The following is a 166,341-nucleotide window of genomic DNA, read 5'->3' on the forward strand; positions in this document are numbered from 1 at the left end:
AGCGTTACGGTGGGACACGAGGGCCTCCTGCGGTCGGACGTAGATGTCGCAATCCACACCGAGCCAGAAGGCCCTCACCCATTTCAAGCACCCAACACGCGTGTCACCAACGTCCCGGGACAACACACCTAGGTCCTGTCCTGTCGATCTTGTCGGATCAGCCCGCGGCTCCCCCAGACTCCTCCCCCAGACTTCGTCTGGGAGGTGCCCCCAGGGAGGTGTCCCCAGATGCGGTGCTCCCCCAGGCCCTTGGGGGCCTGGGAGGTGCCCCCATCGGCACCGGATCGCAGCTCATACTTGGCCGTATTCGCGCGATTCGGTAACGCAGCGAGGTGCCGTAGCTGGCGTCGTGGGCCCGGCAAGATCGGCAGGACAGGGCCTAGTCGTGGGTCTTGATCTCCTTCATGGTCAGGTGGGACTCGATACGCCGGACGGCAGGCAGGCCGCTGAGTCTGCCGGTGAGGAAGGCTTCGTAGGCGGCGTGGTCGGCGACGGCTACGCGGATGAAGTAGTCGGGGCGCCCGTACATGCGACGGAACTCGACGACCTCCTCGTAGGAGGCAACGGTGTCCTCGAACTCCTCGAAGCTCTTGCGGTCCTGGGCATAGATCTCGACGTCGATCAGTACCTCCAGGCCGCGGCCCAGGGCCTCGGGATCGATGACGGCCCGGTACCCGGCGATGACGCCGGCCTCCTCCAGCCGCTTGACCCGGCGCAGGCAGGGCGGCGGGGTCAGACCGACCCGTTTGGCCAGCTCGACGTTGGTCAGCCGCCCATCCCGACGCAGCTGAAACAAGATGTCGCGATCTACGGCATCAAGATGCAGTTCATTGCTCATGCAGTGACTCTAGAGCCACAATCGGCAACCATATAAGGTCGTTACTTTCCTATGCTCGCAGGCATGGGAATAAGTTCTGCCCTTACCGAGTCCGCAACGCCGTCCGACGCGCGCGCGGCGTTCAAGGACTCCCTCGGCGTGGGCCTGGCGTTCCTCCCGCTCGGGCTCGCCTTCGGCGCACTGGTGACGCGGTCGGACCTGCCCTGGTGGTGGGCCGGGCTGTCCGCAGCGCTCATCTTCGGCGGATCGTTCGAGTTTCTGCTCATCGGACTCGTCACCTCCGCCGCCCCGCTGGCAGCCATCGCGCTGTCCGCCTTCATGGTGAACGTCCGGCACGCCTTCTACGCACTGTCCTTCCCCCTGCACCGCGTGAACGGCCGGCTCGGCAAGGCGTACAGCACCTACGTCCTGTGCGACGAGGCGTACGCGTTGACCACCGACGAGCAAGCCCGTTCCTGGCCGAGTCGGCGCATCCTGTGGCTCCAGCTCCTCCTGCACCTGTACTGGACCGGCGGCTCCACCGCCGGAGCCCTGCTCGGCCCCCTCGTCCCGGACAGCGTCACCGGCCTGGACTTCGCTCTGACCGCCCTGTTCACCGTCCTCGCCCTCGACGCCGTACGGAACGTGCGCGGCGACCTGCCCACCCCGGCCCTGGCCCTGCTCAGCGCCCTGGCCGCGCGGCTCCTCTTCCCGGACCAGATGCTCCTGGCCGCCTTCGCCCTCTTCACCGCCGGCCTCCTGGCCCGTCGCCTCAGCACCCGCGGGAAGCCGAGCCATGCCTGACAGTCCCTACGTCATCGCCGCTGTTCTCGTCACCGCCGCCGTCACCTGGGCCCTGCGCGCCCTGCCCTTCGCCGCACTCATGCCCCTGCGCAACAGCGCGACCGTCCAGTACCTCAGCACCCGCGTGCCCGCCGGCGTCATGCTGATCCTGGCCGTCTACTGCCTGCGCGACCTCCCCCTCACCCACGTGCGCTCGCTGGCCCCGCTGGCCGCCCTGGCCGTCACCGTCGGCCTGCACCTGTGGCGCCGCAACGCGCTGCTGAGCATCCTCGGCGGCACGGCCGTCCACGTAGCTCTGGCCAGCACCGTCTTCGCCCGCTGAGCGGTGGCCGGCCCGGGACGGAGGGTTCCAGGGCGGGTTCAGACCGGATCTTCTGGCGCGTGTGCCGCGGCCATGATGCCCCTGACCCCGGCGGGGCTGGTGAGCCGGCGCGTGTACTCGCTCCTGCTCAGCGTCCCGCCCATCAGGGCACGGGAGTTGCGGTGGGTCGCAGGGCTGTCGACCGTCATGCCGGCGCTGAAGTGGACCTCCCTCGCGCCGGTCAGGCGTAGGACACGTGACACGTTGCGTTCGGTCACGCCGCCGCCCGGCATCACGACGACGCGGTCCCCGGCCGCCTGGACCAGGCGGGCGAGCAGCGGCGCCCCTTCGAGTGCCGAGATGTCCTGGCCGGAGGTGAGGACGCGCTCCGCGCCGAGCTCGACCAGCCTCTCCAGCGCCTCGAAGGGGTCCTGCACCATGTCGAAGGCCCGGTGGAAGGTGATCGGGCGGTCGGCGGCCGCGGCGATCAGACGCCGGCACACCGCCATGTCGACATCCGCCCCTGGCGTGAGGGCACCGAGGACGATCCCGTGGGCGCCGAGGCGGACCGCCGTCTCGATGTCGCGGACCATGGCGCTCACCTCGTAGCGGTCGTAGACGAAGTCCCCGCCGCGCGGGCGGATCAGGACGTTCACCTCGATGTCCGGCGCCGCTTCCAGGACGGTCTCCAGCAGTCCCGCACTGGGCGTGACGCCCCCCTCGAACAACGCGCTGCACAGCTCCACCCGGTGCGCGCCTGCGTTCTGAGCGGTCAGTGCGCCGACGGCGGAGTCGACGCAGACCTCGAAGCGCAGGCTCATCGGCGTTCCGCCCGGCCGCGGGTGAGAGTGAGGGTGAGGGTGGATTCGCGGCTCATCGTGCGATCGCAACTCCCTGCTCGGCGAAGCCTGCTGCGAGGCCGCTGATCAGGATAAGGCCCGTGCCGACCGGCCCGGAGCTTGCCGTCCCTCCCCGCACCGGTCGAGCCCGCGGGACGTGTGGAGAGGACATCCCGACACGGCGGTATTGTCCTCGTGGTGCGCGGAATCGTGCTGAATTTCGCCCCTACGCTTGTCACGCCGTTCAAGTGGCCCGATGGGACCGGGCAAGCGCTTACGCGGTCGGGGTTTCACACACGGGAGCCGCCCCGCCCCGCGCCGTTCACCATCCGTGCCCCTTCCTGTTCATGACTCCGCGTCGCCTCGGCCTGCGTGCGACGCGTGCCCGCGTGTCCGGCCAGGTGCGCGGGGGCGGAGGGAGCAGGGGGTGACCGGGTGCCGGACCCGCGCCACACCGAGTGCGTCGCCGCTCCGGGCCGCGGCCGAACCGGCCGGAACCGGCTCGGCCGCGGCCCGTTCCGGGACGGACGCCGCGTCGGGGTAGGCCGGCGGTTTCGACGGCCCGCCGGGACAGCCACGGCGAGCAACAGCAACACCCGTACTCGAAGATGAAAGGCGAGCCAGGGATGAGACGATCATTCGCGCTGCGATTCCACGCGGTGCTGGCCTTGTTGGCCATGATGGTCGCGACCGGTGTGGTTCTGTCGATGCCCGAGGCATCGGCAGCGACGGGCAGCGCCACCGGCTATGCGACGCAGAACGGTGGGACCACCGGCGGTGCGGGTGGGCAGACCGTCCGGGCCACCACGGGGACCGCGATCCATGAGGCCCTGTGCGGCCGGGCCAGCGAGAGCACCCCGATCATCATCGAGGTCGAGGGGACCATCAACCACGGCAACACCAGCAAGGTGTCGGGCGACAGTTGCAACACCGCCGATGACGTGATCGAGCTCAAGCAGATCAGCAACGTCACGATCGTCGGGGTCGGCAGCGGCGCCGTCTTCGATCAGATCGGTATCCACATCCGCGAGGCCAACAACATCATCATCCAGAACGTCACGGTCCGGAACGTCAAGAAGTCGGGCTCGCCCACGTCCAACGGCGGCGACGCCATCGGCATGGAGAGCGACGTCCGCAATGTCTGGGCCGACCACCTCACCCTGGAGGCGTCGGGTGGGGAGGACGAGGGGTTCGACGGCCTCTTCGACATGAAGAACAACACCCAGTACGTGACCCTGTCCTACAGCATCCTGCGCAACTCGGGCCGCGGCGGGCTCGTCGGGTCCAGCGAGAGCGACCGCTCGAACGGGTTCGTCACGTACCACCACAACCTGTACGAGAACATCGATTCCCGTACGCCCCTGCTGCGTGGCGGTATAGGCCACGTCTACAACAACCACTTCGCAAACATCCACGAGTCCGGGATCAACTCCCGCGCCGGAGCCCGGGCCAGGGTGGACAACAACTACTTCGAGGACTCCAAGGACGTCCTGGGCACCTTCTACACCGACGAGGCCGGCTACTGGCAGGTCAACGGCAACATCTTCGACAACGTCACGTGGTCAAGCCCGGGTGACGAGACCAACCCCGCCGGCCCAGACCCGGAGTCCAACACCACCGTCGACATTCCCTACTCGTACAGCCTCGACGACGCAAGTTGCGTGCCGAGCGTCGTGAGCGAGACGGCAGGCGCCAACAACGGCATGCGGGAGTCGGACGGCAACTGCTCGCCCCAGAACCCGGACCCGAACGACCCGGACCCGAACGACCCGGACCCGAACGACCCGGACCCGAACGACCCGGACCCGAACGACCCGGTCGGGACGAACCTCAGCCTCGGGGCCGGTTCCGATGGCAGCAGCAAGGCCGGCGGGACGAGCTACGGCAACGTGCGGGACGGTGACATGAGCACCTACTGGTCGCCCAGCGGCTCGACCGGTTCGATCTCGATCAAGTGGGACTCCGCCACCACGGTGTCCAGAGTCAACATCCGGGAGGCATCGGGCTCCGAGGGGAGCATCGGCTCCTGGCGGCTGGTCGACGCCGACACCCGCACCGTCCTGACCTCCGGCAGCGGAGCGGGCGTCATCACCTTCCCCTCGACTTCACTGCGCAAGATCACCCTTGAGATCACCAGCTCGACCGGCACGCCGAGGATCGCCGAGTACGAGACCTACGCCGGATAGGAACGCGGCCCCGCTGCCCGTACGGGACCGCGGGCAGGGGGGCCGCGCAGCCGACACCGGTGCCCCCGGCCGATCGCCGGCTCCGGGGGCCGTCGCACGGCCCCCGGACGCACCTCTGTTCCGATTCTTGCCGTGAGTGTTCCGGCCCACCCAGCAGCGGGTCATGGAGTACGCCCGGGCGATCGTGGAGCACGGGCTCCCGCGCGGCGTCATCATGATCGACGACCGGTGGCACGAGGACTACGGCACCTGGACCTTCCACGGCGGGCCGTTCCCCGATCCGGCCGCGATGCCGCGGCAGTTGCGCGACCTGGGCTTCAAGGTCATGCTCTGGCTGGTCCCGTACGTGACCCCGGGCACCGAAGTGTTCCGCGCATTGCGCGACGCCGGGCTGCTCATCCGCGACCGGCGGGGACGCGTCGCCATCGGCGCGTGGTGGAACGGCTTCGGTGCGGCGCTCGACCTGCTGGGCCCGGAAGCGGTGCGCTGGCTCGCCGGAACGCTGAAGGACCTCCGCCGGCTCGGTGTCGGGGGATTCAAGTTCGACGGCGGGGAGCCGCCGTTCTACCGTTCTACGCGGCCCTGGGCTGCGCGGACCCGCACGCCTACACGATCGCGTGGAACCGTTCCGGGCTGGGATATCCCCTCAACGAGTTCCGGGACGCGCGGCTCGCGGCGAACCTCCCCCTCGCGCAGCGGCAGCGCGACACGCTTCACGCGTGGACCTGCCGCGACGGTCTGGCCGGGCTCGTCCCCAACGCGCTCGCCCAATCGCTGACCGGACACGCCTACGTGTGTCCGGACATGATCGGCGGTGGTGAGTACCAGTCGTTCGGCAGCGCCGACTTCGACGCGGAACTGTTCGTCCGTTCGGCGCAGGCTTCCGCGTTGTTCCCCATGATGCGGTGCTCCGCCGCACCCTGGCGGCTGCTCACCGCGGAGCACCTCGGGTACTGCCGCGAGGCGGCGCGGCTGCACGAGCGACTGGGCCCGGAGATCCTCGCCCTCGCCGAGGAGTCGGCCCGCACCGGTGACCCGATCATGCGCCCGCCGGAGTTCGACCACCCCGGACACGGCCACCCGCGGATCACCGACCAGTTCCTGCTGGGCCCGGACATCCTCGTCGTTCCCGTGCTCACCGGGGAGCCACGTCGAGAAGCGTCGTCATCCCACCGGGAACGTGGCGAGCCGACGACGGCCGGATCGTCAAGGGCCCCGTCACCGTGGAGATCGACGCGCCGCTGTCGCGGCTGCCCTGGTTCCGGCGCCTCGGCGCCTCGGTGCCGAGGCGCCCACGAGCGACGGCTGAGCCGGGGCGGCGGTGCTTGAGCACCGCCGCGGGCCGGCCGTTCCCCGGAACGCGCGGTGTCAGCTCCGCGTGAAGCGGTACGTCATGCTGTCCGTCAGGACGCAGAAGCCCGGAGACATGACGATCACGCGCAGCGTGCCGGTGCGGCGGTCGTAGTCGACGCCCTGCGCCTCGAACGTGCCGGAGCAGCCGCTGCGAAGCGGGAGTTGACCGAGCGCCGTGACGTGCCCGGACACGTCCGCCGTGCCGTTCGGCTCGCCGGAGAGGTCGATCTGGAGCAGCGGCTTGGTGATGCCGAAGAGGCTGCCCTCCGGGTCGTCGGAGGAGCACAGCAGCGTGGTCGGGCCGGAGAAGTCGCAGCCCTGGACGTCGCGTACGGCGTGGTCGAGGTGGACGGTGGAGACCTGCGGGAGGTCGGCGGAAGGCGACGTGCTCGCGTTGACGCCCGGGGTCGGGAAGACCAGCAGCCGGTTCATCGTGCCGTATTCGCCCGCCAGCATCCACTGGCCGTCGGGGGAGACGGCGACCCAGGAGTTGTTCAGCGCCTCGTCGGGGCCGAGCGGGTGGACGTACTCCGACCAGTCGCCGTCCGGCGCCTGCACCCGGAACATCTTGGTGGTGCCCGAGTCGCGCTGGTACGGCTCGATGTAGTAGCCGTCGTGGGAGGCATCGGGGTCGCCGACGTGGGTCCAGCCGCGCACGCGGACGTCGGCGGGGATGGTGCCGATGCCGGTGTAGCGGTTGGGGCTGTTCGCCGGGACCTCGACCGAGGCCAGGCCCTGGCTCTCGGTCAGCGGATCGGCGCGGTCGGAGCCGACCTCGGTCCAGATGTCCGCCGCCGCGGCGGGCGGGGCCGTGGACAGGAAGGCGGCGGCGACGAGGGCGAGGAGGCCGGTCACGGCCACGGGACGGCGTTGCCGGGTGCGCAAGGGCATGGGGGATCTGCTCCTCGGTGGGGGAGGGAACGCACTCGGCGGACAGTGTGGCGGAGGCAGAGGGGCATGTACAGACCAATGTTGGAACGGTGGTGGTCGGCCGCGTGACCGTTCGGCGGACTCCTCCAGGTCCGGAGCGGGCGGCCACGCGGGAGCGCGGCGCCGGCGCGGTGCCGGCGCCGCGCCGGGCGGCCAGGGGCGGTGCTTCCGTTCCGGGCCGGTCAGGCGGCCGGGGCCTCCTGCTCGGCCTCCACCGCGGCGTTCCACTCGGGCTTGGACGCCTGCCAGCCGTCCTCGTTGTGGCCCAGGCGCCAGTAGCCGGAGATCGACAGCCGCTCCCTCGGCACCGCCCGGTCCAGCCGGAGGTGGCGGCGCAGCTCCTTGACCATCCCGGCCTCGCCGTGCGCGAAAACCTGCACGTCGGGGGCGGGGGAGTCGAGGCCGCGCACCACGTCCAGGAGGGCCTTGCCCACCGGGCGGTCGCCGCGGTGCAGCCAGGTGATGCCGACGCCGTCGGGGGAGTGGATCTTCTGCTCCTCCTGCGGCCCGGCGATCTCGACGAAAGCCCGCACCTCGGCGCCGGCGGGCATCCGCTCCATCGCCGCCGCGATGGCGGGCAGCGCGCTCTCGTCCCCGGCCAGAAGGTGCCAGTCGGCGGCCGGGTCCGGCGCGTAGGCCCCGCCGGGCCCGGCGAACCGGATCACATCGCCGCGCCTGGCGGCGGCGGCCCAGGGGCCGGCCAGCCCACGGTCGCCGTGCACCACGAAGTCGATGATCAGCTCCCGCGCCCGCGGGTCCCACTCCCGCACCGAATAGGTGCGCGTGGCGGGCCACTGCTCGCGGGGGAACTCGGCGCGGATACGTGCAAGATCGAACGGCTCCGGGTAGTCCACGCCCGGCGCGGGGAACAGTAGCTTCACGTAGTGATCCGTGTACTCCCCGGCGGAGAACGCGGCCAGCCCCTCGCCGCCGAGCGCCACCCGGTGCATCCCCGGCGTCAGCCGCTCGGTCCAGGTGACCTCTCCGGTGTGAACCTGGGGTGTCTTGCGGGCCGGTCGCTCAGCCATGGTGCTGCTCCCTGCTTCGGGGTTAGGTATACCTAAGTTAACAGCCGCGGGGCACCGCCGTCGGGTGCGGCCCGGCAGTGTGTGGCCCGGCAACGGGCGGGACGGCTGGTGATGCCGTGGTTGTTCCCTCAAGCGCGCCCAAGCGATGAAGGCGGCGTGGTCGATCACGCACCTCGACCGGACCGCACCGGACGCACCGGACCGTGACGCGGCGTTCGGCCCGGTCGGCACCAGGAACGTGCGCCCACTCAACGTACCGTTCCCGGCGCGTGGCAGGCGCCGGGTGCTGGGCTTTCTCGTAGTCGGGTTTCACGTCGTCATATTCCGTTCGCACGTTGTCATTTGTATTGACACCCTCCTCTCCTCCTCCTATTCTCTGTTCGATTTCGTGAACGACGTTCTGTATATCGAACAACTGGGCACGGAAAGGGTAAAAAAATGTCCCCCTCCGTCAGCCGACGGCGGCTCCTCCAGGCGGCCGCGGCCACGGCCGCCGCCTCCGCCGCCGGGTCCGCCATCGGTCACTCGCCCGCCCGAGCGGCAACCGCCCCGGCCCTGGCCGATATCGGGGTGTCCGCGCACCCCTTCGAGCTCGGTCAGGTCCGCCTGACCGCGAGCCGATGGCTGGACAACCAGAACCGCACGCGGAACTACCTGCGGTTCGTCGATGTCGACCGGTTGCTGTACAACTTCCGGGCCAACCACCGCCTGTCCACCAACGGCGCCGCATCGAACGGCGGCTGGGACGAGCCCACCTTCCCGTTCCGCACCCACATGCAGGGGCACTTCCTCACGGCATGGGCGCAGGTCCACGCCGTGACGGGGGACACCACCTGCCGGGACAAGGCCGACTACATGGTGGCGGAGTTGGCCAAATGCCAGGCCAACAATGAGGCCGCGGGGTTCAACAGCGGGTACCTGTGCGGCTTCCCCGAATCCGACTTCGACGCCCTTGAGGACCGGACCCTGTCCAACGGCAACGTGCCGTATTACGTCATTCACAAGACCCTGGCCGGCCTGCTGGACGTCTGGCGCCTCATCGGCAGTACACAAGCCCGTGACGTGCTGCTGAATCTGGCGGGTTGGGTCGACTGGCGCACCGGGCGGCTGAGCGGCCGGCAGATGCAGGCCATGATGGGGACCGAGTTCGGCGGCATGAACGCCGTACTGTCCGATATCTACCAGCAGACCGGCGACTCACGCTGGCTCGCCGCCGCGGGGCGCTTCGACCACGCCGCGGTATTCGACCCGCTGGCGGCCAACGAGGACCAGCTCAACGGGCTGCACGCCAACACCCAGGTGCCCAAGTGGATCGGTGCCGCACGCGAGTTCAAGGCCACCGGAACCACCCGCTACCGGGACATCGCCACCAACGCCTGGAACATCACCGTGAACGCGCACACCTACGTCATCGGCGGCAACAGCCAGGCGGAGCACTTCCGCCCCCCGAACGCCATCGCCGCTCATCTCGACGAGGACACGTGCGAAAGCTGCAACACCTTCAACATGCTCACGCTCACCCGGGAGTTGTTCACGCTGGACCCGAGCAGGGCCGCGCTGTTCGACTACTATGAGCGGGCCTGGCTGAACCAGATGATCGGCCAGCAGGACCCGGCCGACGACCACGGCCACGTCACCTACTTCACCCCGCTGGCCCCGGGTGGCCGCCGTGGCGTGGGCCCGGCGTGGGGCGGTGGCACCTGGAGCACCGACTACGACAGCTTCTGGTGCTGCCAGGGCACGGGCCTGGAGATGCACACCCGGCTGATGGACTCCATCTACTTCCACAGCGACACCACGCTCATCGTGAACCTGTTCATGCCCTCGGTGCTCAACTGGGCACAGCGCGGAATCACGGTCACCCAGACCACGTCGTACCCCGTCGGCGACACGACGACCCTCCAGGTCACCGGCAACGTCCAGGGGACCTGGCCGATGCGCATCCGCATCCCGGGCTGGACCGCCGACGCCACCATCAGCGTCAACGGCGCGGAGCAGGACATCACCACCACGCCCGGCAGCTACGCCACCCTGACCCGTTCCTGGACCGCGGGGGACACGGTCACCGTCCGCCTGCCCATGCGGGTCGTCATGCGAGCCGCCAACGACAATGCGGACGTCGCCGCGGTCACCTACGGACCGGTCGTGCTGTCCGGCGACTACGGCGACACCTCGCTGAGTTCCCTCCCGTCGCTGGACACGTCGTCGATCACGAGGACCGGCGGCGACTCCCTCGCGTTCACCGCCACCGCCAACGGCTCCACCGTCGCCCTGGGCCCGTTCCACGACGCGCACGGCCACAACTACACCGTCTACTGGCGTACCGGCGGCGAAGGGGACGGCGCCACCGTTCGGCTCGTCAACGCGGGCAGCGGCTACGTGCTGGGCATCCAGGACATGTCCACGGCCGACGGCGGCCGCGCTCTTCAGTGGCACGACTCGGGCACCGCGGATCACGACTGGGAAATGATCACCGACGGGAACGCGGTCCGTTTCCGCAACGCCCACAGCGGCAAAGTGCTCGGCGTTCAGGACATGTCCACCGCGGACAATGCGCCGGTCCTGCAATGGGCGGACAACGGCACCGCCGACCACAGGTGGACGCTGCTCGATCAGGGAGACGGTACGTACAAGATCCGTAACGGGCACAGCGGCAAGCTACTGGGCATCCAGGGCAACTCCACCGCGGTCGGCGCGTTCGCGGTCCAGGACTCCGACAACGGCACCGCCGACAACCGGTGGCGCGTCGTGCCCGACGCGTAGCGGCCGAAGGGGCGACCGGATCGATCAGGATTCGAGAAGCGCCAGGTCCGGTGCCTGCCTAGGGTGACCGCGGAAGACATCGCCATGCACATGAGCTGCCTCTTCTGCCGCGACACCCTCGGGGCCGAGGTGCCGGGACGAGAGCGATCTCGGACCGCGCCTTCGTGAGGAGCCTGTCCCGCCAAGGAGCCCGACGTGACCCTCTCGCTCGACGCCATCACCCTCGGAGTGCCGGAGGTCAACGCTGCCCAGGAGTTCTACTCGGCCGCGTTCTCGCCCGCCGCCGCCGCCGCCGCTCACGGTCAGTACGTGGACCTCGACATGCACGGGGCCGGACGGATCGCTCTGCACGGGGCCGAGGCGCTCGCCGCGGACGCGGACGTGGAGTCCGCGACCTCGGGTTTCCGCGGCTACGTCATGAGCTGCGTCGTCAGTCAGCCCAGCGAGGTCGAAGCCCTGCTCGATGCCGCGGTCCTGGGCGGAGCGGACGTTCTGAAACCCGCGAAGAAAGGGCTGTTCGGCGGGTTCTCCGCGGTGTGCCGGGCACCGGACGGCGCCATCTGGAAGCTGTCCGCGCCGACCAAGAAGGACACCGGCCCCGCGGCGGAACCCCCGGTGCCGACCGAGACCGCGGCCCTTCTCGGCGTCGCCGCGCCGACGGCGTCCAAAGCCTTCTACGCGGCCCTGGGCATGACGGTCGACAGGGACTACGGCGACAAGTACATCGACTTCCGCCCGACCCCCGGAACGTGCAGGTTGGGCCTGATGACGCGCAAGGCCCTCGCGAAGGACGCGGGGGTCGGCGAGGACGGCGCCGGCTTCCGCGCGGTGGCGCTCAACCGCAGGGCCGAGTCCCGTGAGGAGGCCGACTCCGTCCTGGCGGCGGCGGCCTCCGCCGGCGGCCGCGTCGTCGCCGCCGCGGAGACCGGAGGCGGCTACTCCGGGTACTTCACCGACCCGGACGGCTTCCTGTGGCAGGTGGCTTGCGCGTAGCTTCCCCGCGATCCCGCTCGGCGGGCACCGCCCGAGGCGTCGGCGGAGCGGGAAAGCCGTCCGCCCCCGCGTGCGGACCGATGAGCTTCCGCGACCCGCGGAGTCTGAGGGGTGGGGGGACGGTCCGCGTCTTCTCGCCCAACAGGCTGAATCGGCCGGCAGGGCCGAGTAGAGGAAGTGGTGCGCCATGAAGCTGGTTGTGCAGGAGTTCCTGTCGCTCGACGGGGTGTCCCAGGGGCCGGGCTCCCCGGACGAGGACACCAGCGACGGGTTTCAGGCGGGCGGCTGGTTCGTGCCGCACCTCGACGAGGAGTTCGACCAGCTGGTCGCCTCGTGGCTCGGGGAGGCGGACGCCTTCCTGTTCGGCCGCCGCACCTACGAGAACTTCGCGCGGGACTGGCCGAAGATGACCGACCACCCCTCCGCCGCCCTCCTGAACGGCCTGCCGAAGTACGTGGCCTCCCGCAGTCTGACCGAGGCCGCCTGGGACCCGACCACGATCCTCTCCGGCGATGTCCCCGCCCGGGTCGCCGAGCTGAAGCGGCAGCCGGGCCGGGAACTCCAGATCCACGGCAGCGCCCGACTGGCCCAGTCCCTGTCGGCCGCCGGGCTGGTCGACACGTGGCGGCTCGTGATCGCTCCGGTCGTGGTGGGCCAGGGCCGGCGCTTGTTCCCGGACGGCGGCGCGCCGGCCGGCCTGCGGCTCGTCGGCCACCGGACGACACCGGGCGGCCTGTCGGTGCACACCTTCGAGTCGACGGGGCTTCCGGAGTACGGGACCTACGGGCCCGACGCGTAGCCCCCCCGGCGCCGGGCCCGGCCCCCGCGGGCCGCCGGGGGCACCCGACGTGATCGGGCACAGGATGTCGGGTCCGGCCGCAGGCGTGCCGCCTGGCGCGGTGAACGCGCACCGGGGGCCGGGGGCCGACGCCGAACTGTGGCCCCGGCGGAGCGGGAGCAGGGATGAACTCCGCGCCGCATATCCAGGCGGCCGGCCTGACCGACCGCTCCAGCCGACCGCTCCGGCCGACCGCAGAGGCCGGCTGAAGCGGTGTGGCCGGTGTGCCGGCGGTCAGCGCAGCTTCAGGCGGTAGCGGAACGGTGCGCGGCCCGTGATCAGCACGCGCGGGCCCGGCGGGGTGAGGCTGCCGTTCAGCCAGGTGTAGCGCTCGCCCGGATCGACCACGGCCGGCTGCCCGGGTCCGGCGCCGTTCCCGGGACCGAACGTGATCCGGTCGTCGCCGCGGCGGTAGCTGCCTTCGCCGGACGTCAGCTGGTAGGTGTCGGGCTGCCCTTCGACCGCGGCCAGCCCCGCGCCCCCGAGCTCCCCGCCGGGGCGGAACGCCAGCTCGATCGCCAGCGGCACCTCCGACTCGTCCACCTCGAACGACACGTTCAGTCCCTCGCCGGCCTCCTCGACCAGCACCTCGGTGCGCAGCGTCACATACGTCCTGGGCCGGTGGGGGAAGTCCATGGCCGACCAGAAGCGGCCGTCGTCGGTGAGCGGGTAGTCGCCGTCCCGGCGCCGGTGCTGGGGCGGCAGCGGCAGGTGGTAGGCGGCCCGGACGCGGGCGTGCAGCCGCCAGCCGTCCCCGGCCGGCTGAAGGTCCTCGCTGCGGAAGTGGCCCAGGGAGAAGAACTGCGGGGCCAGCCGCACCGAGTCGAGGATCGCCGCGCCGCGGCGGAAGGAGAGAAAAGTGGGGTTGGTGGACAGCCCGGAGGAGATCGCCCGCACATCGGGGAAGTCCGTGCCGCCGAACAGGGTGATCGTTCGGCTGCCGCGCCGGAGGCGCACGAGGCGCACGTCCGTGTCGTGGTGGGCGTAGTGGGTGGGCGGCGGCTCCGACGGGGGCAGCTGTCGCGCCAGCTCCGGGTCGTCCAGGACGCGCGCGAGCGCGTCGCCGGGCGGGTCCTCCGCCGCCGGCAGCTCGGCGATCCGCCGTTCGACGTCCCGGGCGACGGCGGCGAACCGGCCGTTGCCGTCGCGCAGCGCCAACGCCCGGTAGAGCAGCCAGTAGTCGGCGAGCGAGCGCTGCCGGGTCTGGTCCTGGCGACGGGAATGGACCGTTACGACCTCGCCGTTGGGCTCGATCTGGTAGAGGGTGGCCGCCAGGTTCCGCCGCACGTGTCCGTACAGCTCCGGCCTGTCGCACAGCCGGGCAACGGTCAGCAGCGACGGCCCGGTCACGACGGCGGCGTAGGTGGCGCTGCGCTCGCTGTACTGTCCGCCCGGGTACTGGTCGATCCCCTCGGCCAGCCACTGGTCGATCCGGCGCGGGTAACGGGCGTCCGGGAAAAGGGCGTTGATCTGGGCGAGTACGGCGCACACCTTCCACCGGTGATTGGGCGTGTGCACGCCGCCCTCGGCGATCGGCGGCCCGGCCGCGCGGACGATGCGGCTCAGCGTGGTGCGGACGTTCTCGGCACGCGCCTCGTCGCCGCCGCCCAGCAGGCCGAGCACCAGGCACAGGTCGGCGATGCTGAACGCCGTGTCGGGGGGCGAGTGCAGATTGCCCTGGTCGAACAGCCCGTCGTCATGCTGATGCGCGGCGAGCGCCTCGGCCATCTCGGCCATCGGGCCGAGCAGCGCCTCGTCCCGGTGGTGGGCGGAGTCCTGCCAGGCCCAGGCGGCGGCCAGCCGCCGGAGCGAACGGGCCGTGCGCCGGGCGGAGATGTCGGCCAACTCGTCGCGATAGGAGGACAGAACCTCGGGGACCAGCCCGTCGGCCTCCGCGGTGACGAGGCCGAGGAACGTGCCGTCCCGCGCCGCCCCCTGCACGGCCGCGGCCGCGCCGCCCGAGCCGGTGGCGGCGCCCGTCGTGAGGGACAGGCCCGTACCCGAGGCGGTCGTGGCGACGAAACGGCGGCGGCCGATCACGGATGCCCCGTCACGTTCGCGGTGGGGGCCTGCGGCGGCGGAACGACGAGGGGAGCGGGCATGGATACCACCTTTTCCGGCCAGACCCGGGGAAAGCGCTTGCCGAGACCCTAGGTTCACCTGCCTGCGAGAACAAGAGGCGTGCGCGGGGAACGGACCGGCGCCGCGTCGGCCGCCGTCGACGACGTGGCCGGGACAGGGCTGTTTCACGGCTGCGGTCCTGGACAGGCTGGCAGCGGTAGTGCCCGAGCGCGTCCCTACCGGATTCCGGGTGGTGCAGATGAAGTTCAGCTACGCCCTCCTTCCCGACTACCCCCTGAACGAGTCGCTGGCGTCGATTCGCCTCGCCGACGAGCTGGGCTTTCACGCCTGCTACGCCGCCGACGAGACCTGGCACAAGGATCTGTGGCAGTTGTTCGCGGTGGCGGCGGGCCACACCAGCCGCATCCGCTTCGGTCCCAGCGTCTCTCCGGTGACGCTGCGCGAGCCCAGCCTGATCGCGCAGTCGCTGGCCACGCTCGACGAACTGTCCGGGGGACGGGCCGAAGGCGTGCTCTCCAGCGGCAACTTCGGGCTGCTGGCGCAGTACCGCATGGACTGGACGAAGACCCGGCCGCTGTCCCGCGTGAAGGAAGGGCTGCACGTGGTCCGCACGCTGCTGGACAGCGGGACGATCACCTACGACGGCGACTTCTTCGGCTACGACGGGCTGTTCACCTTCGCCAGGCCCGTTCAGCCACGCCTGCCGCTGATGCTGGGCGCCATGCGCGGGCCCAAGTCCTTCGAGGCGGCCGGTGAGTTGTCCGACGGCTGCCACCATGCCCTGAGCTACACCCGGGAGGCGTACGAGTACGCGGTGCGGCACATCCGTGCCGGAGCCGAACGGGCAGGAAAGGACTGGCGGGACCTGGACATCGGGGCGTGGGTGGTCTTCGCCACCGGGCCCGACTCCGCGCGGGCGAAGGAAGCGGCCCGCAGCATGGTGGGCATCTACGCCTCCTCGATGCCGAAGGAGCAGCTACGCCGCAACGGGGTCGATCCGGACGAACTCGCTCCTGTCATCGACGCGATCGCCGGTGGCGACCTGGCCCGCGGGATCGAGCTGACGAGCCAGGACATCGCGGACCGGCTGTCCATCTCGGGCACCCCCGACGAGTGTCTGGAGAAGATCCGGCGGGAGATCGTGCCGACCGGCGTCAACCATATGATCTGCGCCATCACCGACCGCGGCCTGGTCCGCGCTTTCACCGGCCGCGATCTCGACCACGTCGCCGATGTCGACACCCAACTGCGCCTCATCCACGACCACATCATGCCTGCGCTGCGCTGACGCGCCGGCGGGAGCGGTGGGCGGTGGGTGGCAGGATAAGGGCGGTCGGACCCGGATTCCTGGCAGGAAGGACGCAGTTCATGAGGGCAGGGCGGACAGTCGCGGTGGCCGCGGGCGGCTTGTTGCTCATGGGAGGGCTCGCCGCGTGCGGTGGCGACGACGGCGGCGGCGGGCAGGACACGGAGCAGGAGTCGCAGGAGTCCGCCGACCAGCAGGGTGACCAGGGCGACGACACCGCGGAGGAGCCCGCTGACACGGCGCCGCGCGGAGAGGGCATGGACGGCACGTGGGCGCCGATCAACGACAGCCCCATCGAGACCTTGACGGTGACCGGCGAGGACGCCGAGACGACCGGGGCCCTGGCCTGCCCCGGCACGCTGACCAGCGAGGGCGGTGAGACCCGTATCGAGCTGGCCTGCGGGACGCCCGATGAGCAGCGGTCGGCGGGCACCGTCGAGCTCGACCCCGATGGCACCCACCTGGTCATCAGCTGGGACGGCCCCGAGTGGGGCGGCATGATCGACAGCTTCACCCCGGCGGGGTGAGCCGTTCACCTCGCCGCGGCGAGGTGAACGGCCCGCACGGGGCCTGCCGTCACGGCGGATCGGGCCACGGGGCGTCATGCAGATCCACCCAGGTCTCCCGCACCCGGCGGCCGAGCAGTTCGGTGAGGGAGGATGCGAGCCCGGGGTCGTGGGGCCCGATGATGCCCGCTGCGGCGGTACCGCCCCGCGCCGACCACCGCAACTCCAGCTGGGTCTGCGTGTAGCCCTCCCCGACGACGCCGTGATGCTCCACGGCCACCGATCTCAGGTCGGTCACGGCCACGCTCCGCGCGTTCGACTCGCCCTTGAGTACGACGCGGTCCGCGGCGAACTCAACGGTGTCCACCGCGAGTCGGGGCACGAGGGCGACCGTGACGGCGGCGAACAGCAGCAGCACGTGCGGGAGGAACAGGGGCAGGCCCCACCACAGCGGTCGTGACGTCATGGCCAGCCAGACCATCACCACGTACCCGGGCCAGGCGATCGGGTTGACGACCAGATGTGCGATGAGGCAGCCGGCTGGGGGAACCACGGGCCGGTAGCCGGACCAGGTGAGTGTCTCCTTCGGCATGGGTCACCTCGGCCTCTCGACGGTGAGCAGCATGATGCCGCCGGAGCGCCGGGACCCCTCCCAGGGGCGGTGCCACGGTCACGCACCCGCACCGCCCCGGTCCCGGCGGGGCCGGGAGGGCTCACCCCGCGTATGCCACGTGGAATTCGATCATGAGGGCGAGCAGGATGCCGGGAGCGACCGATGCCGGTACGAAGCTGGCTGAAGAGCCGGGCGCCTGCCCAGAGTCGCCGGGTCAGGGGGCGAGCACGTCCAGCTCGGCCATGGCGCCGGTGGTGATCTCGCGGGTCAGCCGCTCGGCACGGTCCTCGTCCCGGGTCCGTACCGCCTCGGCGACCTGGACGTGCAGGGTCACCGCCGCCGGGTCGGGGTCGGTGAACATCACGTGATGCTCGGTGCGCCCGGCGAGGACCTCCGCGACCACGTCCCCCAGCTTGGCGAACATCTCGTTGCCCGAAGCGCGTAGCACGACGCGGTGGAACGCGACATCGTGCACCAGGTAGGCGTCCAGCTGCTGGCCGCGCGAGGTCGCGACCATGCCCAGCGCGTGCTCGGTCAGCTCGGCGCACTGCCGCGGCGTCGCCAGACGCGCCGCGAGCCCGGCCGCGACCGGCTCGACCGCCGAGCGCAGCATGGTCAGGGACCGCAGCTGTCGGGGCCGGTCGGAGCCGGCCAGCCGCCAGCGGATGACCTGCGGATCGAAAACGTTCCACTCCTCGGTGGGCCGCACGGTCACGCCGACGCGGCGCCGGGAAGCCACCAGGCGCATGGATTCCAGGACCCGGACCGCCTCGCGGACGACCGTGCGGGACACGTCGAAGCGCCGTTCCAGCGCGTCGGTGCGCAGGACCGTCCCCGGTGGGTACTCACCGGATGTGATCTCGGGTCCCAGGCACGCCAGCAGCCTCGCGTGCAACCCCCGCCCCTCACTGGTCATGGATCTCCCATGGCAAGCCCGTGGTGATGTCGTTCGTCCTCTGTCACCCTACGCGTTGGTCGGCACCCCCCAATAAGTATTACATTTCAGTGAAGCAGTCTTGAATATGTCGTACTCAGGAGTAAGTCTGGCGGCACCAGTCGAAGAGGACAGTGAGGTGCAGATGCCCATCAGGCACGTGGTGGTCGTCATGGGCGTGTCCGGCACGGGCAAGTCCACGGTCGGCGCGCTGCTGGCGGACGCGTTCGAGGTCCCGTACGCGGAGGCCGACGCGTTCCACCCGGAAGCCAACATCGCCAAGATGAGCTCCGGGGTCCCGCTCGACGACGCCGACCGGAAACCGTGGCTCGACGCCATCGGCGCCTGGGCGGCCGACCGTGCGGGACGTGGTGGCGTCGTCAGCTGCTCCGCCCTCAAACGCGCCTACCGCGACCGGCTCCGCGCCGCCGCGACCGGCCTCTTCTTCGTCCACCTGGCGGCCGACCGGGCCCTGATCGCCGAACGGCTCGCGCGGCGCCACGACCACTTCATGCCCGGCGCCCTGCTCGACTCGCAGTTCGCCGCGCTCGAACCGCTCCAGGCGGACGAGCTCGGCATCGAGGTCGCCGTCACGGCAGCCCCCGAGGCGGTTGCCGCCCGGGCCGCCGCCGCCCTGTCCGCGTACGAGAACCCCGAGAATTCAACGGAGACTTCTCATGGAAGCCATTGAGCCGGCCTACGGCACGGCGACCCTGCTGCTGATCGCGGCCGGTGCCGTCGCCCTCCTGCTGTTCCTGATCATGAAGCTGAAGCTGCACGCCTTCGTGTCGCTGGTCCTGGTCAGCGTCATCACGGCGCTGGCCGTCGGCTTCCCGGTCGCCCAGATCCCCGACGTGCTGATGTTCGGCTTCGCGGATACCTTGGGGTCCGTCGCCCTGCTGGTCGCCTTCGGCGTGATGCTGGGCCGCCTGCTGGAAGTGACCGGCGGCGCCCAGGTACTGGCGGACACACTGATCAACAGATTCGGCGAACGCCGCGCGCCGTTCGCCCTGGGCGTGGCGGCCCTGCTCTTCGGCTTCCCGATCTTCTTCGACGCGGGACTGGTCGTCTTCCTGCCGATCATCCTCACGGTGGCGCGCCGGTTCGGTGGCTCGCTGCTGGTCTACGCGTTGCCGGCGGCCGGCGCGTTCGCCGCCATGCACGCCATCACCCCGCCGCACCCCGGGCCGGTCGCCGCGGCCGACGTGCTCGGCGGCAGCATCGGCGTCACCATGCTGGTCGGCATCCCGATCGCGGTCGTCGCCTGGTACGTCGGCGTGATGCTGGTCTCCCGGTGGCTCGGCGCGCGGATTCACATCCCCATCCCGGAGGTGCTCTTCGGCGAGGCCAGGGACAGCAGCGGCAGGACCCCGGAACAGCAGGGCGGCGCGAACGGGAACGAGGCCGCGCCCGGCCATCGGCCCCCGTCGTTCGGGCTGGTGCTCCTGCTCCTCCTCTTCCCGCTGGTCCTGATCTCCTTCGACACGGTCATCGACACGCTCGTCACCGCCGGCACCCTCGAAGAGGGCCAGGGCTGGGCGGAGTTCCTCGGCCTGCTGGGCAGCACGCCGGTGGCGCTGATGATCACCGTTCTGCTGGCGATCGCCCTGCTCGCGCGCCCCCGCGTTTCGTCGATGTCCGAGGTCACCGCCACTCTGGACGACTCGCTCGGCCCGATCTGCTCCATCATCCTGATCACCGGCGCCGGCGGGATGTTCGGCGGTGTGCTGGAACTCAGCGGCATCGGCGGCGCGCTGAGCGACTCGCTGTCGGACCTCGGCATGTCGCTGATCGTCCAGGCCTTCGTCATCGCCACCCTGCTGCGGGTCGCCCAGGGCTCGGCGACGGTGGCGCTGACCACCACCTCCGGGCTGATCGCGGGCGCGGTCGCCGACGCCAACCTGGGTGACTTCCAGATCTCCCTCCTCGTCGTCGCCATCGCGGCGGGCGCCACGGTGCTCTCGCACGTCAACGACTCGGGATTCTGGCTGGTCAGCCGCTTCTTCGGGATGGACGAGAAGACGACGCTCAAGACCTGGACGGTGATGGAGACGACCCTCGGCGTCTCGGCCTTCCTGGTCGCCGGCGGCCTGTGGCTCGTGGTGTGACGCCCTTGGCCGCGGCGTCCGCCACCCGGGCGGGCACCGCGGCCGGGCCCCGCGGGCGCGGTGTGCGCGGGGCGGTCGGCGGTGCGACGCCGACATGGATAATCGACGCATGGTGACGATGAGCGAAGTCGCAAAGGCGGCCGGGGTATCGGCGATGACGGTGTCCAACGTCATCAACGGCCACCCCTACGTCAGCGACGAGACACGGCTCAAAGTGACCGAGGCGATCGGACGCCTGGGCTACCGGGTGAACGTCGCGGCGCGCAATCTGCGTGCGGGCAGCACCGGAGTGATCGGCCTGGCGGTTCCCGACATCGACCAGCCGTACTGCGCGGAGCTGGCCGGGCTGGTGATCGCGGAGGCGGGGCGCCGCGGCTACCAGGTGGCCGTGGAGCAGACCGGCGCCTCCCGCGAGGGCGAGATCAACGCCCTGGCCCAGTCCCGGCTGCGGATGTACGACGGCCTCATCATCAGCACCGTGCGGCTCGGGGACGCGGACGCGCCCACGTTCCCCACCGATTTCCCCGTGGTCGCGCTCGGCGAACGCATCCACGGCGGGGCTGTCGACCACGTCTCCATGGCCAACTTCGAGGGTGCCGGGGACGTCACGCGCCACCTCGTCGAGCGCGGCTGCCGTCGCATCGCGGTCTTCGGCGGCCGGACACACGGCGAGGAGGGCGCGGCCACGCTGCGTACCGCCGGCCATCTCGCGGCGCTGCGCGAGGCGGGCGTCGAACCGCGCGACGAACTGCTGGTGCCCTGCGTGTTCGCCACCGAGGCCGGGGCCGCGGCCGTGCGCCAACTGACCGGGGCGGGCGTCGCGTTCGACGCGGCGATGTGCCTGACCGACTCGCTCGCGGTCGGCGTGCTGCGCGGCCTGGCCGACCGGGGGCTGACCGTGCCCGGCGACGTGCTGGTCACCGGCTTCGACGACATCGGGCTCGCCGCGTACACCGTGCCCTCGCTCACCACTGTCGCTCCCGGGCACACGGAGATGGTCGCGGCCGCCTTCGACATGCTGCTCGCCCGCCTCCTGGCACCGCGGCGGGAGGGCCGGGCCCGCGAGTTCACCGGGCCCCACCGCCTGGTCGTCCGGGAGTCCACGACCCGCTGACGGGCGGCGTTCCGGTGGTGGCGAGGTCCAGGGTCACCCACCCATCCGTCCGCTCCGCCCGTCGCCTCGCCTCCTCGTATGTGGCTGCCTGTCGGAAATTGTGCGGACAGGCCTCCGCGGCAGGTGATCTTTCGCAGGTTTTCGGGGGAACGGCGTCGGTGGCGCCCGCGCGCCGCTCACGGCCCGGCCGTGAGCGGCGCGCGGGTGAGTGCGGGTCAGCCCGCGGCGGTGATGGAATCCCCCAGTTCGTTCAGGAAGCCTTCCGCCGCCTCCTCCGGGGAGGACTCCCCGAACAGGACCTGCTGGTAATAGCGGCCGAGCAGGCCGCTGCCGATGTTGCTGGCCCCGTTGGGGGTGATCGGGGGCGTGTCGCCGACCTCTTCGCTCATGGCCTCGGTGAAGGCCAGCGATTCCTTGCCGCTGTCGTCCAGCAGCGGCTCGACGGCTTCGCGGAAGGCCGGGTTCCCCGGCTCGCCGCGGTCTAGGCCGAAGGATTCGGCGACGCGGGTGTCGTTGGCCAGGAAGTGGATCAGGAGCGCGGCCTCCGCGGGGTGTTCCGTGGTGGAGGCGGCCGACCAGTACATGGTGGGTTTCAGGTACTGGAATCCCTCGGCGGTGTCGCTGTCGGTGGGCCAGTTCGCCAAGTCGTAGTCGAAGTCGGGCCCCGCCGACTGGTAGGCGAGGAACTGGCCGGCGGGAATGAAGCCCATGGCCGCCTGGCCGGTGACCAGGCTGGACTGGTCGAGCGGCAGGTTCATGGTCTCGCTGATCTCGCCAACCGAGGGCGCGGCCCCGCTGTCGATCCAGTCGAGTGCCCGTTGCCAGTAGGCGGCCAGGATCTCGGGATCGAGGACGAGGTCCCCCTCGGCGTCGAAGAGTTCCCCGCCGTGCTGGCGGGCCCAGACGTTGAGGCTGAAGGAGTCCTGGCCGAACGGGCTGATACCGTGCACCTCGCCGTCGGACGCCTCCGACAACTCGGTGGCGGCCTCCTCGAAGTCCTCCCACGTCCACGAGGTGGTGTCGGGGACCTCCACGCCGTACTGCTCGAAGAGCGTGGTGTTGATGAGAACGCCGTTGGTCGTGGCGCCGGTGGGGACCGCGTACAGTGTGCCGTCGACGCGTCCGGAGTCCAGGACGTTCGCGTCGACCGCGGAGGGGTCCAGGATGTTGCTGACCGAGGACAGGTCGAGCAGGGCGCCGCGCTCGGCATAGGACGCGAGGTAAAGCTCGTCGAACTGGGTGACGTCGGGCATGTCACCGGCGGCCGTGGTGGTGGCCAGCCGGTCCCAGTAGCCCGTCCAGTCGGAGTACTGCGCCTCGACGTTGATGTTCGGGTACTCCTCCTCGAAGAGTTCGATCACGTCGAGTGTCGACTGGGTGCGTGCGTCCGCACCCCACCAGTTCAACGTGATGGTCACCTCGTCCTCGGAAAGTTCCGGATTCTGGACGGGGTCGGCTCCCACGCCACAGGAGGCGAGGGCAACGCAGACCGTGACGGCGGCGATGCCCGCGCGCGTGCTCCGTCGCACACGAAGGGTCATGTTCTTCCCTTTCTGGCCCTTGTCCGGGGCGTCGGTTCGGTTGCTATTTGCCGCCGGTAGTGGCGATGCCGCGGAGCAGGAAACGCTGACCGAAGAGGAACACCAGGAACACGGGGATGAGTGAGATGACGCTCATCGCGAACATGGCGCCGAAGTCGGATGTCGTCTGGGCGTCGATGAAGGACCGCAGCGCCACCGGCACGGTGTAGAGGTCGGGCTTGGTCACGAAGATGAGTTGAGTGAAGAAGTCGTTCCAGGTCCAGATGAACGTGAAGATGGCGGTAGTGGCCAGCGCGGGGACCATCAGCGGAAGCATGATCTGCCCATAGATGCGGGCGTGCCCCGCGCCGTCGATCCGCGCGGCCTCGTCGAGTTCCCGGGGAATGCCGCGGATGAATTGGACCATCAGGAAGATGAAGAACGCGTCCGTGGCCAGGAATTTTGGCACGATGAGCGGCAGGTACGTGTTGATCCAGCCGATCTGCGCGAAAAAGACGTACTGCGGAATGATCAGCACATGGATCGGCAGCATGATCGCGATCAGCATGGCCACGAAGGCCAGCCCTCTGAAGCGGAAACGCAGGCGCGCGAACGCGTAAGCGGCCATCGAGCACGAGATCAGATTACCGATCACCGACCCGAGCACGACCAGAAACGAGTTCAGCAGATACGTGCTGAACGGGAAGGCCAGGGCGTCCCATCCGGTGGGGTAGTGGTCGAAGTCGAAGGTGTCGACGAAGAGACCCGAGCTGGTGAAGATGTCGTCGTTCGGGCGCAGCGAGCTGGCGATCATCCACAACAGCGGGTACAGCATCAGCAGGCAGATGATGACGAGCCCGGTGTGCTTGAGCACGCTGATGACGCGTCGCCTCACGGGGCGCCTGTGGGAGACGAGGGAACGGTTCGGCGCCGGTATGCCGGGCGTCGGCTCGGGCCGCCTTTTGGTCGTGAGGGCGTCAGTCATTATAGAAAACCCAATACTTGGAGGCCCAGAAGTTCAGCGCCGTGAAGGCTCCGATGATGATGAGCAGCAGCCAGGCGAGAGCGGAGGCGTAGCCCATACGGAAGCTGGTGAAGCCTTCTTGGTACAAGTAGAGCGAGAAGAACAGCGTGGAATCGCTCGGCCCACCCGTACCGTTGGAGACGATAAAGGCCTGGGTGAACGACTGGAAACTCCCGATCAGCCCGAGCACCAAGTTGAAGAATATGATCGGACTCAGCAGTGGCAGGGTGATCGAAAAGAGCTGCTTGGGTCGCGAAGCGCCGTCGGTGGCGGCGGCCTCGTACAATTCGCGCGGTATCTGCCGCAGGCCCGCCAGAAAGATCACCATGGGCGCGCCGAACGTCCACACGTGCAGGATAATGATCGTCCCCAGCGCGGTGTCCGGATCGGACACCCAGCCCGGCCCTTCGATGCCGAAAATGGCCAGGAAAGCATTCACGAGGCCCTCGGTGCCGAACACCAGGCGCCACAGGATGGCGATGGCCACGCTCGCGCCGAGCAGCGACGGCAAATAAAGAATCGACCGGTACAGCGGAAGGCCGCGGATTCCCCGGTCGAGCAGCAGCGCCAGGCCGAGCGCGACGGCCAGTTGCAGCGGAACCGACACGATCACGTACGTGAAGGTGACCTTCAGCGACTGCGCCAGCCGCTCATCCGAGAACATGCGCCGGATATTGTCCAGACCCGTGAACTGCGGGTCCTGGAGCAGGTTGTAATCCGTGAAGGCGAGATACAGCGACGCGATCATCGGCCCGAGCGTGATGCCGACCAGCCCGATGAGCCACGGCGCCAGGAAGACCGCTGCCGCCTTGTTGTCGCGGTTCTTCTCGCGGTCATCGGCGGAGCCTGCCTTGGACCGCGAGCGGCTCAGCGACCGGAATTCACCCAGCGCGCTCATCCACCGCACCTCCGCACTCCGCGTCGCGGACCGCGGCCTTGCCGGAGCGGCGCGGGGCGGGGGCGGCCTGGGGCGGAGGCGGAAGGCCGTCGACCGCCGGGGCAGCCGAGCCGCCGGGGTACCACATCAGCGGAATGGGGAGCGCAGGCGGGGTGCCGTGCGGCTCTCCCGCGCTGATGAGGCGTGTTCACACACATAGAAGTGTTTCCTCTCCGGTGCGAAGGGATTGCGCGCATGGCGCCCAGGGAGGAGGAGAGCGCGCCAGCGTGGCGCGACTCTAAAGGCCACGTGATCGATCACACAAGGACTTTGCGCCACTATTTCGCACAGGTTCCGCCACCCCGCGCAGCGGCGGGGAACGGCATACGAACGGTGACCGGCCGACCGACTCCGCGGGCTCGGTCGGGCGAAAGCCCTGGTCAGACGCCGCGGGTGGGGGCGGGTCCGGTTGACTCGCGCAGGATGATGCGGTTGAAGCCCGCCGCTTCAAGCTGTCCGGTGGGCGGCTCGCCGCGCAGCAGCCCGAGCAGCCGGCGCACGGCCTCGCGCCCCTGACGCTCCTGGTCCACGCTGACCGTCGACAGGGTCGGCCGGAAGTAGCGGCCCAGCTCCTCGTCGTTCCAGCCGAAGACGCTCACCTTGCGCGGTACATCGATGCCCAGGCTCTGCAAGCCGGTGATGACTCCGAACGCCACCGCGTCCGAGGCGGCGAACACGGCCGTGGCCCCCGATCCGGCGATGACCTCGGTCGCGGCGGTCCAGCCGGCCCCGGGGCTCCAGTCGCCCTCGACCACGGCCAGCGATTCGAGCCCCAACTCCTCGATCGTCGCCTCGTACACCGCCCGCCGGGCCCGCGCCGACGCCCACTCGAGGGGCCCGGTGACATGGATGAAGCGGCGGTGACCCCACTCCGCCAGGTGACGCATGATCTCCGCGGCCACCGACGCGTCCGCGAACGCGCCCTGCGCGCGCATGCTGTCGTCGTACGCGCCCTCGACGACCATCGGCACCCGGATGTCCGACAGCGCGAACCCTCCGGTGCTTTTCCCGAGGGGCGCGAAGGAAAGGATTCCGTCGGCGCTCTCCGGCTGGAGCAACGCCTCAAGGCGCGTGGCGCGCGCGGCGGCGTCCCCTTCCAGGCTCACCACGTCCAGCAGGTATCCCGCCTCGTGGGCCGCCGCGGCGGCGCCGCTGAGCACCCTGCTCGGCATGCGTTCCATGGACCCGGGAAGGATGACCGCGATCCGGTTCGACCGGCGGGTGCGCATGGTCCGTGCCGCCAGATTCGGCCGGTAGCCCAGCTCGGCGACGGCCTGCGCGACCCGCCGGGTCGTGTCCGGCCGCATGGCCGGGTCCTTGCGCAGGAAGCGGGAGACGGTCTGATGCGAAACGCCGGCCAGCTTGGCCACCTCGTAGATGGTCGGGGGTTTCTTCCCGGCGCGCGGGCGCGTCGCGGGCTGCTCGGCCATACGCGCCACCTCCCCGTCCCTCGCCCCGGCCACCTGAGGCCCGAATTGCCGCCGATCAGTGTATGGGAGCGAAGCGGAACTGGCCCGTGGAATACCGGGGAGCCGGCGGGGGAACGGGCGCGGCGCGGCGGAACGAGCCCGCGACCACGCGCCCGGTACGCCCGCCGTTGCACCGGGCCGAGCCCGCGATGAAACAGCGCAAAGACCTTGTGTGATCGATCACCCATGTCTAAAGTCCAGATGGAGCAAGCGCTTACTGAGCCATGAGGAGTCTTCCGCATGCCCACCTCACCCTCCCGTCTGCGGGCCGCCGTCGTTGGCACGGGCGGCATCGTCACCGGGAGCCACCTGCCCGCCCTGCGGGCCCACGACGAGCGGGTCGAGCTGACCGCCGCCGTGGACATCGACCCCGACCGGCTCGGAACCTTCCGTGCGGCGGCCGATGCCGCGGGCATGAGCGGCGTGCGCGGCTACACCGATCTGGACGCCATGCTCGCGGAGGCCCGCCCGGACCTGGTCCTGATCGGAACCCCCCCTTCGCTGCACCGCGAGCAGACGGTGGCGGCGCTCGAAGCGGGCGCGTGGGTGCTGTGCGAGAAGCCGCTGTGCCTGTCGCTCGAGGAGTACGAGGCGATAGCCGCGGCGGAGCAGTCCTCGGGCGCGTTCGCCTCGGTGGTCTTCCAGCACCGTTACGGCTCGGGCGCCGTGCACGCCCGCGAGCTGATCGCCGGCGGCGAGCTCGGCGCCCCGCTGGTGGCGCACTGCCAGACGACCTGGCACCGGGACGCCGCCTACTACGCCGTCCCCTGGCGCGGCCGGTGGGCCAGCGAGGGCGGCGGGCCGACCATGGGCCACGGCATCCACCAGTACGACCTGCTGCTGCACCTGCTGGGCGAGTGGAGCGAGATCCGCGCGATGACCGCGCGGCTGGTCCACGACGTGGAGAGCGAGGACGTCTCCACCGCGCTGGTGCGCTTCGAGAGCGGCGCGGTCGCCACGGTCGTCAACAGCGTGCTGTCGCCGGACCAGGTCAGCCGCATCCGCATCGACTGCGCGGAGGCGACGGTGGAGGTGACCCACCTGTACGGGCACCGCAACGAGGACTGGGTCTACACCCCGCGCCCCGGCCTCGATGACGAGGCACGCGTGATGCGCTGGCGGACGCCCGCGGCCGACCTGCCCAGCTCCCACGCCGCCCAGCTGGGAGCCCTGCTGGACGCGCACGGCCGGGGGGAACGTCCGCCCGGCAGCGGCCCGGACGCCCGGCGTACCGTGGAGTTCGCCGCGGGGCTGTACAAGTCGGCCTTCACCGGCCGTCCCGTCCTGGCCGGGGAGATCCGGCCGGGCGACCCGTTCTACGACGCCATGCACGGCAACCACCCGGAGTGGGCCCCCAAGGAGGCGCAGTGACCGCTCGACTCACCGCCGTGCACACGCACGGCGACCGCATCACCGTGGCCGCGGACGGCACGGAGATCCTGGCCTACGTCTACCGGCCCGACCCGGAGGCGTTCGAATCGCGCAAGCCGTACGCCCACCCGCTGCGCACGCTGGCCGGCAATCTGGTGTCCGGCTACCGGCCGAACGACCACCGCTGGCACAAAGGCCTGCAGATGACGGCCAGTCACCTGTCGGGTCAGAACTTCTGGGGCGGCAACTCCTACCTCGGCCCGGACACCGGCTACCGGCCCGTCCCCGAGCGGGTCGGCTCGATGCGCCACGATGCCTTCCCCCGGCTGGAGGCCACCGATGAGCGCGTCGACCTGACCGAGGAGCTGACCTGGATCAGCAACGGCGGCGCGGAGTGGGCCCGTGAACGGCGCACGCTGGCCGTGCACTCCGCCGACCGGACCGAGGGCGCGTGGGTGCTGGACTGGGCGATTCACCTGACGAACGTGCGGGGTGAGCCGCTCCACTTCGGCTCGCCGACCACCGCAGGCCGGGAGATGGCCGGCTACACCGGCCTCCAGTGGCGCGGGCCGCGGGACTTCACCGGCGGCCAGGTCCTCACCCCCAAGGGGCCCGCCACCGACGAGGCGACCATGGGGACGCCCGCCACCGAGGCGTCCTGGATCGGCTTCACCACAGAACACGACGACGTCGACGCCCACTCCACCCTCGTCTTCGCCCACGCCCCGGAGAACACCGGTGAGGCGGCCGTCCATCCGTCCCACTGGTTCGTGCGATCCCTGCCGATCCCGACCGTGGCGTTCTCCTGGGCGTTCTTCGAGGAGTTCGAGCTCGCGCCGCGGCAGTCCTTCTCCTACCGCTACCGCGTGGTCGTCGCGGACGGGGCCTGGGAGGCCGGGCGCGTCGGTAAGTACCTGGAGGCACTGCCGTGGTGAGCCTGCCGCACCCGCTGCCCGGCGCCGTCGGCCTCTCGCACCTGTCGGCCTACGAGTGGGAGGCGGCCGACGGGGTGTGCGGCGGCAGCCCGCACCTGCATCTGGTGTGCACCGAGGCGTACATCGTCACCGGCGGACGCGGCGCGGTGCAGACCCTCAGCCCCGACGGCTACCGCGACATCCCGCTGGAGGCCGGATCGGTCGCCTGGTTCACCCCCGGCACCGTGCACCGCATGGTCCAGGGCGGCGACCTGCGCATCACGGTGCTGATGCAGAACAGCGGCCTGCCGGAGGCCGGGGACGCGGTCTTCACCTTCCCACCGGACGTGCTGGCCGATCCCGAACGGTACGCCGCCGCGGCGGCCCTTCCCGCGCGGACCGGTCCGGAGGCGCAGGCCGCGGCCCGCAAGCGCCGTGACCTGGCCGTCGAGGGCTTCCTGCCGCTGCGCGAGGCACTCAGGGCCGGTGACAACGGGCCGTACCTGGAATTCCAGCAGGCCGCCGCCCGCCTGGTCCGGGCCAGGACGCCCGCCTGGCGCGAACTGTGGGAGGCCGGCCCGCTCGCCACGGCGCAGCGTACCGGCGAGCAGCTCGCCGCCCTGGAGGCGGGGGACCCGCAGTACCTCGCGGCGGCCACGGCGTTCGACACCGCCCCGACGCGTCTGGGCGGCTACGGCATGTGCGGCCGCCGCGACGAGTACGAACTGCCGGGCACCACGCTCCCTTACCGGAGCGAGTGACGCCCTGACGCCGCCGACCGCTCGCTCCCTCTCGGGGCAAAAGGAGCGGTCGGCGGCACCCGGCCCCGCGGGCCGGCCCCTTCTCGACGCACGGTGACGGCCCGGTCGAGGCGTTCCCGCATTCTCTGCGGTCGCAGCCCTTGACCCCGGACGCGCCGCCTTCATACTGAGCAACGTTGGTCACGGTCGCGCGAGCCGAGCCGGCCGCCCGGGCTCCCGCTTTCCGTGCAGCCGCTCCGCCCCGCACGGCTCCGCATGCCCACAAGCTCGAACGTCGTTCGTCATGCCGAACGGTCGAACGATTGAACGGGCGCATGGTCGCGAGGGGATGGCTGCGTGTCCCATGACGCCTCAGAAGAAGGACGCGGCGGCCCGGTGTTTGCGCAACCACCCAGATGGGAGAAGGAATGCCGCACGCGAGAGCACGAACCCGGCCGATGGCGGTACTCGCCGCCCTGGCCGTCCTGTTCGCGACCGTCGTCGCGCTCGGTGCGCCGTCCCAGGCGGCCGGGCCGCGGCAGGAGCCGTACGCGGGCTACCTGTTCACGTACTTCACGGGTGAGGGCAGTGCCGAAGGCGAGCAGGTCCACCTCGCGCTCAGCGAGGGCAACGACCCGCTGAACTGGCGGGAGTTGAACGGCGGACGGCCCGTACTGACCTCCACCCTCGGGGAGCGGGGCGTGCGCGATCCGTTCGTCATCCGCGCCCCCGAAGGGGACCGCTTCTACCTGATCGCCACCGATCTGCGGATTCACGGGAACGGTGACTGGGACGGCGCCCAGCGGCACGGCAGCCGCTCGATCATGGTGTGGGAGTCGACCGACCTGGTGAACTGGTCGGAGCAGCGGTCGGTGGAGGTATCGCCGCCGACGGCGGGCAACACCTGGGCGCCGGAGGCGTACTGGGATGCCGAGCGCGGCGTGTACGTGGTGTTCTGGGCCTCCAAGCTGTACGCGGAGGACGATCCGGACCACACGGGGTCGAGCCACAACCGGATGATGTACGCCACGACCCAGGACTTCGACACGTTCAGTGAAGCACGGGTGTGGCACGACCCCGGCCATTCGGTGATCGACTCGACGGTCATCGCGCACGAGGGCACGTATTACCGCTTCACCAAGGACGAACGGGACACCTCCGCCGCCAACCCCTGCGGCAAGTTCATCGCGGCGGAGCGGGCCACCGATCTGCTGGACCCGTCCTGGGACCTCGTGGCCGAGTGCATCGGCCGGGGGACCGCGGGCAGCCCGGGAATCGACCGCGGCGAGGGCCCCACGGTCTTCAAGTCCAACACCGAGGACAAGTGGTATCTGTTCATCGACGAGTTCGGCGGGCGCGGCTACGTTCCGTTCGAAACGACCGACCTGGCGTCCGGCGAGTGGACGATGGCGCGGGACTACGATCTGCCGGCGTCGCCCCGACACGGAACGGTGCTGCCGCTCACGCAGTCCGAATACGACCGCGTCGCCGAGCGCTGGGGCGCCGGGCGCGAGGCCGACGAGAACGGCCTGGTCGCGCACTGGCCGCTGGACGGCACGGCGGCCGACGCCGCCGGCCACGGCTACGACGGCACCCCGGCCGGGGACGTCCGATGGGCGGCCGACGGGCTGGAGTTCGGCGGCACCGGCGGCCACGTGCGGCTGCCGGACCACATGCTGTCCGGGGCGGATGCCGTGACGGTCTCGGCCGACGTGTGGATCGCTCCCGGCCAGCGCACGCCGTACTTCCTGTTCGGCTTCGGCAATACGGCGCCGAACGGGCGGGGCGACGGCTACCTGTTCGCCACGGGCGGTACCGAGGACGGCGGCTTCCGGGCGGCGGTGGCCACGGGCGACTGGACCACCGAGCAGCAGTCGGCGTCCGCGGGCGGCGTGCCGCGCGGGGAGTGGCACAACGTCGCCTACACCGTCGGTGACGGCAGCGGCGTGCTGTACCTCGACGGCACGGAAGTCGCGCGGAACGACGAGGTGACGGTGCGGCCGTCCGACATCGGGGACGGCTTCACCCGCGCCAACTACCTGGGGCGTTCCCAGTACAGCGCCGACCAGTCCTTCGAAGGCCGGATGCGCGATGTCCGGCTGTACAACCGGGCCTTGCCCGCCGCGGAACTGCCCGTCAACGCCACCGCGCTGCTCGGGGCCGAGCTGCGGCAGCTGAAGGCGCCCGCCGTGATCGAGCCGTCCGCCGCCACGGTCACCCTGCCGGTGGAACCCGGCACCCGGCTCGACCGGCTGCGGCCCAGGTTCGATCTGGCGCCCGGCGCGCGGATCAGTCCGCGCAACGGCGCGCGGGTCGACCTGCGGGAGCCGGTGACCTACACCGTCACCGGCGCGGACGGGGCCACACGCAGCTGGACGGTCACCGCCCGCGAACTGCGCACCCCCGCGCTGCCTGGGCTCAACGCCGACCCGCACATCGTGGCGTTCGGCGACACCTACTACCTCTACCCGACCACGGACGGCTTCGACGGCTGGAGCGGAACGACGTTCAGCGCCTGGTCCTCCGAGGACCTGGTCGACTGGCGCAACGAGGGTGTCATTCTCGATCTGGGGCCCGACGTCTCCTGGGCGGACTCCCGTGCCTGGGCCCCCGCGATGGCCGAGCGGAACGGGAAGTACTACTTCTACTACTGCGCCGAGGCCAAGATCGGTGTGGCGGTGGGCGATTCACCGACCGGCCCGTTCACCGACTCCGGCGCGCCGCTCGTCGCGGCCAACCCGGACGGCGGCGGCCAGCCCATCGATCCCGCGGTGTTCACCGACTCCGACGGGACGCCCTACCTCTACTGGGGCAACGGCTCGGCCTGGGTGGTGCCGCTCAACGAGGACATGGTGTCCTACGACCCCGAACGCGTCACGCGCATCGACGGCCTGACGGACTTCCGCGAAGGCCTGTTCATGGTCGAGCGGGAGGGCACCTACCACCTGACCTATTCCATCGACGACACGCGCAGCGAGAACTACCGGGTCGGCTATGCCACCGGGCCGAGCCCCACCGGCCCGTTCACCTACCGGGGCGTGATCCTCGCGAAGGACCCGGCCCAGGGCATCCTGGGCACCGGCCACAACTCGGTGCTGCGCGTGCCGGGTACCGACGCCTGGTACATCGTCTATCACCGGTTCGCCATCCCGGACGGCGACGGCACGCACCGCGAGACCGTCATCGACGAGCTGGCCTTCTCACCCGGTGGCCTGATCGAGCCGGTCACCCCCACGCTGGAGGGCATCGACCCCCATCCGGTCCCCTGACGAACGGAGCGTGCACGAACGGAGCGTGCACGAACGGAGCGTGCACGAACGGAGCGTGCACGAACGGAGCGTGCACGAACGGATCGCGCACGAACGGATCGCGCACGAACGGAGCGTGCACGAACGGCCGGTGCGGCGCCGCACCGGCCGTTCGCGCGCCATCCGTTCGTGTCAGCGGGGTGGCGCGGGGAGGGTGAAGGTCCAGCCCTGGGACGCGAACTCGGGGATGATCATGTCCACGGCGGCCACGGTCGCGCTGCGGTCCCCGCCGCCGTCGTGCAGCAGCACCACGGCTCCCGGTGTGATGCCGGACCTGAGGCGCTGGGCGAGCTGGTCGGCCGTGGACGGTTCCCAGTCGTTGATGGCCAGCCGCCAGCCCAGCGGCTGCATGCCCAGGCTCGCCGCCACCGCCGGGGTCTGCCCCCAACTGCCGTTCGGCGCACGGAAGTACGGGATCGGTGCGCCCGGTACGGCCGCGCGGATGGCGGCGCTCGTCTGCTCCAGGTCGGCGCGGATCTGCTCGGGAGTCCAGGAGCCCATGTCGCTGTGGTGCATGGAGTGGTTGCACAGCGTATGGCCGTCCGCGGCGATCTGCCGCACCAGGTCCGGATACTGCCGCACGTGGTCACCCCACAGGCAGAACACGGCCTTGGTGCCGTTCTCCCGCAGGAGTTGCAGAAGGCCCGGCGTGTTGGCGGGGTTGGGGCCGTCGTCGAAGGTGAAGGCGACCGTCCGGCCATCGATCCCGGTCGAGTCGATGATCGTGCTGTCCGCCGTGGTGCCAGGACCGCCGTCGTGCGTGGCCTGCACCGGGCCCGCGGCGCCCAGCGTGGCGGCCATGCACAGCCCGAGGCCGGCCAGCAGTGCCTGCAGGCGGGCCCGCGCCCGGCCGATGCGGCGACGTGCGCGCGCCCCGTGGGGTGAGTCGATGGGGTTCATTTGTCCTCACTCGTTCCCTTCCGGCTCGTTTCCGCGGTCGTACGGCATCCCTGAACGGCCGCGACCGAGCGGGCCGCGTCAGTTCACCGTGAGACTGGAGCTTCCGCTGCTCTGGTAACCCTCGGTCGCGAGGATCATGTAGTAGTTGAAGCTGCCCAGGGTCATTCCGGCGTTGCCCCACGCGTCGAAGTGCGTGCCGGTGTTGATGGTGCCGCCCGCCTTGGGCGACTGCCTGACACTCCAGAACTGCGGGAAGGTCCTGATGCCTTCGACGGAGGGCGCGTCGTAGCGCATCGTCTGGTAGAGGTCGTACGTGCCGCCGTCACTTGAGACGGTGCCCTTGAAGTCTCCCGTGGGCCGGTAGGTGCCGTAGCCGTCGACGACGTAGTACTCCACCAGCGGATTGGACGTCCATCCGTAGAGGCACAGGTAGCCGTTGCCGGACGGGTTGAAGCTGCCCGAGTAGCTGACCGTCCGCCGGCTGCCGTTGCTCCAGCCCTTGCCGCAGACGAAGTTTCCGGTGTTGCGCCACGAAGTGCTGTAGCTGCCACCGGACCCCAGGGTCATGGAGACCGTTCCCTGGGCGTCGGTCCAGAACGAGTAGTAGTAACCCTCGTGGGTGCCGGTCTGGTTCTCGGTGATGGTCTGCGCCGCGCGGGCGGTGCCGGGCGTCACCAGTGCGGACGCGCCGAGCGCCAGCGCGCCGGCCCCGGCGCCGCCGATGAAGGTCCGGCGGTTGATCCGGGGGGCGGGGCGGTTCTCCTCGTGCATGCTTCCTCCTCGTGAAGGCTGGCGGGAGGCCAGGCAGGGTGACGACTCGGCCGGCCTGTGGGGGGCCGGGGACGCCGGGCGCGCGTCGCGGTCCAACCGCGCGGCGTGGGCTGTCCGGTCGTCGTGGGGGCCCTGCCCCGGATGAGCCTTCGGGGCAGGTCTGTTGATGCCGAACAGTGTTGGACCGGCCCGATGGGTTGTCAATAACTTCCGCAAGCATTCCGGAAGTTCGCATCTGTGTGCTGCTACTCGGGGGCGATGTCATAGCTGGTGAGTGGCTCATTGCCGTTCAGGCGGGCCGGAGATGAGCCACGGGATTGCCGAGATCGAGGGTGAGGGTCTGAGTGCAGTGCCGAAAATTATCGGAGTCATTCCGGTCGGCCGTGTGTGGGTGGCCGCAGGGGCCGGGGGCCGGCCGGTACCGACAGCACTTCGATGCTCGGTGGCGATCAGCCCCTCACGTGCGGCCCGTGGGAGCGCTCCTCGGCGCCGCCGCCGCGCCGTTCTCAGACAATTCTCAGGCGGGCCCCAGAGTGCTCTCAGAGTCGCCGCCCATGCTGCCGGTGCCGCCCGGCGCGGGTCGGCGAAGGACACCGAGCACACGAGGTAACGGACATGGCCTCCGCCGCCGAACGCGCACTGGGCACACTCCTGAGCAAGCACCGCACGGACCACAGGCGGCGGGGCCGGATCGCCCTGCGGGACCTGGCCCTCGGCGCGGCCGGTGCGGCGGCGGCCGGGGGCATGATGTCCGCGGGGCTCCCGGGCCCCGCCGCCGTTCCGGTGCTCGCCGCGGCCCTGCTCGCGCTGTGGCGTGGCGCCGCGCGCGGTCACCACCACCGGCGCCGGGGCACCGAGGTGTTCCTGGTGCGCGAACGGGGCCTGGCCCACCGCCGCGCCGGGGCCGTACGGACCATTCCCTGGCAGGACATCGACGCGGTGACGGTACGCCGCGGCACCGCGCTGCGCCGCCTGCTCGCCTCGGACGTCACGTGCACCATCAGGTCCGCCCGCGGTGAGGTGCTGCGGGTCACCTCGTTCACGCACGAGGCACCGGACCTGGCGCGGGCGGTCGCCGACCGGGCCGGGCAGCAGCGGCCCGTCACCTCGGCGAACGCCGCGGGCACCTGAGGCCCGCGGGTCCGCCTCCGCCCGCCGCGTTCAGTCGGTGCCCAGGTTCACCGTCGGCTCGTCGATAGCCGAGGCGGGAAAGTGCCACCGCTCAAGCAACTCCCCGTAGGTGCCGTCCTCCAGCAGCGCGCCCACCGCCGCGCGCAGCGCATCGCGCAGCTCCTCCTGCCCACGGGGGACCGCGATGCCACGGGCGCTCCTGTTCTCCTGGGCGAGGACGGCCCGCAGCCCGGCTTCCGGGTGCTCGCCCGCGTAGTGGGCCGCCTGGGAGTAGAGCAGCACCGCCGCTTCCGCCTCCCCGTCCCGGATCGCCTCCGCCATGTTGTCGCGGCTGGCGAAGGGAACGATCTCGACCGGGTCGGGACACGCCTCGGTGTTGTCGGCCACCACGCCCTCCATCATGTCGCCCTCGTAGGTGGTGACGGACAGGCCGCACAGCTCGCTCATGCGGCCCGAGAAGGCCGGGTCGTCGCTCATGACGCCCCAGCCGTCCATGAAGTGATTGACGAAGTCCACTTCCAGATCTTCGCGATCGTCGGGGCTGTCGACGAATCCGGACATCGCGATGTGCGCGCCGGTATCGTGGCCGTGCCGGACGGCCGCCTCGGCGGCGTCGGTCTCGTCGTCGGTCAGCGCGAAGGTCATCTCCACGCCGAGCTGTTCCCCGATCGCGTGGGCGAGGTCCACCTCGAAACCGGCCAGACTCTCCTCGCCCTCCTCCGCGTAGATGACGGGCCAGGCTTCGGAGGAGCTGTGCACCGTGATCCCGCCCGCGTCCCACACCTCCTGCGGGACCAGGTGAGCCAGCGGCGCGTCCGCCCCCTCCCCGCCGCCGCCCCCGCCGGTGTCCTGGGGCGAGTCGTCCTCCGGCGGGGCCTCCGCCCCGTCGTCCCCGTTCGTCACGACGAGCGGGATCACCACCGCGAGGGCCACCGCCCCGGCCAACGCCCCCAGGACGTAGGGGAGGCGGCGCCGCACCGGCCCGGAAGGCGCGGGCGGGGTCGACACGTCCCGGCCGAACTGCGGCGGCGGTGTCGAGCGCTCGAACTCCCGTGAGGCGTACGTGGTCTGACCCCCGTGCACCGCCGGTGCGTAAGGCGACGGGCGTGGGAACGACGGTGTCCCGGGCGCCTCGGGGCCCCACGCCGGGTGCTGCCCGTCCGCCTGCGGCCCGTCCAGCGCCAGCAGATCCGCCGCGTCCCGCCCCAGCCGCGCCGTGAGCCCCGGCGGCAGCCAGAAGTCGGTGCCCGCCCGCTCCTCCGCCAGCGGCGCGATCTCCGCGGGGGAGGGCCGCCCCTGCGCGTCCTTCGCCAGGCAGCGGGTCACGAGCTCCCGCAGCTCCCCACTCAACCGGCCGTTTTCCGGGCCGAGTTGAGGGGATTCGTGCATCACCCGGTACAGGATCGTGTGCATCTGTGCCCCGTCCCAGGAGAACGGGTCGAAGCCGGTCGCCGCATACGCGAGCACCGCGCCCAGCGCGAACACGTCCGCCGCGCCGGTCAGCTCCTCGCCTCTGATCTGCTCCGGCGGCATGTACCCGGGCGAGCCGATCATCGCCCCGGTCCGCGTCACCACGCTGGCGTCCACTGCCCGGGCGATGCCGAAGTCGATGACCTTCGGACCCTCCAGCGTCACCATCACGTTCGACGGTTTCAGGTCACGGTGAATCAGCCCGCTGCCGTGGATCTCCGTCAGCGCCCGGGCAAGACCCAGGGCCAGCGCCCACACCGAGTGCTCCGCCAGCGGCCCGTTCAGCGAGTCCACCACCTGCCGCAGCGGCGGCCCGACCACGTACCCCGTGGCGACCCAGGGAACGGCCGACTCGGTGTCGCTGTCGAGTACCGGAGCCGTCCACATCCCGCTGACCCGCCGCGCCGCCTCGACCTCCGCACGGAACCGCCGTCTGAAGTCCGGTTCTCTGGCCAGCTCTCCGTGCACGATCTTGACCGCGACCATTCGCCCACTGTGCGAACGCCCCAGGAAGACCTGCCCCATCCCGCCCGCACCCAGCCGCCCAAGCAGCCGGTACGGGCCGATGGCCGGTGGGTCCTCCGGGGTCAGCGCCTCGACTGTCATCGTCAATGCCCCATTCAGCGGCCGCGTCAGCGGCCGCCTCGTCAAGGGCCGCCTGGCCGATCTGCCACGCGGCCAGCAGCTCGCCGTCCCTGCCATCCCTGCGGTCGTGCGCCGGGGCCCGGGCCGCTCGGCGGCCGGCGTCCTCCCGCGCGGCGCCGCCCGGGCCGCCAGGCCGCAACTCCTGCACAGCCGCCTCCTCAACACCGTAGCCGTCGTCGTCGACCGTCACGGGGGCCCGCAGTGGGCCCGGACGCCAGCGATCCTAGTGGCCGAACTGCAGGCCACAGGCGGGTCGGTACAAAGCCGTGACCAGCAAGTGCCACGATCCCCGCGCCGCGGCCTCCCGTGGCGTCGCGACCTCGCCGCCGAAGGCCACTGCCCGGTTCCGCGGTGGCCGTGGCCGCGGCCCCGGGCGGTCGTCAGTCCTTGATGACCTCGATCAGGCTGGCGAAGCTGTCGCGGCCGTGGCCGGCGTCGGTGCCTCGCCGGGTCAGGGTCCGGATCAGCAGGGGGAGGGCGGGGTCCAGGCCGCCGGCCTCGGTGGCCGCGACAAGGTGGTCCATCAGCGGGGCGTCGAGGTCGAGCCACTCCTCGTCCCCCGGGTAGACGCCGTCGTCGACCTGGCCGGCGTAGTCGGTGATGACCTCGCTGACGGTGGTGGCGAGCCAGTGGGTGAGCAGCGGGGACACGGTCCTGGCTCGCACTCCGGCGGTGCCGAGCAGGGCGGCCGTCTGGAGGAAACCGAGCAGGGTCGCCCAGGCCAGGTTGAGCAGCGCGACGTCGTACAGGGAGGCGGTGGCGGCGTCGGGACCCAGGTAGGTCGCGCCGCCGAGGCGTCGCAGCCGCTCCTCGTGCTGCCGGAACGCCTCGCCCGAGCCGCTGTAGACGAGCACCGTGTCCGGGCGTCCGACGTGCTCCGGGTGGGCCATCAGGGCGCCGTGGAGGTACGGGTTGCCGCGTTCGGCCGCCACGGCGGACGCCTCGCGGGCCTGCTCGCCCGTGCCGGAGGTGAGGTTCACGAGGGGGCAGGACGCCGGGAGCGGCGAGGTGGCCAGGCGCCGCAGGGCCCGGTGCGCTTCCGCCGGGTCCTCGGCGCACAGCAGGACGAACGAGGCCGAGGCCAGCACCCCGTCGTCGTGGCGGTCGGGGTGCCACGCGGTCACGGGGCGGTGCGGCTCCGCGAGGGCGCCGGCCAGGGCGGCGCCCCGCGGGCCGGACCCGGTGATGGCGATGGTCGAACCGGGGGAGTGATCAGGCGAGTTCAAGGCGACTCCGTCCTCAGGGGTGGGCACGAAGAGGACCCTACATGATGTAACTTACGCTTTGTAGGTTACAGTCGCGCCGCCCGGGCCAGCGCCGCTGCCGCCGCCGACACGGCCGCCGTTCGCGAAAGGCGCTCCTCCGCCGCGGCCTGCGCGAGCGCCTCGGTGGCGCCGAGCGCGCCGATCAGCGGCGCCGGGTCGGGCGCCTGGCCCGTGGAGGCGAAGGGGGCGAGCGCCCTGCCGAACGTCTCGACGTAGAACTCCCGCGAGGCGCGCCGGAAGTCGCTCGTCTCCCGGCTCCCCGACAGCGCGGCGCTGATCCGTTCGCACTCGGGCCCGGCGGCCAGCACGCCGTCCACGTACGCCGCGGCGAGGATCGCCGCCACGTCCTCCAGTGTCTCGGCGTGCTCGCGCACGGCGTCGCGGATGGCCCGCCCGAGTCGTTCGTCGTAGGCCCGGTAGAGGGCGAGGAGCAGTCCGCCGCGTGTCGTGAAGTGCTCGTAGGTGACCGGGCGCGAGACCCCGGCCCGCTCGGCCAGGCTGACCAGGGTCAGTGCGTCGGTGCCCTCGGTGCGAACGATGTCATGGGCCGTGTTCAGGAGTTGGCGGCGTCGCTCCTCGCGCGTCATCCGCTGGGCTGCCATGCGGGTGGGCTCCTTCGGGGTGGCTGAGGGGCGTCGTCGCCGGATCTTACGTGTTCCGCGGGAGGCTCGGTTCCGGCGTGGCGTGCACAATAGACATGGAAATCATTTTCATATACGGTCCTGTCGTCACGTCGGCGGTTCATACCCAGGACGGCCGTGCCGGGGCGGGGTCCACGAGGCAGCGGCCGCCCCCGGCACGGTCCTCGTGTCGAGGAGTCGATTCATGCGAGAGCACGCGGGGCGTGCCGGACGTGCCGGACGTGCCCTGGTCGGTGCGGTGGCCGCCTGCCTGGCTGTGCCGGTCCTCGCCGCTCCGGCGCAGGCCGGTGAGGAGCCGGTGCGGGAGCGGGCCGTGCTCACCGGTGGCCACCTGGATCTGGCGGCGCGGCTGGACGGCGGTGCGCTGGAGTTCCACCTCAAGGACGGCACCGTGCCGGGCCGGACGGTATGGCGGGAGCCGAACGACGTCATCCTGCACTTCGACGCCCGGCACGAGTGGGAGATACCGGAAACCGCGCCCGGAGTGGTGCCCGAGCAACTCGGGCGCGCCGGCGACACGGTGTGGGTCGACCACAGCGTGACCTACGGTGACGGGCTGCTGTGGCCCGGCTGGAACACGGAGGAGGTGGCCGCCGAGGCGGTCCGGTCCCCGGTGACCGCCACGTTCACCGGCATCGACGGTCCCGAGGGCTTCTTCCTCGGCCAGTGGCGGGACGACCCGGAACGCGGCACGGTCGTCGGCATCGACATCGACTCCACCCGGCCGGAGCCCGGAAGCGTCGAGTTGCGGCCGGGGGTGCACGCGCATCCCCTGTGGTTCTTCACCGAGGAGGGGGTGTACCGGATTCGTCTGGAGATGAGCGCCGTGCTGGCCTCGGGCGAACGCGTGGACGACGCCGCCACGTTCACCGCCGTGGTGGGCGACATCGATCCCGCCGATGTCGAACTGCCCGGGCCGGAAACGCCGGACGAGCCCGCACCTCCTGAACTCCCGGAACCGCCCGCAGAGCCGGAAGAACCGGAGCAGCCCGAGCAGCCTGGGCAGCCCGAGCAGCCCGAGCAGCCGGAGGAGTCCGAAGTCCCGCGGGAGCCGGGGGACATCGGCGGCCCCGGGCAGACCGGTGGGGCGGAGGGGCCGGAGGCCACCGCCGGTGCCGACGACGCCACCGCGGCGGGCCGGGTGCCCGGGACGCCGCGCCCCGCCGGCGGCCAAGCCGCCCACGACGCGCTCGCCGCCACCGGCACCGCCGTCGTTCCCGCCCTCGGGACCGCCGCGCTCCTCGCGGCGGCGGCGGGCACGCTGCTCGTCCGGCTCGCCCGCCACGCCCGCTGACCACGCCCCCGGCCGTGCGCGCGCACGGCCGGGGGCGTGGTCACGCCTTCGGCGAGGTGCCCTTGCCCGCCCATTTGCCCCGCACATGCCTGATGTGCCGCTCCATCAGCGCCTGGGCGCCGACCGCGTCGCCCGCTTCGACGAGGTCGAGCAGCTCGTGGTGTTCGCGGGCCGACTCCTCCAGGCGGCCGGATTCCAGCAGCGGGGTGAGCCCGAGGAGGCGGGTGCGGGCGCGCAGGTCGGACACGATGAGGGAGAGCTGGTGGTTGCCGGCGTAGGCGATCAGCGCCAGGTGGAATTCCCGGTCCGCGTGGATGTAGGCGACCAGGTCGTTGCCGCGTACGGCCGTGACGATGGCCTCCGCCAGCTCGCGCAGCCGGGGGAAGTCCTCGGGTGGGACGAGGGGAACGATGTCGCGCACCGTGGGTGGTTCGAGCAGCAGCCGGATGTGGGTGGTCTGGTCCAGCTCCTCCTCCGGCACGGTCCTGACCTGGTACCCCTTGTTGGGCAGGGGCTCGACCATGCCCTCGCGTACGAGGTCGAGCATCGCCTCGCGCACCGGGGTGGCCGAGACGCCGAACATCGTGCCGAGTGTGGGCGCCGAGTACACGGCGCCCGGCCTCATCTCGCCCGAGATGACCGCCGCCCGCAGCGCGTCCGCGACCATCTCCCGCAGCCGCTCGCGTTTCGTCAGCGGCTGTAGTCCAGCGATCGGCGCTGTTTCCATCTTGCCCTCCGCAAGGTACGTGGTGGTGCTTCCCGACGTCGTGCCGCAGCCGTTCCTACAGCAGGAAGCCCGTGGGGAACGGGTCGGTCGGGTCGAGGAGGTGCTGACCCGTCGCGGTGATCCACGCCCGGCCGGTGATGGTGGGCACCACGGCGCGGGCACCGGCGACGGTGGTCTCCGCGATGAGCCGGCCGGTGAACCGCGTGCCGATGAACGACTCGTTGACGAAGTCGCTGTGCAGCGGAAGCTCCCCGCGGGCGTGCAACTGCGCCATTCTGGCACTGGTTCCGGTGCCGCACGGCGAGCGGTCGAACCAGCCGGGGTGGATGGCCATGGCGTGCCGGGAGTGCCGGGACGTCGAGCCCGGCGCCTCGAAGTAGACGTGGTGACAGCCGGTGATGTCGGGACGTTCCGGATGGACGGGGCGGTCCGTGGCGTTGATGGCTTCCATGAGGGCCAGGCCCGCCTCGATGATGCGCTGTCCGGCCGCCCGGTCGAAGGGGATGCCCAGGTCGTCGAGCCGGACGACGGCGTAGAAGTTGCCGCCGAACGCCAGGTCGTGACGCACCGTGCCGAGCCCGGGCACGTCGACGGCGCGGTCGAGCCCGACCGCGAACGAGGGCACGTTGCGGATGGTCACCGAGCGGGCGGCGCCGTCCTCGACGGCGACCTCGGCGGTCACCAGACCGGCCGGGGTGTCGAGGCGCACCGTGGTCACGGGCTCCACGACCGGGACGAGGCCGGTTTCGACGAGGACGGTGGCCACGCCGATGGTGCCGTGGCCGCACATCGGGAGCACGCCGCTGACCTCGATGAACAGCACGCCCATGTCGGCGTCGGGCCGCGTGGGCGGCTGGAGCAGCGCCCCGCTCATCGCCGCGTGGCCGCGCGGCTCGTACATCAGCAGCTTCCGCAGGTCGTCACCGTGCTCGATGAACCGGACGCGGCGTTCGGCCATGGTGTCGCCCGGCAGCACGCCGACGCCGCCGGTCACGACGCGCGTCGGCATGCCCTCCGTATGCGAGTCGACCACGTGCAGGACGCGGCTGCTCCTCACCGGTACCCCCGGGCGAGTACCGCCTCTGTGTCGCGCACGATGCGCTCCGCGGTCCCGGGCGGCAGCGGGCCGCGCGGGGGCCGGCAGGCGCCGCCGCGCCGTCCGGCGACATCCATCGACAGCTTGATGGCCTGCACGAATTCCGTTTTGGAATCCCAGCGCAGCAACGGGTGCAGGTCGCGGTAGAGCGGCAGGGCGCGGGCGATGTCCGCCGGGTCGCCCGAGGTCGCCAGCCGGTACAGCTCGACGGTGGCGGCCGGAACGGCGTTGGGGTAGCCGGCGATCCAGCCGACCGCGCCGGCGAGGCCGAGTTCCAGCAGCACGTCGTCGGCGCCGACGATCAGATCGAGGCCGGGGGCCAGCTCGCGCAGCTCGTAGGCCCGGCGCACGTCGCCGGAGAACTCCTTCACGCCGACGATCAGTTCCTCCTCGTGGAGGCGGGCCAGCAGCGCGGGCGTGAGGTCGACCTTCGTGTCGATGGGGTTGTTGTAGGCGACGACGGGCAGACCGACCGCCGCGACCTCGCGGTAGTGCTGAACGACCGACTCGGTGTCGGCGCGGTAGGTGTTGGGCGGCAGGAGCAGCACGGAGGTGGCGCCCGCCCGCATGGCCTGCTCCGCCCAGCGGGCGGCCTCCAGGGCGCCGTAGGCGGCGACCCCCGGCATGACGCCGAATCCCTCGGGTGCGGCGGCGACCGCCGTCTCCACGACGGCGGCGCGCTCGGCGTCGGTGAGCGTCTGGTATTCGCCGAGGGAGCCGTTGGGGCACACGCCGTCGCAGCCGTTCTCGGCGAGGAATCGGACGTGTGCGGCGTACGCGTCGTGGTCGACGGCCCGGTCCGCGGTGAACGGCAGGGCGGCGGCGACGTAGACACCGCGCCAGACCGTCGGCGGGGCGGTGGGGGGCATGGGACTCCTGTCGGGTCGTGGAGCAACGCTCGTGGAGGACTGGGCCGTTGGGCGGTGCAATATCACATGATACTGTCCGGGCGCCGGGTCAGCCCTGCCACCCAGGTCTCCAGCTCGCGGGCGGCGATGGGCAGTGCCGAGGACAGCACGTCCGAGCCCTCCTCGGTGACGAGCAGGTCGTCCTCAAGACGGATGCCGATACCGCGCAGTTCCGGCGGCACGGTCAGGTCGTGGGCGTGGAAGTAGAGACCGGGCTCGACCGTGAGGACCATGCCGGTCTCCAGCGTGGCCCCCTGGTACGCCTCGTAATCGGCGGAGGCGCAGTCGTGGACGTCGAGGCCCAGGTGGTGCCCGATACCGCACACCAGATAGCGCCGGTGCTGCTGGCCCGCGGGGGACAGCGCCTCGTCCACTGACACGGGCAGCAGGCCCCAGTCGTGCAGGCCGCGGGCGATCACCTCCATCGCGGCGAAGTGGAAGTCGGAGTACTGGCGGCCGGGGCCCACCTGGGCCATCCCGGCCCGGTGCGCCGCCTCCACCAGGTCGTGGACCTGCCGCTGGGTCTCGGTGAACCGGCCGCCGGGCGGAACGGTGCGCGTGACGTCCGCCGTGTAGAGGGAACGCGTCTCCACGCCCATGTCGAGCAGCAGCGGCTCGTCGGGCAGCACGGGCCCGTCGCACCGCACCCAGTGCAGGGTCGGGGCATGCGGGCCCGAGCCGACGATCGTCGCGTACCCGGGGCCGTTCCCCACGGTGCGGGCGTGCCGGTCGAAGGTGCCCTGGAGCCAGCGCTCGCCGCCGCGCGCGACCGCGGCCGGGATCTCCGCGACCACGGCGGCGAAGCCGTCCACCGTGTGATCGACCGCGCGCCGCAACTGTTCGATCTCCCAGTCGTCCTTCACCATCCGCAGCCCCGACAGCTCCGCGGCGAGCAGCGGTTCGCCGTGCAGGCCGTGCCGCCGGACCAGTCCCGGGTCCGTGCCCGGCGTCGCCCAGGCACCGGCCGCCCCGGACAGCGCCTCGTCGAGCGCGGACAGCGGCCTGACCCCGATGCCCAGCGCGCGCGACCACGCCGCCGGGTCGGGGGAGGCGCCCACCCACAGCTCGCCGTGGGCGGCGTCGGAGAAGAAGCCGGGGTCGCCCGGCCGGGCGGGAGGCGGCACGAACAGCGTCGCCTCGTGGTCCCCGTCCGGCCCGCCCCCGGCCCTGAGCACCAGCACGGCGTCCTCGACGGCACAACCGGTGAGCCACACGAAGTCGCTGTCCGCACGGAAGTCGTAGGCGGTGTCGTTGCTGCGCACCGGCGCCCGGCCCGCGCCGGCGACCACGGTGCGCGCCCCCGTGCGCGCCGCCAGGCGCCTGCGGTGGGCGGCCGCGGCCGCGGCGGCGCCCGCCGGAAGCGGAACGGGCACCTCCACCGGTGCCCACCCCCGGGCGATGGCGTCCGTGAACGCGGGGACGTCGGCCGGGCGCGGCGGCCGGGTGCCGGCGTACGGCGGCCGCGGAACGGACTGGCTCATCGTCGTTCCCCTCCCTCGTCGCGCACCATGTCCAGGAGCCGGGAGAGCACCCGGCCGCCGGCGATGCCGTCGTGTTCATACTCGTTGGTGACCCAGACCTGCGCGTTGCCGAGCAGGTCGGCGGTCGCGAGTTGCAGACCCGCGTCCACGTACATGTCGTCGTGGTAGACGGCGGCGGCGAGCGGCACCTCGTTCGCCGCCAGCCGGTCGAGGTCGTACAGCGGACTCCACCGCTCCCTGGCCGCGAGCAGTTCGACGGCCGGGCGGAACGGGCGCAGCGCGCGGATCTCCTCGGTCATCCACGGGTAGGCCATCTCGCCGGTGAAGAACAGCGGCCTGGCGTCCTCGGCGAACTCCGGATGCCGTGCCCGCTCCCGCTGGGCCGCCCAGCCGGTCGGCCCGTTGTCGGCGTGGCCGTAGATCGACTCCTGCATCGTCCAGAACAGCGGATTCTCCGCCGCACAGGTGCGGGACCACACGCGCGCCAGGAAGGCGTCCGACAGCCTCCCCGGCGCGGCGAACGCCTCGTCGAGCAGCCAGTGCAGGCGCTGCGCGCCGGGCTTCATCCCCAGGTCGAGACCGAGCATCTGGAAGCGGCGCACCGTCAGCCGGTCGCCGTCCGGGAGCCGCACGTCCCGCTCGGCGAGCAGGTCGGCCACCGACGCGGCCCTCGCCACGTCCTCGGGGTAACGCCGCTGGAAGGCGCGGTTCTTGCGCGCCACCCGCGGATACGTGCGCCGGTACACCTCGCCCGCGTCCGGCGGCAGGCCGGGCAGCCCGCCGGTGACGTAGCAGGCGGTCAGCGCCTCCGGCGCCCTGGACAGGTAGGTGAGGGTGAGGAAGCCGCCGTAGCTCTGCCCCAGCGTCGCCCAACGCCGCCCGCCGTACACCGTTTTGCGCACGTGCTCGGCATCGGCCACGATCGCGTCGGCCCGGAAGTGGCTCAGGTGGCCGGCGCCGCGCTCCGCCGAGCCGAGCGCCGTCATCAGGGCGCCGTCGACCGGGCTGCTGCGGCCGGTGCCGCGCTGGTCGAGCAGTACGACGCGATAGTGGGCGAGTGCTTCCCCCAGCCAGCCTGAGGTGTCCAGCGGCCGGGGCCCGTGCCCGCCGGGACCGCCCTGGAGGAACAGCAGCAGCGGCAGGTCCTCGCTCCGGCGGGCGGGGTCGCCGACCTCGCGGACGAACACCTCGACGCGGCGTTCGTCCGGCGCGTCCCACACCAGCGGCACCGTCACCCGGTGCTCGCGTATCCACGCGCCGGGCAGCGCGTACTCCGTGACCGTCACGTCGTCTCCCGTTTTCCCTCGGCGGTTTCCCGTGTCCGGGCGCGCGCCCTGCGGGCCGCCTCCCACTCGGGCCTGATGCGGGGCACCGCGGCGAGCAGTGCCCGCGTGTAGTCGTGTCCGGGCGAGGCGAACAGCGCGTCGCGCTCTCCCGTCTCCACCACGCGGCCCTGGTGCATCACGGCCACCCGGTGCGCGATCTGCCGGACCACCGCCAGGTCGTGCGCGATGAACAGGTAGCTGTACCCCTCCTCGCGCTGGAGGCGGCGCAGCAGGTTGATCACCTGGGCCTGGACCGAGACGTCGAGGGCCGAGACCGCCTCGTCGCACACCACGACCTTCGGGCCCACGGCCAGCGCCCGCGCGATGCCGATGCGCTGCGCCTGTCCGCCGGAGAACTGCGCGGGGTGGCGCTCGCTGTGGTCCGGATCGAGACCGACCCGCTCCATCAGCGCGCGGGTGAAGGCCCGGGCGCCGCCGGGGATCGGGCGCCCCTGGTACATCAAGGGCGCGGTGACGATGCGTTCGACGGTGTGCCGCGGGTTCAGCGAGGAGTAGGGGTCCTGGAAGACCACCTGCACCTCGGAACGAAACCGGTGCAGCGCCGCGCCCGACAGCCGGGTCACGTCCTCACCCTGGAACTCCACCGTGCCCGACGTCACCTCCAGCAGCCGGGCCACCAGGCGGGCCGTGGTCGACTTCCCCGACCCGGACTCGCCCACGAGCGCCAGCGTCTGCCCCGCCCGCAGTTCCACGTCGACGCCGTCGACCGCCCGCAGGACGCGTTTGCGCCCGAACGCCCCGCCCTGCCCGCGGACCGAGAACTCCTTGACGAGCCCGCGGGCGGTGAGCAGCACCTGCGATTCCGGAACGGCGGGGGTCATCGTTCGTCTCCCTCGGTTGCGCCCGCCGCGGGGGACGGGCCGCGGCCCCGCACCGTCCGCAGCTCGCCGACCTCGTCGTCAAGACGGGGGACCGCGTCGAGCAGGGCGCGGGTGTACGGGTGCCGCGGGTCGGAGAACAGCCGCTCGGCGCTTGCCCGTTCCACGCACGCTCCGGCGCGCATCACGAGGACCTCCTCCGTCATCTCGCTGACGACCGCCAGATCGTGCGTGATGAGGACGAGCCCCGCGCCGGTCTCCTGCCGCACCTCGGTGAGCAGCCGCAGGATCTGCGCCTGCACGGTCACGTCGAGCGCGGTGGTCGGCTCGTCGGCGATGAGGAGGTCGGGCTCCGTGCACAGCGCCATGGCGATCATGACCCGCTGCCGCATGCCGCCGGAGAACTGGTGCGGATAGTGGTCCACGCGCCGCGCGGCGTCGGCGATGTGGACCCGTTCCATGGCCTCCACGGCGACCCGGCGGGCCTGGCGCCGCGTCACGCGCTGCCGGTGCGCCCGGTACGCCTCCTCGATCTGCGCGCCGACGGTGTAGTACGGGTTCAGCGAGGACAGCGGGTCCTGGAACACCATGGCGATCCGGTCGCCGCGCACGCGCCGCAGCTGCCGGTCGGTCAGCCCGGACAGCTCGCGGCCGGCCAGCCGCACCCGGCCGGACATCGTGGCGCGCGGCGGCAGCAGACCCATGATGGCCAGGCTGGTCATCGACTTGCCCGATCCCGACTCGCCGACGATGCCGAGCGAGCCGCCGGGCTCCAGCGTGAAGCCGAGATCCCGCACCACGTCCACCGCGCCGTGCGGGGTCGGGAAGGTGACGTTCAGCTCCTCGACCTCAAGCAGCGGAGGAGTCTTTCCGATCGCGGTCATGCGGAGTTCACCCTCACTCTCGGATCGAGCGCCGTGTACAGCAGGTCGATCACGACGTTCCCGACCACGACGAAGAACGCCGCGAGCAGAGTCACCCCCATGATGACCGGCTGGTCGTTGCGGTTGATCGCGTCCGCCGTCATCTTGCCGACCCCGTTCAGCCCGAAGACGGTTTCGGTGATCAGCGCGCCGCCGAGCAGCCCGGCGAAGTCCATTCCGAAGATCGTCGCGATCGGCGTCAGCGCGGGCCGCAGCGCGTGGCGGCGGATCACCTGCTGACGCGGCAGCCCCTTGGCGCGCGCGGTCCGCACGTAGTTCTCCGACAGCGTGTCGATCACGTTGGCGCGGGTCAGCCGCGCGTAGACGGACGCGTAGGCGAAGGCGAGCACGATCCACGGCATCAGATAGTTCTGGAACCAGCCGCCCGGGTCCTCCGCGAACGTCACCGTCCCCGGGAACGGCAGCCACTCCAGCTCCACGACCAGGACGTACTGGAGCACCAGCGCGAACACGTAGTTGGGAATGGAAATGCCTGAGAGGGCCACGACCATGGCGCCCCTGTCCCACCACGTGCCCTCCCTGAGCGCGCCGAGCAGCCCGCCCGCGACACCGGCCAGCAGCCACAGCACGGCCGCGCCGACGGCCAGCGTCGCCGAGACGGGCAGCCGGTCCATGATCATGTCCCACACCGGCTGGCTGGACTGGAACGAGTAGCCCAGGCACGGCGCGGCGCAGTGCGTCGCACTCTCCCCGACGCCGTAGGTCCGGCCGGCGAACAGGCCGCCCAGGAAGGTGAAGAACTGGGTGAGCAGCGGTTCGTCGAGGCCGAGGTTGGTGCGGATGCGCTCGATCAGCTCCGGGGTGCAGTTCTTCCCGCAGATCTGCACCGCGGGATCGGGCGACAGCACGAAGAACACCCCGAAGGTGAACAGGCACACCAGCAGCAGGATCAGCACGACCCCGGACAGCCTCACGGCGAGGAACCTGGCCATCAGCGCACCCCCTGCGGATCGAGGACGGCGCGCAGCCGGTCACCGAGCACGGTGAACGACAGCACCAGCAGGAAGAGGAACGCGCCCGGGATCGCGAAGTACGTCGGCACCACCGAATACCAGCTGACCGAGGAGGCGATCATCTGCCCCCAGGACGGCGTCGGCGGCACCACCCCGACACCCAGGAACGAAAGACCCGCCTCCGTCCCGATGTAGCCGGGGATGGCCAGGGTCGTCATGACGATGATCGTCGAGCGCAGATTGGGCAGGATCTCCCGGAAGACGATCGCCGCGCGTCCCGCTCCCGAGGCTCGCGCGGCCTCCACGAATTCGCGCCGCGCCAGTGACATCGTCTGGCCGCGCACGATGCGGGCCAGATAGGGCCAGCCGAAGAGGGAGATGACGACCACGAGCAGCACCGCGCGGTTGCCCGCGGGCAGCGCCGACAGGATCGCGATCATGAAGATGAGCGCGGGGAACGCCATCAGGAAGTCCATGACCCGCGAGATCACCCAGTCCACCTTGCCGCCGAAGAAGCCGGCCAGCAGGCCGAACACGACGCCGAGCAGCGTGGTCAGGGCCGTGGCGGCCAGGGCGATGAGCATGGACACCCGCGCGCCGTACACGATGCGCGCGAAGATGTCCCGGCCGCTGCCGGGCTCGACGCCGAACCAGTGCTCCCCGCCCGCGCCGCCCCAGCCGCCGAACGGCACGCCCCCGAGGTCGGGGTTCACCGCCGTCTGGTCGAACTCGTAGGGCCCCCACCCGCTCATCCGGACGATGAGCGGGGCGAAGACGGCCATGGCGACGACGAGCAGGATGTAGGCCGCGCTGAGCACGGCACCGGGGTCGCGGAGCAGCGCGCGCAGGACGCCCCGCCGGGGCGGCGGCGCGCCGCCGCCTGCCCCGGAAGGCGGCGCGCTCTCCTGCGCTGCCGCGGGCTGAGTCGGAAGGGCGGCCATCGGTCAGCCCCGCTCGGGGTCCCGCAGACCGACGAGCACCAGATCGATGCCGCCCGAGGCGGCGCCGGGGGAGGAGTACAGGCCCGTCACGTTCTCGCCGGGCAACGAGATGGTCGACTCGAACGCCAGCGGAACGACGGGAGCCAGCTCCATGATCTCCTCGTCCAGCAGACCCCACTGCTCATTGGCCGCGTCCAGGTCCGTCATCGCGCGGATCTCGTCGATCCTCGCGTTGATGCCCTCGTCGTTGATCTGCGCCAGATTGGAATTGCCCTGGTCGGTGATGTTGCGGCCGTCGAACAGCGGCGGCAGGAAGGTCGAGGCCGAGGAGGCCCAGTCCGGGCACCAGCCGGTGATCGCCGCGTCGTTCTGGCGGGCCGGGGTGCCGATGGTCTCGTAGTACGTCGAGACGTCGATGACGTTCAGTTCGACGTCGATGCCGACGCGGTCGAGCGCCTGCTGAACGGCCTCCGCCTGCGCCTGCATCGTCGGCTGCGACCTGATGTCCAGGGTCATCTCGAAGCCGTCGGGCAGCCCGGCCTCCTGGAGCAGGGCCTGCGCGGCCGCCACGTCGCCACGGTGCTCCTCGCTGGGGTAGAGGTCGTACTCGCGGTACCCGCCGACCGACGGGGGCAGGATGGTGGTGGCGATGTCGGCGAGTTGTGTGCCGCCGCTCGCGTTCTGCACCGCGGCGCGGTCGACGGCCAGGTTGACGGCCTGGCGGACCCGGACGTCGTCGAAGGGCTCCTTGGTGGTGTTCAGCCCCATGTAGGTGGTGCAGACGCCGGGCAGTTCGAGTTTGCGTTCCTGCAACTGCGGGGTCTGGATGCGGGCCAGGGCCGCGGGCTGGATGGTTTTGGAGATGGCGTTCACGTCCGACCCCTGACCGGCGAGCATCCGCTCGTCGATGGTGGCGAGGTCCAGGCCGATGACGAACTCCCAGGCATCCGGGTACGCCTCGCGCACGTCGTCCGTGTCCGGGTCCCACTCGTCGTTGCGGACCAGCTTGATGGAGCTGCCGGGCGAGTAGGAGTCCAGCGTGTAAGGGCCGGAGGCGATGATGTCGTTGATGAACGCGTCACCGGCGCCCGAGCCCTCGGGGAACGGCACGAAGGTGTTCTGCGAGACCACGGAGCCGAACTCGGGGTACGGCTCCTTGAGGTGGAAGACGATGGTCCGCGCGTCCGGCGTCTCGATCGTGTCGAGCGGGCCGGAGCGGTACGGGCCCTCGTAATCCTCGGGCGCGTCGATGACCTGGCGGGCGTACGGCGAACCGATGCCTATCTCGGGGTCCCAGGCCCTGGACACGCCGAACTTCACGTCCGCGGACGTGATCGGCGTCCCGTCCTCGAAGCGCACCCCTTCCTTCAGGGTGAACGTCCAGCTGAGACCGTCCTCCGAGGGGGTGCCGAGGTCGGTCGCCAGATCAGGCACGATCACGGACGGGTCCTCGGCGTTGCCGGGGGCCGGGGTCGTCAGCGTCCGGTAGACCAGCCGGTAGAAGTTGTTGACGCCGCCGTCGAATCCGCGCGCGGGGTCCAGGTAGGAGAAGTCGGCGTCCTGGAGCATGGTGACGGTGCCGCCGCGCTCGGGCGTGTCGGTGAACGACCCGCCGCCGGCGCCGTTTCCGCCGTTGCCCGCGGCTCCGCCGCCGGAACACGCGCTCAGCGCGAGCGCGGCCGTGGCGGCGGCCACCGCGGCGCGTATGAGGACAGGTGATTTCACGGGACTCCTCGAAAGGTGGGTGGGCGGGAAGGGGAACTTCAGAAGTGGCGGAGCCACACACGCATGGCTCCGGCCCGCCTGTTGCCCCACAGGAAGTACGGGATCAGGCGCACGTCGGCGCGGCCGGGCGCCGCTCCGGCGGCAGCCCCGGCCTCGGCGCCGGTGAACTCGGGATAAAGCTCGTCCCCGGCGGGCGGGGCCACCGCCAGCTCCGTGTCGAGGGTGCGGACCGGCAGGCCCCACGTCTCCTGGTCGGCGGTCACGCGCACCGCCTTCAGCCCGGCGGCGTCGAGCACGAGGTCGTCCACCTCGGCCGCCGTGTCCTGCTGCTCCACGCAGTACACGAGCGGTCCGCGCAGCAGCGCGAGAGCGCCGCGCGCCGCGTCGAGACGGGGGTGGGAACGCACCGCGCGGACCCGCAGCGGCAGTTCGAGCACCACGCGATCCCCCGGTGACCAGACGCGTGTCAGCCGCAGCCACCCGGGCTCCGCGGCCACGTTCCGGCCGTCCACCCGCGCCTGCGCGCCGTCGGCCCAGCGGGGCACGCGCAGCGACAGCGTCACCGGCCGGTCGGCAGCGGCGTCGACCTCGACGGTCACCCGCCCGTCCCACGGGTATTCGGTGCGCACGGTGACGTCGAGCACCCCGGAGCGCACGCGGGCGTCCGCGTACAGCGCGAGGGTGAGCGTGTCCTCGGCGGCGACGGCGACGTGGTCCTGCAACTGGGACACCCAGCGCACGATGTTGGGCGGGCAGCAGGGGCAGCCGAACCAGCCGCGCCGCAGCAGCTCGCCGCCCGTCTCCGCGCCGCTGCGCTGGTCGTGGTCGGGCCGGCGCTGCAAGGGGTTGTCGTAGAAGAAGGCCCGCCCGTCGAGGGAGGTGCCGACCGCGAAGGCGTTGAACTGCACCTGCTCGACGACGTCGAGCACGTCCGCCCGCCCGGTCGCGAGGAACAGCCGCCAGCCCCACTGCATCGTGCCGATCGCCGCGCAGGTCTCCGCGTAGGCGCGTTCCGCGGGCAGCTCGTACCGGTCGCCGATGGCCTCGTCGGAGTGGCGGCTGCCGAGGCCGCCGGTGAGGTACAGCTTCGTGGCGACCATGTCGTCCCACAGGGCCTCGACGTGCGCGAGCAGTTCGGCGTCCCCGGTCTCGACGGCCACGTCGGTGGCGCCGGCCGCCAGGTACACCATCCGCACCGCGTGCCCGGTGACCGAGTCGAGCGCGCGCAGCGGCACATCGTCCTGGAAGTACGAGGGCGGGAGGAGTCTGGGCCGCAGCGCGCCCGAGCCGCGGCGTTCGACGAACAGCTCGGCCTGCCGCAGGTAGGTGCGCTCCCCGGTCTCGCGGTACAGCTCCACGAGTGCCATCTCCACCTCGGGGTGCCCGCAGTACCGTTGCTCGCCGCCGTCCCCGAACCGCTTCACGACGAGATCCGCGAACCGCCGCGCCACAGCCAGCAGCCGGTCGTCCCCGAGCTGGCGCGCGGCGGCCACCGCGGCCTGGACGAGGTGGCCGAGGTTGTACAGCTCGTGCCCCCACTCCAGGTCCTCCCAGGGGGACTTGACGGCATCCGCGCCCTGGAAACGGGTCGACAGGTAGCCGTCGGGGGCCTGGGCACGCTCGATCAGCTCGACGCTCCGCGTCCAGAACTCCTCCGTCGCGGCGTCGGCCCGGCCGCGGGCGAGTTCGTAGACCAGGCCCTCCAGGGTCTTGTAGACGTCGGTGTCGAGGAACGGGTAGCGCCCCCGGTACGGCGTCGTCGCGCCGTCGGCCACCCGCCGGAAGTTGTCCAGGTTGCCGGCCCGTTCCATCTCCCGCACCGCGTGGGGGAGTGTCGCGGCGTGGTTGCGTTCCTGCCACCGCGCCAGGAGCCCGTCGCGCAGTTCGACGTCCCGCGCACCCAGCGGACGCCCGACGCCGGTGGCCGCATGGACCGCGGGAGCGCCGGTGGGCCGGGAACCGCGGGACTGATCGGAATGGCCCATGCCGGCCTCGCCGCCTCTCGCTGACTGAAATGTGGCGGGTGACATTGCACTGTCACAGGATCTCGGCCGCATAAGGGACCGGTAACGTTCGCGTTACCTCGATGTGGTCCGCATGCCGCCAATCAGGACGGAACGGCGCGAAAGCGCGGCGCGGCCGGGGAGTTACCGTGCGGCCGCGGCGTCGATCTCGGCGATCAGCTCCTCGACGCGGGCCCTGATCTCGTCCCGGATCGGCCGGACCGCGGCCACGTCCCGGCCGGCGGGGTCCGCCAGTTGCCAGTCGAGGTACTTCTTGCCGGGGAAGATGGGGCAGGCGTCGCCGCAGCCCATGGTGATGACGTAGTCGGACGCCCTGACGGCCTCGGGGTCAAGGACCTTGGGCCGTTCGGCGGAGATGTCGACGCCGACCTCCCGCATCGCCTCCACGGCCGCCGGATTGACCTGCCCGGCCGGGAGGGAGCCGGCGGAACGGACCTCGACGCGGCCGCCGGCGAGGTGGGTGAGGAAACCGGCGGCCATCTGGGAGCGGCCGGCGTTGTGCACGCAGACGAACAGGACCGAGGCGACGGGGCCGGTCGGGGCGGGGGGCATGGCGGTGGTCCTTTCGCGGGGCTGATGCTGGTATCGGTCCGGGCTGGCATCAGTCCGGGCTGGTGTCAGTGTCGGGTGATGTGAAAGTATCAGCACATGCTGACTTCAGTCGATACTGATGTGACCCGGGTGCTGGCCGACCCGCTCCGCATGCGGATCGTGACGATGCTCGCGCACGAAACCCTGTGCACCACGCACCTGGTGGCGGAGACCGGAGCCAAGCAGACCAACCTCTCCAACCACCTGCGGGTGCTGCGCGAGGCGGGCATCGTGGACACCGAGCCGTGCGGGCGGTTCACGTACTACCGCCTCAGGCCCGAGGTCGTCGCGGCGCTGGCGGGGCAGTTCACGGAGCTGGCCGCCGAGGCGCGGGCCACCGCCGAGGCGGGCCGGAAGCGGCCCTGCCCGTGACCACCGTGAAAAGGCCGGTGCCCACCGGACCGCCCGCGGACGCCGCCGCGATCACGGCGAAGCTGTCCACGCCGGACCGTTTCCTGCCGGTGTGGATTCTCGCGGCCATGGCGGCCGGCCTGTTGCTGGGCCGGGCCGTGGACGGGCTGGACGAAGCCCTCGCCGATCTGGAGGTCGGCGGGATCTCCCTGCCCATCGCCCTCGGCCTGCTGGTGATGATGTACCCGGTGCTGGCCAAGGTCCGCTACGACGCCACCAGCCTGCGTACCGTCACCGGCGACCGCCGTCTGATGGCGTCGAGTCTCGTGCTCAACTGGCTGCTCGGACCGGCCGTGATGTTCGCCCTCGCCTGGACCTTCCTGCCCGACCTGCCGGAGTACCGCACCGGGCTGATCATCGTCGGTCTGGCCCGCTGCATCGCCATGGTCGTCATCTGGAACGACCTGGCCTGCGGCGACCGCGAGGCCGCCGCCGTCCTGGTGGCGCTCAACTCCGTCTTCCAGGTCCTGCTCTTCGGCGTGCTCGGCTGGTTCTACCTCGACCTCCTGCCCGGTTGGCTCGGCCTCGGGGCGGGCGAGCGACTGGACATCTCGGGGTGGGAGATCGCGCTGAACGTCGCGGTGTTCCTCGGCGTTCCGCTGCTCGCCGGCTTCGCCACACGCCGCATCGGCGAGCGGCGCATGGGCCGGGAGCGCTACGAGGCGCGGCTGCTGCCCCGGATCGGCCCGTGGGCGCTGTACGGGCTGCTGTTCACCATCGTGCTGCTGTTCGCGCTCCAGGGCGACACCATCACCTCCCGGCCCTGGGACGTCGCGCGGATCGCGCTGCCGCTGCTGGTCTACTTCACCGTCGTGTGGTTCGGCTCCTACGCCCTGGGGCGTGCGATCGGCCTGCCGTACGACCGCACCGCGACGCTCGCCTTCACCGCGGCGGGGAACAATTTCGAGCTGGCCATCGCCGTGGCGATCGGCACCTTCGGTGTCACCTCGGGCCAGGCGCTCGCCGGGGTCGTCGGCCCGCTCATCGAGGTGCCGGTGCTCGTGGCGCTGGTGTACGTCTCCCTGGCGCTCCGGCGCCGCGCCCCCGCCGGAGCGAAGGAGGGCTGACGCGACCGACGCGGGTCAGGCGGTCGCGTCAGCCCGCAGGAGCCGGCCCATCGCGGCCAGGACGGACGGCTCGACGCGGTAGAAGACCCAGGTGCCGCGCCGTTCGGACGTGAGCAGGCCGGCCTCCCTGAGCTTCTTCAGGTGGTGCGACACGGTCGGCTGCGAAACGCCGACGTCGGAGATGTCGCACACGCAGGCTTCCCCGCCCTCGTGCGAGGCCACCGCGGTGAACAGCCGCAGGCGTACCGGGTCGCCGAGCGCCTTGAACATCCGCGCGGAGCGCTCGGCCTCCTCGGCGGTGAAGGGGCGTTCGGTCAGGGGCGGGCAGCACGGCTCGACGTCCGGCTCCCGCACCCGCGGAACTCTGCTGTTCGGCATACGCCTATGTTGACACACGTCGAAGCAGTGCTCACAGGCCCGCCGCGGCCGCGGCTCCGCGCACGTGGGCCGCCAGGGCCGTCATGACGTGCGCCGCATCGACCGCCACGCCGCGCAGGGTGTTGGAGGCGAAGGACCGCTGGAATTCGAGGCCGAGGTGCACCAGGCCCGGGTGGGCCAGGGACAGCCCGCCGACGTGCAGGGGTGAGCCCTCGGCGTCCAGCGCCCCGGTCCCCGCCAGGTAGTTCAGGGCGGGGCGGTAGCCCGTGGCCAGCAGTACCGCATCCACCCTTTCGCGCGTTCCGTCCGACCACACCACGCCCTCGCCGTCGAGCGCGGTGAACATCGGGCGCCGGTCGAAGATGCCCCGGTCGAGCGCCCGGCGGTGGCGGCCGTCGTCCAGCACCAGGGTGCCCGGGACGACGCGGGCAAGCCAGGCCGGTGGCAGGGCGTCGAAGCCGGTGGCCGTCAGCCAGTGGTGGAGGTCACGGCCGTTCCGGCGCTGCGGCAGGAAGGCCAGCGGCGCCCGGCTTGCCACCGTCACCCGGGCCACTCGGCCGAGTTCGTGGGCGATCTGCACGGCCGAGTTCCCGCCGCCCACCACCACGATCCGCAGGCCCGCCCATGCGGCCGGGCCGCGGTAGGCGGCGGCGTGCAGCACCGTGCCCGGGAACGTCGCACGGCCGGGCAGCGCCGGGATCAGCGGGTTGCCGAAGGAGCCGGTGGCCGTGACGAGGCCGGCCGCGGCCAGACGTGAGCCGTCCGCGGTGCGCAGGACGAATCCGTCCGCCGCCGCCTCGACCGCCTCGACGCGCACGCCGGTGCGGATGTCCGCGTCCAGGTCGGCGGCGTAGCGGGTGAGGTAGTCCACCACCTCGTCCCGGTGCGGATGGCGGTCACCGTCCCCGCCGAAGGGCAGGCCGGGCAGCGCGCTGAAGCGCGCCGGGGAGAACAGGGTGAGGCTGTCGTAGTACGACGGCCACGAGCCGGCCGCGCGGGCGGACGCCTCCAGCACCACCGGCGTCAGCCCGGCCTCCCGCGCCGCGCGCGCCGCCGCGAGCCCCGACTGTCCGCCGCCGATCACCGCCACCTGCACGTGTTCGATGTCCATGCCCGGCCCCTTGATTCGAAGAAGGTCTATGTTGACGGTGATCTAAACAGATGGGATGCTGGCCGCGCAACCATTGATGCTCATCGAAGCAGCGAGGAACGGAGCGCAGCTCATGCCGGACACCACCGCCCTGCCCGTCGCCGTCATCGGCGCGGGCCCCATCGGTCTGGCCGCCGCGGCCCAGCTGACCCGCCGCGGCATCACCCCCCTGGTCCTGGAAGCCGGACCCCGGGCCGGGACCGCCGTGCGGGACTGGGGACACGTGCGGCTGTTCTCGACCTGGAGCGAGCTGATCGACCCGGCCGCGGAGCGGCTGCTGGCGCCCACCGGCTGGGCCCCGCCGGACCCCGGCGCACACCCCACCGGCCGCGCGTGGGCCGAGCAGTACCTCCAGCCCCTGGCCGACGCCCTCGGCGGCCGAGTCCACTACGGGACGACCGTGACCGGCGTGGCCCGTTCCGGCCGCGACCGGGTGGTGGACTCCGGCCGCGCCGAGCGGCCGTTCACCGTGCACGTCACCCGCGCCGACGGCACCGAGGACCGGCACGCCGTGCGGGCCGTCATCGACGCCTCCGGCACCTGGTCCCGCCCCGGGCCGCTCGGCGCGGACGGCCTGCCCGCCGCGGGCGAACGGGCCCTCGCCGCCGAGGGCCGCCTCGGCCACCGCGTGCCGGACCTGGCCGACCCGGCCGTCCGCGAGCGCTTCGCGGGGAAGCGCATCGCCGTGGTCGGCACCGGCGCCTCCGCCTTCACCGCGCTCGCGCTGCTGTCGGAGCTGGCGCGGCAGGACCCGGCGACGCACGCCGTGTGGGTGCTGCGCCGGGGAGTCTCCGGCGCCACGTTCGGCGGCGGCTCCGCCGACCAGCTGCCCGCCCGTGGCGCGCTGGGCCTGCGCGCGAAGGCCGCCGTGGAAGCCGGCCACGCCACCGCGCTGGCCGGCTTCCGGACCGTCGCCGTCGAACGCGCGGGCGGGCGGCTCGTCCTGGCCGCCGAAGACGGGCGGCGCTCCCGGCCCGTCGATCACATCCTCGTGCTCACCGGCTTCCGGCCCGACCTGTCGTTCCTCTCCGAAGTCCGCCTCCGCCTGGACGAACGGCTGGACGCACCGGCGGCCCTCGCCCCGATGATCGACCCGAACGTCCACTCCTGCGGCACCGTCCGCCCCCACGGCGTCAAGGAGCTGGCCCAGCCGGAACAGGGCCTGTTCCTGGCCGGGATGAAGTCCTACGGCCGCGCCCCGACCTTCCTGGCCATGACCGGCTACGAACAGGTCCGTTCCCTCGCCGCCGCCCTCGCCGGCGACCGGGACGCCGCCGAACGCACCGAGCTGGTCCTGCCTGAGACCGGAGTGTGCGGCGGCACCGGGGTGTTCGACGCGGCGACACCCGGCGCGGGGGAGACCGCCGGCGGCTGCTGCGCCCCGGAGCCGCAGCTCCTGCGAATCTCCGCCGGCGGCCCGGCCACCGCGGAGCCCGCGAGTCCCCCTGCGCCGGATGGCTGCTGCGGCTCGTGACCGGCGCAGGTTTACGAACGCCCGTGCTGCCCGGCGCTGTTAGCGTGGCCGGGAGCGAAAGGCATCAACAGCGGATGATATCGACCACTTTCTCCATCGGCGGCGATCTGACCGTGGGACGGCTCGCATTCGGCGCCATGCGGCTGCCGACCGGGCCCGCCCCCGACCGCGCCGACTCCGTCGCGGTCGTCAGGCGGGCCGTCGAGCTGGGCATCACCCTGATCGACACGGCCCACCTGTACGGCGGCGGCGCCAACGAAGAGCTACTCGCGGAGGCCCTGCACCCCTACCCGGACGGGCTCCACATCACCACCAAGGTCGGCGTCGCGCGCTCGGCCGACACGGGCGAATGGGGCCTGGACGGGCGGCCCGCCGTGCTGCGCGCCCAGGTCGACCAGGCCCTCCGGCGGCTCCGCGTCGAGCGGATCGAGCTGCTCCAGCTCCACCGCATCGACCCGGACACCCCCCTCACCGACCAGCTCGGCGCACTGCGGGAGCTCCGGGCGGAGGGCAAGATCGGCCGGATCGGGCTCTCCGAGGTCACCGCCGGGGAGCTGGCACGGGCGCGGGAGACCATCGACGTCGCCAGCGTGCAGAACCGCTACAACGTGCTCGACCGCGAGCACGAGCCCGTGCTCGCGGCGTGCGAGGCCGCGGGCATCGCGTTCCTGCCGTGGCGGCCGGTCGCGGCGGGGGAGTCCGGCGCCAGCGCGGACATCGACGCCGTCGCGGCCGAGCTGGGCGTCACGCCCACCCAGGTCTCGCTCGCCTGGCTCCTGCACCGCTCGCCGGCCGTCATCCCCATTCCGGGCACCGCCCGGATCGACCACCTTGAGGAGAACGTCGCCGCCGCCCGGGTCGGCCTGAGCGACGACCACCGCAAGCGCCTCGACCGACTCGGGGGAAGCCCGGCGTAGCGCCTCCCCTCCCGAGCCCCGCGGGCCCGCGGACCCGCGGGGCCCGCGGGGGCCAGGCGTTCAGCCGGTGAACAACTGGGCTGCCTTGCGGACCAGTTCGACGAGGCCGTAGGCCAGTGGCAGGCCGACCCACAGCCAGCTGAGGACGAGCAGACGGCGATGGGCGTTCACACCTGGGCTCCTTCGGGCTCGTGATATTTGGCGTGCACCGGCCGGACCATCTCGTTGGCGATGAAGCCGGTCACCAGCAGCGCGATCATGATGGTGAACGAAAGGGTGTACAGATCGGGCCCCGTACGCCCCGCCGCCTCCTGATTGTCGGCGATGGCGTTCACGATCAGCGGGCCCAGCACCCCCGCCACCGACCAGGCCGTCAGCAGCCGGCCGTGGATCGCCCCGACCTGGTAGGTGCCGAACAGGTCCCGCAGGTACGCCGGGATCGTCGCGAAGCCGCCGCCGTAGAACGACAGCAGAAGCAGCGCCGCCACGATGAACACCGGCTTGGCGGCGTTCCCGGCCAGAGCGAGCGCCAGATACAGCAGCGCGCCCGCGCCCAGGTAGAGCCGGTAGATGTTCTTGCGCCCCACCAGATCGGAGGTGGACGACCAGACGATGCGGCCGGCCATGTTGCACAGCGAAAGCAGCGCCACGAAACCGGCCGCGGCGCCCGCGGTGACCGGTGCGTCGGTGCCGGCGAAGAAGTCCTGGATCATCGGCGCGGCCTTCTCCAGGATGCCGATGCCCGCGGTCACGTTGCAGCACAGCACGACCCACAGGCACCAGAACTGCGGCGTGCGGATCGCGTTCCGCGCCGATACACGCACGGCCGGCGGCGCCGATCGCGCGGCCCGCGTCGCCGCGCCGGGGGCCGCGGGCGGGCGCCAGTCGTCGGCCGGCACCCGGATCAGCCAGACGCCCAGCGACATGAACACCGCGTAGACCACCCCGTGTACCGCGAAGGCCGTCGCGATGCCGCCGGTGTCCGTGCCGAACGCGTCCAGCATCTCGCTCGACCACGGCGAGGCGATCAGCGCGCCGCCGCCGAAGCCCATGATCGCGATGCCGGTCGCCATGCCCGGCCGGTCGGGGAACCACTTGATCAGCGTCGACACCGGCGAGATGTAGCCGATGCCGAGCCCCACCCCGCCGATGCATCCGTAGCCGAGGACCACCAGCCAGAACTGCTCGCTCAGCACGCCGAGCGCCGACACCAGGAAGCCGCTGGAGAAGCAGCAGGCCGACACGAACATCGCCCACCGCGGCCCGTTCCGCTCCACCAGCGTGCCGCCGAAGGCCGCCGACAGGCCGAGCATCACGATGCCGAGCTGGAACGGCAGCGCGCTCTGGGTGCCACTGAGCCCCAGCGCCTCCTCCAGCGGCGGTTTGAAGACGCTCCACGCGTAGGCCTGCCCGATGGCCAGGTGCACCGACAGGGCGGCGGGCGGCACCAGCCACCTGCTCCAGCCGGGCGGGGCCACGGTCCGTCCGCGATCAAGGAAACCAACTGACATGTCCGCGAACTTATGTGAAGGTTCACACACAGGCGATGGTGCCGGCCAAGGAGATTCTCTGGAAGTTTCGTCCCGCGGCGGGCACGGCCGACCGGGTCAGCGGCCCGCGGCGAGATAGTCGTTGATCAACGAGGCGCCGGTCGAGGCGTCCCGGCAGGTGATGGCCAGCCGCCGCCCGCTGCGCAGCGTGAGGACCAGCCCGTCGCCGCTGCGCACCACGAACGCCGTGGTCCTGCCCCGCACCCGGTAGCCCCAGCCGCCCATCGACAGCGCGGAGATGTGCCCGGCCTCCACACCGACGATGTCGGCGAAGGGCACCCGCCGTTTCGGCCAACCCAGGTGGCCCATCCTGACCAGCACCCCCGACTCGCCCACCACGACGCGCAGCGAGCCGAACAGCCAGGCGATGACCGGCGCCGTCAGCAGGACCAGGATGCCCGCGCCGGCGGACGTCCACAGCGCGGCGGCCACCCCGCCCGCGATCACCAGGCTGAGCAGCGGAACCGCCACGCTCCGTGCGCCGCTCACCCAGGCGGTCCCGCGCCTCGGCCCCGGTCTCCTGCCCGCCGCGTCCTTCATCCGAACCTCTCGATCATGTGAACCAACTCCGCCCGCCGGTAGCCGTGCCGGTCACCGGCCGCCACCAACTGCCGGACCAGCTCGGTCACCTCGGCCGCGCCGGGGGAGAGCGCGCTCACCCGGACGCCGCGGCCCCGCCGGAACTCGAGCAACCCTTCGTCGCGCAACTCGCGCATCGCGCGCAGCACCGTATTGGCGTTGATGCCGAGGGCTCCCGCCAACTCCTTGGCGGTCGGCAGCCGGTCACCCGCCGCCAGGTCCCCCAGGCGCACCGCTCTGCGCAGCTCCGCCGCCAACTGCTCGTGCAGCGGACGCGGGTCCGCCGGATCGACGTGAAGCAACATGGTGCTATTGATAGCAGCTTCATCAGCTTCCAGAGGAAAGGGCGGGTGCGGCGCCGCGGCCGTTCCCGGCGGGCGGCCGCGATGTCACCGCGCCTGGTTACGATGCGGAAGGGCGCAAGGTACGAGACGGGGGCGCGCATGATGAGCCGAGGTGCCGGCGGCGGACGGGCCGGCGGTGGGGGCGTACCGGAGTGGATGCGCCGGCCGGGAGCCGGTGCCCAGGGCCCGCCGGGTGGCGGCCCGCCCGGCTGGGGCCCGGCGCCGGCTCCCCGCCGGGGCGGCGGACGGCACCGGGTATGGGGCACGGTCTGTGTGCTGCTCGGGTCGCTGCTGCTGCTCGGCGCGGTCGCCGGACTGGCCGGTATTCCCGAGCAGGTGCGCCAGGAGCGGGCGTTCCTCGCGGCGGAGCCCTGCCAGGGCCACGCCGCCGGGCACGAGGCGTGCCTGCGCACCCTCCCCGGGACGGTTTCCGCCACCGAGAGGCGCAGTTCGCGCAGCGGCGCCACCTACCGCGTCTCGCTGGAGGGGGCGGCCGGCTGGTCGTCCGTCGTGCGCCTCGGCGCCGAGCCCCTGGGGGAGCGGCTGCGGCCGGGCGACGCGGTGACGATCAGCCTGTGGGAGGGCGAGATCACCGCGCTCGACCGCGACGGCGTCACCCAGCGCCTCTCCGGCACCCCGGACTTCGGGCCCCAGATCTACGCGGTGGTGGTGATGGAGGCGACGGTGTGCGGGGGCTGGTTCCTGTTCATCGGCCTGATCGCCGTGCGCCGGGCCGGCCTGATGGCCGCCCGCGGGGTGCGGGCGGCCCTTCCGCCGCTGCTGCTCCTGATACCCGTGACCGTGCTGCTGCCCCTGCTGCCCGCCCTCCTCGCGCGGAACGGGGACGGCGCCGGGCCCGTGGTCGCCACCCTCGCCGCATGGGCGGCGCTCGAAGCCCTCGCCCTGTGGCTCCTGCGCGGAAGGCTGCGCCTGCCCCCGGCCTGACCGCCCCTCACCATCCTCCGGTTTCACTCGCGTCCGCGTTGGTCCCGGAAGCCTTAAGGCCGGAAGAAGTGCTTCCGGGGTAGGGGGTTGAGCGCTACGGTGCCCGACGGGAGCGCTCCCATGCGCGGCTGTGGTACCGACGACGGGCCGTCGGTGCACCGATCAGACGTCCGAGGGCCGGTGCCGCCGGGTGCCCGTTGCGGGAGACGACTCTTCTTGAGGAGAATCCGTGTCCAATGAATCCACCGGCCGGAGACAGGCTCCGACCGGAAAACTCCGTTTGGCAGGCGTGGTCGGAGCCGGCCTGCTCGCTCTCCTGATGGCCTCCATCCCCTCTCCGGCATCGGCCCACGGGGCCAGCATGATGCCGGGCTCGCGCACCTACCTGTGCTATCTGGACCTGCGCGAGAACAGCAGCACCCAGATGCCCGCCAACCCGGCCTGCGCCGCCGCGGTCCAGCAGAGCGGTACCGGTCCGCTGTACAACTGGTTCGCCGTGCTGGACTCCAACGGTGGCGGCCGCACCACCGGTTACATCCCGGACGGCACGCTGTGCAGCGGCGGCAACAGGGGCCCGTTCGACTTCTCCGCATACAACGCGGCGCGCAGCGACTGGCCGAAGACGCACCTCACCTCCGGTTCGACCATCGAACTGCGGCACAGCAACTGGGCCCATCACCCCGGCAGGTTCGACGTCTACATCACCAAGAGCGGATGGTCGCCGAGCCAGTCGCTCGGCTGGGGCAACCTGGAGCGCATCAGCACGGTGACCAACCCGCCGCAGCGCGGCGGCGTGGGCTCGGAGGGCGGCCACTACTACTGGGACGTGCAGCTGCCGAGCCGGTCCGGCCAGCACCTCCTCTACGTGCACTGGACTCGCTCCGACAGCCAGGAGAACTTCTACTCCTGTTCGGACATCGTCTTCGACGGCGGCAACGGCCAGGTCACCTACGGGGACGGCAGGACGCTGGACGCGGAGGAGGTCGCGGAAGCGGGCGAGGCGGCCCAGGCGTTCACCCCGGCGGCCGACGAGGTGCCGGCGGCCCACCAGGGGCACGAGGGGCACCAGGGACACGAGGGGCACCTCGGCGCACCGGCCGCGGCCGGTGCCGCCGCGCCGGCCGGGGCGGTGCTGAGGGACGTGCGCGACGCGTTCTTCGGCTGGTTCGCCTGACCGAGGCCGGCCAAGGAAAACCGTCCGGCGGGTCCACCGGCCCGCCGGACGGGCACCAGGCCCCTCTGTGTGCAGCGGTTCCACGAAACGCCCGCGGTCTGTGCGAAACCCGTCCCGCGTACGGACACCGAGTCCCCGCAAACGAGTTGGTGCCGAACGCATTGACAGTGGGCGGCGCTCACGCCACGGTGAGAGCGCTCTCAAATGAGAGCGCTCTCACAGCGCGCTCCACGGGAAGGGGTGCGAGCTGTCGGAGCAGCGCTGTGGGTGCCCGGCGACGGGACTGGCTGACACGAGGAGGACACGGTGTTCCGTTTGCGAAGAGTTCTGGCGGCCGCGGTCGCGACCCTGGTCGTCGCCACGGGCTTCACCGTCTCGGGCCCGGCGCCCGAGGCGGAGGCAGTACCCGACACCATCCCGCTCACGATCACGAACAACTCCGGGCGTGACGAGCCCGTTTACCTCTACAACCTGGGCACGCAGCTCAGCTCGGGCCAACAGGGCTGGGCCGATGCCGCGGGCACCTTCCACGCCTGGCCGCCCGGGGGCAGCCCGCCGACGCCCGCCCCTGACGCGTCGATCCCCGGACCCGCCAACGGCGAGACCATGACGATCCAGCTGCCGAAGTTCTCCGGCCGGGTCTACTTCTCGGTCGGCGAGAAGCTGTCGTTCAGCCTCGCCACGGGCGGCCTGGTGCAGCCGGCCGTGCAGAACCCGGACGACCCGAACCGCGACATCCTGTTCAACTGGTCGGAGTACACGCTCAACGACTCCGGGCTGTGGATCAACAGCACGCAGGTCGACATGTTCTCCGCGCCCTACTCGGTGGGCGTGAGTGACGCGAACGGCGAGGTCCGGACGACCGGCACGCTCAAGCCCGGTGGCTATCAGGCCGTCTTCGACGGTCTGCGCTCGGCCGGGTGGGGCGGTCTCATCCTCGACGGTCCCGACGGCACCCCGCTGCGCGCCCTGTCACCGGGCCACGGCGTGGCCACCGGTGGTGTGCCGGCCGACGTCATGAACGATTATGTCGACCGGGTGTGGAGCCAGTACAGCTCGTCCACGCTGACGGTGACGCCGTTCTCCCACGAGCCGGACACCAAGTACTACGGTCAGGTCTCGGGCGACGTCATGAACTTCACCGATGGCGCGGGCAACGTCGTCACCAGCTTCCAGAAGCCCGACTCGGACAGCATCTTCGGCTGCTACAAGCACCTCGACGCCCCCAACGACCAGGTCCGCGGGCCCATTTCGCGCACCCTGTGCGCGGGCTTCAACAGGACCACCCTGCTGACCAACCCCAACCAGCCCGACCCGGACAACTCCGGCTTCTACGCGGACGACGTGACCAACCACTACGCCCGTCTCATCCACGAGCAGATGGTGGACGGCAAGGCGTACGCCTTCGCGTTCGACGACGTCGGCGCGCACGAGTCGCTCGTGCACGACGGGAACCCGAGCGAGGCGTTCATGACCTTCGCGCCGTACAACTGACGGGAGTTCCCGCCTGCGGCGGGCGTCCGGTGGGGCCGAGAAGCCCCCCGGACGCCCGCCGTTTCACGTGGGGCTGCCGCGACGTCCGGGAATGCCGACAACGTCTGGGTAACTTGCTCGTTACGTAAGCTGCATGTTACAAAAGGGGGGTGGCAGAGAAGGTTTTCGAGGCGCTCGCCGACCCGACCCGCCGACGGCTGCTGGAGCTGGTCGCGACGGGGGAGCGGACCGCGGGGGAGCTGGCCGCCGAGTTCGACGTGAGCCGGCCGGCCGTCTCCCGGCATCTGCGAGTGCTGGCCGAGGCTGGTCTCGTGACGTGGCGCGGGGAGGCCCAACGCCGCCTCTACCGGCTCAGGCCCGCGGGGCTGGACGAGGCCGGGGCCTGGATCGAGCGGACGCGCGACAACTGGGCCGCCCGGCTGGACTCCCTGGTACGGCACCTCGATGAACAAGGAAAGGACGCATGACGATGAGCGAAGCGGACATGGACCGGGCGCCCGCGGCCGACGGCCGCCGCGGCACCTTGGGGGTCGGCGCGGACGGGGCCTGGCAGATCCGGTTCGAGCGGCGGATCGGGCACCCCCCGCAGCGGGTCTGGGACGCCCTGGCCGACCCGGCGCAGCGGGCCCGATGGATGCCGGGCGTGACCCTGGCGACCAGCCCCGACGCCCCCGTCCGCTTCGACTTCGGCGACGAGGGCGGCGCCGACGGGCGCGTGGTCGCGGCCGATCCGCCGCGCAGCCTGGAGCACACCTGGCAGTGGCCCGGGGAGCCGGCCGCCGTCGTGCGGTGGGAGATCACGCCCGAAGGGGACGGCTCGCTGCTGGTGCTGCTGCACCGCCCGCTCGCGGCCGAGCCCGCCGTGCACTACTGCACCGGGTGGCACGCGATGCTCGACGGCCTCGAAGCGCACCTGGACGGCGTCGAGCCCGCCGAGCCGGACTACGCGGGCCTCCACACGCTGTACGCCGCGGCGATCCGGTGAGGGAACGGCCCGAACGCCGTCACCGCTGAACGGACGAGGGCCGCGTGTGGTCGGGCGTGGCTGGAGTAGTTGAGGGAGTCGGCGAGCGCGGCCCATGCGGGGTCCGGCCCCAGACCTGATAGCGGGCCGCCGTCTCCCGTGCCGTGGAGCCGGCCTCGTGAGTCGGCACACCTGGGTCTCCTCTTCGTATCGCTCCCACGGGCGTGCGATAGGTTGCCCGCCATGGCTGAACTGGGGCCTGTTGCCTGGCCACCCGCCCCGCTGAGGACCGAACGGCTCGTGCTCCGCGCGTCCGAGGCCCGAGACCGTGCGGCGTTCATCGAACTGTTCGCCTCACCAGTGGTGCGCACCTACCTCGGTGGCCCTCGACCGCGCGATGAGCTCGAACGCGCGGTGCCCGAGGTGCCCGGGCGTCGCCCTGGCCTTTTCGTGATCGATCGCGACGGAGCGATGATCGGCACGGTCACGCTTGACCGGCGCGACGCGGGGCGTCCGGGGCACCTCCGTCCGGATGCCGGAGAGGCGGAGCTCGGCTACATGGTCCTGCCGGAGGCGTGGGGACGCGGGTACGCCGCCGAGGCGTGCGCAGCGGCACTCGGCTGGTTCGCCGAGGCTTTCCCCGGCGAGCCGGTGGTGCTCTGCACCCAGACCGCCAACAGCCGCTCGATGAGCCTCGCGGCCAGGCTGGGGTTCACCGAGGTGGCGCGGTTCGACGAGTACGGCGCCGAGCAGTGGTTCGGCGTGCGGTCCTCGGTCGCCCCGCCCATGTGAGCCTTCTTCGCGTCACCGACGGCGGACCCGGTCCCGCCTTCGAACGGTCATCGGCCACCGGGCACCGTCCCCTTCGTTCCGCTTGTGCGGTTGCGGTGCTACGTTCTGCGCGGGAGCGCTCCTGCCAGTCGATCGAAGCCGTCGCGAGGAGCCGCATGATCACCCGTTCAGCCCCTGACGCGGGGGCTGCCAGCCCCGCGCGCCGCGCCTGGTGCCGCCGCCGCGCACTGGTCGCCGTCGCGAGCGCGTGCGCCACCGTGGCCGGTCTGCTCGCCACCGGTCCCGCGAACGCCGCCCCTCCCGTCCCCACCGCGCGCGGGGACAATCCGTACGAGGGCGCGACCGTCTACGTCAATCCCGAGTGGTCCGCGAATGCCGTCACCGTCCCTGGCGGCGCCGCCGTCGCCGACCAGCCGACGGCGATCTGGCTGGACTCCCTCGCCACCCTGCACGGGCCCGGCGCCCACACCGGCCGCACCATGAAGCTCGCCGACCACCTCGACGCCGCGCGCGCCCAGGGCGCGGACCTCGTACAGCTGGTCCTCAACAACCTGCCTGGCCGCTCCTGCGCCCGCGAGGCCGGGCAAGGCGAACTCGCCCCGGGCGAACTGGACCGCTACCAGCGGGAGTATGTGGACACCATCGTGGACATCATCAGCGACCCGGCCTACGCCGAGCTGCGGATCGTCACCGTGATCGAACCCGACTCCCTGCCCAACCTCGTCCTGCACACCGGCGACCGCCACGATGCCACCTGGCTCTGCCAGCAGGTGCTGGAGTCCGGTGATTACGTGCGGGGCGTCGGCTACGCCCTCGCACAGCTCGGCGAACTGCCGAACGTCTACAACTACCTCGACGCCGGCCACCACGGCCGGATCGGCTGGGACGAGGACTTCATGGCGGTCACCGACCTGATGTGGAGGGCGGCGAACACGGAAGGTGCCAGATCCGCCGACGTTCACGGCTTCGCCGTGAACGTCGCCAACTACAGCGTGCTGCGCGAGGAGTACTTCACCGTCGACGACGTCATCAACGACCAACCGGTCCTGCAGTCGCGGTGGGTGGACTGGAACAGCTATGTCGACGAGCTGCCGTTCGCGGAGGCCGTGCGCAAGCGTTTCGTCCGGCTCGGCTTCGACTGGGACGTCGGCATGCTGATCGACACCTCCCGCAACGGGTGGGGAGGCCCCGAACGCCCGACCGGGCCGCCGGACCCGGACGAGCAGTGGTCGGGCGTCGACGACTACGTCGACAGCAACCGCATCGACCGTCGCAACAGCGCGGCGCACTGGTGCAATCAGACCGGTGCAGGCCTCGGCGAGCGTCCGGCCGCGAGCCCTGAGCCGGGGGTCGACGCCTATGCCTGGATCAAGCCGCCCGGCGAATCGGACGGTTCGCCCGAGGAACTGCCGGACGCCGGGGGGCGGCAGCCGGACGCGATGTGCGACCTCTACGACGACTGGGATTTCGAGGAGACCGGCGCGCTGCCGGGCGGCGGGCTGTTCGGCGACTGGTTCCCCGAGCACTTCGAGCAGCTGCTGGCCAACGCCCACCCGCCACTGTGACGGCTCGGCATGGCGGTCATGGGCGGTCATGACGAGCCGTAGGCTGCGAGGAGCTTGGCGAGGTCGTCCGCGGACGCGGGCCGGCCGGGGGCGGCGAACATTCCGGCCGGATCGAGATAGGCGTGTTGGGCGGGCGTGCCCGGCGCGAACCGGCGGCTCTCGGCCAGGGGGCCCACGTCGTATGCGTCGTAGCCGAGCGAGTCGATCAGGGTGGCGACTGCCTGCTTGGCGGTGGCGTCGTTGCCGGCGATGGGCAGCGCACTGCGGTCGGAGGCGCCGGCCGGGCGTCCCAGGGTCGCCAGGTGTGTGAAGAAGATATTGCTGAACGCCTTGACGACGTGTGAGCCCGTCAGGTGCGTCTGCAGCAGGGTGTGGGCCTGGGCGCCTGCGGCCGCTATCTCGGGGACGCGGCCCTGGCGGGCGGGGTCGTAGTTGAGGGTGTCGATGACGACCTTGCCCTGGAGAGGTGCGGCGGGGACCTGACGGTAGGCCCTGATCGGAATGGTCACCACGACGAGGTCGCCGGCGGTCGCGGCCTCGGCAGGGGTCGCCGCGCGGGCGTCCGGGCCGAGCCGCATGACCAGTTCGTGCAAGGTCTCTGGGCCGCGGCTGTTGCTGAGAACGACGTCGTGGCCGGCGTCGACCGCGAGGCGGGCGAGCGTGCTGCCGATCATGCCGCTGCCGATGAAGCCGATGGTAGTCATGGTCTCCTGCCGGTCCCGGGTAAAGTAAGGGGGCCCTGCACATAAGTGAAGGACTTCCTTGACTTTAGCGCAGGCCCCCCTTCGTTTGGCAAGCCCGGGCAGATCAGGAGGAATGTGCGATGGCCGCCAGCGAGTCCGGCACGCGAGCCGAATCCGGTTTCACCGTGAGCCGGCCGGCGCGCGCCGACGCCCGCCGCAACTTCGACGCCCTGCTCGACGCCGCTCGTGAGGTGTTCGCTGCCGACGGTGCCGGTGCCTCGCTGGAGGGGATCGCCCGGCGGGCAGCGGTCAACATCGCGACGCTCTACCGCAACTTCCCCACGCGTCAGCATTTGTTCGAGGCCGTCTACCTGGACGAGGTCGAAGCCCTTGCCCTCATGGCGGCCGAGTTGGACAGCCTCGAACCGTGGGACGCCCTGGAGAGCTGGCTGCGCCAGTTCGTCAGCTACGCGACCACCAAGAAGGCCATCTACGACGCCATCGCGCACCGCGCGGACATGTTCGTGACCGGCCGCGACATGATCCACGCGGCCGGTCGGCCGCTTCTCGAACGAGCCCAGGGCGCCGGCGCGGCCAGGGCCGACGTGACCTTCGACGACGTGCTCTTCCTGGTCAACGGTGTCAGCGGGGCGAGCTTCGTCCAGGAGGCACAGCAGGATCGGGTGCTCGCCATGGCATTGGACGGCATCAAAGCTCATAAGTGAGCACGACGACCACGTGGCGGGGCCAATGCCGCGGACCCGCCGCTGCTCCCCTTCCCGTCCTCGGCCGGCGGCGGTCGGCGCGGACCGGGCGCTACCGCAGCCTCGCCGTGAAACTCCGGCCGTGGGCACGGCGGGTGGTGACGTCGATACGGGTTCCGCCGGGCACGCGGCGGACCCTGACTCCTTCGTCCGCCGCGAGGGCTTCCCGCGCCCGGCCGCGGACCGTGACCGAGACCGTGTCCCTCACCATCGTCGGGTCCGACACGGCGATCTCCGCGGTGCCGTCGTCCGCCTCCTGCCAGATCACCGAGGCCCGCCCGTCGATCCACAGCCGCTCCGCGCGGTGCGTGCCGGAGGTGAAGGAGTTCGCGGCGACGAGCCGGAGTCCGGAGTGCTTCACAGCCTGCAGGCGCGCGCTGTTCGCCAGCACGGACAGCGGGCCCTCCGCATACCCACCGAGCTGCCGTTCCGAGGCGCCGGGGACCAGGGCGTAGGCCATCGCGACCGGGGCCGCGCCCGCCGCCTGCTCGACGCCGAGCGAGAACACCTGCTTGGTCACCGCCATGTCCGGGTTCGTCAGCCGGACGGTCCGGCGGCTCCGCGTCACCGTGCCGAGGGCGACGGCCGGTTCCGGCCCGTCCAGGAAGACGTACCCGATGGCCGTGCCGCGGCCCGGTGCGGCGTACCGCAGCCAGGCCGGCGGCGCCGCCCCGGTCCCCGACCAGCGGGTGCCGTCGCGGAGACGGCCGGTCAGGTGGACCGCCTCCGAGGGGTCGGCGATCCTCGTGTCAAGCGTCGTCGTCACCGCACGGCCCGCGGCGTCCCCCACATCGGCGGCCAGCACCACGATCTCCTCGTCGAGCATGAACCACGACTTCGTGGCGCGGGCGTTGCGGTACGCCACGAAGTCGCCGGGCAGCAGCCCGTCCTGATGCGCGGCCCAGGCGGCGTCGTCGCCCTGCACCAGCCCGGCCGCGCCGTACGCGCCGAGCGCGGCGCCACCGGAGAACGTGTTGGTGCCGCGCGGGAAGTAGACGTAGGTGTTCTGCGACTCCGAGGAGGAGGTGAACCCGTGCTCCGGGTTGTCGTACCACAGCCCCCCGTACAGCTCGGGAATCGTCCGGCGGGCCTCCGCCGGGGCGGTGACCCCGGCGAGGCGGTACGGCGAGACGGCGGTGTAGTAGTCCACGCCGAAGACCCGCGTCTGGTCCTCCCCGGACAGGTAGAGGTAGTGCGCCCCGTCCCCCTGGAACCACGGCATCAGATTTTCGCCGTTCATGTACTCGTACTTGCTGATCCGGTCCGAACTGCGCGCCAGGGCGAACGCGAAGCCGGGCCGCCGGTGGACGGTCCTGTCCATCGCGTTGAACGCCACGTTGCGCGCGGCCGGATTGAGGTCGGCGGGCGGCGCGGACGCGTCCGCGAGGATGTCGGCGTACCGTGCGATGCTCACGGGCGAGACGAACCCGGTGGGGTCGACGGCGACCCGCGAGGTCTCGTGCAGGAACTTCACGTAGCCCCGCAGCGCCGTCGCGTCCGCGCCCGTGGTGTGGGCCGACAGGTCGGCGACGGCCTCGACGACCGTGGCGACGGCGGCGTACCCGGAGGTGGTTCTCGACACCGCGCGGCCTCTGACCACCTCCATCATCCAGCCCTCGAAGATCAGCGGTGCGAAGCCGTCGGCCACCCACGTCCGAACCACCGCGGCGAGCCCGTCGTCCGGCAGGTGGCCCGTGCCGTCCAGGACCTTGAGCGTCTGGACGACGCGGGAGAGCAGCGACGTTCCGTAGGAGCCGGTGTAGGCCACGGAGTCGTGCTGGATGAACGAGCCGTCCGCGTAGAAGCCGTCGGTGACGCCGTGCCGCGGCCGGTACGGGTCGACCGTTGCGTAGACCGTCCGCTGGTCGGCGACCGCCTTGCCGATGCGCGCGTCGTCGCCGAGCAGGGCGCCCTGGAGCATCCGGTTCGTGGTGATGTCCGCGAGGTTCGCACCGGTGTGGAAGCGCGAGTCGAGGTCTACGTCGCCGTCCTTGCCGTTGCGCAGGTAGGCGTCCATCGAGGCGATGTAGAGCGGCACGAGCCCGGGGTCGTACTCCGCGACCGCGTCCGCGAGCAGCGCCAGGGTCCTGCTCACATGGGAGGAGATCCCGATCTCCCAGTGGAACCAGTTGCCGTAGTACCCCTGGGACTGGTCCCCGTAGTAGGTGTCGTGCACCCGCACGAGCCCGTCGAGGACCCGCTGCTGGACCGCGGCACTGCCCTGGAGGTCCGAGGCGGGGCCACCGGTCACCCGGGTGGCGAGGGCGATCTCCCACAGGTACCGGAACGTGGAGTTGAGGTTGCCGTCGCTCGTGCCGAGCGGGAGGCCCCGGAACAACTCGCCGGAGCCCGCCTCGTCCATCGCCGTCAGGTGGCTCCGCGCGGCGGCGTCGATCGCCGCGAGCTTCGCCCGGACCTCGGGGCGGGCATTGGACTCGGCGGTGCCGGCGAACATCGCGACCGTATTGCCGATCAGCCGGTCGTGGGCGCCAGGCGAGGCCCCGGCCGCCGCCCCCGGCCCGGCCGCCGCCCCGGCGGACGCGGGCCCGGCGCCGGCGAACACGGCCGCCGCCGCGGGGAATGCCGAGACGAGAGTACGACGGGAGATCTCCACGAGAACGCTCCAGGGCTGGACGGCACGGGATTTGTGGCATCCAACCAATGGCGCGTCGTCCTGTCACTAGGGTCCGTCTTCAAAGGGGCATCCGATCAGTGAGCGGCGCCGCGGGCAACTGCCTGGCGGCGCCCGCCAGGAGCCGCGCCGCGGGCAGTTCCCGCGCCGGCACGGCCCCGGCTCCGGCTCCGGCGGGCATATGCCGGGCGCCGCGGGGGAGTTGGCCGGTCCGCACGTCGGTGGGCCGGGGCGGGGCAGCCGTCTGGAGTCCCGCGTGAGGGGCCGTTACGCTGGGTCCGTGGCATGGTTCCGTAGGCGACGCGGGCAGGCACCACGGGCCGGCGGCGCGGACCAGCCGCCCGCGGCGCGGGCGGGGGAGCGGCCCCACGGCCGGTGGCTCGGGGCCCGCGAGCTGCCGCCCGTCGCGGTTCCCAGCGAGACCGACCGGATCATCGACCGCAATGTCGCGCCCGCCCTGCTCGACGCCGGGCGCATCGTGCAGATCCGCGCCAGGTATGAGGACCTGCTCAGCCACCGCACGGACGCCCCGGTGCACGTCGGCGTCGGTGGCAGGGCCGCGATCCTGCTGTGCCTCAGCACCGCGCAGCGGCCCGATCTGCGCGGGCTCGACGAGCAGCTCACCGCCGAGGGCGCGGTGCTGTACGTGCAGGCCCACCGTCTCGACCCGTACGGCATGCTGCGCCTGGTCCTCGCGCTGGCTCCCGGCCTGGTCTTCAGGACGCCGCTGACCCTCGCGCACGGCGATGTGCAGGAGTTCCTCACCGCCGCCTACGCCGAAGAGGCCGTCGAGCTCCACGTGTCCCATCAGAACCGGCAGCGCCTGCCCGCGTTCGTCTGCACGGCGAGCGGCCTGCGGGGCCGCGTGGACACCGCCCTGGACACCCTCGGCGACCTCCACCACCCGGCCGGGCCCGTCGAACAGGCCGTGCGCGTCGCGCGGTTGGAGGCCATGTTCCCCGGGGCCCTCGACGGCGTCGAGGTCGGCAGCGCGGTGCCGCTGCGCGTCGGCCACCGCGGTGAGGACACCGTGCTGGTGACCGCGCCCGCTCAGCCGGAGAACCGTTCGACGTAACGGCGCTGCCACGGGGTTTCCACGGCGCGCGCCGCATAGTGCCGCCGGACGTAGGCGACCGCCTCGTCACCAGGGACCCCGTCCAGCACGGCCAGGCACGCCAGCGCCGTGCCCGTTCTCCCGCGCCCGCCGCCGCAGGCGACCTCGACGCGCTCGCCTTCGGCGCGATCCCAGGCCGCCCGCAGCGCCTCGTCGGCCGCCGAACGGTCGGCCGGCAGCCGGAAGTCGGGCCAGCGCAGCCAGTGCGCCTCCCACGGAACGGGCGGCGGCCGGCGGCCGAGCAGGTACAGGCCGAAATCGGGGTCGGGCCCCTCCGGGCGCGGGCGGCGAAGCCCGCGCCCGCGCACCAGCCGCCCCGACGGCAGGCGCAACACGCCCGCCGCCGTCGGCTCCCAGGTCGTGATCACGGACCGAGCGTAGCGGCCGGCCGGTGCCGCCGCGGAGCCGGCCGGCTCGGGCGCCGCCGGACTCAGGTCAGTTCGAGTCCGCCGTCGAGGGTCAGGACCTGGCCGGTGAGCCAGGTGGCGGCCGGGTCGGCGAGGTGGAGAATCCACGGCGCCACCTCGTCCGGCAGGCCGCGGCGGCCCAGCGGTATCCGGGCGGCCTCCTCCCGCTTGATGCCGTCGACGACGGCCGGCGGCAGCCCGGCGGCGTGCAGTGCCTCGCTCTCGGTCGGCCCGGGGGCCAGGGCGTTGACCCGGACGCCGTCGCCGGCCAGCTCAAGTGCCCAGGTGCGGGTGAGCTGTTCGAGGGCGCTCTTCGAGGCGGCGTAGTGGGCCGCGCCGGGCAGCGGCCGGTGCCCGTAGGTGCTGGAGATGTTGACGATGGCGCCGCGGGTCCGCCGCAGCCCGGGCAGCGCGGCCCGGGCGAGCAGACTGGGCGCGGTCACATTGAGCGCGAACAGCTCCGTGATCCGTGCGGCGCTGGTCTCGGCCAGTGGCATCAGGGCGGTGGCACCGGCGTTGTTGACCAGGACGTCGATGCGCCCCCAGCGGTCGAGGGCCGCGCCGGTCACCGCGTCCGCGGCGTCCTCGGCGCGGAGGTCGGCGGGGAAGGCGGCGATGCCCGGGTGCGCGCGGGCGGTCTCCGCCAGCGGGACGGGTCGGCGGCCGACGCCGAGGACGTGTGCCCCGGCCCCGGCGAACGCGACGGCGGTGGCTCTGCCGATGCCGGAGCCCGCGCCGGTGATGATCACGACGCGCTCCTTGAATCGGTCCGCGGCCGGCTCCGAGGCCATGACTCACCCATTCGTTCGATGTTCGTGGAACATCGAAACGCTATCATCGTCCCCATGAGGCAGGCACGGCATCCCGAGGTCGGCGAGATGGCCCTCACCGAGGTGATGGCCGCACTGAGTGACCCGATCCGAGTGGGACTCGTGCGGCTGCTGTCCGACGGCCGCGAGCGGGGCTGGGGCGAGCTGCGCGCACCGGTGGCCAAGTCCACCCTCAGCCACCATCTGCGCGTGCTGCGCGACGCCGGCCTCACCCGCACCCGCCAGGAGGGCACGCGCTGCTTCGTCGAGTTGCGCCGCGGTGACCTCGACGCCCGGTTCCCCGGCCTCCTGCCCGCGGTGCTCGGCGCGGCCGAGCAGGAGGACGTCGGGCACCAGGTGGGCCTGGCCGCGTCTCCCGCCGGGCAGCGCAGGTAGCGCGGCCGGGCGCCCGCCCGGCGTGGGAGCCACGGGCGCGGGCGGGCGAGGCGGAAGCGCGGGCGGACAGCGGAACGCCGCTGCCGCGGCCGGTCGGACCGGCCGCGGCAGCGGCGTCGTTCCTGCGGGGCGTGCCCAGGTGCGGGTGGTCAGCCGGCGGCGGCTCCGCTCGCGGCCGGCGCGGGCGGCGAGTCGGGGCCGGGACCGGAGTTGGCGCGTCTGCTGCGCAGCTCGCCCCAGATGGCGAAGCCCGCCAGCAGCACCCCGATGACCAGCAGCCCCAGCGGGATGACCATGCGGATCAGCCACAGCAGGTTGGCCATCGACTCGGCGTCGTCCGCCCGTTCCGCGGTGCCCTCGGGCGTGCCCTCCACCGCCATGGAGTTGACCGGGGCGAGCGTGACGGGGCCCTCGGGGCCCTCGGTCTGGGCCACGATGGTCTGTTCCAGGGTGCCGTTGAGGACCGTGCCCGTGTCCTTGTCGATCCAGGCCACACGTTCTGTCGTGGCCGCGTACGTCAGCGGCACGGGATCGGGCAGGGCGCCGAGGAGGGCGGGGTCGGGCAGCTGCTCGGCGGGCAACTGCTCGGCGAGACCCGCCACCACGTCCCTGGGCAGGGCCGGCGGCAGGCCCTCGGCGATGGACGGGTCGGCCAGCTCGCCCGCGGCCTGGATCACGTAGACGTAGGTCTCGCGGCCCTCGACGTCCTCGGTGCGGTCGTACACGGCCGGCGCCTCGGTGCCGGTGGTCGGGTCCCAGAAGGTGTAGTCGCGCTCCTCGGGCTCGAGCGGCCAGGAGATGACCAGGCCCTGGTGCTCCTCGGCCTCGCTGCCCTCGGGGGCCGGGCGGTCCTCCAGGTCGCTGCGGTCGACGGCCCAGCGGTGGCTGGTGGCCGACAGCTCCGTGTCGTCCTGCCCGGTCACGACCACGTCGTCGGTGACCACGGCCGTGCTGCCGTCCGTCTCCACGACCTGGACCCTGCGGTCCAGCGAGATCGGTATGTCCGTGAGGAAGGCGTTGGCCAGGTCACCCGTCTCCAGGGCCGCCGCGTTGAGCAGCGAGGCCGTGCCGGTGTACTCGAAAGTGGTGTCCGTGTCGGACGGGACCTGATGCACGGCCGGATAGACCGCGAGCCGGGTCACGGCCGAGGCGGCCACCAGTACGGCGGCCGTTCCGGACAGAATCCAGGTACTTCTTCGCATGGTGTCTCCCGACTGCGGGCGCACGGCTGTGTGCGCGGCTGGGCCAACCTATGATCGGCCGGGTGGCCGGTCAATAAGCCCCGGTGAACGCAACGGAGTTGAGACCTCGCCTGCGTGTTCGACAGTTGCGCGACCCGATCCGACCCGATCCGACCCGATCCGACCCGGTCCGTTCCGGTCCGGGAACGTTCATCGGCGGCCCTCGGCGGTGCACCGCCGGGCGCATCGCGCCCCCCGCATGCCGCCGCGGCGCGTGCCATCCCCGCGCCTGCCGCCGGCCTGTTCCGTCGCCCGCCCCGGCCCGGATGCGGCCGGCTGGATTCGGCCGCCACAGGTCGATGCCGCCCGGCTCTTGACGGGCGCGGGGCGAAGGAGGCACAGTTCCCCCTAATCCGCATTAGTCCAGGTGGGATCTCCTCTTACTCGCCAGCTAATGCGCATTAGTCGGGAGGGTGGAGAAGTGGCGGAAAAGGAGCCGAAGGCGGCCAGGCGCGGGCGCCCGCGGCAGGCCGAGGTGGCGCGCCTCGCGGGCGTCTCGCAGACGACCGTGTCGCTCGTCCTGGGCGGCAACAAACAGGGCATCGTCATCCAGGAGGCCACCCGGGAACGCGTGCTCCTCGCCGCGCGAACGCTCGGCTATGTCCCGGACCCCGCCGCCAGGCGGCTGGCCGCGGCGCGCAACAACCTGCTGGGCGTGTTCAGCTTCACCGCGACCTTCCCGACGGCGGTGGAGCACTCCTACTACCGCTTCCTCGTCGGCATCGAGCAGGAGGCCGCCGCCCGAGGCTACGACCTGGTGCTGTTCACCGGATCGAGCACCGGGGGCGCGGGCGCCGGGGCGCCTGGCGCCCTGGACCGCGTCCGCCTCGCGGACGGCTGCCTGCTGCTGGGCCGCCACGTGCCCGCCGAGCAGTTGCGGCGGCTGGTGGACGACGGCTTCCCGCTGGTCCACCTCGGCCGGCGGGACGAGCCGGCGGGACTGGCCTGGGCGGGCGCCGACTACGCCGCGGCCAGTGCCGAGGTCGTCGGCCACCTGGCCGGGCTCGGCCACCGCCGCGTCGTCCTCGTCCGCGAGGACGACGACGCGCCCGCGTCGAGCGACCGGCAGCGCGGCTTCCTCGCCGGACTGGTAGCCGCCGGGCTGCCGGGGCAGGAGGGGGGAGCCGTGGTCCGCACCGCCCGTCCGGCGGCCGACATCACGGCGGCGTGGGTGCGCGCCCGGCACGCCGCTGGAGTCACCGCGTTCGTCGCCGAGGAGACCGACACCGGCGACGCCTGGCGGGCGCTACGGGCCGCGGTCGCCGCGGCCGGGCTCGCGGTGCCGGAGGCCGTGTCCCTGGCCCTGCTCGGCTCCCCGCCCGCCGACCTGGCCGGCCAGCCCGTGCCCACCGGCTTCGACATCCCGCGCGCGGAGCTGGGCGCCGCCGCCGTGCGCCTGCTCACCGGCCTGCTGGCCGGGGCGGAGCAGCGGTCCGGCTCGCTGGTCGCCTGCACGTTCCGCCCCGGCACGACCGCGGCGCCGCCGCCGTGACGCGGTGCCCGCCACCCAGAAGAACCGCACCGTCCCGCAAGGAGAACCCGCACATGCCGGAACCCACCAGCCCACCCGCCGCGACCGACGTCCTCATCGTGGGCGGCGGGCTCGGCGGGGTGGCCGCCGCCCTCGCCGTCTGCCGGGCGGGCCGGCGCGCCGTCCTGACCGAGGAGACCGACTGGATCGGCGGCCAGCTGACCTCGCAGGCCGTGCCCCCGGACGAGCACCCGTGGGTCGAGCAGTTCGGCACCACCGCCACCTACCGGGCGCTGCGCGGGCACATCCGCGACTACTACCGCAGGTGGTACCCGCTGCGGGCCGAGGCCCTGGCGCTCACCGAGCTGAACCCGGGCGCGGGCCGCGTGAGCAAGCTGTGCCACGAGCCGCGCGTCGCGCTGGCCGTGCTGGAGGCCATGCTGGCGCCGCACCGCGCGGCCGGGCGGCTCACGGTGCTCACCGAGCACCGCCCGGTCGCCGCCGAGACGGACGGCGACGCCGTCCGCGCGGTCACGCTGCTCGACACGCGGGAGGGCACACGGCGTACGGTGAGCGCGCCCTACGTGCTGGACGCAACGGAAACCGGTGAACTGCTGCACCTCGCGGGCGTGGAACACGGTCTGGGCGCCGAATCGCGCGCCGAGTTCGATGAACCGCACGCCCCCGAGGAGGCGCAGCCGCTCAACCAGCAAGGCATCACGGTCTGCTTCGCCGTCTCCCACCACGAGGGCGAGGACCACACGGGGCAGCGGCCCGCCGACTACGACTTCTGGCGCTCCTACCGGCCGGACTTCTGGCCGGGCCCGCTGCTCGGGTTCACCGCGCCCGATCCGCGCACGCTCGAGCCGGTCGGCCGCAGCTTCCGGCCGAACCCGGTCGAGGACCCTTGGGCCGTCGCCGCTGACCAGAGCGCGGACGCGGGGGACAAGGAACTGTGGGGCTTCCGCCGCATCCTGGCCCGCGGCCTACACCGGCCCGGCGCGTTCGACTCCGACATCACGCTGGTGAACTGGCCCCTGAACGACTACTGGCTCAAGCCCCTGGTCGGGGCGGGGGAGGAAGCGGCGGCCGCGGCCCTCGCGGGCGCCCGCGAGCTGTCCCGCTCGGTGCTCTACTGGCTTCAGACCGAGGCGCCGCGCGCCGACGGCGGCACCGGCTTCCCCGGGCTGCGCATCCGCCCCGACGTCACGGGCACGCCGGACGGCCTGGCCAAGGCCCCCTACGTGCGGGAGGCGCGGCGCATCAAGGCCGTCACCACCGTCACAGAGCACGACGTGGCCATCGACCTGGTCGGTCCCTACGGCGGCACCCGGCACCGCGATTCGATCGGCGTCGGCAGCTACCGCATCGACCTGCACCCGTCCACCGGCGGCGACGACTACATCGACATCGGCTCGGTGCCGTTCGAGATCCCGCTCGGCGCCCTGCTGCCGCGCCGGGTGCGCAACCTGCTGCCGGCCGGCAAGAACATCGGGACCACCCACATCACCAACGGCTGCTACCGGCTCCACCCGGTGGAGTGGAACGTGGGCGAGGCCGCGGGCGCGCTGGCCGCGCACTGCCTCGACGAGAACGTGGCCCCGCATCAGGTGCGGGAGGAGGACAAGCGCTTCGCCGAGTTCGCGCGCGTCCTCGACCGGGCCGGCGTCCAGCGCCACTGGCCCGACGTCCGGGGCTACTGAGCGCGGCCCCGCGGCGGCGGACGGCAAACCCGGACGGCAAACCCGGAGGGCACCGGACGGCGAACCCGGGCGGGACAGCTCCACCTGTCCCGCCCGGCACCGCCCGCACCCCGACACGGCACACAAGGAGGTGTCCCAGAACATGACCGCTCAACGGACCACTCATCGCCTGCGCGTCGGCATCGACGTGGGCGGAACCTTCACCGACGCGGTGGCCGTCGACGCCACCACCCTGGAGCTGATCGGCCAGGTGAAGGTGCCGACCAGCCATCACCACCCGGACGGTGTGGCGCACGGCATCGTGGAGGCGCTCGACCGGCTCCTCACCGAGGTCGGCCGCGCCCCCGAGGACGTGGCGTTCCTCGCGCACGGCACGACCCAGGCTACCAACGCCCTGCTGGAGGGCGACGTCGCCCCCGTGGGCCTGCTCGGCATCGGCTCCGGCCCCTCCGCCGTGCTCACCCGCCGCCTCGCCGGCCTGGCCAAGCTGGAGCTGACCCCGGGCCGCACCCTGCCGCTGCACTACGCGCACGTCCCCGACGCCGCCGACACCGCCGAGGTCCGCGCGGCGATCGACCGCGTGCGGGCCGCGGGCTCGGAAGTCGTCGTCGCCACCGAGCCGTTCAGCGTGGACGCGCCCGAGGGCGAGCAAGCGGTGGCCGACCAGGCGCGCGCCGCCGGGCTGCCGGTCACCGCGGCCCACGAGATCACCTCGCTGTACGGGCTGAACAAGCGCACCCGCACCGCCGTGGTCAACGCCGCGATCCTGCCGAGGATGCTGGCCACGGCCGATCTCGTCGACGAGTCCGTGGTCAAGGCGGGGGTGCGCGCGCCGCTGATGGTGATGCGCTGCGACGGCGGCGTCATGTCGCTGGACGAGATGCGCCGCCGCCCGCTGCTCACCGTGCTGTCCGGCCCGGCCGCCGGGGTGGCGGGCGCCCTGATGCGGGAACGGGTCAGCGAGGGCGTCTTCCTCGAAACCGGTGGCACCTCCACCGACATCAGCGTCATCCACCGCGGCAAGGTCGCCGTCCGGCACGCGGTCATCCTGGGCCGCGGATCCTACCTGCCGGCCCTCGACGTCAGGACGGTCGGCGTCGGCGGCGGGTCGATGGTCCGCGTCTCCGGCGGCAAGGTCGTCGCCGCCGGGCCGCGCAGCGCCCACATCGCCGGCCTGCCCTACGCCTGCTTCGCCGAGCCAGGGGACCTCGCGGACGCGCGGCTCGCGGCACTGCGCCCGATGCCGGGCGACCCCGACGACTACGCGGTGATCGACGCGGCGGGCGGCCGGTTCGCCGTCACCATGACCTGCGCGGCCAACGCGCTCGGCCGGGTGCCCGAGGGCGACTTCGCGCGCGCCGACCCCGCGGTCGCGGCGCTGGCCCTCGCGCCGCTCGCCGAGGCGCTGGGCATGGACGTGGCCGGTGCGGCAACGGCCGTGCTGGACGCGGGAGCCGGGCAGGTCCGCGAGGTCGTCGACCGGATGATCCGCGACTACCGGCTCGACCGGGACGCCGTGGTGCTGGTGGGCGGCGGGGGCGGTGCCGCCTCGGTCACCCCGCACCTGGCAGCCGCCGCGGGCCTCACCGGGAGGATCGCCAGGAACAGCGAGGTGATCAGCCCGATCGGCGTGGCGCTCGCGCTGGTCCGCGAGCAGATCGAACGGATCATCCCCGGCGCCACGCAGGAGCAGATCCTCGGCGTGCGCAACGACGCGGAGCTGGCCGTCGTCGAGCAGGGCGCGGCACCGGGCGCCGTGGAGGTCGAGGTGACCGTCGACCCGCAGACCAACACCGTGCGGGCCATCGCCACCGGCGCCACCGAACTGCGCACCCAGGACCGGGCCCACCGGGCGGACGAGGCCGAACGCCTCCGCGCCGCCGCGGCCAGCCTGAAGGTGCCGCCCGCACAGGTCGAGGTGCTCGCGGGCACGCCCGCGCACACCGTGTACGGAACGGTCCGCCGCCGGCGGCTGCGGCGCCCGCTGCACCCGGTGCGGGTCATCGACGCGGACGGCGTGGTGCGCCTCCACGCGGCCGACGCGCGCGTCGCCACCACCACCGTGGCCGAGGCGTCCGGCGTGCTGGCCGAGCTGGTGCGCGAGACCACCTCGTACGGCGACGGCGGCGTGCGCGCCCCCGCGCTGCGGCTGCTCCTCGGCTCGCGCATCGCGGACCTGTCGGGCGTGCTGGACGCGGAGCCGCTGCTCGCGCTGGCCCGCAGCGAGCTGCGCTCGCGGACCGGCGACGAGCCGGTGATCGCCGTTCTGGAGGTGCGCGCATGAGTGCCGTCCGCGCCGGAACGCTGGAAGGGCTGCGCCCGGCGCGGCTGCGGAGCCTGCGGTCGGCCTGCGCGGAGCTCGCCGAGCGCGAGGACACCGAGTTCGCGGCCACGCTGCTCGGCAACACCGCCACCCACGAGGGCCGTTCGCCCGAGCAGCTGCGCCGCTGGGCCGAGGCGGCGGCCGCGTTCGGCACCGAGCTGGCCGGGCAGGAGACCGGGGAGCTACCGGCCGGCGCCCGGATCGTCGAACGGCCGGACGGCCTCGCCGACGACCGGCTGCTGCTCGCGCGTTATCGCTCCCGGCCGCAGCCCGCCGTCGAGCTGTACACGGACACCCTCGCGCTGGCCGAGGAGCTGACCGGACTGCTCGGCTGGCGCGGCTGGTTCCCCGCCGGGGCGGTCCGCTCCGCCGCCGTCGCGCACGAGGCCGCCCACCACCGGCTGCACGACCCCGCCGTGAAGCGGCGGCTGCGCCGGCGCCTCGACCACCCCGTGCTGAGCCTGGGCCGCCACCGGCTGCTCGGCCATGTCGCGGGTGCGGACGAGATCGCCGCGCACGCGTTCACCCGCACCGCGCTCGGCCTCGGCCGCAGCCCGCTGCTGCTGACCGCCGCGCTCGCCCGCGCGGTCGGCGCCCTGAGAGAGAACTGAGGTCCGCCATGGGAATCGTCATTCTGCTGATCATGCTGGTCGGCGTCGTGCTGATGCTGACCCGCAAGCTCCCCACGGCGTTCGCCCTCGTCGTCCTCGGCGTCGTCATCGCCCTCGTGGTGGGCGCCCCGCTGACCGGCGAGGCCAGCGTGTTCGACACCGTGCTCCAGGAGGGCGCGGCCAAGCTCGCGGCCACCATGATCGCCATTCTGCTGGGCTCCTGGCTGGGCAAGCTGCTGGACGAGACCGGCATCGCGGGCACGCTGGTCCGCAAGATCGTCGAGTTCGGCGGGGACCGCCCCACCGTGGTCGCGCTCGGCGTGCTCGCGATCTCCGCCCTCGTCGGCACCGTCACCGGCTCGGCGCCCGCCGCGATGCTCGCCGGCATCATCGGCATCCCCGCGATGATCGCGGTCGGCGTGCCCAAGGTGACGGCGGCCGGCACGATCCTGATGGGCATCGCCGCGGGCATGCCGTTCGAGCTGCCGATCTGGCAGTTCTTCTCCACCGCCCTCGACCTGCCGGTCGACACCGTGCGCGGCTTCATGATGAAGCTGTTCCCGTTCGCCGCGTTCTTCGCCGTGCTGTTCGTCCTGGTGGAGACCCGGCGCCGCGGTGTGGAGCACACCTGGTCGCTGCGGTCGGTCGGGGCGGACCAGGAGGAACGGCCCTCGCGGCGCCGCCGGCTCGGCGACGCGCCCTGGTACGCGCTGTTCACGCCCGCCGTCCCGCTCGTGCTGGCCCTGGGCTTCGAAGTCGCGATCATCCCGTCGCTGCTCGCCGGCGTGCTGTACGCGCTGGTGACCACGACCCGCCCGCGCGACATGAACACCCGGCTGCTGCGCACGCTCTACGCCGGATTCGAGGTGGCGGCCCCGCCGATCGCCCTGTTCATCGCCATCGGCGTGCTGCTGGCCGCCGTCCAGCTGCCGGACTCCATCGCCGCGCTCGAACCGCTGGTCGAGGCCGTCAGCCCGCAGAACCCTGTGCTCTTCGTGCTGATCTTCACCGCGCTCGCGCCGCTGTGCCTGTACCGGGGCCCGCTGAACGTCTACGGCCTCGGCGCCGGCATCGCGGGCGTGCTGATCGCGTCCGGCATCTACCCGGCCGTCGCGGTCCTCGGCCTGATGGCCTCCTACAACCAGGTGTTCGGGGTCGCCGACCCCACCAGCACCCAGACGGTGTGGAGCGCGCAGTACTCCGGCGTCAGCCCGCAGCAGGTGATGATCCGCACCCTGCCGTACGTGTGGTGCGTGGCGCTCGGCGGCCTGTGCGTCACCGCCGTGCAACACCTGTGAGCAAGCGCCCCGTTCACCGCCGACCCCCCGCCGGCCGGCGCCCGCCGGCCGGCCACCCGACGTGACTCGACTCGACCGCACACCGACGTAACGGAGTCAGTGATGACCGTGAACCGCCGCACCTTCCTCTCCGGAGCCGCCGCGACCGGCGGGCTGCTCGCCCTCGGCCACGCCACCGCCCCGGCCGCGGCCGCCGCGCCCGGCGGCTTCCCCGACTACACCCACCTCGGCACCCTGCTCACCCCCGACCGGCTGTCCTACAACCCGACCGGCGAGATCATCTTCCCGACCATCCGCGGCGTGTACGACCGGCTGTCCTCGCCGCTGGGCCGCTACTACCTCTACTACGCGCCGCACGACGCGCCCGGCGGCATCTGCCTCGCCTACGGCGACTCCATCGCCGGTCCGTTCACCGAGTACCCGCACAACCCGATCGTCGCCAACGACTGGGCGCCGCACTACTCGGTCAGCCACGTCTCCTCCCCACACGTCATGTGGCACGAGGAGGAGCGCGAGATGTGGCTGTACTTCCACGGTGAGAACACCACGACGCGGCTGGCCCGTTCGGCGAACGGCGTGGACTTCACCTACGACCGGGTCGTCCTCACCACCGCCATGCTGCCCGCCGGCACCACAGAGGCGTCCTACGCGCGGGTGTTCCGGCACGACCTGCCCGGCCGCGGGGCGCGCTACGTCATGCTGTTCATGCTCAACACCACGGCAAACCACCGCTCGATCGGGTGGGGCTGGTCGCCGGACGGGCGGAGCTGGACGTTCGCCGAGCAGCCGCTGATCCGGTACTCCGACGTCGGCGTGAACGACCTCAGCGGCCCGCACCTGCTGACCCGCAACGGCTCGGCATACGTCGTCTACCACACCGACAAGGCGCACGGGGGCACCATTCGCATCACCGAGGTCGGCAACGACTTCGGCCTGCGCAACCATCTGGGCGTCTTCTACCGCCCGTTGTCCGGCGCGCCCGACAACGGGCGGGCCGCGGCCCCGTCGTTCGGCACCGACCGCGGCGTGCCGTACATGGTCTACGAGGCGGGCGACCGGCTGGCCGGCAGCATCGCCGTCGCGCGCGGCTGACCGCCGGTGCCCCCGGCCGCGGCGGAACGCGTCCCGCCGCGGCCGGGCCGCAATCCGGCCGCTCACGACCTGAGCCGGATCAGGTCCACCCGCGAACGCAGGCCCAACTTCCGGTAGACCTGCCGCAGATGGAAGCCGACGGTGTGCGGCGACACGAACAGCTGGCTGGCGACCTGCCGGTTGGTGAGACCGCCGGCCACCAACTCGGCCACCCGCCGCTCCGCCTTCGTCAGACTGTCCCAGCCGGACAACGGGCGCTTGGCGTGCTTCCAGTGCCGACGCCGCACGCCGAGGTGGCGCAACTCCCGCCGGACGCGGGCGCCGTCCCGCTCCCCGTCCAGGGCGCCGTAGCCGTTCATCGAGCGCTCCAGCTCGCAGATCGCGGCCTCGCGGTCGCCGTGGGCCAGCAGCAGCCGGGCCCGGTCCTCCGCCGCCGCCGCACGCGCCCACGGGTCCTGGTGCGCCCGGCTGACCTGCGCCAGGGCCTCGACGTCGCTCTCGAACAGCGCCCTGGCGTGGACCGCCGCGGTGCCCAGCGCGCGCAACTCCCTGCTGTGCCGCCGCAGTGACTCCACCGTGTCCACGGCCGAGCGGGCCATGTCCTGGCGGCGCGCCTCCAGCGCCCAGCGCACGCAACTCGCCGCGGCCGACAGGTCCTCAAGCAGCAATTCATGCCGCGCCTCCGGGCTGGCCCACACCCCGGAGAGGTGGTCGATCGCCGCCGCGGGGCCGCTCCTGGCCTCGGCGATCTGCGCGCCGAGCAGCTGGCGCATCGCGCGCCACGGCCGGGCCGAGTCCTCCGGGCAGCTCTCCTGGAGGGCGCCCAGATGGGCCTCGGCCTCGCCGAGCAGGCCGCGCCGCAGCGCGACGAGCGCGCGCACCCGCCACGCCTGGGGCGCGAGCATCGGCAGGCAGAGCCCGCCCCCCGCGGCGAGCCCGGCCCGTGCGTCCTCGTCGGCCTCGCCGAGGCGGCCGTACGCGAGGTGAACGGGCGCCCGCAGCAAGGCCGCCACGGCCGGCGCGGTGGCCGCGGGGCCGAGTCGCGCCGCGGTCCTCGCCACGTCCAGCGCCTCCTCGAACTCGCCGGCCCCGGTGAGCATCGGCACCAGGAGCCAGCGCGGATCGAGCAGTCTGATCCCCTGCGGCAGCTGATCCAGCTCGCCGGCCTCCCGCAGCAGCCGGATCGCCTCGCCCGCCTGCCCGTCCCGCCACCGCTTCAGGGCCCGCACGGTCAGCGCGCCCGCCTGCACCGCGCGCGGGTGCCCGGCGCGGCTGCCGAGCAGCCGCTCGGCGTGCTCGGTGGCCGCCGGGCCGTCGGTCAGGCAGTGCGCGGCGAGCCGCGAGACCTCGGCGCGCTCCTGGTGCTCGGATGCCTCGGGCGCCACGGCCAGGGCGTCGCCGGCGGCCCGACCGGCCTCGTGCGCCTTCCCGTTGAGCAGCAGGGCGACCGAGAGCCAGGTGCGGAACGCGGCCACGGAGTCGGCGTGTCCCGCGGCGGCGGGCTCCCCGGCGAAGGCCGCCACCTCGCCCATGGCACCCTGCGCGAACTCGACGGCCCGCTCGGTCGCCCCCGCCCTGACGAACGCCTCGGTCGCCGTCGCGGCGAGGCCGGTCCACTCCGGCTGCTGGGACGAAAGCAGCTTCATGCCCTGCCGCGCCAGGGAGGCCGCGGTCAGGGGCTCGGTGGCGAGCATCCGGCCGACGGCACGGGCGATGATCAGCACGGCCTCGGTGTCCCCCGGCTGCGCGACGTGCGCGACGTGCAGCGCCGCCGCCTCGACCCCGTCGGGCCGCGACAGCAGCATCGTCGCGGCCTGCCGGTGCAACAGGGCCCGCATCGGCGGCGGCACCGAGTCGAGGACGACCCGCCACAGCGCGTCGCTGCGGAACGCGAAGTCGGTCACGCGGCAGATCAGCAGTCCGCGGGCGATCGCCTCGTCCAGGGCCGTGAGCAGGTCGGCGGGCGACTCGTCGAGCAGGGCCAGCAGGTCGGTCGGTGTGAAGGGGGAGCCGAGCACGGCCGCCAGCTTCAGGACCTTGGTGGTGAAGGGGGACAGTGAACGCAGGTCCTGCCGGACGATCGCCGCGAAACTCTCGGGAACCGGGTCGGGAGTGCGCACGCCCTCCGGCTGCCGGGGCGCGGGCACGGGAGCGCCCGTGACGCGGGCGACGCCGTCGGTGATCTGGACGTCCCCCTCGGCCAGGAGCGCGCGGGCCAGCTCGATCACCGCGCGGGGCCGGGCACCGACGCTCTCCGCGAGCAGGGTGATCGATGTGTGGGGGGTGGCGCCGAGGTGGTCGGCGACGACGTCGGCCGCGGCCTTTCCGGAGAGCGGGCCCAGCACGGGCACGCGCTCGACGGCCAGCTTGCCCAGGCCGACCTCCGTCAGCCCGCGGTGCGCGCCGGGTCCTTCGGTGCCCGAGGCCAGCAGCCACAGCACGGGGTGCGCGCCGAGCTGGCCGATGAGATCGCCGAGGCCGACCAGGGCCGACAGGTCGGCCAGGTGCAGGTCGTCCAGCACCACGAGCACGTGGCCGTGCTCCAGCGCCTCGCGCAGGCGCGCGCGGATCTCCCTGGCGAACGAGGGGCCGACGGGCACGGGAGAGCCGCTGTCCGCCGAGCCGAGGCGGTGCACCTGCGCGGTGAGGGAGGCGGGAACGGCGCCGAGGAGGGCGTCGGAGGTCGCGGAGATGCCGCTCACGACGGCGAGGCCGCTGCGCACGGCCATGCCGACCGACTCGATCAGCAGCCGGGTCTTTCCCGTTCCCTGGCCGGATTCGAGCAGCAGCACCCTGCCGTGGCCGGTGCGGCCGACCGCCTGGAAGCCGGCCGCGATGTGTGCCATCTGCTTTTCCCGTCCCCGTAACGGGCGCAATGGCGACCGCCTGTTCGGTCCGCTTACCTTGTGATTGCCTCGATCATATGATTTCGACGTGTTCACCAAGGCCCCTTATGCTCGCCGGGACTTGCGGGTCCGGCGAGCGACAACCCTATCAAATGAAGCGCCGACGAAACAATGAGTTCCCCGGTGGGCAGGGGCGGAAAACCGTATAACGGTACTGGTCCGGGGGCTGCCCGACGAGCTGGTGCTGAGGTGCGGTTCCGTGGCCCGTTGTTCTCTTTTCTTTGCGGACTTTCTATTTCCTGCTGCGGTCGTTCGTTGGGATGTCCCTATCGTATGCAGAATTATTTTCTTCGTCCGCGGTTCCGGGTCCGGCCGCCAACCCGGGACCGCTCAGAAAACCGAGCAGCCGTTCGGCCGATTCCAGCGGCACCCGCAGCCCGCGGCAGGCCGCGGCCGACCTGGCCACCGGATCGGCGCACCACAGCCCGAACGCCGCCGCCGCGAGCAGCCCGGCCGGATCGCTCGCGTCGGCCAGCACCAGACCCGCCCCGCAGCACAGCACCGCCGTCCCCGCGGCCTGTGCGAGACCCGGCACCAGCCGGCGGCGCCGCACGGCGCGCGGGTCGGTCCGCAGCGCCCGCAGAGCGGGCCCCGCCGAGGGCGCGAGGCACAGCGCCGCCAGGGCGATCCGCCAGTCGAGGAACAGCAGCGCGCCGATCGCCGCCACCGGCATCAGCACCGCGCCCACCATCGACCGCAGGTGATGGACGAACAGCCCGGACGTCGCCACCACATCCACCGTGCCGACCCGCGACAGCGCCGTGACGCGCGCCTCGTCCGGCCGGATCTCCGGCCCCGCAAGCAACCGGTCGAGGAAGCGGTGGGACAGCAGGCGGGCGATCCCCACCCCCGTCGACTGGTAGATGCCGAGCGTCAGACGCAGCGACACCAGATGGACGACGACCAGAGCGGCCAGCGCCCACAGCCACGGGCGCGCGGCGGCGCCGTCACCGTCGAGCAGCCGGGACAGGCCGGCCGCGGCCGGCACCAGGGCCGCCACCTCGGTGAGCACCGTGACGGCCGCGCAGGCGCTCATCCGGCCCAGCGGCCCCGAGGTCAGCGGCCCCGTCACCGCCCGGGCCCGCGGCAGCACCTGGCCGTCGCCCCGCCGCGAGCCGACCGCCCGCTCCTGACGGTCCGGCGTTCCGGGAGCACCGCGCGCCGACTCGCTCAGCTTGGCGGCGCAGGCCCCGGCCAGCGGCGCGAACAGCGCGCAGGCCAGCACCCGTTCGCCCGGCGTGTCCAGGGCCGCCCCGGCCACCAGGACCACGGTGATCAGCGTCAGCGGGGAGAACGCCCCCTCGGTGATCCAGGCCCGCGGAACCATCCGCCGGGTCTGGGCGAAGAACACGTCGTGGAAGCGGTCCACCATCGCCAGCTGCTGGAGCCGCACGATCCCGGTCCTGCCGGAGGAACGGATGACCGGCAGCGAACGGGCCGTGTGCACGATGCCGCGCGTCACGTGGACCATCACCGCGTTCGCCCTGGCCGCGCCGCGCGTGTGCAGCCCTGCCGCATGCCAGGCGGTGACGCCGCCGATCAGCAGCGGAACCGTGGCGCAGGCGGCGAGTGCGGGATCGGCCCACAGCAGGCCGGCCACGGCCACGCATCCGGCGGCCGCGGTCTCCGGCGCCTCCGGCCGCCCGATCCGAGGAACGGAGGGCACCAGCAGCCGGCAGGCCAGGGCCAGGACGGCGAGTGCCGCGGTCCACCGGACGGCGGACGAGTCGGGCCCCTCGTCCGCGAACACCAGGAGCCCGAGGACCGCGAGACCGGTCGGCGGGGCGAGACGGGCGAGAGCGGCGGCCGTTCCGTCGGCCAGCCGGGGCAGGAGTGCGTTGGCCATACCGGTTGATCAACTCCCGTGTGCGGTGGTGGTGGTACGCGGAGGCGGTGACCGCACGACGCCCGGAGCGTAGCGGTGCGGACACGTACGGCACAGGGCGTGCCGGGGCCGCGCACAGGAACCTGCACGGCCGCGCGGGGTGGAGCCCCCGCACCGCGCCCGGCGGGCCCCAGGCGACCTGCGGAAGCCCGCCGTGTGCCGCCCCCGGCGAGGGATGTGGCCACCGTCCGCGGCTCAGCAGAATCGGGATGCGCTGGGCAGGGCAGGGAAGGGGGCGCAACCGCGTGGACAGGTTCGATGTGACGCCGACGGGACGGAACGGCAGGGCGACGGTCGCGGTACTCGGGGCCGGGATCAGCGGCCTCGTGGCCGCCTACGAATTGCAGCGGCTCGGCCACGAGGTCGACGTGCTGGAGGCCGACGAGCGCATCGGCGGGCGGGTGTTCACGCACCGGTTCGCCGGACAGGACGGGCCGTTCGCGGAGCTGGGGGCCATGCGCATCCCCGTGGACCACCACCTGACACTGCGCTACGTCGACACCCTGGGGCTGCGCGGCAGGCTGCGGCCGTTCCGCAACGTGCTGAGCGATCCGGACAACCTGCTGCGCGTGGGGGGCGAACTGGTCCGGGTGCGGAACGCCGCGAAGCCGCTCATCCGGTACACCGAGGAGCTGGCGGGCGGCCGTTCGCACCGGCCCGAGGCGCTGCTGCTCGTCGGCTGGCTGCACGCGACCGTGCGGGCGCTCGCCCCGCGCGAGCTGCGCGAACTCGTCCGCCGCGACACCGGCAAGCTGCTCGCCGCGGCCGGGCGCCTCGACCTGACGCCCTACCTGAAGGACGACCGGCCGGACCTCGGCGCCGCGCTGCGCCGCCACCCCGAGCTGTGGAGGGCGTGCAGCAGCAGGCTCCAGAGCTTCCTCGACGACCTGATCCGCGAATCGGGCACCGGCATGTGCCACCTGGCGGGCGGCATGGACCAGCTGACCGAGGGCCTGGCCGCGCGGCTGCGCCGGCCGGTGCTCACCGGCCACGCGATCTCCGGTATCGACGTGCGGCGCGACGAGGTGCGCGTGCGGCTCGGCCGGCGAGGCCGCGCCGTCGGCTACCCCGTGGTGCTGTGCACCATTCCCTTCGCCGTGCTGCGCCACCTGCCGCTGACCGGCGTCGAGGCGGACAAGCTCGACGTCATAAGCACCCTCGACTACAGCCCGGCCACCAAGGTGGGGGTGCACTGCCGGCGCGCCTTCTGGGCCGACCAGGGCATCACCGGCGGCGGCTCGGCCCCCGGCGGGCGGGTGCGCCAGACCTACTACGGGACGACGGGCAAGGACCCGTCGCGCGGCGCCGCGCTGCTGGGCAGCTACACCATCGCCGAGGACGCCGACCTCCTCGGCCGGCTGCCCGAGCCCGCCCGCCACGCCGCGGTGCTCCATGAACTACGCGATCTGCACCCCGAGTTCGGGCGGCCAGGGATGGTGCGCGACGTCGTCAGCGTGGCGTGGGGCGAACGCCCCTGGCACCGCGGCTGCGCCGCCCGCCGCTGGGGCATGTCGGCGACGGCCCTCGCCCGCGAGGTCGAGCGGGCCGCACGCCCCCAGGGCCGCCTGTTCTTCGCGGGCGAGCACTGCTCACCGGCGCCCGCGTGGCTCAACGCGGGCATCGCATCCACCCTGGAGGCGGTGCCGCGCATCGACGACCTCGCCCGGCGGACCGGTGCCTGGTACGACGCGGGGAGGTCGGCGTGAGCGTCTTCGACCTGCCCAGGGTCCACTTCGCCGGCATCGGCGTCACCCGGCTGCCCACGGGGCCCAGATCGGGTCTCTTCGACCTGGCCGCCAACGCCGCGGTCGCCGAAGGACACCACGTCCCCGCCGACCGGCCGGCCGCCGAGCACCATGCCTACCTCGACCGTCAGGGCTTCCGTTTCGAGCCCGACGGCACCCGCGCCCGCGAGGGCCGGTTCGGCTCGGTCAAGGGCTGGAACTTCGGCGGCAACGGCCACTTCTGGGTCGACGCCTCGGTCACCTCCTGCGAACGCGAACCCGGCCTCGCCGACACGGCCGACCCGCTCGTCGGCAGGCAGCTCGACCTGTGGGGCCACTACAACGAGGCCATCGGCACCACGGCCAACCGCGGCCGGGTCTTCGACGTGGACCCGGCCTCCAGCTGGACCACGGCCGTGCTGGTCGGCCAGTTCGCCCTCGGCAGGCTCGGCCGTTCCCACGACGTCGGCTACCTCGCCATCGGCGACGTCCACGGCACCTCGCCGCCGCGGTGGCACAACGCCCGCCACGTACTGCGCGAGAGCGCCCACCCGCTGGCGCACGCATTCCGCCGGTCGGTGGTCCACCAGTTCGTCGTGCGCGCCTCGGACCGGCTGTTCTGGTCGGCGGACAGCGGCACATCCCCCGCGCTGTCCGCGCTGCGGGAGGCCGTCGCGACCGAGGAGTTCGGCGGCCTCGTGGTCCAGCTCGCCCTGTTCAACATGGCCACCCCGGTCGCCAACGACGCCCCCGACCGCTGGCAGCTGCGCGGCACGATCGCGCCCTGGCGCCCCGACGAACTGCGCACCTACCCGGCCGGACGGCTGCTGACCGGCAGGCGGCGGCGCCTGGCCGGGCGTTCCGCACCCGTGCACAACCTCACGGTCCGCATCGACCCCGACCGCGTGACCGCCAACCTGATCACGGCGCTGCCCGCCGTCAGCCGCGACCCGCGCCCCGGCACCGGCCCGCTGCACCGGCTCGGGCCGCCACCCGACCTCGGCGACCTCGAACTGCGGACCGCGTCCGGCCGCCTGATCGCCGTGCTCCCGGCCGCCGCCTACCTCGGCGGCGCGCTGGAGACGACCGCGGGCGTCCTGACCGTCCCGCGCGCGGACGGGCGGCGCGACGACCCGCAGGAGGAGCTGCACCTGCTGGCCGGGGACGGCACGCCCCTGGTCACCGAGGAGGAGGTCAACGTCCAGTCCGACGACGCGAGCCTCTTCGTCGAGTACCCGGACGCCAGGACCGGCCGCGACTTCGCCACGGACGTGACGGTGCGCTCGTTCCTGCGGGGCCGGCCCGCCGCCGTCGAGGGCATCGAGGTGCACCAGTTCTTCAACCCCCGCGCCCTGCCCCTCGATCCGCGCGCCACCGCGCCCACCGCGCGGCCGGGCGACATCCGCATCGCCGACCTCGCCCCGGCCGGCGCCCCCGCGGAGGAGCAGCCCGCGTACGCCGCCCGCTGCACCCTCGCGACCGACGGCACCGGCCGGGCCGTGCTGCGCATCAGGGGCGCGGCGGCGGGCGCCGCCCAGCTCCTGCTGCTGCCGCCGGGCAGGCCGCTGCCCTGCAACCCCGACGTCCCCGGCTCGGCCGCCGTCGCCTACGACGACGAGGACCGCCTCGGCTACTGGCCCACCGCGGGCACGCTGTCCGTGCGGGTCCTGCCCGACCACTGGCACCTCACCGAACTCGACCCGGACGGGATCACCTTCGACGTGCTCTACCGCGAAGTGCTCGCCCCCTACGAGCTGATGTACTCGTTCATGAAGGACGAGGTGTTCAGCTTCGAGGACGCGGCCAAGGTCGTCACCTACGCCAGGCTCATGTGGCTGATGGCCGACCCGCGGCACCGCGACAAGACGTTCTACATGCCCTCGACACGCGATATGACGGCGCCGCAGACGCAGCTGCTCCTCGCGTTCATGCGGCGCACCGAAGCCACCAGGCAGCGCCCCCCGGCGCCCCTCGCCGGGGCGCCGCGCGTCCCGGCCATCACCACCCGCGAGCAGCTCGCCGAGGCCCTGCGCCAGGCGGCCACCATCGAACTCGCGGTCATGCTCCAGTATCTGTACGCCCTGTGGTCGATCCCCACCTACTCGGCCGGGCTCGCCCACGTCGAACGCGGCACGTGGACGCCCGCGCAGCTGCGCCTGCTGTGCGGCGAAGGCCCCCACTCCACCGCGGGCGGCCTGCGCGAGACGCTGCAACACGTCGCCAGGGAGGAGATGATCCACTTCCTGGTCGTCAACAACATCATCATGGCGACGGGACAGCCCTTCCACCTGCCGGAGATCGACTTCAGCACGGTCAACCACCACCTGCCGGTGCCCCTCGACCTCAGCCTCGAAGCGTTCGGCCGCGGGAGCCTCCAGCGGTTCATCGCCCTGGAACAGCCGCACGCCCTGGTGCGGGACATCGCCTCGCCCGGCGGGCGCACCGCCTCGCCCCCGCGGGACGGGTCCTACCCGTACGGCTCGCTGAGCGAGCTGTACGCCGCGATCAGGGAGGGGCTGCGGACCATCGACGGCCTCTTCCTCGTCGAGCCGGGCCGCGGGGGAGGGGAGCACCACCTCTTCCTCGGCGAGAGCCTCAACTACACGCATCCCGACTATCAGTTGGAGGTCGACGACGTGCCGAGCGCCCTGTTCGCGATCGACTTCGTCACCGAGCAGGGCGAGGGCGGTGTCCTCGACTCCCCGACCCCATCCGACTCGCACTTCGACGTCTTCCTGCGCATCGAGGAGGCGCTCGCCGGCGAGTACGTCCTGGGTCCCGGCGGCCGCCGCATGCCGTGGGAGCCGGCCCACCCCGTGCTGCGCAACCCGACGCTGCGTTCGGGCGACGCCGCGGGCGACCCCGTCACCGACGAGGAGGCGCGGGCCGTGGCCGACCTGTTCAACCGCGCGTACGCGCTGATGGCGCAGCTGATGGCCCAGCACTTCGGCCTCACGCCCGACAAGAGCCTGCGCCGTTCGCGGTTGATGAACGCGTCGCTCGACATCATGACCGGCGTGCTGCGGCCGGTGGCCGAACACCTCGTCACGCTGCCCGCGGGGCGGCCGGGCCGCACCGCCGGGCCGACCTTCGAGACGGGCGGCCCACCGCCGGTCGTGCCCCGCGCCGACGTCGCGCTGCGATCGCTCGCCGCCCGCTGCGCCGAACTGGCGGACCTGGCCGCGAAGATCCCCGAGCTCGCCGCGTCCGTGGAACAGCTTCTGCGGCTCTGCGCCGACCAGTTCAGCACCATGGACCCACGGGAGCTGTGAGCATGTCGAAGCCCGACCCCGAGGAATTCCACCGGCGCGTCCTCGACCGCATCGAGGACCCGTACCCGGTGTACCGCGCGTACCGCGAGGCGGGCACGCTGCACCGGGTGCCGCGGCCGGGGACGCGCCGCGCGCCGGAGTGGCTGGTGCTGGGGTACGAGGAGGCGGCGGTGGTGCTGGCCGGGCGCGCGTTCGGCCGCCGCGCCGCGCCCGCCTCCTGCGCGGGGGAACGGGAGCCCGCCGTCGTCCCGCCCGGCTACCCGGAACTGGCGGCGCTCCTCGGGAACTGGCTGGTGTTCATGGACCCGCCGCGGCACACCCGCGTGCGGGCCGTGGTCGCCGAGTGCATCGCGCAGCGGCTGCGTACCGGCGTCCGCGGCCGGCTGAAGGAAAACGTGGGCACCCTGGTGGACCGGCTCGTCAAGGAGCCGGACTTCGACCTGGTCGACGAGTTCGCCGCGGTGGTGCCGATGCTGACCATGCTCGACCTGCTCGGCGTCCCGCACCAGGACCACGAGTGGCTGCGCGGGCAGACCGGGTGCGTCCAGCAGGCCGGCGCGTACCGTTCCGTGGCCGACGGGCCGCGCCTGGCGGTCGCCGAGCGCGCCGCGGGCGCGCTGACCGAGTACTTCCGCACGGCCCTCGCCCGCCGCCGCCGCGAGCCGCGGCGCGACCTGCTGTCCCTGCTGCTCGCCGCGCCCTGGGAAGAGGATCTCGCCGGGGAGGACCTGCTCGTGGCCACCTGCGTGCACCTGCTGGCCGCGGGGCACGAGACGGCGACGGCGGCGCTGTCGAAGTCGGCGCGGCTGCTGCTGCGCGACCGCGCGCTGCTCGCCGGGCTGCGCGCCGCCCGGGACCTGGTCCCGGCGGCGGTCGACGAGTTCCTGCGCCTTGAGCCCCCGACGCAGACCGTCAGCCGGTGGGCCACCCAGGACGAGGAGGTCGCCGGGCACCGCATCGGCCGTGGGGACCTGGTGACCGTGGTGCTGGGCGCGGCCAATCGCGACCCGGCCCAGTTCGAGGAGCCGGACACCGTGCGCTTCGACCGGGACAGCCGCAAGCACCTCGGGTTCGGCATGGGTGGCCACTACTGCCTCGGTTCTGCCCTGGCCCGTACGGAGATGGAGGCGGGGCTGCGCGGTCTGCTCGACCTGCTGCCCGGCCGGCGCCCCGCGGCCGGAGCCGTTCCCTACCGCCGGGGCCTGGCCCTCCACGGACCGCTGCGGCTGCCGGTGGAACGCGCGGAGTGAGCGGGCCGCCGTCCGCCCGGTGGGTCCGGGCGGACGGCGCACCGCGGCACCCGCACGGCAGGAACCGCGGCGCTCCGCAGGGGAGGGGCCGGCCTCAGTCGCCGTCCGGCACCGCGAGTCCGGCCCGGACGGCGACACCGTCCGCCTGCTGACCCGGGCACGGCAGCCGCTCGTGCCCCAGGGCGTCCGGAGCCGCCCAGGACAGGAAGCGCCGCATGCCGTACATCAGCGGCATGCCGCCGGACATCGTGATGTGCGAGACCGTGCCCACCACGATGACGTGGTCGCCGATGAGCAGTTCCGCGGCGACCCGGCAGTCCGCACACGCGAAAGCGTCACGGTGCAGGTGGGGGAGCCCGGAGGGGAGCCACGTCTGCCAGGGCACCTCGGCGAACCGGTCGACGAACGGCGCCGCGAAGACCTTCGCGGCCCGCTCGGCGTCCTCGTGCAGGAGGTTGACGGCGAACCGCCCGGTCTCCCTGACGGCCTCCAGCGTGACGCCGCCCGTCCGCAGGCAGACGAGCAGCGTCGGCGGGCTGAGGGTGACGCTGGACAGCGACGAACAGGTCGCGCCCTGGGGCGCCCCCTTCGTGTCGACCGCCGTGACCACCGACACCCCGGTGGGAAACTTGCTCATCAGATCCCGGAACGCGGCCGTGTGCGCCTCCGCGTCCGGCCGGGGCCGGCTCTCGCCGGTCCCGGAGTCCTCCTGCCGCTCCATGTTTCGGTGCTCTCCCTTCGCAGGGCCGCTATTTGGTGTGGATGGCACGCAGATATTCGACCGTCGCCGGCAGCGTCCCGGCCAGCTCCTGCTGCTTGCGTTCGACCGTCGCGAACATCTGCTCGTACGCGGCCACCACGTCGTCCTGATGCGCCAGGGACGGCAGGGGCGCGTCGGGGTACACCCCGGAGCCGGCCAGGATGCAGCAGTAGCTGCTGTTGGGGAAGCACAGCCGGGAATTCACCATGGCGTCGCTGTAGGAGCCGGCCCCCGAGTCGATCGGCTGATTGACCGGGAGGCCCGCCCGGTACATGGCGATCTTCTGCTCCAGCTGCGGCGAGAGCCGCAGGTTCTTGTTCGCGCGCCAGAACTCGGTGTCGTCCCGCGGGGCCGCCAGGAAGTGCAGCTGGATGAAGTCCCGCGACTCCTCGAACATGAACTCGATCTCGCGGTTGTACTGGCTGATGAGCGTTTCGTTGAACCGCTTGTCCGGGAAGTGCCGCACCAGGTGGTGCAGAGCGGTGGTGATGAAGTAGATCCCGGAGGACTCCAGCGGCTCAAGGAAGCAGGACGCGAGGCCGACACCGACCACATTGCGCACCCACGCCCTCCGGTTGCGGCCCACCCGGAAGGTGATCTGGTTCAGCTCCGCCCGGTCCGGGTCCAGGTTCCACATGCGGCACAGGTCACGCGTCGCCCGGTCCCGTTCGACGAACCGGCTGGAGAACACGTACCCCGTGCCGAACCGGCCGAGCATGGGAATCTTCCAGGTCCAGCCGGACTCCATCGCGATGGCCGAGGTGTACGGCTCCACGCCTTGGGCGTCGTCGTCGTGCGGCACCGCCGTCGCCACCGCGCTGTCGCACAGCAGGTAGTCGTTCATGTCGATGAACGGCTCCGCCATCGCCTTGTTGATCAGCAGGCCGCGGAAGCCCGAGCAGTCGATGAACAGGTCCGCCTCGTAGCGGTTCCCGCTCGCGGTGCGGAGCGCCGTGACGTACCCGCGGCCGTCCTGCTCCACCCCGGTCATCTCGTCCTCGACGTGACGGACGCCGAATTCCTTTGTCGAGAAGCGGCGCAGGAAGTCGGCGACGAGGTGGGCGTCGAAGTGCCAGGCGTACGCGGTGGACGGCCGGCCGTCCAGCCAGCAGGGGGACTTGCGCGAGTCCAGGAGCGAAGATTCCCAGAAACAGGCGGCGTCGAACGGCTTCTCGGTCAGCCCGTGATGGCGCAGATAGTCCCAGTACTGGAACATCGGAACGCCCTGGTGCTCCGGGAGCGGAGCGAAAACGTGGTAGAAGGAGTCACGCCGACCGTCGACCGTTCTGGCCTGTGCCTGACCCGGGCCCCCCGACTTCCAGTTGATGAAGTCGATGCCGATTTTGAAGCTCGCGTTGCACTGCGGCATCCAGTCCTTCTCCTTCAGCCCGAGGAAGTCGAAGAACAGCGGCTGAAGATTCGGGATCGTTGCCTCGCCGACTCCGATCCTCGGCACGCTCGGGGACTCGATGAGCGTCAGGGAAACCGTATTTCCCAGCCATTTTCCGAGGTAGGAGGCGGTCATCCAGCCTGCCGTGCCGCCGCCCAGGACAACGATCTTCCTGATCCTGTGGTCCATCGATTTCCTCACTTCCGTCAGGAGGTGGTGGTGCCGCCGTCCCGTGGCGCCGCCGGCTGGGTTCCGAGAAAAGGCCCGGCGCGAAATCCCTGTTGACCAGGGGGAGTCGGCGGGGCGTCCGGTTGCCCCGGAACGGCGAGGTACACGGTAGGTCAGGGGGCCGCTCGGCGACAGAAGCCCTCCCGGGGGCGACGGCGAAACCCACGCGCACGCGTAGGCTGCCGGAGCCCGATCGGCGATGCGGGGCACAAAGGGCGGGAGAACCTACCCGAACCGTTCCCGCCTCGCGTGATAAAGGACTTCCCACCGCTCTGGATACTCATGGAGACACGGCTTTTCCGCGGTTCGCGGAAACCGGTCGGCGCGCGGCGCGGAAAAGGGCGTCGGCCACGGAAGAGCCAACCCATCCGACAGGGGGTTTCGAATGATCAGGAAAGTGGCCATCGTGGGTGGCGGCACGGCAGGCTGGATGACGGCGGCCTACCTCAAGGCCGCGTTCGCCGACCGCCTGGACGTCACACTCGTCGAGTCGGAGTCGGTCGGCCGTATCGGGGTGGGCGAGGCGACGTTCAGCACCGTCCGTCACTTCTTCGACTACCTCGGTCTCGACGAGAGCGAATGGCTGCCGAAGTGCGAAGGCGGCTACAAACTCGCCATCCGCTTCGAGAACTGGGCGAAAAAGGGCCACCACTTCTACCACCCGTTCGAACGGCTGCGCAAGGTCGACGGTTTCTCACTCGCCGAATGGTGGCTGAAGCTCGGGGACCATACCCAGCCGTTCGACCGCCAGTGCTTCGTCACCTCCGCGCTCTGCGAGGCCAAACGGTCCCCGCGGATGCTGGACGGCAGCCTCTTCGCCTCGGGACTCGACGGGACCCTGGGCCGCTCCAGCCTGTCCGAGCAGCGCGCCCAGTTCCCTTACGCGTACCACTTCGACGCCGACAAGGTGGCGGCCTTCCTCGCCGCCTACGGCAAGGACCGGGGCGTGCGGCACGTCGTGGACGATGTCGTGCACAGCGCCCTCGACGACCGGGGCTGGATCAGCCACCTGCGGACGCGCGGCGGACTGCGCCTGGACGCCGACCTGTTCGTGGACTGCACCGGCTTCAGGGGCGCGCTGATCAACCAGCTGCTCGGGGAACCGTTCGAGTCCTTCCAGGACGTGCTGCCCAACAACCGCGCCGTGGCGACCCGGGTGAGCCGCCAGGACATCACGGAGATGAAGCCCTACACCACGGCGACGGCCATGGACGCCGGATGGATGTGGACCATCCCGCTCTTCCACCGGGACGGCGTCGGCTACGTCTACTCCGACGAGTTCGCCACCCCCGACGAGGCCGAGCGCACCCTGCGCGAGCGGGTCGGCGACGCGAAGGCCGAGCTGGACGTCAACCACATCACCATGCGCGTGGGCCGCTGCCGGGACTCGTGGGTGCGCAACTGCGTCGCCATCGGCCTGTCCAGCGCCTTCGTCGAACCCCTCGAATCGACCGGCATCTTCTTCATCCAGAACGGCATCGAGCAGCTGGTCAAGCACTTCCCCGACGAACGCTGGGACCCGGAGCTGACGCGCAACTACAACGCCCGGATCGCCCAGGCGGTGGACGGCGTCAAGGAGTTCCTCGTCCTGCACTACCGCGGCGCCGCCCGGAACGACAACGACTACTGGCGGGCCGCGAAGACCCGCAAGGTGCCGGGCCGCCTGGCCGAGCGCATGGAACAGGCCCTGCCGCACCTCATCGACGAGGAGGCGATCTACCCCTACTACCACGGCTTCGAGCCGTACTCCTGGAACACGATGCTCCTCGGCCTCGGCAACCAGCCGGCCCGGGCGCGGCCCGCGCTCGACCACATGGACCCGGGGCGAGCCCGCGCGGAGTTCGACCTGCTGCGCGCCGAGGCCAACGCCGTCATCGAGAAGCTGCCCAGCTGCTACGAGTACCTGGAACGCATCCACACCCCGTAATCCGCACCGGGCCCCGGCGCCGGTCCCCACGCCCGGCGCCAGGGGGCGCGCCGGGCCGCGCCCCGCGGGCCGCCCGCGGATCGTCGTGGGTCCCCGTGAACGACGGATCGGAGCGCCCCCGTGTCCACTGCACCGTCCGACCTCACCTCCCCCCGGCGGCGTGGCGCCCCCGCCCGCCCCGGGCCGGACACGTGAGCCCGGCCCGGCCGGCGGCCCCCGAACTCGCGGCTACCGTGTGCGTCGTCGGCGCCGGTCCTTCCGGCGCCATGCTGGCCCTCCTCCTGGTCCGCGCGGGCATCGACGTGGTGCTGCTGGAGAAGCGCCCCGACTTCCCCAGGGACTTCCGCGGCGGCACCATGCAGCCGACCACCCTGGACGTCCTGGACCAGCTCGGCATCGCGGAACGCTTCCACACCCTCCCGCACCGCAAACTCGCCGGCATCAGCCTCGTGGGCGACGGCATCGGCGTCGAGGTCGCCGACTTCACCGGCCTCGGCCTGCGCTTCCCCTACCTGGCCGTCGTCCCGCAGTGGGACTTCCTCCACCTCATCACCGCGGAAGCCGCCCGCTACCCCGGCTTCCGGCTGCTCATGGCCACCGAGGCCACCGGCCTGATCCGGCGGAACGGCCGCACCGCGGGCGTGCGCTGCCGCACCGGCAACGGGGCGCTGACGGTGCGGGCCACCCTCGTGGTCGCCGCCGACGGCAGGCACTCGGTGCTGCGCCGCGCCGCGGGCCTGCGGCCCCGCAGCCTGGGCGCGCCCACGGACGTCGTGATGTTCCGGGTCTCCCGCCGGGCCACCGACCCGGACGAGGGGCTGACCCTGCGCCCGGGGAACGGGCGCGTCGTCAGCCTCACCAACCGCACCACCTACTGGCAGGTGTCGTACGAGACCGGCCGGGGCGGCCGCGGGTGGCTGCGCCAGGAGAGCGCCGAGCGGATGCGCAGGGAAGCCGGCGAGCTGGTGCCGTTCCTCAAGGACAGGACCTGCGAGATCAGGGCGGAGCACGTGCGGTTCCTCGAAGTACGCCCCGACCGCCTCCGCCGCTGGTACGGCCCCGGCCTGCTGTTCATCGGGGACGCCGCCCACGCCATGTCCCCGGTCAGCGGCTCCGGCGTCAACCTCGCCGTGCAGGACGCCGTCGCGGCCGCCAACCTGCTCGCGGGGCCCCTGCACGTCTGCCGCCGCACGGGACGGCCGCTCCCGGAACGCGCCCTCGCCTCGGTGCAGCGCAGGCGACGGCTGCCGACGGTGCTCACCCAGGACTTCCACCGCCTGATGCAACGGGTGAGCACCAAGCGGGCGTTGCGCGGGGAACGGGTCCTGGCCGGCCGACACGGACGCGCCGTACGGCGCACACTCCCCGTCCTGCGCCGCCTGATGAGCCGCGTCACCGGAGTCGGCCTCCGCCCCGAGCACGTCCGCATCCCCCTCACGGCGCGGCCCGCCGACCGGCAGCGGCCCGGCTGACGCGCCGCGCGGCGGGCCCGCGGATCAGCGGACCTGCGCGCCCTGGGGCGGCTGCTGCGGGGTGATGCCGACCTCCGCCATGTAGGCGGAGAGGACCAGCCTGCCCACCGCCGGGTACGAGCCGAGCGGCTCGGCGGCCGGGCAACCGGCCTCCTCCGCGCCCGCGGCCAGCAGCCCTTCCGGCAACTCGGGGCCGATCAGGCAGGGCGCGAGAGCCAGCTGCTGGGAACCCGCCTCCGTCAGCCGCGCCGCGATGTCGGCGACCGAGCCCTGCTCGTCGAGCGCGGCGGCGAGCACCGGCACGGCCAGCCGCGCCGACAGCAGCATCCCGGTGATCCCGGCGGCCTGCACGGCCTCCTGGCCGCCCACGGTCCCCAGCACGATGCCGTCGGCCGCGGTGGCCACCGTGAACAGCCGCGCCCGGTCCGCGCGGGCCAGACCGGCCTCGGACAGCCGCACGTGCACCGCCTCGGCCAGCAGCGGGTGCGGTCCGAGCACGTCGGTGATCCGCGCCTCGGAGCCGCTGTCGCGCACCGCGGTCCTGACGATGTCCAGGTAGCCGCTGTCCGGGCTGGCCAGCAGGGGCACGACGACCGGCGGCGGCGCCGCGGGCTCCGCCGCCTCCTCGGCCGGGGGCACCGTCCGGGCCAGCACTTCGGCGAGCGAGGGGAATTCCTCCTCCTCGCTCTCCACGAAGCCGATCAGCGCGTCGAGGCCCGGCAGCTCGGAGCGCGCGATGCTCACGACCTCCTCGGCCAGACCACGGCTCGTCGCGGACGGGCTCCCGGGCACGGCAAGTACCAGCGCCGGCGCGCCCTCGGGCGCGGTCACGGGCTCCGGCCTGCGGTGGCGGCCGGGCTGACGGGGGCGCGGCATTCGTACGGGTAGGCCGGATGAGGGCCCAGTGGGGGAGCTCATGTCGCCGCATGTTAATGCCTTGATGTGCTTGGCTGTTCGCCCGGGGGGATACAGCCCACATCTGTCCTGTTTTGTCCCGCGCGTCAGTGTGACGCTTCGGTCACTCCAGCGGACGGTACGTCGACGACGTGCAGCAGCGCCCGGTCGCGCGGCAGCCCGGCGAACGCCCCGGTGAGACCGGCCGCGACCAGCAGCGCCCCGTCCAGCGGCCCACCGGCCGCCGGGACCACCGCCGCGTGCGGCAGCCGGCGCGCCAGCTCGGCGCGCAGCGGCGCGAGCAGCGGCTCGCCCATGCCGAACAACCCACCCGTGAGCGCCACTTCGCTGCCCGCGGCGGAAGGACACACGGCCTCGGCCGCGCGCGCGATCTCCTCGGCCGCCCGGCGCAGGATCTCCCCGGCGACCGTGTCACCCGCGGCGGCGCACCGGCCGACCTCGGGCGCGAACGACGCCAGCACCGCCGGCCGGTCGGTGCGCGGGTAGACCTGCCGCGGCAGCCCCTCCGGAGGCCCGAACGCCGCCTCCGCGCCCGCCAGGAGCGGCGCGGAGCCGCCCTCCCGCCCGTCGTGGGCGCGCAGCGCCGCGTCGAGACCGGCCCGGCCGATCCAGGCCCCGCCCCCGCAGTCGCCGAGCAGGTGCCCCCAGCCGTCGGCCCGCCGCCAGCCACGCAGATCGGTGCCCAGGGCGATCATGCCGGTCCCTGCCGCGACGACCGCGCCCGGCCGGACGCCGAGCGCACCGGCGTAGCCGGTCACCGCGTCCGCGGCCAGGGCGACCCGCCGCGCGCCGAGGCGCGCGGCGAGCGCGTCCGGCAGCTCGGCGCGCAACTGCCCGCCCAGCGTGGCCATTCCGGCCGCGCCGACGCACACCGCATCGACCCGCTCCGCTCCCGCCTCGGCCAGCAGTGCCTCGGCGGCGGGGACGACGAGACCGAGCAGGTGCCCGGCGTCGATGCCCCCGGCCCCGGTCCGCACCGGCTCCGCCGTCACCACGCCGCCGCGCCGCCGCGGCACCGGTCCCGTTCCGCCACCGCCCCGGTCCGGGTGGGCCGTTGCCAGCGCGACGCGCAGCCCGGAGCCGCCGGAGTCGACGCCGAGCACCAGGACCGCCGCCCCGCCGGGCGCCGAGTTCACGGCAGTTTCCAGTCCACGGCCGCCGCGCCCTGATCGGCCAGCAGCGCATTGGCGCGGCTGAACGGGCGCGAGCCGAAGAAGCCGCGGTCGGCGGACATGGGGGAGGGGTGCGCGGACTCCACCGTCGGCACCGGCCCGAGCAGCGGCCTGAGGTTGCGCGCGTCACGCCCCCACAGGATGGCCACCAGCGGCCTGCCGCGCGCCGCCAGCGCCCGGATCGCCTGCTCGGTGACCTCCTCCCAGCCCTTGCCGCGGTGCGCGCCCGGCCGCCGCGGCGCCGTCGTCAGCGCGCGGTTGAGCAGCAGAACCCCCTGCTCGGTCCACGGCGTGAGGTCCCCGCCGGCCGGCCGGGGCAGCCCCAGGTCGGTGTGCAGCTCGCGGAAGATGTTCTCCAGGCTGCCCGGCAGCGGGTGCACCTCGGGGGCCACGGAGAAGCTCAGCCCGACGGCGTGACCCGGCGTGGGATACGGGTCCTGACCGACGATCAGGACCCGCACCTCGTCGAAGGGCTGCTGGAAGGCCCGCAGAACGTGGGCCCCCGCCGGGAGATAGGTGCGGCCCGCCGCGATCTCGGACCTCAGGAACTCGCCCATGGCCGTGATCCGGTCGGCCACCGGGGCCAGCGCGGTCGCCCAGCCGGGCTCGACGATTTCGTTCAATGGTCGTGCTGCCACGGTCCGTCACCCTACTGGCCGCCCGGGGCCGCGGTCGCCCCGGTCCGGCGAATCCCCCCGCGCTCAGTGGGCCCTGCGGTACTGGTCGGGCACGCCGGTGAGCGGCAGGCCGAGCTCCCGCGCGGCGCGCTGCGGCCAGTACGGCTCGCGCAGCAGCTGACGGCCGAGGAAGACGGCGTCCGCCTCGCCGTCCGCCACGGTCTTCTCGGCCTGCTGCGGCTCCGTGATGAGGCCCACCGCGCCGACCGGCAGCCCGGTCTCGGCCCGCACCCGCGCCGCGAACGGCACCTGGTAGCCGGGACCGACCGGAATGCGCGCCTCTGGCACGTTGCCGCCGGAGGAGACGTCGAGCAGGTCGACGCCGCGCGCCCGAAGCTCGGCCGCCAGCCGGACGGTGTCGTCCGGCGTCCAGCCACCCTCGGCGAGCCAGTCCGTTGCGGAGACGCGGAAGAACAGCGGCAGGTCCGCGGGCCAGACCGCCCGCACCGCGTCCACCACTTCCAGCGGGAACCGCGCCCGCCCGGCGAAGTCGCCGCCGTAGGCGTCCGTCCGCCGGTTGCTGACCGGGGAGAGGAACTGGTGCAGGAGGTACCCGTGCGCCCCGTGGACCTCGGCCACCTGGCAGCCCGCGGCCAGCGCCCGCCCGGCCGCCCGGGCGAAGTCCTCGGTCACGGCCGCGATCTGCGCGGTGCTCAGCTGGGCGGGCACCGCGTGACCGGGACTGAACGCGAGCCCGCTCGGCGCCACCGGCCGCCAGCCGAGGGCCTCCTCGCCCAGCGGCGAGCCGCCCCGCCAGGGCGCGTCGACCGACGCCTTGCGCCCGGCGTGGGCCAGTTGCACCCCGATCACCGCGCCCAGCTCGCGCACCGCCGTGGCGATCCGGCGCAGCGCCGCCTCCTGCCGGTCGTTCCACAGGCCGAGGTCCGCCGGACTGATCCTGCCCTCGGGGCTGACGGCCGTGGCCTCGGTGAGGATCAGCCCGGCGCCGCCCACCGCCCGCGCCGCGTAGTGCGCGAAGTGCCAGTCGTTCGCCACGCCCGTCTCCGGCCCCGAGGTCCGTGCCGAGTACTGACACATGGGGGACATCCACACCCGGTTGGGGATGGTCAGCGACCTCAGGGTGCAGGGATCGAACAGCGAGCTCACGCGGACTCCTCCTGGTGCTCGGCCGCGAAGGCCATCGGTACGGGCCATCGGTACGGGCCACCGTGGGTCACCGTACAAGGCGGCGGCCGGCCGCCGGCCGGGACGCGTACCGCCGCGGGCGGCGGTCAGCCGTCGCGCGTGGTCAGCCGCCGCGGGCGGCGGTCAGCAGCCCCGCCCAGTCGGCGATCTTCACCGGGCCACGGGACAGCGTCCGCCCCAGGGCCGCCTCCGCGGCCTCGATGCCCAGCCACCCCGGCCACTCCACCGGCGCGAGCCCGGCCGCCCGCAGGGCGTCCAGCGGATCGGCGTCCGTCACCTGCCGCAGGGCCAGGGACGGCGCGTCGGCCAGCACCGAACCGGCGGTCTCCTTGGCACATGGCCGGTTCGTCCCGATCACGCCCGTCGGCCCCCGCTTGATCCAGCCCGCCACGTACTCGCCGGGCGAGGGCACGTTCTCCCGCAGCACGCGCCCCTGCGCGTGCGGCACCGTTCCGCCGCGGGGGTCGAAGGGCAGGCCGGGCAGCGGAACGCCGCGGTAGCCGACGGAACGCAGCACCAGCTGCGCGTCGACGTCCACGAACCGGCCGGTGCCCACGACTCCGCCGGCACCGTCCGCGGCGGTCCGCTCGAACCGCACGCCCCGCACCGAGCCCCGCCCGTCGTCCAGGATCTCCGCCGGACGCAGGAAGAACCGCAGGTGAATCCGGCGCTCCCGCCCGTGCTCCGCGGCGCCCGCCCAACCGCGCAGCGCCGCGACGTTCCGCTTCGCCGGACCGGAAAGACCCGCGGGATCTGCGTACCCGGGGTCGGCGGCCAGCTCCTCGCCGTCCACGACCACGTCCGCGCCCGGCAGCGTCCCCAGCTCCCGCAACTCCTTGGTGGTGAACTTGGCCTGCGACGGCCCGCGCCGGCCGACCATGTACACGTCCCGCACCGCACCGGCCGCCAGCTCGTCCAGCGGCCCCTGCGGCATGTCGGTCAGCCGCAGCTCGTCCGCGCCGCGTGCCAGGATGCGGGCCACGTCCACCGCCACATTGCCGACCCCGATCACCACGGCGGCGCGCGCGGACAGCGGGAAGCCCGCGTCCAGGGCGTCCGGGTGCGCGCTGTACCAGGACACGAAGTCCGTGGCCGAGCAGCTGCCGGCCAGATCCTCGCCCGGAATGCCGAGCCGCCGGTCGCGGGCCGCGCCGACGCAGTAGACGACGGCGTGGTACAGCTCGCTCAGCCGCCGCGTCGGCACGCCGCCCTCACCCACCGGAACGTTCCCGAGGAAGCGGACCCCGGGCCGTTCGAGCACCTGGCGCAGGGTGCCCTGGAGCGACTTGATCTTCTCGTGGTCCGGGGCCACGCCGTAGCGCACCAGACCGAATGGACAGGGCAGCCGGTCCAGCACGTCCACGGCCACCGGGACCTGCCGCGCCGCCAGCTGATCGAGCAGGGACTGAACGGTGTACACCCCGCTCGGCCCCGATCCCACCACCGCAATCCGAAGCATGTGACAGCTCCTTGCACCGCCGAGTAAGGACGGAGTCTCCAGCATCCCACTCAAGGCGCACTTGTGGGAGTGAGCTGTCGGGGTGCTGTGCGCGCGGGCGGGTGCGCGCCGCCCGGCGCGGGGCGCGGGCTTCGGTCTAGGTTGCCTCCGTGGTGAAGAGTAGCTTTTCCGGCTTTCCGGGCGGTCATCAGCCGGACGGCCCAACGCCGGACCGGCCGGTGTGGGAGCTGCGCGGGCACGGCTCCGCCGCCCCGGCGGCGGGCGGGGCGCCGGGCCTGCCACCGTGGTTCAGCGTCGGGCTCGTCCTTGCCGACGGGGCCCGTATCGACGTTCTCGCGCAGGTCAGCGGGGACCGGGTGCTCATCGAGGACATGCGGGCCGATCCGCCGTTGCCGGTGGACGGCTTCGGCACCCTGACCGAGCGCATCGGCGAGCCGCTCCGGGACGTGTGCCGGGCCCTGACCGGCCACACCGTGGCGGAGCCGGAGACCCGGGCCCCCGGCCAGGACGCGGTACCCGCGCCGGGCCCCGAGGAGCCGCCGCGGGAAGCTGTGCAGCGTGCTCAGCGCGAGGAACGCGAGGAACAGGAGAAACAGGAGAAACAGGAAGAACGGCAGCAAGCCGAGCCGGGCGCACGGGAGTCGGGGCCGGAGCCGGAACGGCCCCCGTCGCCCGCGGCCGGGGGCGGCCACCGAGCCGCGCGCCGCAGGACCGGCGGCCGGCCGGGCCGCCGCATCGCCGCCGAGGCATACCTCGCGGCCCAGCAGGCGGGCACCGACCCGGTGCTCGCCGTCATGAACGCCACCGGCCGCAGCCGCCGCAGATCGCTGCGGCTGATCGCCGCGGCCCGCGGCAAGGGCTACCTGAGCCCCGGGCACGCGCGCCGTTAGCGCAGCTCCTCAAGCCGTTCGATCTCCACAGTCTGCGTCGCGACGATGTCGTTGGCCAGCTGCTCCACCGTGACGTCACCGGCCCCGGCGAGCGCGTCCGCGGCCATGCTCACGCCGCCCTCGTGGTGGCGCACCATCAGGTCGAGGAAAAGCTCGTCGAACGCCTCGCCCCGCGCGGCCGTCAGCTCGGCCAGCTCCTCCGCCGAGGCCATGCCTGGCATCGCGGTCGGGTCATGCCCACCATGGCCGGCGTCCGCCTCGTGGCCCGCGTTGCGCGTGAGCCAGGCGTTCATGGCCTCGATCTCCGGCCCCTGGGCGGCCGCGATGCGCTCGGACAGCCGCCGGACCCGGCCGTCCTCGGCGTGCTGCTCCGCGAGGCCCGTCATCTCCACGGCCTGCTCGTGGTGTTCGACCATCATCCGCATGAACGCGAAGTCCGACGCGGTCGGCTCGGTCCCTTCGCCGCCGGCCTCCCTCGCCTCCTCGGGCGACAGAGTCCCGGCCTCCTCGCCCGGCCTGCCGGGCGCGATGACCTGCGGGGCGTCACCGGCCTCGTCCGCGGGCGCCGGATCGTCGGTGCAGCCCGCGGCCACGGCGAGCACCAGTGCGGCGGCCAGGGCCGTGTGCCGGAAGCGGCGGCGGTCCGTCAACGGAATCCTCCTCGCGCGAGCCTGCGGAGACGCCGCCCACATTACCTACTTTGATATGGACATGCCTGGGCGGATACTGATGGGGCCCATGTACCGGTCAACTCCGCGGGGGATACGCGGATTCGAGGGAGGACGATGGTGACATCGTTGCACAGAAACCCCGTTCGGCGCGGACGGCTCGGCGCGGTCGCGGCCGTGGCCGGACTGCTCGCCACCATCTGTATGACGGCCCCGGCAGCCGCCACCCCCGACCCCGGCGACGCCCCCGCGAGCCCGCAGGAGCTGTCCCCGCAGGAACAGGGGGCGGCCGAAGCCGCCATCCGCAGCGGCGACATACCCGGTGTCGATGAGATCGTGCACAGTGACAACATCACGCACGTGGCCAACGTGCCCAGCACGGAGGGCCTGGCCGGCACCAACTCCGACATCGCGTTCCAGGGCAGGTACGCGTTCGCCGGGAACTACGACGGCTTCGTCGTCTACGACATCGCCCGGCCCGCCTCCCCCCGGATCGTCAGCCAGGTGCTGTGCCCGGGGAGCCAGAACGACATCTCCGTCGACGGCGACCTGCTGTTCCTGTCCGTCGACTCCTCGCGCAACGACGACTCCTGTGCGAGCACGTCGCAGCCGCCCACGGAGGAGTCGTCCTGGGAGGGCGTCCGGGTCTTCGACATCAGCGACGTGCGCAACCCCGAGTACGTCGCCGCCGTCGAGACCGCCTGCGGCTCGCACACGCACACCCTGGTCCCCGACCGCCGCAGCGTCTACGTGTACGTCTCCTCCTACGCGCCGAGCGAGATGTTCCCCGACTGCCAACCGCCGCACGACGGCATCTCGATCGTCGAGGTGCCGCGCCGGGCGCCGGAGCGGGCCGAACTCTCCAGCTTCGACCCTCTGTTCCCCGACGGTGGCTTCCCCGGTGACGACAACAGCTCCGCCACCAGCGGCTGCCACGACATCACCGCCTACCCCCGGCTCCGCCTCGCCGCGGGCGCCTGCATGGGCGACGGCGTCCTGATGGACATCTCCCGCCCCGACCGGCCGCGCATCATCGACCGGGTGCGGGACGAGGAGCACTTCGCCTTCTGGCACTCCGCCACCTTCAGCCAGGACGGCAGGAAGGTCGTCTTCGCCGACGAGCTGGGCGGCGGCGGGGGCGCGACCTGCAACGCCGAAACCGGTGACGAGTTCGGCGCCAACGGCATCTACCACATCACCGGCCGCGGGGACGGGCGCGAGCTGTCGTTCCAGAGCTACTTCAAGATCCCGCGCCACCAGGCCGACACCGAGAACTGCGTCGCGCACAACGGTTCGCTGATCCCCGCCAGGGGCCGCGACATCATGGTGCAGGCGTGGTACCAGGGCGGCGTCTCCGTCTGGGAGTTCACCGACTCGGAGAACCCTCGTGAGATCGGCTACTTCGAACGGGGACCGCTCACCTCCGACGTCCTCGCCTTCGGCGGCGCCTGGTCCTCCTACTACTACAACGGCTACATCTACTCCAACGACCAGAAGGGCCTGGACGTGCTGCGGATCGACGACCGCCGCACCGACAGCGCCCGCCGGGTGCACCTGGACGAGCTGAACGCCCAGACGCAGCCGAGCTATTACCGCTGAGGCAGAACGAACTGCGGTGGTGTCCCGCCGGACGGCTCCTCGCCCGGCGGGACACCGAGGCTCCACGGCAGCCCGTACCGTGAGAACAACTCGGCCCGCAGCCGGGCCAGCGGCATCGGCGCGCCCGGCAGCAGCTGGGCGACGACCGCACCCATCAACAGCGCCCGCAGCAGCGGGTAGTCCATGTCCGGGTCGGGCGACCCGTACTTGGCGACGGCCTCGCGCAGCAGCACGGCGAGCCGCTGCTGTTCGGCGCACTGGATGAAGCCTTCCTGCTGGAGCAGGCCCGCCATGTGCGCCCGCATCAGCACCGGCCGGTCCTGCGCGAGCGCCAGGATCGCGTCGATGGCCCGCGCCAGCCACTCCTGGCCCGCGCGGGGCCCGGACGGGGCCGGTGCCCGCTCCAGCGCCTCCTGAAGTGTGAGATGCATCATGCGGTGCACCGCCGACTGCAGAAGCTGCCGCTTCCCGGGGAAGTAGTAAGAGATCAAACCGCGCGCGGACCCCGCCCGGTCTGCGATGTCGCCCAGCGTCGTCGCCTCGAAGCCCCGCTCGGAAACCAGCTCGACGGTCGCGTCGAGCAGCCGCCGACGCGAGCGTCGGCGCATTTCTTCATTGACCGAAGCGCTGCGAGGGGACATGCTGGACTCCCGTTGGCTGGCTCACAGTCAATATACTCAGCACAGCCCCGGACAGCCGCCCCGGTAGGCGCGGAGTCCTGTCCGGTGCCCACGGCGGTATCGGGCGGCGCGGGGGACCGCCCGATACCACCGTGGGCTTTTTTGCTCAGCCCACCAGCCGCAGCACGGGCCGCAGCCCGTCCGGCCGTTCCGGCGCCGGCAGGTGCGGGACCAGGTGCACGGCGCAGCCGAGCGCCGCGGCGCCGGCGTCGGCGACCGGATCGTCCCCGACCATCAGGGCGTGCTGGGGGGCGAGGCCGAGCCGGTCGCACGCCATGCGGAACAGCCGGGTGTCGGGCTTCTGGATGCCGTGCTCGAAGGACAGCACAAACGTGTCGATCCACTTCTCCAGGCCGTGCGCGCGGAAGACGGGACGCACGTCCCAGCCGATATTGCTGACCACGGCGATCCCCACCCCCCGTTCCGACAGCTCGCCCAGCACCTCCGCGGTGTCCGGGTACGGCTGCCACGCCGCGGGCTGCCAGTGCCGCTCGTACAGCGCCTCGTACAGCTCGGGCCGCGGCAGCGGCACCTGGCGGGCCAGCCCGGTATACAGGGCGCGGTGCCTGCTCGCGTCGCGGTCCCGCTCGCGCCACAGCTCCGCCAGCCCGGGCGGGACCGAACGCGGTGACGCGCCGCCGGGCAGGGCCCCGGCGGCCTCCAGCTCGGCGGCCTTCCGCCGCAGCTCGTCCGCGCCGAAGGAGATGCCCGTGCGTTCGGCCGCCGCTCCCAGCCAGGAGACCGCCGGCTCGATCCTCATGAGCGTTCCGGAAAAGTCGAAAAGCACACCCGTGATCGCCATGGCATGATCCTGCCCGCGCGTCCGGGAGGCTGCCAGCCCGCCTCAGCCGCCCAGTGCGGTGAGCCCGGGCGCGAAGGCGATCAGCAGCGGAACGGCAGGCACCAGCGTCGCCGCGGCCGTCAGCCGCAGCCGGCGCGACACGGGCAGCCGCTGCGCGGGCGTCAGCAGCCGGTGCACCCGCTGCGGCACGTGCGCGTGGTGCGGACCGCGCGTGAACGCGCCGCGGTCCTCGTTGAGCCCGACCAGCGCCAGCGCGGTCGTCAGCCGGCCGAAGCGGCGGGAGGCGACGTCGTCCGCGGCCAGCTCGACCAGCCGGTGCACCTGGTGCCGGAACGCGGCGAACACCGGAACCCGCGGAAAGCCGTTGGCCAGCGCGCCGGAACAGTGCAGCAGCCAGTGGTGCCGCGCCTTGACGTGCCCCTGCTCGTGGGCGAGAACGGCGTCGAGCTGCCGCCGGTTCAGCCGCCGCAGCGCGCCCGTGGTGATCACCAGGCGCGAGGCGGGGCCGTCGAGCAGCCAGGCGTCGGGACGGTCGTCCTCCAGCACGATCAGCCGGTCCGAGGCGTCGGCCGCCTCCCACGGCAGCCGCGGCGAGCGCGTCAGCAGCTCGGCGCGGCGGCGCCTGCGCTCGGCACGGGCCCTGCGCACCTCGCGGGTGAGCATCACGGCCGTCCACGCCCCGCCGCAGGCGAGCAGCACGGCCACCGCGGCGGCCCAGCGCTGGCCGTCCGGCTGAAGCGCGTACGCGTCGACGACGTGGCTCGGAGCGGGCGCGAAGACCTGGCCGCGCACGCCGTGCCAGGCCGCGGCCCCGGAAAGGGCCATCGCCAGCACGCAGCACAGCAGCACGGCGGCCACCACGCACTGCCAGACCCACAGCGCGAGCACCGGCTCCCGGTCCGGCCATGACCCACGGGCCAGCACGCGCGGCGCCGTCGCCGCGGTGAGGCCGCCCAGCACGAGCAGTGTCATGGCGATCACCATGACACCAGCGTAGAACGCCCCGCACGGCGCGCGGGAACCGGGCACCTGTTCCCGTGACGCACGCCTCACAGCGTGGCGAGCATCGCCAGCATCCCCAGCGCGAGCGTCAGCCGGCAGGCGGCGGCGACCTCGGGCGCGCGCCGCGGGTGGCCGGTCCCGTGGCCTGCGGCGACGCCCCCAGGGCTGCCGCGGTCCGCCGCGGCGGGCAGCAGCCGCGGCCCGGTGCGCAGCGCGTACAGCGCGAAGTACACCAGGAGCGCCGCCGTCACGGCGGGCACGCCGCCCGGCCCGTGCCCGGCGTGCGCCGGGGCGTCCGCGGCCATGGCCACCGCCATGTAGACCATGGCCAGCCCTTCCAGTACGTGGTGCCCCTGGTGGGCGGTCCCGGCCGCGAGGAGTGCCGCCGCCCATACGGCCGCCGCCCCGAAAAGAACGGCGAACGCGGCGGGCGGCAGGTGCGGTGCCCTGGCCGCTGGAACGGCCATCAGCGCCATGCCGAGCCCCATCACCGCCTCCACCGCCGCCGCCTGCCTGACCCGCGAAGGGCCGCCGCGGACGCCCAGCAGGCAGTACCCGCCCGTGCCGCCGCACAGGGCGGCGAGCAGCCAGCCCACCAGCTCGGGTCCGTGCATCGGCCGCTCCTCCGCGGGTGTCCGCGGGAAGGCTGCCCGGCGGGCGCGGGCGGTACGGGAGCGCACGGGGGCATGGGGAGCGCGGCGTACGATGCACCGCGTGGGGACGACCGCAGAACTGAGCTTCCGCACCGCGTCCGAGGCCGATGTGCCCGCCGTGGTGACGCTGGTGGAGTCCGCGTACCGCGGCGAGCGGAGCCGGGCGGGCTGGACCACGGAGGCCGACCTGCTGGACGGCCGCCGCACCGGGCCCGACGAGGTCGGGGCCGCACTCGCCGACCCGGCGGGGCGGCTGCTCCTGGCCGAGCGTGACGCTGAGCTGGTCGCCTGCTGCCGCCTGGTCCGCGAGGCCGGGCGGGCGGGCGAGCCCGCCGCGCACTTCGGGATGTTCGCGGTCAGGCCCGACCTCCAGGCGGCGGGAGTCGGCCGTCTGATGCTGGCGGAGGCGGAACGGGTGGTCCGCGAGGAGTGGGGCGCCCGGCACCTGGAAATGCAGGTGCTCACTCCGCGGACCAGCCTGATCGCCTGGTACGAGCGCCGCGGCTACGTGCGCACCGGCCGGACGGTCCCGTTCCCCTACGGCGACGAACGTTTCGGCGTGCCCCGCATGGCGGGCCTCGCGTTCGAGGTGCTGGTCAAGCGGCTGCCCTGACGGCCCGCACGATCCCGGGCTCGTCGGTCACCACACCGTCGAGCCCCAGCTCCCGGGCGCGGGCCAGCTCCGCGGCGGTGTTGACGGTCCAGCTGATCACGTGCAGCCCGGCGGCACGCGCACGCCCGACCACGTCGGCGTCCAGCGCGGGCAGCTCGCAGGAGATCATCCCGGCGTCCAGCGCCGCCGCCCGCTCCGGCGCGGTCGCGGTGGTCTCACCGGTGACGAGAGCGAGGGGGATGCCGGGGAGCAGGCGGCGGGTCTCGCGCAGCGCGTCGTCATGGAAGGAGATCACGGTGACGCGGCCGTGCAGCCGCCGTTCCTCGACGACGCCGGCCAGGACCCGCGCCGCCGCCGGGTCCTTGATCTCGGCCTGAAGGGGCGCGCCCACCGCGTCCGCCACCTCGGCGAACAGCGGAATCCGCTCGCCCAGGCCCGCGTCGAGGGCGCGCAGCTCGGCCGTCGTCAGGTCGCCGACGGCCCCGGAGCCGTCCGTGGTCCGGTCGACCTCGGCGTCGTGGATGACCACCAGGTCGCCGTCCTTGCTCAGGTGCAGGTCGAGCTCGATGACGTCGAGGCCGGCCCGGTCCGCCCGGCGGAACGACCGCAGGGTGTTCTCCGGCTCCACGCCCATCAGCCCGCGGTGTCCGACGGTCAGCAGCGGCATGCGGCAACCCTAGGCGCCCCCGGTGTCCGTGGGCTGAACGGCGTCCGGCGCCGCGGCGTACGCAGTTCCCCACGAACGACCGGTTGAACGGACGATCTGCTCCGGATACCGTGGTCGTACGGAAAATCTACTGTGGAGGGCGGGCCATGACGGAAACTTTGGCGTCCATCACCCCGGATGGCGGCGGTTCGACGACCGCCCGCGTGATCGACCACCCCGCGTGGCCCGAGCTGAAACGCGCCGTGGAGGCCGTGCGCCCGGCGCAGTCCAAGGACGGCTCGATCGACTTCGAGGCCGAGGGCGCCCCGAGCCGGGCCGCGGTGACACGCGAGATCGAGCACGCCGTCTCGGCCGTCCAGCGGCTGGCCCCGCTGCTGCCCCACGACGCGGCGTACCACCGCGCACTCGTCGCCGACCTGCGCCGCTGGGCCGCGGACGGCTTCGGCGTGCCCGACTTCCTCGACTCGCTGCTGGCCTTCCGGCCCAGTGCCGCGCGCACCGACGGGCGCCAGCACCTCGTCGTCTTCCCCATGTACACGCAGAACGGCAACCCGGACCGCAACCTGGAGGCTGTCGTGCTGCGCGTGGTGTGGCCGGACTGGCTCGCCGAGCTGGAGCGCACCCGCTTCGACAACCCGATGTTCCTCGGCATCACCTTCGAGGACTTCACCCCCGGGTACGACACCAACTCCGCCGTCCTGTTCCCCGAGACCATCGCGGTGCGCAAGGCCCCCGAGCGCTTCTCCTGGGGCGCCATCTTCTGCGACCGCGAGGCCGCCCGCTTCCGCCGCGTCGTCGGCGCCGCCTGCGGGACCACCGGCCTCGACCTGCCCGAGGAGGCAGGCGGCCTGCTCACCGATCAGCAGCGCTGCCAGCAGACGTTCGTGCTGTGGGACATGATCCACGACCGCACGCACAGCCACGGCGACCTGCCGTTCGACCCGTTCATGATCAAGCAGCGCCAGCCGTTCTGGATGTACGGCCTTGAGGAGCTGCGCTGCGACCTCACCGCCTTCCACGAGGCCGGCCGGCTCGCCGCCGACGGGCACGCGCAGGGGCGCGACGTGCAGTACGCGGTGCTGCTCGACCGCCTCTTCCGGTTCCCCGTCACCGGCCCGCGCAACCGCAACTACGACGGCCTCGGCGGCCAGTTGCTCTTCGCCTATCTCCACCGGCACGATGCCCTGCGCTGGACGGACAACCGGCTGAGCATCGACTGGGAGCGTGCCCGGGAGATCACCGCCCGGCTGCGCGAGGACATCGAAGTCCTCTACCGCAAGGGCATCGACCGCCCCAAGATCGTGCACTGGCTCAAGGCGTACGAGCTGGTGTCCGCCTACCTCGCACCGCACCCGGGCTCGCGGTGGGCCAAAGGCCCCGACGCCCTCGACCTCACGCTGCCGCCCCGCAAGCTCGTCGACGACGTGCTGCCGGACGAGTTTCCGCTCAGCCTCTTCTACGAGGCGCTGGCCAGGAAGCTCAGGACGGTGATCGAATCGACCCGCGGCATCACCGCCGGAGACGATCCGGCGGCCAGGGCGGCGTGATCGTCGCGCCCACCGAGGGGCATGATGGACGAGAAGAGGAGGCGACCAGGATGACCACGAGCACCCCCGACCCGGCCCGCGGCCCCCTGGCGGGCGCGGTCGTCGCGGTGGCCGGCGCCGGCGGGCCCGCGGGGCGGGCCACGCTGCTGCGCCTGGCGCAGGATGGCGCCACCGTCGTGGCGGCCGACGCGGACGCCGAGCGCCTGGCCGAGGGCGTGGACGCGGCCCGCTTCGCGCACGGCGGCGCCACCGTCACCGGCGACACCGTCGACCTGCTCGACCCGGCGGCGGCGCGCGCCTGGGCGGACAGGACCGAAAAGGAGCACGGCCGCATCGACGGCCTGGTCCACCTCGTCGGCGGGTGGCGCGGCTCGGCGTCCTTCGCCGCGACCGACCTCGCCGACTGGCAGCTGCTGCACGACCTGCTCCTGCGCACCGTGCAGCACACCTCGCTGGCGTTCGAGGGCCCGCTGGGCCGCAGCGGCAACGGCCGTTACGTCCTGATCAGCGCGGCGGGCGCCAGCCGCCCGACCGCGGGCAACGCCGCCTACGCCGCGGCCAAGGCAGCCGCGGAGGCGTGGACCCTGGCCCTCGCCGACGGCTTCCGCAGAGGCGCGGCAGGCGAGGAGCTGACCGCGGCGGCCACCGTCGTCGTCGTCAAGGCCCTGGTGACCGACGCCATGCGCGACCGGAAACCGGGCGCCGCGTTCGCGGGCTACACCGACGTCCGCGAGCTGGCCGAGACCATCTGCGGCCTGTGGAGCAGGCCCCCGGAGAAAGTGAACGGAACCCGCCTGTGGCTCACCCAGAAGCCGTGACGACCGACGCACGGCGCCACCACGACCCGGCCGTCCGCGGTTTCGCCAGCGACAACTACGCGGGCGTCCACCCCGAGATCCTGGCCGCCCTCGCGCTGGCCAACGGCGGCCACCAGCCGGCCTACGGAGCCGACGACTACACGGCCCACCTCCAGGAGGTCTTCCGCGCCCACTTCGGCCCGCGCGCCGAGGCGTTCCCCGTCTTCAACGGCACCGGCGCCAACGTCGTCGCCCTGACGGCGCTCACCGACCGGTGGGGTGCCGTCATCACCACCACGACGGCCCACATACACGTCGACGAGTGCGGCGCCCCCGAGCGGGTCGGCGGCCTGAAGCTGCTGCCGGTCCCCGCGCCGGACGGCAAGCTCACCCCCGAGCTGGTCGCGCGCGAGGCGTTCGGCTGGGACGACGAGCACCGCGCCATGCCGCAGGTCGTCTCGCTGACCCAGAGCACGGAGCTCGGGACCCTGTACACCCCCGAGGAGATCCGCGCCGTCAGCGACTTCGCGCACGAGCGCGGCATGGCCGTCCACCTCGACGGCGCCCGCATCGCCAACGCCGCCGCGGCCCTCGGCCTGCCGATGAGCGCCTTCACCACGGACGCGGGCGTGGACGTGGTGTCCTTCGGCGGCACGAAGAACGGGATGATGTTCGGCGAGGCCGTCCTCGTCCTGCGGCCCGAGGCCGTGCGCGCGATGCACCACGTGCGGAAGCTGTCCATGCAGCTGACGTCCAAGATGCGTTTCGTCTCCGCCCAGTTCGAGGCGCTGCTCGCCGGCGACCTGTGGCTGCGCTCCGCCCGGCACGCCAACGCCATGGCCGCGCGGCTGGCCGCCGGGGCCCGCGAGGTGCCGGGGGTGACCGTTCTGCACCCGGTCGATGCCAACGGCGTCTTCGCCCGCCTGCCGCACGACGTGAGCGAGCGGCTGCGCAAGCGCCACCGCTTCTACTTCTGGGACGAGGCGGCCGGCGACGTGCGGTGGATGTGCTCGTTCGACACCACCGAGGAGGACGTCGACGCCTTCCTCGACGCGCTCCGCGAGGAGATGGCACGCTGAGGCGGCCCGGCGGGGCCCGCCCCGCCGGGCCAAGGCTACGGCGTCTTGGGCGCGGGCGGTGCGGGCGCGGTGCCGCCGAGGTGCGCGGGCAGCCACCAGGAGTCCTCGGGACCCTTGGGCTTGGCCGGGTAGGCCTGCTGCGCGGCAACGAGCAGCTCCTGCACGCGCTCGCGCAGCCGCTCGGTCACCGAGGCCGCCGACTCCGCCGGGTCGGCCTCCATCGGCGCGCCGATGCGAATGGTGATCGGCAGGTGGCTGCGGCTGAAGTCCCGCTTGCGGCCCTTGGTCCACAGCCGCTGCGTGCCCCACAGCGCCACCGGAAGCAGCGGCACCCCGGCCTGCTGCGCCATGCGCGCGGCACCCGACTTGAACTTCTTCAGCGTGAACGAAGGGGAGATCGTCGCCTCGGGGAAGACACCGACGATCTCGCCCGAGCGCAGCGACTTCAGCGCGTGATCGAAGGCGTGCTCGCCCTGCGCCCGGTCCACGGGAATGTGCTTCATGGCCCGCATCAGCGGCCCCGAGACCCGGTGGCGGAAAACGGACTCCTTGGCCATGAAGCGCACCAGCCGCTTCGCCGGCCGCGCCGCGAACCCGGCGAAGATGAAGTCGAGGTAGCCGATGTGGTTGCTGACGAGCACGGCACCGCCGCGCCGCGGCACATGCTCGCTGCCGGCGATGTCGAAGCGCAGATCGAGCGCCTTGAACATCGTCCGCGCAGCGGCAATGACCGGCGGGTAAACAAGCTCTGCCATGCGGGGGACCCTTCTTCCGAGCGGTGGGAACCTACGCCTCCGTAACTTCCGACGTCGCCCGATGGTGCCCCAAAGCGGCCACGAGCGCCAGCCCGGTGCCGAGGCCGCAGGGGATGTCCCCGCTCCCGCGCCGCGGAATGAATGCCTGCGCCGCGGTGCTTCTGGACCATCGGGAACGGCGGCGGACGCGGTACGGAGGCAGGGACATGGACGGGCAGGGCACCGGGCGGCGGCTCACCGCGGCGGAACTGGGCGCCGGGAGTCTCGGCCGGCGGGCGACGCTTGTGCAGTTCTCCACCGCGTTCTGCCGGCCCTGCCGCGCCACCCGGCAAGTGCTCGCCGAGGTGGCCGGGATGGTCGAGGGCGTGGCGCACGTGGAGATCGACGCGGAGTCCCGCCTCGCACTTGTGCGGGAGCTGGGCATCCGTGCCACCCCCACCGTTCTGGTGCTGGATGCCGCGGGCCGCGAGATGCGCAGGGCGGCGGGACAACCGCGGAAGGCGGACGTCATCGCGGCGCTCGGCGACGCGGTCGGGAACGATGACCGGGGCGGCGCCGCCTGACCGATCGGGCCTGACACGGTGTCTGATCTGACAATACGCACGTAGGCAACGTCACAGTGGGACATTCTTGCGTACGGGGGATACCCTGGATGTACTGACGAGTAACAATCCGGGTGATCTTCCCGTACCCGTGTGCGGACCGACATGCAGTAGGAGAGAGCCGGCGTGAGCTTGAAGATCGTTGTCTGTGTGAAGTACGTGCCCGACGCCACCGGCGACCGGCGATTCGCCGAGGACCTGACCACCGACCGGGAGGCAGTGGACGGCCTGCTGTCCGAGCTGGACGAGTACGCGGTCGAGCAGGCCCTGCGCATCGCGGAGGACGCCGACGACGCCGAGGTCACCGTCGTCACCGTCGGCCCCGAGGACGCGAACGACGCGCTGCGGAAGGCCCTGTCCATGGGCGCGGACAAGGCCGTGCACGTCGAGGACGACGACCTGCACGGCACCGACGTGATGGGCACCTCGCTCGTGCTCGCCAAGGCCATCGAGCACACCGGCTACGACCTGGTCATCTGCGGTATGGCCTCGACCGACGGCAGCATGGGCGTGCTCCCCGCCCTGCTGGCCGAGCGGCTCGGCGCCGCCCAGGTCACGCTGCTGTCCGAGGTGTCCCTCGCCGACGGCAGGGTCACCGGCAGGCGCGACGGCGACGCCGCGACGGAGCGGCTCGAAGCGGCCCTGCCCGCGGTGGTATCCGTCACCGACCAGTCGGGGGAGGCCCGTTACCCCTCGTTCAAGGGGATCATGGCCGCCAAGAAGAAGCCGGTGGAGAGCCTGGACCTGGAAGACCTCGGGATCGAGGCCGAGGAGGTCGGCCTGGCCGGGGCGAGGACCGAGGTCACCTCCGCGACCGAACGCCCGGCCCGCACGGCCGGCGAGGTCGTCACCGACGAGGGCGAGGGCGGCAAGCTGCTCGCGGCCTTCCTCGCGGAGCGCAAGTTCATCTGACGGGCCAGGCAGGCCCGCACCCGACAAGCCCACCCGTCCGCACGTCCCGCTGGAGAACGATCCCATGGCCGAAGTTCTTGTCTACGTCGACCACCTGGAAGGCGACGTCCGCAAGCCCACCCTGGAGCTGCTGACCCTGGCCCGGCGCATCGGCGACCCCGTCGCCGTCCACCTCGGCCCCGGCGCCGGCAACGCCGCCGGAGTGCTCGCCGAGCACGGCGCGGTGCGGGTACTGGCCGCGGACGCCCCGGAGTTCGCCGACTACCTCGTCGTGCCCAAGGTGGACGCCCTGGCCGCGGCGGCCGCGGCGGTGTCGCCCGCGGCCGTGCTGATCCCCTCCTCCGCCGAGGGCAAGGAGATCGCCGCCCGCCTCGCCCTGCGCCTCGGCTCCGGCCTCGTCACCGACGCCGTGGACCTGGCGGCGGGGGATGACGGTCCCCTCGCGTACCAGTCGGTCTTCGCCGCGGCGTTCACGACGACGTCGCGCGTCACCCAGGGCACGCCCGTCATCACCGTGAAGCCCAACTCCGCGGCCCCCGAGGCCGCGCCCGCCGCCGGCACCGTGGAGGAGCTGGCCGTGTCCTTCGGCGAGGCGGCCACCGCCACCAGGGTCGTCGAGCGCAGCCCGCGCGAGTCCACCGGGCGGCCGGACCTCACGGAGGCCGCCATCGTGGTCTCCGGTGGCCGCGGCGTGAACGGCTCGGAGAACTTCGCGCTCATCGAGGCGCTCGCCGACTCCCTCGGCGCCGCCGTCGGCGCCTCCAGGGCCGCCGTCGACGCGGGCTGGTACCCGCACTCCCACCAGGTCGGCCAGACGGGAAAGACCGTTTCGCCGCAGCTGTACGTGGCCGCCGGCATCTCGGGCGCGATCCAGCACCGCGCCGGCATGCAGACCTCGAAGACCATCGTGGCCATCAACAAGGACAACGAGGCCCCGATCTTCGAGCTGGCCGACTACGGCGTGGTCGGCGACCTGTTCGACATCGTCCCGGCGCTCACCGACGAGGTGCGGGCCCGCAAGGGCTGATCCGCGCCGCCGCCCGCCGCCCTCGCCGTCAGGTGACCGCGGCGGGCGCCGTGCCGCGCGGGCGGCCCGTCCACCGTCGTCGCTTCGTGCGCGCCGCGGGCGCGGCGTGCCCCGCCCGTGCCGCCGCCGCGCTCGACCGCCTGCGGTCGGCCTCGTGCCCTGCGATCGCCGGCGGCGGGCCGCTTCCGTTGTCCTCGGTCAGCATGCCGAACGCGAGCCCGACGAGCAGCTGTTGATACTCCACGACAGTCCTCCGCATCACTCACAGCGCGGGATTTCCGCTGGTCACCAGCCTGCGGCAGTTACATGACGCCGCCTTTGCCCACTGGTCAAGCCCCCGTGGCGATGAGGCGGCGCACCGTGAACACCGGATGACGCCCGTCCCGTTGTGTTTCGTCGCGCGGCCGGATAGCGTCGCGGACGAGCGTTTTTCAACGAAATGTTGAATCGGGTTGATCCTCACCGGGCGGAGGACGCATGAGCGGGCAGCACGCGGTGGCCACGAGCCTGACGGCCGCCCTACGCGCGGACGTCGACGCCTCACTCGCCGCCGTCGACGCCGACCTCGCGCGCCGCTACCCCGGCGAGCCGGCCGAACGGCAGCCGGTCCACACCGTGTACGTGCCCGCCGACCGGTTCGCCGCGGACACCGTGCCCGCCCTCGGCGCGGCGGCCCGCGCACTCCTCGCCGAACACGCCCCCGATGCCGACGCGTTCGCCGCCGCGCTCGGCATGCCCCGCGCCCACGCCGCCCCCGTGTACGACCGGGTGCTCGCCAAGCTCGCCCGGGAGCCGGTCGAGGACCTGCGGATCGACTTCGAGGACGGCTACGGCCAGCGACCGGACGCCGAGGAGGACGCCGACGCGGCCCGCGCCGCCCGCCTGCTCGCGCGCGCCCACGCCGAGGGCGCGGCACCGCCGTTCGCCGGCCTGCGCATGAAGTGCCTGGAGGCCGCCGTCCGGACGCGCGGCATCCGCACGCTGGACGTGTTCCTCACCACGCTGCTCGACGCCGGCACCCTTCCGCCCGGACTGCGGATCACTCTGCCCAAGGCCGGCTACGCCCAGCAGGTCGCGGCGATGGCGCGGCTGTGCGAGGAGTTCGAGAAGGCGGGCGGCCTGCCGCCGGGCCGGCTCACGTTCGAGATCCAGGTCGAGACCACCCAGGCCGTCCTCGGCGCCGACGGCCGCGCCACCGTCGCCCGCATGATCGACGCCGGGGACGGCCGGGTCCGCGCGCTGCACTACGGCACCTTCGACTACAGCGCGGCCTGCCAGGTCGGCGCCGCGCACCAGGCCCCGGACCACCCGGTGGCCGACCACGCCAAGGCGGTCATGCAGGCCGCCGCCGCGGGGCGCGGCGTCCAGCTCTCCGACGGCTCGACCAACGTGCTGCCCGTCGGGTCGACCCAGCAGGTCCATCGCGCCTGGCGGCTCCACCACGGCCTCGTCCGCCGCGCCCTGGCCCGCGCCTACTACCAGGGCTGGGACATGCACCCCGGCCACCTGCCGACCCGCTACGCGGCCGTCTACGCCTACTACCGGGAGGGCCTGCCGGATGCCGCGGACCGCCTCGCCACCTACCTGGCGGGCACCGGAGAAGGAGACGCCGAGGTGCTGGACGAGCCCGCCACCGCCCGTGCGCTGGGCGCATTCCTGCTGCGCGGACTCGACTGCGGCGCCCTCGACGCCGCCGAGGTCACCGCGCTCGCCGGCATCGGACGCCCCGGCCTCGCCGCGCTGGCGGGCCGTCGCACCGCGTAGCCAGGCGAAACCGGACTGGACAACCCAGGCCACCACGGATCAGGCTTCCTCTCCATGACCACTGATCTTGTCGCCGCCGTGGACATCGGCGGCACCAAAATCGCCGGTGCCCTCGTGGACGCCGACGGCGAACTCCTCCACCGCGTTCAGCGCCCCACCCCGGCCAAGGACCCGGCGGAAGGCGTCCTGCGCGCCCTGACCGACGTGGTCGCGGCGCTGCGGGAGCACGCCGCGTGGGAGCGCGTCGGCGCCGTGGGCATCGGCAGCGCGGGCCCGGTCGACGCCCGCACCGGCACGGTCAGCCCGGTCAACATCCCCGGCTGGCGGGACTTCCCGCTCGTCGAGGGCGTGCGCAAGACGGCGGGTGACCTGCCCGTCACCCTGGTCGGCGACGGCGCGGCCATCGCCGCGGGCGAGCACTGGCGCGGCGCCGCCCGCGGCCGGCGGAACGCGCTGTGCATGGTGGTCTCCACCGGTGTCGGCGGCGGCCTGATCCTCGACGGCCGGCTGCGGCCAGGACCCACCGGCAACGCGGGGCACATCGGCCACATCAGCGTCGACTTCAACGGTGACCTCTGTCCGTGCGGCGGGCGCGGCTGCGTGGAGCGCATCGCCAGCGGCACCAACATCGCCCGCTACGCGCTCGCCGCCGGCTGGCGCCCGGACCGGCCGGGCGGCGACGCCACCGCGGCGGGCGTGGCGCGGGCCGCGGCGCAGGGCGACCCGGTGGCCCTTGAGGCGTTCGAACGCTCGGCGCACGCCCTCGCCGCGGGCATCGCGGCCACCGCGACCCTGGTCGAGCTGGAGACCGTGGTGGTCGGCGGGGGAGTGAGCCAGTCGGGCGAGGTGCTCTTCGGCCCGCTGCGCCGCGCGCTCGGCGAGTACGCGGCGCTGCCGTTCGTGCGGGACATCGAGGTCGTACCCGCCCAGCTCGGCACGGACGCGGGCCTGGTCGGCGCCGCCGCGGCCTGCTGGAGCGAGGCCGGCACGTTTTTGGCACGGGGTGCAGCGGGCAACTGACTCAAGGGCGAACAAGGAGGGGGACCGTGATTATCTGGCTGAACGGCGCCTTCGGCGCAGGCAAGACGACTGCCGCGCACGAGCTGCTCCACCTGCTGCCCGGCAGCACGCTGTACGACCCGGAGCTGGTCGCCGCGGGGCTGCGTTCCATGCTGCCCAAGGAGCGCCTGGCGCACGTCGACGACGTCCAGGACCTCCCGTCCTGGCGGCGCCTGGTGGTGGACACCGGGGCCGCCCTGCTGTCCGAGCTGCCCGGGCCGCTGATCGCGCCGCTGACGCTGCTGGAGCAGGAGTACCGCGACGAGATATTCGGCGGGTTCGCCGCCCGCCGGATACCCGTGCAGCACTTCCTGCTCCACGTTGAAGAAACGTTCCTGCGCGACCGTATCGACCAGCGGGCCGCGGTCGACGGCGACGCCGTGCGCGGCTGGTGCCTCGGGCACCTGCCGCGGTACGGCGCGGCGCTGCCGTGGCTGACCGCCGACGCGCACACCGTCGAGACCTCCCGGCTCACCCCCAGGCAGACCGCGGAACGGCTCGCCGAGGGCGTCAGACGCGGCGACGGCACCTGCGAGATCGTGCAGACCCCCGCGCCCAGCGCCGAAACACTCGCCGCCGGTGTGCTGTTCTTCGACGACGAGGACCGCGTCCTGCTCGTGGACCCCACGTACAAGCCGGGCTGGGAGTTCCCCGGCGGCGTCGTCGAGGCAGGGGAGCCGCCGGCCCGCGCCGCCGTCCGCGAGGTGGCCGAGGAACTCGGCCTGCACCTCACCCGCGAGCCCGCACTGCTCATCGTGGACTGGGAACCGCCCTCCCCGCCGCGGTTCGGCGGGCTCCGCCTGCTGTTCGACGGCGGACGGCTCGGCGCCGACCGGATGCGGGACCTGCTGCTGCCCGGCGCCGAACTCCGCGGCTGGCGGTTCGCCGCACAGGACGAGGCCGAACGGCTGCTCTCGCCCGGCAGGTTCGCCCGGCTGCGATGGGCGCTGCGCGCCCGCGCCGAGGGCCGCCCGCTCAACCTGGAGGCCGGCGTGCCCGTCGGCACCTGATCCCCGGCCGCCGAATCGCGCGCCGCCCGCGTCGGACCTAGCGTGGCGGTGACGGCCCCGGAGAAGGGGAAAGAGCCCTGCCACAGCGGTGACAGCCCATGCGCCTGCCGGAGCGACCGGAATACATAGCCGACGACCACCCCTACGACGACGACCCCGCCGGGGACCGTTCCGGCTGGGGACTCCGGGCGGCCCTGGCCGTCATGGCGGGCACGGTGGCCCTCGGCATCTCCATCATGGCCGCGGGCACCGGGGGCCAGGCCCCGCCGCCCCAGCCCGAGGACGTGCGGCGCGAGGCGGGCGCCGCCGGCGGGCGGGCAGGGGTGGTGGAGCCGCTGCCGCCCGCGGTGCCCACCTGGGTGTCGATCCCCTCGATCGAGGTGGAGGCCCCGCTGATGAACGTCGGCCTCGACCCGGAGGGCTGGGTCGAGGCGCCGCCGCAGGAGATCGCCAACCTGGCGGGCTGGTACGAGGACGCCGCCGCGCCCGGCGCCCGCGGCACCGCCGTGATCGTCGGGCACGTGGACAACGCGGCGGGCCCGGCCGTCTTCTACGGCCTGGGCGTCCTGCGGCCCGGGGACGCCGTCGAGGTGATCAGGGAGGACGGCGTGGCCGTCGCCTTCACCGTGTACGACGTCGCGGTGTACGACAAGGACCAGGTCCCGCCCTCGGTCTACCACGACACGGGACGCGCGGAGCTGCGCCTGATCACCTGCGGCGGCAGCTTCGAGCAGAGCTCGGGCTACGAGGACAACGTGGTCGTCTACGCGCGCATGACGGACGCCGGGTGACGCCGGGTAACGCGAACGGCGGCACCCCTTAACCCGTATGTCGCTCTTGGTGAGTTGTGAGGCATTTCATCTGCTTAATGTCGCTGTGCAGGGTGACGCGCACGTCCGACAGAGGAGCCTTTCGATGAGAGCACTGCGAACCGCACTGGCCGCCGCCGGGCTGGGGGCAACGATTCTGGGAACGGGAGCGCCCGCCGCGCTCGCCCTCGGCGAGGAGCGGGCGGCCCGGCCGAAGGCCGCGTCGTTCGGCTTCAGCGTCTCACCGGCCGCCGTCCGTCCGGGCGGCGCGGTCGACCTGACGGTCACCAACTGCACCAGGCACGAGGCGACCGCCGAGTCCGCGGTCTTCGACCGGGTCGTCCTCGGCATGCCGGGCGAACTGCAGAGCGCCCGCACGACCGTCGACACCGACGCCCGGGTGGGCGCCGAGTACGACGTCACGTTCACCTGCGGCGCGCAGTCGGGCACCGCGACGCTGACGATCCTGGCCGCCACCGCCTCGCCCTCGCCGACGGGCACCTCCACCGCCTCGCCGACGGCCAGCTCCACGGTGCTGCCCACCCGCGGCGCGCAGGCGGGCGTCGGTGGCACCCAGTCCGACAACGACACGATGCTGCTCGCCGGCGCGGGCCTGACCGCCGCGGCCGTCACCGGCGCCGTCCTCCTCGCCCGCCGCAGGACCGGCCGGCACCGCTGACGCGGCGGGCCCCCGCGCCGCCGGGGGCCGGCCGCCGGGGCCGAACGGGGCGTTCAGCCGCGCGGCGCGGCCGCGTACCGGCGCAGGAACAGCGCCTCCGCCACCGACATGCGTTCCAGCTCATCGGGCGAGACGCTCTCGTCCACCGCGTGAATCTGCGCGGCCGGTTCGCTCAGGCCGATCAGCAGGATCTCCGCCTCCGGGTAGAGCCCGGCGAGCGTGCTGGTCAGCGGTATCGAGCCGCCCTGGCCGACGACCGCCATCTCCGTACCGTCGTACGCCTCCCGCAGCGCGGAGGCCATCGAGCCGTAGGCGGGGCTCGTGGTGTCGGCGCGGAACCCCTCGCCCTCGCCCGACACCTCGACGCCGACCCGCGCGCCCCACGGCGCCCGCGACGCCAGGTGCGTGGCCAGCAGTTCGCCGGCCTTCCGCGCCGGTATCCCGGGCGGCACCCGCAGACTCACCAGCGCCCGCGCGCTCGCCTGCACCGAGGGCGTCGCCCCCACCACGGACGGGCAGTCGATGCCGAGCACGGTCACCGAGGGCCGCGCCCAGACCCGGTCCGCGACAGAGCCCGACCCCATCAGCCCGACGCCGTCCAGCACCTTGGCGTCCGTGCGGAACTCCTCGTCCGGGTACCCGGTGCCCTCCCAGGTGCCGTCGCCGGTCAGCCCGTCGACCGTGGTGGAGCCGTCCGCGGCGTGCAGCGAATCCAGCATCCGGATCAGCGCGGCCAGCGCGTCCGGCGCGGCCCCGCCGAAGGCCCCCGAGTGCAGGTTGCCCTCCAGCGTGTCCACCCGCACGCGCAGCACGACCATGCCGCGCAGCATCGCCGTCACGGTGGGCTGCCCGACCCGCAGGTTCCCCGAGTCACCGATCACGATGGCATCGGCGGTCAGCAGCTCGGGGTGCGCCTCCGCGTACCGTTCGAGGCCGCCGGTGCCCTGCTCCTCGGAGCCCTCGGCTATCACCTTCACGCCGACCGGGATACCGCCCGCGGCGCGCAGGGCCCGCAGGGCCAGCAGATGCATCAGCACGCCGCCCTTGCAGTCCGCGGCACCACGCCCGTACCAGCGCCCGTTCCGCTCGGTCAGCTCGAACGGCGGCGAGGTCCACTCCTCCTCGCCGAGCGGCGGCTGCACGTCGTAGTGCGCGTACAGCAGCACCGTCGGCGCGCCCTGCGGCCCCGGCAGGTGGCCGTAGACGGACCGCGTGCCGTCCGGGGTGTCGAGCAGCGCCACCTCGGGGAAGCCCTCGGCCCGCAGCGCCGCGGCTATCCACTCGGCCGCCGCGTCGCATTCGGCGGGCGGGAACTGTGCCGCGTCCGCCACGGAACGGAAGGCCACCAGCTCGGCCAGCTCGTCCTTCGCGCGGGGCATGAGCGACGCGACGGCGGCGGCCAGCGCGGCGTGCTCGGGGCTGTGAACCATCGAACGCTCCTTCGCGCGGGCGCACGACACATGGAACGCGCCCCAACGCGTGTGTGAGAACAGGGGACCTGCCGATGATCCCACAGCCCGTTCCCGCTCCCACGGCGAACTAGGATGCCCTGCGGTGACCGAATCGTCAGACGCAGCGGGGAGCGGCAGCACATCGTGAGCAGCGAGAACGAAACCGGGGCCGAAGTGGTGTGGGACGTCGTGGTGGTGGGGGCCGGGCCCGGGGGCGCCTCGGCCGCCCGCGCCGCGGCGGAGGCCGGCCGCCGCGTCCTGCTGGTGGAAAAGGCCGAGCTGCCGCGCTACAAGACCTGCGGCGGCGGCATCATCGGCCCTTCCCGCGACGCGCTGCCACCCGGCTTCGAACTGCCGCTGCGCGACCGGGTGCACGCCGTCACGTTCTCGCTGAACGGCCGGCTGGCCCGCACCCGGCGTTCCAAACGGATGCTGTTCGGCCTGGTGAACCGGCCGGAGTTCGACCAGCGGCTGGTCGAGGCCGCGGTCAAGGCCGGCGCGGAACTGCGCACGGGCACCACCGTCTCGCGCGTGGAGCAGCACGGCCCGGCCGTGCCGGACCGGCGTACCGTCGCCGTGGTACTGGCCGGCGGCGAAACACTGCTGGCGCGGGCGGTCGTCGGCGCCGACGGCAGCGCCAGCCGGATAGGCGCGCACGTCGGCGTGCGGCTGGGACAGGTGGACCTCGGCCTGGAGGCCGAGATCCCCGTCCCGCCCGAGGTGGCCCGCGACTGGGCGGAGCGCGTCCTGATCGACTGGGGCCCGCTGCCCGGCTCCTACGGGTGGGTCTTCCCCAAGGGGGACACGCTCACGGTCGGTGTGATCTCCGCCCGCGGGGAGGGCGCCGCGACGAAGCGCTACCTGGAGGACTTCATCGCGCGCCTGGGTCTGGCCGGCTTCGAGCCGTCCATCTCCTCGGGCCACCTCACCCGTTGCCGCACGGACGACTCGCCGCTCTCCCGCGGCCGGGTGCTGGTGTGCGGCGACGCCGCCGGGCTGCTCGAGCCGTGGACGCGCGAGGGCATTTCGTTCGCGCTGCGCTCGGGGCGGCTGGCCGGGCAGTGGGCGGTGCGGATCGCCGAGGCAGGGGACGCGGTGGACGCCCGGCGGCAGGCGCTCAACTACACCTTCGCCATCAAGTCGGGCCTCGGCGTCGAAATGGGCGTCGGACGCCGAGTGCTGGCGATCTTCGCGGAGCGGCCCCGCCTGCTGCACACGGCGTTGATCGGCTTCCGTCCGGCCTGGGCCGCGTTCGGCCGCATCACCCGCGGTTCGACCACACTGGCCGGCCTCGTGCGCACGCACCCGGTGGCCCGCAGAACGCTGGCGGCGCTCGACCGCGCGCCCGAGAAGGACCAGAAGGGCCAGAAAGACCAGAACGGTCAGGAGACGAGCGCCGGTTCGGGGAACAGCAGCCCCGGGTCCTGACGCAGGATGCGCTCGTGCAGGGCGCGCAGCGCCGGCCCCGGGTCCGCCCCCAGCTCCGTGGCGATCCGGCGCCGCGCCTCCTCGAACTCCCGCAGCGCCGCCGTGCCCTGGCCGCTGCGGTAGCGCGCCAGCATCAGCAGCCACACCAGCCGCTCGCGCAGCGGATGCGCGGCGACCTGCCTGACCAGCTCGTGGATGCACTCGTGGTAGCGCTCGAGGAACAGCTCCCCCTCCAGCTTCGCCTCCAGCACCATCAGCCGCTTCTCAGCCCAGCGCCGCCGCTCGGCCGCCAGATACGGCCCGGCCAGCCCCTCGGCGAACTCCCCGCGCCACAGCGCCTCCGCCTCGCCGGCCAGCGCGACCGCGGCCCGCAGCTCGCCCGCGTCGCGGGCCGCGCGGGCCCGCCCGAGCAGGGTGCGCCGCTCGCGCAGATCGGTGATCTCCGCACCGCTCAGCAGGTACCCGCTGCCCGTCCACCGCAGCCGAACGCCCCCCACCCGGCCGTCGCCGCCCGCCGCCGCGGGAGCGAGGGCGCGCCGCAGCCCGGAGACGTACTTCTGCACCAGATTCCGCACGTGGGCCGGCGGCTCCTCACCCCAGACGGCGTCGACCAGCGCGTCGTAGGACAGCGGGCGCCCCTCCTGGAGGAGGAGCACCGCGAGGACGGCGCGCTGCCGGGGCGCCCCGAGCGGCACCTCGCCCCCGGTGTCCGACGCGCGCAGCGGTCCCAGCAGTTCGAAACGCAGCCCCTCAGCCATGGCCAGAGCCTAACCCGGCCAGCTGTCCGCCACCGTGTTCCAGCGGTCGTTCCAGCGGTCGTTCCAGCGGTCGTTCCCGCGGTCGTTCCCGCGCGCGTTCCAGCGGTCGTTCCAGCGGAAGGTCAGCGCGCCGCGGCAGCGTGGCGGCACACCACGCGACGGAAGGGAACGACAGCCATGGCACAGCGAGACGAGGACGGCGGCGGGCCACTCGGCCGCCTCGGTCGGCTCACGGTCCGGCGCGGGGGAGCGGTGCTCCTGGCCGCCCTCGTGCTGTTCCTCGGGTTCGGCATCTACGGCGCCGGCGCGCAGAGCGACCTGGAACTGGCCCGCTGGGACGCGCCCGGCACCGAATCCGTCGGCGTGCAGGACGTCCTGCGCGAGGAATACGGCACCGGCAACCCGAACCTGGCGCTGCTGGTCACCGCCGAGCGCGGCGATGTCGACGGCGGGGCCGTCGCCGAGGCGGGGCGCGGGCTCGCGGCGGAACTGGCCGGGCACCCGATGGTCACCGACGTCACCTCCTACTGGGACGAGCAGGACCAGGCCCTGCGCAGCACCGACGGCCGGCGCGCGCTGGTGCTGGCCCGCCTGGAGGGCAGCGCCACCGACACCCGCGCCGAACTGGCCGACCTCTCCCCGGAACTGGCCCGCACCACCGACGACATCACCGTGACCGTCGGCGGCCAGGAGGAGGTGTCCCGGCAGGTCGGCGAACAGGCCGCGCGGGACTTCCTGACCGCGGAGGTCATCGTCCTGCCCGCCGTGTTGCTGCTCCTGATCCTGGTCTACCGGCGCACCGTGGCCGCCCTGCTCACCGTCGGCGTCGGCCTGCTCTCGGTGCTCGGCACACTGGCCGGACTGCGGCTGCTCGCCCAGTTCACACCGGTGTCCACGTTCGCGGCCAACCTCGCCCTGGTCCTCGGGCTCGGCCTCGGCATCGACTACTGCCTCTTCCTGATCAACCGCTACCGCGAGGAGCGGACCGCGGGCCTGCCGGCCCAGGACGCCGTGACGCGCGCCGTCGCCACGGCGGGCCGCACCGTCCTGTTCAGCGGCCTGACCGTTGCGGTGTCCCTGTCGACGCTGCTGGTCTTCCCGTTCTTCTTCCTCAGCTCCTTCGCCTACGCCGGCATCCTCGTCGTGCTGACGGCCGTCACCGGTGCCGTCGTCGTGCTGCCCGCCGCCCTGGCCCGCTGGGGCCACCGGGTGGAACGGCCCACCGCGCCGGAACGCGCGACCGCGGGCGGCTTCTGGCACCGCACCGCCCTGGCCGTCATGCGCCGCCCCGTGCTGGCCGGCGGCGCGGCGCTCGCCGTGCTGCTGGTCGCCGCCTCCCCGGTACTCGGACTGCGGTTCGGCCTGCCCGACCAGCGCACCCTGCCCGAGGGCACCTCCAGCCGCGTCATGTCCGAGGAAGTACGCGAGCACTTCGCCGCCGAGGCCACCGACACCCTGTACGTCGCCAGCGAGGGCCCCGCCGGCGTCCCGGACGACGACGTCGCCGCCTACGCGGCCGAACTCTCGCGCGTTCAAGGCGTCTTCCACGTCGTCTCGCCCGCCGGCACCCACCGCGACGGCGAGGCGGTCCGCGGGCCCGGGCCCGCGTCCGCCGCCGCCATCTCGCCGTCCGGCGGCGCGCTGATCGCCGTGGTGCCCACCCAGGAGGCCATGGAGGGCGACGTGCCCGGCCTCGTCGCCGACATCCGCGACGTGCCCGCCCCCTACGCCGCGGACGTCGGCGGCTACCCCGCCGAGACCACCGACTTCCGCGCCACCCTGCTGGAACGCGTCCCGCTCGTCGCGGCCCTCATCCTGCTCATCACCTGCGGCGTGCTCTTCCTCATGACCGGCAGCGTCCTGCTGCCCCTGAAGGCCACCGTCCTCAACCTGCTCAGCCTGTCCGTCATGTTCGGCGCACTGGTGTGGATCTTCCAGGACGGCAACTTCTCCGGACTGCTCGGCTTCACTCCCACCGGCTCGATCGAGCCGAGCATCCCGATGCTGATGTTCTGCATCACCTACGGCCTGTCCATGGACTACGAGGTGTTCCTGCTGTCCCGCATCAAGGAGGAGCACGACCGCACCGGCGACACCCGGCAGGCGGTGGCCGCCGGCATCGCGCGCACCGCGCCGCTGATCACCGCGGCGGCCGGCATCCTCGTCGTCACCTTCGCCACGTACGCCACCAGCGGCGTCGTCTTTCTCAAGGAGCTGGGCGTGGGCACCGCCCTGGTCATCCTGGCCGATGCCACTCTCATCCGCATGGTGCTGCTGCCCGTCTCCATGCGCCTGGCCGGGCGCGCCAACTGGTGGGCCCCGCGGCCCCTGCGCCGCCTGCACACCAGGTTCGGCCTGCACGAGAACGCCGCCCCCGCCGCGCCCCCGCCGAACGCCGAGGTACTGCCACGGGAGTACGCGCGATGACCACGGCCGGCGGACGCACCCGCGCCCGCCCGCGGCTAGCGTTGCCCGCATGACCGCACCCGCGACGGAACCGGGCCGCCGCCCCTGGCACCGCCTGCCCGGCGGCCCCGCCCGGCTTCCGTGGCGGTCCTCGGGCGCGGTCCTGCTGATCCAGCTCGTCGGCTCGCGGTTCGCCGCGCACCACCAGCAGGACCGCGTGTCCCTCGACCTCTTCGCCCACGCCCTGCTGGTCCTCGGCCCGCTGCTGCTCCTGGCCCGCCACCGCCATCCGCCGCAGGTGGCCCTCGGCACGGCCCTGGTGGTCCTGGTCTACCTCGGCGCCGGCTACCCCTACGGGCCCATCTACCTCAGCGTCGTCGTCGGCTCGTTCGGCGCCGTCGTCACCGGCCACCGCAAGGCCGCCTGGGCCGCGCTCGGCCTGCTGTGGACGGGGCTGACCCTGACCGGCCACTGGCTCCACCGCTGGCTGCCGCCGGATGACGACAGAGCCACGGACTGGGGCGGCGACGCGGCCGCGGCCGCCTGGGCCGTCGCCGTCCTCGCCGTCGGCGAACTGGTGCGCGTCCGCCGCGAACAGCGGGCACGGGAACGCGCCGCCCGCGAGGAGGCCGAGCGGCGCCGCGCGGACGAGGAACGGCTGCGCATCGCCCGCGAGCTGCACGACGTCCTCGCCCACAGCATCTCCGTGATCAACGTCCAGGCCGGCATGGGCCTCGCCCTCCTCGACACCGACCCCGACCAGGCCAGAAGCGCTCTCACCACCATCAAGGCCGCCAGCAAGGAGGCCCTGGGCGAGGTCAGGCAGGTCCTGGACACGCTGCGCGCCCCGGGCGGCGCGGCCCCGCGCGCCCCGGCGCCCGGACTCGACCGGCTCCCCGAACTGGCCGAGCAGGCGCGGCAGGCCGGTCTGCGGGTGACCGTCGACACCCGCGGCACCGCCGTGGCACTCCCCCCGGGCGCCGACCTGGCCGCGTTCCGCATTGTGCAGGAGGCGGTCACCAACATCGTCCGCCACTCCGGCTCCCGAACCGCGCACGTGCTGCTGCGCTACGCCCCCGACCTGGTCGAACTGCGCATCGACGACGACGGCCCCGCCACCGGCGGCGGCTCGGGCGGCGGCAACGGCCTGGTCGGCATGCGGGAACGGGCCGCGGCATTCGGCGGCACCGTGGAGGCCGGTGCCCGCCCCGACGGCGGATTCCGCGTCACCGCCCGCCTGCCCCTGACCGACAAGGAGATCACGTGATCCGGGTACTGCTCGCCGACGACCAGGTGCTGGTGCGGGCCGGCTTCCGCGCGCTGCTCGACGCCCAGCCCGGCATCGAGGTCGCGGCCGAGGCGGCCGACGGCGAGGAGGCGCTCGCGCTGGTCCGCGAACGGCGCCCGGACCTGGTCCTCATGGACATCCGCATGCCCGTGCTCGACGGGCTCGCCGCCACCCGCCGCATCACCGGGGACCCCGGCCTCGCCGGCGTGAAAGTCGTCATGCTGACCACGTTCGAACTGGACGAGTACGTCTTCGAGGCCATCAGGTCGGGCGCCTCGGGCTTCCTCGTCAAGGACACCGAGCCCGAAGAGCTGGTCCGCGCCGTGCACGCCGTCGTCGCGGGCGACGCCCTGCTCTCACCGGGGGTCACCCGCCGTCTGATCGCCGAGTTCGCCGCCCGTTCCAAGGAGCCCGCGGCCGCGGCCGGGCTCGCCGAGCTGACCGACCGCGAACGGGAAGTGATGGCCCTGGTCGGGATCGGCCTGTCCAACGAGGAGATCGCCCGCAGGCTCGTGGTCTCGCCGCTGACCGCGAAGACCCACGTCAGCCGCGCCATGGTCAAGCTCGGCGCCCGCGACCGTGCCCAACTCGTCGTCCTGGCCTACGAGTCGGGCCTGGTGCGCCCCGGCTGGCTCGGCTGAGGCTTGCGCCGCACGTACAGCTGCTTGCGGACCCGGGCCACCACGGTGCCGTCGGCGGCGACCACGGTGCAGTCGAACCACGGCAGCACCTTTGCCCCGTCCTCGGCCGCCCGCCTGATCTCCTCGACCCGCTCCTCGCTCAGCCGGAAGTCCGCGAACACGTCGCCGCGGCCCGGCGAGACGTACTCGATCTCGGCCGCCTTGTCCCACACCACGTAGCCGCGGCCGAGCCGGTGCAGCACCAGCAGCGCCCAGAACGGGTCGCACATCGAGTACAGCGAGCCGCCGAAGTGCGTGCCGAACCAGTTCCGGTTCAGCCGGCCGAGCCGCAGCCGCACCCGGGCCGCGCTCCAGTCGTCCGCTATGCGCAGGACCTTGATCCCGGCGAAGCGGTACGGCGGCCACCAGCGCATGAGACGGCCCAGCGCTCTGGGCCCCACCGACCGTGCCATGAGGCCGAAGCTACCACGGACGTTACCCGCGGGTAACAACTGGGGTCAGACGCCCCCGGCGGACCGCCACAGCGCGGCGACCGCGGCGTCCCCGGCCACCTTCACCTCCGCGCTCCACGGCTGCCGGTTCCACAGCACCGGATACAGCACCGTCGCCGGCCCGCTGATCTCGCAGTCCGCCGGCGTTCCCGGCACGGAACGGCCACCCCGCGGGGTCCCGTCCGTGATGTGCACCGTCCAGTCGTCGCCCGGCCGGTCCGCGGCCAGCACCCGCAGCACCGCCGGCCGCTCGGCGCGCAGGCGGCTCCTGTCCCTGCCATGGAACCCGACCAGCAACTCGTCGATGCCGTCGGCCGCGAACTCCGCCGTGACCGGGGAAAGGCCCTGGCCCGCCGCGAGTTCGGCATCCATCCGGTGCACCGCCGTCTCGTGCGCCTGCCGCCTGGCCCAGAAGTGCCGCGGCGTCGGCGAGCCCGTCAGGAACGTCCAGCACGCCAGGTCCGCGGGCGCCGCGTCCAGCAGGGCGAGCAGCGCCCCGAGGCCCTCCAGGAACCAGCCGTCCAACTCCCCGTCCGGTACCGCGGGCGCAGGGAACGGCTGCCGCTCCGGGTGCCGTTCGCGCACGTACCCGGCCGCCCAGCGGTGAACGGCACCCGTGTGCAGCACCAGGTCCCGCATCCGCCAGCCGGGGCAGGTCGGCACGGGGGCATCCGGGCCCGCCAGGGCCGCGGCGGCCGCCAACGCCCTACCCTCGTCGGCCAGTACGCGCAGAAAGTCGTCGGTCTCCACGCCCGGGATTGTGTCAGGTGCCCGCCTGCACCGCACCACGCAGGGCGTAGGCCGTCACCGCCGCCACCGCCGCCAGCATCGCGACCGTCGTCAGTGCCCCGGCCAGGCTGAACCAGTCCGCGAGGAACCCGATCGCCACCGGCCCCATCAGCATCCCGCCGTAACCGAGCGTCGAGGCCGCGGCCACCCCCCGCGGACCGGCCAGCGCCCCGGCCTGGCCGATCGTGATGGGGAAGACGTTCGCCAGGCCGAGACCCGTGATCACGAAGCCCACCAGGGCCAGCCCCACCGTCGGCGCCAGCGACGCCAGCAGCATCCCCGCCGCGGCCGTCGCCCCGCCGACGATCAACGCCCGTGCCTGTCCCAGCCGTTGCAGCATCGCCGAGCCGGTGAGCCGGCCCACCGTCATGGCCAGGGCGAACACCGAGTACCCGGCCGCCGCTACCCCGGGGCTCGCCTCCAGCGACTCCCGCAGGTGCAGTGTGCTCCAGTCCGCCAGCGCCCCCTCCCCGTACGTCGTGCACAGCGCGATGAAGCCGAGCACCAGCACCAGCCGCCGCACCCGGCCGCGCATCGGACGCGCGCCCGCGCCCTTTGCGTCCTCCGGGCCCCCCGCCTCGCGGGCCGCCGGGCGCGGCGGCGCGGGCGCCGGGTGCGCGAGCAGCATGCGCCCGGCCCAAGCGGCGATCAGCAGCCCGAAACCCGCCAGCAGCCCCAGGTGCCAGGCCGCGCTCAACCGGCCGGCCACCAGCCCGCCGAGCCCGGCGCCCAACATGCCCCCGAGGCTGAACGCGGCATGGAAACTCGGCATGACCGGCCGCCCCAGCGCCGCCACCAGATCCACTGCCGCGCTGTTCCCCGCCACATTGATCGCGCCGAACGCGGTCCCGAACACCAACAGCACCGCGCCCAGCACCACCGCGGAATGCGCATGCGCGGGCAGCACCACGCTCAGCGCGAGCAGCGCGCCCGCGGCCACCGTCACCGGATGATTGCCGAACCGCTGGCACAGCCGCCCGGTCAGCATCATCGTCACCACGCCGCCCGCCGACACACCGAGCAGCGCCACCCCCAGCGCGCTCGCCGACGCCCCCGTCTGGTCCTTGATGTCGGGGATGCGCACGACCCAGCCGGCGAAGACGAACCCGTCGAGCGCGAAGAACACCGTCAGCGCGGCCCGCAGTTGCCGCAGCGAGGCATCCGCCGGCGGCCCGCCGGCCCCGCTTCGCCGCTGGCCCGGTAGGAGAATCGCCCGCAATTTGTTTATGGGAGGCACAAAGCCAGAATAGGGGCGTGACCCACACCCGAACCAGGCTCGACAGGGGCCGGAACGCCCTCGGCCCCGCGCTGGAACTCGTGCACACGGGCCGCGCCCCCACCCGCGCCGTCCTCACCACGGAACTCGGCGTCACCCGCGCCACCGCGGGCGCCGTCGCCGGTGAACTCCAGACGCTCGGGCTCATCACCGTCGACTCCCGGCCCAGTGCGGCACCCGGCAGCCAGGGCCGGCCCTCCCACCGCCTCGCCATCGCCGACGACGGCCCCGTTGTCCTCGCCGCCCAGGTCCACGCCGACGGCTTCCGCGCCGCCCTCGTCGGCCTCGGCGGCCGCATCGCCGCCACCGCACCCGGCTGCATGACCGTCGACGCCGACCCCGCCCAAGTGCTCGGCGAAGTCGTCGCCGCCGGCGCGGCCCTGCTGCGCGGCAGCGGACGCCGCTGCATCGGCGCCGGCCTCGCCGTCCCCTCCGCCGTCGCGGAGCCCGAGGGCACCGCCCTCAACCCCCTCCACCTCGCCTGGCCCGCCGGCGCGCCCGTCCGCGACATCTTCAACCGCTGCCTCTCCGACGCCGGGCTGGCCGTCCCCGGCTTCTGTGGCAACGACGTCAACCTCGCCGCCCTCGCCGAACACCGGCACGGCGCCGGCCACGGCGCCGAGCACCTGCTGTGCGTGGCCACCGGCCACCGCGGCGTCGGTGGCGCACTGGTCCTCGACGGCCGGCTCCACAGCGGCAGCGCGGGACTCGCCCTCGAAGTCGGCCACCTCACCGTCGACCCCCAGGGCCGCCCCTGTCACTGCGGCAGCCGCGGCTGCCTCGATGTGGAAACCGACCCCCTCGCCCTCCTCGAAGCCGCCGGCCGCACCCCCGATCCCGCCGGCTCCCTCCTCGACCAGGCGCGCCACCTGCTGCGCACCGACACCCCCGGGGCCCGCACGGCCACCGCCACCGTCATCGACCGGCTCGGCCTCGGCCTGGCCGGCCTGGTCAACATCCTCAACCCGGACCGCATCATCCTCGGCGGCCTCCACCGCTGGCTCCTCGAAGCCGACCCCGCCCGCCTGCGCGCCGTGGTCGAGGAGCGCAGCCTGTGGGGGAGGAGCGGCAGCATCCCCATCCTCCCCTGCACCCTCGACCACAACAGCCTCGTCGGCGCCGCCGAACTCGCCTGGCAGCCCGTCCTGGACGACCCCCTCACCGCCCTCGCCACCTGACAACCACCACCACTGCGGCCGCACCACCGCCTACCCCCGCCCCGCCACCGACCCCTCCCGCCCCACCCAGCCCGGCAGCAGCGCCAGCACCGCGCGCCGCGCCCCCTCGTCCGCCGACTCGTCCCCCGGGTCCGGAGTCGCCGGCACCTGCAACCGGTACACCGGACCCGCACCCAGCCTTGCGAACCCCCGCCCCGGCGGCACCTGCCCCGACGGCACCGCCGGCGGCGCCGCACCCAGCACCCCCGACGCCTGATGCGCCGTCACCGCCCCCAGCACCACCCGGGCGCGAGCGCACGAGGCCGCCGCCCAGCCCAGCCCGGACAGCCCCTCGAACTGCTCCGCCAGCACCACCGTCACCCGGCCGGCCCGCCCGAAGCGCAGCGGCACCTGAAGCGACCCCAGCGGATCACGCAGCCCCTGAACCCCCGCCAGATGCCGCAGCAACGCCGGCCGGTCCACCACGATCCACAGCGCCCGCTCCTCCGCCCCACCGCCAGCAGCCAGCAACCGCCGCTCCGTCTCCCGCGCCGCCCACTCCAGCGCCGCCACCCCACCCGCCGGCGTCGACTCCACCGACACCACACCGCAGCGCCCACCAAAACACGCGAACTCACCCGCCCCCGAGCCGTCCACCAGCAGCACGTCCCCCTCCAGCAGCGCCTGCAGCGCCACCGAACGCAGCAACGACGTCGCCCCCGCCCCCGGCGCCCCCACCACCAGCAGATGCGGCTCCGCCGTCCGCGGCCCCGCCCGCCACACCACCGGCGAGGCATCCACCTGCTCCGCACACCCCGCGCCACCCCGCACCGGCACCGTGCGATCCACCGCCCCCGCATCCGTGAACCCGAGCACCACCTCCCCCGACGCCGCCACAAACCGCTGCGCCCCGATCCCCGTCGGCAGCGGCTCCACCGCCACCATCTCCAGCTCACCGCCCTCCTCGTCCCACCGGAACCGGAACTCCCGCCCCCGCCCGGCCTTCGCCGCCAGCAGCCGCTCCACGCGCGCCCGGCACTCCGCATCACCGTCGGGAAAGAACGCCGGATACCGCAGACACAGCCCCGCGATCCGGCCTTCGTCACTCAGTGTAACCGAAGAAAAGCAGCGCTGCCAGACCCCTCCGTGGGCGTACAGCGGCTCCGGCGACGGATCGGACGGCAGTGAGAAGTACGGCACCAGCGCCTCGTACAGCGCCGCGAGGCGTTCGTCCGCCGCCGACCTCGCCGCGCGCAGCTCCCTGGCCGTCCGGCCACCGCCCCACCCCGACCACGCCGCCGCCGCGAGCACCCCGCCACCGGCGAGCCACAGCCCGTACGGCACCAGCCACAGCAGCAGCCCGACGGCCGCGGCCAGCAGCAGCACCGGACCCCGCTGTTCCCGGGACAGCCCGAGCCATCGACCCCAGACCGCCCGCGCGAGCCGCCCGAGGCCGCGCCCCAGCACCAGGAACGGAAACACCGCGCCCCCTACAGCGTGATTCCGCCCAGCAGGTTCGCCAGGCTGGCCCCGCCCGCCTGAATGCTCGGCGCGACCGCCGTTCCCGCCAGGTAGAAGCCGAACAGGGCGCACACCACGGCGTGCGAGAGCTTCAGTCCGTCCTTCCTGGCGAACAGGCACACCATGATGCCGAGGAAGACGACCCCCGAGATGGACAAGATCATGAGTACTCCCGATGCGAATGAGCGGTCGACCGGCATTCCCCGCAAGCACTCTAAAACCCGTAAAGGGCAATTTTTACGTTGACGAGCGCATATGGGCGAAACGGCCAACCCCAGGGGCGGCCCGCGGAGGACTTGGGGCCGCGAGGGGCGATGCGGTTCTGGCCCCGCCCGGGACCTCGATAGGCTGGTCCCCGGCCAAGGGCGAGGAGGAACAGGGACGATGGCAGACAGCGCGCAGCCACTGTCGGCGCGGGCCAGACTGGCGGTGACGGCGGGCAAAGCGGCGGCGGCGGTGTCGCGGGCCGCGGGCCGCGGCAGCGGATCGGTGATCGGCGGACGGGTGGCCCTCAAGGTAGACCCCGATCTCCTCGCCCGCCTCGCCGGACATCTGGACGTGGTCCTGGTCTCCGCCACCAACGGGAAGACCACCACCACCCGGCTGATCGCCGAGGCGCTCCGCGCCGGCGGCGAGGTTGTCTCCAACGCGCTGGGGGCCAACATGCCCGCCGGCATCACCTCAGCGCTCTCCGCTGGGTCCGAGGCACGCTTCGGCGTCATCGAGGTCGACGAGAAATACCTCGCCGGCGTCGCCAGGGACGTGTCGCCCAAGGCCATCGCCCTGCTCAACCTCTCCCGCGACCAGCTGGACCGCGCGGCCGAGACCCGCATGCTCGCCGAGCGCTGGCGCGAAGGTCTCCAGGGCAGCAAGGCCACCATCATCGCGAACGCCGACGACCCCCTCGTCGTATGGGCCGCGTCCTCCAGCCCCAATGTCATCTGGGCCGCCGTCGGCCAGGAGTGGAAGGACGACGCCTGGTCCTGTCCCTCGTGCGGCGGCGTCCTGCACCGGCCCGACGACGTGTCCTGGCAGTGCGGCGAGTGCGGTTTCGGCCGCCCCGCCCCCAGCTGGGTCCTCTCCGGCGACTCCGTGCTCGACCCGCACGGCACGCCCTGGCCCATCCAGCTCCAGCTGCCCGGCCGGGCCAACAAGGCGAACGCCGCCACCGCCGCGGCCGTCGCGGCCGCCTTCGGTATCCACCCGCAGGTCGCGCTCCAGCGCATGCAGGCCGTCGCCGCCGTCGCCGGCCGCTACGACATCGTCAGCCATCAGGGCCGCGACATCCGCCTGCTCCTGGCGAAAAACCCGGCGGGCTGGCTGGAGACGTTCTCACTGATCGACCCGCCGCCCACGCCCGTCATCCTCTCCGTCAACGCGCGCGGCGCCGACGGGACCGACACGTCCTGGCTCTGGGATGTCGACTACGGCCGTCTCGCCGGCCACCCGATCGCCGTCATCGGCGACCGCCGCCTCGACCTCGCCGTCCGCCTTGAGGTCGCAGGCGTCGACTTCCGCGTCTGCCAGACCCTTGAGGAAGCCATTGCCCAGCTGCCCCCCGGCCGCATCGAGGCCATCGCCAACTACACCGCCTTCCAGGACCTGCGCCGCACCGTCGGCAACTGATCGGATCTTCCAGTAAAGGACCGCCCCATGAGCACCTCCGGCCTGCGCGTGGTCTGGGTCTACCCCGACCTGCTGAGCACCTACGGCGACCAGGGCAACGTTCTCGTCGTCGAGCGCCGTGCCCGCCAGCGGGGCCTCACGGTCGAACGTGTCGACGTCCGTTCCGACCAGCCCGTTCCCACCTCGGGAGACATCTACCTGGTCGGCGGCGGCGAGGACCGGCCCCAGCGCCTCGCGGCCGAGCGGCTGCGTCGCGACGGCGGGCTCCAGCGCGCCGTCGACAACGGCGCGATCATCTTCTCCGTCTGCGCCGGTTACCAGATCCTGGGCCACGAGTTCATCAACGACCTCGGCCAGCGCGAGCCCGGCCTCGGGCTGCTCGACGTCATCAGCGTCCGCGGCGGCGGCGAGCGGTGCGTCGGCGACGTGCTCGCCGACATCGACGAAACGCTCCGCCTCCCGCAGCTCACCGGCTTCGAGAACCACCAGGGCCTCACCCAGCTCGGCCCCGGCGTCCGCCCGTTCGCCCGCGTGCAGTTCGGTAACGGCAACGGCACCGGGGACGGCACCGAGGGCGCCTGGGCCGGCACGGTGTTCGGCACCTACATGCACGGCCCCGTGCTCGCCCGCAACCCGCAGATCGCCGACCTGCTCCTGAAACTCACCCTCGACGTCAACGCCCTCCCGCCGGTCGACGACCGCTGGTACGAGGCGCTGCGCGCCGAACGGATCGCCGCGGCGACCCAGGCAGCCTGAGACCCCGGGGAGCACGCAATGGCAACGGGACACGACGGCCACGGCGCGGGCACGGACCTGCCGCCGTTCACCGTCGGACGCGCGCTCGACATCAGCGTCGACGAGGTCTTCCTGATCGGCTGCCTGGCCGCGCTCGCGCTCTACGCCTGGGGTGTGGTGCGGCTGCGCCGCCGCGGCGACGCCTGGTCCGTGCCGCGCACCGTGTCGTTCACCCTCGGCATCGCGTCGATTCTCGCGGTCACGTGCACCGGTCTGAACGACTACGGCATGGTCCTGTTCAGCGCGCACATGACGCAGCACATGATCATCAGCATGGTGTCCCCGATCCTGCTGCTGCTCGGCGCGCCCGTTACCCTGCTGCTGCGGGCCCTCCCGCCGACGGGCCGCGGCCGCACGGGGCCGCGGGAGTTGCTGGTGCGGCTGCTGCACAGCCGCTGGATGCGCGTGATGACCAGTCCGCTGTTCACCATCACGCTGTTCGTCGCCAGCCTTTACGGGCTGTACTTCACGCCGCTGTTCGACTTCCTGATGGAGACCCGCGTCGGGCACGTGGCCATGATGGTGCACTTCCTCGCGGTGGGGCTGGTGTTCTTCTGGCCCATCATGGGCGTCGACCCCGGTCCCCACCGTCCCGGCTATCTCATGCGCATGCTGGAGCTGTTCGCGACCATGCCGTTCCACGCCTTTTTCGGCATCGCGCTGATGATGGGCTCCGAACCGCTGGTGAGTACCTTCGCCGACCCGCCCGCGTCCCTCGCGGTGGACGCCGTGGAGGACCAGTCGGCGGCGGGTGGCATGGCCTGGGCGTTCAGCGAGATTCCGACCGTGATCGTCCTGATCGCGCTCGTGATCCAGTGGTACGTCTCCGAGCAGCGCACGGCGCGTCGGCTCGACCGCGTCGCCGACCGCAACGGGGACCGCGACCTGGCGGATTACAACGCCTACCTCGCCTCGCTCCAGGCCCGCAGCGGCTGACCGCTCCGCCGCCGTTCCCTTCCTGGAAGTCAGGAATGCCGCACCTCGTCGGAGGCCGTGCGAATGCCGCATGAGCGCGGCGTCAGCAATTACAGGAACGACACGGTGAAATCGTTCGTCCGGCACGGGACCGGCGCGTATCGGCGCGTATGTGATTCACGCGGACATGGCTATGGCCCGCCCGGCCTGAAGGCCGAGCGGGCCAGTGGGGAAGGTCTCAGTCCTCGCTGTGGATAGCCGGACCGTTGATGCAGTCGCGGGTCTCCTGCTCCGACTCGGACTTGATCGGGATCTGCTTGGTGAGGCCCGTGAAGTTCGAGGCGCACACCGTGATCGGGTGGAACTGGATGTTGGAGTTGAACGAGGAGCCGAAGTCGACTGTGACGTCGGCGGTGGCAGTGCTGGCCATTCCGGCAGCGCTGAACAGGGAAGCGGTGACCGCGGCGACGGCCAGTACAGAACGGAGACGCATAGCATCCTCTCCCATTCGGAACAACAGGACTTCTGACAATGTGGACCATCGCCCCGCGGCGCCGGTCGCCCGACATGCATATTGCTCCCAAAGAGCGACATGATTCCGGCGAAGTTCCCCGGCCGATTTCCGGTTGTCCGAACGGCTACCTGTGCCGCGAACCGAAAAGCGGATCATCGCAATTATCCTGATGGGGCATCACCAACCAACGACTATGCGCCGCAGGTGATCACGGAGCTGCCGCTTCCGCCGGGCCAGAGAACGCCGGCCCGCGCCGACCGGAGTCCGCGGCTGCCACGTCGAACTCGAGGTCGTCCACCGTGCTCCGGCACAGTCCGGCGCCGTTGCCGTACGTGCCCATCATCCCCGCGGTGCCGAGCGCGCGTTCGGGCGCGTCCTCGTCCACCCTTACCCGCATGCGGGCCTCCGCGGACTGGCCGGGCAGCAGCGGCCCGGTGTGGCCGAAGTAGCCGCCGGTCTCCTCGTCCCCCTCGGTGCCGACCCACGCTTCCCCGTCCCACCACTGACCGGCCGTTTCGATATCCGCGCCGTCGTTGGTGTCGTAGGCCCCGAGGGCGACGAACGTGTACAGCTCGTCCACCGGCACCTCGTAGGTGTTGCTGATGCGGTAGGTGAACTCGGCCCACTCGCCCGCAACGACCGGATCGGGGATGCCCACCAGGTCGATGAGGAGCAGGCCGTCGGAGTCCCACTCCGTGCAGTCCTCCTCCCCGATATCCCCGCCCGGCCGGATCTCGGCAACGGGATGGCTGCCGCCCGCCGCGGAGGCGGAAGCGGAGACGGGAACGAGCGCTGCCGCCGAGCCGACGGCGGCGGACAGCGCGGTGACGGTGACCTTGCGACGAAGACGCATCAATGCCTCACAGGTGAACCACACATGAACGGATGATCGGGCGTCCGGTACGACTGCGGGCCGCCACAGGCGGTTGAGGAAAGGCGCGACCCCGCACGGAATCATCACGTCTCCGCCGTAAGCGGAAGCGGCACCGCTGTTCGCGGAGGGCGATGTCAGACCCGTCTGCGAGGCTTCCCGGCATGGAACCAGAGCTGCAACTGACCGTCGACTGCGCCGACCCGCCCCTCCTGGTCGCCTTCTGGACCCGGGCCCTCGGCTACGTGCCCGAGCCTCCGCCGGGCGGGCACGCCACCTGGCGCGCGTTCTGGGCGGCCACCGGCGTGCCGGAGGAGGAGCTGCCCGAGGGGGCGGGGGAGGCACCGGAGTCGATCGTCGATCCGGACGGCCGCGGACCGCGGGTGTGGTTCCAGCAGGTGCCGGAGCCGAAGACCGTGAAGAACCGGATACATCTGGACCTGAAGGTGGGCGGAGGGCGCGGCATTCCGCTCTCCGAGCGCACCCGGCGCGTCTCCGCCAAGGTGGAGCAGCTCACGGCGGCAGGCGCCTCGGTGCTGCGGATCATGGACGAGCCCGGCATGGACTACTACGGCGTCGTGCTGCACGATCCCGAGGGGAACGAGTTCTGCGTGGCCTGACACGGCGGACCGCGGACCGTGGACGCGCACCGGGCGCCACGGCCGGGCACGGCCCTGGGTAATACCGGATGGCCACCGGGTATGATCCGGTGGCATGGGTGGAGACAAAGCCGACTACGAGCGCATCAGCATCACCGTGCCCCGGGAGCTGGCCGAGGAGCTGCGCGGCATGCGCGACAGCCAGGTGATCGAGTCCGTCTCGGCTTTCGTCACGCGCAGCGTCGCGGGTCAGATCGACCGGGAACGACGGCACCGCGAGAGCACCGAGCGGCTGCGCCACGACTTCGGCCTGGACGAGGACAGGGCCGCGCTGACGCAGGCGTGGGCGGACGACGTCACCAACCGGCGCACGTCGCTGTCCCTCCAGCAGTACCTCGACGCCCGTCGGCGCAGCGTCGCATGAGCCCCGACGCGGTCACCGGAGTCGTCGTCGATGCCTCGTTCCTCACCGACATGGCCACGGCCTACCGCATCGAGCACGAAGTGCTCTCCGACCGGTGGAGCCGCCAGGCCGTCACCGTCAGCGTTCCGCAGACCGAGCTGGTGCTCGCCGAGCGGGACGAGACCGGCCGGGCCCGCGCAGCCCTCGAGCTCCTCCTGGCCCGCTGCGGCCCGTCCGTCGTGATCCGGCCCCTCGACCTGGCCGCGGTCGAGGCGGCCGGTGCCATGATGCGCGAACACCGGATCGAGGACATCGCGCTGGCCCACACCGCCGCCATCGCCGTACCCGCCGGCTGGACGGTGTTCACCACATTCCCCGGGCGTTACAAGGCCATGGGCGTCGACGTCTTCAGCATCGGCTGACCCCGGCCGCGAAACGGTACGACGACCCACAGGCACATCCGCACCCGGCGTGATCCGCGAGCCGTCCGTACTGATCGACGCTGCCGTCAGCGCCGTGCGCCGCCCGGCCGCCCGGACGGCGAACGGTCAGGTCGTCGGGGGCGCGCCCGTGGCGGCGCGCAGGTGCAGCACCGAGCCGATCTCCGCGACGTTCTTGGCCAGCTCGAAGTTGACCCAGGCCGCCACGTTCACCAGCTCCTGTCCCTCCCCCCAGGCCAGGCCCGCCGTCCGCTCCGTAGAGTCCAGATCCGCGTCGGCGAGCGGCAGCAGTGCCGCACGCCACTCGCCCTTCAGCCCGCGCAGCCACTCGGTGGCCGCGGCGGCGTTCCCCGGCCAGGTGATGTCCTCACGTGCGGGAGCGGCGCCTGGGCCGAAACAGTGCCGCAGCGTGGTCGTCCACCAGAACCCGACGTGCCAGGTCAGCCACCCGACGGTGGTCGTCGGCACCGGGTCCGGCTCCGGTACCTGCCAGTCGGCCACCCAGCGGCCCGCCTCGTCCGGCGCGACGGTCCAGCTGTTCGGCGAGGGCTCCCACAGGCAGGCGGCGTCGTCCAGCTCCTCCGCGTGGTACTCGAACAGCATCCAGATCATGTCCAGCTGGCGAACCAGCAGGTCAACGCGCGATGTCGTCACGCGCGGAGCTTGTCAGCCTCGAACGGCCGGGGCAAACGCTTTACCGTTCCCTTTCCGGCCTTGCGTCTTTCCGCTCACGCCCCGCGCCCGTGATCCGCGCACCGGCAACCGCCCGGTGCCGCCCGCCTCATGGGGGCCGTCGTACGGTGGGGCCATGACGACGATGACGCAAGGCTCGAACCTGCCGCTCCCCGCCGGTGCACCGGCGGTCGCCGTGGAGGTGACGGCAGCCCGGCCGCTCGATGTGTCGGCGCTGCTGGTCACCGCGGCGGGGAAGGTCCGTTCCGACGCGGACTTCGTCTTCTACAACCAGCCGAACGGCCCCGGCGTCTCCTACCGCCCGGCGTCGGCGACGGGACCTGACCGCGTCACGGTGGAGACCGCCGCCGTTCCAGCGGACATCGACAAAGTGGTCGTGACCGCGAGCATCGGCGAGCCGGGCGCCACGTTCGCCGGAACGGAGCCGACCGCCGTGATCCGCGAGGCCGGCGGCGGGGGAGTGGTCGCCACGTTCACGCCGCCCCCGCTCACCGTGGAGACGGCCCTGGTCGTGGTCGAGCTGTACCGGCGGCAGGGCGCCTGGAAGGTTCGGGCCGTCGGGCAGGGGTACGCCGACGGACTCGGCGGCATCGCAACGGACTTCGGGGTCAGCGTGGACGACGACCCGCAGCCCGCTCCGCCTGCCCAGCCCGCTCCGGCGGCCCCGCCCGCCGTGGCGCCTCCGCCGCCGCCCGCCGCCCCTGCCGCGCCGATGAGCCCTCCGCTTCCCCCTGCGCCCATGCCCCCGGCTCCGGCGCCCGCCGTCGGGGGAGTCGTCAACCTCGACAAGGGCCGGGTCAGCCTGTCCAAGAATCAGACCGTCTCCCTCGTCAAGTCCGGCCGCCCGCCACTCACCGCCGTGCGGATGGGGCTGGGCTGGGAGCCCGCGCAGGGCGGGCGCAGCATCGATCTCGACGCCTCCGTCATCGCCTTCGACGCGCGCCGCGGCAAGCTTGCCACCTGCTGGTTCATGAAGAAGCGCATCTTCGACGGCGCCATCGAGCACTCGGGCGACAACCTCACCGGCCACGGCGCGGGCGACGACGAGGTCATCACCGTCGACCTCGGCCGTCTCCCCGCGGAGGTCACCGGCCTCGTCTTCGTCGTCAACTCCTTCACGGGACAGAAGTTCACCGCTGTTGCGAAGGCGTACTGCCGCCTGCTGGACGGGCGTTCCGGCGAATCGGAGCTGGTCCGTTACGACCTCACCCACTCCGAGCCGCATACCGGTGTCATCCTGTGCAAGCTGGTCCGCCAGTTCTCCGGGGAGTGGCACATGACCGCCATCGGCGAGTATGCCAGCGCCAAGACCGTCCGCGGCATGGCCAAACCCGCCGCCGCCAGCCTGTGACGTCCGGACGCGTTCAAGCGGCGGAAGCGTAGTTGCTGACGGCGTCCCAGGACGCGTCGTCGAGGGCGTTCCGCTCCGGCGCCCCGCCGCGTGACGCACGTAGAGTCCTCCCATGCCCGAACTCCAGTCACTGCGCCGCGAACACGCCCCGGCCCTCCTCGCGTTCGAGCGGGAGAACCGGGCCTACTTCGCCGCCTCGATCCCCGACCGCGGCGACGACTACTTCACCCACTTCGACGCGCGACACAGCGAGATCCTCGCCGAACAAGCCGCCGGGCTGCACCGCTTTCACGTGCTGGTCGGCATGGGCGGCGAAGTGTTGGGCCGCGTGAACCTCATCGACGTGGCGGACGGATCGGCCGATCTGGGGTACCGGATCGCCGAAAAGGCGGCCCGCCGAGGGCTCGCCACCTCCGCCGTCCGGCAGGTCATCACCCTGGCCGCCACCGCCTACGGTCTGACCGCGCTGCGCGCCGCCACGACGGTGGACAACGCCGGTTCACGTGCCGTCCTGGCCCGCACCGGATTCCTGCCCGCCGGCGAAACCGTGCTCGGCGGCCGCCCGGGGCTGCGCTTCACCCGTGCTCTTCGCGCCCCGGCGGCCGACGCGGGCCCGGCGGCCCGAGCCGCTTCCCCTTCCCTCGACGCCACCCCATGATGGACAGGTGACCAAGCCGCCCGCGCCACAGCCCGACTGCTGGCTCCACCCCGACGTCGAGCCGCGCCGTTCGCCCATCGAGGGCACGGGGCTGTTCGCCCTGAAGCCGATACCCGCCGGGACCTCCGTGTCCCGGCTCGGCGGCCGCCTGGTCTCCTGGCCCAGACTCGAAGAGCTGTTTGCCGAGGCCGCCGCCCGGCCCGACCACCCTTACATCGACACCATCACCGTCACCGGGGACTGGCACCTGGTCATGCCGCCGCGCCGCCCCAACGGCTACGGCAACCACAGCTGCGACCCGAACCTGTGGTGGGTCGGCGACTACACCTTCGCCGCGCGGCGGGACATCCCCGCGGGCGCTGAAGTCACCCTCGATTACGCCACGTTGACCGCGCCCGCGTTCACCCTGACGTGCGACTGCGGCTCCGGAGCCCTGTGCCGCGGGGTGGTCACCGGCGAGGACTGGCGGCGCGCGGAGCTCAGGGAACGTTACGGCGACCACTGGGTCCCGGCACTCGCCGAGCGGATCGCCGGCCTGCCCTAGCGAAACCCGGCCCGCGGTACCTTCCGGGCGGCCGGGGCACCTCGCCGGGCAACGGCACACCGCGCGCCGCGCACGCACCCAAAACGCGCCGTTCACGCCCCTTAAGGTCCGGTGTCGTGATCCCCACCCAGCCGACGCCTCCCGGGGCGGAACCCGAGCCCCCGCGGCTTCCGCGCCGCGCGTTCCTCCAGGCCGCCGCCGCCACCGCCACCGCTACCGCAGGCGCCACCGTCACCGTCGCCTCGATCGCCTCACCACCGGCGGCCGCCACGGGCCGGGCCGCCGCGAGCCGTACGGCGTCGCTCACGTTCACCGCCGCGACCAACGGCTCGGCCACGCTCTCCCCGACCGGCGACCGCCTGATCGCCGAAATCCAGAGCGTGCTGTGGTCCCTGCCCCGCGACGGCGGTCGGGCCACCCCCCTCACCCCGCCCGAGCTGGAGCCCACCCGTCCCCACTGGTCACCCGACGGCGGCCGGATCGCCGTCAGCGCCTACCGCGATGGCACCTACCACCTGTTCACTCTGCGCCCCGACGGGTCAGAACTGCGCCGGCTCACCGAGGGCCCCTGGGACGACCGCGCGCCGAGTTGGTCGCCCGACGGCACCCGCATCGCGTTCTGCTCCGACCGCGGCGACGACTCCCACCCCGGCGGGCCCTCCCGCATCTGGACGGTGGACATCCGCACCGGCGCCCTCACCCGGCTCACCGGGCCGCCCGGCCGCTCCGGGGCCGCCCAGGACGGCGCCTGGGAGGACTTCGACCCCACCTGGTCGGCGGACGGGCGGCGCGTCCTTTTCGTCCGGGCCGACGTCACCGCCCCCGGCGAACTCCGTGCGCGCACCGTCGCCGCCGTCCCCGCCGAAGGAACGGGACCGGTCACGCAGGAGCACACCGAGACCGGCGCGGGCCAGATCATGACGCCCGCCGTCTCACCCGGAGGGCGCCTCGCCTACCTGCGCACCACCCCCGCGCCCGCCGCCTCCTGCACGCTCGTGGTCGACGGCGCCACCGTGGACGTGCCCGGCGACGTGCACCCCGCGCCCATCCGCTGGGTCTCCCGCGACGCGCTGCTCCTCACCGTCGACGGCCAGTTCCGCATCGTGCGCCCGGCCGCTCCCGCCGATGCCGAGACCGTCCCCTTCACCGCGACCCTCCCCATCGAACGCCCCAGCTACCGCGTCAAGCGGTACGCGTTCGACGACGGCGGACGCCACCCCGTCCGAGGCCTGCACCTGCCGGCGCTGTCCCCGGACGGCAGCCAGGTCGCGTTCGCCGCCCTCAACTCCCTCTGGATCACCCCCGTCGACGGCACCGGCCGCCCCCGGCGCCTGCTGACCGCCGCGCCCACCCACTACGTCCTCGCACCCGCCTGGACCCCCGACGGCCGCGGCCTCCTCTACGCCGACGACCGCGACGGCACCCACACCATCCGACGACTCGACCTGCGTTCCGGCCGTGAAACAGTGCTCGCCGCCGGCGGCCGCGTCTTCCCGGCACTCTCCCCGGACGGCCGCCGCCTGGCCGCCCTGACCCTGGCCGGCGACCTGACCGTCCGCGACCTGCACACCGGGGAGGAACGCACCCTCGCCCGCCCCCTCACCGGCGGCGGACTCCCCGGCCGCCCCAGCTGGTCCCCGGACGGCCACCGCATCGCCCTGTGCGACCGCAACCGCCTCGGCAACCGCTTCCGCGAGGGCCACCACCTCATCCGCGTCCTCGACATCCGGGACGGCACCGAGGCACTGCACGCCCTCGCACCGCACGCCTCACTCTCCGACCGCTACGACTCCGGCCCCGCCTGGTCACCCGACGGCCGCTGGATGGCCGTGATCGCCGAAGCGGCACTCTGGCTGCTCCCGGTACGGCCGGACGGCAGCCCGGACGGGCCGCCGCGCCGCCTCACCTCCGAGGCCGCCGACCACCCCTCCTGGTCCGGCGACTCCCGCACCCTGCTCTACCTTTCGGCCGGGACCCTCCGCCTCGTGCCCGCGGCAGGCGGCGACCCCGTCACCGTGCCCGTCGCGCTCCACCACCGCCGCCCCCGCGCCGCCGATGTCGTCATCCGCGCCGGGCGCCTGTGGGACGGCAACGGCGAAACGGTCCACCGGGACATGGACATCATCGTGCGCGAAGGACGCGTCTCCGCCGTCGAGCCCCACCGCGCCGGCCGCCGCGCCGACCGCCACCTCGACGCCTCCGGCCGGACAGTGCTCCCCGGCCTCTGGGACACCCACGCCCACCCCTGGCAGTCCACCTACGGCGGCCGCCAGACCGCGCTCCAACTCGCCTACGGCATCACCACCAACGTCTCCTTCGGCGGCTTCGCTTACGAACAGGCCCGCTTGCGCGAAGCCGTCGCGGCCGGGGAACTCGCGGGGCCGCGCCTGCTGACCACCGGCGAACTGCTGGACGGCTCCCGCGTCGCCTACAGCATGGGCCGCGCCCACCGCACCCGCGAAGGGCTCCGCCGCTCGCTGTCCCGAGGCATCGCCCTCGACTGGGACACCGTCAAAACCTACGTCCGCGCCCCCTACTGGCTCATGGAGGAGGCCGCGGCGTTCGCCCACGAACGGCTCGGCGCGCGCACCGGCAGCCACTTCTGCTCCCCGGGCATCCAGTCGGGCCAGGACCTGACCACCCACCTCCAGGCCACCAACCGCCGCCCATACGGGTCCGGCACCTCCGCCACCGGCCGCGCCGGCCAGGACGTCACCGAGATCTACACGGCTACCGACTTCCACCTCGTCGCCACCCCGTTCACCGCGATGCCGCTACTCGGCGCCGACCCCGGCCTGGCCGACGACCCGCGCGTCACCGCACTGATGCCGCCGTGGGACACCGAGCTTGTCCGCGGCCGCGCCGCACAGCCGCCGACCGCGGACGAGCTGGCCAACCTCGCCACCGAAACGGCCGTCTACCGCCGCATCCTGGCCGCCGGCGGCCTCGTCGCCCTCGGCACCGACCAGCCCATCAACCCGGCCGGTCTGCACCTCCACCTCGGCCTCCGCGCCCTGCACCGCGCCGGACTGTCGCCCGCCGCCGCCCTGCGCACCGCCACATCGATCCCGGCCCGCGTGTTCGGCGCCGACGAGGATCTCGGCACGCTGACCGAGGGAAAGCTCGCGGACCTGACGGTCGTGGACGGCGACCCGTTCACCGACTTCAGCTCCCTGGTACGCACGGTCAGCGTCCTCCGCGGCGGCCACCCCTTCCACAGCAACGACCTGGTGGCCGCCTTCCCCCGCCCCGCTGACGCCGACGCGCCGCCGCAGGATTCCGGCACCGCGGCCGCACACTGGCGGGAGGCCGGACGACTGCTGCGGCGCGACGGCTGCTGTGGCCCGTGACCGGCCGCCGCGCCGCTCCCGCTCACCCGAAGCCGCGGATGCGGTGCTGCATCACCCGGTACGGCCACCCGGCGTCGGTGTTCCACTGGCTCACCGAAAGGTGCAGGTCACCGAGCGTGGAACCGGGAATGATGTAGCCGCCGTACAACTGCGCCACGTGCGCGTCGTCCTCCTGCCCCCAGGAACCGCCCCAGATCAGAGTCTGCCGGTGCGCCGTGTAGAGGTTCGACGTGGGCGTGTCCATGATGATGCCGTCGATGCGGTAATCCCCCTCGTTGAACCAGGTCAGGACCCACTTCCCGCCCAGCGGACGCAGACACAGCTCGCCGAACCGCCCCTCGAGGATCGGGGTCGGCGGGTTGCCCCACGCCCAGACGCCGTCCCGGTACCCCCACGGCTCGTAGGCGCCGAGGTCGGTCAGGCGGTCGCTGCGCACCCGGTGCAGAATGATCGGCTTGTCCCGCTGGAACCCGGTCGAATACACGTACACGAAGCCGTCGTTCCCCTCGCCCCAGCCGAACAGCTGGAACATGCCGCCGTGCAGATCGGAGGGGAACTTCGCACCGGTGTGCACCCACGTCGCCCCGGAGTCGTCGGAGCGCCAGATCTCCGTCCAGACGACGTTCCCGAGGCCCTGGTTCACCATCACGTGCAGGTAGATGGTGCCGCCGATCGTGATGACGTCCGACGGCAACACGGTGGAGAACACCGGATTGTCGTGCTCGTAGAACCAGAACTGCTCCGCCGCGGCCCCGCCGACCGCACCCGACCAGGTCACGCCGGCGTTCAGATCCGTCGTGGTGGAGTAGAGGCCGACCGGCGAACGCCACCAGCCCGCGCCGACCGCGGCCCCCTCGAACGTGTCGCCGAACACGAACAGCAGCCGTCCGTCGGGCGTCCGTACCGGTATGCCGAGGTCGGTCGCCTCCATGCGGAAGCGCGTGGTGAGCCCCGGCCCGGTGAGATCGGCGATCTTCCGCACGTCCGGCGCCAGCACGCCGGGGCGCTCCGCGGCCCCGGCAGCCGCGGCCACGCCTGGCGCGTGCAGGGCCAGCCCCCCGCCCAGCACGCCACCCACCGCGCCCTTCAAAAACCCTCTGCGTCCGGCACGGACCGGCCCCGTGCCGCGGCGGCCTGCCCTGCTGTCGTCCCGGCTCCTCATGCGGTTCTCCTCGCGACGGTCATGCCCTACAGGGCAGCAGCGGCCGGACGAGTGGTCAAGACCTCTCCGCCGGGGAAAAGTTCCGGCCGCCGATCCCTTCCGGCTCCCGCCCTGGCCGCCCGCGCCGCAACCGCACGGTCAGTGCACGCCCGCGGCCGCCCGTTCCGCCGCGCTGTGCAGCACGCAGAACTCGTTCCCCTCAGGGTCCGCCAGGACGGCCCAGCCGTAACCCCCCGGCTTGCGGTGATCGGCGACCAAGGCCGCACCGAGCGCGAGCAGCCGATCGACTTCTTCCTGACACGTGGAGTCCGGCCGCAGACACAAGTGCAGCCGGTTCTTCACCGACTTCGCCTCCGGCACCTCGTTGAAGTGAAGCAACGGCCCCTCGGGCAGCAAGACCTGCACCTCGTCATCACCGGGACCGTCCTCCGGGTCCAGCGGATGCCCGGTCACCGCGCTCCAGAACTGCGCCAGCTCGAACGCATTCGCACAGTCGATCGCGACATTCTGAATTGTTGAAACCATTCGGCCGAGTGTGCCGTCCCGCGCCCCCGCCCGCCACCGAATAACCACCGGCGCACGGGGGTGCCCCGACAGGGGTCAGCTCTTGAGGAACGCCAGCAGGTCCGCGTGGAACTGCTCCTTGAAGCCCGGAACTCCGGCAAGCCCGTGGGGCGCGCCGGGGTAGACCTTCAGCGTGGCGTCGGGGATGATCTCGGCGGACTTCTTCCCCGCCGCGTCGATCGGGACGATCTGGTCGTCGTCACCGTGAATCACCAGCGTCGGGATGTCAAACCGCTTCAAGTCCTCGGTGAAGTCCGTCTCCGAGAACGCTCGGACGCAGTCCAGGGCCCCCTTGATGCCCAGCTGCATGCCCATCAGCCAGAAGGCGTCCTTATTGCCCTGCGTGACATTGTTGTCCGGGCGGTTCGCACCGAAGAACTTCTCGGTGAGGTCCTTCCAAAACTGCGAGCGTTCCGTGCGGATACCCTCGCGAATGCCGTCGAAGATGTCGATCGGCGTGCCCTCGGGGTTGGCGGGCGTCTTCAGCATCAGCGGGGGAACGGCGGAGAGCAGCACGGCCCTCCTGACCCGGGACGTGCCGTGCCGGCCGATGTACCGGGCCACTTCACCGCCCCCGGTGGAGTGGCCCACGAGGGTCGCGTCCCGCAGGTCGAGCGCCTCCATGACCTGCGCCAGGTCGTCGGCGTACGTGTCCATGTCGTTGCCGTGCCACGTCTGGGTGGAACGGCCGTGGCCGCGGCGGTCGGGCGCGATGCCGCGGTAGCCGTTCTCGGCGACCAGGTTCATCTGGTCGTCCCAGACGTCCGCGTTGAGCGGCCAGCCGTGGGAGAAGACGACCGGCGGCCCGCTGCCGCCCCAGTCCTTGAAGAAGATCTCCGCGCCGTCGCGGGTGGTCACGAAGCCCATGCATGCCTCCGGTACGAAGCCGCCGATCAGTGGAACCGTGCAAGCAGAACCATATGCATAAAGGGGAAAAATGCCGCTAAGGGCTGCCTCGTGTCTCCCCGCGCACACCCGCGCCCGCGCCCGCACCCGCGCTCCCCGACCACAAGCCGCCAACACGGCAAACCCCGGACACCTCAAGCCCGTTCGGCGACGGCCCCCAGCACACCAGCCCCCCGGCGCCCGCCGCCCGCCCCGGGCCGACGCGGTAGCCGGCACGGGCGCCGACAAGGGGCGCCCCGCCCGGCAGGTGAACGCGGACCGCCGCTCAGCCGTCGGCGCCGCCCGCGAGTTCGCCGTCGAGGTCACGGGCGAGCCGGCGGAGCACCGGCCCGTACTCCGGGTGTGCCAGCGCCGACGCCATCTGTGCGACCAGATAATCCGCCGGATTCCCGGTGTCGTACCAGCGGCCCGAGATCACCTGCCCGTACACGGCGCGCCCCGCCGCATAGGCGTTGATGGCGTCCGTCAGATAGATCTCGCCGCGCCGGTGCTCGTACCAGCGGCGGGTCTGCTCGCGCAGTTCGTCGACGATGCCAGGAGTGATCACATACCCGCCGATGGCGGCGAACGCCGACGGCGCGTCCGCCGGCTTCGGCTTCTCGACCAGGCCGGTGATGCGCAGCAGCCCGTTGTCCAGATCCTCCTTCACCACCGGCACGCCGTAGCGCGGAGCGTCCGCGGCTTCCATCGGCATCAAAGCCAGCACAGGGCAATGGGTCGCCTCGAACGCACGGATCAACTGCTGGGCGCGCGGCACCGCCGCCACGAACACGTCGTCCGGCCACAGCACGAGCATCGGCTCGTCGCGGAAGTGCCGCGCGGCGTTCAGCACCGGAGTCCCGTTCCCGTACGGGCCATGCTGGTCGAGGTAGGTGATGTGCCCCTGCCGGGCCAGCTCGGCGACCTCCTCGACGGCCTGCGCATAGGCCGTCTTCCCATCCGCACGCAGCCGCTCCACCAGCGCCGGATTCGGCCGGAAATGCTCCTGGATCAGGGACTTCCCGCCCGAGACGACGATGGTGATGTCCGTGATGCCGGAGGCGACGAGCTCCCGCACGGTGTGCTCGATCACCGGCATGTCGCCGACGGGCAGCATCTCCTTGGGAGTGGCCTTCGTCAGCGGCAGCAGACGGGAGCCGAGTCCCGCCGCCGGAATCACTGCCCTGGAGATCGTCGGGGCCATCGGGTTCCCTCGCTCGAACGGCATACCGAACCGGCCGGCACGGCACGTTCAGACGCTACCAACGCCCCCTGCCCGCGGCGCAGTCCCCACCCCGCACCGCCCTGACCGACTTCGACTGATAAAGGCGACAGCTCCCGTTACCGCCGGGGAGCATCACAGACCAAGGACGCACCGAACGTCTCAGCCCACGAGGAGAACGTGCGCATGATCCGCAAGCTGACCGCCGCCCTCGCCCTCGCCGCCGCCCTGGCACTGACGAACCCCGCCCACTCCCACGCCGCACCGGCCGCTCCCGACATCAGCGAAACCGACCTCGCCCGCGCCGCCGCAGCCTGCACGAGCGGCTGGGTCTGTTTCTGGAGCGGCCACAACTTCAGCGGCTCGAAGTGCCAGTGGGACGTCGCCGACCGCGACTGGCTCGGCGGCGCCGCCCGCTGCTCCTGGTCGAAGGGCACCGCCGTCAAGTCCGTGTTCAACGCGGGCGTCTCCGGCGGCCTGACCGGCGTCGCCTACTACACCGGAGTCGACTACACCAACCGCATCGGCTGCACCCCGCAGGGCCTCGGCGGCAACCTCGCGGGCACCTACACGGTGCGATCCCACCGGTGGATCAACACCTCCTGCGGCTGACCGCCGATCGCCCGGCGGGGCCATCGCCCCGCACGGCCCCGCCGGGCACCACCCCGCGGCAATCCCACGCAGCTCGCCCGAGGCGGTCGGCCTCCCCGGGGAACGAGCCGGCCGGCGGCGCACCCATCCGCCGCCCCCGGCCTCAGTCGGAAGCGTGGCCCGGCTGCCCGACCGACAGCCCGGCGAGCCGCTGACGGAACGCCTCCAGGGCACCCGGCCGCCGACCGGGGACCGCGCGGCGCAGCGGCTCCAGTTCCTCGCCGAGCAGCCGGGCGGCCACCGGCTCCACCACGCGCAGCCAGCAGTGGTGCGCCTGGTCCACCGCCAGCACCACCTCCGCGGATTCGGCGGCCTCACCGGCCGCAAGCCGCGACACCGCTACGCGTATCCACCCGGCCGCCGCCCGCTGCGGCTGCCCCGCCAGCCACGCAATGTCCGCCTGCACCTCCAGCCAGTGCACGGCCTCGCGCGAACGCGGCCCGCCGGCCCGCAACGCGGCCTGCTCGTGCGCCGCCGCCAGCGCCGCGGCCTCCGCGTAACGGCCTGCCCTGGCAGCCGCACGGACCGACCCGTGCGGATCGGGCACCGCCTGGGCGCCGAGCACCAGGCGGGACGTCCGGCTCACCTCCGCCTGCTCAAGCACCGCCTGATGCAGCTCCGCCAGCGGCGGCCGGCTCGCCACCGACCGCAGAACCTCCGCGAGCGCATGCGCGTACCTGGGGCGCGCCGTCCGCCGCCGGGGCGGCGGTGGGGCGAGCGTCCCGAATACCCGCAGCCCGCCGTCCGCCAGCGCCAAAGACCCGCGCCGCTCCCAGACCGCGGCATCGGCCACGAGATCCGCGAGTACCGCCGTCGACTCGGCCGGCCGCGACCGCAGTTCCGCCACCACCCACGCCCACGGCACCCCGTCGTACCGCACGGACCGCGCTGTGCTCCTGGCCAGCGCCACGTGCGGAGTCAGCCCCTTGTCGAGCAACAACTGACCGACGACGACCAGAAGCAGCGGTCCGGGGTGCGCGGCGGCGGTCCGCAGCGCGGCGAGGACCGCGTGCGGATTCGACGGGTGTGCCAACTGCACCACGCTGCCGACCTGCGCCCCCGCCAGCACGTCCGGCGGAACGGCGGCCAGCCTGGGCAGTACGCCGTCCACGTCGACCAGCGCGCCACGAGCCGGTGCCGCGGCCAGCAGCAGAGCGTACCCCGACCGCGTCAAGTCCTCCGCCTGCCCAGCCCTGTTGATCACCATGTCCGCACCGTAACCGGCCGCCTCGGCCCACCGTGGACCAGCCCGGGGACGACACACCGGCGCCGGCCTTCCCGGCCGGCCCGGAGCGGTTTCCATGCTCACGGAAGCCGTCGTAAGCGCCGGCGGGTCCGGGCATCGCCGAGCCCACGGAGTCGACGGTGCGCGGGTATAGCCACGCAGTAAGCGCTCTCTATACGGTTGTGGCGTCCATCTGTGGCGCCCAAGTCATCCGAGAGAACCGCCCGTTGGAGGAGACGCCATGAAACGCCGTGCCTTTACGCGCCTCGCGGCCGCCGCCCCGCTCCTCGGTACGCTCACCGGGCTGCACGCCGAAACGGCCCGCGCCGCCACGCCCGCCCGGACCGTCACCGCCATGAGCAGCGCGGGCCGCTTCATGAACGAGCACCTCTCCTACCGCGGCGCCTACGTCTGGGCCTACCGGCCGGACCTCTCCCGAACCTGGGGCGAAATGGAAGCCCGGCGCACCATGTGCTGGGTGCAGCCCCCCGGAACGCCCACCGTCGGCCACAGCATGCTCGACGCCTACTACGCCACGGGCGAGGAATCCTTCTACGCCGCGGCCGAACGCACCGGACTCGCCCTCGTGAACGTGCAGTTGCCCTGCGGCGGCTGGAACTACGTGCACGACTTCGCCGGAGAGAACGCCCTGAAACGGTGGTACGCGACCGTCGGAGCCAACGGCTGGCGGTTGGAAGAGTTCCAGCACCACTACGGAAACGCCACCTTCGACGACGCCGGCACCACCCTGTCCGGCCAACTGCTGCTGCGGCTCTACCTGGAACGGCGCCACCCACGGATCAAAGAAGCCCTGGACCGGGCGATCGCCTTCGTGCTGAACGCCCAGTTCAAGGGCGGCGCAGCGGACGGCGGCTGGCCACAGCGCTACCCGCGCGTTCCTGGCGCCGTCGATGACATGCCGTGGCCGGACCACCGCCCGCCCTGGCTGCCCGCCGACGTCCGGCACGGCATGGAGGACGGCGAGTACACCGGCCACCTGACCTTCAACGACGGTGTGCTGATCGGGAATCTGACCTTCCTGCTGATGTGCGCCAACACCCTGGGGCGACGCGATCTGGTGCCCCCCGTGGAACGGGCCATGGCCATGGTTCACCGCCTCCAGCAGCCGGCCCCGCAACCCGGCTGGGGCCTCCAGCACCTTTCCGCCCCCCGCGACGGCCGGCCCGCCGGGGCCCCGGCAGGGGCCCGTTCGTACGAGCCGCGCGGGCTGGCCCCGGAAATCACGCAGAACATGATCCGCCACCTCTGTACGTTCGTGCTGCTGACCGGCGACCGCTCCCATCTGCGCCGCGTCCCCGAAGCCATCCGGTGGCTGGAGACCTGCCGACTGACCGAGGAGCAGATCGCGGAAAACCCCCTGCTCACCAACCGCACCCACCCCACCTACGTCGAACTCGGCACCAACCGGGCCCGCTTCACCCATCGCTTCGGTTCCAACATCCGCAACGGTGCCTACTACTTCGACTACGACCACAAGAACACCCTCGGCCACTCGCACGCCGCCAAACGGCTGAACATCCCGAGCCTGTGGGAGACCTACGACCAGCTCATGACGATGAACGACGCGGAACTCGCCGACTGGCGTGCCGCGTCGCCCCTCACCCCCGGCGGGCGCATCCCGCTGCCGCGCTACTTCACCGTCGCCGACATCGAGTTGACCCACCTCTTCCGCGGAGCCACGTTGCCGCTCCCCACGGTCGAGGAGACCGAGGCCGCCGAGCTGGTCGCGGGCCTCGGCAACCGCAACCACTGGCTGGTCCCGCTGGACTCCACCACCAACCCCCACCTCGGCCCGCCGCCCGCCGCGCCCTACGACGGCACGGCCTTCATGAGCACGCACGTCGGCGACACCCACGACACCTCGCCGTACGACCCGGCCGCGCCGCCGGCGGAGGCACCGTACGAACCGCGCGAGCCCGAGCAGGGAATAACGACCGAGTCGTACACGGCAAACATGGCACGGCTCATCGCCTACGTCGCCACCCACTCCGGCACCCCGCCCCGTTGAGCCCGCGTGAGCCCGCCCGGCGGCGGGACGGGCCCACTCGCGGAAACACTCCGCCGTTCACGGCCCGGCGCCGTTCCCACCCCGCCCCCGCCGCCACCCGACAGCACCTGCACGGGCGGAGACGGGCCCTGCGGCACACGCGCAGCCGCCGCGGGACGGCGCCGGGCCGGGTCTCACCCCACGGGCCCCGCGCCACCGTCGCCGGAACCCTCGATCACCTCGATCAGACTGGCCAGGCCCTCGCCACCGAACCCGAGGCCGAGACGCTGGTCGATCAGTCCCTTCAGATGTTCCAGCCGGGCAGTGTCGATCCCGCGGGAACGCCGCAGACCGATCATGGCGTCCGCCATCGGCGCGAGGTAATCGAGGCGGCCGAAGGTATCCGGATCGTAGTCACCACTGACCGTCTGCCCGGCAATGACAGGCAGCAGCGGAGCGAGGCCCTGGAGCGTGCTCTGCAACACCGAGGCGAACGCGTCCGTGGGGCCGCTCTCCCGGCGGACCAGGGCCAGGGTGTGCAGGTACCCGGCCCAGAACTCGAGCAGGAAACCAACCACCGCAGCCTCGAACAAGGCGCCGAGACCAGGGTCGTCCCCCACATGGCGGACATCCCCGCCCAGCGCGCGCAGCGTCTCCTGGTGCCGGTCGAACACCTCGCGGGGCCCCGCGCACAGCAGCAGCGACTCCGGCCGGCCGATGGCCTGGTAGCCCGCCATGAACGGAACCGACGCATAGGAGGCACCGTGCTCGGCCGCCACCGCGGCGGCGGCCCGCGCCTCGTCAGGGGTGAGCGTGGTCATCACGAGCACGGTCCGGCCGACGAGGTTCGCACCCGCGGCGGATAGCGTCTGCCGCACCGCCTGGAAGTCGCCCACGCACAGGACGAGAAGCGCGGCACCAGCGGCCGCCTCGGCGGGGGAGTCCGCGACTCGGGCGCCCGCATCGGCCTGCGGTCCTGTTCTGTCGGCGGTGCGATTCCACACACAGGTGGGGTGGCCGGCCGCCAGCAGCGCTTCGGCGATGGCCCCGCCCAAACGTCCGGTGCCGAGCACGGCGACGCCGTCAGTCGGCGGGCGTCGAACGGGCGGCAGCGTTGCGGTCGGTCGCGTTCGCTTCATCACTGTCCTTCGGATATTGCCTTCGGGCCGCACCTGGGTCTTGCTCTGTCGGCACTACGGAACGGGCGTGAGTTCGGGCAGGTACTCGGCCACGAGCAGCAGGTAGCCGAGTTCGCCGCCCTCGGCGAGGTCGGCCAGGTAGGCGAGAGCGGCCTGGTCGCCGACCTCGGCACCGGCAGGGCCTGCGGAAGTGTGCTGAGCGCCGTCAACGGGCCCGGCGAGGGACGGGAGCGAACGGCCCAGCACATGCTCGGTGAGGTCCGCCAGCTCGAGCAGGCGCAGACCCGCATCGCGCAGCAACGCCGGGTAGTCGCCGATGGAGGCCAGCGGGCCGACCATCCACGCCTCGCGGAAACGCTCCAGCACTTCCTGCCTGGCCTCGGCGGCGGGTTTGCGCGCGAACATATCGGTGATGACCACGCGTCCGCCCGGGCGCACCACCCTGCTCATCTCCCGCAACACCCGGGCCCGGTCCATGTGCGGCATCGACTCCACCGCCCACACCGCATCGAAGCTGTCGGCATCGAACGGCAGAGCGGTGCCGTCGGCGTGCCGAAAGGACAGCAGGTCCGTCATCTCCTCCCGCTCGGCCAGCGCGCACGCGAACGCCAGTTGCTCGCGGCTGATGTTGACGCCGACGACCGTGCTGCCCGTGGCCCGCGCCACCCGGAGCGCCGGCCCCCCCGCACCGCATCCGACGTCGAGCGACCGCCGGCCCGGTCCCACGCGCAGCCGCTTGGTCACCAGATCAGTGAGCCGCTCGGCAGCTTCCCGATAGGGGGTCTCGTCCTGCGAGTCCTCCCAGTACCCGACATGCAGATTGAAGCCCAACTGTTCAAGTGGCAGGTGTGCCGCGCGGTCGTACAGCGCACCGACCGCACTGTCCGCGAACTCACTTGACCGTGCCATAGCCGCATTTCCTCGTCTCCAGCGAAAGTCTCCGACGCCAGTCGGCGTGCCAGGCGGATCATGCCCCCGCCCTCCCGGACGAGATGCCTGGCCGAGCACGCGCGAGGTAGGGCGCCAGGGCGCGAACTGCCCGCCGCGCGCCCACAAGTGAGGCGGCAAGGCGCGAGACCCCAGAGCGGCTGAGACGATCGCGCCCCCGGACCGGGAGACAAGCGCGGCACAGCCCCCGCCGCGCACGGCACCGCACCGCTCCCCGAACCGCCGCCGGGGCCACCGACCGACAGTCGTACTGCACCCGGACAGAAGCGGCGGCACCGCGAATATCCCTGACGTGTGCGCGGCTTCCCGAACCCCGGCAGCCGGGCAGCGGCCAGAACCGTCGCCGAGGCGTCGCCCAAAGCCTCACGACTCAAGACAATGAACCCACAATGCAATGCAAGTCAGAAGCAAATCCACACCTAATCAAGGTGTAGTGTGGCGACATGGGCAGTGAACTCGAAGGCGTGGAAGCACTGCTGGCCGAGGCCCGGCGGGCAGCCGCGATGCCGGACCCTGCCGAGCGACTGCGATTGCGCCAGGCCGCCGGGCTGAGCAGGCCGCAGGTGGCCGGGGCCGTCGGCGTCGAACCTCAGACAGTCGCCAACTGGGAGACCGGAAGGACCGAGCCGGCACCGCCGGCCCGCGGGAAGTACCTGCGGCTGCTGGAAGGCCTGGCCGAGATCCACCCCGCGCCGAAAGAGCCGCGGCCCGCGACCCACGAGCCCGCCCCCCAGGTCGCAGCCGACCTGCCCCGCCAGCCCATTCCGCCGGCCGCTCCGCAACGTCCCGCGGAGAGCCCCGCGGCGCGCGCCGCGCGTGCCGGACACGAGCGGCATCAGGAGCGGCGCCGCACCACATCGGCGGAGCAGACACGTGAAGAACTGGGGCAGCTGGTCACCGGCGCCGTCCACGAGGAGTTGACAAAAGCCGGCGGCGACGCCGAGTCGGCCATGGACAAGCTGGCCAAGCGAGCGATCCCGGACGTGATGCGGCTGTTCGCCGCGACCCGAAAAACCGCCCGCTACGAGTACACCGCCTACCCCGCACTGCCCGACATCCTTCGCAAACCCAGGAAAGACGCCCCGGACCTGATCTGGGAGGCCCGTCCGTCCTGGCGCCACCCCGGCCATCGCCGCCACCCCGACGGCGACCTGCACGTGACCGCCCTCGATGCCAACGCGGCCTACCTCTCGGCGATGAAGACGTGGCTGCCGATCGGGCGCCTGGAACACTCCGCCACCGGCGAACACGACAAAAAGCGCTCCGGCGTCCACCTGATCACCCCACCCCCATGGCACCACCCCGAGCTGCCCAGCCCACTCGGCGACCGCGAGGAAGCCGGGCCGCTGTGGATCACCGAAGCCACACTGCGGCTCCTGCTGCGCCTGGCCGGGCCGAAGCACCGGCTGCTCGACCCCCCGGTCATCCACGAATCCTGGACATCGAGCGCGACGGAGAACTTTCTCGACGCCCTGCGGCAAATCCTCGCCACCGTACGCGCGGACGCCCTCGCATCCCGAGACGACGTCACCGCCCACTACATCAAGGCCATGTACTCCAAATTCGTCTCGACCATGGGCGAGTCGCACAACAACCGCGACATCACCCGCCCGGACTGGATGCACATCGTCCGCGCCCAGGCATTCGCGAATCTGTGGGGCCGCGCGTTCAAGGCCCACCAGGCCGGACTGACCGTCATCTCCGCCATGGGCACCGACGAACTCCACCTCGCCGGCGACTGGCACACCGTGTTCACCGAAGGGCGTGGCCTGTCCGAAATGAAGGTCAAAACCGACCGCGACGGCGCCCCCGTCCACTACACCGTTGCCCGGAGCAGCCGCTGATGGCCGGCCGCTGGATGAACTTCGGGATGTACCGCGCCGAAGGCGTCCCAGGACGCGACGCCCTGGCCGCCGGAGTCGAGCGAATGGTCACCGGCATCGCCTCCCCGGCCAACACCGACCGCGGCATCGCCGCCCGCCTGCGTTACCTCACCGCCTCCCACGCCGGCTACCAGGCCATGGAACGCGCCGGGATCAACGTCACCCGCCGCACCCTGTACGCCTGGCTCGCGGAGGAACGCTCACCCACCCCGGCCAACCGCGCCAAACTCGACGACGCGTACTGGGACCTCCGAAGGCACAACGTCGCCGCGGACCTCAAACGGCGATTGATGTCCCAGGGCGGAACGCGCATCGAAATCGACCCCGTCGACCAGTCCCGCGTCGAACGCAGACACCGCCGCGACCTCCAGGTCCGCCACCTCAACGTCCGCCCCCGCATCTGGGACGCAGCCGTCGACGCCTGGCTCGCAGAGGACGAAAGCACCCTGGACACAATCTGGGACGACCTGATCCACGACCTCGGGTCCGACTACGACTCCTACTCCTACGTCTCCTCCATCGGCTGGAACGCCTAACCTAACCCCGCAAGACCGGCCCGCTCAGCCCACGTTCTCACCCACAAAGAGCTGGCGGTCACCACACTCACACCTCACACGTGGCGCAACGCGCCAACCCCGCTGCCAGTAACGCCCGGCCGACGCATCAGCCGGTCAACCAGCGGCGCACGACGAGCCGAAGGCACATTCGGATGCGGCCCGAGGGTCTGTCAAACAAGAGGCCCTGTCTCACATTCGGTGGTGACGGAGTGTGCTGCTATCCGGGGAGAATGCGGTGGCGGAGGAGTGGGGCGGCTGCCCGTCTGTGTATCTGGCGCGCGATTCGCTTGGTCTTGGTGTTGACACCTTCGGTGGGGCCGTTGCTGTAGGGAAGCGTGAGCGCGGCGGTCACGGCGTCGCGGTCTCGCTCCAGGTCTCGAGTGAAGGCGGATGTCGACGGTCAGCCGATTCCCCACCCTCCGTGTTCACGTAATTCCCCACCCCATGGCCAGGCTGTGGTGCTCGATGGGAAAGAGGGATGGGGCAGACGGAGGAGTGGGGGAACGTCAGCTGTCCGG

General features: G+C 72.6%; 151 protein-coding genes and 1 pseudogene. 77 read left to right on the forward strand and 75 right to left on the reverse strand.

Annotated elements, in window-relative coordinates; translation table 11 throughout:
- Nucleotides 1–379: 379 nt before the first annotated feature.
- Entirely contained in the window at nt 380–838 is a 459-nt protein-coding gene (locus RM779_RS26965; protein ID WP_311620363.1) for an Lrp/AsnC family transcriptional regulator, read from the reverse strand.
- A gap of 63 nt (nt 839–901) precedes the next feature.
- Here RM779_RS26965 and RM779_RS26970 point away from each other — a divergent pair, with 63 nt between their 5' ends.
- Together RM779_RS26970 and RM779_RS26975 are read left to right on the forward strand one after the other, a co-directional pair.
- Complete coding sequence (locus RM779_RS26970) at nt 902–1,621, forward strand: AzlC family ABC transporter permease (RefSeq protein ID WP_311620364.1); 720 nt, start codon at nt 902–904, stop codon at nt 1,619–1,621.
- Nucleotides 1,614–1,943: a branched-chain amino acid transporter permease gene (locus tag RM779_RS26975; RefSeq protein ID WP_311620365.1), complete on the forward strand. Its 330-nt coding sequence runs from the start codon at nt 1,614–1,616 to the stop codon at nt 1,941–1,943. The genes RM779_RS26970 and RM779_RS26975 overlap by 8 nt, the downstream gene beginning before the upstream one ends.
- Before the next feature lie 38 nt (nt 1,944–1,981).
- Here the strand turns inward: RM779_RS26975 and RM779_RS26980 are convergent, their stop codons facing one another.
- Nucleotides 1,982–2,743 (reverse strand): copper homeostasis protein CutC, encoded by a 762-nt coding sequence (locus RM779_RS26980; protein ID WP_311620366.1) that lies wholly within the window; start codon nt 2,741–2,743, stop codon nt 1,982–1,984.
- A gap of 644 nt (nt 2,744–3,387) precedes the next feature.
- On the opposite strand from RM779_RS26980, the gene RM779_RS26985 reads away from it, so the two are divergent.
- From RM779_RS26985 to RM779_RS26995, 3 genes are all read left to right on the forward strand, one after another.
- The gene (locus RM779_RS26985; RefSeq protein ID WP_311620367.1) at nt 3,388–4,947 is read left to right on the forward strand and encodes a pectate lyase family protein; all 1,560 of its coding nucleotides are present in this window, start codon (nt 3,388–3,390) and stop codon (nt 4,945–4,947) included.
- A gap of 136 nt (nt 4,948–5,083) precedes the next feature.
- A complete protein-coding gene (locus RM779_RS26990; RefSeq protein WP_311620368.1) occupies nt 5,084–5,725 on the forward strand; it encodes a TIM-barrel domain-containing protein in 642 nt (213 codons plus the stop codon).
- A gap of 26 nt (nt 5,726–5,751) precedes the next feature.
- A complete protein-coding gene (locus tag RM779_RS26995; protein WP_394813396.1) occupies nt 5,752–6,276 on the forward strand; it encodes an alpha-amylase family protein in 525 nt (174 codons plus the stop codon).
- A gap of 39 nt (nt 6,277–6,315) precedes the next feature.
- On the opposite strand, the gene RM779_RS27000 is transcribed toward RM779_RS26995, so the two are convergent.
- Nucleotides 6,316–7,191: a hypothetical protein gene (locus RM779_RS27000; protein WP_311620370.1), complete on the reverse strand. Its 876-nt coding sequence runs from the start codon at nt 7,189–7,191 to the stop codon at nt 6,316–6,318.
- 221 nt (nt 7,192–7,412) lie between these two features.
- Nucleotides 7,413–8,258, reverse strand: a complete 846-nt coding sequence (locus RM779_RS27005) for a siderophore-interacting protein (RefSeq protein WP_311620371.1) — start codon at nt 8,256–8,258, stop codon at nt 7,413–7,415.
- 438 nt (nt 8,259–8,696) lie between these two features.
- Here RM779_RS27005 and RM779_RS27010 point away from each other — a divergent pair, with 438 nt between their 5' ends.
- The 3 genes from RM779_RS27010 to RM779_RS27020 all read left to right on the forward strand — a co-directional run bounded on the left by RM779_RS27010 (nt 8,697) and on the right by RM779_RS27020 (nt 12,813).
- Complete coding sequence (locus RM779_RS27010) at nt 8,697–11,021, forward strand: beta-L-arabinofuranosidase domain-containing protein (RefSeq protein ID WP_311620372.1); 2,325 nt, start codon at nt 8,697–8,699, stop codon at nt 11,019–11,021.
- Nucleotides 11,022–11,216: 195 nt separating this feature from the next.
- Nucleotides 11,217–12,014 (forward strand): VOC family protein, encoded by a 798-nt coding sequence (locus RM779_RS27015; protein WP_311620373.1) that lies wholly within the window; start codon nt 11,217–11,219, stop codon nt 12,012–12,014.
- Between the two features lie 187 nt (nt 12,015–12,201).
- Entirely contained in the window at nt 12,202–12,813 is a 612-nt protein-coding gene (locus tag RM779_RS27020; RefSeq protein ID WP_311620374.1) for a dihydrofolate reductase family protein, read from the forward strand.
- Nucleotides 12,814–13,086: 273 nt separating this feature from the next.
- On the opposite strand, the gene RM779_RS27025 is transcribed toward RM779_RS27020, so the two are convergent.
- Nucleotides 13,087–14,892, reverse strand: coding sequence for a hypothetical protein (locus RM779_RS27025; RefSeq protein WP_311620375.1), 1,806 nt, complete (start codon nt 14,890–14,892; stop codon nt 13,087–13,089).
- Nucleotides 14,893–15,172: 280 nt separating this feature from the next.
- On the opposite strand from RM779_RS27025, the gene RM779_RS27030 reads away from it, so the two are divergent.
- Nucleotides 15,173–16,222 carry an LLM class flavin-dependent oxidoreductase gene (locus tag RM779_RS27030; protein WP_311620376.1) on the forward strand — a complete coding sequence of 350 codons (1,050 nt, stop codon included), beginning with the start codon at nt 15,173–15,175 and terminating at the stop codon, nt 16,220–16,222.
- 80 nt (nt 16,223–16,302) lie between these two features.
- Nucleotides 16,303–16,767, forward strand: a complete 465-nt coding sequence (locus RM779_RS27035) for a hypothetical protein (RefSeq protein ID WP_311620377.1) — start codon at nt 16,303–16,305, stop codon at nt 16,765–16,767.
- A 49-nt stretch (nt 16,768–16,816) separates the two neighbouring features.
- Here the strand turns inward: RM779_RS27035 and RM779_RS27040 are convergent, their stop codons facing one another.
- Both RM779_RS27040 and RM779_RS27045 read right to left on the reverse strand, forming a co-directional pair.
- Nucleotides 16,817–17,338 (reverse strand): hypothetical protein, encoded by a 522-nt coding sequence (locus RM779_RS27040; RefSeq protein ID WP_311620378.1) that lies wholly within the window; start codon nt 17,336–17,338, stop codon nt 16,817–16,819.
- Between the two features lie 235 nt (nt 17,339–17,573).
- Nucleotides 17,574–18,275 (reverse strand): FadR/GntR family transcriptional regulator, encoded by a 702-nt coding sequence (locus RM779_RS27045; protein ID WP_311620379.1) that lies wholly within the window; start codon nt 18,273–18,275, stop codon nt 17,574–17,576.
- A 163-nt stretch (nt 18,276–18,438) separates the two neighbouring features.
- On the opposite strand from RM779_RS27045, the gene RM779_RS27050 reads away from it, so the two are divergent.
- From RM779_RS27050 to RM779_RS27060, 3 genes are all read left to right on the forward strand, one after another.
- A complete protein-coding gene (locus RM779_RS27050) occupies nt 18,439–18,984 on the forward strand; it encodes a gluconokinase (RefSeq protein ID WP_311620380.1) in 546 nt (181 codons plus the stop codon).
- Nucleotides 18,971–20,401, forward strand: a complete 1,431-nt coding sequence (locus RM779_RS27055; protein ID WP_311620381.1) for a GntP family permease — start codon at nt 18,971–18,973, stop codon at nt 20,399–20,401. Before RM779_RS27050 ends, RM779_RS27055 begins: the two co-directional genes overlap by 14 nt.
- Before the next feature lie 109 nt (nt 20,402–20,510).
- A complete protein-coding gene (locus RM779_RS27060; RefSeq protein ID WP_311620382.1) occupies nt 20,511–21,515 on the forward strand; it encodes a LacI family DNA-binding transcriptional regulator in 1,005 nt (334 codons plus the stop codon).
- 215 nt (nt 21,516–21,730) lie between these two features.
- Here RM779_RS27060 and RM779_RS27065 read toward each other — a convergent pair whose 3' ends face one another.
- The 4 genes from RM779_RS27065 to RM779_RS27080 form a co-directional block, all read right to left on the reverse strand.
- Nucleotides 21,731–23,044, reverse strand: coding sequence for an ABC transporter substrate-binding protein (locus RM779_RS27065; RefSeq protein ID WP_311620383.1), 1,314 nt, complete (start codon nt 23,042–23,044; stop codon nt 21,731–21,733).
- Between the two features lie 55 nt (nt 23,045–23,099).
- Nucleotides 23,100–23,930 (reverse strand): carbohydrate ABC transporter permease, encoded by an 831-nt coding sequence (locus tag RM779_RS27070; RefSeq protein ID WP_311620384.1) that lies wholly within the window; start codon nt 23,928–23,930, stop codon nt 23,100–23,102.
- A gap of 82 nt (nt 23,931–24,012) precedes the next feature.
- Nucleotides 24,013–24,957: a carbohydrate ABC transporter permease gene (locus RM779_RS27075; protein ID WP_311620385.1), complete on the reverse strand. Its 945-nt coding sequence runs from the start codon at nt 24,955–24,957 to the stop codon at nt 24,013–24,015.
- Nucleotides 24,958–25,376: 419 nt separating this feature from the next.
- The gene (locus RM779_RS27080; protein ID WP_311620386.1) at nt 25,377–26,426 is read right to left on the reverse strand and encodes a LacI family DNA-binding transcriptional regulator; all 1,050 of its coding nucleotides are present in this window, start codon (nt 26,424–26,426) and stop codon (nt 25,377–25,379) included.
- Nucleotides 26,427–26,705: 279 nt separating this feature from the next.
- Between RM779_RS27080 and RM779_RS27085 the strand changes: the two genes are divergently transcribed.
- From RM779_RS27085 to RM779_RS27100, 4 genes are all read left to right on the forward strand, one after another.
- Entirely contained in the window at nt 26,706–27,836 is a 1,131-nt protein-coding gene (locus RM779_RS27085; RefSeq protein WP_311620387.1) for a Gfo/Idh/MocA family protein, read from the forward strand.
- Nucleotides 27,833–28,771, forward strand: coding sequence for a DUF6807 domain-containing protein (locus tag RM779_RS27090; RefSeq protein ID WP_311620388.1), 939 nt, complete (start codon nt 27,833–27,835; stop codon nt 28,769–28,771). Before RM779_RS27085 ends, RM779_RS27090 begins: the two co-directional genes overlap by 4 nt.
- Entirely contained in the window at nt 28,765–29,511 is a 747-nt protein-coding gene (locus tag RM779_RS27095; protein WP_311620389.1) for a cupin domain-containing protein, read from the forward strand. The genes RM779_RS27090 and RM779_RS27095 overlap by 7 nt, the downstream gene beginning before the upstream one ends.
- 437 nt (nt 29,512–29,948) lie before the next feature.
- A complete protein-coding gene (locus RM779_RS27100; protein WP_311620390.1) occupies nt 29,949–32,759 on the forward strand; it encodes a family 43 glycosylhydrolase in 2,811 nt (936 codons plus the stop codon).
- A gap of 171 nt (nt 32,760–32,930) precedes the next feature.
- On the opposite strand, the gene RM779_RS27105 is transcribed toward RM779_RS27100, so the two are convergent.
- Complete coding sequence (locus RM779_RS27105; RefSeq protein WP_311620391.1) at nt 32,931–33,698, reverse strand: polysaccharide deacetylase family protein; 768 nt, start codon at nt 33,696–33,698, stop codon at nt 32,931–32,933.
- Nucleotides 33,699–33,776: 78 nt separating this feature from the next.
- On the reverse strand, nt 33,777–34,469 hold the full coding sequence (locus RM779_RS27110) for a glycoside hydrolase family 11 protein (protein WP_311620392.1): 693 nt from the start codon (nt 34,467–34,469) through the stop codon (nt 33,777–33,779).
- A 615-nt stretch (nt 34,470–35,084) separates the two neighbouring features.
- Between RM779_RS27110 and RM779_RS27115 the strand changes: the two genes are divergently transcribed.
- A complete protein-coding gene (locus RM779_RS27115; RefSeq protein ID WP_311620393.1) occupies nt 35,085–35,600 on the forward strand; it encodes a hypothetical protein in 516 nt (171 codons plus the stop codon).
- Nucleotides 35,601–35,630: 30 nt separating this feature from the next.
- Here the strand turns inward: RM779_RS27115 and RM779_RS27120 are convergent, their stop codons facing one another.
- The 3 genes from RM779_RS27120 to RM779_RS27130 all read right to left on the reverse strand — a co-directional run bounded on the left by RM779_RS27120 (nt 35,631) and on the right by RM779_RS27130 (nt 39,582).
- A complete protein-coding gene (locus RM779_RS27120; protein WP_311620394.1) occupies nt 35,631–37,676 on the reverse strand; it encodes a serine/threonine-protein kinase in 2,046 nt (681 codons plus the stop codon).
- A gap of 419 nt (nt 37,677–38,095) precedes the next feature.
- Nucleotides 38,096–38,941 (reverse strand): imine reductase family protein, encoded by an 846-nt coding sequence (locus RM779_RS27125; protein ID WP_311620395.1) that lies wholly within the window; start codon nt 38,939–38,941, stop codon nt 38,096–38,098.
- 65 nt (nt 38,942–39,006) lie between these two features.
- The gene (locus RM779_RS27130) at nt 39,007–39,582 is read right to left on the reverse strand and encodes a TetR/AcrR family transcriptional regulator (RefSeq protein WP_311620396.1); all 576 of its coding nucleotides are present in this window, start codon (nt 39,580–39,582) and stop codon (nt 39,007–39,009) included.
- 223 nt (nt 39,583–39,805) lie between these two features.
- Here RM779_RS27130 and RM779_RS27135 point away from each other — a divergent pair, with 223 nt between their 5' ends.
- A complete protein-coding gene (locus RM779_RS27135) occupies nt 39,806–40,915 on the forward strand; it encodes a choice-of-anchor M domain-containing protein (protein ID WP_311620397.1) in 1,110 nt (369 codons plus the stop codon).
- A 40-nt stretch (nt 40,916–40,955) separates the two neighbouring features.
- On the opposite strand, the gene RM779_RS27140 is transcribed toward RM779_RS27135, so the two are convergent.
- The 12 genes from RM779_RS27140 to RM779_RS27195 form a co-directional block, all read right to left on the reverse strand.
- Complete coding sequence (locus tag RM779_RS27140) at nt 40,956–41,642, reverse strand: GntR family transcriptional regulator (RefSeq protein ID WP_311620398.1); 687 nt, start codon at nt 41,640–41,642, stop codon at nt 40,956–40,958.
- Nucleotides 41,643–41,697: 55 nt separating this feature from the next.
- On the reverse strand, nt 41,698–42,699 hold the full coding sequence (locus RM779_RS27145) for a proline racemase family protein (RefSeq protein ID WP_311620399.1): 1,002 nt from the start codon (nt 42,697–42,699) through the stop codon (nt 41,698–41,700).
- Nucleotides 42,696–43,607: a dihydrodipicolinate synthase family protein gene (locus RM779_RS27150; RefSeq protein ID WP_311620400.1), complete on the reverse strand. Its 912-nt coding sequence runs from the start codon at nt 43,605–43,607 to the stop codon at nt 42,696–42,698. The genes RM779_RS27145 and RM779_RS27150 overlap by 4 nt, the downstream gene beginning before the upstream one ends.
- Nucleotides 43,608–43,669: 62 nt before the next feature.
- Nucleotides 43,670–45,127, reverse strand: coding sequence for an aminopeptidase P family protein (locus RM779_RS27155; protein ID WP_311620401.1), 1,458 nt, complete (start codon nt 45,125–45,127; stop codon nt 43,670–43,672).
- Entirely contained in the window at nt 45,124–46,413 is a 1,290-nt protein-coding gene (locus tag RM779_RS27160) for an alpha/beta fold hydrolase (protein WP_311620402.1), read from the reverse strand. Before RM779_RS27160 ends, RM779_RS27155 begins: the two co-directional genes overlap by 4 nt.
- On the reverse strand, nt 46,410–47,294 hold the full coding sequence (locus RM779_RS27165) for an ATP-binding cassette domain-containing protein (RefSeq protein WP_311620403.1): 885 nt from the start codon (nt 47,292–47,294) through the stop codon (nt 46,410–46,412). Before RM779_RS27165 ends, RM779_RS27160 begins: the two co-directional genes overlap by 4 nt.
- Entirely contained in the window at nt 47,291–48,175 is an 885-nt protein-coding gene (locus RM779_RS27170; protein ID WP_311620404.1) for an ABC transporter ATP-binding protein, read from the reverse strand. The genes RM779_RS27165 and RM779_RS27170 overlap by 4 nt, the downstream gene beginning before the upstream one ends.
- Entirely contained in the window at nt 48,172–49,167 is a 996-nt protein-coding gene (locus RM779_RS27175; protein ID WP_311620405.1) for an ABC transporter permease, read from the reverse strand. Before RM779_RS27175 ends, RM779_RS27170 begins: the two co-directional genes overlap by 4 nt.
- Nucleotides 49,167–50,129, reverse strand: coding sequence for an ABC transporter permease (locus tag RM779_RS27180; RefSeq protein WP_311620406.1), 963 nt, complete (start codon nt 50,127–50,129; stop codon nt 49,167–49,169). Before RM779_RS27180 ends, RM779_RS27175 begins: the two co-directional genes overlap by 1 nt.
- 3 nt (nt 50,130–50,132) lie before the next feature.
- Complete coding sequence (locus RM779_RS27185) at nt 50,133–51,854, reverse strand: ABC transporter substrate-binding protein (RefSeq protein ID WP_311620407.1); 1,722 nt, start codon at nt 51,852–51,854, stop codon at nt 50,133–50,135.
- Between the two features lie 38 nt (nt 51,855–51,892).
- Nucleotides 51,893–53,839: a glycoside hydrolase family 127 protein gene (locus tag RM779_RS27190; RefSeq protein ID WP_311620408.1), complete on the reverse strand. Its 1,947-nt coding sequence runs from the start codon at nt 53,837–53,839 to the stop codon at nt 51,893–51,895.
- 162 nt (nt 53,840–54,001) lie between these two features.
- The gene (locus RM779_RS27195) at nt 54,002–54,430 is read right to left on the reverse strand and encodes an arsenate reductase ArsC (RefSeq protein WP_311620409.1); all 429 of its coding nucleotides are present in this window, start codon (nt 54,428–54,430) and stop codon (nt 54,002–54,004) included.
- A gap of 96 nt (nt 54,431–54,526) precedes the next feature.
- Here RM779_RS27195 and RM779_RS27200 point away from each other — a divergent pair, with 96 nt between their 5' ends.
- Together RM779_RS27200 and arsB are read left to right on the forward strand one after the other, a co-directional pair.
- Nucleotides 54,527–54,841, forward strand: a complete 315-nt coding sequence (locus RM779_RS27200; protein ID WP_311620410.1) for an ArsR/SmtB family transcription factor — start codon at nt 54,527–54,529, stop codon at nt 54,839–54,841.
- Between the two features lie 5 nt (nt 54,842–54,846).
- Entirely contained in the window at nt 54,847–55,947 is a 1,101-nt protein-coding gene (gene arsB / locus RM779_RS27205) for an ACR3 family arsenite efflux transporter (protein ID WP_311620509.1), read from the forward strand.
- A gap of 15 nt (nt 55,948–55,962) precedes the next feature.
- Here the strand turns inward: arsB and RM779_RS27210 are convergent, their stop codons facing one another.
- Nucleotides 55,963–56,325 carry an ArsR/SmtB family transcription factor gene (locus RM779_RS27210; protein WP_311620411.1) on the reverse strand — a complete coding sequence of 121 codons (363 nt, stop codon included), beginning with the start codon at nt 56,323–56,325 and terminating at the stop codon, nt 55,963–55,965.
- Between the two features lie 31 nt (nt 56,326–56,356).
- Complete coding sequence (locus RM779_RS27215) at nt 56,357–57,430, reverse strand: flavin-containing monooxygenase (RefSeq protein WP_394813402.1); 1,074 nt, start codon at nt 57,428–57,430, stop codon at nt 56,357–56,359.
- A gap of 118 nt (nt 57,431–57,548) precedes the next feature.
- On the opposite strand from RM779_RS27215, the gene RM779_RS27220 reads away from it, so the two are divergent.
- Together RM779_RS27220 and RM779_RS27225 are read left to right on the forward strand one after the other, a co-directional pair.
- Entirely contained in the window at nt 57,549–58,949 is a 1,401-nt protein-coding gene (locus RM779_RS27220; protein ID WP_311620413.1) for an FAD-dependent oxidoreductase, read from the forward strand.
- A gap of 74 nt (nt 58,950–59,023) precedes the next feature.
- Nucleotides 59,024–59,866 (forward strand): aldo/keto reductase, encoded by an 843-nt coding sequence (locus RM779_RS27225; protein ID WP_311620414.1) that lies wholly within the window; start codon nt 59,024–59,026, stop codon nt 59,864–59,866.
- 60 nt (nt 59,867–59,926) lie between these two features.
- Here the strand turns inward: RM779_RS27225 and RM779_RS33895 are convergent, their stop codons facing one another.
- The 4 genes from RM779_RS33895 to RM779_RS27240 all read right to left on the reverse strand — a co-directional run bounded on the left by RM779_RS33895 (nt 59,927) and on the right by RM779_RS27240 (nt 62,300).
- Nucleotides 59,927–60,037: an MFS transporter small subunit gene (locus RM779_RS33895; protein WP_449657308.1), complete on the reverse strand. Its 111-nt coding sequence runs from the start codon at nt 60,035–60,037 to the stop codon at nt 59,927–59,929.
- Nucleotides 60,034–61,377 (reverse strand): L-lactate MFS transporter, encoded by a 1,344-nt coding sequence (locus RM779_RS27230; protein WP_311620415.1) that lies wholly within the window; start codon nt 61,375–61,377, stop codon nt 60,034–60,036. Before RM779_RS27230 ends, RM779_RS33895 begins: the two co-directional genes overlap by 4 nt.
- 96 nt (nt 61,378–61,473) lie before the next feature.
- On the reverse strand, nt 61,474–61,905 hold the full coding sequence (locus RM779_RS27235; protein ID WP_311620416.1) for a hypothetical protein: 432 nt from the start codon (nt 61,903–61,905) through the stop codon (nt 61,474–61,476).
- Between the two features lie 47 nt (nt 61,906–61,952).
- Nucleotides 61,953–62,300 carry a GntR family transcriptional regulator gene (locus RM779_RS27240; protein WP_311620417.1) on the reverse strand — a complete coding sequence of 116 codons (348 nt, stop codon included), beginning with the start codon at nt 62,298–62,300 and terminating at the stop codon, nt 61,953–61,955.
- A 312-nt stretch (nt 62,301–62,612) separates the two neighbouring features.
- Between RM779_RS27240 and RM779_RS27245 the strand changes: the two genes are divergently transcribed.
- The 7 genes from RM779_RS27245 to RM779_RS27275 all read left to right on the forward strand — a co-directional run bounded on the left by RM779_RS27245 (nt 62,613) and on the right by RM779_RS27275 (nt 69,273).
- The gene (locus tag RM779_RS27245; RefSeq protein ID WP_311620418.1) at nt 62,613–63,284 is read left to right on the forward strand and encodes a hypothetical protein; all 672 of its coding nucleotides are present in this window, start codon (nt 62,613–62,615) and stop codon (nt 63,282–63,284) included.
- Between the two features lie 319 nt (nt 63,285–63,603).
- Complete coding sequence (locus tag RM779_RS27250) at nt 63,604–64,458, forward strand: lytic polysaccharide monooxygenase auxiliary activity family 9 protein (protein ID WP_311620510.1); 855 nt, start codon at nt 63,604–63,606, stop codon at nt 64,456–64,458.
- A gap of 306 nt (nt 64,459–64,764) precedes the next feature.
- Complete coding sequence (locus RM779_RS27255; protein WP_311620419.1) at nt 64,765–65,952, forward strand: glycoside hydrolase family 64 protein; 1,188 nt, start codon at nt 64,765–64,767, stop codon at nt 65,950–65,952.
- Nucleotides 65,953–66,101: 149 nt separating this feature from the next.
- On the forward strand, nt 66,102–66,419 hold the full coding sequence (locus RM779_RS27260; RefSeq protein ID WP_311620420.1) for an ArsR/SmtB family transcription factor: 318 nt from the start codon (nt 66,102–66,104) through the stop codon (nt 66,417–66,419).
- Nucleotides 66,416–66,937, forward strand: a complete 522-nt coding sequence (locus RM779_RS27265) for an SRPBCC family protein (RefSeq protein ID WP_311620421.1) — start codon at nt 66,416–66,418, stop codon at nt 66,935–66,937. The genes RM779_RS27260 and RM779_RS27265 overlap by 4 nt, the downstream gene beginning before the upstream one ends.
- Nucleotides 66,938–67,159: 222 nt before the next feature.
- Nucleotides 67,160–67,708, forward strand: coding sequence for a GNAT family N-acetyltransferase (locus tag RM779_RS27270; RefSeq protein ID WP_311620422.1), 549 nt, complete (start codon nt 67,160–67,162; stop codon nt 67,706–67,708).
- A gap of 155 nt (nt 67,709–67,863) precedes the next feature.
- Nucleotides 67,864–69,273, forward strand: a complete 1,410-nt coding sequence (locus RM779_RS27275; RefSeq protein WP_311620423.1) for a glycoside hydrolase family 6 protein — start codon at nt 67,864–67,866, stop codon at nt 69,271–69,273.
- Nucleotides 69,274–69,299: 26 nt separating this feature from the next.
- On the opposite strand, the gene RM779_RS27280 is transcribed toward RM779_RS27275, so the two are convergent.
- Nucleotides 69,300–69,977 (reverse strand): NADPH-dependent F420 reductase, encoded by a 678-nt coding sequence (locus RM779_RS27280; protein WP_311620424.1) that lies wholly within the window; start codon nt 69,975–69,977, stop codon nt 69,300–69,302.
- Nucleotides 69,978–70,096: 119 nt separating this feature from the next.
- Here RM779_RS27280 and RM779_RS27285 point away from each other — a divergent pair, with 119 nt between their 5' ends.
- Nucleotides 70,097–70,681, forward strand: coding sequence for a TetR/AcrR family transcriptional regulator (locus RM779_RS27285; RefSeq protein WP_311620425.1), 585 nt, complete (start codon nt 70,097–70,099; stop codon nt 70,679–70,681).
- A gap of 91 nt (nt 70,682–70,772) precedes the next feature.
- On the opposite strand, the gene RM779_RS27290 is transcribed toward RM779_RS27285, so the two are convergent.
- The gene (locus RM779_RS27290; protein ID WP_311620426.1) at nt 70,773–73,334 is read right to left on the reverse strand and encodes a polysaccharide lyase family 8 super-sandwich domain-containing protein; all 2,562 of its coding nucleotides are present in this window, start codon (nt 73,332–73,334) and stop codon (nt 70,773–70,775) included.
- Nucleotides 73,335–73,632: 298 nt separating this feature from the next.
- Here RM779_RS27290 and RM779_RS27295 point away from each other — a divergent pair, with 298 nt between their 5' ends.
- Entirely contained in the window at nt 73,633–74,427 is a 795-nt protein-coding gene (locus tag RM779_RS27295; protein WP_311620427.1) for a hypothetical protein, read from the forward strand.
- Here the strand turns inward: RM779_RS27295 and RM779_RS27300 are convergent.
- On the reverse strand, nt 74,403–74,834 hold the full coding sequence (locus RM779_RS27300; RefSeq protein ID WP_311620428.1) for a protein-tyrosine phosphatase family protein: 432 nt from the start codon (nt 74,832–74,834) through the stop codon (nt 74,403–74,405). The genes RM779_RS27295 and RM779_RS27300 overlap by 25 nt on opposite strands.
- A 62-nt stretch (nt 74,835–74,896) precedes the next feature.
- Nucleotides 74,897–75,664 (reverse strand): SDR family NAD(P)-dependent oxidoreductase, encoded by a 768-nt coding sequence (locus RM779_RS27305; RefSeq protein ID WP_311620429.1) that lies wholly within the window; start codon nt 75,662–75,664, stop codon nt 74,897–74,899.
- A 54-nt stretch (nt 75,665–75,718) separates the two neighbouring features.
- Here RM779_RS27305 and RM779_RS27310 point away from each other — a divergent pair, with 54 nt between their 5' ends.
- Nucleotides 75,719–76,078, forward strand: coding sequence for an ArsR/SmtB family transcription factor (locus RM779_RS27310; RefSeq protein ID WP_311620430.1), 360 nt, complete (start codon nt 75,719–75,721; stop codon nt 76,076–76,078).
- 149 nt (nt 76,079–76,227) lie between these two features.
- Here the strand turns inward: RM779_RS27310 and RM779_RS27315 are convergent, their stop codons facing one another.
- On the reverse strand, nt 76,228–77,280 hold the full coding sequence (locus tag RM779_RS27315; protein ID WP_311620431.1) for a porin PorA family protein: 1,053 nt from the start codon (nt 77,278–77,280) through the stop codon (nt 76,228–76,230).
- Between the two features lie 433 nt (nt 77,281–77,713).
- Here RM779_RS27315 and RM779_RS27320 point away from each other — a divergent pair, with 433 nt between their 5' ends.
- From RM779_RS27320 to RM779_RS27345, 6 genes are all read left to right on the forward strand, one after another.
- Complete coding sequence (locus RM779_RS27320) at nt 77,714–78,811, forward strand: LacI family DNA-binding transcriptional regulator (protein WP_394813398.1); 1,098 nt, start codon at nt 77,714–77,716, stop codon at nt 78,809–78,811.
- A 53-nt stretch (nt 78,812–78,864) separates the two neighbouring features.
- Complete coding sequence (locus RM779_RS27325; protein WP_311620433.1) at nt 78,865–80,493, forward strand: FAD-dependent oxidoreductase; 1,629 nt, start codon at nt 78,865–78,867, stop codon at nt 80,491–80,493.
- A 142-nt stretch (nt 80,494–80,635) separates the two neighbouring features.
- Nucleotides 80,636–82,777 (forward strand): hydantoinase/oxoprolinase family protein, encoded by a 2,142-nt coding sequence (locus tag RM779_RS27330; RefSeq protein ID WP_311620434.1) that lies wholly within the window; start codon nt 80,636–80,638, stop codon nt 82,775–82,777.
- A complete protein-coding gene (locus RM779_RS27335; RefSeq protein WP_311620435.1) occupies nt 82,774–83,427 on the forward strand; it encodes a hypothetical protein in 654 nt (217 codons plus the stop codon). Before RM779_RS27330 ends, RM779_RS27335 begins: the two co-directional genes overlap by 4 nt.
- A gap of 8 nt (nt 83,428–83,435) precedes the next feature.
- Nucleotides 83,436–84,725, forward strand: coding sequence for a TRAP transporter large permease subunit (locus RM779_RS27340; protein WP_311620436.1), 1,290 nt, complete (start codon nt 83,436–83,438; stop codon nt 84,723–84,725).
- A 102-nt stretch (nt 84,726–84,827) separates the two neighbouring features.
- Nucleotides 84,828–85,817: a hypothetical protein gene (locus tag RM779_RS27345; RefSeq protein WP_311620437.1), complete on the forward strand. Its 990-nt coding sequence runs from the start codon at nt 84,828–84,830 to the stop codon at nt 85,815–85,817.
- A 62-nt stretch (nt 85,818–85,879) separates the two neighbouring features.
- On the opposite strand, the gene RM779_RS27350 is transcribed toward RM779_RS27345, so the two are convergent.
- Nucleotides 85,880–88,759, reverse strand: coding sequence for a helix-turn-helix transcriptional regulator (locus RM779_RS27350; RefSeq protein ID WP_394813399.1), 2,880 nt, complete (start codon nt 88,757–88,759; stop codon nt 85,880–85,882).
- 196 nt (nt 88,760–88,955) lie between these two features.
- A complete protein-coding gene (locus RM779_RS27355; protein WP_311620439.1) occupies nt 88,956–90,569 on the reverse strand; it encodes a 6TM ABC transporter family protein in 1,614 nt (537 codons plus the stop codon).
- A gap of 284 nt (nt 90,570–90,853) precedes the next feature.
- Here RM779_RS27355 and RM779_RS27360 point away from each other — a divergent pair, with 284 nt between their 5' ends.
- From RM779_RS27360 to RM779_RS27370, 3 genes are read left to right on the forward strand one after another with little or no spacing between them, the layout of a single operon-like run.
- Entirely contained in the window at nt 90,854–92,314 is a 1,461-nt protein-coding gene (locus tag RM779_RS27360; protein WP_311620440.1) for a flavin monoamine oxidase family protein, read from the forward strand.
- The gene (locus RM779_RS27365) at nt 92,311–95,604 is read left to right on the forward strand and encodes a ferritin-like domain-containing protein (RefSeq protein ID WP_311620441.1); all 3,294 of its coding nucleotides are present in this window, start codon (nt 92,311–92,313) and stop codon (nt 95,602–95,604) included. Before RM779_RS27360 ends, RM779_RS27365 begins: the two co-directional genes overlap by 4 nt.
- A gap of 2 nt (nt 95,605–95,606) precedes the next feature.
- Complete coding sequence (locus RM779_RS27370) at nt 95,607–96,854, forward strand: cytochrome P450 (protein WP_311620442.1); 1,248 nt, start codon at nt 95,607–95,609, stop codon at nt 96,852–96,854.
- 94 nt (nt 96,855–96,948) lie between these two features.
- Here the strand turns inward: RM779_RS27370 and RM779_RS27375 are convergent, their stop codons facing one another.
- Both RM779_RS27375 and RM779_RS27380 read right to left on the reverse strand, forming a co-directional pair.
- On the reverse strand, nt 96,949–97,575 hold the full coding sequence (locus RM779_RS27375; protein WP_311620443.1) for a flavin reductase family protein: 627 nt from the start codon (nt 97,573–97,575) through the stop codon (nt 96,949–96,951).
- Between the two features lie 28 nt (nt 97,576–97,603).
- Nucleotides 97,604–99,193 (reverse strand): tryptophan halogenase family protein, encoded by a 1,590-nt coding sequence (locus RM779_RS27380; RefSeq protein ID WP_311620444.1) that lies wholly within the window; start codon nt 99,191–99,193, stop codon nt 97,604–97,606.
- Between the two features lie 424 nt (nt 99,194–99,617).
- Here RM779_RS27380 and RM779_RS27385 point away from each other — a divergent pair, with 424 nt between their 5' ends.
- Together RM779_RS27385 and RM779_RS27390 are read left to right on the forward strand one after the other, a co-directional pair.
- On the forward strand, nt 99,618–101,159 hold the full coding sequence (locus RM779_RS27385; RefSeq protein WP_311620445.1) for a tryptophan halogenase family protein: 1,542 nt from the start codon (nt 99,618–99,620) through the stop codon (nt 101,157–101,159).
- Nucleotides 101,160–101,350: 191 nt separating this feature from the next.
- Nucleotides 101,351–102,631 carry an FAD-dependent oxidoreductase gene (locus RM779_RS27390; RefSeq protein WP_311620446.1) on the forward strand — a complete coding sequence of 427 codons (1,281 nt, stop codon included), beginning with the start codon at nt 101,351–101,353 and terminating at the stop codon, nt 102,629–102,631.
- Nucleotides 102,632–102,655: 24 nt separating this feature from the next.
- Here the strand turns inward: RM779_RS27390 and RM779_RS27395 are convergent, their stop codons facing one another.
- The 5 genes from RM779_RS27395 to RM779_RS27415 form a co-directional block, all read right to left on the reverse strand.
- Nucleotides 102,656–103,549, reverse strand: coding sequence for a hypothetical protein (locus RM779_RS27395; RefSeq protein ID WP_311620447.1), 894 nt, complete (start codon nt 103,547–103,549; stop codon nt 102,656–102,658).
- An 83-nt stretch (nt 103,550–103,632) separates the two neighbouring features.
- Nucleotides 103,633–104,682, reverse strand: a complete 1,050-nt coding sequence (locus RM779_RS27400) for an N-acetylglucosamine kinase (protein ID WP_311620448.1) — start codon at nt 104,680–104,682, stop codon at nt 103,633–103,635.
- Nucleotides 104,679–105,356: a uracil-DNA glycosylase gene (locus RM779_RS27405; RefSeq protein ID WP_311620449.1), complete on the reverse strand. Its 678-nt coding sequence runs from the start codon at nt 105,354–105,356 to the stop codon at nt 104,679–104,681. Before RM779_RS27405 ends, RM779_RS27400 begins: the two co-directional genes overlap by 4 nt.
- 63 nt (nt 105,357–105,419) lie before the next feature.
- Nucleotides 105,420–106,502, reverse strand: coding sequence for an NADH:flavin oxidoreductase/NADH oxidase (locus tag RM779_RS27410; RefSeq protein WP_311620450.1), 1,083 nt, complete (start codon nt 106,500–106,502; stop codon nt 105,420–105,422).
- Between the two features lie 142 nt (nt 106,503–106,644).
- Nucleotides 106,645–108,000: an FAD-dependent oxidoreductase gene (locus RM779_RS27415; protein ID WP_311620451.1), complete on the reverse strand. Its 1,356-nt coding sequence runs from the start codon at nt 107,998–108,000 to the stop codon at nt 106,645–106,647.
- A 149-nt stretch (nt 108,001–108,149) separates the two neighbouring features.
- Between RM779_RS27415 and RM779_RS27420 the strand changes: the two genes are divergently transcribed.
- Complete coding sequence (locus RM779_RS27420; RefSeq protein ID WP_311620452.1) at nt 108,150–108,890, forward strand: DUF6214 family protein; 741 nt, start codon at nt 108,150–108,152, stop codon at nt 108,888–108,890.
- Here RM779_RS27420 and RM779_RS27425 read toward each other — a convergent pair.
- Nucleotides 108,887–109,540, reverse strand: coding sequence for a DUF305 domain-containing protein (locus tag RM779_RS27425; RefSeq protein ID WP_311620453.1), 654 nt, complete (start codon nt 109,538–109,540; stop codon nt 108,887–108,889). The two genes, RM779_RS27420 and RM779_RS27425, sit on opposite strands and share 4 nt — an antisense overlap.
- 135 nt (nt 109,541–109,675) lie before the next feature.
- Here RM779_RS27425 and RM779_RS27430 point away from each other — a divergent pair, with 135 nt between their 5' ends.
- On the forward strand, nt 109,676–111,157 hold the full coding sequence (locus RM779_RS27430) for an LVIVD repeat-containing protein (protein WP_311620454.1): 1,482 nt from the start codon (nt 109,676–109,678) through the stop codon (nt 111,155–111,157).
- On the opposite strand, the gene RM779_RS27435 is transcribed toward RM779_RS27430, so the two are convergent.
- The 4 genes from RM779_RS27435 to RM779_RS27450 form a co-directional block, all read right to left on the reverse strand.
- Entirely contained in the window at nt 111,148–111,798 is a 651-nt protein-coding gene (locus RM779_RS27435; protein ID WP_311620455.1) for a TetR/AcrR family transcriptional regulator, read from the reverse strand. The genes RM779_RS27430 and RM779_RS27435 overlap by 10 nt on opposite strands.
- Nucleotides 111,799–111,943: 145 nt before the next feature.
- Nucleotides 111,944–112,639: an HAD family hydrolase gene (locus tag RM779_RS27440; protein ID WP_311620456.1), complete on the reverse strand. Its 696-nt coding sequence runs from the start codon at nt 112,637–112,639 to the stop codon at nt 111,944–111,946.
- Nucleotides 112,640–112,681: 42 nt separating this feature from the next.
- Nucleotides 112,682–113,623, reverse strand: a complete 942-nt coding sequence (locus RM779_RS27445; protein ID WP_311620457.1) for a M56 family metallopeptidase — start codon at nt 113,621–113,623, stop codon at nt 112,682–112,684.
- A gap of 65 nt (nt 113,624–113,688) precedes the next feature.
- Nucleotides 113,689–114,255, reverse strand: coding sequence for a DUF5134 domain-containing protein (locus RM779_RS27450; protein WP_311620458.1), 567 nt, complete (start codon nt 114,253–114,255; stop codon nt 113,689–113,691).
- A gap of 100 nt (nt 114,256–114,355) precedes the next feature.
- Here RM779_RS27450 and RM779_RS27455 point away from each other — a divergent pair, with 100 nt between their 5' ends.
- Nucleotides 114,356–114,907 carry a GNAT family N-acetyltransferase gene (locus tag RM779_RS27455; RefSeq protein WP_311620459.1) on the forward strand — a complete coding sequence of 184 codons (552 nt, stop codon included), beginning with the start codon at nt 114,356–114,358 and terminating at the stop codon, nt 114,905–114,907.
- Here RM779_RS27455 and RM779_RS27460 read toward each other — a convergent pair.
- Nucleotides 114,891–115,574 carry a glycerophosphodiester phosphodiesterase gene (locus RM779_RS27460; RefSeq protein ID WP_311620460.1) on the reverse strand — a complete coding sequence of 228 codons (684 nt, stop codon included), beginning with the start codon at nt 115,572–115,574 and terminating at the stop codon, nt 114,891–114,893. The genes RM779_RS27455 and RM779_RS27460 overlap by 17 nt on opposite strands.
- Before the next feature lie 146 nt (nt 115,575–115,720).
- Between RM779_RS27460 and RM779_RS27465 the strand changes: the two genes are divergently transcribed.
- Genes RM779_RS27465 through RM779_RS27475 form a run of 3 tightly spaced genes read left to right on the forward strand, consistent with a single transcriptional unit; the run spans nt 115,721 to nt 118,997 of the window.
- Nucleotides 115,721–117,121, forward strand: a complete 1,401-nt coding sequence (locus tag RM779_RS27465) for a DUF6421 family protein (RefSeq protein WP_311620461.1) — start codon at nt 115,721–115,723, stop codon at nt 117,119–117,121.
- A gap of 50 nt (nt 117,122–117,171) precedes the next feature.
- Nucleotides 117,172–117,939: an SDR family NAD(P)-dependent oxidoreductase gene (locus RM779_RS27470; protein WP_311620462.1), complete on the forward strand. Its 768-nt coding sequence runs from the start codon at nt 117,172–117,174 to the stop codon at nt 117,937–117,939.
- Entirely contained in the window at nt 117,918–118,997 is a 1,080-nt protein-coding gene (locus tag RM779_RS27475; protein ID WP_311620463.1) for a threonine aldolase family protein, read from the forward strand. Before RM779_RS27470 ends, RM779_RS27475 begins: the two co-directional genes overlap by 22 nt.
- A 35-nt stretch (nt 118,998–119,032) precedes the next feature.
- On the opposite strand, the gene RM779_RS27480 is transcribed toward RM779_RS27475, so the two are convergent.
- Nucleotides 119,033–119,752: a lysophospholipid acyltransferase family protein gene (locus tag RM779_RS27480; RefSeq protein ID WP_311620464.1), complete on the reverse strand. Its 720-nt coding sequence runs from the start codon at nt 119,750–119,752 to the stop codon at nt 119,033–119,035.
- 206 nt (nt 119,753–119,958) lie between these two features.
- On the opposite strand from RM779_RS27480, the gene RM779_RS27485 reads away from it, so the two are divergent.
- The 3 genes from RM779_RS27485 (at nt 119,959) to RM779_RS27495 (ending at nt 122,293) form a co-directional block, all read left to right on the forward strand.
- Nucleotides 119,959–120,315 carry a TlpA family protein disulfide reductase gene (locus tag RM779_RS27485; protein ID WP_311620465.1) on the forward strand — a complete coding sequence of 119 codons (357 nt, stop codon included), beginning with the start codon at nt 119,959–119,961 and terminating at the stop codon, nt 120,313–120,315.
- 165 nt (nt 120,316–120,480) lie between these two features.
- A complete protein-coding gene (locus RM779_RS27490) occupies nt 120,481–121,266 on the forward strand; it encodes an electron transfer flavoprotein subunit beta/FixA family protein (protein WP_077062950.1) in 786 nt (261 codons plus the stop codon).
- A gap of 64 nt (nt 121,267–121,330) precedes the next feature.
- On the forward strand, nt 121,331–122,293 hold the full coding sequence (locus tag RM779_RS27495; RefSeq protein ID WP_311620466.1) for an electron transfer flavoprotein subunit alpha/FixB family protein: 963 nt from the start codon (nt 121,331–121,333) through the stop codon (nt 122,291–122,293).
- Nucleotides 122,294–122,321: 28 nt separating this feature from the next.
- Here the strand turns inward: RM779_RS27495 and RM779_RS27500 are convergent, their stop codons facing one another.
- The gene (locus tag RM779_RS27500; protein WP_311620467.1) at nt 122,322–122,537 is read right to left on the reverse strand and encodes a hypothetical protein; all 216 of its coding nucleotides are present in this window, start codon (nt 122,535–122,537) and stop codon (nt 122,322–122,324) included.
- Nucleotides 122,538–122,770: 233 nt separating this feature from the next.
- On the opposite strand from RM779_RS27500, the gene RM779_RS27505 reads away from it, so the two are divergent.
- From RM779_RS27505 to RM779_RS27525, 5 genes are all read left to right on the forward strand, one after another.
- Nucleotides 122,771–124,057, forward strand: coding sequence for a DUF6986 family protein (locus RM779_RS27505; protein ID WP_311620468.1), 1,287 nt, complete (start codon nt 122,771–122,773; stop codon nt 124,055–124,057).
- Nucleotides 124,058–124,111: 54 nt separating this feature from the next.
- Nucleotides 124,112–125,077, forward strand: coding sequence for an ROK family protein (locus tag RM779_RS27510; RefSeq protein ID WP_311620469.1), 966 nt, complete (start codon nt 124,112–124,114; stop codon nt 125,075–125,077).
- 26 nt (nt 125,078–125,103) lie between these two features.
- The gene (locus RM779_RS27515; protein ID WP_311620470.1) at nt 125,104–126,126 is read left to right on the forward strand and encodes an NUDIX hydrolase; all 1,023 of its coding nucleotides are present in this window, start codon (nt 125,104–125,106) and stop codon (nt 126,124–126,126) included.
- A gap of 98 nt (nt 126,127–126,224) precedes the next feature.
- On the forward strand, nt 126,225–126,917 hold the full coding sequence (locus tag RM779_RS27520; RefSeq protein ID WP_311620471.1) for a class F sortase: 693 nt from the start codon (nt 126,225–126,227) through the stop codon (nt 126,915–126,917).
- A 124-nt stretch (nt 126,918–127,041) separates the two neighbouring features.
- Nucleotides 127,042–127,614: a hypothetical protein gene (locus RM779_RS27525; protein WP_311620472.1), complete on the forward strand. Its 573-nt coding sequence runs from the start codon at nt 127,042–127,044 to the stop codon at nt 127,612–127,614.
- 53 nt (nt 127,615–127,667) lie between these two features.
- On the opposite strand, the gene RM779_RS27530 is transcribed toward RM779_RS27525, so the two are convergent.
- A complete protein-coding gene (locus RM779_RS27530) occupies nt 127,668–129,044 on the reverse strand; it encodes a dipeptidase (RefSeq protein WP_311620473.1) in 1,377 nt (458 codons plus the stop codon).
- A 114-nt stretch (nt 129,045–129,158) separates the two neighbouring features.
- On the opposite strand from RM779_RS27530, the gene RM779_RS27535 reads away from it, so the two are divergent.
- Nucleotides 129,159–130,493, forward strand: coding sequence for a geranylgeranyl reductase family protein (locus tag RM779_RS27535; protein ID WP_394813400.1), 1,335 nt, complete (start codon nt 129,159–129,161; stop codon nt 130,491–130,493).
- Here RM779_RS27535 and RM779_RS27540 read toward each other — a convergent pair.
- On the reverse strand, nt 130,448–131,251 hold the full coding sequence (locus RM779_RS27540) for an AfsR/SARP family transcriptional regulator (protein ID WP_311620475.1): 804 nt from the start codon (nt 131,249–131,251) through the stop codon (nt 130,448–130,450). The genes RM779_RS27535 and RM779_RS27540 overlap by 46 nt on opposite strands.
- Before the next feature lie 9 nt (nt 131,252–131,260).
- Nucleotides 131,261–131,401: a hypothetical protein gene (locus RM779_RS27545; RefSeq protein ID WP_311620476.1), complete on the reverse strand. Its 141-nt coding sequence runs from the start codon at nt 131,399–131,401 to the stop codon at nt 131,261–131,263.
- Nucleotides 131,402–131,428: 27 nt separating this feature from the next.
- On the opposite strand from RM779_RS27545, the gene RM779_RS27550 reads away from it, so the two are divergent.
- The 3 genes from RM779_RS27550 to RM779_RS27560 are packed head-to-tail and all read left to right on the forward strand — an operon-like array spanning nt 131,429 to nt 135,586.
- Nucleotides 131,429–133,678: an MMPL family transporter gene (locus RM779_RS27550; protein WP_311620478.1), complete on the forward strand. Its 2,250-nt coding sequence runs from the start codon at nt 131,429–131,431 to the stop codon at nt 133,676–133,678.
- Between the two features lie 49 nt (nt 133,679–133,727).
- Nucleotides 133,728–134,924 carry a sensor histidine kinase gene (locus RM779_RS27555; RefSeq protein ID WP_311620479.1) on the forward strand — a complete coding sequence of 399 codons (1,197 nt, stop codon included), beginning with the start codon at nt 133,728–133,730 and terminating at the stop codon, nt 134,922–134,924.
- Nucleotides 134,921–135,586, forward strand: a complete 666-nt coding sequence (locus RM779_RS27560; RefSeq protein ID WP_311620480.1) for a response regulator transcription factor — start codon at nt 134,921–134,923, stop codon at nt 135,584–135,586. The genes RM779_RS27555 and RM779_RS27560 overlap by 4 nt, the downstream gene beginning before the upstream one ends.
- Here the strand turns inward: RM779_RS27560 and RM779_RS27565 are convergent.
- The 3 genes from RM779_RS27565 to RM779_RS27575 are packed head-to-tail and all read right to left on the reverse strand — an operon-like array spanning nt 135,547 to nt 138,103.
- Complete coding sequence (locus RM779_RS27565; RefSeq protein WP_311620481.1) at nt 135,547–136,038, reverse strand: DUF4442 domain-containing protein; 492 nt, start codon at nt 136,036–136,038, stop codon at nt 135,547–135,549. The genes RM779_RS27560 and RM779_RS27565 overlap by 40 nt on opposite strands.
- Before the next feature lie 45 nt (nt 136,039–136,083).
- The gene (locus tag RM779_RS27570; RefSeq protein WP_311620482.1) at nt 136,084–136,827 is read right to left on the reverse strand and encodes a maleylpyruvate isomerase N-terminal domain-containing protein; all 744 of its coding nucleotides are present in this window, start codon (nt 136,825–136,827) and stop codon (nt 136,084–136,086) included.
- Between the two features lie 13 nt (nt 136,828–136,840).
- The gene (locus RM779_RS27575; protein WP_394813401.1) at nt 136,841–138,103 is read right to left on the reverse strand and encodes an MFS transporter; all 1,263 of its coding nucleotides are present in this window, start codon (nt 138,101–138,103) and stop codon (nt 136,841–136,843) included.
- Nucleotides 138,104–138,120: 17 nt separating this feature from the next.
- On the opposite strand from RM779_RS27575, the gene RM779_RS27580 reads away from it, so the two are divergent.
- The gene (locus RM779_RS27580; RefSeq protein ID WP_311620483.1) at nt 138,121–139,320 is read left to right on the forward strand and encodes an ROK family protein; all 1,200 of its coding nucleotides are present in this window, start codon (nt 138,121–138,123) and stop codon (nt 139,318–139,320) included.
- A gap of 30 nt (nt 139,321–139,350) precedes the next feature.
- Here the strand turns inward: RM779_RS27580 and RM779_RS27585 are convergent, their stop codons facing one another.
- Nucleotides 139,351–140,781 carry a hypothetical protein gene (locus RM779_RS27585; RefSeq protein ID WP_311620485.1) on the reverse strand — a complete coding sequence of 477 codons (1,431 nt, stop codon included), beginning with the start codon at nt 140,779–140,781 and terminating at the stop codon, nt 139,351–139,353.
- A gap of 8 nt (nt 140,782–140,789) precedes the next feature.
- The gene (locus RM779_RS27590) at nt 140,790–140,984 is read right to left on the reverse strand and encodes a hypothetical protein (RefSeq protein ID WP_077062967.1); all 195 of its coding nucleotides are present in this window, start codon (nt 140,982–140,984) and stop codon (nt 140,790–140,792) included.
- Between the two features lie 220 nt (nt 140,985–141,204).
- Here RM779_RS27590 and RM779_RS27595 point away from each other — a divergent pair, with 220 nt between their 5' ends.
- The 3 genes from RM779_RS27595 to RM779_RS27605 are packed head-to-tail and all read left to right on the forward strand — an operon-like array spanning nt 141,205 to nt 144,177.
- On the forward strand, nt 141,205–142,446 hold the full coding sequence (locus tag RM779_RS27595; protein ID WP_311620487.1) for a MurT ligase domain-containing protein: 1,242 nt from the start codon (nt 141,205–141,207) through the stop codon (nt 142,444–142,446).
- Nucleotides 142,447–142,473: 27 nt separating this feature from the next.
- A complete protein-coding gene (locus tag RM779_RS27600; RefSeq protein ID WP_311620488.1) occupies nt 142,474–143,202 on the forward strand; it encodes a type 1 glutamine amidotransferase in 729 nt (242 codons plus the stop codon).
- 18 nt (nt 143,203–143,220) lie between these two features.
- A complete protein-coding gene (locus RM779_RS27605) occupies nt 143,221–144,177 on the forward strand; it encodes a cytochrome c oxidase assembly protein (RefSeq protein ID WP_311620489.1) in 957 nt (318 codons plus the stop codon).
- A 217-nt stretch (nt 144,178–144,394) separates the two neighbouring features.
- Here RM779_RS27605 and RM779_RS27610 read toward each other — a convergent pair whose 3' ends face one another.
- On the reverse strand, nt 144,395–144,649 hold the full coding sequence (locus RM779_RS27610; protein ID WP_311620490.1) for a hypothetical protein: 255 nt from the start codon (nt 144,647–144,649) through the stop codon (nt 144,395–144,397).
- A gap of 229 nt (nt 144,650–144,878) precedes the next feature.
- A complete protein-coding gene (locus RM779_RS27615; RefSeq protein WP_311620491.1) occupies nt 144,879–145,523 on the reverse strand; it encodes a hypothetical protein in 645 nt (214 codons plus the stop codon).
- 182 nt (nt 145,524–145,705) lie between these two features.
- On the opposite strand from RM779_RS27615, the gene RM779_RS27620 reads away from it, so the two are divergent.
- The 3 genes from RM779_RS27620 (at nt 145,706) to RM779_RS27630 (ending at nt 146,965) form a co-directional block, all read left to right on the forward strand.
- The gene (locus tag RM779_RS27620; RefSeq protein ID WP_311620492.1) at nt 145,706–146,161 is read left to right on the forward strand and encodes a VOC family protein; all 456 of its coding nucleotides are present in this window, start codon (nt 145,706–145,708) and stop codon (nt 146,159–146,161) included.
- A gap of 94 nt (nt 146,162–146,255) precedes the next feature.
- Nucleotides 146,256–146,564, forward strand: coding sequence for a hypothetical protein (locus RM779_RS27625; RefSeq protein ID WP_077062974.1), 309 nt, complete (start codon nt 146,256–146,258; stop codon nt 146,562–146,564).
- Nucleotides 146,561–146,965, forward strand: a complete 405-nt coding sequence (locus tag RM779_RS27630) for a hypothetical protein (protein ID WP_311620493.1) — start codon at nt 146,561–146,563, stop codon at nt 146,963–146,965. The genes RM779_RS27625 and RM779_RS27630 overlap by 4 nt, the downstream gene beginning before the upstream one ends.
- A 126-nt stretch (nt 146,966–147,091) precedes the next feature.
- Here RM779_RS27630 and RM779_RS27635 read toward each other — a convergent pair whose 3' ends face one another.
- Nucleotides 147,092–147,637: a DinB family protein gene (locus tag RM779_RS27635; RefSeq protein ID WP_311620494.1), complete on the reverse strand. Its 546-nt coding sequence runs from the start codon at nt 147,635–147,637 to the stop codon at nt 147,092–147,094.
- 163 nt (nt 147,638–147,800) lie between these two features.
- Between RM779_RS27635 and RM779_RS27640 the strand changes: the two genes are divergently transcribed.
- From RM779_RS27640 to RM779_RS27655, 4 genes are all read left to right on the forward strand, one after another.
- Entirely contained in the window at nt 147,801–149,027 is a 1,227-nt protein-coding gene (locus RM779_RS27640; RefSeq protein ID WP_311620512.1) for a TerD family protein, read from the forward strand.
- A 112-nt stretch (nt 149,028–149,139) separates the two neighbouring features.
- On the forward strand, nt 149,140–149,685 hold the full coding sequence (locus RM779_RS27645; protein ID WP_311620495.1) for a GNAT family N-acetyltransferase: 546 nt from the start codon (nt 149,140–149,142) through the stop codon (nt 149,683–149,685).
- A gap of 7 nt (nt 149,686–149,692) precedes the next feature.
- Entirely contained in the window at nt 149,693–150,229 is a 537-nt protein-coding gene (locus tag RM779_RS27650) for an SET domain-containing protein (protein WP_311620496.1), read from the forward strand.
- 119 nt (nt 150,230–150,348) lie between these two features.
- The gene (locus RM779_RS27655; protein WP_394813403.1) at nt 150,349–153,579 is read left to right on the forward strand and encodes an amidohydrolase family protein; all 3,231 of its coding nucleotides are present in this window, start codon (nt 150,349–150,351) and stop codon (nt 153,577–153,579) included.
- 22 nt (nt 153,580–153,601) lie between these two features.
- Here the strand turns inward: RM779_RS27655 and RM779_RS27660 are convergent, their stop codons facing one another.
- The 4 genes from RM779_RS27660 to RM779_RS27675 all read right to left on the reverse strand — a co-directional run bounded on the left by RM779_RS27660 (nt 153,602) and on the right by RM779_RS27675 (nt 157,394).
- Nucleotides 153,602–154,741: a DUF4185 domain-containing protein gene (locus RM779_RS27660; RefSeq protein ID WP_311620498.1), complete on the reverse strand. Its 1,140-nt coding sequence runs from the start codon at nt 154,739–154,741 to the stop codon at nt 153,602–153,604.
- A gap of 138 nt (nt 154,742–154,879) precedes the next feature.
- The gene (locus tag RM779_RS27665) at nt 154,880–155,266 is read right to left on the reverse strand and encodes a VOC family protein (RefSeq protein WP_311620499.1); all 387 of its coding nucleotides are present in this window, start codon (nt 155,264–155,266) and stop codon (nt 154,880–154,882) included.
- A gap of 75 nt (nt 155,267–155,341) precedes the next feature.
- Nucleotides 155,342–156,172, reverse strand: coding sequence for an alpha/beta fold hydrolase (locus RM779_RS27670; RefSeq protein ID WP_311620500.1), 831 nt, complete (start codon nt 156,170–156,172; stop codon nt 155,342–155,344).
- Between the two features lie 304 nt (nt 156,173–156,476).
- Nucleotides 156,477–157,394: a UTP--glucose-1-phosphate uridylyltransferase gene (locus RM779_RS27675; RefSeq protein WP_311620501.1), complete on the reverse strand. Its 918-nt coding sequence runs from the start codon at nt 157,392–157,394 to the stop codon at nt 156,477–156,479.
- Between the two features lie 204 nt (nt 157,395–157,598).
- On the opposite strand from RM779_RS27675, the gene RM779_RS27680 reads away from it, so the two are divergent.
- Nucleotides 157,599–158,024 (forward strand): peptidase inhibitor family I36 protein, encoded by a 426-nt coding sequence (locus RM779_RS27680; RefSeq protein WP_311620502.1) that lies wholly within the window; start codon nt 157,599–157,601, stop codon nt 158,022–158,024.
- A gap of 142 nt (nt 158,025–158,166) precedes the next feature.
- Here the strand turns inward: RM779_RS27680 and RM779_RS27685 are convergent, their stop codons facing one another.
- On the reverse strand, nt 158,167–159,270 hold the full coding sequence (locus tag RM779_RS27685; RefSeq protein ID WP_311620503.1) for a hypothetical protein: 1,104 nt from the start codon (nt 159,268–159,270) through the stop codon (nt 158,167–158,169).
- Nucleotides 159,271–159,529: 259 nt separating this feature from the next.
- Between RM779_RS27685 and RM779_RS27690 the strand changes: the two genes are divergently transcribed.
- On the forward strand, nt 159,530–161,317 hold the full coding sequence (locus RM779_RS27690) for a pectate lyase (protein ID WP_311620504.1): 1,788 nt from the start codon (nt 159,530–159,532) through the stop codon (nt 161,315–161,317).
- 173 nt (nt 161,318–161,490) lie between these two features.
- On the opposite strand, the gene RM779_RS27695 is transcribed toward RM779_RS27690, so the two are convergent.
- Complete coding sequence (locus RM779_RS27695; RefSeq protein WP_311620505.1) at nt 161,491–162,435, reverse strand: NAD(P)-dependent oxidoreductase; 945 nt, start codon at nt 162,433–162,435, stop codon at nt 161,491–161,493.
- Between the two features lie 54 nt (nt 162,436–162,489).
- A complete protein-coding gene (locus RM779_RS27700; RefSeq protein WP_311620506.1) occupies nt 162,490–163,344 on the reverse strand; it encodes an SAM-dependent methyltransferase in 855 nt (284 codons plus the stop codon).
- A gap of 482 nt (nt 163,345–163,826) precedes the next feature.
- On the opposite strand from RM779_RS27700, the gene RM779_RS27705 reads away from it, so the two are divergent.
- Both RM779_RS27705 and RM779_RS27710 read left to right on the forward strand, forming a co-directional pair.
- On the forward strand, nt 163,827–165,227 hold the full coding sequence (locus tag RM779_RS27705; RefSeq protein WP_311620507.1) for a helix-turn-helix domain-containing protein: 1,401 nt from the start codon (nt 163,827–163,829) through the stop codon (nt 165,225–165,227).
- Nucleotides 165,227–165,802 (forward strand): transcriptional regulator, encoded by a 576-nt coding sequence (locus RM779_RS27710; protein ID WP_311620508.1) that lies wholly within the window; start codon nt 165,227–165,229, stop codon nt 165,800–165,802. Before RM779_RS27705 ends, RM779_RS27710 begins: the two co-directional genes overlap by 1 nt.
- A gap of 238 nt (nt 165,803–166,040) precedes the next feature.
- Here RM779_RS27710 and RM779_RS27715 read toward each other — a convergent pair.
- Nucleotides 166,041–166,223 (reverse strand): annotated as a pseudogene (locus RM779_RS27715) (transposase); the annotation flags it as partial.
- Between the last annotated feature and the right edge of the window lie 118 nt (nt 166,224–166,341).

It is taken from the genome of Streptomyces johnsoniae (genome assembly GCF_031845565.1).
Classification (GTDB): domain Bacteria; phylum Actinomycetota; class Actinomycetes; order Streptomycetales; family Streptomycetaceae; genus Streptomyces; species Streptomyces johnsoniae.

What these genes read in the sequence shown, in the direction of transcription:
- RM779_RS27265 (WP_311620421.1), top strand. Translation starts at nt 66,416, where the DNA reads ATGACGATGAGCGAAGCGGACATGGACCGGGCGCCCGCGGCCGACGGC.
- RM779_RS27595 (WP_311620487.1), top strand. Translation starts at nt 141,205, where the DNA reads ATGGCAGACAGCGCGCAGCCACTGTCGGCGCGGGCCAGACTGGCGGTG.
- RM779_RS27700 (WP_311620506.1), bottom strand. Translation starts at nt 163,344, where the DNA reads ATGGCACGGTCAAGTGAGTTCGCGGACAGTGCGGTCGGTGCGCTGTAC.
- RM779_RS27385 (WP_311620445.1), top strand. Translation starts at nt 99,618, where the DNA reads ATGATCAGGAAAGTGGCCATCGTGGGTGGCGGCACGGCAGGCTGGATG.
- RM779_RS27685 (WP_311620503.1), bottom strand. Translation starts at nt 159,270, where the DNA reads ATGGTGATCAACAGGGCTGGGCAGGCGGAGGACTTGACGCGGTCGGGG.
- RM779_RS27000 (WP_311620370.1), bottom strand. Translation starts at nt 7,191, where the DNA reads ATGCCCTTGCGCACCCGGCAACGCCGTCCCGTGGCCGTGACCGGCCTC.
- RM779_RS27190 (WP_311620408.1), bottom strand. Translation starts at nt 53,839, where the DNA reads ATGGGCCATTCCGATCAGTCCCGCGGTTCCCGGCCCACCGGCGCTCCC.
- RM779_RS27510 (WP_311620469.1), top strand. Translation starts at nt 124,112, where the DNA reads ATGACCACTGATCTTGTCGCCGCCGTGGACATCGGCGGCACCAAAATC.
- RM779_RS27135 (WP_311620397.1), top strand. Translation starts at nt 39,806, where the DNA reads ATGCGAGAGCACGCGGGGCGTGCCGGACGTGCCGGACGTGCCCTGGTC.
- RM779_RS27440 (WP_311620456.1), bottom strand. Translation starts at nt 112,639, where the DNA reads ATGGCGATCACGGGTGTGCTTTTCGACTTTTCCGGAACGCTCATGAGG.
- RM779_RS27050 (WP_311620380.1), top strand. Translation starts at nt 18,439, where the DNA reads ATGCCCATCAGGCACGTGGTGGTCGTCATGGGCGTGTCCGGCACGGGC.
- RM779_RS27275 (WP_311620423.1), top strand. Translation starts at nt 67,864, where the DNA reads ATGATCACCCGTTCAGCCCCTGACGCGGGGGCTGCCAGCCCCGCGCGC.
- RM779_RS27370 (WP_311620442.1), top strand. Translation starts at nt 95,607, where the DNA reads ATGTCGAAGCCCGACCCCGAGGAATTCCACCGGCGCGTCCTCGACCGC.
- RM779_RS27625 (WP_077062974.1), top strand. Translation starts at nt 146,256, where the DNA reads ATGGGTGGAGACAAAGCCGACTACGAGCGCATCAGCATCACCGTGCCC.
- RM779_RS27680 (WP_311620502.1), top strand. Translation starts at nt 157,599, where the DNA reads ATGATCCGCAAGCTGACCGCCGCCCTCGCCCTCGCCGCCGCCCTGGCA.
- RM779_RS27305 (WP_311620429.1), bottom strand. Translation starts at nt 75,664, where the DNA reads ATGGCCTCGGAGCCGGCCGCGGACCGATTCAAGGAGCGCGTCGTGATC.
- RM779_RS27600 (WP_311620488.1), top strand. Translation starts at nt 142,474, where the DNA reads ATGAGCACCTCCGGCCTGCGCGTGGTCTGGGTCTACCCCGACCTGCTG.
- RM779_RS26985 (WP_311620367.1), top strand. Translation starts at nt 3,388, where the DNA reads ATGAGACGATCATTCGCGCTGCGATTCCACGCGGTGCTGGCCTTGTTG.
- RM779_RS27495 (WP_311620466.1), top strand. Translation starts at nt 121,331, where the DNA reads ATGGCCGAAGTTCTTGTCTACGTCGACCACCTGGAAGGCGACGTCCGC.
- RM779_RS27505 (WP_311620468.1), top strand. Translation starts at nt 122,771, where the DNA reads ATGAGCGGGCAGCACGCGGTGGCCACGAGCCTGACGGCCGCCCTACGC.
- RM779_RS27200 (WP_311620410.1), top strand. Translation starts at nt 54,527, where the DNA reads ATGCTGACTTCAGTCGATACTGATGTGACCCGGGTGCTGGCCGACCCG.
- RM779_RS27110 (WP_311620392.1), bottom strand. Translation starts at nt 34,469, where the DNA reads ATGCACGAGGAGAACCGCCCCGCCCCCCGGATCAACCGCCGGACCTTC.
- RM779_RS27140 (WP_311620398.1), bottom strand. Translation starts at nt 41,642, where the DNA reads ATGGAAACAGCGCCGATCGCTGGACTACAGCCGCTGACGAAACGCGAG.
- RM779_RS27240 (WP_311620417.1), bottom strand. Translation starts at nt 62,300, where the DNA reads ATGTTGCTTCACGTCGATCCGGCGGACCCGCGTCCGCTGCACGAGCAG.
- RM779_RS27085 (WP_311620387.1), top strand. Translation starts at nt 26,706, where the DNA reads ATGCCCACCTCACCCTCCCGTCTGCGGGCCGCCGTCGTTGGCACGGGC.
- RM779_RS27120 (WP_311620394.1), bottom strand. Translation starts at nt 37,676, where the DNA reads ATGACAGTCGAGGCGCTGACCCCGGAGGACCCACCGGCCATCGGCCCG.
- RM779_RS26970 (WP_311620364.1), top strand. Translation starts at nt 902, where the DNA reads ATGGGAATAAGTTCTGCCCTTACCGAGTCCGCAACGCCGTCCGACGCG.
- RM779_RS27130 (WP_311620396.1), bottom strand. Translation starts at nt 39,582, where the DNA reads ATGGCAGCCCAGCGGATGACGCGCGAGGAGCGACGCCGCCAACTCCTG.
- RM779_RS27415 (WP_311620451.1), bottom strand. Translation starts at nt 108,000, where the DNA reads ATGCTTCGGATTGCGGTGGTGGGATCGGGGCCGAGCGGGGTGTACACC.
- RM779_RS27450 (WP_311620458.1), bottom strand. Translation starts at nt 114,255, where the DNA reads ATGCACGGACCCGAGCTGGTGGGCTGGCTGCTCGCCGCCCTGTGCGGC.
- RM779_RS27175 (WP_311620405.1), bottom strand. Translation starts at nt 49,167, where the DNA reads ATGGCCAGGTTCCTCGCCGTGAGGCTGTCCGGGGTCGTGCTGATCCTG.
- RM779_RS27550 (WP_311620478.1), top strand. Translation starts at nt 131,429, where the DNA reads ATGGCACAGCGAGACGAGGACGGCGGCGGGCCACTCGGCCGCCTCGGT.
- RM779_RS27045 (WP_311620379.1), bottom strand. Translation starts at nt 18,275, where the DNA reads ATGACCAGTGAGGGGCGGGGGTTGCACGCGAGGCTGCTGGCGTGCCTG.
- RM779_RS27630 (WP_311620493.1), top strand. Translation starts at nt 146,561, where the DNA reads ATGAGCCCCGACGCGGTCACCGGAGTCGTCGTCGATGCCTCGTTCCTC.
- RM779_RS27060 (WP_311620382.1), top strand. Translation starts at nt 20,511, where the DNA reads ATGGTGACGATGAGCGAAGTCGCAAAGGCGGCCGGGGTATCGGCGATG.
- RM779_RS27565 (WP_311620481.1), bottom strand. Translation starts at nt 136,038, where the DNA reads ATGGCACGGTCGGTGGGGCCCAGAGCGCTGGGCCGTCTCATGCGCTGG.
- RM779_RS27230 (WP_311620415.1), bottom strand. Translation starts at nt 61,377, where the DNA reads ATGTCAGTTGGTTTCCTTGATCGCGGACGGACCGTGGCCCCGCCCGGC.
- RM779_RS27380 (WP_311620444.1), bottom strand. Translation starts at nt 99,193, where the DNA reads ATGGACCACAGGATCAGGAAGATCGTTGTCCTGGGCGGCGGCACGGCA.
- RM779_RS27010 (WP_311620372.1), top strand. Translation starts at nt 8,697, where the DNA reads ATGTCCCCCTCCGTCAGCCGACGGCGGCTCCTCCAGGCGGCCGCGGCC.
- RM779_RS27170 (WP_311620404.1), bottom strand. Translation starts at nt 48,175, where the DNA reads ATGACCGCGATCGGAAAGACTCCTCCGCTGCTTGAGGTCGAGGAGCTG.
- RM779_RS27660 (WP_311620498.1), bottom strand. Translation starts at nt 154,741, where the DNA reads ATGAGGAGCCGGGACGACAGCAGGGCAGGCCGCCGCGGCACGGGGCCG.
- RM779_RS27280 (WP_311620424.1), bottom strand. Translation starts at nt 69,977, where the DNA reads ATGACTACCATCGGCTTCATCGGCAGCGGCATGATCGGCAGCACGCTC.
- RM779_RS27005 (WP_311620371.1), bottom strand. Translation starts at nt 8,258, where the DNA reads ATGGCTGAGCGACCGGCCCGCAAGACACCCCAGGTTCACACCGGAGAG.
- RM779_RS27055 (WP_311620381.1), top strand. Translation starts at nt 18,971, where the DNA reads ATGGAAGCCATTGAGCCGGCCTACGGCACGGCGACCCTGCTGCTGATC.
- RM779_RS27075 (WP_311620385.1), bottom strand. Translation starts at nt 24,957, where the DNA reads ATGAGCGCGCTGGGTGAATTCCGGTCGCTGAGCCGCTCGCGGTCCAAG.
- RM779_RS27710 (WP_311620508.1), top strand. Translation starts at nt 165,227, where the DNA reads ATGGCCGGCCGCTGGATGAACTTCGGGATGTACCGCGCCGAAGGCGTC.
- RM779_RS27485 (WP_311620465.1), top strand. Translation starts at nt 119,959, where the DNA reads ATGGACGGGCAGGGCACCGGGCGGCGGCTCACCGCGGCGGAACTGGGC.
- RM779_RS27620 (WP_311620492.1), top strand. Translation starts at nt 145,706, where the DNA reads ATGGAACCAGAGCTGCAACTGACCGTCGACTGCGCCGACCCGCCCCTC.
- RM779_RS27460 (WP_311620460.1), bottom strand. Translation starts at nt 115,574, where the DNA reads ATGCCGCTGCTGACCGTCGGACACCGCGGGCTGATGGGCGTGGAGCCG.
- RM779_RS27605 (WP_311620489.1), top strand. Translation starts at nt 143,221, where the DNA reads ATGGCAACGGGACACGACGGCCACGGCGCGGGCACGGACCTGCCGCCG.
- RM779_RS27520 (WP_311620471.1), top strand. Translation starts at nt 126,225, where the DNA reads ATGCGCCTGCCGGAGCGACCGGAATACATAGCCGACGACCACCCCTAC.
- RM779_RS27530 (WP_311620473.1), bottom strand. Translation starts at nt 129,044, where the DNA reads ATGGTTCACAGCCCCGAGCACGCCGCGCTGGCCGCCGCCGTCGCGTCG.
- RM779_RS27705 (WP_311620507.1), top strand. Translation starts at nt 163,827, where the DNA reads ATGGGCAGTGAACTCGAAGGCGTGGAAGCACTGCTGGCCGAGGCCCGG.
- RM779_RS27080 (WP_311620386.1), bottom strand. Translation starts at nt 26,426, where the DNA reads ATGGCCGAGCAGCCCGCGACGCGCCCGCGCGCCGGGAAGAAACCCCCG.
- RM779_RS27320 (WP_394813398.1), top strand. Translation starts at nt 77,714, where the DNA reads ATGCGCATTAGTCGGGAGGGTGGAGAAGTGGCGGAAAAGGAGCCGAAG.
- RM779_RS27430 (WP_311620454.1), top strand. Translation starts at nt 109,676, where the DNA reads ATGGTGACATCGTTGCACAGAAACCCCGTTCGGCGCGGACGGCTCGGC.
- RM779_RS27210 (WP_311620411.1), bottom strand. Translation starts at nt 56,325, where the DNA reads ATGCCGAACAGCAGAGTTCCGCGGGTGCGGGAGCCGGACGTCGAGCCG.
- RM779_RS27105 (WP_311620391.1), bottom strand. Translation starts at nt 33,698, where the DNA reads ATGAACCCCATCGACTCACCCCACGGGGCGCGCGCACGTCGCCGCATC.
- RM779_RS27030 (WP_311620376.1), top strand. Translation starts at nt 15,173, where the DNA reads ATGAAGTTCAGCTACGCCCTCCTTCCCGACTACCCCCTGAACGAGTCG.
- RM779_RS27335 (WP_311620435.1), top strand. Translation starts at nt 82,774, where the DNA reads ATGAGTGCCGTCCGCGCCGGAACGCTGGAAGGGCTGCGCCCGGCGCGG.
- RM779_RS27180 (WP_311620406.1), bottom strand. Translation starts at nt 50,129, where the DNA reads ATGGCCGCCCTTCCGACTCAGCCCGCGGCAGCGCAGGAGAGCGCGCCG.
- RM779_RS27465 (WP_311620461.1), top strand. Translation starts at nt 115,721, where the DNA reads ATGACGGAAACTTTGGCGTCCATCACCCCGGATGGCGGCGGTTCGACG.
- RM779_RS27115 (WP_311620393.1), top strand. Translation starts at nt 35,085, where the DNA reads ATGGCCTCCGCCGCCGAACGCGCACTGGGCACACTCCTGAGCAAGCAC.
- RM779_RS26980 (WP_311620366.1), bottom strand. Translation starts at nt 2,743, where the DNA reads ATGAGCCTGCGCTTCGAGGTCTGCGTCGACTCCGCCGTCGGCGCACTG.
- RM779_RS27195 (WP_311620409.1), bottom strand. Translation starts at nt 54,430, where the DNA reads ATGCCCCCCGCCCCGACCGGCCCCGTCGCCTCGGTCCTGTTCGTCTGC.
- RM779_RS26965 (WP_311620363.1), bottom strand. Translation starts at nt 838, where the DNA reads ATGAGCAATGAACTGCATCTTGATGCCGTAGATCGCGACATCTTGTTT.
- RM779_RS27395 (WP_311620447.1), bottom strand. Translation starts at nt 103,549, where the DNA reads ATGAGCTCCCCCACTGGGCCCTCATCCGGCCTACCCGTACGAATGCCG.
- RM779_RS27020 (WP_311620374.1), top strand. Translation starts at nt 12,202, where the DNA reads ATGAAGCTGGTTGTGCAGGAGTTCCTGTCGCTCGACGGGGTGTCCCAG.
- RM779_RS27670 (WP_311620500.1), bottom strand. Translation starts at nt 156,172, where the DNA reads ATGGGCTTCGTGACCACCCGCGACGGCGCGGAGATCTTCTTCAAGGAC.
- RM779_RS27615 (WP_311620491.1), bottom strand. Translation starts at nt 145,523, where the DNA reads ATGCGTCTTCGTCGCAAGGTCACCGTCACCGCGCTGTCCGCCGCCGTC.
- RM779_RS27330 (WP_311620434.1), top strand. Translation starts at nt 80,636, where the DNA reads ATGACCGCTCAACGGACCACTCATCGCCTGCGCGTCGGCATCGACGTG.
- RM779_RS27040 (WP_311620378.1), bottom strand. Translation starts at nt 17,338, where the DNA reads ATGCCGAAGGAGACACTCACCTGGTCCGGCTACCGGCCCGTGGTTCCC.
- RM779_RS27610 (WP_311620490.1), bottom strand. Translation starts at nt 144,649, where the DNA reads ATGCGTCTCCGTTCTGTACTGGCCGTCGCCGCGGTCACCGCTTCCCTG.
- RM779_RS27285 (WP_311620425.1), top strand. Translation starts at nt 70,097, where the DNA reads ATGGCCGCCAGCGAGTCCGGCACGCGAGCCGAATCCGGTTTCACCGTG.
- RM779_RS27225 (WP_311620414.1), top strand. Translation starts at nt 59,024, where the DNA reads ATGATATCGACCACTTTCTCCATCGGCGGCGATCTGACCGTGGGACGG.
- RM779_RS26995 (WP_394813396.1), top strand. Translation starts at nt 5,752, where the DNA reads ATGATCGGCGGTGGTGAGTACCAGTCGTTCGGCAGCGCCGACTTCGAC.
- RM779_RS27270 (WP_311620422.1), top strand. Translation starts at nt 67,160, where the DNA reads ATGGCTGAACTGGGGCCTGTTGCCTGGCCACCCGCCCCGCTGAGGACC.
- RM779_RS27540 (WP_311620475.1), bottom strand. Translation starts at nt 131,251, where the DNA reads ATGGCTGAGGGGCTGCGTTTCGAACTGCTGGGACCGCTGCGCGCGTCG.
- RM779_RS27375 (WP_311620443.1), bottom strand. Translation starts at nt 97,575, where the DNA reads ATGGAGCGGCAGGAGGACTCCGGGACCGGCGAGAGCCGGCCCCGGCCG.
- RM779_RS27435 (WP_311620455.1), bottom strand. Translation starts at nt 111,798, where the DNA reads ATGTCCCCTCGCAGCGCTTCGGTCAATGAAGAAATGCGCCGACGCTCG.
- RM779_RS27155 (WP_311620401.1), bottom strand. Translation starts at nt 45,127, where the DNA reads ATGAGCCAGTCCGTTCCGCGGCCGCCGTACGCCGGCACCCGGCCGCCG.
- RM779_RS27640 (WP_311620512.1), top strand. Translation starts at nt 147,801, where the DNA reads ATGACGCAAGGCTCGAACCTGCCGCTCCCCGCCGGTGCACCGGCGGTC.
- RM779_RS27100 (WP_311620390.1), top strand. Translation starts at nt 29,949, where the DNA reads ATGGCGGTACTCGCCGCCCTGGCCGTCCTGTTCGCGACCGTCGTCGCG.
- RM779_RS27535 (WP_394813400.1), top strand. Translation starts at nt 129,159, where the DNA reads ATGCCCTGCGGTGACCGAATCGTCAGACGCAGCGGGGAGCGGCAGCAC.
- RM779_RS27310 (WP_311620430.1), top strand. Translation starts at nt 75,719, where the DNA reads ATGAGGCAGGCACGGCATCCCGAGGTCGGCGAGATGGCCCTCACCGAG.
- RM779_RS27355 (WP_311620439.1), bottom strand. Translation starts at nt 90,569, where the DNA reads ATGGCCAACGCACTCCTGCCCCGGCTGGCCGACGGAACGGCCGCCGCT.
- RM779_RS27035 (WP_311620377.1), top strand. Translation starts at nt 16,303, where the DNA reads ATGAGGGCAGGGCGGACAGTCGCGGTGGCCGCGGGCGGCTTGTTGCTC.
- RM779_RS27315 (WP_311620431.1), bottom strand. Translation starts at nt 77,280, where the DNA reads ATGCGAAGAAGTACCTGGATTCTGTCCGGAACGGCCGCCGTACTGGTG.
- RM779_RS27325 (WP_311620433.1), top strand. Translation starts at nt 78,865, where the DNA reads ATGCCGGAACCCACCAGCCCACCCGCCGCGACCGACGTCCTCATCGTG.
- RM779_RS27165 (WP_311620403.1), bottom strand. Translation starts at nt 47,294, where the DNA reads ATGACCCCCGCCGTTCCGGAATCGCAGGTGCTGCTCACCGCCCGCGGG.
- RM779_RS26975 (WP_311620365.1), top strand. Translation starts at nt 1,614, where the DNA reads ATGCCTGACAGTCCCTACGTCATCGCCGCTGTTCTCGTCACCGCCGCC.
- RM779_RS27445 (WP_311620457.1), bottom strand. Translation starts at nt 113,623, where the DNA reads ATGGTGATCGCCATGACACTGCTCGTGCTGGGCGGCCTCACCGCGGCG.
- RM779_RS27675 (WP_311620501.1), bottom strand. Translation starts at nt 157,394, where the DNA reads ATGGCCCCGACGATCTCCAGGGCAGTGATTCCGGCGGCGGGACTCGGC.
- RM779_RS27345 (WP_311620437.1), top strand. Translation starts at nt 84,828, where the DNA reads ATGACCGTGAACCGCCGCACCTTCCTCTCCGGAGCCGCCGCGACCGGC.
- RM779_RS27340 (WP_311620436.1), top strand. Translation starts at nt 83,436, where the DNA reads ATGGGAATCGTCATTCTGCTGATCATGCTGGTCGGCGTCGTGCTGATG.
- RM779_RS27470 (WP_311620462.1), top strand. Translation starts at nt 117,172, where the DNA reads ATGACCACGAGCACCCCCGACCCGGCCCGCGGCCCCCTGGCGGGCGCG.
- RM779_RS27150 (WP_311620400.1), bottom strand. Translation starts at nt 43,607, where the DNA reads ATGCCCCCCACCGCCCCGCCGACGGTCTGGCGCGGTGTCTACGTCGCC.
- RM779_RS27695 (WP_311620505.1), bottom strand. Translation starts at nt 162,435, where the DNA reads ATGAAGCGAACGCGACCGACCGCAACGCTGCCGCCCGTTCGACGCCCG.
- RM779_RS27480 (WP_311620464.1), bottom strand. Translation starts at nt 119,752, where the DNA reads ATGGCAGAGCTTGTTTACCCGCCGGTCATTGCCGCTGCGCGGACGATG.
- RM779_RS27220 (WP_311620413.1), top strand. Translation starts at nt 57,549, where the DNA reads ATGCCGGACACCACCGCCCTGCCCGTCGCCGTCATCGGCGCGGGCCCC.
- RM779_RS27250 (WP_311620510.1), top strand. Translation starts at nt 63,604, where the DNA reads ATGGCCTCCATCCCCTCTCCGGCATCGGCCCACGGGGCCAGCATGATG.
- RM779_RS27645 (WP_311620495.1), top strand. Translation starts at nt 149,140, where the DNA reads ATGCCCGAACTCCAGTCACTGCGCCGCGAACACGCCCCGGCCCTCCTC.
- RM779_RS27590 (WP_077062967.1), bottom strand. Translation starts at nt 140,984, where the DNA reads ATGATCTTGTCCATCTCGGGGGTCGTCTTCCTCGGCATCATGGTGTGC.
- RM779_RS27555 (WP_311620479.1), top strand. Translation starts at nt 133,728, where the DNA reads ATGACCGCACCCGCGACGGAACCGGGCCGCCGCCCCTGGCACCGCCTG.
- RM779_RS27525 (WP_311620472.1), top strand. Translation starts at nt 127,042, where the DNA reads ATGAGAGCACTGCGAACCGCACTGGCCGCCGCCGGGCTGGGGGCAACG.
- RM779_RS27665 (WP_311620499.1), bottom strand. Translation starts at nt 155,266, where the DNA reads ATGGTTTCAACAATTCAGAATGTCGCGATCGACTGTGCGAATGCGTTC.
- RM779_RS27690 (WP_311620504.1), top strand. Translation starts at nt 159,530, where the DNA reads ATGAAACGCCGTGCCTTTACGCGCCTCGCGGCCGCCGCCCCGCTCCTC.